Annotated in this window: 219 protein-coding genes, 3 pseudogenes, 1 riboswitch and 2 other annotated features (3 of these 225 cut by a window edge); of the genes and pseudogenes, 159 read left to right on the top strand and 63 right to left on the bottom strand. The window is 45.9% G+C overall.

The features are described from left to right. Positions 1 to 6, top strand: partial view of an energy-coupling factor ABC transporter substrate-binding protein gene (locus tag BR63_RS09040; RefSeq protein WP_034422185.1) — the end only. The gene continues 273 nt to the left of window position 1, outside the view; 6 of the gene's 279 nt are visible here — the last part of the coding sequence; the start codon falls outside the window, past its left edge; its stop codon occupies positions 4 to 6. Here the strand turns inward: BR63_RS09040 and BR63_RS09035 are convergent. The 3 genes in view from BR63_RS09035 to BR63_RS09025 are tightly spaced (at most 31 nt apart) and all read right to left on the bottom strand, a layout consistent with a single transcriptional unit that may run on beyond the window. Further along, positions 1 to 342, bottom strand: partial view of a DUF2023 family protein gene (locus tag BR63_RS09035; RefSeq protein WP_034422184.1) — the 5' portion only. Its footprint begins 9 nt before the window's first position; only the first 342 of its 351 coding nucleotides appear in the window; its start codon is at positions 340 to 342; the stop codon falls past the left edge of the window. The two genes, BR63_RS09040 and BR63_RS09035, sit on opposite strands and share 15 nt — an antisense overlap. A gap of 31 nt (positions 343 to 373) precedes the next feature. Continuing rightward, positions 374 to 997, bottom strand: a complete 624-nt coding sequence (locus BR63_RS09030; RefSeq protein ID WP_034422183.1) for an HD-GYP domain-containing protein — start codon at positions 995 to 997, stop codon at positions 374 to 376. Between the two features lie 2 nt (positions 998 to 999). Further along, positions 1,000 to 1,281 (bottom strand): DUF2325 domain-containing protein, encoded by a 282-nt coding sequence (locus BR63_RS09025; RefSeq protein WP_034422181.1) that lies wholly within the window; start codon positions 1,279 to 1,281, stop codon positions 1,000 to 1,002. A gap of 272 nt (positions 1,282 to 1,553) precedes the next feature. On the opposite strand from BR63_RS09025, the gene zupT reads away from it, so the two are divergent. Continuing rightward, the gene (zupT, locus tag BR63_RS09020) at positions 1,554 to 2,366 is read left to right on the top strand and encodes a zinc transporter ZupT (RefSeq protein WP_243270087.1); all 813 of its coding nucleotides are present in this window, start codon (positions 1,554 to 1,556) and stop codon (positions 2,364 to 2,366) included. Between the two features lie 72 nt (positions 2,367 to 2,438). Here zupT and BR63_RS09015 read toward each other — a convergent pair whose 3' ends face one another. Beyond that, positions 2,439 to 3,239: a murein hydrolase activator EnvC family protein gene (locus BR63_RS09015; protein ID WP_420825495.1), complete on the bottom strand. Its 801-nt coding sequence runs from the start codon at positions 3,237 to 3,239 to the stop codon at positions 2,439 to 2,441. Next, positions 3,214 to 3,582 carry a hypothetical protein gene (locus BR63_RS09010; RefSeq protein WP_051965722.1) on the bottom strand — a complete coding sequence of 123 codons (369 nt, stop codon included), beginning with the start codon at positions 3,580 to 3,582 and terminating at the stop codon, positions 3,214 to 3,216. The genes BR63_RS09015 and BR63_RS09010 overlap by 26 nt, the downstream gene beginning before the upstream one ends. A gap of 167 nt (positions 3,583 to 3,749) precedes the next feature. Here BR63_RS09010 and BR63_RS09005 point away from each other — a divergent pair, with 167 nt between their 5' ends. Then, complete coding sequence (locus BR63_RS09005) at positions 3,750 to 4,259, top strand: hypothetical protein (protein WP_034422178.1); 510 nt, start codon at positions 3,750 to 3,752, stop codon at positions 4,257 to 4,259. Continuing rightward, on the top strand, positions 4,181 to 4,492 hold the full coding sequence (locus BR63_RS09000; protein ID WP_081908142.1) for an Fpg/Nei family DNA glycosylase: 312 nt from the start codon (positions 4,181 to 4,183) through the stop codon (positions 4,490 to 4,492). Before BR63_RS09005 ends, BR63_RS09000 begins: the two co-directional genes overlap by 79 nt. Positions 4,493 to 4,701: 209 nt before the next feature. On the opposite strand, the gene BR63_RS08995 is transcribed toward BR63_RS09000, so the two are convergent. Further along, positions 4,702 to 4,914 carry an AAA family ATPase gene (locus BR63_RS08995; RefSeq protein ID WP_034422176.1) on the bottom strand — a complete coding sequence of 71 codons (213 nt, stop codon included), beginning with the start codon at positions 4,912 to 4,914 and terminating at the stop codon, positions 4,702 to 4,704. 352 nt (positions 4,915 to 5,266) lie between these two features. Between BR63_RS08995 and BR63_RS08990 the strand changes: the two genes are divergently transcribed. Continuing rightward, positions 5,267 to 6,187: a DMT family transporter gene (locus tag BR63_RS08990; protein ID WP_034422175.1), complete on the top strand. Its 921-nt coding sequence runs from the start codon at positions 5,267 to 5,269 to the stop codon at positions 6,185 to 6,187. Positions 6,188 to 6,257: 70 nt separating this feature from the next. On the opposite strand, the gene BR63_RS08985 is transcribed toward BR63_RS08990, so the two are convergent. Both BR63_RS08985 and BR63_RS08980 read right to left on the bottom strand, forming a co-directional pair. Next, entirely contained in the window at positions 6,258 to 7,484 is a 1,227-nt protein-coding gene (locus BR63_RS08985; protein WP_034422173.1) for a (Fe-S)-binding protein, read from the bottom strand. Then, positions 7,477 to 8,871: an FAD-binding oxidoreductase gene (locus tag BR63_RS08980; protein WP_034422172.1), complete on the bottom strand. Its 1,395-nt coding sequence runs from the start codon at positions 8,869 to 8,871 to the stop codon at positions 7,477 to 7,479. The genes BR63_RS08985 and BR63_RS08980 overlap by 8 nt, the downstream gene beginning before the upstream one ends. A 453-nt stretch (positions 8,872 to 9,324) precedes the next feature. Between BR63_RS08980 and BR63_RS08975 the strand changes: the two genes are divergently transcribed. Both BR63_RS08975 and BR63_RS08970 read left to right on the top strand, forming a co-directional pair. After that, the gene (locus BR63_RS08975) at positions 9,325 to 9,501 is read left to right on the top strand and encodes a hypothetical protein (RefSeq protein WP_153802076.1); all 177 of its coding nucleotides are present in this window, start codon (positions 9,325 to 9,327) and stop codon (positions 9,499 to 9,501) included. Positions 9,502 to 9,608: 107 nt separating this feature from the next. Continuing rightward, positions 9,609 to 10,811 (top strand): M20 metallopeptidase family protein, encoded by a 1,203-nt coding sequence (locus BR63_RS08970; protein ID WP_034422170.1) that lies wholly within the window; start codon positions 9,609 to 9,611, stop codon positions 10,809 to 10,811. On the opposite strand, the gene BR63_RS08965 is transcribed toward BR63_RS08970, so the two are convergent. The 3 genes from BR63_RS08965 to BR63_RS08955 all read right to left on the bottom strand — a co-directional run bounded on the left by BR63_RS08965 (position 10,797) and on the right by BR63_RS08955 (position 15,299). Further along, positions 10,797 to 12,764 carry a hypothetical protein gene (locus tag BR63_RS08965; RefSeq protein ID WP_161781877.1) on the bottom strand — a complete coding sequence of 656 codons (1,968 nt, stop codon included), beginning with the start codon at positions 12,762 to 12,764 and terminating at the stop codon, positions 10,797 to 10,799. The genes BR63_RS08970 and BR63_RS08965 overlap by 15 nt on opposite strands. Positions 12,765 to 12,930: 166 nt before the next feature. Further along, on the bottom strand, positions 12,931 to 13,680 hold the full coding sequence (locus tag BR63_RS08960; RefSeq protein WP_034422166.1) for an FCD domain-containing protein: 750 nt from the start codon (positions 13,678 to 13,680) through the stop codon (positions 12,931 to 12,933). 173 nt (positions 13,681 to 13,853) lie between these two features. Further along, the gene (locus tag BR63_RS08955; protein WP_034422163.1) at positions 13,854 to 15,299 is read right to left on the bottom strand and encodes a sodium:solute symporter family protein; all 1,446 of its coding nucleotides are present in this window, start codon (positions 15,297 to 15,299) and stop codon (positions 13,854 to 13,856) included. 315 nt (positions 15,300 to 15,614) lie between these two features. On the opposite strand from BR63_RS08955, the gene BR63_RS08950 reads away from it, so the two are divergent. From BR63_RS08950 to BR63_RS08770, 38 genes and pseudogenes are all read left to right on the top strand, one after another. Then, entirely contained in the window at positions 15,615 to 15,839 is a 225-nt protein-coding gene (locus tag BR63_RS08950; RefSeq protein WP_243270002.1) for a MerR family transcriptional regulator, read from the top strand. Then, a complete protein-coding gene (locus tag BR63_RS08945; protein ID WP_187142711.1) occupies positions 15,808 to 17,253 on the top strand; it encodes an IS200/IS605 family accessory protein TnpB-related protein in 1,446 nt (481 codons plus the stop codon). Before BR63_RS08950 ends, BR63_RS08945 begins: the two co-directional genes overlap by 32 nt. Positions 17,254 to 17,626: 373 nt before the next feature. After that, a complete protein-coding gene (locus BR63_RS08940) occupies positions 17,627 to 18,652 on the top strand; it encodes an aspartate-semialdehyde dehydrogenase (protein ID WP_034424234.1) in 1,026 nt (341 codons plus the stop codon). Between the two features lie 4 nt (positions 18,653 to 18,656). Further along, the gene (locus BR63_RS08935) at positions 18,657 to 19,820 is read left to right on the top strand and encodes an aspartate kinase (protein WP_051966057.1); all 1,164 of its coding nucleotides are present in this window, start codon (positions 18,657 to 18,659) and stop codon (positions 19,818 to 19,820) included. 492 nt (positions 19,821 to 20,312) lie between these two features. Next, positions 20,313 to 21,197, top strand: a complete 885-nt coding sequence (locus BR63_RS08930) for a DMT family transporter (protein ID WP_034424236.1) — start codon at positions 20,313 to 20,315, stop codon at positions 21,195 to 21,197. Positions 21,198 to 21,306: 109 nt separating this feature from the next. Continuing rightward, the gene (locus BR63_RS08925) at positions 21,307 to 21,957 is read left to right on the top strand and encodes a hypothetical protein (protein ID WP_034424238.1); all 651 of its coding nucleotides are present in this window, start codon (positions 21,307 to 21,309) and stop codon (positions 21,955 to 21,957) included. Beyond that, positions 21,951 to 22,244 (top strand): hypothetical protein, encoded by a 294-nt coding sequence (locus tag BR63_RS08920; protein WP_034424239.1) that lies wholly within the window; start codon positions 21,951 to 21,953, stop codon positions 22,242 to 22,244. The genes BR63_RS08925 and BR63_RS08920 overlap by 7 nt, the downstream gene beginning before the upstream one ends. A gap of 43 nt (positions 22,245 to 22,287) precedes the next feature. Next, positions 22,288 to 22,872 (top strand): annotated as a pseudogene (locus BR63_RS08915) (diaminopimelate dehydrogenase); the annotation flags it as partial. A 103-nt stretch (positions 22,873 to 22,975) separates the two neighbouring features. Further along, on the top strand, positions 22,976 to 24,136 hold the full coding sequence (locus BR63_RS08910) for an ABC transporter substrate-binding protein (protein WP_034424241.1): 1,161 nt from the start codon (positions 22,976 to 22,978) through the stop codon (positions 24,134 to 24,136). 68 nt (positions 24,137 to 24,204) lie between these two features. Beyond that, positions 24,205 to 25,077, top strand: coding sequence for a branched-chain amino acid ABC transporter permease (locus BR63_RS08905; RefSeq protein ID WP_034424273.1), 873 nt, complete (start codon positions 24,205 to 24,207; stop codon positions 25,075 to 25,077). Positions 25,078 to 25,090: 13 nt separating this feature from the next. Then, the gene (locus BR63_RS08900) at positions 25,091 to 25,969 is read left to right on the top strand and encodes a branched-chain amino acid ABC transporter permease (RefSeq protein WP_034424242.1); all 879 of its coding nucleotides are present in this window, start codon (positions 25,091 to 25,093) and stop codon (positions 25,967 to 25,969) included. Next, positions 25,969 to 26,745, top strand: coding sequence for an ABC transporter ATP-binding protein (locus BR63_RS08895; protein ID WP_034424245.1), 777 nt, complete (start codon positions 25,969 to 25,971; stop codon positions 26,743 to 26,745). The genes BR63_RS08900 and BR63_RS08895 overlap by 1 nt, the downstream gene beginning before the upstream one ends. Further along, positions 26,738 to 27,445, top strand: coding sequence for an ABC transporter ATP-binding protein (locus tag BR63_RS08890; RefSeq protein ID WP_034424246.1), 708 nt, complete (start codon positions 26,738 to 26,740; stop codon positions 27,443 to 27,445). Before BR63_RS08895 ends, BR63_RS08890 begins: the two co-directional genes overlap by 8 nt. A gap of 115 nt (positions 27,446 to 27,560) precedes the next feature. Next, a complete protein-coding gene (locus BR63_RS08885; protein WP_034424248.1) occupies positions 27,561 to 29,234 on the top strand; it encodes a LytS/YhcK type 5TM receptor domain-containing protein in 1,674 nt (557 codons plus the stop codon). A gap of 14 nt (positions 29,235 to 29,248) precedes the next feature. Then, positions 29,249 to 30,019, top strand: coding sequence for a LytR/AlgR family response regulator transcription factor (locus BR63_RS08880; RefSeq protein WP_034424250.1), 771 nt, complete (start codon positions 29,249 to 29,251; stop codon positions 30,017 to 30,019). 152 nt (positions 30,020 to 30,171) lie between these two features. Further along, the gene (locus BR63_RS08875) at positions 30,172 to 31,569 is read left to right on the top strand and encodes an SLC13 family permease (RefSeq protein ID WP_034424252.1); all 1,398 of its coding nucleotides are present in this window, start codon (positions 30,172 to 30,174) and stop codon (positions 31,567 to 31,569) included. Continuing rightward, entirely contained in the window at positions 31,570 to 32,703 is a 1,134-nt protein-coding gene (locus BR63_RS08870; RefSeq protein WP_034424254.1) for an FAD-binding oxidoreductase, read from the top strand. It abuts the gene before it with no gap. 2 nt (positions 32,704 to 32,705) lie between these two features. Continuing rightward, positions 32,706 to 34,022 (top strand): (Fe-S)-binding protein, encoded by a 1,317-nt coding sequence (locus BR63_RS08865; protein WP_051966061.1) that lies wholly within the window; start codon positions 32,706 to 32,708, stop codon positions 34,020 to 34,022. Continuing rightward, positions 34,000 to 35,379: an FAD-binding oxidoreductase gene (locus BR63_RS08860; protein WP_207724784.1), complete on the top strand. Its 1,380-nt coding sequence runs from the start codon at positions 34,000 to 34,002 to the stop codon at positions 35,377 to 35,379. Before BR63_RS08865 ends, BR63_RS08860 begins: the two co-directional genes overlap by 23 nt. 261 nt (positions 35,380 to 35,640) lie before the next feature. Continuing rightward, entirely contained in the window at positions 35,641 to 35,772 is a 132-nt protein-coding gene (locus BR63_RS19980; RefSeq protein WP_081908251.1) for an RNA polymerase sigma factor, read from the top strand. Continuing rightward, positions 35,765 to 40,837, top strand: a complete 5,073-nt coding sequence (locus tag BR63_RS08850; protein WP_051966063.1) for an Ig-like domain-containing alpha-2-macroglobulin family protein — start codon at positions 35,765 to 35,767, stop codon at positions 40,835 to 40,837. The genes BR63_RS19980 and BR63_RS08850 overlap by 8 nt, the downstream gene beginning before the upstream one ends. After that, positions 40,834 to 41,712: an AmmeMemoRadiSam system protein B gene (gene amrB / locus BR63_RS08845; protein ID WP_034424257.1), complete on the top strand. Its 879-nt coding sequence runs from the start codon at positions 40,834 to 40,836 to the stop codon at positions 41,710 to 41,712. The genes BR63_RS08850 and amrB overlap by 4 nt, the downstream gene beginning before the upstream one ends. Positions 41,713 to 42,049: 337 nt before the next feature. After that, positions 42,050 to 42,271 carry a diguanylate cyclase gene (locus BR63_RS19345; protein ID WP_243270086.1) on the top strand — a complete coding sequence of 74 codons (222 nt, stop codon included), beginning with the start codon at positions 42,050 to 42,052 and terminating at the stop codon, positions 42,269 to 42,271. Beyond that, the gene (locus BR63_RS08835) at positions 42,240 to 44,372 is read left to right on the top strand and encodes an HD domain-containing phosphohydrolase (RefSeq protein ID WP_187142863.1); all 2,133 of its coding nucleotides are present in this window, start codon (positions 42,240 to 42,242) and stop codon (positions 44,370 to 44,372) included. The genes BR63_RS19345 and BR63_RS08835 overlap by 32 nt, the downstream gene beginning before the upstream one ends. A 108-nt stretch (positions 44,373 to 44,480) precedes the next feature. Continuing rightward, a complete protein-coding gene (locus BR63_RS08830) occupies positions 44,481 to 44,849 on the top strand; it encodes a hypothetical protein (RefSeq protein WP_034424260.1) in 369 nt (122 codons plus the stop codon). Between the two features lie 3 nt (positions 44,850 to 44,852). After that, positions 44,853 to 46,256 (top strand): ATPase domain-containing protein, encoded by a 1,404-nt coding sequence (locus tag BR63_RS08825; RefSeq protein ID WP_034424261.1) that lies wholly within the window; start codon positions 44,853 to 44,855, stop codon positions 46,254 to 46,256. A gap of 11 nt (positions 46,257 to 46,267) precedes the next feature. Next, complete coding sequence (locus BR63_RS08820) at positions 46,268 to 47,347, top strand: PocR ligand-binding domain-containing protein (protein ID WP_243270085.1); 1,080 nt, start codon at positions 46,268 to 46,270, stop codon at positions 47,345 to 47,347. Beyond that, entirely contained in the window at positions 47,241 to 47,684 is a 444-nt protein-coding gene (locus BR63_RS19515) for a GGDEF domain-containing protein (protein WP_338056048.1), read from the top strand. Before BR63_RS08820 ends, BR63_RS19515 begins: the two co-directional genes overlap by 107 nt. A gap of 186 nt (positions 47,685 to 47,870) precedes the next feature. After that, entirely contained in the window at positions 47,871 to 48,629 is a 759-nt protein-coding gene (locus tag BR63_RS08815) for an STAS domain-containing protein (RefSeq protein ID WP_034424262.1), read from the top strand. After that, positions 48,619 to 48,981 carry an STAS domain-containing protein gene (locus BR63_RS08810; protein WP_034424263.1) on the top strand — a complete coding sequence of 121 codons (363 nt, stop codon included), beginning with the start codon at positions 48,619 to 48,621 and terminating at the stop codon, positions 48,979 to 48,981. The genes BR63_RS08815 and BR63_RS08810 overlap by 11 nt, the downstream gene beginning before the upstream one ends. Positions 48,982 to 48,998: 17 nt before the next feature. Then, complete coding sequence (locus BR63_RS08805; RefSeq protein ID WP_207724783.1) at positions 48,999 to 49,451, top strand: anti-sigma regulatory factor; 453 nt, start codon at positions 48,999 to 49,001, stop codon at positions 49,449 to 49,451. Further along, the gene (locus BR63_RS08800; protein WP_034424264.1) at positions 49,448 to 50,074 is read left to right on the top strand and encodes a SpoIIE family protein phosphatase; all 627 of its coding nucleotides are present in this window, start codon (positions 49,448 to 49,450) and stop codon (positions 50,072 to 50,074) included. The genes BR63_RS08805 and BR63_RS08800 overlap by 4 nt, the downstream gene beginning before the upstream one ends. Further along, positions 50,075 to 50,869 carry a GGDEF domain-containing protein gene (locus tag BR63_RS08795; protein WP_034424265.1) on the top strand — a complete coding sequence of 265 codons (795 nt, stop codon included), beginning with the start codon at positions 50,075 to 50,077 and terminating at the stop codon, positions 50,867 to 50,869. A gap of 6 nt (positions 50,870 to 50,875) precedes the next feature. Next, on the top strand, positions 50,876 to 52,138 hold the full coding sequence (locus tag BR63_RS08790) for a diguanylate cyclase (RefSeq protein WP_034424267.1): 1,263 nt from the start codon (positions 50,876 to 50,878) through the stop codon (positions 52,136 to 52,138). Between the two features lie 99 nt (positions 52,139 to 52,237). After that, a complete protein-coding gene (locus BR63_RS08785) occupies positions 52,238 to 53,497 on the top strand; it encodes an IS91 family transposase (protein ID WP_187142658.1) in 1,260 nt (419 codons plus the stop codon). Next, positions 53,445 to 53,699: a hypothetical protein gene (locus BR63_RS08780; protein WP_243269976.1), complete on the top strand. Its 255-nt coding sequence runs from the start codon at positions 53,445 to 53,447 to the stop codon at positions 53,697 to 53,699. Before BR63_RS08785 ends, BR63_RS08780 begins: the two co-directional genes overlap by 53 nt. Then, positions 53,689 to 54,207, top strand: a complete 519-nt coding sequence (locus BR63_RS08775; RefSeq protein ID WP_161781884.1) for an EAL domain-containing protein — start codon at positions 53,689 to 53,691, stop codon at positions 54,205 to 54,207. Before BR63_RS08780 ends, BR63_RS08775 begins: the two co-directional genes overlap by 11 nt. Positions 54,208 to 54,285: 78 nt before the next feature. Continuing rightward, the gene (locus tag BR63_RS08770; RefSeq protein WP_187142862.1) at positions 54,286 to 54,456 is read left to right on the top strand and encodes an ATPase domain-containing protein; all 171 of its coding nucleotides are present in this window, start codon (positions 54,286 to 54,288) and stop codon (positions 54,454 to 54,456) included. A gap of 311 nt (positions 54,457 to 54,767) precedes the next feature. Here BR63_RS08770 and adhE read toward each other — a convergent pair whose 3' ends face one another. From adhE to BR63_RS08745, 6 genes are all read right to left on the bottom strand, one after another. Then, positions 54,768 to 57,455 (bottom strand): bifunctional acetaldehyde-CoA/alcohol dehydrogenase, encoded by a 2,688-nt coding sequence (gene adhE / locus BR63_RS08765; RefSeq protein WP_081908164.1) that lies wholly within the window; start codon positions 57,453 to 57,455, stop codon positions 54,768 to 54,770. A gap of 183 nt (positions 57,456 to 57,638) precedes the next feature. Next, the gene (locus tag BR63_RS08760) at positions 57,639 to 57,782 is read right to left on the bottom strand and encodes a DUF3309 family protein (protein ID WP_153802087.1); all 144 of its coding nucleotides are present in this window, start codon (positions 57,780 to 57,782) and stop codon (positions 57,639 to 57,641) included. A gap of 121 nt (positions 57,783 to 57,903) precedes the next feature. Continuing rightward, complete coding sequence (locus BR63_RS19975; protein ID WP_420825504.1) at positions 57,904 to 58,101, bottom strand: CAP domain-containing protein; 198 nt, start codon at positions 58,099 to 58,101, stop codon at positions 57,904 to 57,906. A 140-nt stretch (positions 58,102 to 58,241) separates the two neighbouring features. Then, entirely contained in the window at positions 58,242 to 61,664 is a 3,423-nt protein-coding gene (locus BR63_RS08755; RefSeq protein WP_081908165.1) for a pyruvate carboxylase, read from the bottom strand. A gap of 157 nt (positions 61,665 to 61,821) precedes the next feature. Next, entirely contained in the window at positions 61,822 to 63,048 is a 1,227-nt protein-coding gene (locus BR63_RS08750) for an L-lactate MFS transporter (RefSeq protein ID WP_034422489.1), read from the bottom strand. A gap of 203 nt (positions 63,049 to 63,251) precedes the next feature. Beyond that, positions 63,252 to 63,614 carry a Na-translocating system protein MpsC family protein gene (locus BR63_RS08745; protein ID WP_034422491.1) on the bottom strand — a complete coding sequence of 121 codons (363 nt, stop codon included), beginning with the start codon at positions 63,612 to 63,614 and terminating at the stop codon, positions 63,252 to 63,254. Between the two features lie 416 nt (positions 63,615 to 64,030). Here BR63_RS08745 and BR63_RS08740 point away from each other — a divergent pair, with 416 nt between their 5' ends. The 4 genes and pseudogenes from BR63_RS08740 to purK all read left to right on the top strand — a co-directional run bounded on the left by BR63_RS08740 (position 64,031) and on the right by purK (position 66,551). After that, positions 64,031 to 64,225 carry a hypothetical protein gene (locus BR63_RS08740; RefSeq protein ID WP_034422493.1) on the top strand — a complete coding sequence of 65 codons (195 nt, stop codon included), beginning with the start codon at positions 64,031 to 64,033 and terminating at the stop codon, positions 64,223 to 64,225. Between the two features lie 75 nt (positions 64,226 to 64,300). Then, a pseudogene (locus tag BR63_RS19510) lies at positions 64,301 to 64,781 on the top strand (transposase); the annotation flags it as partial. A gap of 152 nt (positions 64,782 to 64,933) precedes the next feature. Further along, the gene (gene purE, locus BR63_RS08725; protein WP_034422494.1) at positions 64,934 to 65,419 is read left to right on the top strand and encodes a 5-(carboxyamino)imidazole ribonucleotide mutase; all 486 of its coding nucleotides are present in this window, start codon (positions 64,934 to 64,936) and stop codon (positions 65,417 to 65,419) included. A gap of 1 nt (position 65,420) precedes the next feature. After that, positions 65,421 to 66,551 (top strand): 5-(carboxyamino)imidazole ribonucleotide synthase, encoded by a 1,131-nt coding sequence (purK, locus tag BR63_RS08720; protein WP_034422496.1) that lies wholly within the window; start codon positions 65,421 to 65,423, stop codon positions 66,549 to 66,551. Positions 66,552 to 67,100: 549 nt separating this feature from the next. On the opposite strand, the gene groL is transcribed toward purK, so the two are convergent. The 5 genes from groL to dctP form a co-directional block, all read right to left on the bottom strand. Beyond that, positions 67,101 to 68,708 carry a chaperonin GroEL gene (groL, locus tag BR63_RS08715; protein WP_034422499.1) on the bottom strand — a complete coding sequence of 536 codons (1,608 nt, stop codon included), beginning with the start codon at positions 68,706 to 68,708 and terminating at the stop codon, positions 67,101 to 67,103. Positions 68,709 to 68,746: 38 nt separating this feature from the next. After that, positions 68,747 to 69,034: a co-chaperone GroES gene (locus BR63_RS08710; protein WP_034422501.1), complete on the bottom strand. Its 288-nt coding sequence runs from the start codon at positions 69,032 to 69,034 to the stop codon at positions 68,747 to 68,749. Positions 69,035 to 69,397: 363 nt separating this feature from the next. After that, on the bottom strand, positions 69,398 to 70,678 hold the full coding sequence (locus BR63_RS08705; RefSeq protein ID WP_034422502.1) for a TRAP transporter large permease: 1,281 nt from the start codon (positions 70,676 to 70,678) through the stop codon (positions 69,398 to 69,400). Continuing rightward, positions 70,672 to 71,163: a TRAP transporter small permease gene (locus BR63_RS08700; protein ID WP_051965765.1), complete on the bottom strand. Its 492-nt coding sequence runs from the start codon at positions 71,161 to 71,163 to the stop codon at positions 70,672 to 70,674. Before BR63_RS08700 ends, BR63_RS08705 begins: the two co-directional genes overlap by 7 nt. Positions 71,164 to 71,278: 115 nt before the next feature. After that, a complete protein-coding gene (gene dctP / locus BR63_RS08695) occupies positions 71,279 to 72,301 on the bottom strand; it encodes a TRAP transporter substrate-binding protein (RefSeq protein ID WP_034422504.1) in 1,023 nt (340 codons plus the stop codon). A gap of 328 nt (positions 72,302 to 72,629) precedes the next feature. Between dctP and BR63_RS08690 the strand changes: the two genes are divergently transcribed. The 10 genes and pseudogenes from BR63_RS08690 (at position 72,630) to BR63_RS08645 (ending at position 84,428) form a co-directional block, all read left to right on the top strand. Next, positions 72,630 to 73,490, top strand: a complete 861-nt coding sequence (locus tag BR63_RS08690) for a MurR/RpiR family transcriptional regulator (RefSeq protein WP_034422506.1) — start codon at positions 72,630 to 72,632, stop codon at positions 73,488 to 73,490. A gap of 10 nt (positions 73,491 to 73,500) precedes the next feature. Next, a complete protein-coding gene (locus tag BR63_RS08685; RefSeq protein ID WP_034422508.1) occupies positions 73,501 to 75,021 on the top strand; it encodes a gluconokinase in 1,521 nt (506 codons plus the stop codon). A gap of 22 nt (positions 75,022 to 75,043) precedes the next feature. After that, complete coding sequence (gene ilvD, locus BR63_RS08680; protein WP_034422509.1) at positions 75,044 to 76,687, top strand: dihydroxy-acid dehydratase; 1,644 nt, start codon at positions 75,044 to 75,046, stop codon at positions 76,685 to 76,687. Further along, a complete protein-coding gene (locus BR63_RS08675) occupies positions 76,684 to 77,637 on the top strand; it encodes a phosphoglycerate dehydrogenase (protein ID WP_034422511.1) in 954 nt (317 codons plus the stop codon). Before ilvD ends, BR63_RS08675 begins: the two co-directional genes overlap by 4 nt. A gap of 111 nt (positions 77,638 to 77,748) precedes the next feature. Beyond that, on the top strand, positions 77,749 to 78,519 hold the full coding sequence (locus BR63_RS08670; protein WP_034422513.1) for an SDR family NAD(P)-dependent oxidoreductase: 771 nt from the start codon (positions 77,749 to 77,751) through the stop codon (positions 78,517 to 78,519). Next, a pseudogene (locus BR63_RS08665) lies at positions 78,509 to 79,471 on the top strand (zinc-dependent alcohol dehydrogenase); the annotation flags it as partial. The gene BR63_RS08670 and the pseudogene BR63_RS08665, both read left to right, overlap by 11 nt. 133 nt (positions 79,472 to 79,604) lie before the next feature. Beyond that, on the top strand, positions 79,605 to 80,246 hold the full coding sequence (locus BR63_RS08660) for a bifunctional 2-keto-4-hydroxyglutarate aldolase/2-keto-3-deoxy-6-phosphogluconate aldolase (protein ID WP_034422515.1): 642 nt from the start codon (positions 79,605 to 79,607) through the stop codon (positions 80,244 to 80,246). 121 nt (positions 80,247 to 80,367) lie between these two features. Next, complete coding sequence (locus BR63_RS08655; RefSeq protein WP_034422517.1) at positions 80,368 to 82,197, top strand: phosphoenolpyruvate hydrolase family protein; 1,830 nt, start codon at positions 80,368 to 80,370, stop codon at positions 82,195 to 82,197. Between the two features lie 153 nt (positions 82,198 to 82,350). Next, positions 82,351 to 83,568 (top strand): Tm-1-like ATP-binding domain-containing protein, encoded by a 1,218-nt coding sequence (locus tag BR63_RS08650; protein WP_034422518.1) that lies wholly within the window; start codon positions 82,351 to 82,353, stop codon positions 83,566 to 83,568. A 32-nt stretch (positions 83,569 to 83,600) separates the two neighbouring features. Continuing rightward, a complete protein-coding gene (locus tag BR63_RS08645) occupies positions 83,601 to 84,428 on the top strand; it encodes a phosphoenolpyruvate hydrolase family protein (RefSeq protein WP_034422519.1) in 828 nt (275 codons plus the stop codon). 94 nt (positions 84,429 to 84,522) lie between these two features. On the opposite strand, the gene BR63_RS08640 is transcribed toward BR63_RS08645, so the two are convergent. After that, positions 84,523 to 85,152 (bottom strand): YkgJ family cysteine cluster protein, encoded by a 630-nt coding sequence (locus BR63_RS08640; RefSeq protein ID WP_051965769.1) that lies wholly within the window; start codon positions 85,150 to 85,152, stop codon positions 84,523 to 84,525. 265 nt (positions 85,153 to 85,417) lie between these two features. On the opposite strand from BR63_RS08640, the gene BR63_RS08635 reads away from it, so the two are divergent. The 3 genes from BR63_RS08635 (at position 85,418) to BR63_RS08625 (ending at position 89,040) form a co-directional block, all read left to right on the top strand. Then, positions 85,418 to 85,567 carry a hypothetical protein gene (locus BR63_RS08635; protein WP_153802088.1) on the top strand — a complete coding sequence of 50 codons (150 nt, stop codon included), beginning with the start codon at positions 85,418 to 85,420 and terminating at the stop codon, positions 85,565 to 85,567. Positions 85,568 to 85,732: 165 nt separating this feature from the next. Next, positions 85,733 to 86,752, top strand: coding sequence for a hypothetical protein (locus tag BR63_RS08630; protein ID WP_034422520.1), 1,020 nt, complete (start codon positions 85,733 to 85,735; stop codon positions 86,750 to 86,752). 490 nt (positions 86,753 to 87,242) lie between these two features. Beyond that, positions 87,243 to 87,466 (top strand) — a binding site (T-box leader). Between the two features lie 341 nt (positions 87,467 to 87,807). After that, positions 87,808 to 89,040: an aminotransferase-like domain-containing protein gene (locus tag BR63_RS08625; protein WP_051965771.1), complete on the top strand. Its 1,233-nt coding sequence runs from the start codon at positions 87,808 to 87,810 to the stop codon at positions 89,038 to 89,040. A 40-nt stretch (positions 89,041 to 89,080) separates the two neighbouring features. Here the strand turns inward: BR63_RS08625 and BR63_RS08620 are convergent, their stop codons facing one another. Together BR63_RS08620 and BR63_RS08615 are read right to left on the bottom strand one after the other, a co-directional pair. Continuing rightward, on the bottom strand, positions 89,081 to 89,470 hold the full coding sequence (locus tag BR63_RS08620; RefSeq protein WP_051965772.1) for a DUF4363 family protein: 390 nt from the start codon (positions 89,468 to 89,470) through the stop codon (positions 89,081 to 89,083). Then, the gene (locus tag BR63_RS08615) at positions 89,471 to 90,148 is read right to left on the bottom strand and encodes a DUF421 domain-containing protein (RefSeq protein WP_034422528.1); all 678 of its coding nucleotides are present in this window, start codon (positions 90,146 to 90,148) and stop codon (positions 89,471 to 89,473) included. It abuts the gene before it with no gap. Positions 90,149 to 90,571: 423 nt separating this feature from the next. Between BR63_RS08615 and BR63_RS08610 the strand changes: the two genes are divergently transcribed. Continuing rightward, positions 90,572 to 90,931 carry a GerW family sporulation protein gene (locus tag BR63_RS08610; protein ID WP_338056043.1) on the top strand — a complete coding sequence of 120 codons (360 nt, stop codon included), beginning with the start codon at positions 90,572 to 90,574 and terminating at the stop codon, positions 90,929 to 90,931. A gap of 241 nt (positions 90,932 to 91,172) precedes the next feature. On the opposite strand, the gene BR63_RS08605 is transcribed toward BR63_RS08610, so the two are convergent. Further along, the gene (locus BR63_RS08605) at positions 91,173 to 92,360 is read right to left on the bottom strand and encodes a class I SAM-dependent methyltransferase (protein ID WP_187142861.1); all 1,188 of its coding nucleotides are present in this window, start codon (positions 92,358 to 92,360) and stop codon (positions 91,173 to 91,175) included. A 331-nt stretch (positions 92,361 to 92,691) separates the two neighbouring features. Here BR63_RS08605 and BR63_RS08600 point away from each other — a divergent pair, with 331 nt between their 5' ends. From BR63_RS08600 to BR63_RS08550, 11 genes are all read left to right on the top strand, one after another. Continuing rightward, a complete protein-coding gene (locus BR63_RS08600; RefSeq protein ID WP_153802089.1) occupies positions 92,692 to 92,868 on the top strand; it encodes a hypothetical protein in 177 nt (58 codons plus the stop codon). A 3-nt stretch (positions 92,869 to 92,871) separates the two neighbouring features. Further along, complete coding sequence (locus tag BR63_RS08595; protein WP_034422539.1) at positions 92,872 to 93,585, top strand: type 1 glutamine amidotransferase; 714 nt, start codon at positions 92,872 to 92,874, stop codon at positions 93,583 to 93,585. 2 nt (positions 93,586 to 93,587) lie between these two features. Next, a complete protein-coding gene (locus BR63_RS08590) occupies positions 93,588 to 94,016 on the top strand; it encodes a pyrimidine dimer DNA glycosylase/endonuclease V (RefSeq protein ID WP_034422540.1) in 429 nt (142 codons plus the stop codon). Between the two features lie 16 nt (positions 94,017 to 94,032). Continuing rightward, positions 94,033 to 94,533 carry a YajQ family cyclic di-GMP-binding protein gene (locus tag BR63_RS08585; protein ID WP_034422542.1) on the top strand — a complete coding sequence of 167 codons (501 nt, stop codon included), beginning with the start codon at positions 94,033 to 94,035 and terminating at the stop codon, positions 94,531 to 94,533. A gap of 43 nt (positions 94,534 to 94,576) precedes the next feature. Beyond that, the gene (locus BR63_RS08580; protein ID WP_051965776.1) at positions 94,577 to 95,065 is read left to right on the top strand and encodes a divergent PAP2 family protein; all 489 of its coding nucleotides are present in this window, start codon (positions 94,577 to 94,579) and stop codon (positions 95,063 to 95,065) included. A 66-nt stretch (positions 95,066 to 95,131) separates the two neighbouring features. After that, positions 95,132 to 96,373 carry a pyridoxal phosphate-dependent aminotransferase gene (locus BR63_RS08575; protein WP_034422544.1) on the top strand — a complete coding sequence of 414 codons (1,242 nt, stop codon included), beginning with the start codon at positions 95,132 to 95,134 and terminating at the stop codon, positions 96,371 to 96,373. Positions 96,374 to 96,837: 464 nt separating this feature from the next. After that, entirely contained in the window at positions 96,838 to 97,443 is a 606-nt protein-coding gene (locus tag BR63_RS08570; RefSeq protein ID WP_034422545.1) for a TetR/AcrR family transcriptional regulator, read from the top strand. 73 nt (positions 97,444 to 97,516) lie between these two features. Next, a complete protein-coding gene (locus BR63_RS08565) occupies positions 97,517 to 98,530 on the top strand; it encodes an acyl-CoA dehydratase activase-related protein (protein ID WP_034422547.1) in 1,014 nt (337 codons plus the stop codon). After that, positions 98,502 to 99,596 carry a CoA protein activase gene (locus tag BR63_RS08560; RefSeq protein ID WP_034422548.1) on the top strand — a complete coding sequence of 365 codons (1,095 nt, stop codon included), beginning with the start codon at positions 98,502 to 98,504 and terminating at the stop codon, positions 99,594 to 99,596. The genes BR63_RS08565 and BR63_RS08560 overlap by 29 nt, the downstream gene beginning before the upstream one ends. Next, positions 99,593 to 100,558, top strand: coding sequence for an acyl-CoA dehydratase activase (locus BR63_RS08555; RefSeq protein ID WP_034422550.1), 966 nt, complete (start codon positions 99,593 to 99,595; stop codon positions 100,556 to 100,558). Before BR63_RS08560 ends, BR63_RS08555 begins: the two co-directional genes overlap by 4 nt. 219 nt (positions 100,559 to 100,777) lie before the next feature. Beyond that, a complete protein-coding gene (locus BR63_RS08550) occupies positions 100,778 to 101,905 on the top strand; it encodes a 2-hydroxyacyl-CoA dehydratase (protein ID WP_034422551.1) in 1,128 nt (375 codons plus the stop codon). A 214-nt stretch (positions 101,906 to 102,119) separates the two neighbouring features. Here the strand turns inward: BR63_RS08550 and BR63_RS08545 are convergent, their stop codons facing one another. The 3 genes from BR63_RS08545 to BR63_RS08535 form a co-directional block, all read right to left on the bottom strand. Continuing rightward, complete coding sequence (locus tag BR63_RS08545) at positions 102,120 to 102,800, bottom strand: SdpI family protein (RefSeq protein ID WP_051965778.1); 681 nt, start codon at positions 102,798 to 102,800, stop codon at positions 102,120 to 102,122. After that, positions 102,797 to 103,081, bottom strand: a complete 285-nt coding sequence (locus BR63_RS08540) for an autorepressor SdpR family transcription factor (RefSeq protein ID WP_034422553.1) — start codon at positions 103,079 to 103,081, stop codon at positions 102,797 to 102,799. Before BR63_RS08540 ends, BR63_RS08545 begins: the two co-directional genes overlap by 4 nt. Positions 103,082 to 103,326: 245 nt before the next feature. Beyond that, positions 103,327 to 103,695, bottom strand: a complete 369-nt coding sequence (locus tag BR63_RS08535) for a hypothetical protein (protein WP_051965780.1) — start codon at positions 103,693 to 103,695, stop codon at positions 103,327 to 103,329. Positions 103,696 to 103,769: 74 nt separating this feature from the next. Between BR63_RS08535 and BR63_RS08530 the strand changes: the two genes are divergently transcribed. Together BR63_RS08530 and BR63_RS08525 are read left to right on the top strand one after the other, a co-directional pair. Continuing rightward, positions 103,770 to 104,090: a hypothetical protein gene (locus BR63_RS08530; protein WP_034422555.1), complete on the top strand. Its 321-nt coding sequence runs from the start codon at positions 103,770 to 103,772 to the stop codon at positions 104,088 to 104,090. Between the two features lie 83 nt (positions 104,091 to 104,173). Next, entirely contained in the window at positions 104,174 to 105,856 is a 1,683-nt protein-coding gene (locus tag BR63_RS08525; RefSeq protein ID WP_207724782.1) for a nucleoside kinase, read from the top strand. Positions 105,857 to 105,907: 51 nt separating this feature from the next. On the opposite strand, the gene BR63_RS08520 is transcribed toward BR63_RS08525, so the two are convergent. From BR63_RS08520 to BR63_RS08500, 5 genes are all read right to left on the bottom strand, one after another. Next, positions 105,908 to 107,089 (bottom strand): MFS transporter, encoded by a 1,182-nt coding sequence (locus BR63_RS08520; protein WP_034422557.1) that lies wholly within the window; start codon positions 107,087 to 107,089, stop codon positions 105,908 to 105,910. Between the two features lie 171 nt (positions 107,090 to 107,260). Then, complete coding sequence (locus BR63_RS08515) at positions 107,261 to 108,877, bottom strand: carbon starvation CstA family protein (RefSeq protein WP_034422559.1); 1,617 nt, start codon at positions 108,875 to 108,877, stop codon at positions 107,261 to 107,263. A gap of 20 nt (positions 108,878 to 108,897) precedes the next feature. Continuing rightward, positions 108,898 to 109,419, bottom strand: a complete 522-nt coding sequence (locus BR63_RS08510; protein ID WP_034422560.1) for a DUF8052 family protein — start codon at positions 109,417 to 109,419, stop codon at positions 108,898 to 108,900. 136 nt (positions 109,420 to 109,555) lie between these two features. Continuing rightward, the gene (locus BR63_RS08505) at positions 109,556 to 110,305 is read right to left on the bottom strand and encodes a LytR/AlgR family response regulator transcription factor (protein WP_051965781.1); all 750 of its coding nucleotides are present in this window, start codon (positions 110,303 to 110,305) and stop codon (positions 109,556 to 109,558) included. Continuing rightward, on the bottom strand, positions 110,302 to 112,008 hold the full coding sequence (locus tag BR63_RS08500) for a sensor histidine kinase (RefSeq protein WP_034422565.1): 1,707 nt from the start codon (positions 112,006 to 112,008) through the stop codon (positions 110,302 to 110,304). Before BR63_RS08500 ends, BR63_RS08505 begins: the two co-directional genes overlap by 4 nt. Before the next feature lie 424 nt (positions 112,009 to 112,432). Between BR63_RS08500 and BR63_RS08495 the strand changes: the two genes are divergently transcribed. The 17 genes from BR63_RS08495 (at position 112,433) to BR63_RS08415 (ending at position 129,579) form a co-directional block, all read left to right on the top strand. Next, complete coding sequence (locus BR63_RS08495) at positions 112,433 to 112,975, top strand: helix-turn-helix domain-containing protein (protein ID WP_034422566.1); 543 nt, start codon at positions 112,433 to 112,435, stop codon at positions 112,973 to 112,975. Between the two features lie 74 nt (positions 112,976 to 113,049). Then, the gene (locus tag BR63_RS08490; protein ID WP_051965783.1) at positions 113,050 to 113,553 is read left to right on the top strand and encodes a TRAP transporter small permease; all 504 of its coding nucleotides are present in this window, start codon (positions 113,050 to 113,052) and stop codon (positions 113,551 to 113,553) included. 12 nt (positions 113,554 to 113,565) lie between these two features. Further along, positions 113,566 to 114,846 (top strand): TRAP transporter large permease, encoded by a 1,281-nt coding sequence (locus BR63_RS08485; protein ID WP_034422567.1) that lies wholly within the window; start codon positions 113,566 to 113,568, stop codon positions 114,844 to 114,846. Positions 114,847 to 114,891: 45 nt separating this feature from the next. Further along, the gene (locus tag BR63_RS08480) at positions 114,892 to 117,264 is read left to right on the top strand and encodes a glycyl radical protein (protein WP_034422568.1); all 2,373 of its coding nucleotides are present in this window, start codon (positions 114,892 to 114,894) and stop codon (positions 117,262 to 117,264) included. A gap of 20 nt (positions 117,265 to 117,284) precedes the next feature. Continuing rightward, a complete protein-coding gene (locus BR63_RS08475) occupies positions 117,285 to 118,199 on the top strand; it encodes a glycyl-radical enzyme activating protein (RefSeq protein WP_034422569.1) in 915 nt (304 codons plus the stop codon). 33 nt (positions 118,200 to 118,232) lie between these two features. Next, on the top strand, positions 118,233 to 119,192 hold the full coding sequence (locus BR63_RS08470) for a zinc-dependent alcohol dehydrogenase (RefSeq protein WP_034422571.1): 960 nt from the start codon (positions 118,233 to 118,235) through the stop codon (positions 119,190 to 119,192). A 44-nt stretch (positions 119,193 to 119,236) separates the two neighbouring features. Then, positions 119,237 to 120,325, top strand: coding sequence for a TRAP transporter substrate-binding protein (locus BR63_RS08465; protein WP_051965785.1), 1,089 nt, complete (start codon positions 119,237 to 119,239; stop codon positions 120,323 to 120,325). A 240-nt stretch (positions 120,326 to 120,565) separates the two neighbouring features. After that, on the top strand, positions 120,566 to 122,023 hold the full coding sequence (locus BR63_RS08460) for a transposase (protein WP_243269998.1): 1,458 nt from the start codon (positions 120,566 to 120,568) through the stop codon (positions 122,021 to 122,023). 105 nt (positions 122,024 to 122,128) lie between these two features. Further along, positions 122,129 to 122,407, top strand: coding sequence for a MoaD/ThiS family protein (locus BR63_RS08455; RefSeq protein ID WP_034422016.1), 279 nt, complete (start codon positions 122,129 to 122,131; stop codon positions 122,405 to 122,407). A 21-nt stretch (positions 122,408 to 122,428) separates the two neighbouring features. After that, positions 122,429 to 124,273, top strand: a complete 1,845-nt coding sequence (locus BR63_RS08450) for an aldehyde ferredoxin oxidoreductase family protein (protein WP_034422015.1) — start codon at positions 122,429 to 122,431, stop codon at positions 124,271 to 124,273. A 48-nt stretch (positions 124,274 to 124,321) separates the two neighbouring features. Continuing rightward, positions 124,322 to 125,224 carry an NAD(P)-dependent oxidoreductase gene (locus BR63_RS08445; RefSeq protein WP_034422013.1) on the top strand — a complete coding sequence of 301 codons (903 nt, stop codon included), beginning with the start codon at positions 124,322 to 124,324 and terminating at the stop codon, positions 125,222 to 125,224. Positions 125,225 to 125,252: 28 nt separating this feature from the next. Next, on the top strand, positions 125,253 to 125,705 hold the full coding sequence (locus tag BR63_RS08440) for a 4Fe-4S dicluster domain-containing protein (protein WP_051965689.1): 453 nt from the start codon (positions 125,253 to 125,255) through the stop codon (positions 125,703 to 125,705). A gap of 18 nt (positions 125,706 to 125,723) precedes the next feature. Beyond that, the gene (locus tag BR63_RS08435) at positions 125,724 to 127,583 is read left to right on the top strand and encodes an aldehyde ferredoxin oxidoreductase family protein (protein WP_034422011.1); all 1,860 of its coding nucleotides are present in this window, start codon (positions 125,724 to 125,726) and stop codon (positions 127,581 to 127,583) included. A 15-nt stretch (positions 127,584 to 127,598) separates the two neighbouring features. Next, positions 127,599 to 127,892, top strand: coding sequence for a MoaD/ThiS family protein (locus BR63_RS08430; RefSeq protein ID WP_034422010.1), 294 nt, complete (start codon positions 127,599 to 127,601; stop codon positions 127,890 to 127,892). Positions 127,893 to 127,977: 85 nt separating this feature from the next. Further along, entirely contained in the window at positions 127,978 to 128,706 is a 729-nt protein-coding gene (locus BR63_RS08425; RefSeq protein WP_034422009.1) for a DUF362 domain-containing protein, read from the top strand. 3 nt (positions 128,707 to 128,709) lie between these two features. Further along, a complete protein-coding gene (locus tag BR63_RS08420) occupies positions 128,710 to 129,351 on the top strand; it encodes a hypothetical protein (RefSeq protein ID WP_034422008.1) in 642 nt (213 codons plus the stop codon). Between the two features lie 39 nt (positions 129,352 to 129,390). Beyond that, on the top strand, positions 129,391 to 129,579 hold the full coding sequence (locus BR63_RS08415) for a 2-hydroxymuconate tautomerase (protein ID WP_034422007.1): 189 nt from the start codon (positions 129,391 to 129,393) through the stop codon (positions 129,577 to 129,579). A gap of 228 nt (positions 129,580 to 129,807) precedes the next feature. On the opposite strand, the gene BR63_RS08410 is transcribed toward BR63_RS08415, so the two are convergent. Continuing rightward, the gene (locus BR63_RS08410) at positions 129,808 to 130,653 is read right to left on the bottom strand and encodes a DegV family protein (RefSeq protein ID WP_034422006.1); all 846 of its coding nucleotides are present in this window, start codon (positions 130,651 to 130,653) and stop codon (positions 129,808 to 129,810) included. A 598-nt stretch (positions 130,654 to 131,251) separates the two neighbouring features. Here BR63_RS08410 and BR63_RS08405 point away from each other — a divergent pair. The 17 genes from BR63_RS08405 (at position 131,252) to BR63_RS08325 (ending at position 151,415) form a co-directional block, all read left to right on the top strand. Then, positions 131,252 to 132,181, top strand: coding sequence for an aspartate carbamoyltransferase catalytic subunit (locus BR63_RS08405; protein WP_034422005.1), 930 nt, complete (start codon positions 131,252 to 131,254; stop codon positions 132,179 to 132,181). A 1-nt stretch (position 132,182) separates the two neighbouring features. Next, a complete protein-coding gene (locus tag BR63_RS08400) occupies positions 132,183 to 133,478 on the top strand; it encodes a dihydroorotase (protein ID WP_034422004.1) in 1,296 nt (431 codons plus the stop codon). Continuing rightward, positions 133,479 to 134,579: a glutamine-hydrolyzing carbamoyl-phosphate synthase small subunit gene (gene carA / locus BR63_RS08395; protein WP_034422003.1), complete on the top strand. Its 1,101-nt coding sequence runs from the start codon at positions 133,479 to 133,481 to the stop codon at positions 134,577 to 134,579. Continuing rightward, positions 134,572 to 137,772 (top strand): carbamoyl-phosphate synthase large subunit, encoded by a 3,201-nt coding sequence (carB, locus tag BR63_RS08390; protein ID WP_034422002.1) that lies wholly within the window; start codon positions 134,572 to 134,574, stop codon positions 137,770 to 137,772. The genes carA and carB overlap by 8 nt, the downstream gene beginning before the upstream one ends. An 88-nt stretch (positions 137,773 to 137,860) precedes the next feature. Further along, the gene (gene pyrF, locus BR63_RS08385; RefSeq protein WP_034422001.1) at positions 137,861 to 138,577 is read left to right on the top strand and encodes an orotidine-5'-phosphate decarboxylase; all 717 of its coding nucleotides are present in this window, start codon (positions 137,861 to 137,863) and stop codon (positions 138,575 to 138,577) included. Positions 138,578 to 138,601: 24 nt separating this feature from the next. After that, positions 138,602 to 139,174 carry an orotate phosphoribosyltransferase gene (gene pyrE / locus BR63_RS08380; protein ID WP_034422000.1) on the top strand — a complete coding sequence of 191 codons (573 nt, stop codon included), beginning with the start codon at positions 138,602 to 138,604 and terminating at the stop codon, positions 139,172 to 139,174. Positions 139,175 to 139,276: 102 nt separating this feature from the next. Continuing rightward, the gene (locus tag BR63_RS08375) at positions 139,277 to 140,875 is read left to right on the top strand and encodes a PucR family transcriptional regulator (RefSeq protein ID WP_034421999.1); all 1,599 of its coding nucleotides are present in this window, start codon (positions 139,277 to 139,279) and stop codon (positions 140,873 to 140,875) included. Between the two features lie 125 nt (positions 140,876 to 141,000). Then, positions 141,001 to 142,299 carry a dihydroorotase gene (locus BR63_RS08370; RefSeq protein ID WP_034421997.1) on the top strand — a complete coding sequence of 433 codons (1,299 nt, stop codon included), beginning with the start codon at positions 141,001 to 141,003 and terminating at the stop codon, positions 142,297 to 142,299. Beyond that, positions 142,272 to 143,093: a dihydroorotate dehydrogenase electron transfer subunit gene (locus BR63_RS08365; protein ID WP_081908135.1), complete on the top strand. Its 822-nt coding sequence runs from the start codon at positions 142,272 to 142,274 to the stop codon at positions 143,091 to 143,093. The genes BR63_RS08370 and BR63_RS08365 overlap by 28 nt, the downstream gene beginning before the upstream one ends. Beyond that, on the top strand, positions 143,086 to 144,000 hold the full coding sequence (locus BR63_RS08360) for a dihydroorotate dehydrogenase (protein WP_034421993.1): 915 nt from the start codon (positions 143,086 to 143,088) through the stop codon (positions 143,998 to 144,000). Before BR63_RS08365 ends, BR63_RS08360 begins: the two co-directional genes overlap by 8 nt. Before the next feature lie 130 nt (positions 144,001 to 144,130). Continuing rightward, the gene (locus BR63_RS08355) at positions 144,131 to 145,180 is read left to right on the top strand and encodes a TRAP transporter substrate-binding protein (protein ID WP_034421992.1); all 1,050 of its coding nucleotides are present in this window, start codon (positions 144,131 to 144,133) and stop codon (positions 145,178 to 145,180) included. Between the two features lie 105 nt (positions 145,181 to 145,285). Next, positions 145,286 to 145,756: a TRAP transporter small permease gene (locus BR63_RS08350; protein WP_034421991.1), complete on the top strand. Its 471-nt coding sequence runs from the start codon at positions 145,286 to 145,288 to the stop codon at positions 145,754 to 145,756. Between the two features lie 36 nt (positions 145,757 to 145,792). Further along, entirely contained in the window at positions 145,793 to 147,067 is a 1,275-nt protein-coding gene (locus BR63_RS08345; RefSeq protein ID WP_034421990.1) for a TRAP transporter large permease, read from the top strand. A 238-nt stretch (positions 147,068 to 147,305) separates the two neighbouring features. Further along, complete coding sequence (locus tag BR63_RS08340) at positions 147,306 to 148,679, top strand: ATP-binding protein (protein WP_051965688.1); 1,374 nt, start codon at positions 147,306 to 147,308, stop codon at positions 148,677 to 148,679. A gap of 227 nt (positions 148,680 to 148,906) precedes the next feature. Next, on the top strand, positions 148,907 to 149,881 hold the full coding sequence (mnmL, locus tag BR63_RS08335) for a tRNA modification radical SAM protein MnmL/YtqA (protein ID WP_034421989.1): 975 nt from the start codon (positions 148,907 to 148,909) through the stop codon (positions 149,879 to 149,881). Positions 149,882 to 149,993: 112 nt separating this feature from the next. Continuing rightward, entirely contained in the window at positions 149,994 to 150,659 is a 666-nt protein-coding gene (locus BR63_RS08330) for a tetratricopeptide repeat protein (RefSeq protein ID WP_081908134.1), read from the top strand. Between the two features lie 168 nt (positions 150,660 to 150,827). Then, positions 150,828 to 151,415 carry a cob(I)yrinic acid a,c-diamide adenosyltransferase gene (locus tag BR63_RS08325; protein ID WP_034421986.1) on the top strand — a complete coding sequence of 196 codons (588 nt, stop codon included), beginning with the start codon at positions 150,828 to 150,830 and terminating at the stop codon, positions 151,413 to 151,415. Between the two features lie 370 nt (positions 151,416 to 151,785). Here BR63_RS08325 and BR63_RS08320 read toward each other — a convergent pair whose 3' ends face one another. The 8 genes from BR63_RS08320 to BR63_RS08290 all read right to left on the bottom strand — a co-directional run bounded on the left by BR63_RS08320 (position 151,786) and on the right by BR63_RS08290 (position 160,407). Next, positions 151,786 to 153,000 carry an iron-containing alcohol dehydrogenase gene (locus tag BR63_RS08320; protein ID WP_034422029.1) on the bottom strand — a complete coding sequence of 405 codons (1,215 nt, stop codon included), beginning with the start codon at positions 152,998 to 153,000 and terminating at the stop codon, positions 151,786 to 151,788. Between the two features lie 155 nt (positions 153,001 to 153,155). Beyond that, positions 153,156 to 153,329 (bottom strand): hypothetical protein, encoded by a 174-nt coding sequence (locus BR63_RS08315; protein WP_153802073.1) that lies wholly within the window; start codon positions 153,327 to 153,329, stop codon positions 153,156 to 153,158. A gap of 157 nt (positions 153,330 to 153,486) precedes the next feature. Further along, positions 153,487 to 155,430: a TRAP transporter permease gene (locus BR63_RS08310; protein WP_034421984.1), complete on the bottom strand. Its 1,944-nt coding sequence runs from the start codon at positions 155,428 to 155,430 to the stop codon at positions 153,487 to 153,489. Continuing rightward, a complete protein-coding gene (locus BR63_RS08305) occupies positions 155,409 to 155,867 on the bottom strand; it encodes a DUF1850 domain-containing protein (protein WP_161781874.1) in 459 nt (152 codons plus the stop codon). Before BR63_RS08305 ends, BR63_RS08310 begins: the two co-directional genes overlap by 22 nt. A gap of 116 nt (positions 155,868 to 155,983) precedes the next feature. After that, positions 155,984 to 156,934 (bottom strand): TAXI family TRAP transporter solute-binding subunit, encoded by a 951-nt coding sequence (locus BR63_RS08300; protein WP_034421981.1) that lies wholly within the window; start codon positions 156,932 to 156,934, stop codon positions 155,984 to 155,986. A 176-nt stretch (positions 156,935 to 157,110) separates the two neighbouring features. After that, complete coding sequence (locus BR63_RS08295) at positions 157,111 to 159,081, bottom strand: TRAP transporter permease (protein WP_051965692.1); 1,971 nt, start codon at positions 159,079 to 159,081, stop codon at positions 157,111 to 157,113. Positions 159,082 to 159,148: 67 nt separating this feature from the next. Further along, on the bottom strand, positions 159,149 to 159,274 hold the full coding sequence (locus BR63_RS19750) for a hypothetical protein (protein WP_276568966.1): 126 nt from the start codon (positions 159,272 to 159,274) through the stop codon (positions 159,149 to 159,151). A gap of 110 nt (positions 159,275 to 159,384) precedes the next feature. Continuing rightward, complete coding sequence (locus tag BR63_RS08290; protein ID WP_034421980.1) at positions 159,385 to 160,407, bottom strand: TAXI family TRAP transporter solute-binding subunit; 1,023 nt, start codon at positions 160,405 to 160,407, stop codon at positions 159,385 to 159,387. 210 nt (positions 160,408 to 160,617) lie between these two features. On the opposite strand from BR63_RS08290, the gene BR63_RS08285 reads away from it, so the two are divergent. The 4 genes from BR63_RS08285 to thiC all read left to right on the top strand — a co-directional run bounded on the left by BR63_RS08285 (position 160,618) and on the right by thiC (position 165,320). After that, on the top strand, positions 160,618 to 161,955 hold the full coding sequence (locus BR63_RS08285) for an aspartate aminotransferase family protein (protein WP_034421978.1): 1,338 nt from the start codon (positions 160,618 to 160,620) through the stop codon (positions 161,953 to 161,955). A gap of 26 nt (positions 161,956 to 161,981) precedes the next feature. Further along, positions 161,982 to 162,812 carry a beta-keto acid cleavage family enzyme gene (locus BR63_RS08280; RefSeq protein ID WP_034421976.1) on the top strand — a complete coding sequence of 277 codons (831 nt, stop codon included), beginning with the start codon at positions 161,982 to 161,984 and terminating at the stop codon, positions 162,810 to 162,812. A gap of 141 nt (positions 162,813 to 162,953) precedes the next feature. Continuing rightward, positions 162,954 to 163,066: riboswitch (TPP riboswitch) on the top strand. A gap of 90 nt (positions 163,067 to 163,156) precedes the next feature. After that, positions 163,157 to 163,969 carry a hydroxyethylthiazole kinase gene (gene thiM / locus BR63_RS08275; RefSeq protein ID WP_034421972.1) on the top strand — a complete coding sequence of 271 codons (813 nt, stop codon included), beginning with the start codon at positions 163,157 to 163,159 and terminating at the stop codon, positions 163,967 to 163,969. Between the two features lie 52 nt (positions 163,970 to 164,021). Next, positions 164,022 to 165,320: a phosphomethylpyrimidine synthase ThiC gene (gene thiC, locus BR63_RS08270; protein ID WP_034421971.1), complete on the top strand. Its 1,299-nt coding sequence runs from the start codon at positions 164,022 to 164,024 to the stop codon at positions 165,318 to 165,320. A gap of 52 nt (positions 165,321 to 165,372) precedes the next feature. Here the strand turns inward: thiC and BR63_RS08265 are convergent, their stop codons facing one another. Next, positions 165,373 to 166,218, bottom strand: a complete 846-nt coding sequence (locus BR63_RS08265; protein ID WP_034421969.1) for a MurR/RpiR family transcriptional regulator — start codon at positions 166,216 to 166,218, stop codon at positions 165,373 to 165,375. 168 nt (positions 166,219 to 166,386) lie between these two features. On the opposite strand from BR63_RS08265, the gene BR63_RS08260 reads away from it, so the two are divergent. Continuing rightward, on the top strand, positions 166,387 to 167,298 hold the full coding sequence (locus tag BR63_RS08260) for a DMT family transporter (RefSeq protein ID WP_034421967.1): 912 nt from the start codon (positions 166,387 to 166,389) through the stop codon (positions 167,296 to 167,298). Here the strand turns inward: BR63_RS08260 and BR63_RS08255 are convergent. From BR63_RS08255 to BR63_RS08240, 4 genes are all read right to left on the bottom strand, one after another. Further along, on the bottom strand, positions 167,295 to 167,978 hold the full coding sequence (locus BR63_RS08255) for a rhomboid family intramembrane serine protease (protein WP_034421965.1): 684 nt from the start codon (positions 167,976 to 167,978) through the stop codon (positions 167,295 to 167,297). The two genes, BR63_RS08260 and BR63_RS08255, sit on opposite strands and share 4 nt — an antisense overlap. A 111-nt stretch (positions 167,979 to 168,089) precedes the next feature. Then, positions 168,090 to 168,227: a hypothetical protein gene (locus BR63_RS08250; RefSeq protein ID WP_153802072.1), complete on the bottom strand. Its 138-nt coding sequence runs from the start codon at positions 168,225 to 168,227 to the stop codon at positions 168,090 to 168,092. 291 nt (positions 168,228 to 168,518) lie between these two features. Then, the gene (locus tag BR63_RS08245; RefSeq protein ID WP_034421964.1) at positions 168,519 to 168,830 is read right to left on the bottom strand and encodes a hypothetical protein; all 312 of its coding nucleotides are present in this window, start codon (positions 168,828 to 168,830) and stop codon (positions 168,519 to 168,521) included. Then, on the bottom strand, positions 168,817 to 170,022 hold the full coding sequence (locus BR63_RS08240; protein ID WP_338056041.1) for a DNA polymerase IV: 1,206 nt from the start codon (positions 170,020 to 170,022) through the stop codon (positions 168,817 to 168,819). The genes BR63_RS08245 and BR63_RS08240 overlap by 14 nt, the downstream gene beginning before the upstream one ends. 33 nt (positions 170,023 to 170,055) lie before the next feature. On the opposite strand from BR63_RS08240, the gene BR63_RS08235 reads away from it, so the two are divergent. The 5 genes from BR63_RS08235 to BR63_RS08215 all read left to right on the top strand — a co-directional run bounded on the left by BR63_RS08235 (position 170,056) and on the right by BR63_RS08215 (position 173,600). After that, the gene (locus BR63_RS08235; RefSeq protein WP_153802071.1) at positions 170,056 to 170,193 is read left to right on the top strand and encodes a hypothetical protein; all 138 of its coding nucleotides are present in this window, start codon (positions 170,056 to 170,058) and stop codon (positions 170,191 to 170,193) included. Positions 170,194 to 170,357: 164 nt separating this feature from the next. Then, complete coding sequence (locus tag BR63_RS08230; protein WP_034421963.1) at positions 170,358 to 171,053, top strand: response regulator transcription factor; 696 nt, start codon at positions 170,358 to 170,360, stop codon at positions 171,051 to 171,053. Between the two features lie 171 nt (positions 171,054 to 171,224). After that, entirely contained in the window at positions 171,225 to 172,064 is an 840-nt protein-coding gene (locus BR63_RS08225; RefSeq protein ID WP_034421961.1) for a transketolase, read from the top strand. Further along, entirely contained in the window at positions 172,061 to 172,999 is a 939-nt protein-coding gene (locus BR63_RS08220) for a transketolase family protein (protein ID WP_034421960.1), read from the top strand. The genes BR63_RS08225 and BR63_RS08220 overlap by 4 nt, the downstream gene beginning before the upstream one ends. Before the next feature lie 58 nt (positions 173,000 to 173,057). Beyond that, positions 173,058 to 173,600 (top strand): shikimate kinase, encoded by a 543-nt coding sequence (locus BR63_RS08215; RefSeq protein WP_034422021.1) that lies wholly within the window; start codon positions 173,058 to 173,060, stop codon positions 173,598 to 173,600. Positions 173,601 to 173,733: 133 nt separating this feature from the next. Here BR63_RS08215 and BR63_RS08210 read toward each other — a convergent pair whose 3' ends face one another. Further along, positions 173,734 to 173,955, bottom strand: coding sequence for a hypothetical protein (locus BR63_RS08210; RefSeq protein WP_153802070.1), 222 nt, complete (start codon positions 173,953 to 173,955; stop codon positions 173,734 to 173,736). Between the two features lie 113 nt (positions 173,956 to 174,068). Between BR63_RS08210 and BR63_RS08205 the strand changes: the two genes are divergently transcribed. From BR63_RS08205 to trpA (BR63_RS08095), 23 genes are all read left to right on the top strand, one after another. Continuing rightward, the gene (locus BR63_RS08205) at positions 174,069 to 174,530 is read left to right on the top strand and encodes a hypothetical protein (RefSeq protein WP_034421958.1); all 462 of its coding nucleotides are present in this window, start codon (positions 174,069 to 174,071) and stop codon (positions 174,528 to 174,530) included. Between the two features lie 43 nt (positions 174,531 to 174,573). Continuing rightward, complete coding sequence (darT, locus tag BR63_RS08200) at positions 174,574 to 175,203, top strand: type II toxin-antitoxin system toxin DNA ADP-ribosyl transferase DarT (protein WP_034421957.1); 630 nt, start codon at positions 174,574 to 174,576, stop codon at positions 175,201 to 175,203. Between the two features lie 14 nt (positions 175,204 to 175,217). Further along, positions 175,218 to 176,282 carry a type II toxin-antitoxin system antitoxin DNA ADP-ribosyl glycohydrolase DarG gene (darG, locus tag BR63_RS08195; RefSeq protein ID WP_081908131.1) on the top strand — a complete coding sequence of 355 codons (1,065 nt, stop codon included), beginning with the start codon at positions 175,218 to 175,220 and terminating at the stop codon, positions 176,280 to 176,282. Between the two features lie 398 nt (positions 176,283 to 176,680). After that, positions 176,681 to 176,937 (top strand) — a binding site (T-box leader). Positions 176,938 to 176,984: 47 nt separating this feature from the next. Beyond that, positions 176,985 to 178,481, top strand: a complete 1,497-nt coding sequence (trpE, locus tag BR63_RS08190; protein WP_034421953.1) for an anthranilate synthase component I — start codon at positions 176,985 to 176,987, stop codon at positions 178,479 to 178,481. Continuing rightward, the gene (locus tag BR63_RS08185) at positions 178,462 to 179,025 is read left to right on the top strand and encodes an anthranilate synthase component II (RefSeq protein WP_034421951.1); all 564 of its coding nucleotides are present in this window, start codon (positions 178,462 to 178,464) and stop codon (positions 179,023 to 179,025) included. Before trpE ends, BR63_RS08185 begins: the two co-directional genes overlap by 20 nt. A 42-nt stretch (positions 179,026 to 179,067) precedes the next feature. Then, the gene (gene aroF, locus BR63_RS08180; protein WP_081908130.1) at positions 179,068 to 179,925 is read left to right on the top strand and encodes a 3-deoxy-7-phosphoheptulonate synthase; all 858 of its coding nucleotides are present in this window, start codon (positions 179,068 to 179,070) and stop codon (positions 179,923 to 179,925) included. A 63-nt stretch (positions 179,926 to 179,988) separates the two neighbouring features. Next, positions 179,989 to 181,008: an anthranilate phosphoribosyltransferase gene (gene trpD, locus BR63_RS08175; RefSeq protein WP_034421949.1), complete on the top strand. Its 1,020-nt coding sequence runs from the start codon at positions 179,989 to 179,991 to the stop codon at positions 181,006 to 181,008. Positions 181,009 to 181,019: 11 nt separating this feature from the next. Then, positions 181,020 to 181,796, top strand: a complete 777-nt coding sequence (gene trpC, locus BR63_RS08170; protein WP_034421947.1) for an indole-3-glycerol phosphate synthase TrpC — start codon at positions 181,020 to 181,022, stop codon at positions 181,794 to 181,796. Next, positions 181,720 to 182,430 carry a phosphoribosylanthranilate isomerase gene (locus BR63_RS08165; protein ID WP_243270083.1) on the top strand — a complete coding sequence of 237 codons (711 nt, stop codon included), beginning with the start codon at positions 181,720 to 181,722 and terminating at the stop codon, positions 182,428 to 182,430. The genes trpC and BR63_RS08165 overlap by 77 nt, the downstream gene beginning before the upstream one ends. After that, the gene (trpB, locus tag BR63_RS08160; protein ID WP_034421944.1) at positions 182,427 to 183,614 is read left to right on the top strand and encodes a tryptophan synthase subunit beta; all 1,188 of its coding nucleotides are present in this window, start codon (positions 182,427 to 182,429) and stop codon (positions 183,612 to 183,614) included. Before BR63_RS08165 ends, trpB begins: the two co-directional genes overlap by 4 nt. Further along, positions 183,607 to 184,437, top strand: a complete 831-nt coding sequence (gene trpA, locus BR63_RS08155; protein WP_187142860.1) for a tryptophan synthase subunit alpha — start codon at positions 183,607 to 183,609, stop codon at positions 184,435 to 184,437. Before trpB ends, trpA (BR63_RS08155) begins: the two co-directional genes overlap by 8 nt. A 377-nt stretch (positions 184,438 to 184,814) precedes the next feature. Further along, positions 184,815 to 185,408 (top strand): glycerol-3-phosphate responsive antiterminator, encoded by a 594-nt coding sequence (locus BR63_RS08150; protein WP_207724780.1) that lies wholly within the window; start codon positions 184,815 to 184,817, stop codon positions 185,406 to 185,408. Beyond that, on the top strand, positions 185,401 to 186,093 hold the full coding sequence (locus BR63_RS08145) for an HAD family hydrolase (protein WP_051966265.1): 693 nt from the start codon (positions 185,401 to 185,403) through the stop codon (positions 186,091 to 186,093). The genes BR63_RS08150 and BR63_RS08145 overlap by 8 nt, the downstream gene beginning before the upstream one ends. Positions 186,094 to 186,144: 51 nt before the next feature. After that, entirely contained in the window at positions 186,145 to 187,212 is a 1,068-nt protein-coding gene (locus BR63_RS08140) for an ABC transporter ATP-binding protein (RefSeq protein ID WP_034425733.1), read from the top strand. Continuing rightward, the gene (locus tag BR63_RS08135) at positions 187,184 to 188,065 is read left to right on the top strand and encodes a carbohydrate ABC transporter permease (RefSeq protein ID WP_034425730.1); all 882 of its coding nucleotides are present in this window, start codon (positions 187,184 to 187,186) and stop codon (positions 188,063 to 188,065) included. The genes BR63_RS08140 and BR63_RS08135 overlap by 29 nt, the downstream gene beginning before the upstream one ends. A 73-nt stretch (positions 188,066 to 188,138) precedes the next feature. Next, complete coding sequence (locus tag BR63_RS08130; RefSeq protein WP_243270082.1) at positions 188,139 to 189,059, top strand: carbohydrate ABC transporter permease; 921 nt, start codon at positions 188,139 to 188,141, stop codon at positions 189,057 to 189,059. A 45-nt stretch (positions 189,060 to 189,104) separates the two neighbouring features. Then, on the top strand, positions 189,105 to 190,424 hold the full coding sequence (locus BR63_RS08125) for an ABC transporter substrate-binding protein (protein WP_034425727.1): 1,320 nt from the start codon (positions 189,105 to 189,107) through the stop codon (positions 190,422 to 190,424). A 24-nt stretch (positions 190,425 to 190,448) separates the two neighbouring features. After that, positions 190,449 to 191,177: a glycerophosphodiester phosphodiesterase gene (locus BR63_RS08120; RefSeq protein WP_034425725.1), complete on the top strand. Its 729-nt coding sequence runs from the start codon at positions 190,449 to 190,451 to the stop codon at positions 191,175 to 191,177. 128 nt (positions 191,178 to 191,305) lie between these two features. After that, positions 191,306 to 191,530, top strand: coding sequence for a hypothetical protein (locus BR63_RS08115; RefSeq protein ID WP_034425723.1), 225 nt, complete (start codon positions 191,306 to 191,308; stop codon positions 191,528 to 191,530). Positions 191,531 to 191,595: 65 nt separating this feature from the next. Next, positions 191,596 to 193,350 (top strand): NAD(P)H-dependent oxidoreductase, encoded by a 1,755-nt coding sequence (locus BR63_RS08110; RefSeq protein ID WP_051966264.1) that lies wholly within the window; start codon positions 191,596 to 191,598, stop codon positions 193,348 to 193,350. Between the two features lie 183 nt (positions 193,351 to 193,533). Further along, complete coding sequence (locus tag BR63_RS08105) at positions 193,534 to 194,349, top strand: hypothetical protein (RefSeq protein WP_034425720.1); 816 nt, start codon at positions 193,534 to 193,536, stop codon at positions 194,347 to 194,349. A 197-nt stretch (positions 194,350 to 194,546) separates the two neighbouring features. Further along, positions 194,547 to 194,819, top strand: coding sequence for a hypothetical protein (locus BR63_RS19340; RefSeq protein WP_207724779.1), 273 nt, complete (start codon positions 194,547 to 194,549; stop codon positions 194,817 to 194,819). An 8-nt stretch (positions 194,820 to 194,827) separates the two neighbouring features. Continuing rightward, a complete protein-coding gene (gene trpA / locus BR63_RS08095) occupies positions 194,828 to 195,283 on the top strand; it encodes a tryptophan synthase subunit alpha (protein WP_187142891.1) in 456 nt (151 codons plus the stop codon). A 54-nt stretch (positions 195,284 to 195,337) separates the two neighbouring features. Here trpA (BR63_RS08095) and BR63_RS08090 read toward each other — a convergent pair whose 3' ends face one another. From BR63_RS08090 to atoS, 5 genes are all read right to left on the bottom strand, one after another. Next, positions 195,338 to 195,994 carry a CoA transferase subunit B gene (locus BR63_RS08090; protein ID WP_034421942.1) on the bottom strand — a complete coding sequence of 219 codons (657 nt, stop codon included), beginning with the start codon at positions 195,992 to 195,994 and terminating at the stop codon, positions 195,338 to 195,340. Between the two features lie 15 nt (positions 195,995 to 196,009). Then, positions 196,010 to 196,657 (bottom strand): acetate CoA-transferase subunit alpha, encoded by a 648-nt coding sequence (atoD, locus tag BR63_RS08085; RefSeq protein ID WP_034421941.1) that lies wholly within the window; start codon positions 196,655 to 196,657, stop codon positions 196,010 to 196,012. Positions 196,658 to 196,723: 66 nt separating this feature from the next. Beyond that, positions 196,724 to 198,040 carry a short-chain fatty acid transporter gene (locus tag BR63_RS08080; protein WP_034421940.1) on the bottom strand — a complete coding sequence of 439 codons (1,317 nt, stop codon included), beginning with the start codon at positions 198,038 to 198,040 and terminating at the stop codon, positions 196,724 to 196,726. Positions 198,041 to 198,247: 207 nt separating this feature from the next. Further along, positions 198,248 to 199,630, bottom strand: coding sequence for a sigma-54-dependent transcriptional regulator (locus BR63_RS08075; protein ID WP_034421938.1), 1,383 nt, complete (start codon positions 199,628 to 199,630; stop codon positions 198,248 to 198,250). A 13-nt stretch (positions 199,631 to 199,643) separates the two neighbouring features. Next, positions 199,644 to 201,458, bottom strand: coding sequence for a two-component system sensor histidine kinase AtoS (atoS, locus tag BR63_RS08070; protein ID WP_034421936.1), 1,815 nt, complete (start codon positions 201,456 to 201,458; stop codon positions 199,644 to 199,646). Between the two features lie 227 nt (positions 201,459 to 201,685). Here atoS and BR63_RS08065 point away from each other — a divergent pair, with 227 nt between their 5' ends. From BR63_RS08065 to BR63_RS08010, 12 genes are all read left to right on the top strand, one after another. Beyond that, entirely contained in the window at positions 201,686 to 202,246 is a 561-nt protein-coding gene (locus BR63_RS08065; protein WP_034421934.1) for a hypothetical protein, read from the top strand. A gap of 99 nt (positions 202,247 to 202,345) precedes the next feature. Then, positions 202,346 to 203,038: a response regulator transcription factor gene (locus BR63_RS08060; RefSeq protein WP_034421933.1), complete on the top strand. Its 693-nt coding sequence runs from the start codon at positions 202,346 to 202,348 to the stop codon at positions 203,036 to 203,038. After that, complete coding sequence (locus BR63_RS08055; RefSeq protein WP_034421931.1) at positions 203,035 to 204,402, top strand: sensor histidine kinase; 1,368 nt, start codon at positions 203,035 to 203,037, stop codon at positions 204,400 to 204,402. Before BR63_RS08060 ends, BR63_RS08055 begins: the two co-directional genes overlap by 4 nt. A gap of 114 nt (positions 204,403 to 204,516) precedes the next feature. After that, positions 204,517 to 206,241, top strand: coding sequence for a sigma 54-interacting transcriptional regulator (locus tag BR63_RS08050; RefSeq protein WP_187142858.1), 1,725 nt, complete (start codon positions 204,517 to 204,519; stop codon positions 206,239 to 206,241). A gap of 545 nt (positions 206,242 to 206,786) precedes the next feature. Next, the gene (locus BR63_RS08045) at positions 206,787 to 207,926 is read left to right on the top strand and encodes an acyl-CoA dehydrogenase (protein WP_034426080.1); all 1,140 of its coding nucleotides are present in this window, start codon (positions 206,787 to 206,789) and stop codon (positions 207,924 to 207,926) included. Between the two features lie 13 nt (positions 207,927 to 207,939). Continuing rightward, positions 207,940 to 208,728 (top strand): electron transfer flavoprotein subunit beta/FixA family protein, encoded by a 789-nt coding sequence (locus BR63_RS08040; RefSeq protein WP_034426079.1) that lies wholly within the window; start codon positions 207,940 to 207,942, stop codon positions 208,726 to 208,728. A gap of 12 nt (positions 208,729 to 208,740) precedes the next feature. Further along, positions 208,741 to 209,964: an FAD-binding protein gene (locus BR63_RS08035; RefSeq protein ID WP_034426078.1), complete on the top strand. Its 1,224-nt coding sequence runs from the start codon at positions 208,741 to 208,743 to the stop codon at positions 209,962 to 209,964. Positions 209,965 to 210,352: 388 nt separating this feature from the next. Next, positions 210,353 to 213,871 carry a pyruvate:ferredoxin (flavodoxin) oxidoreductase gene (nifJ, locus tag BR63_RS08030; RefSeq protein WP_187142857.1) on the top strand — a complete coding sequence of 1,173 codons (3,519 nt, stop codon included), beginning with the start codon at positions 210,353 to 210,355 and terminating at the stop codon, positions 213,869 to 213,871. Between the two features lie 555 nt (positions 213,872 to 214,426). Beyond that, positions 214,427 to 215,848 carry a sigma-54 interaction domain-containing protein gene (locus BR63_RS08025; RefSeq protein WP_207724778.1) on the top strand — a complete coding sequence of 474 codons (1,422 nt, stop codon included), beginning with the start codon at positions 214,427 to 214,429 and terminating at the stop codon, positions 215,846 to 215,848. Positions 215,849 to 216,111: 263 nt separating this feature from the next. After that, complete coding sequence (locus BR63_RS08020) at positions 216,112 to 217,263, top strand: acyl-CoA dehydrogenase family protein (protein WP_034424822.1); 1,152 nt, start codon at positions 216,112 to 216,114, stop codon at positions 217,261 to 217,263. 16 nt (positions 217,264 to 217,279) lie between these two features. Continuing rightward, positions 217,280 to 218,116 carry an electron transfer flavoprotein subunit beta/FixA family protein gene (locus tag BR63_RS08015; RefSeq protein ID WP_051966141.1) on the top strand — a complete coding sequence of 279 codons (837 nt, stop codon included), beginning with the start codon at positions 217,280 to 217,282 and terminating at the stop codon, positions 218,114 to 218,116. Positions 218,117 to 218,118: 2 nt separating this feature from the next. After that, positions 218,119 to 219,144, top strand: coding sequence for an electron transfer flavoprotein subunit alpha/FixB family protein (locus tag BR63_RS08010; protein WP_034424825.1), 1,026 nt, complete (start codon positions 218,119 to 218,121; stop codon positions 219,142 to 219,144). Positions 219,145 to 219,212: 68 nt separating this feature from the next. Here the strand turns inward: BR63_RS08010 and BR63_RS08005 are convergent, their stop codons facing one another. The 3 genes from BR63_RS08005 to BR63_RS07995 form a co-directional block, all read right to left on the bottom strand. Continuing rightward, complete coding sequence (locus BR63_RS08005) at positions 219,213 to 219,923, bottom strand: FadR/GntR family transcriptional regulator (protein ID WP_034424828.1); 711 nt, start codon at positions 219,921 to 219,923, stop codon at positions 219,213 to 219,215. Positions 219,924 to 219,933: 10 nt separating this feature from the next. Next, complete coding sequence (locus tag BR63_RS08000) at positions 219,934 to 220,842, bottom strand: AlbA family DNA-binding domain-containing protein (protein WP_051966143.1); 909 nt, start codon at positions 220,840 to 220,842, stop codon at positions 219,934 to 219,936. An 81-nt stretch (positions 220,843 to 220,923) separates the two neighbouring features. Then, positions 220,924 to 221,574 (bottom strand): TVP38/TMEM64 family protein, encoded by a 651-nt coding sequence (locus tag BR63_RS07995; RefSeq protein WP_051966145.1) that lies wholly within the window; start codon positions 221,572 to 221,574, stop codon positions 220,924 to 220,926. A 226-nt stretch (positions 221,575 to 221,800) separates the two neighbouring features. On the opposite strand from BR63_RS07995, the gene BR63_RS07990 reads away from it, so the two are divergent. Beyond that, complete coding sequence (locus BR63_RS07990; RefSeq protein ID WP_034424829.1) at positions 221,801 to 222,559, top strand: fumarylacetoacetate hydrolase family protein; 759 nt, start codon at positions 221,801 to 221,803, stop codon at positions 222,557 to 222,559. Between the two features lie 23 nt (positions 222,560 to 222,582). On the opposite strand, the gene BR63_RS07985 is transcribed toward BR63_RS07990, so the two are convergent. The 3 genes from BR63_RS07985 to larAH6 are packed head-to-tail and all read right to left on the bottom strand — an operon-like array spanning position 222,583 to position 225,624. Then, positions 222,583 to 223,086: a 3-isopropylmalate dehydratase small subunit gene (locus tag BR63_RS07985; RefSeq protein WP_034424831.1), complete on the bottom strand. Its 504-nt coding sequence runs from the start codon at positions 223,084 to 223,086 to the stop codon at positions 222,583 to 222,585. A 1-nt stretch (position 223,087) separates the two neighbouring features. Next, positions 223,088 to 224,350: a 3-isopropylmalate dehydratase large subunit gene (locus tag BR63_RS07980; RefSeq protein WP_034424841.1), complete on the bottom strand. Its 1,263-nt coding sequence runs from the start codon at positions 224,348 to 224,350 to the stop codon at positions 223,088 to 223,090. 11 nt (positions 224,351 to 224,361) lie between these two features. Further along, complete coding sequence (larAH6, locus tag BR63_RS07975; protein WP_034424842.1) at positions 224,362 to 225,624, bottom strand: nickel-dependent malate racemase, LarAH6 family; 1,263 nt, start codon at positions 225,622 to 225,624, stop codon at positions 224,362 to 224,364. 99 nt (positions 225,625 to 225,723) lie between these two features. On the opposite strand from larAH6, the gene BR63_RS19505 reads away from it, so the two are divergent. After that, entirely contained in the window at positions 225,724 to 227,133 is a 1,410-nt protein-coding gene (locus BR63_RS19505; RefSeq protein WP_051966146.1) for a transposase, read from the top strand. A 146-nt stretch (positions 227,134 to 227,279) separates the two neighbouring features. On the opposite strand, the gene BR63_RS07965 is transcribed toward BR63_RS19505, so the two are convergent. Then, on the bottom strand, positions 227,280 to 227,633 hold the full coding sequence (locus BR63_RS07965) for a PrpR N-terminal domain-containing protein (protein ID WP_034424843.1): 354 nt from the start codon (positions 227,631 to 227,633) through the stop codon (positions 227,280 to 227,282). A gap of 384 nt (positions 227,634 to 228,017) precedes the next feature. Here BR63_RS07965 and BR63_RS07960 point away from each other — a divergent pair, with 384 nt between their 5' ends. Together BR63_RS07960 and BR63_RS07955 are read left to right on the top strand one after the other, a co-directional pair. Continuing rightward, positions 228,018 to 229,016, top strand: a complete 999-nt coding sequence (locus BR63_RS07960) for a hypothetical protein (protein ID WP_153802166.1) — start codon at positions 228,018 to 228,020, stop codon at positions 229,014 to 229,016. Between the two features lie 66 nt (positions 229,017 to 229,082). Next, positions 229,083 to 229,229 (top strand): hypothetical protein, encoded by a 147-nt coding sequence (locus BR63_RS07955; protein WP_153802167.1) that lies wholly within the window; start codon positions 229,083 to 229,085, stop codon positions 229,227 to 229,229. Positions 229,230 to 229,422: 193 nt separating this feature from the next. On the opposite strand, the gene BR63_RS07950 is transcribed toward BR63_RS07955, so the two are convergent. Both BR63_RS07950 and comA read right to left on the bottom strand, forming a co-directional pair. Continuing rightward, positions 229,423 to 230,184 carry a 2-phosphosulfolactate phosphatase gene (locus tag BR63_RS07950; RefSeq protein ID WP_051966150.1) on the bottom strand — a complete coding sequence of 254 codons (762 nt, stop codon included), beginning with the start codon at positions 230,182 to 230,184 and terminating at the stop codon, positions 229,423 to 229,425. 17 nt (positions 230,185 to 230,201) lie between these two features. Continuing rightward, positions 230,202 to 230,686, bottom strand: the 3' portion of a protein-coding gene (comA, locus tag BR63_RS07945) for a phosphosulfolactate synthase (RefSeq protein ID WP_051966152.1). Its footprint extends 331 nt past the window's final position; the window shows 485 of its 816 coding nt (coding positions 332-816); its start codon lies off the right edge, out of view — the gene reads right to left on this strand; the stop codon is at positions 230,202 to 230,204.

Raw genomic sequence — 230,686 nt, 5'->3', positions numbered from 1 at the left:
AAGTAATTTTTCGGCAAATGATTTTTCTTTGAGTTTTCTTTTCAGATATCTTTCACATTGTTTTATACAGTCATATCCCAGCATAATGCCTAAAATGTAGTCTTCTTCATCAGTATAGTCGTTTAAACCTTGTTTCTTGAAGGATTTAATTACATCTATGCATTTGGCCTCACCAAAAAATACATTGATATTTTTTTCCCCTACCGGATAAATAAGATAGGGGATTTTTTCTTTTTCTAAGCGGATAATTATTTTTTCCTTCATAGCTTTATGGGTGGTATGCAGGATCAGATTTCGTAAGCCCTTTTTAAATTCGTAAATATGATGGGCGAACACTTCCATAAAAGTTCTTTCCTTTCGTTTTTATGCTTTGTTAACTACGGGACATTGTGGAGTAATGGTCCTGCCATTCTGGCCACATTTTGTGAACGGCCTCTATTAAAAAAGGATCAAACTGTGTACCCTTATTAACCATTATTTCCTGACGGCATTCATCCCAGGATAAGGCTCTGCGATAAGGTCGCTCTGAAGTAATGGCATCAATGGAATCACAGATGGCTATTAATCTTGAACCTAAAGGTATCTCTTTACCTTTTTTTCCTAAAGGATAGCCCTTACCATCCCAGCGTTCATGGTGATGGAGAACTATAATAGCAATATCCCGTAACCTGCCCGACTTATTCAGGATTTCATAGCCAATTTCTGCATGGCGTTGGATATGTCTCCATTCTTTGGGGGTTAATCTTTCTTTTTTATTCAAGATATTATCGGGGATGCCGATTTTGCCGATATCATGAAGATGGGCAGCTATATGTACATCGTTGAGTGTTTTGCCTTTAAGGCCTATTTTTTGGGCTAAATCATAAGCCATGTCAGCCACTCTTGTAGAATGTCCTTTCGTATATGGGTCTTTAGCTTCCAGAGCTGCTACCAGGCATTCGATAATGTCGTGGAATATGTTTTCTTCTTCTTTTCTTGCTTTCATCAGTCTTAACATGGTCAGTCACATTCCCGAAACTTTCTTGCTTCAATGTCAGACCAGGAACGTCTGGCGTAAATAACCGTAGTGTTGGTTTGCCTGGCTCGCTTTTTTACTAACCGGGCTAAAGAATGATTAACGTGATCAGTAAGTACCAGTATAACGTCAAAATTGCCAGTAATATCTGATTTTAAATGACCTTTTTTACGGCCACAAAGATGTTGGATCCTCGTAAAACCTTTCTTTTGGAGATTATCATAAATATTACCGAGTCTGTCCCCGCCAATAACCAAAACACTCATTCTTATGCTCCTCCTTTATAATTATTTACTAAAAATGACAATAATTATCAATTGTTAAATTTAATAAGCTTAAATTCTAGTTAAAAATCTATTCCTGAATGAATTAAATGAGAAACATTATCAATTAGTTAAATTATATTTTGAGTATGCGGGGTTGTCAAGATTTCCTCTTTACCGTTGATAAGGCAATATTTTAAGTAAATTTGAAAAGGAGAAAGAAGGAGGATTGTCTAATAAATAGTCTAATGTAATTTTAAAAAGGAGATATGCGTGTGTACGATGACGCTGTGCTCTTAGCTTTCGGTCTTACTTTATTTGCCGGTTTATCCACGGGGATCGGAAGTTTAATAGCCTTGCTGGCTAAAAAAACCAACACTGCTTTTCTCTCGGTATCTCTGGGTTTTTCTGGCGGGGTTATGGTTTATATTTCCTTTGTCGAGATATTAACTAAATCCAGGGAAATCCTCACTGCTCAGCTAGGTATCAAGATGGGACCGTGGTGTGCAGTTTTGGCTTTTTTTGCAGGGATGTTATTAATAGCCATCATTGACAGCCTGGTGCCGGAATTTGAAAATCCCCATGAAATAAGGAAAGTGGAAGAAATAGAAAACAGGAAAAAGAAACCGGACAAAGAACGGCTGTTGCGGATGGGGCTTTTTTCTGCTTTAGCCATTGCTATTCACAATTTCCCTGAAGGGCTGGCCACTTTTACGGCTGCCTTAAATGATCCCACTTTAGGTATCGGTGTGGCTATTGCCGTGGCTATTCACAATATACCGGAAGGTGTAGCTGTTTCCATACCTGTTTATTACGCTACAGGCAGCAGAAAAAAAGCTTTTCTATATTCTTTTCTTTCCGGCCTATCAGAGCCACTGGGAGCTTTGCTCGGCATCATTGCTCTTAAATATGTCATGAGTGAGCTGATTTTTGGCTTATTGTTTGCGGCTGTGGCCGGTATTATGATTTTTATCTCTTTCGATGAGCTCTTGCCCGCTTCACGGGAATATGGTGGGCACCACCTTTCGCTTTACGGGCTGGTCGCCGGAATGGCTGTTATGGCTGTGAGTCTTTTGCTTTTTGCCTAATAATTAATAGAAAAAATTGATAAGGAATAGCAAAAAATGAGAATGCTCGGCATTCTCATTTTTTGCTATTCCTTATTTTAGATACGACATTGGATTCTGTGGTTCCCCGTTAAACCTTACTTCAAAATGCAGGTGGGGACCGGTGCTCCAGCCTGTACTTCCTACCCGGGCGATAGCTTGACCCTTTTTCACTTCTTCTCCCGGTTCCACTAAGGCGGCGGAGGTATGGGCATAGAGGGTGACGATATTGCCGCCGTGACTGATCATGACGACTCTGCCGTATCCTCCTCGCCAGCCTACATCAATAACCTTGCCGTTTTCGGCAGCTACGATGGTAGCACCGTGGGGGGCACCAATGTCAACCCCTGTGTGGAAACGGTTGGTTCTCAAGATAGGATGCCTGCGCCAGCCGAAAGGGGAGGTGATTCTACTATAATCGGGAGTAGGCCAGGCTAGCTTACCGCTTCCCAGATATTTTCCACTATTATTTCCCGCCAGGCGACGCAGTTCGGCCTCAATTTTCTTTGATTCGGCCTCCAGTTCGTCCAGAGCCTGTTCAATAGCGGCCTTGTCTGATTGAATGTCTTTCAGAATTTCTTTTTGACGGGAACTGGCGATTTCCAGTTTATGTTTTTTTTCATTCTGGTCTGCCTGCAGGTTAACCAGGGTTTCTTTTTTCACCAGAAATTGTTTTTGTTTGTCCTGGTAAAATGCAATTTCCTCTTTAACGCTATCGATAAGTTCCATATCCTTTTCCGCGATACGGCTTAATAAATCCCAGCGGGTCAAAAAATCCGTAATACTGGTAGAATTGAGCAAAACCTCCAGAACATGTACCTCGCTCTGTTCATAAAGAGCCCTTACACGCCTCAAGAATCTTTGTGTTTTTTTGAAGATTATTCTGGGATTTATTTAATTCACTCTCCAGGTATTTTAATTCTTTTTCCGTTTTCGACAGTTTGCTTTCCGTGGTGCGTAATTCTTTTTCCGTTGAGGAAAGTACATTGTTTATGTATTTAAGTTCCAGCAGGTTTTTGTGTTCTTCTTTTTTCTTTTGCTGGAGAAGTTCTTGTTGTTCCCTTATTTTTTGCTCAATCAGTTCCTGGCGTTTTTTTAAGTCCAGTTCTGCTGCTCCTGCCGTCACAAAAAGGCTTGTTCCTAAAAAGAAAGACAAAACCAAAGCTGTTCCTTTTAACAACCCCGTGTATTTTCTCATTATTGCTGCTCCTCTCTTTTATGCCACTTAAGTTTTTTCGACATAAACGAGGAGAATCCTGCCTAAAAACTCATTTTGTGTAATTGCAATATTTTACAGCAATACGTACTTTTCTCGGGGTTACGAATATAATTACACAAAGAATGAACAGATGGCAGGTGCTGAAAATGAACAATAAGGAATGGAAAAACCCCCGTAATCTAACGATAGGGGCACTTTTAGCGAGCGTAGCCGTAGGATTTCAGGCTTCACCCCTTTATCTCCCTTTTATTGGAATTTCTTTTAGTTCTTTGAGTACCCTGCCCATTGCTCTGGCAGGCTATATCCATGGAATCACGGGTTTTTTGGCTTACCTGGTGGCCGGGTTTATCATGCTTACCCTCAGTGTGCCCCAGGCCCTAATCTTTTTTCTTTCCTCGGGACTTCTGGGACTCTCCCTGGGGATCCTGATGAAACGCCAGGCACCTTTCCCGGCGGTGGTAGGGATTGCTGCCCTTTTGCTTTCCGTTGGGATGTTTATACTCGGTTTCCTCCTTGGTATACCTGTGTTACCCTGGCTCACAGGAGTGAAGAGGGCTTTGCTGATACCCGTCACCCTATGTTTAACCCTACTCTACAGCGCCATCTGGGCGCCGGTCTTGGCTGCTGTTATCGTAAGAGTAAAAACGTATCTTTAGGCTGCTTCAAATGGTTTCCCTGGAAGGGTGCACTCAAACCACTCCTCACTGATCAGGAGTTTATTGCAGGAATCGGTAATTGTTATTCCGACGAGATACTCTTTGCGGCAGGGATCAGGCCTGACCGAAAAGCTAATGAACTGGACCGGGAGGAAGTTTCCCGCCTGTATTCCGCTATTCCCGGGACTCTGGAGGAAACTATCCGAAACGGCGGTTATATGGATAAACCTTAATATGAAAAATGAAAGCGTGGTCTTGGGATGAACAAGACCACGCTTTCATTTTATAGCAATCAAGGGAGAAGCGACGTCTGGAAATTATCTTTTGAGATTCCTCCGGGCAGGCATGATTTTGACTATCCTTAGTTCTTCATTATAAATTTTTATCACATTGATACCTTCTTTTATCTAGGGAATTTGAAAGGATTTATAAAGGGATTTGATTACATAAGTGGGCACTTTCCGTTCCCTTTGGAGAGCAGGTAAGCGATAATCTTTTCGGCTAATGTAAAGACCAGTGTATCATGCTGCACAATGGCTTCATAGTTCCAGAGAAATTTGCGCAGGCTATCAGTGGAGACAATATATCCGGGAAGACGGGTACCTAAAGTTGATTTGCCGCTGCCGGGAATGCCGCACAAGATGTGTAACTTCACCGCTTATCACCTATTATATTGGGGACATTCCTCTCTTTTGAGAAATACCTATGCTTCAGCAGGTGTGTCCAATACCGATGGGGACATTCCTGTCCCCAGAGAAATACCTATGCTTCAGCAGGTGTGTCCAATACCGATGGGGACATTCCTGTCCCCAGAGAAATACCTATGCTTCAGCAGGTGTGTCCAATACCGATGGGGACATTCCTGTCCCCAGAGAAATACCTATGCTTCAGCAGGTGTGTCCCCTTTCCTTATATACCATTATCATGTGTTGTTTTAATAAGAATTAACAAGTATACGGAAATGTTTTATTATATCAGTATAAGCAATAGAAAAGGAGAAGGATGAAATGATTAAATCTCCACACTTGCTGCTGGTCCTGGCTACCCTTTTTTGGGGTGGCAACATTGCTTTAGGGAGAGCTGTTACCGGCAGTATACCGCCGCTGACCCTGTCATATCTGCGCTGGACGGAGGCTTTCCTCATTTTTTTACCCCTTGCTTGGCGTGAGCTAAAGGAACATAAAGATATCCTCCTCGCCAACTGGCCTGCTTTTGCCGCCCTGGGTTTAACAGGAATTTTAGGTTTTAATATGTGTGTATACCTTGCGGTTCAGTATACCACTGCTACCAATACCGCTCTGATTAATTCTTTTTCTCCGGTCACCGTTATCCTGTTTAGTTTTATTTTCCTCAAGGAAAGGATTACCTTAAGACAACTGGGAGGTATTATCTTTTCTTTTGCGGGTGTAGTTTTGATTATTGCCCGGGGGAAGTGGGAAAATCTTATAGGCTTAACCTTTAATAAAGGTGACCTCATCATGCTGGTTGCTGTACTGCTCTGGGCTGTCTATTCCATGGTATTAAAGTTAAAAGGAAGGCTGGCTCCGTCTAAAGCCGTTTTTGCCGCATCTATTTTGGGTGGACTTATTTTTACCACGCCTTTAATTATTTATGAAAACTATCAGGGCGGTATAGAGTGGATAAGAAATCTGGCGCCTTATCATTACCTGAGTCTCCTCTATTTCGGGATATTTCCCACTATAGTATCCTTTCTGTTCTTTAATAAAGCCATGTTGGAACTGGGTCCTAACCGGGCAAATATCTACCAGAACCTGGTCGTGGTTTTCGCTTCCCTGTTCGGTATTATATTTTTGCAGGAAAAACTTATTTATGCTCATCTCCTGGGCGGTGTTCTCATCATTACCGGGGTGTATTTAACTTCGCAGATGGGGAAAGCACAGGCAGATAAAATTACAGTGAAATACTAAAAGGGAATGGATGCTCCACCTTAGGCATCCATTCCCTTTTTATAACATTAATAGTTAAAGGTTTCATTTCTTATTTTTGCCCATAACTCATGGCTAACAGTTCCACCGGATGGAGTATTTCTACGGGCACATTAAACTTCCTGGCACCCAGGGCCAGCTGCATGCGGCAACTGGGACAGCCCACAGCCAAGGTATTGGCGCCTGTCTCCTTAGTCGTGGCCATTTTCCGTTCAAGGATTTTCATAGATACTTCCGGGTTTTTAATGTTGAAGGTGCCGGCGCCCCCGCAGCAGCGATTGGCATCAATCATTTCCCGGTATTCTACCCCCGGCAGGGATTTTAAGAGTAGACGGGGTTCTCTGGTAACTCCCATGGTCCGGTTAAGATGGCAGGAATCATGGTAGGTGACGGTCCTGTTAAGGACCAAGGAGCCAGGTTTGATTCCGGCATCGTTGACCAGGAATTCCGTGATATCCCGTACTTTGCCGGCGAATTCCTGGGCCTTGGACTGGTCTTGGTCTTTTAGCCAGTGAGGGTATTCCCTAAGGGCGCTGCCGCAGGAACCACAATCGGTAATGATGTCTTCCACCCCATGGGTAGAGAAGATATCCACGTTTTTTAACGCCAGTTCCCGGGCGGTATCCATGTCGCCGGAAGAATAATGGGGCAACCCGCAGCAGTATACCTTGGGAACAATGACCTCATAGCCGTGGGCTTCCAGCATCCGTACAGCCGTTAACCCGACCTGGGGAAAGACCAGATTGGTCATACAGCCCACAAAGTAGGCCACTTTTTTTCCGCTACCTGGTTTAGCTTTATACTGTTCCCAGAAAGTCTTAGACGGCAGGGGCGGGAGAATTTCTTCTTTTTCTTTGAGGGAGTGGGGCAAGAGCTTCGTTAAAGAGAGATTCCTGGCCAGACCAAGGGAGGCAAAAACAGTTTCCATGACAGCCGGATTCTTTAAGCCCCAGCGCAGGGCCAGGTAGTAAACCATGGGTAAGCCCTGGTCTTTTACGAACTGGGCCCGGGCTGCCGCTACTATTTTATCGGTGGGAATTTTATTGGGGCAGCTTTCCGCACAGGCCTGGCAGCCTAAGCAGAGGTCGATAAACTTCCTGAGGCGGGGGGTTAACTGGAGATTTCCTGTCAGCAGTTCACGGGTCATCCGGATTTTCCCCCGGGCTGCGGTGCCTTCATGCCTTTCTGCATGATAAACAGGGCAGAAACCCAGGCAGATGCCGCAGCGCAGGCAGCGTTCAGTTTCATCTTGGTATGGTTTAATGTACTCATCATTCATGGGCTTCACCTAAAAGGACGACTTTACCGGGATTTAAGATATTAAGGGGGTCAAAGGCTTTTTTTATGTTTCGCAGTACTTCCAGTCCCGTTTCCCCAAACTCCCAGGGAATATATTTTCTCTTGGCGATACCAATGCCGTGTTCGCCGCTTAAAGTACCGCCCAGTTTGAGGGCAAGGGCAAACATTTCGTCGACACATTTTTCTACTCGGGCTACTTCCTCGCTGTCCCGTTCATCAAAAAGAATGGATGGGTGGAGGTTGCCATCCCCAGTATGGCCCAGGATGGGTATCCGCAGGTTGTATTTTTTGCCCAGTGCTTTAAATTCCCGGACGGCGTTGACCAGCTCGCTGCGGGGAACGGTGGCATCCTCCGTAAAGATGGAACGGGTACTATGGGTGAGACAGCCGAAAGATGCTTTGCGACCGGCCCAGAGGGCTGCCGCTTCTTCAGGTGTCTGGGCAATCCTCACTTCCCTGGCCCCGAATTCTTTGCAGATTTCGGCTACCCGGACAATATCCTCATCAACCTCCCGGGTTTTACCATCGACTTCAATGAGGATACCTGCCTCAGCATCGGTGGGGAAGCCCACGTGCTTGGCTTTTTCGATCAAGGTCATATTGTCCTGGTCCATCAGTTCCAGGGTGGTAGGTACAATGCGTCTTTCAATAATGCCCGAAACAGCCGCTGCCCCTTCTTCCAGGGTGTTGAAAAGAGCCAGGGCGGTGCGCTTGGCCTGGGGCAACGGAATAAGACGGAGGATAATTTCTGTGATAATGCCCAGGGTACCTTCGGAACCCACGAAAAGACGGGTCAAATCGTAGCCGGAGACATTTTTGATGGTTTTGCCCCCTGTTCTGAGGACACGCCCGTCAGCCAGGACAAATTCCAATCCCAGGACATAATCTTTAGTAACACCGTATTTAAAACACTTTGGTCCACCGGCGTTGGTAGCGATATTACCACCAATGGTACACATGTTCATGCTTTGGGGGTCAGGGGGATAAAAGAGGCCCTGGGCTTCCACAGCCCTGTGCAGGTCAGCAGTAATCACGCCGGGTTGGACCACGGCGACTAAGTTCTTGGTATCAATCTCCAGGATCCTGTTCATCCTGCTCATATCTATGACGATAGATCCCTCGCTAGGTACGCTGCCTCCGGCGAGACTGGTACCTCCTCCCCGGGGGATGACGGGTGTTTGATATTTGGATGCGGCCTTTAAAATTGCCTGCACGTCTTCCCTATTTTCTGGAACAGCCACAGCCAGGGGTTGACAGATATAGGGGGAAGAATCATAAGAATAGCAGATCAGGTCTTCTTTTGCAGTGAGAACCTTGTGTTCCCCCAGCGTTGCTTTTAGTTCCCGGATAGCGTTAACAGAATCCATGAACAATACTCCTTCCGTACAACTACTGTTTTATATATTGTAAACGCCTGAAACTAATCTGGCAATGCAATAAAACGAAGATTTATGGGGGAGGAAGGCGGCTCAGCGTGTCATTGACCTGATTAACAATGTTAAACCCCCCCAATCTTGTTAAGTTGATGGATGTCTCAGTGGTGGAAAGAGATACGGTCACAGCTCCCTTGCGGTAATCAATACAACCTTAATTAGGACATAACACTAACAACTACCAACTAAAACAAGATCTGAACTTATCATCAAGTAGGACAAAATAGCGGGAGTCTTTGCCTTAGATACCAGATTACAAGCCCAGTTGATTTCTCTCCTGGAAAACAAGGAAGGACTCCCCGCCTACAAGGTGCGTGCCGAACTTCAGGATATCATGCACCAGGCTTCCCTTCCTACTGGAGACCAAGAACTGTTTATTAACGCCAAATGGTCCTGCGGGCTGCCCTCTTACGCCAGGAATGCCGCGGTCCCCATCTCTTCTTTGCCGACTACGAGGATAGCACGCCTATGGGCAGAAAAGACCCCGAATGGCAGAAGTATATCGTCGTTCGTAAAGGTAGCCAGGGAATGGAACTGGATGTGCAGGAGCCATATCATAGATAGGAACACAAAGAAAAACCTCTTTTTCGGCAGAGGTTTTTCTTTTTCTATATGGAATATTAAAATAGATAATATGTACTGTAAGACAACACCAAAGACGAGGGATGAAGATGAACAGACAAGAGAAAATCAGAGCTTGTGTTGCAGAGTATGAAAAACAGATAATTGCCTGGCGGAGGGACTTTCATCGGCACCCGGAGCCTTCCTTTTGTGAAGAACGGACGGCCAACCTGGTAGCACGTTCTTTGAAAGCTCTTGGCCTTGAGGTATACGAAGGAATAGGGAAGACAGGCGTTGCGGCAGTACTGGAGGGAGGCCTGCCCGGACCGATAGTGGCTTTACGAGCGGACATGGATGCCTTGAAACTTGCCGGAGAATCAGAAAGTGAATACGCCTCTACGGTACCTGGTGTGATGCATGCCTGTGGTCATGACGGGCATACGGCCATGCTCCTGGGTGCGGCCCATGTACTTACTAAATTGCGAGAAAAATTTCCCGGGAAAGTAAAGTTTATTTTCCAGCATGCCGAGGAGACGGCGCCTGGCGGGGCCTTGGCGTTTATGGAAGAGGGTTTTCTTGATGATGTGGATGCCATCTTCGGTCTCCATCTCCGGTCAACGCTGGAAGCGGGGAAGCTGGAGATTGTACTGGATAAACCCATTATGGCGGCGGCTGATAGATTCACGGTTCATCTTCAGGGAAAGGGGGGCCATGGCTCCCAGCCCCAGGAATGTATCGATCCTATCCTTGTTGCTTCCAATATAGTGATGAACTGCCAGAGTATCGTCAGCAGGAGCCTGGATCCCCTGGATGCGGGTGTTATTAGCTTTGGGATTATCCAATCTGGGAGCGCATTTAATGTGATTCCGGATAAAGCTTATCTGGAAGGAACAGTGCGAAGTTTTGTTCCGGAGGTAAGGCAGAAGATTAAGGAAGAGTTAAACAGGAAAGTAGCCGCAGCCTGCAGCATGTATGGTGCAGACTATCGTTTTAGCTATGAGGAAGGTTATCCACCGGTGAATAATCATGAGAAAGAGGGACAGCTAGTACTGGAAGTAGGCGAGAAAGTCTTGGGTCCCAGTAATGTAGGAATTGGACGTCCATGGTTGGCCGGGGAGGATTTCGCCTATTACCTGGAAAAGGTGCCTGGCGCCTTCTTTTTCCTGGGGGCCGGCAATGCAGCCAAAGGTATTATTTATCCCCATCACCATCCACGTTTTGATATAGATGAGGATGTTTTAAAACCAGGGACGGAACTCTTAGTTAATATTGCCTGGGAGTATAACGAGAAAGGAGTATTATTTCCCTTTTAACATATGCACAAACCTGACCAGATAACCTGTCTTACCCAGCCAGGCAAAGGCGATAATGATGAAGAAGGCCAGGACCATGTTGCCGTAGACGTGCCATACTACCCGGACAAATAAACTGCCGGGGGTCAAATTAAAGACTTCCTTTAAACTGGTAAGCCAGTTCTTGCCTTCTCCTATTTTGGCAAGTAACATGGCGAATTTTTTGGGGTCCTTGTGATTCAGGTATTTAAGACTTTCTACATAGTAACCTTTACCAAGCAAAAGGGCGTCTCCCAGTTCTTCTGCTTCCTTGGCGGGAAGGGTATGCCAGCCTGGTCCGTACCAGTACGACAGAAAGTAACGGTGTACAGCCAGTTTGGTCTGTTCAGGGGAAAAGGGAGCAGGGGTATACATCATAAAGAGGGAACCTTTGTAGTTGCGCGTAAGGTCATGGGGTTCTCCCAGGAAGATAAAATAGGGACTCCTGGCTTCAATTGGTACAAAGCCCGCCTCTTTAGCCATTTTCAAATAACTTTTAAACCATTTATAGACTTTATCCTGCTCTTCAGGGGTATAGTCACCCAGGACCAGCTTAGCACCATGCATGATGTAAGTTTCACTGGTAATATCACTATTTAAATAAAAGGCTTCTTTTTGACTGGTAGACTCTTTATTGCCTGAAGAATCTACGCCAATAAATTCGTAGGACAAACGCTGCAATGGACCGGGGGCGGGTAAAAAGGTGCTGATGTTGTGTTCATAGCGGAAGGGCTCCAGAGGCATCTCTTTTTCCTCCACTTTACCGTCTTCCCAGTGATACCGCAGTATAATTTTTTCTATATCTCCATCCTTGTCAGCAAAATTGCTTTTCACGAGTAACCCGCTGCGTCCTTCTTCCACAAAACTTGCTGTAGCAGGATTTTTTTCCGGCGGGGACAATTTTACTTTACCGGGAGGAAGCTGGGCAACCAACCAGTGCTGGAGGAAAGGATGAATTTGCAGTTCCCGTACTCCCTGGTAAATTTCAGTCAGTTTAGCGATGGATTTTCCGTGAGCTTTGGCCAGTGACCAGTAGACCCGGGCTGATTTAGCTTCATTATCATAAAGATATTCCCAGATTTTGTTGGCTTCCTCCCATTTGCCGGACCTTTCCAAGTAATAAGCCTGTCCAAGGGCTAAAAATTCCTTATCTTCCTTACTGGCTTTTTGCTTACACTGACCCAATAAGTTGGCGGCTTCCAGATAAGATTTATTTTCCAAAAGACTATTAAGTTCACGTTTTTGCTGGTCACTGAGCCTGGAAAGCCAGGTGTTTTTTTCGCCGACCACATCGGCTGTTAGGTGGACGTTAGTATCCGGGGTCTGGTCTACCCATTTCCAGACAAGGGAATCGCCAGTGATACTATAACTGCGGGGTGATATAGCTTTAATCTGGCCTGGATGTACTTCCCTAAAGTTGAGTGTTACCGATGTGGTTACCGGCTTATCCGTCCACTTCGTAGCGTTGCTAAAATCGTAGCCCGTCCAGGTATATTTTTGTTCAGAGAGAGTGTTCGCCACTTCATATTCTACATGGAGATCAAGGCTCTCCTCGGGGTTAAAGGTAAGATCCCAGGTGTACATGCCGTATTTCTTATCGTATTTAGTTTTTATATTGTTTTCCCCGGAAGAGATAACCAGTTTAGGCGTATTTTCCCCATCAATAACGATGTTTTTACCTGGCATACCCAGTGTTACTTTGATCTTTTTATTGGTAGGGTTGGTGAAACGGTATAACCCTTTAACCAGGGTAGTCTCTTCTTGCCAGTCCAGGGAAATTTCCTGTTCCTTAAGCTCAATTACGGTTTTCGTAAGGGGTTGAGGGCCGGTAGGTAAAGAATCCGGTTCCTGGGCGGCGAGTACCGGTTGGTTTCCTACTATAATAAGGAGACTAAACAAAAGCAATATTACGGCTATGGATTTATTATTCATCATGGGCCTCCTTAAGGATTGTACTGGTGAACCATACCTATTCTATTAAATTATTTTAATCGGGTAAACACCTAAATTTAATTAATTTCACTTTCATCGAGTATTTGTACTATATCCCTAATTCCGCCTGGTTAGACAGCGGTGAAAAGCGAAAAAAGAAGGGAAAAGGTTACGCCTCTTCCCTTCTTTTTTTGCGAAAGGTTACTTCCCAGTATTTTTTTACATCGGCCACCAGATTATCGATATGGGCCAGCATGGCCTCTTCGGCCTCATTCGGGTCACCGTTTTTAATGGCATTCAAAATACGGCGGTGAGATACCATATATTCGGCATGAATTTTCTCCCGTAATAACTCAAAGGCTCTGGACTGCTGGCCGAAAATAGCCAGGAGGGAGTACATGCTTTCCAGAATACTGTTCCTGGAGGCGCGGGCAATGGCTTTATGGAAGCTGATGTCATCTTCGGTGATCCACTGGTGTTCTTGATACTTGGCCTCTTGTCGCTGAAGGACCTCTTCCATGTGTTGAATATCTTGTTTTGAGGCATAGAGGGCGGCTTTCTTCGCTGTCTCTCGTTCTATGGCCCGGCGGGCTTCCAGTACAGTAAGAAAATCACCTAAGCATTGGGGATCAATGAATTGTGTTAGCTTGCTTTGCTGTAAGGCCATGTCCTTTAACTGTTTGCTTACCTGGATAGCGTGAAGTCCTTTTTCCGTAATGGTCCGGCCGCGGAATTTCTCTTTTTTCAGATAGCCTAAATTCTCCAGTTTGTTAAGGATGCGGCCAATGGTGGCGGAGCTGGTTTCTATGCCGTCGTCCGTAAACCGGTTTAAAATATTCCAGGACCCCATGGGCTCCTGAGCATCCTTAATCATTTTAAGGATCATAATTTCTTTTTCACCTAAGTCGGCGAAAGTCATCTTTACCTCCCGGGCAGTGAATCAAAAAAGCAAGCTACCATATGACTATTAAACTGAATGCCAATGAGGGGAAAGGAACCTTCCCCCTCAAAGAAACTATCATATTTTATCCTGGTTGAAAAGAGACAATTTTCTAAAACTGTTCTCGTCCCACCCGAGAGTACGCTGTTTAGCTATTTGCCGACACTGGCTGGTGTAGAGGTAGTAGTGTTCCGGGTTAGCATGGAAACAACGATGATAAGCGCACTTGATGCAGCAAGGGCAATTAGTACACGGTTGGGACCGAGAGCAGTAACTTGGCTGAGTACGGCGCCGGAGATGATACCAATTCTGGCACCCCACGGAGTAATCTTACTGTTTTTCTTGCCCATTTGATGGGGCTCGTTACGCTCTTTCCAGAGGAGCCCGATGATGATGAGGGGTACCAGGCCGGAGCCAGTCATGGCATAAGCCCTGGAGAAAAGGCTTATAATGGTGGCAGCCTTAATAGCCACGTAACAGGCAAAGGCACCTACAATGTAGGTCAGCCAGGTGGCCGCTTTTACCAGTTGCTTGTCGTTGAGGTCAGGACGGAAGGGTTTAATCAGGTCGTTGACAATGAGGACTACGGCGGAGTTCAGGCAGGAGTCGGCGGAGGACATCCCGGCAGCCAGGATAAGGGCAAATACCATAGCGGAGAGCCATACCGGCATGTAGTTATGCATGAACCAAGGCATGACATCGTCAGGCTTTAGGTCTTGCTTCATGGTGAGGACGACCATCCCGACCAGCACGGTAAATGTTACAAAGATAAGGGAGAGGGTACCGCTGGTGATGATACCCCGGCGCGCCGTCTTATAGTCCTTAGCGGCGAAGCAGCGCTGCCAGTAGATCTGGGCCGACATGACGCCGACGGTAGCGGTAACGAAATTGGTGACCATGGTCATGGTGTTAACGCCGCTGAAACTCCAGAGGTTGGCCTTGCCCATAGCGGCCAGCTTGCCGGACAGCTCGGCGAAGCTCCAGTTCACAGGGGCAAAAGCGGTGATGTAGAAAGTGACGCCGAAGACCAGCACCATGGCGCCTTGCAGCAGGTCGGTCCAGGCCACGGAGTAAATACCGCCCAGGGCAGTATAGACAATAAAGGCAGCGGAGAACATGATGATAATGAGGGTCGGATCTGCGCCGGTGATAACGTTAAAGATATTACCGAAGGCCTTGCCCTGCCCGCCGGTCCAGGCGATCATCACAGCTGTAGCCAGGAGAGCGGCCAGTGCCCGGGTCCACTTATCGCGGAAAAAGAGGTCGTCAGCCATTTCCGCCAGGGATATGTAAGTAAACCTTCCGGCAATTCCGGCAAAAATAATACCGAAGAGGATCTTGGAACCCTGCTCCCCCAGGACGAAGGAAAGCCAGGGAAGACCGGTGGTGTAACCTTTACCGGCGTGGCCGATAAAGTTACCCACACCCATAATCGTAGCAAAATCCGTAAAAAATACCAAGAAGAGCGGCAAGGTTCCGCCAGCGATGGCGTAGTTGGTGAAGGATGCGTTAGCATCGTCTTTAACTCTCCAGGAAATCCACAGGAAAATGCCACACATGATAATAGTAATGATCCATAAAATAGTACCCAGTGACATAATTAGCCCCCTTTCTTAGATAATAATATTTATATAATAATATTTATTGACTAATGCCTGGAAAGATGTATAATTCTATTTAATAATGTCTCTCCCTGGAAGATTAATATCCTTATTCGGAGGACGAAGGACCCGGGAGCTGCTTTACATAAGAAGCTGGCGGGTTTTATTTCAAACGCCAGTTGCTCACCTTGTGATGAGCAAAAAGGAGGTAAGTAACAGTTACAGATTAATTGAACAAAAGTAAATAAAAAACAATAATCCATTGACATCGAACAAGTGTTCTAATTAGAATAATGGCAAGGGGTGGTGTCAATGGAAAAGATGCTAACATCTCATCAGGCAGCAAAGCTACTAAACGTATGGCCTCACACGTTGCGCCGCCGGGAAAGAGAAGGGAAATTAAAACCATTGCGCACACCCGGCGGTCACAGGCGTTATAAAGAATCGCAGATAATGGCTTTGATTGGTGAAGAGATAACTGTCATTGAAAGCGAGGTGGCTGCCGGTGAAAACGACAGCGATGGGAGTAATCCTTGAACTCACCGAAACCCAGCAAGCCTACCTCGATAACCTCATGGCCCGTTACTGTGCAGCAGTCAGGTGGAGCTTTAAAAGATTACTGGAAGGCAAAGGAATCCAGGACATCCGCCAAGGCGTGCAAGTCAAGTATAACCTCAACTCCCGGCAGGCTAACGATGCGGTGTATGATGCCCAAAGCACCATCAAAAGCCAACATCAATTGGTAAAATTACACTACGCCAATACTCTGGCCAAAGTAGAATTTACCCAAAAGCGAATAGCCAAAGCCAAATCGTCCAGGAAAAAAGCCAACCTGCAAAAACGGCTGGCGAAAGAACAAAGAAAGCTGTCATACTGGCAAAAACATCTGGAAGCCAAGACCTTTCCGGCAGTTGTTTTCGGCGGCAAAAAACTGTTTCTGGAAAGATGTAAAGGCAATATCACCCGGAAAGAATGGCAGGAAGCAAGAAGCAACCGTTACCTGTCCCGGGGAGACAAGACCAAGGGCGGCAACTTGAACACTCGCTTATACGAAGTTGATGGTCAAATCTATCTTGATATAGCAGCGGAACAGGTGCAGACGGAGAAAACTGTCAGATATAACCGGATTACAGCGCCGGTCTACCTGGCCCATAAACCCTCAAAAAAGACGGGTAAAATTAACGGACGGAACTACCGGCAGATGGTAGTGGATTATCTAAAAACAGGCGCTGCCTATCAAATAGAAATAATCCGTAAGGACGGCAGGTACTATATTCATGTCACCATCGAAGAAGATATTCCGGTTCCCTATCATGCCCACAGTGTTGTTGGGGTAGATACCAACCCTGACGGCTTAGGGGTGGCTCTGACAGACTACCTGGGGCAGTACCGTGGCAGTCAGTGGTTAAGACAGGGAGAATGGACTTATGCCGGAAGCAACCGGAGGGATAACCTTATTGGAGAAACGGTAAAGAAAGTAGTGGCTCTGGCAAAGGAAACAGGCAGCGCCCTGGTGACAGAGGACTTAAAGCTTAAACACGACAAGTCCGTAACGGCCAAATTTAACCGTATGAGTCACGGTTTTGTCTGGTCAAAATTTTTGGCAGATGCAGAACGGAGGGCTTTGAGGGAAGGAGTGCCGGTGTTCAAAGTAAAACCGGCCTTTACCTCGGTAATAGGAATTCTGAAATACCAGCACCAGTACGGGTTATCAAACCACCAGGCAGCAGCCTTGGTGATAGCCCGGAGGGGTCTGGGTCATGTTTCAGAAAGAGTTCCCAAATTACTGGCAGACAGGTTTATCAAAGCAAAAGAAGGCTTTAGAAAGCTAAATAACTGGCAGCAGTGGTCTGCTGTCAAGAAAGCAATATTAAAACATCTAAAGAAGAAAGGGGTGAACAGCCTGGTTTCCTGGCATGTTCACCGGAAAGAACTGTTAGGTGTAGGGTAAAACCCTATTCTCATAAGTTTGCGTTATGGCAGCAGTACACGCTGTGAAAGGCTGCTGTCATAAGTTAACTACCGAGGCAAGGGTAACACCCTTTCTGGGCAGGACGGACCCGGCACTCAATGGAACAAGAGTATTCTTCGCAGAAGGGGATCTTAAAAGTCCCAACTGCTTTTAGAAATATGCTGATAAAATTGAGTACCGGGACGGCGGTGAACCGCAAGGCAAACCACCCGGAACATAAGCGAGAGCTTATGGCCTGGCAGTTGAATCCTGTGACACTGCCTCTCGTTAGTCGACGGAAGAGAAAACTAAATGAATCTGGATTATCCTGTATAAATCAGATATGTTTAGCTTTCAGAAACCAGGTTATAAGATGTATAAGTACAGAATTGGTGTGGTGGGTGCTATGGGCGCCGTGGGTACGGAGATGTTAGCTACTTTGGAAAAGTCAACGTTGCCCATTGCCGAAGTTATTCCCCTGGACGTCAAAGAAAATGAAGGTAAAACCGTGAGTTTCCGTGGTCAGCCCCTGAAAATCAAAACTGCTGAAAAAGGCGCTTTTAAAGGAATCGATATTGCCCTCTTTTCCGCTGGAGAAACAGCGAGTTTACACCTTTCGCCTATAGCCAGGGAAGAAGGGGCTGTAGTTATTGATAACAGTAATGCTTTCCGTATGGAGCCGTGGGTTCCCCTGGTGGTACCTGAAGTTAATCCTGAAGCTGCAAAAGCCCATAAAGGACTGATTGCCAACCCCAATTGTTCTACTATCCAAATGCTGGTAGCATTGAAACCTCTCCATGATAGATATAAAATTAAACGTATAGTAGTCGCCACTTATCAGGCTGTTTCCGGCACAGGCTTATTGGCTATTGAGGAATTAAACAAACAGGTAGAAGCATATATCTTAGGCAAAGAATTGCCGCGCAGTGTTTATCCTCATCAAATTGCCTTTAATGCCCTTCCTCATATTGATAGTTTCCTGGAGAACGGCTATACCAAAGAAGAAATGAAGATGTTTAATGAAACAAGAAAAATTCTTGATGATCCGGAAATCATGGTTTCTCCTACTGCTGTAAGGATACCGGTCTTCCGCTGCCATTCGGAAGCTATCAATATCGAAACGGAAAAACCCTTGCCAGAAATTGCAGAAATTGTGCAAATATTAGATAACGCACCTGGGGTAAAAGTAATTGATGATGTGCAAAACAGAGAGTATCCCATGCCTGTCTACTTAAAAGGTACTGATAAGGTATATGTAGGCCGTATCCGTAAAGACTTTACTGTACCCCATGGTCTCAACCTTTGGGTAGTTGCCGATAACCTGCGTAAAGGTGCCGCTTTAAATGCTGTGCAGATAGCAGAACTGTTAGTGGAGAAAAATTGGCTTAAGGGGGAGTAAATGAATGCCATTACTTGTACAAAAGTATGGTGGTACTTCGGTAAGCACGCCGGAAAGGCGGGAAATGGTATTGCAAAAAATAGTTGCTGCCAAAAACAGCGGCAATGATGTGGTGGTGATTGTCTCTGCCATGGGGAGACGGGGGGATCCCTATGCCACCGACACCTTCCTGGATATGTTAAAGGAAGTGGGACCTAATCCTGATCCCAAGAAAAAAGATCTCCTGGCCTCTTGCGGTGAGATTATTTCCGCATGTCTGGTGGCCCATGCTTTAGACCAAAAAGGTTATCCGGCAGAAGCCATGACTGGTTTTCAAGCGGGGATATATACAGATGGCAATTTCACAAATTCCGAGATTATCAATATTACACCTGACAGAATCTTTAAGGCCCTGAAAAACGGCAAAATTGCGGTAATAGCAGGTTTTCAGGGGTTCACTGAGGACTGGGAGATTACCACACTGGGCAGGGGAGGAAGCGATACCACAGCCATAGCTGTGGGTGGAGCCCTCAAGGCGGATTTGGTAGAAATTTATACCGATGTTCCCGGTGTGGCCCTTACAGATCCCCGCCTTGTGCCTGAAGCCCCCTTCATCAGAAGCATTGAATTTGAGCCTATGTATTTGTTAGCCCGGGCCGGGGCTAAAGTCATACATCCCCGCGCAGTCAAGACGGCTATCACCTATAATATGCCTTTTGCTGTCCGGTCTACTTTCAGTGATGACCCTGGCACTATTATCGGAAAAGTCGGGGAGAATTTTGGAGGTATATATGGCATAGCTTTGACCAAAGGAGTTCATATTGTTAAAATCCGTGACAATGAAATGACAGGTTTTTGGCAACGTTATGCCCTTGATGAACTGTTTTATGAGCTGGTGAATAGAGAAGGATGCTGCTTTGCTGTCCAGGGAGACGTTTCTTCCTTAATTACCCAGGGTTCACAACTTTCTGTTTCCTCTGAGTGTGACCTCATTACTTTGGTGTGGGATCAAAACTCTGGAATAAGTGCGGAAAAAATTAGTGCTATCCTATCGGGGGCAGGGTTTACCTGGGAAGGATTCTTCTCTTTGCCCTCTGGCGGGACATGGGCAGTGCCTGCGGCCCAAACCCAGAAAGCAGTACAGACTTTGTTCAGCGCTTTTAATAAAGGCGCTGCTCTGGCGGGATAACCCAAACATGATGCCAGTAGCCGACATGGGTATAAAGAGCGGAGGTAAGAAGACTGCCGGGGTCTGGCTATCTATGTAAAGGATTATACCTACAGTGTAACCGAGGCTACCATCACTTTTCCTTATGAATACTGGCACTGGCCTTTACCCGAAAAAGGGCAGGAAGTAACCCTGGTAGATGAAATGGGTGAGACGGTATGCCAGGGCAAAGTCCTGCGGGTGGTCGATCCCAAGCAGTATAACCACACACCCTTGGTGACAGCAATTTATCCGAAGGGGTTCTTTGAAAGAGTTAAATCCAAGAAACGTTTACCACGTTAGGAGATAGCCATTTATTAAAGTCAAAGCCGGTGGCATACCGCCATCGGCTATTTTAACGTCACAACCATTAAATTAGGTGACTTAGAGGGATGATCTGTTAAGACGATAGTGGTAAGATAATAACTGTGTCTATCCAATGATAAACTGGTGACAAGATTGGAGTAAAAGAGCATGAAGCATTCATTTGCAGGGGCCATTTATATCTGCGCGGCAGCTTTTCTCTGGAGTACCAGTGGGTTATTTATCAAAAAAGTGCCTGTTGATCCTCTTTTTATTACCGCTGCCAGGTCTGCAATTGCCGGTATGATTCTTTTGCCTTTCTTAAGAACACAAAAAATTGAATTTAGTAAACCTTTATTGGGTTATATCCTAGCTTTTGCCTGGATGGTCAGTTCTTTTGTAACGGCCAATAAGTTAACATCGGCGGCTAATGTCATTGCTTTGCAGTATACATCCCCCTTATATCTGTTCATTTATACTATTCTAACGGGAAAAGAAAAACTCGGGTGGCGTAATGCTGTTCCTATGCTTTTTATCGTTTTTGGTATAGGATTTTTTCTCATGGAACCCAATCAGGGCAGCAGTTCTCTTGGCAATTTGCTTGCTTTGAGCAGCGGGATAGCTATGGCGGCAGCTACTTTTTTTCTCCACCAGCTTAGGTTCTCATCGGGTATCATGGTAGTATCCTTAAGTAATCTTTCAACGGCATTACTGGCTCTCCCCTTTATTCCATCCTTAAAAGAGGGCTTAACCCTCCATTGGACGGGATGGTTATCTTTGCTATACCTGGGTGCTGTCCAGATTGGACTGGCTAATGTGCTGTTTACCAAGGGTCTCAAGTTTGTTTCTGCTTTAAATGCTTCTATCCTTTCTTTAACAGAGGCTGTCTATAATCCTCTTTGGGTTTTTTTATTCCTGGGAGAAAGACCCTCGATTTATGGTCTCATCGGCGGTATAGTTATTCTTGTGGCTGTGACAGTAAATCTTAAGCTGCGCAATGATGAGGAAAAGATGAAAGCAAAGGGTAAAATCGAAGAAGGTGGCACTGCTTTTTGACGCCAAAGGAAAACGCAAGTTTTCCTTTGGCGCTTTTTTTTTCTAAAGGTATTTTAAAATAAATGGCGAATATATCCATGTATATAATTCCCAGTATTGTGGAGGAACCATGTTTAGCAGCATGTACTTTAAGTACTGTCTTGATTTGATCGAAGACGGCATTATTGTTGTCGATAAGGATAAGACAATTCAGGTTTATAATAAAAGGGTCCGGGAGATTTTTGGCATTGATCCACACACTGGTGAGAGCCATCCTCCTGGTCGCATTGCCGACGGTGATATCGTCATTTTGGCAGACAATTGCCTGGGGGCCGATGATGGCGGGCTCGCGGCCCAGGATTTAAACATTATCGGTATACCTTCCCGTGCAGCCAATGCGGGGGATGCCATTGTTGCGGTAGGCAGGTATAATGCCCCCTATGAAACGCCTTATTATAAGGTGGTGGCCGGCAGTAACCTGAACACACCCTTAACGCTAAGCTGCTGTATCAATAAGGGAGACAATGTCCATGTATCCATCGAAAATTTTTTGAAGTTTATTACAATTCGTATAAATGATAAATCTTATGAGATGAGCTATCAGATCGCCATTGGGCATCTGGTTATTTTAGACGGCAAAACAGGTCAGCTTAAGTTTTATCAAACCCGTGGTTATACAGCCAGGGGAGAAGACGCGAGGCATATCTTAAAGGGGAAGGATTTTTTGGCCAAAGGCCCCAATAGCCCTATCCCCCCCTATTATTGGGGAAAACATTGCTAAGATTCACCCTGATAATCAGAGTACGTTATCTGGACCTGGTTTTAAGCGGCCGCTCTAAAGGAATTGAACGCAAGGAATACCCCATCAACGGCATTTGGGTTCGCTGTTCAGCATACCCTATTTATGACCAGGATAACCAGGTTGTGGGCGGCGCTCTTGTTTTCAGAGATATTAGTGAATTGAAACAGTTGGAAATGCAGGTGCAAAATAAGGGTTTTAAATATCCAGCCTTTGAAAAGATAATAGGCAGTTCGCCTGCGCTGATGGAAGCCATTAGACAGTTTTGATATTCACGGTCCTCACATTTGGGAATAAAAAAAACACTTAGATACCGTAGCGAAGAAACATGGTTCACGTGCTATTATCCCTGCCGGCTGGGATCCCGGCTCCGATTCAATGATCAGAGGGATAATGACACTCATGGTTCCCAGGGTCATCACTTATACCAACTTCGGACCCGGTATGAGCATGGGACATTCTGTGGTAGCGAAAGCGGTAGAAGGGGTGAAGGATGCCGTAAGCCTTACCATTCCCATGGGTACTGGTCTACACCGCAGGCTGGTTTATGTAAAACTTAAACCGGGAGCCGATTTCTCAAAGGTAGAAGCTGCGATTAAACAAGACAGCTACTTTAATAATAACGAAACCCACGTTTATGCCGTCAATGATTTAGAGCATGTTAAGGATATGGGACACGGTGTGCGCATAGAACATAAAGGTAAAGCAGGCATCACCCATAATCAATTGCTTAGATATGAACACCGGATCAATAACCCTGCCATTACCAGCCAGGTCATGGTTTCTGCGGCCCGGGCTGTAGTGAAACAAAAGCCGGGCTGTTATACCATGCTAGAGGTGCCCATTGTGGATTATTTAATTATGCCTTTAGAAGAGGTGGTTACCCATATGGTCTAATACCAAAGGCAGCCGAAACCAATCCCCGAAAGGAGGTTGTTTAAAGAAGTATAGCCTAAGCTAACACAACTGATCAATTAAAAAATTGAGGAGGTCGAGTGAGTTGAAGAAAAAACTATTGGTTCTTAGTCTAATTCTGATTTTTGCACTTGCTGTGGTAGGCTGTGGCCAGAAGGCCCCCCAAACCATTAAAATCGGCCATGCCGTGGCCTTAACGGGTGGTTCCTCCATGTGGGGGCAAGCGGAAAAGAACGCTCTGGACATGGAAATTGCTAAAATTAATGAAAAAGGCGGTGTCCTTGGCAAGAAGATTGAACTTGTTGCCTATGATACAAAAGCAGATCAGACTGAAGCGGTGAACGTGACCAAGCGTATGATTGGTGACAAAGTTGTAGCTATCATTGGACCTGGTCAGAGTGGTGTAGCTATCGCTATGACCTCTGTCACTGAACCTGCCGGTATACCGTTCCTGGCAACCACTGCTACTAACCCCAAAGTAACCGTAGATGAGAAATCAGGCAAAGTTAGAAAAACTGCTTTCAGAACCTGCTTTATCGACCCCTTCCAGGGTAAAGTAGCTGCCCAGTTTGCTCTGAAAGAACTTCAGGCTAAGAAAGCAGCTGTGCTCTTTGATATCGGTTCTGATTATTCTCAAGGTTTGAAACAGTTCTTTGTAGAGGCATTTAAAAAGGGCGGCGGAGAGATCGTCGCTGAAGAAGCTTTCCGTTCCGAGGAACTTGATTACAGAGCTATCTTAGGAAAAATTAAAGAAAAGCAGCCTGATGTACTTTTCATTCCTACCATGCAGAAAGAAGCGGCCATGGCTATGAAACAGGCTCGTGACTTAGGTATGACCGATGTTAAATTCTTAGGTGGCGACGGTTGGGCCAGTCCTGATCTTATCACTTTAGGAGGATCAGCTACGGAGGGTGCTTACTACGTTAACCTTGCCAGTCTGGAAGATCCGGGTATTCAGGAGTGGATTAAGGCCTATAAAGAAAAATACAAGATGGATCCTGTAATGCCTAATCCTGTTATGGCTGTTGACGGTCTCCTGGCAGTGGTGGAAGCCATTAAAAGGGCTAATAGCACCGAACCTGCCAAGATTATTGCCGAATTGGAAAAGATGAAGGACGTACCTGTACTGACCGGTAAATTAACCATTGATCCCAATACCCATAACCCCTTGAATAAGCCCGCAGTTATTGAAAAAATTAAAGATGGCAAGTTTGTCTTCCACGCCCGGTTTGTAACGACTGACTAATTTCTGTTAAAGGTGGTGGGTAGTTGGTTCTACTCACCACCTTTAATGCAAAAAATGAGGTGTGCAGCATGCTCTTACAAACTCTTGTCACAGGCCTGGCCATCGGTGGTATCTATGCCCTGATGGCAGTAGGATACTCCCTGGTTTTCAGTATTCTCAATTTTAGTAATTTTGCTTATGGTGCTATTATCATGCTGGGTTCTTATATCGGTTATTTCAGCCTGGTCAAGTTTGGGGTTCCTTTTCCGGTAGCCCTTGTTTTAACCATGGCCGGGGCAAGCCTTTTAAGTTTTTTTAATGAACGCATTGCCTACAGTTCCCTACGGAAAAGAAGGGCGCCTTCCCTGTATTTTATGATTAGTGCCATGGGTACCTCCATTTTCCTGGAAAACATGGTTTATGCCACCATCGGTTCCAGTTTTATGGCCTATCCGGAAATATTCAAACAGCAAAGCATAAGAATTCTGGGGTCCTCTATCGGTCTATTAGATCTTTTTGCCATTATCTTTTCCTTTGTTTCCATCTATGTTCTTCATTACTTTATTAACAATTCCCGGACAGGGATTGCCATACGGGCAGCTTCTTATGATTCCATGATTACCCAGATTAACGGAGTTAACTTAAGCCGGCTCATTGGCCTGGTTTTTGTACTGGCGGGAGCTCTGGCCGGTATTTCCGGAATTTTTTTAGGTATGAAATATATGGCCTATCCAACCATGGGGTGGATTACCAATAAGGCCTATATCGCTGCTGTTATCGGTGGTCTGGGCAGTTTGCCCGGAGCCGTTGTAGGCGGTATTATCCTGGGAATTTTGGAATCTTTGGTGTCCGTTTATATCGCTTCCACTTTTAGGGATGTTTTCAGTTTCTCCCTTTTAATCATTCTCCTTCTTTTCATGCCTGCCGGTCTTTTTGGCAAGTATTTGGAAGAGAAAGTCTAGGGGGTGGCAGGTTATGTGGTATTATGTACAAGGAGTCCTGGCTTTGGCCATGATCAATGTGATTTCCGTGGTAGGGCTTGCGGTTTTCACCGGTTTTACCGGCCTCTTTTCCCTGGGTCATGCGGCTTTTATCGCCATTGGGGCTTATACGGCAGCCATTAGCACCTATTTTTATGAAGTCAACTTTTATGTAGCCCTGCTTTTGGGCGGTTTAATGGCCGGACTGGTAAGTTTGATCATCGGATATCCTACCCTGAAGGCCAAATTGAGAAGTGACTATTTTGCCATTGCTACCTTAGGCTTTGGTGAAGCGGTGCGCGTTATCCTGGAAAACCTGGATATAACCCAGGGAGCCCGGGGTCTGCCGGGAATCAAAGTGTATTCTACTTTTCCTGTGGTCCTGATAGTAACCCTTATTGTCATCTATGTAGCCCGTAATTTTGTTTTCTCCAGGTATGGCAGGATGGCCATCGCTGTGCGGGAAGACTTTACGGCTGCAGAAATGATGGGGATAAACCTCTTTAAAGTGCGCCTCCGTTCCCTTTTCTTCAGTGCTGTCTGTGCCGGAGTGGGGGGTGGTCTCTTTGCTCACTACATTTCCTTTATCCAGCCTAGCATGTTCACAGGAGTACAGTCTACCATGCTCACTGCTGCCGTGGTAGCAGGAGGAATGGGCAGCATCACCGGGCCCATTGCCGCAGCCCTTATCTTTGCCGCTATACCCGAAGTCTTGCGGGTGGCCAACATGTGGCGCCTGGTGGCCTATGGCTTTATTCTGGTAGCCATCATGGTTTTACGGCCCCAGGGTATTTTCGGTTATAAAGAGCTAAGCTGGAAGACATTTTCGGGATTGGTGCGTAAAACATCAAGGGCCAAAGGAGGTGCGGCCTGATGACTGTTTTGGAAATCCGCAATCTAACTAAACGTTTTGGCGGTATTGTGGCCTGCAGCGACCTCTCCTTTCAGGTAGTCCAGGGAGAGATCATGGGGGTGATTGGACCCAACGGGGCAGGTAAAACCACGGTTTTCAACTTAATCACCGGGGTTTATGGGCCTACCAGCGGCCAGATTATTTTTCGGGGTCAAGAAATTGGTGGGAAAAGGCCCGACACCATTGTAGAGACGGGGATAGCCCGGACTTTCCAAAATATTCGTCTGTTTAAGAACCTTTCCGTGCTGGAAAACGTCATCATTGCTTTAGATCAAAAGCATGTGGAATATTCCTTACCCAGAGCATTGCTCAGGACCCCTGCTGTGTCCCGTTCTGAAGAGAAATTGCGCAAGCTGGCCCTGGATTATCTGGGGATCGTTGGCTTAGAGGACAAGGCTTATCAGCGGGCAGACAGCCTGCCCTATGGTTTGCAGCGCAAACTGGAGATTTCCCGGGCCCTGGCCCTGGAGCCGACCCTGCTTTTGCTTGATGAACCGGCAGCAGGCATGAATCCTGAAGAATCCCTGGAATTAGCAGGTTTGATCCGGGAGATTAAGAACCGGTTCAGCCTTACCATTCTCCTCATTGAACACCATATGGATGTGGTGATGGAACTGTGTAACCGTATTGTCGTCATGAATTTCGGTGAAAAACTGGCCGAAGGTACCCCAGAAGAGATCCAGGAAAATCCATTGGTGTTAAAAGCTTATTTGGGGGAGGGGTACAAGCGTGCTTAAAGTGGAAAACATCAATGTCTTCTATGACCAGATACATGCACTAAGGGATGTTTCTCTGCAGGTGGAGCCGGGTCAGATCGTTTCCATGGTCGGCGCCAACGGTGCGGGAAAGTCTACTTTAATGATGACCCTGGCCGGTGTTCTGAAAGCAAGAAGCGGTTCCATCTTTTACAATGGAAAGCCCTTGCCCACTGAGCCTCATCTTGTCCTGGCTGAGGGAATATGTCTGGTGCCGGAAAGAAGGCGGCTGTATGCCAATCTTACAGTAAAAGAAAATCTCCTCATGGGGGCCTACCTGCGTAAGGATAAAAAAGGGATTCAGGAGGATATGGAAAAAATGCTGGACCTCTTCCCCATCATGCGGCAGCGCATTAATCAATATGCGGGAACTCTCTCAGGAGGAGAACAGCAGATGGTGGCCATTGCCCGGGGGCTCATGTCCCGGCCCAAAATCCTTCTCTTAGACGAACCTTCCCTGGGGTTAGCGCCCCTCATTATCGAGCAGGTATTTAAGACGATTCTGGATGTAAAAGCCCAGGGTACTACCATCTTCCTGGCGGAACAGAACGCTTTTAAATCACTGGAAATCTCCGATTATGCCTATGTCCTGGAAACAGGCAGGGTAATACTTTCCGGTCCCGGAAAAGAACTCCTGGACAATCCCATGGTCCAGCAGGCTTATCTCGGCGTAAGACATTAATAAGAGGCCCTTTGCCACTAATGGCAGAGGGCTTTAAGATTTAGTTAAAGGAAAAACAGCCGTTCATCTCGAAAAGTAGTTAAATAATAGTGCAAGAGATTGAACAGGTGAACAGATGAAACTCCTTATAAACATAGTGCAAAACATGACTACTATTGCCTTACTTGCTTACATCCTGTGCAGGAATAACAGCTTTCGTAATGCCCTGGTTAATCAGGCCAGTAAAAAGGAGAAGCTGTTCTTAAGTGTGTTATTTGGTATGATTTCCGTTATCGGGAATTACCTGGGCATCCCCATTTTAGAAGGGGCCTTAGCTAACAGCAGAATAGTGGGGCCTGTGGTAGGCGGACTCCTGGCTGGGCCGGTAGTAGGGGTAACTGCCGGTCTAATTGGGGGTATCCACCGTGTGTTTTTAGGGGGCTTTACTGTTGGGGCTTCATTAATAGCCAATATTACAGCTGGTCTAATTGGAGGGTGGGTTTATAAACGTTATGGCCCGGCCAGGATAACACCCTTGATGGGATTTTTTACCGGACTGGCGGCTGAATTGGTCTTGAAAACCCTGGTGCTATTAATATCTAAACCCTTTGAAGCGGCTTTGGCCTTACAAAAGATTATTGGTTTGCCTACCATGCTCATTAATTCTTTGGCTGTGGCCCTTTTCGTCATCATTGTAAAGGACATGCATATGGTCTCGCAACTGGCGGGAGCAGCCTACGCAGAAAAGGCTTTGTGCATTGCCAGGGAAACCATGTCCATTTTGCGGAAGGGGTTGAACGAAAACTCGGCTCAACTTACAGTGGAAGTAATCCACCGGGTCACGAATGTAGCCGCAGTGGCCATTACCGATGATAGACAAGTACTGGCCTATGTAGGTGTAGGCAGTGATCACCACCTGGCAGGCGATCCGATTATGACTGCACTGACCAGGGGGGTATTCCAGGAGGAGAGCGTTTTAGTAGCCAACAGCAGGGAGGAACTGGGCTGTCCAGTGCCCGGTTGTCCCCTCGAATCCGGGGTGGAAGCTCCTTTAAAAAGCCACGGTAAAATCATTGGTTCAATTAAAATGTTTAAGGTGGGGGACCTGGTCCATTCCTCGGATGTTAAGCTCTGTGAAGGAATTGCGGAGCTTTTAAGCATGCAGATTGAAAATGCTAAAATAGATGAACAGATGAGACATTTAAAGCAAGTGGAATATGACATGCTGCGGGCGCAAATCAACCCCCATTTTCTTTTCAACACCCTGAGTATTATCAAATCCTTGTGCCGGAGTAATCCCGAACGGGCTCAGGACTTATTGGTGAGTCTGGCGAAATTTTTTCGCAGGACGTTCCAGCGCAAGGAACCGCTGGTTTCCCTTGCCGAAGAGTTGGAAGGATTGGAAGATTATCTGGCCATTGAAAAATCACGCTTTGGAAGTCGGTTAACAATATTTATGGAAATAGAGAGGGAATGTTACGAGGCGAAAATTCCCATTTTCACTTTGCAACCTATAGTGGAAAATGCCTTGCAGCATGGCCTCTTTCCGAAAAAAGGCAATGTGACTCTGACCCTGCAGGCCTTTATAAAGGACAATACTGTGATTATACGCGTTAAAGATGACGGTTTAGGAATAAGCGAAGAAGTGAAAGAGGCAATTGGGAATAACCAGGTGATTAGTTCCATGGGAATTGGTATTACGAATGTGAGGCAAAGATTGCATGCCCTTTTCGGGGTTGATTATAAGCTTAATATCAGCAGTGATTCCGGTGGAACTTGTGTAGAATTTATTCTTCCCTATCTTACCTGAGGAGGTGACCGGATGTGCCCTTAAGAATCCTCATAATTGATGATGAAGAGTATATTTGTGACGACCTCAATCACATTTTACAGAAATTCAAAGATGTACTGGTTATGGGACAGTATCACGATGGGGACAGCGGTTTGGAGGCTATCAAACTGTTTAAGCCGGATATTGTTTTCCTAGACATAAAAATGCCCGGCCTAAACGGTATAGAAATAGGGAGGCATATCCAGGGCAGTTGTTTTTATAAACCTTACATTATTTATGTTACAGCCTATGACCAGTTTGCCCTTGATGCCTTTAAAGTGGACGCCATTGATTACCTCCTGAAACCTTTAACACAGGAAGATATAGAAAAGGTATTGGAAAAGGCCAGAGTCTTTCATGCCTCCCGGGAGGCCCTGTGCCAGGTTCCCCAGAAAACTGCAGCGGCAAAACCTGTTTATCCTGGCCTATGTCGTATTTCTGGCCAACTGGAAGGCAAAACCCATCTCCTTGATCCAACAAGGATATTAATGGCTTATGCAAGAGACAGACAGGTTTTTATCTATGCCGACGGAAAGGAGTATCTAAGCAGCCAATCCCTACAAGAGTTGGAAAAAATTTTGGAGCACCAGATGTTTTTTCGCTGTCACAGGAATTACCTGGTAAACCTGCTAAGAATAAAAGAGGTTATCCCCTGGTTTAATGGCTCCTATTTACTGGTAATGGACGAGAAAAAATTTGAAATATCAGTCTCCAGGAAAAGGGTTAAGCTCCTTAAGCAGATTTTTAATTTACCTCAGGGCTAAAATCTAAAAATCAGTACACTTCGTTATCCCCTAATTACCACCGGTAGGGCAAATATGTTCCCTGGTGGCTATTTCATTTATTAGCGTTATTTATTTTAATTAAACTGAATTTAGAGAAAATACTATAAAAGTTTATAAGGGGATGGTAAATTATGGACAAAAAGAAAATCAGTCTGATTGCGGCTTTTCTGGCTCTTGCTCTCATTGTCTGGGTGATGCCAACAGTTCAGGGGCTGACTGTAGAGGGGAAAAGGGTCTTGGGCATCGCCGTCTTTGCCATTATTGTGTGGGCTACATCTGCTGTAAGTGATGCTTTAAGTGGATTTCTTATCGTTTTTTTCCTTGCCTTTTTTACCGGTAAGACGAGTGTCGCCTTTTCGGGATACAGTAACACTGCCCTGTGGCTATTAGTCGTAGGCTTTATCATGGCGGCTGGTATGGAAAAATGCGGTCTCTCCAGGCGAATCGCCCTGTATCTGATCAGCCTGGCCGGTGGTTCCGCCCGAAAAATCTACTGGGCGATCGGTTTAGTAATGGCTATTCTTACTTTTCTAGTGCCATCCATTACTGCCCGCACTTTACTCATGCTGCCTATTATCCTGGGAATTGGCGAAGCCTTTGGCGCCCGTCCTGGTAAAAGCCCAATTGTTAAAGCGCTGCTGTTTATTGTTGCTATTAGCGGAACCCTCATGAGTATCGGTGTCTTAACTGCCCATGCCGGTAACCCCATTACTGCAGGTCTCATCCAAACGGCCACCAAACAGACCGTTACCTGGTCTCAATGGCTGGTTGTTGGTGGACCTCCCGCCTTTATTTCTGGCTTCCTTTCAATTTTACTCCTGCAAATCCTCTGGCCCCCGGAAACATCTCTTTTGGGTGAGGGAGAAGCCTATGTCAAAAAGGAATTAGAGAAAATGGGCCAGTTTTCCAAAGTGGAAAGATATACCCTCGTAGTTTTTATTGTTACCTTAATCCTCTGGGCCACTGATACCTATCATAAAATAAACGCAACAGTGATAGGACTTGTCGCAGTTATCCTCTTGATCTGGCCTCAGTTTGGCGTTATGGATTGGAAAGAGGCATCGGGTAAAGTACCCTGGAACGTTTTCGTTCTATACGGCGCCGGCCTATCCATGGGAAGCGCTCTGGTGTCTTCCGGGGTTGCTAAATGGATAGCCGGTACAGCCCTCGCTCCTATTAGCCATCTGGCCATTACGACTCAATTAATAGTGTTAATCTGGTTTGCTACGGCTTTACAGGTGTTCTTTACAGGCGGAGGGCCCAAAACTACAGCTCTGACTCCCATTGTCCTGGCCCATGCAGTGACCATAGGAGCCGATCCCCTGGTCTTTGGTTTAATCATGGGAATGAACATGCAGCATCAATATCTGCTTCCGGTCAGTAACATGCCCAATGCCGTAATCATGGGAACGGGGCATCTGGAGATATCTGAAGTCATAAAGACCGGGGCCATTGCCAGCATTTTTGCCGCCGCTTTCTTCAGTCTCATGGTCTTTACTTACTGGCGCTGGATTGGAGTGATGTTCTAAATGGTATTCCTAAAAAACCAGGGGCCTTTGCCTAAAGGCCCCCTTTCTCCTTGCAACCGTGATGAAGTAGGCAAAATAATGAAATACGCCTGCCAACATGGTGTACACGTTTATACAAATGCAGCTCAACTTCCAGTGAAGACCGGTACTTCTCTCTGGTTACACTTGGAGAAGATGGACAAGATTATCGAGTTGGATTGCGCCAATCTGGTGGCTATCGTTGAACCGGGTGTTACCCTGGGGCAGTTGCGAAAAGCCCTCCAGGAGGAAAAGCTGTGTTTTCCCCCTGCCACCCCCGAGAAGGACGACTTCACGGTGGGAGAATTTTATGGCTGGGGAATGAGTAGTTTGAAGGGATTGCGTTATGGAGCAGCCAAGTATCATGTTTTGGGACTGGAAGTAGTCCTGGCCAATGGTGAGCTCCTGAAAACGGGGGGGAAAACAGTAAAAAACGTTACGGGGTATGATTTGACCAGGCTCTTCTTAAGCAGCAGGGAAACCTTAGGTGTCCCTGTATCATATATTCTTAAGTTGGCACCATTCCCCGAACAAAGGCAGTACCTTGTGCTCCGAGCAAAGGATGAGCCGGATCTCCTTAATTTGGTGCGGGCCATTTTGGGGAAAGGGGTTACCCCGGCCTGTTTAAGCTTTATAGACAAAAAAACCCTGAGGATTTCCAAAGTACAGGAGGATGAGGCCTGGCTGGGAATTCTTTGTGAGGGTTTTAATGAGGCTGTGCAGGAACAGGTTGCAGAAATTCTCGGAATGGCTGAAGAGGTGCAAGTGAGATGGGAGCAGGTTGAGGAGGAAAGATTTTTCCAACAATTAAGCATACCTGAAAAATCCGGTGCTCTCGCCCTTAAGGAGAGTTTCAAGTTACCCATGAGCAAATGGCCAGAACTTTATAGCTCCGGCTCCAGTCCCTTGCTGCCCGGGGTTTGGGGGCAGGTGGGCGAAGGCAAAGTTAATATCCTCCTTGAAGAAGGAGCCCAGTTAGATGGTTTCACGGAACTGCTGTATTTGTTGGGGGGAATTAGGAGTGAGCAAAGACCCTCGCCTCTCAGCAAAGGTCTCAAAAAAGCCCTTGATCCCCTGGGAATTCTCAATCCCTGGACGGAAGGAGAGGAGGTATGACCATGTCCCAGGGAACATGTGATCTGATGCAAAGGGAATTAGCCAAGTGTATTAAATGTGGAACTTGCCGCTCTGTTTGTCCGGTGTTTCAGGAAGTAGACAGCGAGGCCTTAGTAGCCCGGGGCAAGCTTCGTCTCGTAGAAGCTGTCCTGGAAGGAAAACTTGACTATACTCCTGGTTTTGCGGAACGGATGTCATTATGCCTGTTGTGTAAGGCCTGCGCTTCGGCATGTCCCTCTGGAGTAAAGGCGGATAAAGTATTTGTCAAAATGAGAGAAATGTTGGTTGAAAAACGGGGACTGCACGCAGTAAAAAGATTTGTCTTCACCTGGTTGAAATACCGTCGAATCTTTGATTGGTCTCTCCGTTTCGGCGCCGTCTTTCAAAACCTTTTTTTCAAAACCGCACAACAGGGAACGGGTAAAGAAGCCCGGATACCCATACCCGTAGCCGGTCTTAATAAACGTAGAATCATTCCTCCTTTGGCTGTTCGTCCTTTTCGGTCTCAAATGCCAGAGGTGATAAAAGTTCTGAAACCCCGGATGAAGGTAGCCTTTTTTACCGGGTGTATGATGAATTATATTTACCCTGATGCAGCGCATTCCCTGGTGAATGTTCTGCGGAAAAACGATATTGAGGTAGTTGTTCCCCAAGACCAGCAGTGCTGTGCCACGCCCATTTTCACTTCAGGGGATGAGCAAACGGCCCGGCAGCTTATCCAGCATAATATCAAAGTATTCAAGGGGTTATCCGTAGATGCTATCGTTACGGGATGCGCCTCCTGTGGACTGGCCTGGAAAAAGGAGTTTCCGGAAATTCTCAATACACGGGCGGCTATAAGGGAGGCCAGAGAACTCTCAGGCAAGACTTTTGATATATCGGAATTTCTCATTAAAAATGGCTATCGTCAGGATTTCAGGGAGGTGAACCTCCAAGTCACCTATCATGATCCCTGTCACTTAAAGCGTGGTCAGGATGTGTTTAAAGAACCGCGTGAATTAATTAAAGCTATTCCCGGTATCGTCTACAAAGAGATGGCGGGCGCAGACCAGTGTTGTGGTTCAGGAGGTTCCTTCAATCTGGCTTACTATGATATTTCCAGGGGAATAAATAACCGCAAGGTGGATAACATCGCAAAGAGCCAGGCCCAGGTTGTCCTGACCGGTTGTTCTGCCTGCAGAATGCACATTGCGGATGGCTTGGGCCGGCAGGGAAAGCCCATTCAAGTTTGGCATACTATACAGCTCCTGGATATGGCATATGGCGAGAAAGGGCTAGAGGATGAGAGGAGGGAAAATGATGGAGGAGATGATTATTGACAGATTGAGGGCTATAGTTGGCCCGTCAAACGTAACAACCGAGTACGAGGACCTACTTTGTTACGCCTATGATGCCACTTTCCGGGAAAGTCTCCCTGCTGTTGTCGTAAAGCCCAGGTCAACCGAAGAAATATCCCTAATTATGAGGCTGGCTAACGAGTATAAAATACCGGTAGTACCGCGAGGAGCAGGTACGGGACTTTCCGGGGGAAGCGTACCGCTTAAGGGAGGTATCTGTTTAGTACTTACCCGCTTGAACCGGATTCTCAGTATTGATAAAGAGAACAGGGTAGCTGTAGTAGAGCCGGGGGTTATTACAGATGATTTTCATGCGGTTACAGAACAAATGGGGCTTTTTTACCCTCCTGATCCCGCCAGTGGCAAAACTTCAACCATGGGGGGGAATATAGCGGAGTGCGCAGGTGGGGCCAGAGGAGTTAAATATGGTGTAACTAAAGACTATGTCCTGGGCTTAGAAGTTGTCCTGCCTCAGGGGGATGTCATAACTGTAGGAAATCCTATTGACGGCGAAACGGGAGATTATGATTATCCCCTGCTCTTTACAGGGTCCGAGGGGACCCTGGGGATCATCACAAAAATCATGGTCAGGTTGATACCACTTCCCCCTTATAAGGAAACGGTCCTGGCCATCTATGACCAACTGGAAGCAGCTGGTGAAACCGTCAGCACCATGATTAAACAGGGGGTTATCCCGACTACTTTGGAGATTGCCGACCATGCCACCATTAATGCGGTAGAAAACTACCTCGCCATTGGCTTGCCTACAGATGCCCAGGCCTTTCTCCTGATAGAGGTGGATGGGATAAAAGATGAGGTTGTCCGGCAAATCGCCATCGTTGAGGAGACTTGCCGGCGTTTTGGAGCCGTCAGTATAAAAGTTGCCAGGACGAAAGAAGAAATTGATAAACTATGGCTGGCCAGGCGTTCTATTTCCGGGGCCTGTGGGAAAATCAGCCCCACCAAAATATCGGAAGATGCCACTGTCCCCCGCAGTAAAATTCCGGAGATGATTAAAAAGGTTCGTGAAATTGCGGAAAAATACGGGATTAAAATGGTTATTTTTGGCCATGCCGGGGATGGCAATCTTCACCCCAATGTCCTGACGGATAAAAGGAACAAAGAGGAGATGGCCAGGGTGGAGGAAGCCGTGGCAGAACTTTTTCAGGCCACGGTAGAGATGGGTGGTACCTTGAGCGGAGAACATGGTATTGGCTACATGAAGGCGCCTTTTTTGAAATGGGAAACAGGCGAGACGGGTTACCAGGTGATGAAAGCAATTAAAAAGCAACTGGACCCCCACAATATTCTTAATCCTGGCAAAATGTTTACGGATTGATTGTACACTAGTTCCTGGAGCAAATAGGAGCCCAGCGCCGGTGGCCAATGTATAGTGATAGTTAAAGCTCTTGCCGTGATAAACGGTAGGAGTTTTTTTCTGGTTTATAGACAACTAATTCTGTGTTTTCAGGGTAGTTAAAAATAAGGAACTTTCTGAAGAAAAATGATATAGTTGTAATGGGACGAAAAGTATTATTTTTCCTTAGAAGGAAAACGTAACTTTTTAGCAATACCCGGTTACAACTAATGAACCGGTTCAGTGAGGAGGATATATGAAAACTATACATATGGCGAAATTTCCGAAATTATGGACAAGACCGAGGGTTCTGTCAAACAGTTGCTGCACCGCGGTTTGACAAGTTTGCGGGAGAGGATGATGAACAATGACTAAGGAACCTTTTAACCTTGATCAAGAATTAGATAAATTGGAAAGGGAATTTAAACCTCAGTTTAGTAAGATGGATGAGGTACCTTTAGACAGAGGGTTCGAAAGTAGATTGCGCCAAACCCTAGCCGATGCTGCCGAGAAAAAAGAAACGGCACAGCGGGAGAAAAAGACACCCTGGTGGAGCAACTGGTTAACGGGTAATTCCCCCGCATCGCGCAACGTGAAAGTGGTGGCTTCTTTTACCCTGGTGATTTTCATGTTTACCGGGCTCTTCCTGGGGCTTAATAAACTTGGCTTACTCTTGCATCCCCAGCCTGTCAATGCCGCGGAAATCACCCTGAAAGCCTTAAATCAAGATAGTATTGGGGTAGACCCAGGAACGGCCTTTGTTTTGTATAGCTCCCAACCCATGGAGGAAAAAGTGGTCAGAGAGACCCTAAAAATCACCCCCGCTTTTTCCTACAACCTGGAAAAAGGAGCAGGAGGGAAGGAGTACCGGATTATCCCCCAAGAGAAATTAGCCGCCAACACCATCTATAACTTTACTTTTGACCCCTCGGGCAAAGGGAGGAAAGATTTTACCTGGGCCTTCCAGACCAAGGGCAAATTCTCCGTCTTGCGTACCCTCCCCGGTAATAATTCTGTCAATGTTCCTGTAAACAGCGGGGTGGAGATTGTATTTTCCCATGAAAACTACAGTATGGACAAAATTAAAGACTATGTCTCCATCTCACCCCAGGTAGAAGGTCGTTTCGAGAAACACAAAAAAACCTTAGTCTTTGTGCCCAAAGAACTGAAACCCGGCCAGGTCTATAATGTGCAGGTCAAAAAGGGACTGCCTCTGGAGGGAAGCAGCGAAGTTTTGACAGAGGATTATGCCTTCAGCTTTGAAACAGTTCCTCCCGGCAATGAAAAAGAAACTTTTAATTTCGAAATAGATTTCAGGCCTGCAGAATTTGCCGCCAAAGAAGCCCCTGTTTTCCCTGTTTACTTTTACGGCCGCAAGGAATTTCCGCTTCTCTCTATTACGGTTTATCGCTATCCGGATTCTACAGCCTTTAAAAATGCCCTGGTAAAACTGGATGAAGTGCCCCAGTGGGCTTATTACTCCCGCCGCCAGTATAAAGAGGATTTGAGCAAACTCAGCAAGGTGGCGGAGTACCAGACGAATTTCCTGAGAGTTGACGATTATAACCACTATGCCGTCTTCCCCGAACCCCTTTCCCCAGGGTACTACGCCGCCGAGTTGAAGGCTGCCGGTACCACGAGACAGGTGTGGTTCCAGGTTACTGACCTGGCCACCTATTATGCCCTGGGACTGGACAATGCCATTTTCTGGGTAAATGACCTGGGAACGAAAAAGCCTGCAGAAACCGTTACCATAAATATAGACGGCCTCAATAATACCTTTAAGGGCGACGCAAAGGGTGTCTGCCTGGTAGATGCCCCTCTGATAAAGGATAAAACGGGTTATGCCCTGATTAAGAACAAGGATAAAGAAATTCTTGTTTCCCTGGAAACAGGGGGAATGGCATACTATCTCCGTGAAGGAAAGGAACGCCAGGATTACTGGAAATATCTCTATCTGGACCGGGAGTTATACCTGCCCGGTGATGTGGTCCATTTTTGGGGAGTTCTGGCCCCCAGAGCCAAAAATAGCCAGGAGCTGAAAGAGGTTGTTATTCAATTAAAAGGTTCGGACGGACCGCTTTACGGGGGAGCTGAGGATGCCCCCATTACAGAAAGGCGCATTGCTCTTACAGGGAATACCTTTACTGGCCAAATCCAGCTTCCTGTGTTGAAGCCCGGCTATTACTATATAAACATTAAAGCCGGGGAAACCGTGCTCCTCTCCAGGGGGTTTTCGGTGCAGACTTACCAGAAACCTGCTTATGAGATTACCGTTGATCCTGTGAAGAAGGCTATTTTTGCCGGAGAAAAGACGGAGTTTAAAGTCAAGGCTGCTTTCTTTGAAGGTACGCCTGTGCCTAACATGAGCTTGAATTACCATATCGATGGTTCCAACCAGAAGACAGTGACCACCGATGAAAAAGGGGAAGGAGTTATCCCCTATACTGCACCCCAGGGCCATGACCATTATTCTCTCTTTCATTTCAGTTACCTGGGTGTGCACAGTAACCTTCCGGAAGCGGGAGAGATCATGGCAACTTCGGGAGTCTATGTCTTCAAGAGTAAAGTCCATTTAAGCGGGGAGACCAAACGCCAGGGTGAAAGCTTTACGCTGAAAGCCAAACTCCGGGAAGTGGATTTAAGCGGCATCAATGACGGGGACTATCCCCGGGAAGAAACTTATTTGAAGGGGCCTGCAGCCAACACCCTGGTTAAAGGCAGCATTTACCAGGATGTCTGGCAAAAGGTAGAAGCCGGTGAACGCTACGACTTTATCAATAAGCGGGTGGAAAAGATTTACCATTACAACCATTCCGCCAAACACGTGGCCGATTTTAATATGGTGACCGATGCCAATGGGGAGGCCACTTATAGCGGTGCCAATCTAGACCCCAAATCTACTTACTTCATCGAGCTCTCTGCCGAGGATAAGGAAGGCCGGCAGATTAAGAACAGATATCCCCTCTACAGCAGCGAGGATATCAGCTACAACACCTACAGCTATTACCACCTGCAGAATGAAGAACAGGGCCGGGTAGGGTATACGGCCGGGGAAGAAGTAAGTCTCAAGTTTATGAATAACCAAAAGCAGCTTCCCTCACGGGAAAATGGTTTCTTGTATTTCCAGGCCCAGAACAAGATTGACCAGTATCAGGTCCTCAATAGCTCCCGCTATACTTTCACCTTCCAAAAGGAGCATGTTCCCAACGTTAATGTCTTTGCTGTCTACTTTGACGGCAATGGTTATCATACCACTTACCATTATCCAGTACCTTTTGCCCGGGATACAAAAATGCTGAAAGTCACTATAGAGACGGATAAAACAGCCTACCGTCCCCAGGACAAAGTGAAGCTCAAGGTAACGGTGAGGGACAGAGAAAATAAGCCTGTTCAGGCCAAAGTAAACCTCAATCTGGTGGATGAAGCCCTCTATAAATTGCAAAACGAGCATGTAAACTTCCTTGATAGTTTATACGGGGACTATATCATCCCCATGGTCAATATAAGGTATACCCATTATCATCCCGACCTCCACGGCGGTGCGGAACAGGGAGGCGAAGGTGATGCGGAACGCAAGGATTTCCGGGATACTGTTCTCTTTACGACCCTGGAAACGGATAAACAGGGAGTGGCCAGCACGGAGTTCCAGCTTCCCGATAATTTAACATCCTGGCGCATCACCTATCATGCCCTCACTGCTGGTTTAGAAGCAGCCAGCGGCACCGTCAAAATACCTGTGCGGCTGCCCTTCTTTGTAGCCCTGGTACTGAACGATACTTATCTCGCCGGTGACAGGCCGGTAGCGGTAGTCCGTTCTTTCGGCGAAATGCTGCCTCTCCAGTCGGCCCTGGTTTCCTATGAGTTGAAATTGCAGACTCCTGCCGGGGAGGAAATCACCCAAAAAGCAGAAGGGAAACCCTTCTCACCTGTCGACATGGTTTTACCCGAACTCAAAGAGGGAAAATATAAAATCACCATTAAAGGCAGTATTGGGGAATACCAGGATATTCTTACCAAGGAATTCGCCGTGGTCAGGTCATATTTAGAAAGAACGATTAGCCGGCATGACCTTTTGCACTCTGATCTCCAGTTGCAAGGGTCTTCTACAGAACCTACCACCCTGATCTTCAGTGACTATGAGAAAAGCCAGTATCTTACCGCCCTCTACAGTTTGAGCCGGGTTGACGGCAGCCGGGTGGAACAGCAGTTAACCAAACGGGGTGCCCAGAAGCTCTTAAGCCAGTATTTCCCGGAAAATAGTTTGCGGGAAGGCGGTAAAGACGATTCTCTTCTCCAGTACCAGAAGCCTGATGGTGGAATCAGTCTTCTTCCTTATGGGGAAAGTGAACCCTATCTCACTGCCCTGGTAGCAGCCTATGAGGCTGATCAATTTGATAAAACGTCCCTGGCCCGCTACCTGTACCGGATTCTCGAAGGCGATAAACAGAAGGAAGAGGATAAGAGCCTGGCCTTATGGGGTTTGGCTGCCCTGAAGGAGCCCGTACTCCTGGAGATCAATAAACAGCTCCATGAGAAAAACCTGGAGCCTGCCGTCAAAATACGGTTAGCCATGGCCTTGCTGGAATTAGGCAACGGTGCTTATGCCAAGGAAGTCTTCCAGGAACTCCTTACCAAGTACGGGGAAGACCTTGGTTCCACCATGAGAATTAAAGTGGGCCGGGACCAGGACGAGATCATCGAAGCTACGACACAGATGGCCCTCTTAGCCGCCAGTTTCGATAGACCTGAAAAACATAAGCTTTACCAGTACATCCTGGAGAACCCCGGCAAGGATGTGCTCAATACCCTGGAACAACTGCAGATAATGAAATACAACCTGCGCTATATGAACCCTAATCCCGTGAGCTTCACCTATGAGCTGCGCGGTGAGAAAGTAACCAAGACACTGAAGAACCAGGAGACTTATCTATTGCCCCTGCTGCCCGAAGACCTTAACGCCATCAAGTTCAGCAACATTGAGGGTAAGGTGGGCGTCATGTCCCTCTATACCAAACCTTACAGTGCTGAAGAGATAAAACCCCAGGAAGGGTTGGCCATTGCCCGGAGCTATACCGTGAATAAACGGGTCACCAATACGATGGGGCGCACCGACTTAGTACAGGTGGTGATTTCCTTTGAGATCGGCGACAAAGCTCCCGCAGGCAGCTATGAAATTGTGGATATCCTCCCGGCAGGCCTGCGTTATGTGGAACGTCCCTATGTCTATGGTGAAAAGTTCACCAACTACTGGTCCTATCCCACGGAGGTAAAAGGACAAAAGCTGACCTTCCATGTAGGTAAGGGGAGGGAAAAGATCGTCTACTATGCCCGGGTCATCTCGCCCGGTGAGTTTACCGCCCAGGCTCCTCTCCTGGCCCATGGGAAGAGTAATAAAATCAGCATACAAGGAAATGAGGGTAGAGTAATCATCAAATGAAAAGACCACTTATTATCCTCCTGATTATCCTCCTTCTCTTCGCGTTAAGTGGTTGCCAGAAAAATGATAAAATTGCCGGGAAGAGAGAGGAGGTTAGCCTCGCTCATCCCGGCAGCTTTGTCCCCCAAAAGGAATTGTACCGCTATGTTGGCAGGGAGAAAAAAGAGAATCCTGTCCAGGGTAAGGTGAAAGGGGGAATCGTCCCCCATCACCTGCTGGCAGGAGCCTTGATTGCCGATTTTATCAGTTTGCTGGCGGAACAAAAGCCGGAAGTTATCATCATTGTGGGGCCAAACCACAAGAACGCCGGCGCTAAAATCATCTCCGGCCTCTATAACTGGGAGACCAGCGAGGGCCTGGTGAAGACGGAAAGGAGCATTGTAAACCAGCTTCACCAGAAAGGACTGGTCGTCCTGGACGACAAAGTCCTCTCCCAGGAGCATTCTATAGGCACAATCCTACCTTTTATCAAGCACTACCTGCCGGAGACAAGAATCGTCCCCATTATTTTTCACCACGATGTTTCCTTAAAAGAAATCGACCCCCTTGTCCAGGAACTTGCGCCTCTTCTCAAAGAGAACGCAGTTATCCTGGGTTCCGTAGACTTCTCTCATTACCTGATGCGCCGGGAAGCGGAAGCCAAAGATGTGTTCACTTTAAAAGTAATGAAAGACTTTAACTACACCACCCTGTTCCATCTGGGCAATGACCACCTGGATTCCCCCCCTTCTTTGGCCCTGGTCTTTAGGTCCATGGAAAAAATGGGGCTAAAGTATTTTCGGGTCCTGGACAACACTAACTCGGGGGTAATCCTGCAGAACGATTTTATAGAAACGACGAGCTATTTTACGCTGGTCTTCGAAGAGGGAAAATAAAAAAGACAAAGATGAATATTAAGGGTTTTTTAGATAAAACTGGCGTCGGCATGCGAAAAGTGATTTCAGGAGGAAATTGCTAGGAAGATATCGAACTAAGGAGCGAGCTCTTTCATGGCCAAGAAGTTTGGCTAAAATTACTACATACCTGGTGATAAACTTCATGAATATATCTTCAATGAAAACGGCAGCAAAAACCTACGGATATATGTAAACTTCGCCGCGGTGGCCCTGGCCAATGCAACTTTTATCCGCCGCCTGGAAAGAGAAGCCGAAACTGACTTTTTGACCGGTTTCTTTAATAAGCGTGCCCTGCGGAATATACTGGTTACTGAACTTGAGAGGACATCAGGTACGGTATCCCTTTGTCTTTATTTTCGTGGACATAGATAACTTCAAGGCTTACAATGATATATATGGCCACATGGCCGGCGATGTGGTGCTGCAGAAGACGGCAGAGATAATAAAAAAGTTCATCAGGACTGTGGATAAATCAGCAAAACTTACATTTTTAGGAGGGCAGGCCGATGAAAAAGGAACTTTCGCACCTGGACTATAAGGAACTTTTGGAAGAAGCGGGATTGCAGCAGATACAGGAGCAAGTAAGTAAAGCCACGGGCCTTGCAGCTCTAGTTACAGACCCGAGCGGCAAGCCGATTACCAGGATAAGTAATCTTTGCCCTTTCTGTGCCATAATCAATAATACGGACCCGGGTCATGCGCGTTGCATTGCTTCCCGGATTGAAACGGCAAAGGCCGTTGCCAAATCCGGGCAACCCACGTTGCAGTTGTGCCATGCCGGTCTGGTACTTATTGCTCTCCCGATCAAAATAAAAAACGAGACTGTAGCCGTCGTGATAGGGGAGAACGTAAGCCTGGAACCGTTGCGTCTCGAGATTGTGCCGGAACTGGCAAGAGAATTGAGCCTTAATGGAAAGGAACTTATGGAAGCTGCCCGGAGGGTACCGGTATGGACGGAAGAGCGTCTCCGGGAGGCAGTCGAACCTTTTCATACCTTCACGGATACTCTTTCCCGGCTTTTGTATTCGAAGCAAGAGTTGCAGGAAAAGACTGAAAAGCTTGCGGCCTTGTTCGAGTTCAGCCAGGTTGTTTCATCAAGCCTTCGTATATCAGAAGTAGCCCAAAAGGCCCTGGAACTCGTCTTCGGGCTGACCGGTGCCACCAGCGGGTCGGTGGTCATGCTTGCCGGGGAAACCTCCGAATCGATTGAAGTTGCTGCTACTGCAGAATCGAGCAAAGAGTTCCGGGTGGTTCCCGAAAAAGAGGTCATTGAAGCGGTAACGCGCGAAGGAAGTGAGTTGCGATTTGACAGCCACCCGGAAGGCAACACAGTGGAGGAGAAGCGGCCAGCCCTTTCCATGCCCCTCAAGGTCGGGGATAAAATAACAGGGGTGTTGACACTGTCCGGCAAACCTGAGGGCGCAGAGTTCGGCGAAGACGAAGCTCGCTTTTTAAGCGTCCTTGGTACAAGCCTTGCCCTGGCCCTGGAGAACGCTCGTCTTTTCCAGGGTCTGGAGGAAAACGCGGCGATGCTCAAGCAACTTATTGAGGTGGGGCAATTGGTATCTTCCAGTTTAGAAGCGGACGTGCTCATGGGATATGCGCTGCAAAGCATGAAGGAAGTCCTGGGTGTGAAGTGGTGTGTGTTGAGGCTGCTTGACGAGGAGACGGGCGAACTGGTGCTGAAAGCGAGCCTGGGCATGGGCAAGGACTTGCAGGCAGAGGTTGAGCGAGTGCGAGCAGAAGGCACAATCTTGGGTGAGGTGCTGAAAACGGCGCAGCCGCAGTTCGTGGAAGATTTGGCAAAGTGCGCTCCCTCTTTGCGCCTGCCATATTACAGCAAAGAGATACGTTCGGTTGCCGTGGTCCCAGTACTGGCCAGGGGAAAGGTACTGGGTACACTGAAAGTATATTCGTCCTCCCCGCATCGTTGGAAGGAAGAAGAAGTCGGTTACCTGGCGACCATCGCAAGCCAGACCGGGCTGGCCCTGGAGAACGCCCGGCTTTACTCGTCGCTGCGGGATTATTATTTGAGTGCCGTGCAGGCGTTGGTGGCGGCATTGGAGGCCAAGGACGTTTACACGCGGGGTCATTCCGTGCGGGTGGCGAATTGGGCGCGGGCGTGTGCCCGCGTGCTGGGGCTTGGCGCCCAAGAAAAGGAACAAGTCTACCTGGCCGGGCTTTTACACGATTTGGGCAAGATTGGCGTGCGGGAAGACATTCTTCTCAAACCGGGACCTCTCACTGAGGAAGAAAGAAAGGAGATGCAGAGCCACCCTGTTGTGGGGTCCAGGATTTTGGAGCCCGCCAGATTTCCGGCGGCGGTCATTGCAGCCGTACGGCACCACCACGAGGACTATGGCGGCGGTGGTTATCCCGCCGGCCTGGCTGGGGAAGAGATTCCGCTGCTGGCGCGTATTATCCGCGTGGTCGATACTTACGATGCCATGACGTCCGCCAGGCCCTACCGGCAGCCGCTTACTCAACGGCAGGCGCAGGAGGAATTAAGGCGATGGGCGGGCCGGCAGTTTGACCCGCGTGTGGTGGAGGCTTTCCTTCGAATTCCGGAAGATGAAATGGAAGAAATTTCCGGGGGGGGGGGGGGGGGGGGGGGGGGGAAGGGGAGGTGGATACCCTAATGGAACTTTTTGTAGAAGTGCTCTCGCAGATAATCCGTCCCCGTGGAAATTTTCAAACAGCAAGGTATAACTAATTTGAATCTATGTTTTTATCTGAGGAGGATTGTTATGAGTGAATTCAAAAAGGAGCGGATCGAGCACTATGAAACTTTGCTGAGGGAGATATGGATTGCGTCGGCAAAGTACCTTGGAATGGTTTCTGTAAATCTTCTTATAGAAAGGGTTGTATGGGAAGTTTCGCTGGAGTATAAGGAAATAGAACTCCTGCAGTATGACCAGAACGGGATATCGTGCGCAAGGATAGCAGCCGGTTTAGAGGAAAACCCGGATCTGCCTGTCCAAGACATGTTCATGAAGTTTATCACCAGGTATGTAGCAATTTTGGCCAAACTTCTTGGCCATGAAAGAGCGGAAGAAATAAAAAACAAGCTGAAAGAAGAAGTTGCCGGTGTCTCTTTTTCTTGCAGGGAGGAATAATAGATGGATAAATTGATAACAGGCATCAAAAATTTTGACTATATTCTTGGTGGCGGCATACCTGTTTATTCATTAAACATTGTTTCCGGCGCTCCAGGCAGCGGAAAGACGATATTTGTTCAAAACATCATATTTAACAGCGCCAGGAACGGCCTCAAAAGTCTATATCTGACCACTATATCAGAATCACAGTTCAAGATGGTAAGGCATCTGCAAGGGTTTGAGTTTTTTTCAGATGATTTGCTGGGGGACAAGGTTATTTATGGTGATTTAGGACTTGTTCTGCGCAAACAGGGCACGGACAAGGCATTGGAATACCTGACTGAAATGATCAAAAAACATCTGCCGAACATAGTTGTCATTGATAGTTTCAAGGCCATAAGAGACCTCTTCCCGGACGAAAAAACGTTTAAGGCTTTTGTTTTTGACCTGGCTGCCGCTTTATCGATATGGGAAATCACCGTGTTTCTCGTGGGCGAGTACGAAGAACAGGAGCTGACGCTCTTAAGCGAGTTTGCCATAGCTGACGGGATTTTTCACCTTTACGGGCAGGAAGAAAAGCGTTTTCAAAAAAGGTTTATCCGTATTCGGAAAATGAGAGGGACCAGTTTTGAACAGGGGGAACATTTATTTCAAATTAGCCCAGTGGGAATAGAAGTGTACCCGAGGATGAGGCCGGAGGGTAAAGAACTCCAGTACGAGGTCAAGCAGGGGCGCAAGGGATTCGGGATCCCGGGTTTAGACGAAATGTTGTCTGACGGGTTATTAGAAGGGACTATTACACTCATCTCCGGTGGCACAGGTGCGGGCAAGACGATACTTGCCCTTAAGTTCCTTCTGGAAGGGGCTGAAAAAGGCGAAAAAGGAATATTCCTTTCATTTGAAGAGCCTGCGGCTCAACTTCTGAATACTGCCCGTCATCTGGGGTGGGAGATGGATAGACATCTGGCAGAGGGTCGACTCGATATCAAGTTTATTTCTCCCGTAGAACTGGATGTAGATAAACACGCTTTTGAGATACTGGACATGATCAGGGAAAAAAAGGTGGAGAGGTTTGTCATCGACAGCATCTCTTCTTTTGAAAACAGCGTTTCTGATCTACAAAAGTACAATGACTATCTCTGGGCGCTGGGACAGCAGCTCAGGAGACGGCAGATTAACACCATATTTACGGCGGTCAACGACGACCCCTTTTCACCCCTCATAGTATCCAAAACACAAATATCCTTAACAATCGATAATATAATCATACTGCGGTATGTAGAGGAAAATTCCCACATCAAAAAAGTCCTTGGAATCCTGAAAACCCGTGGAAGTGACCATGATAAGGCCTTGAGGGAATTTGAGATAACGCCAAACGGAATTAGTATTCTCGGTAAATTAGACAGAGCAGATATGTTAAAATGAGGTGCTCCTAGATGCCAACAAACCTTCTCCTCAATATATCGGTAAAATACTGGCAGGACTTTCAGGATACGCTGGCCAAGGTCATGGATACAAATATTTATATTTTTGATATAAATGGTGGCTCTTTTTCCCAATTTAGTCTGCCCGTTGAATTATGCCGGGAGGTAAATAAAGGGAGGGTGCTCCGCGACGAAAAGTGTATCAGTTTTTATAAGTCTGCCCTCGGTTCATTAGAAGATAAAGACATGCTTACCTGCCCTTACGGGATTAAACTTTGTGCGTACCGCCTGGGCTCCTACGCTCAAAAGATGGGGTTCCTTATTGTCACTCCTACCAGGCTTATAACCCAGGTGGGACGTGAGGAAGAAAATATCTTTGTTACGAAAGCACATAGCATTTACCAGACGATCAATGAGGTTCTTAAGGCTATCCTGGAAAAAAACCTGTTAGGATTACGGAGGCTTGAACTGAACAGCATCTATGAGATCAGCCGCCTGATGACCTCCATCGTCGAACTGGACAAGGTTCTGGACCTTATCACGAATTCGCTGATTATAATCTACAAGGTTGATTTATGCTTTGTAGGCCTTCGAGAAGGTGACAAAATCAGAATAGCGCAAGCCAAAGGTGAACACAGCCACTTATTGACCGGGACCGAATGGCCGTTGATCCAGCCGTTGATTGAGCAAGTTTTTTCAAAAGTTGAGCCCTTATCTCTGAGTCTTGAGGAGTTAAGGACTCTACCGGGTCTTACCGGTGTAGAGGTTACTCCTGGGACTGAAATTATTGTTTATCCCCTCTGGAGTGCTTTGGGTGCCGTCGGGTTGTTAGGTATAGTGGCCCCTGTTTCTCAGGATGACAACGGTAGCAAAAATCTGCAGATATATGCCAACTTCGCCGCAGTGGCCCTGGCCAATGCAACTTTTATCCGCCGACTGAAAAGAGAAGCCGAAACCGACTTTTTAACGGATTTCTTTAATAAGCGTGCCTTGCGGAACATGCTGTTTACCGAACTTGAGAGGACAAGGAGGTACGGTACCCCTTTATTCAGTTATTTTCCTGGACGTAGATTATTTCAAAGCTTACAATGATACCTATGGCCACGTGGCCGGCGATGTGGTGCTGCAGAAAACGGCAGAAATAATAAAAAACAGCATCAGGAGTGTGGATATTGCGGGCCGCTACGGAGGTGAGGAGTTTGTAATTATTCTTCCAGGGACGGAAAAGGAAGGTGCTGCAAAAGTGGCGAACAGAATACGGAAATCGATAGAGACTTACCCTTTCCCGTACCGCCAGGTTACCGCAAGCCTGGGGATAGCTTTAGCGAAAAACAACGATTCTGTTGATTCCTTGCTTGAAAGGGCAGATCAGGCTTTATATCAGGCGAAAAGACAAGGGAAAAACCGCTTCTACTTGGACCCATCGTAACAATATTCGCTTTAATTTGCTATGGGGAGATGCTTAATATACTTTTACCCTTCATGAGGAGTGTAGACAAATAGCTCTGTTGTTGTTAAATGTGTTATAATCCAGTTAGAAAAAAGATCTAAATAAAAGTCGGGTACGCCTTTTTCGTGTTCGTACTTTCGTTTGACAAGAAAGGAGTATGTTAAAGTGGATGAAAACCGGGTAGAAATGCTTGTTGAGGAGCTGGAGGCTGGTAGTAAGCACGAAGAGAAACTATGGCGCAAACTTTTGCCAGGAGTTGTTTCGGGTGCCACCGGAAATGATTTGCGTGAGATGATACGGGAACCCTTGTTTGGGTTGCTTCATGAACTAGGAGAAACGGCGCTGGGGGCAAAGCTGAAGCTTGTTATCGAGCGTACACCAACTTTTCCGACAGCCGAGCTTTTGCCGCTGATCCTAGAGCTTTGTGGTGAGCTGCGCCACGATAGCGAGCAGGCTGTTCGCGAGCTTGAGCGCATGCTTTCGGAGTTGGCAACGCCGATTGTCCGCATTTGGGCGGAGGTACTGCTGGTGCCGCTGATTGGCAGCCTGGATAGTGACCGGGCGCAGGGTATGGCAGAAAAGCTTTTGGAGCGCGTCAGTACCACGCGGGCCAAAGTGGTAGTTGTGGATGTCACCGGGGTCCCCACGATTGACACGGCAGCGGGTGGTTTTCTTATCGAAACGTTTAGCGCAGTGAAGCTACTGGGAGCGGAGGTTATCCTAACCGGCCTTAAGCCCGAAATCGCCCACACCTTGGTTAAGCTGGGGATCGATTTCCGCATGGTGGTGATAGCCCGTGACCTTGAAGATGCTCTGCGCCAGGCTATAGCCATGATCGAGGAAGATAGGAGCCGGCAGAGGAAAATCGTATGGACACGGGGCAGTAATTTCCCAGGTGAAGGTGGAGAACACGATGGCATTTAAAGAAAAGGTGGTCCCAACCATAAGGATTGGGGATTCTTTGTTGGTGCCCATACAGATAGACCTGGACGATAAGACTGTGGAGCAGTTGCAAGCACAGCTTTTGGAGGAAATTCGGGAACACCGGGTACGAGCGGTTATTCTGGACGTACGGATGGTAGAGGTAATCGACAGCTATATATCCTATACTCTTTCGGAGACTGCTGCCATGGCTCACCTGATGGGTTGCCGTACTGTGATCTGCGGTATTCAGCCTCCTGTGGCCCTAACCCTGGCACAAATGGGAATAGAACTGCAAGGTTTTTTGGTTGCCCGGGATCTCGAGCACGCTATGGGTCTGGTATATTCACCTTGAGAGAGGAGTAGGAGGTCTTGGACGGGAAACTAAGGGAGTTGCTGGATATTTCGGAAAACGACTTTGACGTGGTAGTGCGCATCACCCGGGAAGAAGATATTGCCATAGCCAGACAGATGGCCAAGCAACTTGCCCAAGAACTTGGTTTTTCTCTTGCTGATGTAACCAAAGTAGCTACTGCCGTTTCCGAACTTGCACGCAATATCTATCGCTATGCCCAAACTGGTAAAATAATGATCCGTAAACGGCTCGAGGAGAGCGGTGGGCCTGCCATACAAGTGGTGGCGGCTGATCGCGGTCCAGGCATCGATAACGTAGACAGGGTTCTGGCAAGAGGCTATACGACGCATGAGCGCAGTCTGGGCATAGGCTTGCCGGGAGTAAGGCGCCTTATGGATTTTTGTGAGATTGCCTCCAAAGTCGGCACGGGCACCGTGGTGAGGGTGGAAAAGAGGAGGCGCAAATTTTGAGATTACAAATTGAAAAACCGGAAGCTGACGAGCTGGCACGAGAAGGCTCCGGGTGGGAGGTATCGGCTTACTCGCGTCCCCATTGGCGGGAGAAAGTAAACGGTGACATTTGTTACACTAAAGAATTAGGTACACACGTACTTGTAGTTGTAGCAGATGTGCTGGGCCATGGGGAGGGAGCACACCGCGGGGCGGTGGTCCTGGCGCAGGCGATGCAACGGGCCACGGGTGTTCTAAAGCAGACATACTCCGTTCTGGAAGAAGCGGCTTCACAGACGCGGGGATGCGCTCTTTTCCTGGCCCTGCTTGACCGAAAAGCGATAGAATATATCTTGGTCGGGAACATCAGAGGGTGGGTGCTGACGCGAAAAGGTACGGAGGTTCTGGTGGGGCAGCCGGGCATTGTAGGCAAGAGAATGCTGAATCCTGCCATCCGCCGGCTGGAGCTGTCGGAGCCTGCCCTTCTTTTGGCCTGTACCGACGGGATCAAGCGTAGCTTTTCGCCCGTAGGTTTGCAATGGCTCTGGGAAGGGGCAGGGGAAGAAGCGGCATGCCGTGTGGTAGAGGGATATGGCATCGCTGAAGACGATGCCAGCGTGCTGGTAGGGAGGAGGTATGTCTAGTTGTCGGGGGATTTCTATTCAACTTACCGCAGTTATCTTGAACGTTATATGTACGAAGGGGCTACGGAGGGGGTGCTTCTGGAAGCATACCAGGATCTGCCGCGCTGCCTGGACGGGAGCGAGGTGCAGGCCGCCAGCATCTTGGACGTGCATACAAGGGCTCTGCGCGAAGTCATGGGGATTAAGCGGGACAGCGACAGTGTGCAGTGGATATACATAGCCCGTGCGACCGAGTTTTTGGCCCAGATCCTGATAGTTATTGATACGTTCCTCCTCCAGCTGAATGAAAGGATTGAGCGCGATCACCTTACCGGGCTTTATAACCGGCTAGCCCTTTATCGTTTGCTTCCCCAGATGATCGAAGAAGCTCAAGAGCAGGGCAAGCCGCTTGTTGTTGCCATGCTCGATTTGGATGATTTTAAGCGAATAAATGACCAGTTCGGCCACCAGGCCGGCGACGAAGCACTTCGTTTTGTAGCTGGTCTTATCAAAAGAATCTTGCGGAGTGATGACGTGGCCTTTCGCCTCGGCGGTGAAGAATTTGTAATTGTCCTTCCGGCGACAGATTTTGCCAAGGCCAGGATTCCCCTGGAACGAATTCTGTCCCAAATAGCAGCGGAAAAGATACTGCCGGGTGTGGAGGGTCTTACGGTAAGTATAGGAGTTGCCGGGTATGCCGGCCGTGGCTCTGTCGATCCCGACGAGCTAATCCGGCAAGCGGATGAAGCAATGTATCGAGCCAAAGAATTGGGCAAAAACAGAGTGGTCTTTGCCAAGGGCGATGATGGGGAGTGAGCGTGTGTGAGGTTTTCAAAGGGAATGCTGGAGCTTATTAAAGAACTAACATCCCAGGCTGGGCAATTGCCCTTGGATGATGTAGAGGTTACCGGAAGGGTGGCGCAAGCATACGCTGGCCGGCTGCGATCTTTGTTGGATCGGGTAGGGCAAGAGGCAAACGAGGCGGAACTGCGCGGAGCAGCGAGCGACTTATTGGCGTTGTTTGCTGGAAACCATAACAAGGAACTCTTGCGGCGGCGTATAGAATTCGGAAGAAAGCTGGGCGCTGCAGAAGTGTCGCTGGAGCAACTGGTAACAGCTTATGGGTTATTTTTCGGGCGTTGCTGCGACGAACTAGTCCCGGTTCTCCAATTCCTGGAGAGAGAAGTGCAAAGATTGAAGTACGGCGGGACATCGTTGCTTCTTGACCTCGGCCTGCTGCTCCTGGGATACGAGGGAGAAGTAGCCCGCCAGATGCGGATGCTTTCGGAAGTAGATGTTCTTACAGGCCTTTTGAGCCGCCGCAAGTTCGAAGAAGAGTTGCAGCAGGCACTCGAGTTTGCGCGGTGCACAAAACGAGAGTTTTCTTTATACTGGCTAGACATTGATAATTTTAAGCTGATTAACGACGTTTACGGTTATACCATAGGGGATATTGTACTTAAGGTTGTGGCTGACTTCCTGCAGGAGTCGTTCCCCGACACCTTTGCCATTGCACGCATAGGCAGTAACGAGTTTGGGGTTATGCAGATGGATACGGGTCCTGCTGAAGCCCTGGCAAAGGCGCAGGTGCTGTGCCAGGGCATTGCCGAGCTGAAAATTCGTCCTTTTGGGGAGGAGGGTATTTTCATTACAAGCAGCATTGGCGTGGCTTCGTACCCCCACCATGGGCAAGCGCAAGCTGACCTTATGTTAGCTGCCGAGGTTGCTCAGGTAACGGCCAAGAGGAAAGGGAGGAACCGGGCGCAGCTCATAGATGCGCTCGATGAGAGTACTAATCCTACTGTGGTTCACGAGAGAATTCTTCTCTTGCGAGAAGCTTTACGTTCGAAGGAGAACATCGTCCCCTTTTATCAGCCGATTGTAGATTTAGAGACTGGCAAGCCTTTAGGTTACGAAGTGCTTGCTCGCGTGAGGAAAGGGGAAAAGTTTCTTCCTGCCGGGCTTTTTGTAGAGGCGGCCGAGCAATCCGGCCTTATGAAGGATATTGGCAGTATAGTCATAGAGCAGGCCATGCGGGAAAAAAACAGCTCTTGGGCGAAGGACAAGATTTTCTTTAACGTATAGGAAAGTATAAAAATTTTTGTGGTTCTCAGCCCTTGCTAAGCAAGGGTTTTTTCATTTTTTAACGAAAGCAGGAAGTAGTTGTTAGAAAGGTGAGAACATATGGGCCAGGATAATATCTTAAGAGAGATATTTTTTGATGAGAACAAGCATTGGGAAAAGTTTGTTAATAAATACGAAGACAGAATACGTCCTGTTGTGATAAAGGAAATCAATAAATTTAATCGATGTGGACAAAAAGAAGCAGGATTTACTCTGTTCGCATGTCCGGTATGTGGAGAAATGAAAATAGTTCCTCACACGTGTAAGGGACGTTTTTGTACATCGTGCGCAACCGGATACACCCAAGAATGGAGTCGAGAAACCAGTAAAAGAATGTATCCGGTTCCTCATCGCCACATCATGTTTACAGTGGACGAACGTTTGTGGGAAATATTTACCCGTCATAGAGAACTCTTGAAAGATCTAATGGACCTGGCAGTAAAAATACTATTAGAATGGCTGAAGAAAAGAGGAAAAGTCAAATCCGGCGCCATGGTAGGAATACATACCTTTGGAGCAAGAATGAACTTCAATCCCCATGTACATATCCTAGTAACTGAAGGTGGTTTTGACGGAGCGGGGAAATGGGTTGTTAAAGACTTTATCCCATATGTAATGCTGAGGAAAAGGTGGCAGGCGGCAGTAATGGAGATGTTGAAGAAAAAACTGCCGGAACAAGAAGTTAAACGATATAAGAAGTTGTTTCAAAAGATATGGGATGATAACCCTGAAGGATTTGTAATCTATGGTCCGCCCAATAAAAAAGGACAAGGGTCAGTAGAAGCCCAAGTAGGATATATAGGGCGGTACATGAGAAGACCTGCCATGGCGTTAAGCAGAATTGTAGACTATGACGGGGAAAATGTAACCTTTAAATACTTTGATAAAACAGAGCAAAAAGAAAAACAAGAAACCATCACCGTAGAAGAATTCATATCACGGATAATAAGGCATATACCGGATGAGCAATTTAAAACAATCCGGTATTATGGAATTTACTCCAGAAGGAGTAAAAGATTGGCTGACAAATTAATGGAAGCATACCTGGGAAGGCAGAAAAGAAGGAAAAACGGCCAAAGAGGAAAGCAACGGATAGGCTGGAGAAATAAAATAGAAGAATTCACAGGAAAAGACCCGTTAGAATGTATGAGATGTAAAGAGATAATGGAATACAAGGGGAAAGTGTGTCTAAAATCAGGGATATTGAAAGTTGTTGATGCCGTAGATGACTTTGCTAAAAAAAGACTAAAGGAGTTGGCAGGAATAGATGAGCCCAGTAAGCAGAAAAAGAAAGAAACACGCAAAGAAAAAGCCGCCTAAAGTAGGCGGCAAGGCAACCATCAAATTTGTTTGTTTGCAGTGTAACATAGAAGAAGACATTCCGAAGGAAGTGGTGGATTACTGCGATATGATGGATGACGGAGATATTTCAGTTCCACCAAGGTTTAGTTGTGAGGTTTGTGGCGGTGAGATGCGCCCAAAAGAATACTTAGGTGTGCATGGTATTAAATATGAGTTATAGGAACCAAAGAGCGCGCGACCTTGGTCGCGCTTTTTTTATTAACTTCTCTATGCGCGAGTTGGAGAACAGAGAAACTCCACGGTTCATGGCTGACCTGTTCAACCGCTACGGCATCCGTCCGGAAGAAATTGTGGCCGAAATTACCGAGCGGGAAGCCGTGCTGGATATTAATGCTGTGCAGGCTTTCGCCAAGGAACTGACAGATCTTGGAGTGCGCCTGGCAGTCGACGACTTTGGAAGCGGTTTTTCCTCATTCATTTATCTTCGTTACTTTGACTGTTACTTTGCCAAGATTGAGGGCTCCCTGGTGCGTGAGATCACCAGGAGTGGACGCTCCAGGATGATTGTAGAAAACATGGCAAAACTTTTGCAGAAGCTTTCGATAGAGGTAGTGGCCGAGTTCGTAGAGAACCGTCAAACAGCTGAAATTTTGCGCCGCGCCGGCGTTCGATACGGGCAGGGTTATTATCTGGGCATGCCTGTACGGTGTCCTGGTAATGGGGATTAGCGTTAAAGATGACTGGGAAAATTCCATATCGGTGGACAGCAAGGCTAGCCAGTTTCTGGGTTGAGGAAACGGTAGACGGTGTCCTTGCCAGGACGTTTGGCTGAGTCCCTCTCCGGCGGTACAGTTAAGGGCAAGACAATATTTGCCCTTAAGTTTTTAGTGGAAGGGGATGAAAAAGGCGGAAAAGGAATATTCCTTTCTTTGATAGTTGAGGAAAAAGACGCCCTAAACGTTTTTAACCGGGCATAGGTGGACTATAAAAATTTGACAGTTGCTGCGAAAATGGTATCCGTTTTGTCAGCCGGATGGCCGTTGGTCCAGCCGTTGATTTAGCAGAAACAACGATTCTGTTGAATCTTTGTTTGAGAGCGGGTCAGGCTGAATTAGGAAAAAGAACCACCGTTTATATCAATGGTATCATGATAAAACCACTTGATAATAAATTTAAAACAGTTGGTCCCGCTGTCACAGTAAAGGTAAGGCCGGGCGACCTTGTTGTGTGCTGCATAAGTAAAAATAACGGAGTCAGTTCACTTAGTACTGGCTCCGTTATTTTTAAGTTAATGCACACGTTCTGTTAGTCTTTCGTTTGTCCTGTTTTCATCCCACCACGCCGGCTGTTCCTGTGTTACGAGGTAGCCTTCTTGCGGTGCCTTCTGGTACCTGGGACTAAGTGTGAAACCCCTGTATGCCTGGAGGTAAATCTCCTTCAGTTCCGCGATCAGGGGCATCCTGGGATTGGCTGTGGTTGCCTGGTCTTCAAAAGCCTTTTCCGAAAGCATATCCACCACCTGCAGAAAACGATCCTCCGGTATGCCCATTTCCCGTAATGACAATGGCATATCCAGTTTCCTGATCAGTTCAATAACGGCCCCGATGAGACTGTTGATACCTTCTTCCGTGGTCCTGGCCGGGAGGCCCAGGAACCTGGCAATCTCGGCATACTTCTCATGAGCAACATAGTGTTCATATTTGGGGAAGACATTGAACTTGGTAGGTTTGGAGGCATTATAGCGAATGACATGGGGTAAGAGGATGGCGTTAGCCCGGCCGTGTGGGATATGGAATTCACCACCCAATTTATGGGCTAAACTGTGGTTAATGCCCAAAAAAGCGTTGGTAAAGGCCATCCCGGCAATAGTCGAGGCATTATGCATTTTCTCACGGGCCAGCTTGTCAGATGCATCCCGGTAGGACCTGGGCAGGTACTGAAAAACCATTTGGATGGCTTTTTGCGCCAGGGCATCGGTATAATCAGAAGCCATCACCGATACATAAGCTTCCAGGGCATGAGTCAGCACGTCCAGGCCTGTGTCCGCGGTAACACCTGCTGGAACACTCTCCACGAAATCCGGATCAACAATGGCTACGTCGGGTGTCAGCTCATAGTCGGCTAACGGGTATTTGATATTTGTCTCCGGGTCTGTGATCACGGCAAAAGAAGTGACTTCAGAACCCGTGCCCGAAGTGGTAGGAATGGCCACCAGCTTGGCTTTTCTGCCCAGACGGGGGAATTTGGTGACCCGCTTGCGAATGTCCATGAATTTCAGGCGCAGTTCCTCGAATTTCGTTTCTGGGTATTCATAAAACAGCCACATGGCCTTGGCTGCATCGATTACTGAACCGCCCCCCAGGGCGATGATCACATCGGGCTGGAAGGCGTTGATGGCCTCAGCCCCTTCCATCACTACCTGTACAGTAGGGTCGGGCAGTACCTTGCTGAATATTTCCGAGTGGACATAGTTACGGCCTAACCTCTTTCTCAAGTGGTAGAGTACTTTGTCAACATAACCCAATTTGGTCATCATTTCATCGGTGACAATAAAAGCCTTGGAGATGTCAGGCATTTTGGAGAGGTACTGGACTGAACCCCGTTGAAAATAAATCTTCTCAGGAATTTTAAACCACTGCAAGTTGTATCTTCTTTTGAGCACCCGTTTTCTGTTGATTAAATTAACAGAAGTGACATTGGCGGTGGTACTGTTTCTGCCAAAGGAACCACACCCCAGGGTCAATGAGGGCATGTTGGTGTTGTAGACATCGCCAATAGCCCCATGGCTGGAGGGCTGGTTGATGATGAGCCTGCCGGTATTGACCTGCCGGGCAAATTCATTGATGACCCTCTCATCATGGGAATGAATGACCGCCGAGTGGCCCGAACCGCCGAAATTGACCATTTCCACAGACCGTTTTATTCCCTCGTCCGAGTTTTTGACCCGGTAACAGGCCAGAACGGGGCTCAATTTTTCCCGGGAGAGGGGATATTCAGAGCCCACCCCTTCCAGTTCAGCCACCAGGATTTTCGTATTCGCCGGAACCGTGAACCCGGCCTTCCGGGCAATTTCAGGAGCCGGTTGGCCCACAATTTCAGGATTCATGGCCGATTTTGTTACATCGATGACCAGGCTCTCCAGCCTTTGCTTTTCTGCGTCGTTGACAAAATAACACCCGTTCTCTTTCATATAGGATACAACCTGGTCATAAATCTCCTCATCAATGATCACTGCTTGCTCCGAGGCGCAGATAACGCCGTTGTCAAAAGTTTTGGAAAGGATCAAGTCGGTAACGGCTCTTTTGATGTCCGCCGTCTTTTCGATATAGCAAGGTACATTTCCCGGCCCTACGCCCAGGGCGGGCTTGCCCGCACTGTAGGCAGCCTTGACCATGGACGAACCTCCGGTAGCCAGTATCAGGGAGATGCCGTCATTCTTCATGAGAAGCTGGGTGGCTTCAATGGAGGGCTCTTCTACCCACTGGATGCAGTACTGCGGGGCCCCTGCCCGGATAGCCGCATCCCTCATAATCCGGGCCGCTTCGGCGCTGCAGTGCTGGGAGCGGGGATGAAAGGCAAAAATGATGGGGTTTCTCGTTTTTATCGAGATAATTGATTTGAAGAGGGTGGTGGAGGTAGGGTTGGTTACCGGGGTAATCCCAGCAATGACGCCTACCGGTTCGGCAATTTCGTAATAATCTTCTTCTTCATTTTCGTCGATAATGCCTACGGATTTCTGATATTTGATGCTGTGGTAGATATATTCCGTCGCAAAAAGGTTTTTGATGGTTTTGTCTTCATAAACACCCATTTGTGTTTCCTCGACAGCCAGTTTTGCCAGCCGCATGTGATTGGCCACACCAGCCAGGGTCATTTCTTTGACAATATGGTCCACCTGTTCCTGGTCCAGCTTAATCATTTCTTTGAGAGCATTTTTAGCTTGTTCCACAAGTTTTTCAATCATTTTTTCAGCCATAGCCCAGAATACCTCCGTATAAGTTTTTCATTTTAGTTTTCCTATCTGCACTCACTATTATGAACGGGAGGAGATATTTGGTGTGTTTTAACAATAACGCTAAAAGATTAACTCCCAAAGGAGCAAATTTGCTCCTTTGGGAGTTATGGCTTTAATGGAATTAACTAAACATCATAGAATGAATTAATAACCGAAACCGCCCCAGAAGGCCGGGAACAGTAAGAGAATGAGAATTACCAAGAATAATGTGGCGAAACCACGGCGTGGGCCATAACCATAACCATAGCCGTAACCATAGCCCGGATCAGGTTTTGCTACATCTACCATTCTAAATACCTCCTTTACAGATTAGAGTTTTGGAAGAGCGGAGCAGGTATGGTGATTATTTTAGTGAGAACAGTAGTTGGAAGATGTCCCCCTTACCTGATGTATATTATGAAAAATCCTGCTAAAAGGTGACAGGCTGTGTATTTAAATAAATGAATAAAGGGGTAAGTTCACTGAACGACCGGCCCCCAAAATGCCGGGTATACATTTTGCCGTAAGGGTAATTGTCTATAATACCTATGCCAACATGAGTATACTGGGGGTTCAGGATGTTCTTCCGGTGCCCTCCGCTTGCTAGAAACGTTGGGCCAAAGGGTATACCTGGTTACTAAATTTATCATTCCGACTGTCACCAAAGAGATTGTTATTGTGAAGCGGTTAGTACGAAAGGAAGGGGTAGCCAGTCTTATGCTTGTAAGCAAAGCAGACTGCTACCCCATTTTAAAAGCTCTTCACTAGCTACTTAATTTTCATGAGAAGTTCCCCGGCTTTGACGGCCTGACCTTGTTTCACCAGGATTTCTTCAACCATACCTTTTTTTCTGGCTACTATCTTTGTTTCCATTTTCATGGCCTCAATAATGATAAGGGCTTCATTCTCCTCAACTTTCTGGCCTTTCTCCACCAGAATTTTAAAGACAGTGCCGGGGATACTGGCTCCCACCTGTCCCGGATCGGCAGGATCAGCCAGTTTGATGGCTGTTGTTTTCTCCTGGGCACCTTTTTCCGGAATAGCCACTTCCCGGCGGACTCCGTTGAGTTCGAAGATCACATTACGCGTACCGTCCTCGTTTAATTCGCCCAGACCGATATATTTTATGAGCAGGGTTTTGCCGTCTTCAATGGCAAGTTCAGTGGTCTCGCCTGGATCAAGCCCCTGGAAAAAGACGTGGCTGTCCATCCTGCTCAGGTCACTGTATTCTTTCAAGTGTTTGAGATAATCTTCAAATACGCGGGGATAGAGACAGTAACTTAAAACATCGGTTCTTTCGGCATCCAAATCAAAATGGGTTTTGAGATGTTCTTCTATCTCTTTAAAGTTAACTGGTTCCAGGAGTTCTCCAGGACGGCAGTGAATGGGCGATTCTCCTTTAAGCACGACCTTTTGCAGTTCAGGAGGGAATCCTCCCATGGGCTGGCCCATATGTCCTTTGAAGTAGGAAACCACAGAATCGGGGAAGGTGAGATCCCGGCCCTTTTCGACAATATTATCCCTGGTCAGCTTATTCTGGACCATGAAAATGGCCAGATCACCAATTACTTTGGAAGAAGGGGTTACTTTGACAATATCACCCAATATCTCATTGGCTTCCCTGTATTTTTCTTTTACCTGATCGAAGAGGTGACCCAAGCCCAGGCTTTCTACCTGTGACTTGAGATTTGAATATTGTCCTCCCGGGATTTCATATTTGTAGATTTCGGTAATGGCTGATTTGAGTCCTGTTTCAAACTGGGCATAGTAAGACCTGACCTGCTGCCAGTAATCCGATAAGCGCTGCAGCTTGTCGGGGTCCAGGCCGGTATCCCTGGAGGTTTGGGCTAAGGCCGCTACCAGGGAATTTAAAGGGGGCTGACTGGTGAGGCCGGACATGGAGTTAAGGGCCGCATCCACAATGTCTACTCCCGACTCGGCAGCCATTAACAGGGTTGCTATCTGGTTACCGCTGGTATCGTGGGTATGAAGATGAATAGGCAGGGATATTTCTTCCTTCAAGGCTTTAATTAAGGCTTTAGCCGCATAGGGTTTTAAAAGTCCGGCCATATCTTTGATACCCAGGATATGCGCACCCGTTTTTTCTAACTCTTTGGCCAGTTTAAGATAGTACTGGAGGGAATACTTATCTCGTTTGGGGTCCATGATATCCCCTGTATAACAGATACAACCTTCCGCCACTTTGCCTGTTTTTAGTACTTCATCGATGGCTACTTCCATTCCCTTCAGCCAGTTGAGGGAGTCAAAAATACGGAAGATATCGATCCCTCTTTGGGCAGATTCCTGGATAAAGGCCCTGATCACATTATCGGGATAATTGGTGTAGCCAACAGCATTAGATCCCCTTAAAAGCATCTGGAAGGGGATATTGGGGATACGCTGGCGCAGTTCTTCCAGGCGGGTCCAGGGTGATTCATAAAGGAAACGATAGGAGACGTCGAAAGTAGCACCTCCCCACATTTCCAGGGAAAACAGATGGGGTAGAAAATGGGCTGTAGCCCGGGCAATTCTTACCATATCCTTGGTTCTAACCCGGGTGGCCAGCAAAGACTGATGGGCATCCCTGAAAGTGGTATCTGTCAACAGGAGTTTATCCTGGGCCAGGATCCATTTTTTGAAGGCTTCTGGTCCCTGCTGGTCCAGAAACTGTTTTAAACCCGCTGGGGGTGTCTCTGCAGGCAGTGAAGGTATTGGGGGTTTATCATATACAGGCTTGGGGGGGCGGGGCGTATTGACGATGATATTGCCCAGGTATTTTAATACTTTGGTTCCCCTGTCTTTGGGAGGTTCCAGCTCAAAAAGCTGAGGAGTTTCATCGATAAAACCAGTATGACAGTCTCCGGCCAGAAAAGTGGGATGATTTAAAACATTAGCCAAAAAAGGAATATTGGTTTTCACGCCCCTGATACGCAGCTCACCGATAGAGCGGAGAGCTTTTTTGACGGCACCGGTAAATTGTCTGTCCCAGGTTGTTATCTTGACCAGGAGGCTGTCATAATAAGGGGTGATGATGGCCCCTGTAAAGGCATTGCCTGCATCCAAACGAACACCGAAGCCGCCGCCGCTGCGATAAACTGTAATCTTACCGGTATCGGGAGCAAAATTGTTTCTGGGATCTTCCGTGGTTACCCTGCACTGGATGGAATAACCACGTACCTTGATATCATCCTGGTTCTTGATGCCTATGGCGGGGGAATCAAGGGGGTACCCCTGTGCAATCAGGAGTTGACTCTGGACCAGGTCGATGCCTGTTACCATTTCTGTTACCGTATGTTCTACCTGAATACGGGGGTTCATCTCAATAAAGTAATGGTTACCTCTGGCATCCACAAGGAATTCTATGGTTCCCGCATTTTCATATTGAATTTCGCGGGCAATCTTCAGAGCGTCCTCACAGATTTGCCTTCTCTTTTCCGGGCTTAAGGAGAAGGCCGGAGTAAATTCTATTAATTTTTGATGCCTTCTCTGGATGGAGCAGTCCCGCTCATAAAGGTGTACGATATTGCCGTATTTATCGCCTAAGATCTGCACTTCAATATGTTTGGGCTTTTCCAGGTACTTTTCTATAAAAATTGTGTCATTGCCAAAGGCTTTTTTGGCCTCGTTTCTGGCTAGTTCATACTCTGTTAAAAGATCCTCTTTTTTATAGACTACTCTCATTCCTCTGCCCCCGCCGCCGGCAGAAGCTTTGAGAATAACAGGAAAACCACATTGTGACGCAATAAACTCTGCCTCTTCCAGGGAACCTATGGGATGATTACTCCCGGGTATGGTGGGTACTCCAACTTTCTGGGCGATTATTTTGGAACTGATTTTGTCACCCATCTTCTCCAGGATATAAGGTGTTGGGCCAATAAAGGTAATGCCGGCTTCCTCACAGGCCCGTGCAAATTCCGCATTTTCCGAAAGAAAACCATAGCCCGGATGAATGGCATCTACGCCCTTTTTCAGTGCAAGATCGATAATTAAGCCAATATCCAGGTAAGCATCTAAGGGACCTTTTTGTTCCCCAATCAGATAAGACTCATCAGCTTTTGTCCGAAAAAGACTGTATTTATCTTCATTGGAATAGATGGCCAGGGTCCTGATGCCTAAGTCGGCACAAGCGCGGAAGACCCTGATGGCTATTTCTCCCCGGTTAGCCACCATAACTTTCTTAAATACCTTCAATTTCTTCTTCCTCCTGTGTAAGAAAATATGAGTAACTATTTTCAGTATTATAAAACATGATGAGGCAGTTTACTATATTTTTTGTTGATGTATACTTTACACAATTATGAACTTTTCGGTTACCAGTACCCTTAACAATATAATCCATTAATTAATCTTAGCTATTAGATTCTCTTAATAAAAATAGGGCAACAAACAATCCTGCTATCGCAAGAAAAAACATGGGGATAAATACATAAATATAACTTCCAAAGATATCACGAAATATTCCTGAAATTAGAACTCCGAGTATTGCCCCTACACCATAGGCAGTAAAAACAAAGCCATAATTCTTGCTATAGTATTTTAAGCCAAAAAATATTGCTGTAGCTGTAGGAGCTATAGCCAACCAACCACCAAGTGTCAACCATAGCAAGGCAAAGGAAAGAACATATAATAGCACTGTACCTTCCGTTGCCATTAACATTAAACCAGATGATAACATTATTACTATATATGATATTATAGAAGCTTTTAATGGATATAATTTATCTGTAAGCCAACCAAATAATGGCCTTCCAATTCCGTTAAAGATAGCAAACAAAGAAACCATTAATGCAGTCGTCTTGGAATCCAGCTTGATAACTTCTTCCCCAACAGGACTTGTTATTCCTATTGCCATAAGACCGGTCAACGTACCTATTGCATAACATATCCAGAGGCCATAAAATTTTGAAGTCTGTAGCATTTCTTTTGTATTAATGTCTAAAGACTTAGAATCATTTTTAATCGAACTTTCATTTTCCTCAACTACCTGTTCATTTGGAAACCTGAAAGGTAAAGCTAATATTGGAACAATTACTAAAAATGTCGTTCCCAGAATTTTGAAAGTCTGGAGGGGACCATAAAAATCTATAAGCCATTTAGCCAAAGGTGCAGTTACAAAAGGAGATAGCCCAAAACCTAATAAAGTTAAACCAACTGCTAATCCTTTTTTATCAGGAAACCATTTTGAAATTACTGCAATTGGAACTCCGTAAACTATTCCAACACCACCACCAGCAATTATCCCATATGTTATAGACAGCACATTAATATTCCAGGCATATCCCGATAAAATCCATCCAAGGCCAACAACTATACCGCCTATTATAATTGTTGTTTTAGGAGTATATTTGTCTATAAATCCTCCCGATATAAGCATTAAAATTGCATAGGATGCCAGAAACAACATATATGGTAACCCACTTTGAGTCGCGCCTATATTAAATAAATTTTCTAGAGGTTTCCTAAAAACACTCCATGAATATACTGTACCTAAACACATAAAGATGATTATCCCTAAAGGAATATATAGCCATCTGCCTTTTTCTGCCGCCATACCGAAAACTTTTATCTTTTTCATTTACTATCCCTCTAACAATTTTTTTTGTTTTCTCTATTTTCTCTTTTCACCAATCAAATAATTTTATCCAAGTAATATTCTGCCCCTTATCCCATCTATGGATTGTAATAAAACAAAAAACCAACATTTATCAGTCACTTACACTAATAAATGTTGGCTTACACTACGACTGGTATTTATAACCTTTCGTGCGGTCTTCCAACCTAATTTCTTAATTTCTCTTCTAGATCTTGGCTAACAGTTATTACAATTATTTTTTCACCGGTTTTCGTACTTACATCAGAATGTATACTTATTATGTCAATATCAATAATTTCTTTAATCAGTTTTGTAAAATATTCTTTTGCATTTTCGAATAACATGGTTCGGATCTTCTTTATTAATTCTACACCACTTTTATCTTCTGCTAATCTTTGCTCTGCCTGGCTAAGGAAGCCTTTTTGTCTTATAATAATCAAATCTTCAAAAATTCTCGTTCTTATCTGTTTAGGGCCTCTACCCATAAATTCTATTTCAAACTTAGTTACTATCTCACTAATCTTTGCTTCAATCTGCCCTTTCGTCATTTAAAACATCCTCAAATTATTTTTAAGTAAGAGTTATGTTTCATAAATATTAAGGAATAACATTGAAATGCTTTCGGCTAGTATAATTACCTTCCGTTTAGCCTTCCAATGTATAAAATATTCCAAAGTTATTTTGGCATACCTCGTCAAAAAAAGCAACCCTAAAATCTACCATCAAAAACTAAGATAATTTCAATTATGCAATTACAATTATGCAATTATGCGATACAATTGCGATATGGGGACGGTCCTCCTGTCGCATTTAGCTAACGTTTTTGAAGGAAAACCTCTAGTCGGTGTAGAAATGAAAAAAAGAGAGGTGTATATTTGTGAATGAAAACAAGTCTGGTGTAATTCTGTGGTACAAAAACAAGTCGGATTATTGTTTTAAGTTATATATATGAGGGGGAAATGATATGTTTAAAAACTATTGTTCTCTTTGCATAAGCGACAAAAGCCTGTGTGCATACTGTAAAATAATTTCAGGGCCACCCACCCACTTCAGAAAGAAGTGGAAAGAATCAGACATGACCTTAGAAAAATTAATCGAGATAAAGAAAAAGGGAGAAGAAAAGATAAAAATTAGAGGACAAGGGGTACGGTCGTGTTAGCGTCAACAATAATAAACGAGGGACTGTATCAAAAAAAAGAATAGGAGCACATTAGAAGAGAACGTCTAAGATTTTATCCAGTTGTGTGTAATCCACCAAATTTGTAACTCGTTAAAATATGTGTCTTACAAGGATCAGAAGCTGCTAATAGCCGATCTGAAGAACGCGTACCAGGCACTGACCCTGGAAGAAGCAGAATACAACTTTGAAGAGTTCAAAAAAAAAAATGGGGTAAAAAGTATCCTCTGGTAATTAGGGCCTGGGAACTCACTGGGATGAACTGACCACTTATTTCCGGTATCCGGTAGAAATCCGCCGAATCATTTATACAACAAACCTTATCGAGGGTTATAACCGGCAACTTAGAAAAGCAACCAAGACGAAAACGGCTTATCCGACCGATGATGCCTTAAGAAAAATTGTCAATCTGGCAACTATGGATATCAGTAAGAAGTGGACTATGCCAGTAAAAGACTGGAACACTGTTATGGCTCAGTTTATCCTGCAGTTTATCCTGTATTATGGTGACCGATTAACCGAAAAAATGGCTATTTGACTGAAAAATTGGGAATGCTAAGGCTATTATGGGGGCAAGAGGAAACAAAGCTGATGATTTGGAAGAGTATGTTCTGAGAGCAGCAAATTTAAGAAAATTCTTGGGATAATATCAGAATGGAGTTAAAGTTAAAAGATGAGGAGGTTAGAGAGATGCAACCACTTATTTCCGTTATTATGGGGAGCAAATCAGATTGGCCGATAATGAAGGAAGCATGTCTGATTTTGGAAGAATTAGCGATTCCCTACGAAAAAAAAATAGTATCCGCCCACCGTACTCCAGATTGGCTGTTTAGTTTTGCCGAAAGCGCCCCGAAGCGGGGAATCAAACTAATTATTGCCGGGGCTGGGGGAGCAGCTCATTTGCCTGGCATGGTTGCCGCCAAGACGATTCTGCCTGTTATCGGCGTGCCGATACCGACCACACATCTCCATGGCATGGATTCCCTGCTGTCTATTGTGCAAATGCCGGCCGGGGTACCGGTAGCCACCGTGGCTATCGGTGCCGCCGGGGCGAAAAACGCCGCCCTTTTAGCAGCGCAAATCATTGCTTTACATGATGAGGAGCTTGCCGGAAGGCTTGATGCCCGCCGGGACAAGGCGGCCCGACAGATCCTGGAAACTGAGGAGTGGTCTTGAGATGCTTATGAAGACGGTCCTGCCCGGGGCCACCATCGGTATCCTGGGAGGTGGCCAATTGGGCAGAATGCTGGCTTTCGAAGGCAAAAAGATGGGTTACGGTATTGTCTGTCTGGATCCCAACCCTGATTCTCCCTGCGGCCAGGTGGCTGATGACCAGATTGTGGCCCCTTTAGATGATCTGGCAGCGGCGGTCAGGCTGGCTGAGAGAGCGGATGTACTGGTATATGAATTTGAAAACATTGATGTCCGGGTGGTTGAAGAACTGGAGAAAAATTATTATCTCCCGCAGCAAAGCCGTATTTTGGCCATTACCCAAAACCGCATTGAAGAAAAGATGCAATTGCAAAAAGCAGGTTTTCCCGTTGCATCCTTCCGGATAGTCAAAAATCCGGCCGAACTGGAACAGGGGATAGCGGAACTGGGTTATCCCTGTTTGCTGAAATCTGCTCGGGGGGGATATGACGGTAAAGGGCAGTTGGCACTAGGTGGTCCCGAAAACTTAAAAATTGCCGTAGAAATGCTGCAGTCCGCCAACGGGGAATGGGTTTTGGAGAAAAAGATTGTCTTTACCCATGAGGTTTCCGTTATCGTGGCCAGAAAGGCAACCGGTGAAATGGCAGTCTATCCAGTGGCGGAAAATATCCACCGGGAAAATATACTTCATATGACTGTGGTGCCAGCCCGGGTGCCCCTTCAGGTGGAAATGGATGCTATCGCCTTGGTAAAGGAGATTGCTCAGAGTTTCCAGGTGGTAGGCCTGTTGGCGGTAGAGTTTTTCGTCACCCCCGAGGGTTTGCTGATTAATGAGCTGGCACCACGGCCTCATAATTCAGGACACTTCACTTGGGATGCCTGCTGGACATCCCAGTTTGAACAACTAATCCGGGCAGTCTGTGGTCTTCCTCTAGGGTCCACCCAATTATTGATTCCTGTGGTGATGGTGAATATATTGGGAACCAACCTGCCTCGGGTACTAAAAGAAGTCCCCAATTTTCCGGAAAATTGGAAAATACATTTATACGGGAAACGCGGCAACCTGGAGGCAAGGCGAAAAATGGGTCACCTGACCATTAAGACCGACCAACCGGACCAAGAAATTACCCGGATAAAAACAATCTTCCCGGAATGATTGTATATGTTTTTGAGAAAATGCGAAGAGAGTTAGGTAAAGTATGGGAAATATGTTAGAGCTGTAATGCCCTTGGGTACCCTGGAATGTGGAAATAGTTTTACTGGTGGATCAAAAGGGAAAACTGGAAATATACGGCAGATATGCTAGTTTTAATAATTAAGGGAGGCGACAGGTTGGAAGCGAAGGTGGACAACCTGTCAGCCTGCCCGGAAAAGGGATGAAAAAGGAAATACTTAAGTTTAACCATAAGCTGGACGTTGTAATAAGGCATACGGCAGGACTGACGGAGACGGTAAGTTACAGTGTCCGTCTCAGGGGTGCAAATAACATGGGAGGGGTGGACAAAAACACATACATAAAGGCAGGAGATTCAAACGACAGGTGGATAAAAGCGACTGCATCAAAGACTTTCAAGGCTGGCACAAAATACAATCAGACCCGTTCCCGTTAGTTCTGTTAAAGTGGGAGAGGATGGAAGGGTTGTGTTCAATTAGGTCTCTTGAAAAAACAGCAGGGACTTCTTTTTCAGAGGTCCCTGCTTGTTTTTTAGTAATCCATGGGGGGCATGGGAGGAGTGTTTTCTTTTTTGGGTATATCTGTAATTATCACATCAGTGGTTAAGAGCATGGCCGCGATGCTGGCTGCATTCTGCAGGGCGTTGCGTGTAACCTTGGTGGGGTCTACGATGCCCTTTTCCATAAGGTTGGTGAAGTCACCGGTGACAGCATCAAAACCTTGGCCCTGGGGTAAATCTTTGGCTTTTTCCACGATGACGGAGCCTTCCTGGCCGGCATTATAGGCAATTTGCCGCAGGGGTTCTTCCAAAGCCTTACGTACGATTTGTACGCCCAGCAATTCATCGCCTTGAGCCTCCACTTTATCCAGCACTCTGGCTGCCTGCAGGAGGGCGGCGCCGCCACCGGGGACGATACCTTCGGCTACAGCAGCCCGCGTGGAGTTTAAGGCATCCTCAATGCGCATTTTCTTTTCTTTGGCTTCAGTCTCTGTAGCGGCACCGATTTCCAGAACAGCCACGCCGCCGGAGAGTTTGGCCAGACGCTCTTCTAATTTTTCTCTGTCATATTCAGACTTGGTTTCTTCTTTCTCTGTCTTGATCTGGGCTATTCTGGCCTGGATGGCTTTGGGGTCGCCGGCACCGTCAACGATGGTGGTGTTCTCTTTTTCCACTCTTACTAAACGGGCCCGGCCCAGCATGGATAATTTAACGTTTTCCAGCTTGTAGCCCAGCTCTTCGGAGATGACCTGGCCTCCGGTTAAAATCGCGATATCGGAGAGCATGGCTTTACGCCTGTCACCAAAGCCGGGGGCTTTCACGGCTGCACACTTCAGGGTGCCGCGCAGTTTGTTGACCACTAAGGTGGCCAGGGCTTCACCTTCTACATCCTCGGCGATAATCAAGAGGGGTTTACCCTCCCTTATGACTTCCTCAAGCACAGGGAGCAGGTCCCTGATGGCGCTGATTTTCTTGTCACAAATAAGAATGTAAGGCTCTTCCAATACGGCTTCCATGCGTTCAGTATTGGTAACCATGTAGGGAGAGATATAGCCGCGGTCAAACTGCATACCTTCCACTACTTTTAAGTTGACACCCATGGTTTTGCCGTCTTCTACGGTAATAACACCTTCGCGTCCCACTTTTTCCATGGCATCGGCAATAATATTACCGATTTCCGGGTCGTTGGCGGAAATGGTGGCAACCTGGGAAATCTCGGCCCGGTTTTCAATGGGTTTACTAATTCTGTGGAGTTCTTCCACTACGGCATTTACTGCCTTTTCGATACCCTTCTTGAGAAAGATAGGGTTCGCTCCTGCAGCTATATTTTTAAGACCTTCTTTAATAATGGCTTGTGCCAAAACGGTAGCCGTTGTGGTACCGTCACCCGCGACATCATTGGTCTTGCTGGCTACTTCTTTCACCAGCTGGGCTCCCATATTCTCATATGGGTCTTCCAGTTCAATCTCTTTAGCAATGGTGACACCATCGTTGGTGATGGTGGGAGAACCAAATTTTTTGGCGAGAACTACATTGCGCCCTTTAGGACCCAGGGTAACTTTGACGGCATTAGCCAGAGTATCGACACCTTTCTCCAGGGATCTGCGGGCAGTTTCCGAGAAAACAAGGGCTTTAGCCATAGTATCATACCTCCTTCCGAAATTTATCTAAATGAGACTTATTCCAAGACGGCCAATACTTCGCTTTCTTTCATTATGTAAAGCTTTTTGCCGTCCAGTTTCACCTCTGTTCCGGCATAGGTGGAGAAAAGAACCCGGTCACCGGTTTTAATCTCTAAGGGAATACGCTGACCGTTATCTCCCATGGCTCCGGGACCAACAGCCAGTACTTTACCTTCCTGGGGCTTTTCCTTGGCTGTGTCGGGGATAATCACACCGCCGGGGCTTACCGTATTCTTTTCCACAGGTTCGACCAAAATTCTGTCTGCAAGGGGTTTAATGTTCATCGCATTCACCTCCTGTACGTATTGTTAGCACTCAATCAAAGCGAGTGCTAATTCCAATTTGAATTATAAAAAACTGGTTTTTTGTATTTCAAGAGAAAAAAACGGCGATTTTTTAGTATTAATCATGATTGGATAAAATTAGGCTAAAAAAAGACAGCAAATCTCACGCTCACATTTGCTATCACTAATTTTTGGGATGTTTTTTGGATATAGTTAACTGCTAAATGGACTATACTCACTAGCTAATGGATATTTGTCGATATATAGGAATGAAAAAAAGAACCCCGAAAGGGGTACGTAAATGGGAGGGTAAGTAATATGAATTTTAAAGTGTCTTATTCTAACTGAATGTTATTAGACAAATTACCGTCCCTGGAACCATTTGGGGATAAAAAGAATGGTTTCCGGGACATAGGTGATTAAAAACAAGACGGCGATAAGCACAACGACAAATGGCAATACCCGCCTGGAAAGCTGCATAATTGAGTGACCGCTTAACCCGCAGCCAACGTAAAGAACGGTTCCTACAGGGGGGGTAAGGAGACCTATACAGAGGTTAAAGACCATAACTACCCCGAAGTATAAAGGATCAATACCCAGGTTTTTAACAAGAGGTATAAGTATAGGGGCTAAAATAAGCATAGCAGGTGTTAAGTCTAATACAGCACCGACAAGTAAGAGGAAGATATTAATGATAAACATAACCACTAAGGGGTTGGTGGAAATGGACGTGATCACCTCTGCAATGGCTTGAGGTATCCTGCCGACGGTAATCATGAAGGCGGTTGAAGTAGCTGCTGATGCCACAAACATCACAACAGCAGAACTTATGGCTGCATCAAGTAGTATCTCTGGAAGTTTACTTAATTTTAATTCACGATAAATAAAAAAGGAGACAAAGAAAGCATACCATACCGCTACTACAGCGGCTTCAGTCGGCGTAAAAATTCCAAATACAATACCCCCCATAATAACCAAGGGAAGGATCAGGGCCCAAATGGCGTCAAGCATACTTTTCAAAAGTTGGATAAAGGGAACACGCTGTTTCACCGGGTAATCTTTTTTACGGGAATGAATATACCAGTAGATCATCAGGGCAAAACCCATGATAAGGCCTGGTACGATTCCGCCTAAGAAGAGGCCTACAATGGAAACTCCGCCGATAACACCGTACAGAATCATGGGCATACTTGGCGGGATAATGGGGCCGGTGCATCCTGCTGCACAGATCAGGGCTGCACTGCGGTCCGATTCGTATCCTTCTTTTTTCATGACAGGGTGGAGAATAGACCCAACTGCCGCAGTGTCGGCAACGGCAGTACCGGAGACGCCGGCAAAAATCATACAGGCTACTACAGTTACATAGCCCAAACCTCCGCGGACGTGGCCAATCAGGTCATTGGCAAACTTTACGATGCGGACAGAAATGCCGCCTTGATTCATGATTTCTCCTGCCAGCATAAAGAAGGGGATGGACATCAGGGTGTAGTTTTCCGCCCCGGCCATCATGTGCTGAACGACAATCTGGGTGTCAAAGTTGTTGTGGAAGAGCATGAGGGCAGCGGTACTGAGAATCAAGGCAAAGGCCACCGGTATGCCGAAGGCTAAGAAGCCAAATAACGATACTAGAAAAATAGTTAACATTGTGTTCCCCCCTCACCCTCGTTTTTTTCTTTCTGGAAAATCTCAACAGTATCCTTGATGAGGAGTAGGAGCATAAAAAAAGCAGAAAAAGGAACAACGGCGTTAACATATCCGTAAGGAATCTGGGTTGCCGGTGCGGGCCAGACCACAGTCTGAAAATAAAATTTAATACCCCCCTGTATGAGAATCAACAGGGCACCTGCCATCAGGATATTCCCTATAAATGCGGCCACCTTTTTTCCCAAGTTGGGCAGCAGGTTGATAACAATATCCAGGCCTAGATGACGGTGGCGCTTGAAAGCCAGGAGAGCTCCCAGGAAAACTACCCATGTAAACATAAAAAGAGATATTTCCTCGTTCCAGGGGAAGGCTTTGTCAAAGACATAACGGGCAACTACGTTGATGAAGACAATGATAGCCATGCAGGCTAAAAGAAAAGCAGTAAATAGTTCTAAAGCACGTTCAGCATAGAGTAAAATTTTCATTAATACACCTCCCGTTAAGCTGCTATGAATGGGCTCCGCAATAAGAAATAAAAAACAATATTAAGAGAGCCGGAAGAGCCGGCTCTCTTATTAAGTTTTATAGGCATAATTGTCTTTACTTGGTGTCCTTGATTCTTTGCACAATATCCTTGAATTCGGGATACTGCTTATACCATTTCTCATAAACGGGTTGAACGGCTTTTTCCCACTCGGGTCTATCAGTCAGTTCATCTATTTGGAGACCTTTTTCCTTTAATTTAGCCAAAGCCTCTGGGTCAAATTTCTTCATCAGATCAACTTCATATTTGGCATACTCTAAAGCCGCTTCTTTAAAGATTTTTTGTTGTTCAGGCGTGAGGGTCTGCCAGAACTTTTCGCTGATTATCATGATGTTGGGCCCCAGAATGTGATAGGAGAGGGTGATATATTTCTGCGCTTCATACCATCCGCTGGTGAGCACAGTAGGTGCAGGGTTTTCCTGGCCGTCAACAACCTTTTGCTGCAGGGCACTGAAGAGTTCGGTCATTGGCATAGAAACTGTGTTAAAGCCGAGGGCCTGCATGCCGTCAATAAAGATACTGTTGGTGGGAACTCTTAATTTAATGTCTTTTGTATCTTTCAACGACTTAATGGGGTGTTTGGAGTTAGAAATGGCACGGAGACCGTTTACGCTCCAGGCTAGAGGACGTGTCCCTTTTTCAATCATACCCTGGGTAATTTCTTCGCCAATAGGCCCGTTTAATACCTTCATAGCATGATCATAATCTCTGAAGAGGTACGGGAATTCAGGAATCTTTAATTTTGGAAGCATTTCCGCTTGTAGGAGGCCTGCTACAGCCATTTCAATGGTCCCCATGCTTACGCCGTTAATAAATTCTTTTTCGGAACCTAATTGATTGTTGTCGTAAATTTCAACTTTGAAAGCACCTTTTGTTTTTTCCTCAAGGTAGGGTTTAAATTTTTCTTTCAGAGCAATGTTCTGAGGATGGGTGGGCGGGAAATAGTTAGCAATTTTGACAACCCTAACTTCTGGTTTCTTCTCTTTATTGGCGTCTGGTGCAGGGGCCGGCTTACCACAACCTGCTAAACTAAACACAAAAGTAAGTACCAAAACGAGAGCAAGGATTCTTTTCCACATAATATTGACCTCCCCAAAATGATTTATAGGTGGTTGTTTAACTAACTAACCTTGTCAGTATCCCTCCTTTTTCACAATTTTTTTAAAAACTCTATGAATAAGATTTGACGTACTTTGCAAAATTCCTTCTCGATCAGTAAAAAAATTTCCTAATTTATTTATTGATGTCTGTGAAAATTTGCCCAATAGAATATGGAGATTCTTTATTAAATCAAGGGCGTGTTGTATAAACCGAAAAAAATATTTCCCTTTTTAGGAGGAGAAAAACGGACATGGTTGAATATTAGTACTATAATAAAAAGGAAAAAACATCAAAAGGGGGGATAGGATGAACTCTTTCATTAAGCCGTCCGGTATTCTGGTCCGTTTACGCAGTATTGTACCTAATTTAAAACCGGCAGAAAGCAAAGTTGCGAATTTTATATTGGAAAACCCGGAAGAGATTATGCATATGACCATTACAAACCTTTCCGAAAAGACGGAAACAGCACTTGCCACTATTGTTAGGTTATGTAAAAAAATCGGCTGTTCCGGCTTTCAGGAACTTAAAAATGCATTATATAACGACCTTGTAGACCCATTAAAAGGAATCCATGAAGAAATTGAACTAACTGACAATATTAGTACAATTACCCAGAAGGTATTTTACAGTGGAATCCAGACGCTAAGCGATACTTTAAGGATGATAGATATAGCTGAACTGGAAAAAGCCATAAGCATTATCGCCAATGCCAATAAGGTGGAGTTTTACGGTGTGGGGGCGTCTGGTTTTATTGCCCTGGATGCTCACCACAAAATGTTTAAAACGGGGATACCGTCTGCGGCTTATGCAGATCCTCATATGCAGATTATTTCTGCAGGATTTCTTACTGAGCATGATGTTGCGGTTGGTATTTCTCATTCAGGCAGTACCAAAGATACCATTCAATCACTCAAACATGCTAAGGCATCAGGGGCTAAGACCATTTGTATCACAAGCTATATGAGGGCCCCCATTACCAAAGTGTCTGATATCTCCCTCTATGTAGCGGCCAGGGAAACTACTTTCCGAAGTGAGGCCATGGCTGCTCGCATTGCCCAGCTTTGTGTCATTGATTTACTGATTGTTGGCGTTTCCTTTCTTCGGCAAAAAGAGAGTATTGCTGCTTTGGAAAAAGTGCGGCACAGTATAGCTTTAAAACGATACTAGGAGGTTAAGTATGCAAAAAAGAGCGGTGATTGGTGGGGATATAGGTACTGGAAGCTGTAAAGTTGTGGCTTTTGATTTTGAAGGAAATATTATTGGCAGTCGTACTATGGAATACCCCTTGATCCACCCTAGATGGGGTTGGGCGGAACAGGACCCCCGCCTGATTCTAAACACTTTCGTCCGCTGTCTTAAAGAATTATTAGGATCTCTAAAAGATGAGAACTGGGGGATTGAATTGATATCCCTAAGTTCTGTTTTTCACAGTGTCCTGGCTGTAGACCATCAGAATACACCATTAACCAATTGTTTACCCTGGGCTGACAGCCGTGCCCTGGCTGAAGTGGAATTCATTAAGGAGCAAAGACTTCCTCATTACTTTTATCAACGAACAGGCTGTCCTCCCCATCCCATGTATTTACCCGGTAAGCTTCTCTGGTGGAAAAAACAGATGCCAGATGTATTTGAGAAAGCTCATAAATTTATTTCCATAAAAGAATATATTCTGGCCGAGCTCACCGGAGAGTATCTTGTGGATTTTTCTGTCGCCTCCGGATCGGGACTGTTGAATCTTCATGAGTTGAAATGGGATAACGAAGTTCTGGAGCTGATAGGGATTAACACCGAGAAACTATCGACCCTCGTTTCAACCCAAACCGTACTTCCCCCCATCAGACCTGTCTGGGCCAGGGAAATGGGATTAGACCCGGGCACACCCTGGGTCATAGGGGGCGGTGACGGTACGTGCTCTAATCTTGGTTCGGGGGCTGTGGGCCAGGGCATTATGACGGCAATGGTAGGAACCAGCGGGGCAGTACGGGTAATGTCGCCGGAACCTAAAATAGACCCCCAAGGTCGGACCTGGTGCTATCAAATGACAGATAACATGTGGGTCTCCGGGGGAGCCATTAACAACGGTGGCATTGTCTACCGCTGGTACCGAGACAAAATCATGACGGATGATATGGAATTGGGAAGTACAGGGGATTATGAGGTGATGAACCGCTGGGCACAGGAAATACCCCCAGGTTCCGACGGGCTCCTCTGCTTACCCTTTTTAGCGGGGGAGAGAAGCCCCTACTGGAATGCCAATGCGCGGGGAGTGCTTTTTGGGCTGGGACTGGAGCACACCAAGAAACATGTGGCCAGGGCCATCATGGAGGGTGTGGTCTATCGCATGTACAGTGTGTATAAGGCTTTAGCAGAGCTCAACGGGAAACCTGTGGAGATACGGGCCTCCGGTGGTTTTGCCCGTTCTCCTTTATGGCTCAGCATATTGAGTGATGTCTTTGGCTGTGAGGTAAAAGTGCCTGATGGTGTGGAAGGTTCGGCCCTGGGGGCAGCTATTTTAGGGATGGCGGCCCTTAAGATCATCCCTTCCGTCAACGTAGCCGAAAAAATGGTAACCACCAGTTATCAGTGTACGCCGGATTGGGAAAACCACAGGCTATACCAGGAAATATACAAGGTCTATGAGAAGACATACTGGGGGTTACAGGAAAGTTTCGCCATGCTGGCTAAAATGAAAAGGTAAGAGATTAAGGAGTGTGATTGTAATGAGCCCGAATCGACTTCAGAGTTTTCCTTCCTACCAAAGGGCAATTTCCAAAGGACATCTTTGCTCAACGGGCATTAATATCACACAGCTGGACAGACCGATCATCGCCATTGCCAACTCTTGGAACGAGATTGTCCCGGGGCACGTACATTTGCGCCAGGTAGCGGAGCGGGTCAAGCAAGGCGTCCTGGCGGCTGGAGGTTTGCCGCTGGAATTTAACACCATTGCTATTTGTGATGGTATCACTCAGGGACATGGCGGCATGAGGTATCCTCTGCCGAGCCGGGAATTGATTGCCGATTCGGTAGAGGCCATGGTCAGTGGACATGGGATTTTCGACGGGATGATACTCATCGCTTCCTGCGACAAAATTGTCCCCGCCATGCTGATGGCGGCTGCGCGGATGAATATACCTTCCATAATTGTAACGGGGGGGCCTACTTTAAACTGTATCACCCCTAAAGAATCAAAAAAAGCAAGAAAGGACTTTTTAGCGGGTACAATCAGCGAGAAAGAACTGGTTGAAAAAACATTATCATATTACACGGGCCCCGGGATTTGCCCCTTTCTGGGTACAGCCAACACTATGTGTGTTGTGGCAGAAGCCATGGGAATGACTCTTCCTGATATGGCTCTTGCCCCGGCAAACTCAGCGCTCTCGTTAAATATTGCTGAAGCAAGCGGTCGGAGAATAGTAGAGCTTGTGAAAGAGGACCTAAAACCCAGGGATATCTTGACACGGGAGGCCTTTTTAAACGCCATCACAGTTGTCGCCGCTTTAGGAGGTTCACTGAACAGTGTCTTACATCTTCTGGCATTGGCACGGGAGGCCTCCATAGCCTTAGAGCTTAAAGATTTCGATGAGATCAGCAAAAAGACGCCCCTTCTCGCTGCAATAACCCCCAACAGCGACGAAAGAACGGTGAAAGACCTTTATTTAGCAGGAGGTGTCGGGGCTGTTATAAAAGAGCTTCTCCCCCTACTACAGGCAGACGTTATTACAGTTACAGGCAAATCACTCGCGGAGAATACCAAAAACAAAAGAGTACTCGACAGAAACGTAATACGTTCCCTCGACAACCCCCTGGAACCTGAGGGGGGGATTGTTGTACTGTATGGAACCTTGGCACCTGAGGGTGCTGTTGTAAAAGTATCTGCCATCGACCAACAGGAGCGGGTCTTCAAGGGTCCGGCGAGGGTTTTTGACTCGGAAGATGCCGCCATGGAAGCGGCATTTAAAGGAGATATCAAAGAAGGGGATGTTGTGGTGGTACGCTATGAGGGGCCTCAGGGGGGACCGGGGATGAGGGAATTGCACAGGCTTACAGAAATTGTCCACCAGGTACCTCATGTAGCCATTATTACCGACGGAAGGTATTCCGGAGCTTCCTCCGGCCTTTCCATTGGTTATGTTTCGCCGGAAGCGGAACTGGATGGCCCAATAGCATATGTACAGGACGGAGATTTAGTATATATTAATATACCGGAAAGAAGACTGGATATTTTAGTCGAAGGTGATTTAAAGAAAAGAGCTGTCCGAAAACCGGAAAAGGAAATTGATCAACGCAGTTTACTTTATTACTATGCCAAATCCGTAGGGTCTACGGTACAAGGTGCAGTCAGAGAGGAGATAAAAGAATGAAAGTACTGGTTACAGCCCTGTCCTTTGGAAAACACAGTGATGAACCCTTAAGGATACTGCAGGATGCCGGATTGGAAGTCCATAAGAATCCATTGGGCAGACCGATGACGGAAGAGGAACTTTGCCAATATATCCCCGACTATGATGGACTTTTGGTGGGAGTGGACCCCGTCACTACCAAAGTCCTGGAAAAAGGAAAAAAACTGAAGGTAGTGGCCAAGCACGGGGTAGGCGTGGATAATATACCCCTGGAAAGGGCCAGGGAATTGGGGATCAAAGTGACAAACTGTCCCGACTCCAACAGTGAAGCGGTAGCTGATTTGACTTTTGCCCTTATGCTCGCTGTGGCACGAAAAATACCACTGGCCGACAAATCTACAAAGGAAGGTCAGTGGCTGCGTCTCACAGGGCCTGAGCTGTACGGTAAGACCCTTGGTTTATTAGGCTTTGGTGCCATTGGCCGTAGAGTGGCTTTACGAGCTAAAGGTTTTTCTATGGAAGTTTTGGCATACGACAAATATCCCGATGAGAAATTTGCCAGGGAAAACGGTGTCATTCTGACAGGTCTTAGTGAAGCAATCGAAAAGGCCGACTTCCTTTCACTGCACTTACCATTAACACCTGAGACGCGGAACATAATTAATAAGACCACACTTGGAGAAATGAAACAGGGAGCCTTTCTTATTAATACAGCACGTGGGGAGCTCATAAATGAAGAAGACTTACTGCTTGCACTGGAAGAAGGGCGTTTAGCCGGGGCAGCCCTTGATGCTTTCAGCCCGGAACCCCCCGACAAGAACAATCCACTCCTCAAGCTTAATAACGTAGTCGTAAGTCCCCATATTGGCGCCTATTCATATGAAGCCAATAAACGTATGGGAATGGCTGCCGCCCAGAACCTGGTGGACGCTTTGCAGGGCAAGACGCCGCCTAACTGGGTAAACCAATAAACTGTTCTTTTCCGTAGTGATGCTGTGAAACTAAACTACCGGCTTGATGGGCCTGAACGAACAAGTGAGGATGAGAGATATGACCAAAATATAAGGTAAAGGAGTGTGTATATGGGGTTGGAGCTTTTTGATTTAGCTGGTAAAGTAGCGGTGTTTATAGGAGCCAACGGTGGTTTGGGGTCCGCAATGAGTCTAGGCCTGGCCGAAGCAGGAGCCGATGTGATACCCGTGAGCCGAAACGAGGAAAAAAATGAAGAACTGGTAAGAAAAATTGAGATGCTGGGCCGGCGGTCCATGCTGGTCTCTGTTGATGCCACACGCAGGGACCAGTTGGAAAAACTAAGAGAACAGGTTGTTGCTGAATTTGGCAGGGTAGATATCCTGGTAAACGCAGCGGGAACATTAGTAAAAAAACCATTCCTGGAAATTAGTGAAGATGAATGGGACCGTGTGATGGACGTGAATCTTAAGGCCATGTATTTAGCCTGTCAGGTGTTGGGACCGCTTATGGTTGAACAAAGGAGCGGTAAAATCATTAATATCTCTTCCATGGGGGCATTTTTAGGAATAACCCGTTCCAGTGCCTATTGTGCCACGAAAGGGGGAGTAAACCAGTTAACCAAAGTCCTGGCCAGTGAATGGGGACCCTATGGCGTTACTGTCAATGCTATTGCCCCCGGTTTCTTTGTAACCCCTCTGAACGAAAAGGTCTTAACGCAGCCGGAAGTGGAAGCTAAGCTTACCGGCGATACCCCGCTGAAGCGATATGGGAATCCCCGTGATTTGGTGGGCACAACTATTTTCCTTGCTTCGGCTGCTTCTGACTTTGTTACCGGTACAGTCATCCCTGTAGACGGGGGATACCTGGCCTATGCTTTTTAAGGAGGATAAAATGAAAGCTGTACGTTATTGGGGTAAAGAAGAGATACGTTATGAGGATATTGCTAAACCAATGATCTCAGAAGGACAGGCGTTAGTTCGGATCAGTTATGCCGGAATATGTGGGAGTGATATGTATATCTATTCCGGCACTCACCCCCGGGCAAAGGCCCCACTGGTCTTAGGTCATGAGTTTTCTGGCAGAATTGCTGAGCTTCCGGAAGATTACGATGGTGAATTTAAAATAGGAGACCTGGTTGCCGTCAATCCCTTGCTTACGTGTAACCGGTGTGTACCGTGTCTTACCGGCAACAGCCATGTCTGTAAATCCTTAGGCCTGTCAGGAATAGATGCTGATGGAGGGTTTGCAGAATTTGTGAGGGTAAATATATCACAATTAGTTAAGTTACCCTCCCAAATGTCAGATGATTTGGGTGCCCTGGTAGAACCCGTGGCTGTGGCGGTGCATGCCGTCAGGTCCTCTGACCTGCGCCTGGGGGATTCCGTCCTGGTGCTGGGGGGAGGTCCCATTGGCTTCTTGACTGCTTATGCGGCAAAAGCTAATGGCGCAGGACAGGTAATTGTTGTTGAACCCAATGAGTTTCGCCGTAGGATATCCGAAAGTGTGGGCTTTAAGGTATTAGCCAGTGCTGATGATAGAGCAATCAGGCAGATGACTAAGGGAGAAGGCGCGGATATTGTGTTTGAAGCGGTCGGTCTACCTATAACAATTGAGGAGGCCATCAAAAACTGCAGAATACAAGGGCAGGTAGTAGTAGTAGGTGTATTCAAACATCCAGCTTCTGTTGACTTGCAACGTGTGAATTTTGCGGAATTAAGAATTATTGGCACTCGAGTATATCGACAAACAGATTTCGTACATGCCGTAAACCTGATTGCCAAGTACCCGGAAATAGGAAAAGTGATTACCCATAAACTGCCTTTAGACCAGGCCCAGGAGGGAATTAACCTTATGAGGACAGGAGAGGCCAATCTAAAAGTGTTATTGAAGCCCTGATTTCCAGGGGCTTGTAAAGTAGGTTGAACCTTGAATATTCCATAGAAAAGATACGTTAGGAGGATTTCCTATGAAAAAACTTCAGTTATTAAGGAAAATAATCAATAGTGGAATTGTAGCCATCGTTAGAACGGAAACAACTGAAAAGGCTATTAAAACCGTAGAGGCTATTAAAGCTGGCGGGATTTCTGTCATAGAGGTTACAATGACCGTACCTAATGCAATAGATGCTATAAAAAATTTAGTCGATTATTGTGGTAAGGAGGACATTATTTTAGGAGTTGGGTCAGTACTAGACCCTGAAACCGCAAGAATAGCCATCCTGGCAGGAGCAGAATATGTGGTTACCCCTAATGTAAATACCGATGTTATTAAACTCTGTAACCGTTATCAAGTGCCTATAATGCCGGGTGCTATGACAATTAAAGAAATTATTGAGGCAATGGAGGCAGGAGCAGATATTGTTAAAGTATTCCCGGGAGAAATGCTAGGACCTGCATTTATTAAAGCGGTTAGAGGCCCCTTACCACAAGCACCTCTCATGCCAACAGGCGGAGTCTCCCTTGATAATATAAAAAACTGGTTTGATGCAGGAGCGGTAGCGGTAGGAATAGGTGGTTCCTTAACAGAGGGTGCCAAACAAGGCAATTATCAATTAGTAACTGATACTGCCCGAAGATTTGTAGAAAAAATTCAGCTCTTTAGAAGTTAAATTTGGGACGGTTCTTGACTGGAATAGGAATCAGTTAAGAACCGTCCCTGATTTATGAGAAGGAAAAAACATTTAAATACAGAACTTATGAAAAAAATAGTAAAGCTATGGTGGTCCGATAATGTTAACCTACCATAAAATTAAGGAAAATCTACGAGAGACCCTTCAGAAGAAAAAGAATATTGTGGGGGCTGCTGTGGGGTCAGGACTCTCGGCCCGTTTGGCTGTTTCCGGTGGCGCCGATCTACTGTTAGCGCTAAATTCGGGACGTTTTCGCAACGCAGGCAGGAGTTCTATGGCGGGCCTTATGCCTTTTAAGAACTGCAACCAGTGGGTCCTGGAATTTGGCAGCCAAGAAATCATTCCTGTGGTGCAAAATATCCCCATTATCTTTGGCGCCTGCGCCAGTGACCCGACCATTGACTGGGACTATTTTCTTGATCTTCTTCTGCAAAAAGGATTTCACGGCATTAACAATTTCCCCAGTGTCGGTCTTATTGACGGCGTTTTAAGGGAAGCCTTGGAAGAACAGGGCATGGGCTTTGCCAATGAGGTGGAATTAATATCCCGTGCTCATAGAAAGGGACTGTTTACTGTAGCCTTTGTCTTTGATCCCGAACAGGGGGAAGCCATGGCCCGGGTCGGGGCTGATGTTATTTGTGCCCATTTTGGTTTCACGGTGGGAGGCAGTTTAGGGGCCAAGAAGAGTGTGAGTATTGAAAATGCTGCTGCATTGGCCAACAATATTTTCTCCCGGGCAGCGGCCATACGAAAGGATTGTTTCTGGCTTGTCTATGGAGGGCCCGTGATCTATCCGGAGCAAGCGGACTATATTTTTAAGCACACCGGAGCTCAGGGTTATATTGGCGGTTCCAGTATTGAGAGGATTCCCGCCGAAGAGGGAATCAGGGAAATTACGGATCAATTTAAGAATATCGTCCGGCTACAGCAGGAGAATGTACGTCTCAAAGAAGAATTAGAACGCAAAATGGGTTTTGACGAAATCGTGGGTCAGAGCCGGGTTATGCAGGAATTATACAATATTGTCCGTAAAGTTGCGGATGAGAAGATAAACATACTGGTATATGGAGAAAGTGGCACCGGAAAAGAACTGGTTACAAGGGCTATTCATTACAACAGCAAAAGACGTGACGGACCCTTTATAAAAGTTAATTGTGCCGCTCTGCCCGAAAATTTACTGGAGAGTGAACTCTTTGGCCATGAAAAAGGGGCCTTTACGGGAGCTCTACAGCAGAGACTGGGCAGGTTTGAACTGGCCCACAAAGGTACTTTGTTTTTAGATGAAATAGGGGAAATGAGCCTCTTAACACAGGCTAAGCTTCTGAGAGTTATCCAACAGCAGGAATTCGAACGGGTAGGGGGCTCCAAAACCATTCGGGTAGATGCGAGAATAATCTGTGCCACCAACAAAGACCTGTGGCAAATGGTGAAGAAAGGAGAATTTCGCGAGGACCTGTATTACCGGCTCAACGTAGTCTCAATCTATACGCCTCCTTTAAGACAGCATAAAGAAGATATTCCCCTCCTTGTTAATCATTTTTTGGCCAAGACAAACGACAAATTTAACCGCCAGATTGCGCGAATCACCCCGGAGGCTTTGGAGTGTCTCCTCAACTATGAGTGGCCGGGGAACGTAAGGGAACTACAAAACGTCATAGAGAGGGCAGTAATTCTCTGTGAGGGTAAAATGATAACCCTGGCGGACCTGCCCCAGCACCTGAGGCAGCATACCGTAGAAGAGAAAAAGCTAAGGGAAAACGTTAGTCTTATACAATATGCCAGCACTATCTCGGCGGACATGGAGAAAAAGGCCATTCTAGAAGCCCTGGAGAAGTTTCACTGGCACAGGACGAATACAGCTAATTACCTGGGTATCAGCAGGCGGACCTTATTAAATAAGATAAACAAATATGGCCTGGGGCGGCATTAAATCACTGGGAAAAATCTTGCCCGGTGATTTACCTTTTTGGGAAAAGTAATTCCCAAAGAATACTGAAAAGTCGTGAAAGTTCATGGGCATGGTTCTTGCTATATAAAGGGGCAACAGGAAAACCTAAAAAAATAAATAAAGGAGGAAGGGGCCATGGAGGAAAGAGTGGTTGTGCTGGGAACGTTAGACACCAAGGGACAGGAATTCAAGTTCATCAAAGACGTTATCGAGTCGGCGGGAATAGGCACCTTAGTCATCGATGCGGGTGTAAAAGGAACTCCTTATTTCCAGCCTGATGTTACACGGGAGGAAGTGGCTCAGGCAGGAGGGTCCAGTTTAACTGAACTATTGGCCAAGGACGACCGGGGTGAAGCTGTTACCACTATGATGAAGGGCGCTACAGAAATTGTGAAAAAACTCTATGCTGAAGGAAAGGTGGCCGGGATTATTGGTATGGGGGGTACTGCCGGAACCACCATCGGTTCATCGGCGATGCGGGCCTTACCGGTGGGCGTGCCCAAAGTATTGGTTTCTACGGTAGCTTCCGGCGATACCCGTCCTTATGTGGGTGTCAAAGATATCACCATGATGTATTCCGTAGTGGATATCTCCGGTCTCAACAGCCTAGCCCGCAAAATCCTGGCCAATGCAGCCTTTGCTGTGGCCGGGATGGCCAAGGGCCGGGTGGAGGTACCGGAAGATGAAAAACCCTTGATTGGCGCTACCATGTTCGGTGTCACAACCCCCTGTGTGACTAAAGCCAGAGAATACCTGGAGGAAAAGGGTTATGAAGTTTTGGTTTTTCATGCTACCGGGACAGGGGGACAGGCCATGGAAAGCCTGGTTGAAGCGGGATTTATCAAAGGGGTTTTAGATATCACCACCACCGAATGGTGTGATGAGCTGGTAGGCGGTGTGTTAAGTGCGGGACCCCATCGCCTGGAGGCTGCCGGTAAGATGGGAATACCCCAGGTTGTTTCTACAGGGGCTTTGGATATGGTCAATTTTGGGCCCCTGGATACTGTCCCGGAGAAATTCAAAGGGAGAAATTTATATAAACACAATCCCACAGTGACCTTAATGAGGACTCTGCCGGAGGAGTGCAAACGGTTGGGAGAAATCATTGCCGAAAAATTAAATATGGCCCAGGGGCCTACCAAGGTGGTCCTTCCCCTCAAGGGGGTCTCTTTAATTGCTATAGAAGGTAAGCCTTTCTATGATCCTGATGCCGATAAAGCTTTGTTCGAGGCCATTAGAGTAAATCTTGATCCACGCATTGAACTAGTGGAGATGGATACGGACATTAACGATCCTGAATTTGCCCTCTACTTAGCCAGGTCCTTAGATGAGATGATGCAAGCTCAAAAATAAATCTATTGCTGCGAGAGGAGATTGCTATGAGAATGAGCAGAAAAGAGATATTAGCCAGGTTACGAGAGCAGGTTGCTCAGGGTAAGCCCCTGATAGGGGCAGGGGCAGGAACGGGTATTTCCGCTAAGAGTGCTGAAGCCGGCGGCGTCGACTTAATCATCGTTTACAACTCGGGCCGTTATAGAATGGCAGGCAGGGGTTCTCTGGCCGGTTTAATGCCCTATGGCGATGCCAATGCCATTGTTATGGAAATGGCCAGTGAAGTCTTACCCGTTGTGAAACATACCCCCGTACTGGCCGGGGTGTGCGGGACAGACCCCTTCAGGATTATGGATGTGTTTTTAAAGCAACTTAAAGATATGGGCTTTTCCGGGGTACAGAACTTCCCCACCGTAGGTTTGTGTGACGGTGTCTTCCGGCAGAACTTGGAAGAGACGGGAATGGGCTATGACCTGGAAGTGGAGATGATTAGAAGAGCCCATGAACTGGATTTATTAACCACCCCCTACGTCTTTAACATTGCAGAGGCGGAAAAAATGACGCAGGCGGGGGCAGATATACTCGTTGCCCATATGGGACTGACCACGAAAGGAACCATCGGGGCCAGGACGGCCTTAACTTTAGATGAATGTGTGGAGCGAATTCAGGCTATCCATGATGCGGCTGTGGCAATCAATCCCGGTATCATGGTGATCTGTCATGGCGGGCCTATTTCTGAACCGGAAGATGCGGCCTATGTCTTGGCAAAAACACAAGGTGTGGTAGGATTCTATGGGGCCTCCAGTATTGAAAGACTACCTACCGAAAAAGCTATAGCTGCACAGGTTAAAGAATTTAAGAATATTAAAACGAAGACCTGAAGTACTGGCGGGACTTTGGGCGGCTTAAGTGCGACACTGGGTGCGACACTGGGGACGGTTCTTAATTGTCGCAAGGGGTCATATGGGTGGTGTCTTACCGGAATAAGGTTGTATGTCGACTTATTAAAGTGAGGCGATACCCTACCACTTCCAAAGCTAAACGAAAAGCCTCATTGATGGGATACAGTGTTTGCCCGAAGAAAGGGTTAAGGAAGGAGACCCTTTCTGCAAAGTGTGAATTAATAGGGACTTTTAACCCTCCATCAATTAGACATTGAATTTTTGCTTCTAAATCAGGATTTAATTGTTTTACCTTTTTGCACAAAGCAACAACCGGTTTACCCTGTTTGTCCGTAACGGCCGAAAAGCCAAAGAGCCGGCAGAGGAGGGGACGCCAGGTGTACTTACTACAGCCACCCTCACTTTTTATGGAGGGATTAGGGATATATAAGACACAGGGATCTTCGGGCCGGGTTTCACTTAATTTTTGCAGCCAGTATTCTTCTTGACCGCTTTGCCAAATATGGATACTAAGGGGGAGCATTTCCAATACAGAAGCTTCAATATTATGGGCAGGAGTATGACAGCATTTTCTACAACCTTTAAGACAGTCAAGCTGTGTTTTTGCTTTAAAATTAGTAATCAGTGAATCAAGCTCGTTATAGGTAGTCAAAAGCTCTTGCAGACCTTGAAAGGATGAAAATAGTTTCTCAACTTCTCTCATCCCTGATTCCTCTCCTCAAGTAAATGTTGTAGTAATGTATTATACACTTTAGAGAGGGATTAAAAAATACCTTCATAATAATTTGAAGACTCTAAACGAATGGGGTGGGAAGGCGTATGGATAGGTTTATTATGACAATGAGACCAAGTTAGGGGATATAAAATTCAGCTAAGCACAGCGCGTAGGTTGTCACATCAAAAGATGCCACTTCATAGTATGTAGCAGGTAGGGCAACATCCTATGAATCTACGAGGAGGTATGATTAATGCCACAAGTTGAAAGTGGTTATCCTTATGGTTACAATGGTTTTTACAATTATTTTGGGCGTTCCGGCTTTGGAATTTTCTTCTTAGTTATCCTCATTCTCTTATTGTTCCCCGGTTTCTGGGGAGGATATGGATACTATAATCCTTAATAGGCCATTTTCCTAGTCTTATCTTAAAGCCCTTTACGAGGGGCTTTAAATTTTTGTGTTTTTAAATATGGCATAATGCAAAATATTTAAGTTGGATGTATAAATAGTCTACATTTACTCATAATATACTTGAAATCTACCAAATAAAGACAGGAGGTTACAAGTATGTTTCATCAAATTAACCAAGCGCAGCGGACTCTAAATTCAATTAGTCAGATGGTTTATCAAATGAGACAGTCGGAAGAAAATAATCGGCAGATCCTAAGTCAGTTGGAGCAAAAGGAGGCAAGAGCCGCCCAGCAGCTCCGGCAGGTCCAGCAAATGTGTGATGAATGCAACCGCTTACTGCAGAACGTTAGTGGTAATGTACAGCAAGGAGTCCAGACTCAATATCAAAGATACCAGCCCGGTTTCACCGGTGGCACAGGCTACAGCATGGGATTTGAAGCAGGAACTTCCTTTGCAGGCGGCAGGGACTTTGGACCTACCATGAATATGGCCCAAGGGACTCTGAGTACCGAATCTCCTCTAATCGACCGGACCACCATGGGAGCAGAAACTTACCAGAATTCTCTCCGTCAATTTGGCGGTACAAATCAAGCCGGTTTTGGCGGTATTTCCGGCGGTATGAATGTAGGGGGGGGACAGAATTTTGCAGGTACAACCCTCAGCACCCAGTCACCCTTAATTGATCCCACAACTTCCAATCCCAGTACTTATCAAAATACTGTACAACAGTTTTCCGGCCAGACTCAGGGGATTGTTGGAGGTTATGCCAGCACCCCTAACATAGGTTCTGCGCAGAATCTCGCTCAGGGGACATTAAGAACAGAATCTCCTTTAATTGACCCTGCTACTATGAATCTCAGTACTTATGAGAGTTCCCTCCGGCAGTTTGGCGGCGGAGCTGCAGGTGCTACCGGACAAACCTCCGGTTTTACCAGTGGGGCTATGAGTGGTACTATGGGTGCTACAATGGGCGGCACCATGGGTGGAACTACTACCGGTGGAATTAGCATGAGCACTCCCAGTCTTCCTACCAATGAAACCTTTGCCAGTGTTGCTACAATGGGTCCCGATACTTATCAGGCTTCTGCACAACGGCTAGGCGGCTCAGCCCCGGATTTAAGAAGCATCGGGCAACAAGCGGGAATCAGCGGTACCGCCCGTGGATATAACCAGTAAAGTTTAGCAAAACATCACCAATTAAGCCTTTGGCCTCTGAGCCAAGGGCTTAATTGTGTGCGACAGGCAGTTGCATCGGCCTGAAGAACTCGGGCAATCAGTGTATTAAGGATGGCGGATACGTTACCGTGGTAGAAATGAGCCGAGAAAGACTAAATGGAATAATGAGTTTTTCGCAAAGATAGGTCTAATTCAGCGTGGTGGTTTTATTACAGCAAACAGTTTGGATATACCATCGAGCAATACATTGAACGGTGGAAAACAAAGGCTGATAAGGCACAGAAACGGAAAGTGCAGACCAGTAAAGAAAAAGGCCAGGAGTATTATACTCCTGACCGGGTCCGTAAAATAAATTATGCTTGGCGCATTGCCATATAAACTTGATAAAAACTTCAAATTTCCCAAAAGAAATTCCCATAAAGAAATTCCCGTAAAGTATTGACAAAAATCCTTTTGTAGCATAAATTATTAATAACCATACATCTATATAACAGAAGCGAAGATGGGAAGAGTAATCATGCAGGTCTAGAAGAGAGCTGCCGGTTGGTGCAAGGCAGTTAGCCTCCATGGTGAAAGCCATCCCGGAGCTGCAGCCGAAAGGACTGCCGGAGGCTTCTCCGTTAACAAAGAAAGTGTCAGTCGACACTTACTGAGGTCTTAACCGTGAGGTTAAAACGAAACTGGGTGGTAACGCGAGTTGCTCTCGCCCCTGATAGGGGCGGGAGTTTTTTGTTTATCAAAACATTACAATTACACATTTCTAAAGTCGAAGAACAGGAAGAACTGGCTGGAGAATAGCAGAGAGGGAATGATTTTGGTGTGACATTCCTTATTTGAAAGCGGGGGCCGCCTGGGAGCTGCAGGGTGGAAGTCATTATACCCTGCCGGTTCTGGCCGTTATACCAGGAGTCTACAATGTAGACCTGAGATATTGCTTTACCTTAGTGCGAAGCAGTAAGCAGAGTGGTACCGCGGGAAAACTCGCCTCTGAGCAAAGAGGCGGGTTTTATTTTTTAGAACAAAGCTGATTAGATTAATAAAAGGAGTGGTTAATTATGTTTAAAATTCAGGGATTTTTCGCGGAGCGAGCCAAACATCACAACGCCTCTGATATCAAGGAAGCCTTCCACCTGGCGGAAAAGCCCAGTGTGATTTCTTTTGCCGGGGGGTTCCCCGGTCCCCATACTTTTCCCCGGGAAATAGTAAAGAAGCTTTTAGAAAAAGTAGTTAGCGAAAGAGGGGAAAGTTCTTTACAATATGCTCCTACGGAGGGAGTAAGCGAGTTGAGAAAACTCCTTGCCCGGGAAATGACGCGGGAAGGAGTGGCTGCAGATGCTTCTGATATCCTGATTACCAGTGGTTCCCAGCAAGGGTTGGATTTGTTATGTAAAGCCTTTATTGATCCTGGGGACGTAGTGCTCGTAGAGATACCCAGCTACATGGGCGCTCTGGGAGCTATGGATAATTATGAGGCGGATAAAGTCGGTATACCTTTAGACGGGGAAGGCATCTGTGTTGACCTGCTGGAAACAACGCTGCAAAGACTCCAGCGGGAAGGACGAAAACCCAAACTCCTTTATCTTGTTACTAATTTTTCTAATCCGGCGGGAGTGACCCTCTCCTGGGAGAGAAGGAAGAAAGTCATAGAGCTGGCCCAAAAATATGATTTTTTAATCCTGGAGGATAATCCCTACGGGGCTATTAACTTTTTGGAAAAAATCCCGCCTCATATTAAAACTCTGGACCAGGAAGGTCGGGTTATCTATTTGGGCTCCTTTTCCAAATCTTTTATGCCGGGAATTAAAATTGGCTGGTTATGTGCCCATAGTGCCATCATCGATAAATTAACCATGGTGAAACAGGGTACAGATTTGTGTACAAATTCCCTCGGACAGTATTTGGCCCTGTATTTTATGAAAGAAGGCTATTTACAGGAACATATCGGTTGTCTGACTGACATCTACCGGAAAAAGCGTGATACAATGCTTCAAGCCATGCACAGGTATTTCCCGGCAGAGGTTTCTTGGACAGAGCCTCGGGGTGGTTTCTTCACCTTTGTCACTTTACCGGCAGGTATAAACGCCAAAACCATGCTGACTAAGGCCATCCAATTTGATGTGGCCTATGTGCCGGGGAATTGCTTCTTTGTTAACGGCCAAGGGCACAATACTTTGCGCCTGGCTTACAGCCAGGTAGAGCTGGAGAAAATCGAAGAGGGAATACAACGCTTGGCCAGGGTTATCAGCGAAGAAATGAAAGGATTGCAAAAAGAATCCTTTTGTGCCTAGTAATATAAACCCCTCACCTTTATTTGGTGAGGGGTTGCTGTTAGAAAATGTTTTGCAGGTTAACTGCTTCTTTACTAGGGATATGTCTGATGTAGCGAATGAGAACGTTAAGTTCAGCCAGGGCTTCCGTTTTATCTTCGTTTTCTAAATAGCCCTTAAGCTTGGACATGCTTTCCTCAATCCGGTCCATCTCCTGGTGATGGATGATCATAGGCCAGTATTTGTTGATTTTATGCCAGTTTTTTTCGCTTTGTGCAAATGAGTCTTTAGCTTTTTCCCATTGTTCCTGTTTTACGGGGTTTATGATATCCTGAGCTAGATTAAGAAAACTGTTGGCGCTTTCTTCCAAAAAGAGATAGACACCCCAGCCGAAGGCTAAAAGGAAGACGAGCAGGCTAAAGAGGGCAATGGGTACGGCGTATTTTTTCATTTACAACCCTTCTTTCTTCTGCCAAAAAATTTTTTGTGTGTTATCAATGCTGGCATAGAGAATATGTTTAACGTTTTCAACTCCCTCATCCTTAAAGTACTGCCTCAGTTTATCTTCGGTGAATCCCGCAGTTCTTAAGTTATGATGAATAATGTCTCCATCAATAATCAGGGAGACAGGCAGACCGGGATCCGGGGCATTGATGCCCAGGTCGCTGGTAAGCACAGGACGGTGTTTACCCTTGGGAATAACGCTCATTTTACCATTGGTTTCTAAAATGGCGTAGTCCACTTCAGAAATGTTGGGGAAATTCTTAACCCGGAGTTCCTCTAAAAGGTCATTTATATTCATACGTAAACGCCTTAATTCATCCTCTACGATTCTACCCTTCTCAATGAGGATACTGGGTCTTCCGCACACAATGGCTCTGGCTTTTTCGCTCTTTAATGTCCAGTAGGATACAGTAACCTGGGCTAAGAGCAGGGTAAGGATGGGAATAATCCCGTTGATAAGTGGTATTTCTGTATCAGTGATAGGAATAGCTGCCATTTCCGAGATCATCAGAGCTACTACCAGTTCATAAGGTTGCAATTCGCCTATCTGGTGCTTACCCATAATACGCATGATAATAACTACCATGAAATAAAGAATAAGTGTGCGAAAAAAGGTGATTAACATAGGGCCTCCAGTAATCAATTTATGAATTGTTTTTTTATAGCTTGCACCAAATCCGCACCTGCCTATGCAGAAAAAAGGAGAAGGTATAATAGATAATGTTGGTATAGTGAAAAGATAAACTAAGAAAGACGCGAAATCTAAAAAAAAAAGAATACCGGTACCGGCAGCAGCCTTTCCTGGCTGGACTGGGAGCTTTTAAACAGGTGAATAGTCTTCTTTAAACAAATCTTACTGTTAAAATGATAGGTAGAATTGTCCCCCCTTGTCCTATCTGGTATACAGTAAAGTTTTTCTTTTCTCCGGAGAAGGCTCCTGTACGGAAATATCTGTGGGAAAAGAGGAAGTCAAGAAAAAGTCAAAAAAATGCAACCCACAGCCGATCTGTGGTGTATAGTATAGTGAACAAAAAGAGGAGGAATGAACATGAACGAAAACCTGAACACCCTTTTTGAACGCCTGGAAAAGTTTTTCCGCACAGAAACAGTAGTAGGTAATCCTATGAAGATCGGCGAGGTTACCTTAGTACCTATCATCGATATTGGTTTTGGTTTGGGTACAGGCGGTGGTTACGGCAAGGATGAAAAAAGTAGTGATGGTCAAGGGATGGGAGCCGGTGTAGGGGCCGAAATTACGCCCAACAGCATCCTTATTATCAAAGGCGAGGAAGTTTCCTTGCTTCCCTTGAAAAACAAAAGTTCCCTGGAAAAGATCATGGAGATGATTCCCGACATCGTCAGTAAAGTAAAGGGTGAAAAAGAAGAGAAAAACTCCTGCTGCGAGTGAGAGAAAAAGCATTTAACAATGCTTAACTAAGGAAGATGTTTTGATACTCATCGACGGAAAGTAACACATTAAGGAGTAATATGCTTTTCTGTTCGTAATAAGCGACGCCCCTCCCTGGATGGGAAGGGCGTTTTTTGTATGCTTAAGATAGTATAATCTTATATACATAAACCCAATAAGGTATTAAAAAATAGTCGGAAGTCGGAATTCGGAAAACGGGAGTCGAGGCCCGCAGCGGCTATTATACTACTTCCAGGATGAAACACTTCAAATAGTAGGACTCCGGATAACCCATGAGCATGGGGTGGTCTTTGGCCTGCCTGCGCAGTTCGATAATCCTTACCCTTCGTTTGGCGTCACGGGCGGCGTCAGCGATGGTTTCCAGATATAAGTCCTCTGACATGTAATAGGAACAGGAATTAGTGATGAGGATGCCGCCAGGGGGGAGGAGTTTCATGGCCCGTAAGTTTATCTCTTTGTAGCCGCGAATAGCGCCCTTAACGGCGGCTTTACTTTTCGTAAAGGCAGGAGGGTCCAGGATGACCACATCATATTTCTCTTTAGCCTCGGTCAGTGTACGCAGTTCGTCAAAGACATTGGCTTCCTTAAAGGTGATGTTGGTAAAATTGTTAAGAGCGGCATTCTTTTGGGCCATGGCAATGGCTTCCGGGGAAATATCAAGACCCTGGACCTCACGGGCCCCGTAGTAAGCGGCATGCAGGGCGAAGGAGCCGGTATGGCAGAAACAATCAAGCACCCGGGCATTTTGTACGTAGGGCTTGATAGCCCGGCGGTTTTCCTTCTGGTCCAGGAAGTATCCGGTTTTTTGTCCATTTTCAATGTCCACATAAACCTTGAGCCCGTTTTCCTCAATGGTAACCAGGGGTTGACACCGGCCAAAGAGGCAGCCTTTGTATTCTTCCAGCCCCTCAATGCTCCGTACCTGCTGGTCGTTACGGGCGTAAATTCCTACTGGTTTAATGAGGGAAGCCAGTTCATCCACAATAACATCCTGCCACTGGGCTATTCCTAAGGCCAGGGTTTGGAGTACTAAATGGTCGCCGAACTTGTCCACGATTAAGCCGGGCAGAAAGTCTGCCTCACCGAAAATAACCCGGCAGGCGTTAGGTTCAGGTGCTTGAAAAACTCGTTGGCGGAAAAACCAGGCTTTTCTGATTCGTTCCCTGATGGTTTTTTCCGTAATAGCCTCTTCTCTATCCTGAGTTAAGATGCGTACTGTCAGCATGGAACGGGGATTGATAAAGCCACGGCCCAGAAAACGCTGGCGGAAATCAAGGACATCAACGATTTCACCCCCGGTTACTTCCCCTTCAATTTTCGCTATCTCCGTCTTATAGACCCAGGGATGTCCCATTTCAATGCGTTTTTGACGACCTTCTATTACATGTACTACAGCCAAAGCTTCCATCTCCTTTATGTCTAGTCCCGGAAATAACCTTTCTCTGACCGGGATTCCTTATTCTTTAGTACTATCATAAAATAGTATAGACGAAATGGTCGGATTAAACCACATATCCTGAAAAATAACCTGCAGGATTAAAGATGATTTAACGAGAATAGCCTTATAAGGGAAAGTGTTTTACCAGACCTGAGGAAATTCTTTTCTGGGTATATTATTAACGAAGTAAATTCTAAGAAAAGAAGTTTTTGAATATTCCCTGCATAGATTTAGGATATAATCAAGACAGAAAAGGATAAACCCCATGAATTCATAAAATATACCATTTGTCGGGGGACTGGTGTCCCCGGAACAGGGTATCTTCCCCAGGTATGGGGGTGGAATCTATCGTGATTTTTCCCCTGTTTTGGTCGTTAACCGGGGCCTGGGTAACAGTATTATTACCCAGCGTCTTTTTAACCGGCCCGAAGTGGTACTGATTACGCTGCGGAAAGAGAAAACCGAGTTAGGAGGATAAAAGGTGAGAATTCATTATTTAGAGCATGTTCCTTTTGAGAAACTGGGGAACATAGAGAAGTGGGCGGGCCAAAAAAAATATTCCGTTACGAAAACTGCTTTGTATCTTGACGATGGACTCCCTCCTGTGGAGGCCTTTGATTGGCTAATCGTCATGGGAGGACCTATGAATATTTATGAGGAAGGGAAATATCCCTGGCTGGCGCGGGAAAAAAAGTTTATTGCTGAGGCCATAGCTGAAGGGAAAGTCGTCTTGGGAATTTGCCTGGGGGCCCAGCTTATTGCCGATGTACTGGGGAGCGGGGTTTATAAAAATGAGTTCAAGGAAATTGGCTGGTTTCCTATTCAGCTCACGGAGAAAGCAGGTTCAATCCCTCTCTTAAAGGGGTTGCCCCCGGTTTTTAAGGCTTTCCACTGGCACGGGGATACCTTTTCCCTGCCGGAAGGCTGTACAAATATAGCAGAGAGTGCCGGGTGTAAAAACCAGGGTTTTATCTATAAGGACAGGGTGATAGGGCTCCAGTTTCACCTGGAATCTACTCTCCAGGGAATACAAGATTTGATTGCTAACTGCGGTGAGGAACTAGTAGAGGGAAGGTTCATCCAACAAGCAGGGGAGATACTATCTCAAGTCCATTACCTGGACGAAATGGAAACCATCCTATACAGGTTACTGGATAATATCAATGAATCTTACCAAGAGAAACAGGGGAGATAACCATGCGTTTATGGTCCCTTCATCCCCGCTACTTGGACTGCAAAGGGCTTGTGGCCCTCTGGCGGGAGGCATTGCTGGTTCAAAAAGTGCTGGCGGGGGAAACCAGGGGTTATAAGCATCACCCCCAACTGGTAAGATTTAAGGAGCAGGAGGACATGCTGGCAGCCATCGGGTGGTATTTATTTCATGTCTGGGAAGAAGGAGAGGCACGGGGTTATCATTTTAACCGGGATAAGATACTGAAATCCGGAAAAAAAACCTTAATTCCGCTGAAACAGGGACAGCTGGAATTTGAAATCGCCCATCTCCGGGAAAAATTAATGATGAGAGACCTTGAAAAATATCACCAATTGGTCAATGTTTCGGAGATAGTGCCCCATCCTCTGTTCTATATAGTCCCCGGTGGAAAAGAAACCTGGGAAAAGATTTAATTTAGGAGGTTTATCAATGGCCAAAGAAAACAGTTTTGATATCGTCTCTGAAGTGGATTTGCAGGAAGTGGACAATGCGGTGAATCAGACCATAAAGGAAATCAGCCAGCGCTTTGATTTCAAAGGGAGCAAGGCAGACGTAGAGTTAAGTAAGGAAGATGAAATCAAGGTCGTCGCCGATGATGAATACAAATTGAAAAGTGTCATCGACATCCTGCAAAGTAAAATGGTAAGGCGGGGGGTATCCCTGAAATTCCTGGAATACGGCAAGATAGAGCCGGCCGCCGGAGGGACAGTTCGGCAAATTATTACCATTAAGAAAGGGATATCCAAAGAGAAGGGCAAAGAGATTGTCAATGTTATTAAAAACATGAAGCTGAAGGTGCAGGCCCAAATCCAGGAAGACCAGGTTCGGGTCTCCGGTAAAGAGCGGGATGACCTGCAAAAAGTGATCCAACACTTAAAACAGCAGGATTTTGGTATTGAACTGCAGTTTACCAACTACCGTACCTTTTAAATTATAAATTTTGTAGCGTTTTGCATCATGGAGCGTGATGCCAGTGTTAAACTATTACTATATGGAAATTGTAACAAATTATCCCCTCATGGCAGCAATTTCAGCGGTAATCATTGCCCAGGTCCTGAAACTCCCGGTCCAGTTGATTACCGATGGCAAAATGGAGATTAACCGGATATTTTCCACGGGAGGCATGCCCAGCAGTCACTCCGCCTTCGTTTCTGCCCTGACTACAGCTTTGGCCCTTACTTACGGCTTAGGGCATCCCATTTTTGCCTTGAGCCTGGTCTTTAGCCTCATTACCATGTATGATGCGGCTGGGATCCGGCGCCAGGCTGGTAAGCACGCCATGCTTTTGAATATTATTGTTCAGGAAATGGGTATTTTAATGCGTGGTTTGGCGGGACTTCTCCCAGGGTCTGCGGGAAAGAAGGAAAAGTTAAAAGAGATGTTGGGGCATGAGCCCACGGAAGTGCTGGGGGGAGCAGTCTTAGGCATTTTAATGGGTTTTTGGCTTTACCGGTATTTTTAGTGCTGGAAGGAAAAAAGTCTTTGTGTTAAAATGTTAAATATTAGAATTATAAGGAGGCAGGTTTGGATGTGTGCATTTTCCATGGCGGCTTCTCACGCCCGGGGCAAGGGAGAAGTAGATGCCGTTTTTAGTGTACTGAAGAAGGCTAATGATGCTGTTGCTCGTTTAGGAAAAGATAAGGTGGTCAATGCATCAATCGGGGCTATTTTTGATGACGAGGAAAAATTTGTCAGTCTTTCGGCAGTGAATGAGTATTACCGCGAAATGCCGGCGGAAGAGTTAATGAACTATGCAGCCATTGCCGGGCTGCCAGATTTTCTAGAGGCCGCTGTTGATTTCACCTTCCGTGGCTATAAGCCGGAAAATACATATATTAAAGCAGTGGCTACTCCTGGCGGTACCGGTGCGGTACGTCATGTTTTCTACAACTACGTGGAGGAAGGGCAGAAGGCTTTAATTCCTGACTGGTTCTGGGGTCCTTACCGTACCATTGCTGACGAGCACCTGCGCGGTGTAGATACCTACGCCATGTTTGATGAAAACTACGAATTTACGCTTAATTCCCTGAAGGAAAAGACCCAGGAGCTTCTTAAGGTTCAGGACAACCTGGTGATCGTTTTTAATACTCCAGCCCATAACCCCACAGGCTATACCATGAGTATGGGAGATTGGCAAGAGACTTTTTCTTTCCTCAAGAAGTGTGCGGAGGACAAGAGCAAGAAGATTGTCCTGCTTTTAGATATTGCTTACATTGACTATGCGGGTACGGTTGAAGAAACCAGGGGGTTCATGAAGTTATTTAGTACCTTGCCGGAGAATATTTTAGTAACGATTGCCTTTAGTATGTCTAAATCCTTCCTGATGTACGGTATGCGTTCCGGAGCCTTAATCGGTGTGAGCACCTCCCAGGATGTGGCCCAGGAATTCTTTGATATTAATGCTTACTCTAACCGGGGTGTCTGGTCCAACGGTACCAGAGGGGCACAAAAGTTATTGGCTGATGTGGCGAAAAACCCTGAACTCCAGGCCAAAATAGATGCGGAGAGGGAGCAATACACCAAGCTCATCAAGGATAGGGCCGCTATCTTCATGAAAGAAGCCAAGGAAGTAGGCTTAAAGACTCTTCCTTTCCGTGCAGGTTTCTTTATTACTGTACCAGCCAGTGACCCCAAAAAAGTAGCCGAAAAATTAGCCCAGGATAACATCTTTGTGGTTCCTTTGAAGAAGGGAGTACGTTTTGCCATCTGCTCCGTTCCCACCCACAAGATGTCGGGGCTGGCTGCAAAAACCAAGCAGGCTATGGAATAATACTAAGGAAAAAAGACGTCCCTAGGGGGCGTCTCTTTAATTGGGGACATTCCTGTCCCTTTTTCCGATTTCCGTTTTCCGACTTCCGAAGTTCGACAAAAATCACTAGTAACTGGTAACTAATAACTAGTAACTTTTCGGATAAGCAGGTGTGTCCCCTGACATTTATACTAGCAAATAAACAAAAAATTTTTTTGCGGGCTGGTTGTCTGCAGGAAGTTTTGCAAAGCCGTCGAATATCATCGAATAAATAATCAAGGTTAAAAAAGTTAGGATGCAATATTAAATTTTTGGTCTTGTTGTCATTCATATTGAAGAATATGGAATAGTATTATAGAATGTATTTGAAAATATTTACAACATCCTCCTCTCTTGCGAGGAGGGTTCTTATTTGTTGTTGTATTGACAACTTTGCGGAATTAGGTTAGTGTCCACTAACCTAATAATACAATGGGGGTAGTTTCATGCGTTTATCAAAAGAACAGCGGAAGGCTCAGATTCTTGATGTGGCTACCCGCATTTTTGTGGAAAAAGGGTATTATGATACAAAAACCAAGGATATCGCTCAAGCCTGTGGTGTTACGGAACCGGTGATTTATAAACATTTTACGGGCAAAGATGACCTCTTTTATCAGGTTCTAGAGCGAATAGCCGGCGCTACTTTGGAAGAGGTAAATTTTAATCCTGCTGAGGATACGGAACAGATCTTAATCTCTTTTGTCATGAACCGGGTTAAAATCCTGGAAGACAATTTTCCTTTGTTTAAAAAATTGTTAATAGTGGTCCTACGGGATGACGAATTCCGGCAATATTATTTTACCAAATTCATCCCCAAATTAGCCTATCCCGTCATTGGCTATCTGGATCAGTTGAAGGAACAAGGGGTTATCAAAAAGGACGTACCCTCTTCCGTGATTGCTCTGGCCCTGGCGGGGATATTTGTCCAGGTTTCCCTGGCCAAAGGTTTTGAAAAGGACCAATCTTTTTATGATTTTCCCACAAACGATCTAGTAACACAAATGCTCGATATCTATCTGCATGGTTTGTTAAAGGGGGAATCCGGGGGTTAACAAAGATGTAGTAGGATACTTTGCTATTTATCACTAGGCTTTTAGAAAAAGCGGCATCACAAGGGGGATGCAGATGGGTAAAAAAATCGGCTTTCCAAGAACACTGTTTTATTATTTATACTATCCTTTTTGGCATACTTTCTTTACTGAACTAGGTTATGAAATGGTTACTTCCCTTCCCACCAGCAAATTAAGCCTGGATCTGGGTGTACAGGAAGCAGTAAATGATGCCTGTCTCCCTATCAAACTTTACCATGGTCATGTAGCTGAATTGAAAGATAAAGTAGATATCCTTTTTTTACCCCGCATGGTTAGTGTACGCAAACTGGATAGTGAGACTTTCTGCCCTAAATTTTTAGGTTTACCTGATATGATCAGGAATTCTATAGATGGTTTGCCCCGTATCATTGATGAAAAAGTAGATTTAGCCAAAGGCTGGTTTCCCCTTTGGCAGCTGTGTCGTAAGATTGCGGCAGAGCTGGGGGTCCACGGCTGGCGTGTCTGGCAGGCATTCCAAAATGCCAATAAAGTGCAAAAATGTTTCGGGGAACTTTTATACCAGGGGGTTCCCGCTCATCATGCCGTGGAAGCAGCCATTAGGGGCAGTACCTATGAAGCCCCACCTGTTCCAGAACCTGATGTTAACCTGGCCATACTCGGGTACCCTTATCTTATTTATGACTCTTTTGTAAACGTGGGACTTTTTGAAAAACTGGGAGAGATGGGGATCAAAGCCTGGACCGTGGAAATGGTGCCCCCTGACCGTCTGGAAGAACAGGGTAAAAATCTCCCCAAAAATCTTTTCTGGAATTTCAGTAACAGGGCTGTCCGGGCCACTTACTACTATCTGAAAGAAAAAAAGGTCGATGGCATCATTCATGTTACGGCCTTTGGCTGTGGCCCCGATGCCATGGTTGACAAGTTGATGGAGTTAGAAGCCAAAAATCACGGGCGTGTTCCTTTCCTTACATTATCCCTGGATGAACATACCGGTGAGGCAGGAGTTTTAACGCGCATCGAAGCTTTTGTTGATATGCTCAGATTACGGAGGGGTCAGCATGAAGATATCATTTCCCATCATGGGTAATTCTTATGTAGCTTTTAAACAATTAATCGAGGATATTGGTCATGAGCCGGTGCTGGCTCCCATGCCCAGTTCTCGTACCATGACTTTAGGGACTATGTATTCTCCCGAGTTTGCCTGCATTCCTTTTAAAATTCTCATGGGTACATATCTGGAGGCTATTGAAAAAGGAGCTGAATTAATTATTACTTCGGGTGGTCACGGACCCTGCCGGGCAGGCTATTACGGTATACTCCACCAAAAAATAATCCGTGACCTGGGCTATTCTACCAAAATTATGGTTTTTGACTCCTTTACCCGGACCATGGGTGACTTTATCAGTAAAATTCACTGGTTACTGACAAAAGGTAAAACATCCTGGTGGCAGTTTTATAAGGCCTTTAAACTGGGCTGGGAGAAACTAGTTGCCCTTGATGAGATAGAGATTCTATCTCATCATGTGCGCCCTTTGGAAATCAATAAAGGTGAGACAACGAAGGTTTACCATCAATGTCTGGAAATTATGGACCAGGCCCGTACCAGGGAGAGAATACGGGAGGCGAAGGAAGCTTGTTTTCAACTTTTAAATAATATTCCTCAGGATAAGAGCAGAAGACCGTTAAAAATAGGCATAGTTGGGGAAATATATGTATTAATAGAGCCTTTTGCTAATTTGGACATCCAGGCGACCCTGGGTGAGATGGGCGTCTTTACGGAACGGGGAACACATCTCAGCAACTGGACCAAAGAAAATACCAAAATGACTCACCACGAAGAGGAAGTAATTAAAGCTGCCCGTCCATATCTCAGGCAGATGATTGGCGGCCACGGTATTAATTCCGTAGGTGAAACTGTGCTTTTTTCCCGCCGCGGTTTTGATGGTGTTATTCAGCTTGCTCCCTTCTCCTGTATCCCGGAAATTGTGGCCAAAGGTATTCTGCCTCAGGTAAGCCGTGATACAGGTATCCCCGTACTCACCGTTTTCCTGGATGAACAAACAGGCAAGGCTGGTTTGCAGACAAGGTTAGAGGCTTTTGTGGACCTGCTTAAGCAGCGTCAAGAAAAAAGATTGGGAGGAGCCGTATCGTGAAAGCATATCTTGGTGTGGATGTAGGATCTGTTAGTACCAACCTGGTAGTGATGGCGGAGAGCGGGGAGGTTATTGAAAGTTTATATATACGTACCAATGGACAGCCGGTGAAAGCTGTGCAGAACGGGCTTAGAATGCTGGGAGAAAAACTGGGCAAGGATGTTACCATTATGGGGGCGGGTGCTACGGGTAGTGCCAGGAATCTGACAGCTGTCCTGGTAGGTGCCGATGCTGTAAAAAATGAGATCACTGCCCATGCCGTGGCAGTTTCCAAAATGGTTCCCGGTGCTCAGACCATTATTGAGATCGGGGGTCAGGATTCTAAGATTATCATCATGCGTGACGGTGTAGTCACTGATTTTGCCATGAATACCGTTTGTGCCGCCGGGACAGGTTCTTTCCTGGACCAGCAGGCTTCACGCCTGAACATACCCATTGAGAAATTTGGGGAAATGGCTTTACAGGCCAAAACACCGGTAAGGATTGCCGGGCGGTGTGCTGTCTTTGCCGAGTCTGATATGATCCACAAGCAGCAGTTAGGTCACTCCCTGGAGGATATTATTGCCGGTTTGTGTGAAGCCCTGGTAAGAAACTACTTGAACAATGTGGGGAAAGGAAAAGAGATACTGGCACCTATCGTTTTCCAGGGCGGTGTAGCCGCCAACGTCGGTATTAAAGCTGCTTTTGAAAAACACCTGAAACAGGAACTGATCATTCCCAAGTACTTTAATGTTATGGGCGCTGTAGGTTGTGCCTATTTGGCCAAAGAAGCCACCCGTAATAAACCCACCAATTTTAAGGGCTGGGAGGCGGCTGACTACGCTTTTCGTCCCACCAGCTTTGAGTGCAAAGCCTGTCCCAACAACTGCGAGGTTATCCAGATCTTTGAGAATGAAAAGCTGGTGGCCCGCTGGGGTGATCGCTGCGGTAAGTGGTCCAATGTGAATGTGAAAGTAAGCTGAGTTAGTTGTTAGTTGTTAGTTGATAGTTGGTAGTTGTTAGTGACTGACGCTCCCCGTTTCCCGATACCCGAATTAGCAGTATATCTTTGGGTAGCGGACAGCGGGTGGCGGGAAGCGATTATATTTTATCGGATATCGGAAGTCGGAATACGGAAATCGTGGAATAAAAAAATGCTCCTTTTGGCAAAACTCTAAAGAGTAAGCTGAAAGGAGTTTTTTATGCTGCTTTCTTTTCCACACATGGGAAATTTAGCAAAAGGTATTGCCAAAATTTGCCAAAAGCTCCATATCCCTTATCTCATTCCTTCTCCACCGGGGCCCAAAGCGCTGGAGCTAGGACAGGCCTTAGCCCCTGAAGCCTCCTGCCTGCCCTTCTCCCTGGTCCTGGGTAATATGCGGGAAGCCCTGGAAATGGGGGCGGATACCCTCATTATGCTGGGAGGTTCAGGGCCCTGCCGCTTTGGTTATTTTATCTACCTGGCGGAAAAGATTCTGAAGAACGAAGGTTATGAATTTCAGCTCTTGCTTATTGATAAGGGAAAAACCTGGCGAAGTTTTTCTATCTTAAGAAAAGAGGCAGGAGTTACCTGGCCGGAATTCCTTAGAACTATTTATTTTGGCTGGGAGGCGGTGGTCTGTGAAGAAAGCCTGGCTCGCCTGGAACGGGAATACCTATCACGGGTTAAGAAGACACAAAACTTTCAGGTTTTTTTGTCCAGCTGCAGGCAAGAGCTGGATAGGGCGGAAACCCTTGAGGATCTTAAACAAATAAAAGATAAAGCCCTTAATTATATAGGGGATGCGGATTTTCATCCTCCGGAAGAGATTTTACGGGTGGGTTTGGTGGGAGACATTTATACCTTGCTGGAGCCTTATGCCAACCATTCCGTTGAGGAACTGATCCTGGCAAGAGGGGTTAGCATTGCTAAAGAAATGTCCCTCTCCAACTGGATACCTAATGCCCTTTTACCCTGGCGAAAGGGTCCTTATAAAAAGCGATTACTGGAATATGCAGCACCTTATTTGGCGGATTCCGTAGGGGGTTTTGGCCTGGAGTCGGTAGCTAATACCAGGAAGTTAGGGTTAGAGGCTGTAGATGGGATCATTCAGTTATTTCCCCTGGGCTGTATGCCGGAGATTGTGGCTAAGAGTGCCTTAAATAAGATTTGCCTGTGGGAAAATATCCCTGTCTTAAGCATTACCATGGACCAGCATGACAGTACCACCGGTTTTATCACAAGAGTGGAAGCTTTTTTGGAGGTTCTGCAAGCACAGAAAAAAGAAAGGCCGCTAGGCGGCCAGACTCTCGATATCCGACTTCCGATTATGAAGATATTTTTTCAGTAGACACACGTGAAGCTAGATTTTCCTGAAAAAAACACGTAGTATCAATAGTACATAAAGCCCTGCCGAGGCAGGGCTTTTAATTCTGTAAAGTATCACTCAATTATTCGGTAATTCGGCAGTCGGAAAGCGGACACACCACAGGCACAAGTCTCGCTACGTCGCTAACGCTCCTAGTCTCGCTATGTCGGAAATCGAAACGGCGCAGCCACATCTTTCATTGAATCTTACGGTATTCCAGGTAGGAGTATACCAGAGGGATCAATGCCATTAAAATAAAGGAAGCAAAAAGGGTGATACTGGCCCAGGCAGCGGAGATGAAACTGAGGACGACATCGATACTGCCTATGACCACCCAAAGAGGACCAGCGAAACGGTGGGTTTTACGCCAGACTTCTTCGTTGGCTAGAGTCCAGGGTGTTTTAAAACCGACAAAGTAGTTTTGCCGGACCTTACCCATGTAGTTACCCAGGATAACAAAGAGGAGAGATACTGAAACTTTAACCAGCAGGTCTACTTTTAGGGGAATACCTAAAGCTACGGCTATGGTTACCAGATATAAAAGGGTTATAAAGAGGACCAGGACCAGGCGGATAATCCTGTAGGTGCCGGAAAACTTGGCATAGTTCTGTTTACGGGGGTCGATACTGGGAAGAAGGAGTAGTAAGGCATAAATACCCAGGTTAAAAAGGGGAAATATCCATACCCAGAGGGATTTCACCGTCCAGCCGTCAATTTCTCCCCGGATATTCCAGTGAGTGGGTACTTTATCCGGTAATTCAGGATACATGTAAAGACCAAAAGCCAGAGAAAATAGGATTAGGGCCGGTATATACCATTCATTTTTTAAGATAGCAGTAAAGGAAATGCTGCTGTTTCTTTCATTAAAATTATTCATATTCGTTCCTCCTTCGAGCGGTCAGTTAAATTGAGAAACCAGCCAATTAGCTCGTCAAAAACACTGGTATTTAAGGAATAAATAATATTTTGCCCCTGGCGTGTATCTAACACCAGGTCAGCCTGTTTCAGTATACTGAGATGGTGGCTAATGCTGGGCTTAGAGATATTAAACTGCTCTGCGATCTCACCGGCGGTCATATCTTTTTCTCTCAGCATCTGCAGGATTTTTCGCCGGGTTGGATCGGAAAGGGCTTTGAAACTATCGTTTAGAGGGGACATACATACCATCACCTCACTAGCCTTATTTTAGATATTTAGATAACAGTCTAACTACCTTTAGTGTAGCCGAGTTATATTAGATAGTCAAGGTGAAATGGAATAAGAAAAATCTTCCCAGTAAGCCGTAATAAGGATAAAATAAAAAAAAAGACCATGGATGTTTTATCATTGTTACCGGTCATCAGGGAGATATTTGGGTAACCAAGGGAGCTTTGGGAGGCGCCCGGTTCACCGTAAGACTGCCGCTATAACCTGCGGTTAGGCGATAGGGGTTTTTCTTTTTCCGGTTCCATGGGGGAAGGCAAGGTTGCTGGTGGGCCGGCCAGGGGATGACGGGGAGCCAGGACGACAGTAATGCTGTTTAAAATAATCTCCGTATCACACACTGGCGGTGTTCCCTCAGTACAGTCGTGACGCAGCTCCGTACGGGGGATCACAACGGTCAGCTCAGTAGGGACGTCCAGGCTCGTCTCCCGGCTTACACATAAATGGAGGCCCCATAAATCCAGGTCCACTTGGTCCCGGGTAAAATTTTTAAAAGGAAAGAACCTGCGGATACGCGGGAATATTCTTTTGAGTTTGTTTTTTACCCCTTGCCTAAGTGTTTTGTTCATATTACTATACACCTCATCATAGTATATGAGAGGTAGTCCCTTACGGTGCATGGGGTAGGAAAGGAGAATTGTTTATGGCACAGCTCAGGGTAACGGAGAAAATATACGAAAAGACCAGATCTCCTCAGGAGATTAAGGAAGGGATTTTTATAGTTACCAAACAGGCTTTATCTTTTTTCCCACCTGTCGGGACAACGTTTAGCCTGGAAGTGGGTGAGAAGAAAGTGGAGACAAGTATCTATTCCCAGGATTGTACGTGTCGAGGGCCCCATAAGCCCCATTACCACTACTTTTTAGATATTGCTCAGATCAGGGAATTGCTTCCCGTGGACAGTAAAGCAATTCTTACGATCAGCAAAATCGCCGAGGGCGAGTATCATCTTTCTGTAGATTAGTTTTGTGGCAAATTGACAGTAATTTACAGGAGGTAAAAGATATAAAGATAGAATATAATGAAGGCAGAAAGGGGAGATAAACGTTGTTCAAAGAGCTGCAACAAAGTCAGGAGATTCCCATTCAAATAGGCAGTCACTCTCTTCATGTTGCTCCCGGTACCGTGTTACTGGACCTTGCCCCGCAGTATGGCTGTGGATTTGCCTCTCCCATTGTAGGCGCCAAGTATAATAACGAAGTTGTGGATTTGTACACGGAAATTAAAGAGCCGGGCACCATAGAGTATCTTGATCTTACCTCCGAGGATGGCATACGGATCTACAGGCAGAGCCTGGTGTTCCTTTTGGTAAAAGCTGCCTGGGAGCTATTTCCCAATAGAACCATATTAGTAGAGCATTCCCTGGGTAAGAGCTATTACTGTGAATTCAAAGGTTATAAAACCATATCACCCTTAGACATAATTGCCCTGGAGGCGAGAATGCGAGAAATTGTAGCTCAAGACCTGCCGGTTATACCTGAGATGATGCCGAAAGAAAAGGCTATACAAATTCTCTGCGCAAAGGGCCATGAAGAAAAGAGCGCCATTGTGGAGAATATGGACTGGAAACAAGTAAGAATTCTTACTTGCGGTAATTATGCCAGTTATTCTCACAGCGTACTGGCGCCTAGGACGGGAGGCTTAAATGTTTTCCAGCTTCAGCCTTATGCCCAAGGTTTTCTTTTAAGGTTTCCAGCCCCCCATAATCCCCGTGAAGTTGCCCCGATAACGGATCTACCCAAACTGGCTCAGGTGTTCCGGGAGTCAGAAGAATGGGCAGGTATCCTGGGAATTAATAATTTAGCCGGGCTTAACCGTCTTTTGGCTCAGAATCCCAATGAAGGGAATTGCTTAATTCATATTGCCGAGGCCCTCCATGAAAAAAAGATTGCAAGAATCGCTGATGAGATTTATGCCAACCGGGATAAACTCCGGGTCGTACTCATTGCCGGCCCGTCCTCTTCCGGCAAGACCACTTTTGCTCAGCGCTTATTAATTCAACTCCGGGTCCATGGTCTTCAACCGGTTTCCTTATCCCTGGATGACTATTTTGTGGATCGTGAGCATACACCCCGTGACGAAAACGGTGAATACGATTTCGAAGCCCTGGAAGCCTTGGATCTGGAGCTTTTTAACCAGCAGTTGCAGCAGCTCATCGCCGGACAGGAAGTGGAGATACCCACTTTCAACTTCCTTTTGGGCAAACGGGAATGGCGCGGTAAGAAACTGCAGGTTAAACCGGATCATCCCCTTATCATTGAAGGTATTCACGGCCTCAATGAGAAATTAACGGCCTCCATTAAGCGGGAGAATAAATACAAAATTTACATCAGTGCCCTTACCCAGATCAGTATTGACAACCACAACAGGATACCTACCACGGATACCAGGCTCATTCGCCGGATTGTGCGGGATAACCAGTTCCGTTCCCACGATGCCCTGGCCACCTTGAAACGCTGGCCTTCAGTGCGCCGCGGTGAAGAAAAAAACATCTTTCCTTATCAGGAGGAAGCTGACATGATGTTTAATTCCGCTTTGATTTACGAACTGGGTGTCTTTAAGAAATATGCCTATCCCCTTTTGGCTAAAGTTACCCGCGAGGAGAAGGAATATGCCGATGCCCAGCGCCTTCTCACCTTGTTAAAACACTTCCCGGAAATACCAGATCAGCATGTTCCCCTGAACTCTATCTTACGGGAGTTTATTGGGGGAAGTTCTTTCCATGAATAGAAAGGAGGCAGTTGATTCTGCCTCCTTTCGTATATGTTTAATGTTTTCTAATCAGCCTGTTGCTGCGGGTTTAGGCCAGAAAAAGAAGATGGCCAAACCGATGAGCGCTGTCACAGACGAAATCAGATACATATAAGAGTATCCCAGAGCGTTAGCAATCAGACCCAGGGAAAGGGAGCCTACACCTATACCCAGGTCAAAGGCGGACATCACTGTGCCATTGACCGCACCCCGGCGCTGGGGTTCAATTCCCTGGATGGCCAGGGCCAGGAGGGTAGGCTGGATGGAACCGAAGCCCAGGCCGTAAAGAATGCCGCTTATCAAGAAAAGAGGTAGGGCCGAGGCTTGGGACAAAAGGACAGTGGAAAAGAAGATGGATAGAAGACCAAAAAGAATAACGTGGTTAGGACCTTTACGGTCGTAATACTTACCGGCTACAGGACGGGTAACCATAAGAGATAGAGCATAAATAGTAAAGAAGGGACCGATATTGGCAATGCCCCGTTCTTCCGCATAAAGGGGCAAAAAAGTAACCACGCCGCCGTAGCTAAGGGTCATAAAAAGCATCACAAGGGATACTTTGAGAGCCCGTTTATCAAAGACGGACGGCTTGCCGCCCGGTGGACGACTGTCCAGTCCTTGATTTTTTCTGGTTTCCAGCTGGATAGCATAACCAGCCAGAAAGGCTCCGGCTGTCAGTATGAGAGAAAGTGTTGCGATAAAAGAGAAACCATAATTAGGGATGAGCGTCAAACCCAGGGCTGGGGCAATGGCCATGGCTAAGGTAGAAAAGAGGCCGTAATAGCCCATTCCTTCACCCCGGCGGGAGGGGGGAATAATATCGGCCACGATGGTGCCCGCCGCTGTAGAGGAGGTTGCCCAGCCTAGACCATGAACTAAACGTAAGGCAAGAAGTAAGAAGAGTGTGGGTACCCAGATATATCCTAATACGGCCAGGAAGAAAAGGGCCAACCCCCCCAGATAAATGCCCTTGCGTCCCCTGAGATCCAGTTCCCGACCGATGAAAGGACGGAAAGATACGGCAGCAATAGTAAAAATACCATTAATAAGACCAATCATTTTTTTATCTGCACCCAGGGTGGCAGCATATTTGGGTAGCGTGGGCATCAAAATCTGAAAACCGCAAAAGATAAGAAAAGTCGCCGCACAGATCAGGATAAAGTCCCTGGTCCATAGCTTTTGTTTCTTAGTCATGTCTGGTGGTTGGTTCATCTGCATACCTCCATATTATGCTGTACGAGACTGTTAAATTTGCATCTAATTACCATTATATTTATAATTTATATTATTTTACAAGGGAATTGCACAAAATTATTTTTATAATACAGAAAATGTAAAGTGGACAATAATTAAAGGCCCCAATAGGGGCCCTTAAATTAATTTTTATGCTTTGAGGTTGGGATCGCCGGTGTTTTTGTCTGCCAGGACCTTCCAGGCCTGAATGAGGAGGATTACGGCCAGGATAAAGAGGGCAATACCGAAACCAACCAGGATAAAATTGCTGGCTGCCATATTGGCTTTAACCAGGAAATACAGGGCTGTTAGTGTGACGGCAAACATGAAGGCTGTGGGAATAGTAAACATCTTGTTGTTCTTGCCAATTTTTTTCAGGTAAACAGCTACGGCGATAAGAGCCAGAGCAGCTAAGAGCTGGTTGGCGGAGCCGAAGAGAGGCCATACTTTCGCATAACCATTGAAGGCCAGGAAACCACCGGCTGCTACTGTGATAGTGGTAGAAACAAAGCGGTTGGTCAGGATGGAGTCTTGTTGACCGGCTTCAGAGAAGAATTCCTGGAAGATAAAGCGGCCCAGACGGGTAGCGGTATCCAGGCTGGTTAAAGCAAAGGCGGAAAGGGCCAGGGCAGCAAATTGTTTGCCCACTGCAAAATCCATACCGATTACTGTCAGGAAGGTACCAACCCCGTCGGAGAAAACGTTGATGGGACCCCCGGCTTTTAGAAGTTCAGCCAGTTTGGGACCGGCTACATAAGCTGCAGTAGTGAGGGCGATTAAGGCCAGAACACCCTCAATGAGCATGGAACCGTAACCAACAATCTTCGCGTCTTTCTCGTTATCCAACTGCTTAGAGGTTGTACCGGAACCAACGAGGGAGTGGAAACCGGAGATAGCACCGCAGGCTACAGTTACGAAAAGCATGGGGAAGAGATACTGCTTACTGACATAGAAACCGGTGAAGGGGGCTAACTGGATGGTGGGGTTCATGGCGAAGATACCGATAACAGCGCCGGCAATCATGGCGTAAAGCAGGTAGGAGTTCAGGTAGTCACGGGGCTGGAGCAGCATCCACACGGGCAGAACGGAAGCAGCAAAGATGTAGACAATTAACAGATAAATCCAGGCAGCTAAAGACATCTTTAAGGGGAATACTTGCCCCAGCCAGACACAGATTAAAAGGAGAGCAACCCCTGCTACAGTAGAAACAGAAAGGGGAGCATTTTTTCTATACACAACGAAACCGAAAATAACAGCCAGGACGATAAACAGTAAGGAAGAAGTACCTGCTGCAGGTACGCTGACGAAGGTGCTGGCAGTGATACTCAGGAAGGCTGCTACTACCAGAACAAGGGTTAACCAGGCGAAAACAGCAAAGAGTTTCTTGCCGGACTTACCAATATTTGCTTCGATGATTTCTCCAATGGATTTACCATCGTGGCGAATGGAGGCAAAAAGAGCACCAAAATCATGAACACCGCCTACGAAAATACTACCAACAATTATCCAGAGGGCTACAGGGATCCAGCCGAAAACACTGGCCAGAATAGGACCGGTAATGGGGCCGGCTCCGGCGATAGAAGCAAAGTGGTGGCCTAAAAGTACCGGAGCTTTGGCCGGGCAGTAGTCGATATCATCCCGCCGGGTATGGGCAGGGGTCTTCCGATTGGGGTCAATTCCCCATTGTTTGGCCAGCCAGGCACCATACATGGTATAGGCAATAAGAAAAATAACAATGCCGCCGAGGATTAACCAGATAGCACTCATGATGAGTTTCCTCCTTTAATTTAGTTCAGTTTTTTATCCATATCCCCCAACAGGCTTTCGTAGAATTTCCTCACCTCCCGTCCTGCTCTGTTACAGATTACCTGCCGGGAAGATAAATCCAGAACAATCAACCTCAGGTCACACCAGCCGTAGAGATAAAATTTGAAGACTTTGCTGTATGCAAATTTCTCCACCAAACTGCTCATTTCAGGTGAGACTTTTTCCCGGGTAATAAAAACCCCTGTGAGAAAAGTCTTCATATGGTTGGGATGAGGGTTAACCAGGTGTCCTATCCCCTCTTTTAAAGTGTTAATCATTTTCTCTAGGTCGGTTTTAGTCAGGGAGTCATAATATTTAACCAGGCAGTGTTCCTCGTGGTCCAAAGACCAGAGGTTAATCTTCTTGCTGGCAAAATATTTTTCATTACGCTGGTAAAAATGGGCATAAAGCTCCACGGGAAAGGGGACAAAGGAGGGTTTTTCCTTAATATCATAGAAACGAGAGTATTTCTTTTCCAGGTCTTGTCTCAATGTATTCGGCATTCTTACCCACCCTTTCTTTTACTACTTTTATAATATTATGAAATTTATACTGGATACACGGTTTTTGCATGAGAGGTAGAAAACGGCTACTGAGAGGTATTGTTGCGGTATAAAAAATAACCTGTCATCAGACAGGTTATAGGCCTAACCTTTGTTTCAAATCCCTGGCATAGTGGCGGCTTACTGGAATTTCAGAGGTTTGGCGGTCCTCCATGATTAGTTTGAAGCTCCCGTTAAACCAGGGAATTACCTCCTTAATATGACGAAGATTGACGATATAGGCACGGTGGACCCGTAAAAAATCTTTTTGGTCCAGTTTTTCACTAAGCTCCTGTAAAGTAAAGGAACTGGGAAGATAATCATCCTTTAGTTTAAGCAGGGTTTTCCTTTCCTCTGCCATGACATAAACGATGTCTTTACAGTTGATTACCATATACCTGCCGTTACCGACAGCACAGATTCTTTCCAGGGGAGACTCTAAAGGACACGAGGTTTCTTCAAGGGGAGCAGGTGTTCCTTGCACGGTCAGGTTACTGCGAATGCGGTCCAGGGTTTTAAAGATACGTATTTCGTCAAAAGGTTTTACTACGTAATCCAGGGCATTTAATTCATAGGCCTTGACGGCAAAGTCGTCATGGGCTGTGGCAAAGATAATGAGTATATTCTTGTCAATATGAGTAATTTTTTCTGCCAGGTCCATGCCATTGATGTCATAAAGCTGGATATCGAGAAATGCCACCTGGGGTTTTAAGCGGCTCAGGAGTTCCAGGGCTTCCCTGCCTGAGCCGGCTGTTCCGGCCACTTCAAAGTCCGGGTGCTGATTTATGATATAGGCAAGTTCTTTTTGGGAGGGAATCTCATCATCCACAACTAATACCTTAATCAACTGACCATTTGCCCTCCTTCCTTCCATTTTAGGGGAAGTTTCATATGGAAAACTGTGCCTTTACCGGGGGTGCTTTTTACAGAAAGGGTAGTTTCCGGTCCATACATGTTTTTCAAACGTTCATTCACATTAAGGAGGCCGATGCCGCCTTCTTTTTTATTACACCCTTTTAAGCAGGTGGCCAGCAATTCCACAGGCATCCCAATCCCATTATCTTCAATGGTGACATAGACATCATTGCCGTCGCTGCGGGCTTTAATGTAGACAGCCCCACCTTCGGGCTTGGGTAGAATACCGTGCTTTACGCAATTTTCTACCAGGGGCTGGAGGATTAAGGGGGGTAGCGGGTAGTTGAGGGTAGAGGCATCAATATCCTTAAAAACCTGGAGGCGTGGCCCGAAACGGGCCTGTTCAATGCTTAAGTAGGCATCGATTCTTTCAAGTTCTTCCGCCAGGGTAATGACCTTTTTATCCTTCAGTAATGATTTACGGAAAAAATCTCCCAGATGGCGCAAAAGGTTACGGGACATTTCCGGGTCGGAGCGGGAAAAGGAGATAATAGTGTTTAAGGCATTAAAAAGAAAATGAGGATTAATTTGGGCCTGTAAAGCCTGGAGTTCTGCTTCTTTTAATAGCTTACTCTGATTCTCCAGGGCGGCAATTTCCAATTGAGTAGAGAAAAGGTGGGCTAAACCTTTTGCAAACTCCAGGTCCAGGGGGGAAATGGCTTTTTCTTTATTATGATAAAGCTTGAGTGTACCGGTTATCTGGTCGCGGGAAAAGAGGGGGACAATGACTGCCGAATTTAGAGGGCAGGTGGGATAAGGGCAGCCGATTTCTTCCCTGCTTTCGGCAATTTTGCTGGCGCCATTGGCCAGAACCCAGCGGGTAGCCTCAGTCATGATAGGTTGACCGGGTAAATGGTGGTCAGTACCATCGCCTTCATGAGCCAGAATTGTTTTGGTATCCGTAAGGGCCACGGCGGCCACCGAGGTGTGCTGCTTTATCACTTTGGCTACGATACGGGCAGTTTCCAGGTTCAAACCGTTGCGCAGGTATTTTAGGGTATTATCGGCGATGGCCAAAGCCTTTTGGGCCTGGGTGGCACCGATACGTTCCTCTTCTTCCTGAGCATTTCTAATAATCATCATAAAAAGAGCGATACCGATGGAGTTCCAGATGATCATGGGCATACCAATAACCTGAACCAGTTCCCAGGCTGCGGTAAAGGGTTTCGCCACTAGAAGGATAATGATCATTTGCAGACTTTCTGCAACAACGCCGGTAAAAAGGCCTATCTCCCACCGGGCGCGTCTATCATTAAGCCGGTTCCTGATTAGACCGGCGATTAAGCCTTCTGTAAAAGTGGAAAGAGCACAGGCAAAGGCCGTAAACCCGCCTAAGGACCAGCGGTGTAGTCCGCTGATAAGACCGGCTCCCGCACCCATGGCGGGACCACCCAGAAGTCCTGCGACTACGGCTCCGATGACCCGGGAATTTGCCAGGGCTCCCTGGATTTCAATGGCCGAATAGGTGCCAAAAATAGCGATGGCACCAAAGATTATGGTTAAAAGTAAACGTTCTTTTAATGCGATGTTGTGGTGCAGGAGCCTTCTTAAGGGTTTAAAACGGGTGAGAAGAAAAGCGATGGTAATGATCAAGGCCATTCTTTCCGCCATTTGAAAGAATAAGGTATTCTCCATGCTTACACCACCATAAACCTTTTTTTCAATATTATCATTATTTTGTATAAATGAAAAGCTAGACAGTAGGCAGTTGCTATTAGTTGGTAGTAATGAATTTGGAAAAATAAGAACCGGTGATATTATAAGCATAACCTTGCGTAGTGGCAAGGTTATGCTTGTTTTTTAACGGGGAGAAGTAAGTGGCTAAACGAAATAGAGACATGATCAAAGAAAAGTATAAGAAGACTTAATAATAAAGATCAGCAAAACAAAAATTTATTTTAAAAAAATATCTAAACATTAGGAGGAATTTCGACATTAAGATCGAAATAATATATTGTATTTAGGTATACTAAAATATTATTAGTCATGCATTATATTTTACTTGTGCTAAAATTTAAAGATATCATTATTAGTCTTACTTTAACATTTGGAGGAGATCATGGTAGATATTGGGAAGAGAATCAAGCAATTACGAGAGGAACGAGGTCTAACATTAAAAAACATTGCAGATAATACTGGTCTATCAGTAGGTTTTTTAAGTCAGGTAGAAAGAAATATTACCGATCCTTCAATAGCTTCATTAAAAAAGATTGCTGAGGTATTAGGAATTAAACTGAAAGAGTTTTTTGAAAAAGTTCCCGAGAAAAAAGTTGTTGTAAGAAAAGACGAAAGAAATAAACTCCTTATCGGTAGTTCAAAAATTGTTTACGAACTTTTGGCACCCGCCATGAATCGGAAGATGGAACCTATCTTAAAGATGGTTGAACCTAATGCTTCATCCGGAGAAGTAGATGGTCATGAAGGAGAAGAGTTCGCAATTATTCTGCAAGGAGTTCTAGAAGTTTGCATTGGTAATGAGGTTTATGTGTTACAAGAAGGGGACAGTATTTACTTTGATGCTAACCAACCACATTTGTATAGAAACCCCGGTACCGAAAAGTGTATCTGTATATGGGTAGTTACTCCACCAACCTTTAGTTAAAGAAAAAAGATTAATATCAGGAGGTGATATTTACTTAATTTCGCTAAATAAGAATATTGTTAGGGGGAGGAAAAATGGACTTACGAAAAGGTTTAGTCGCCAAATTAGAAGAGAAAATAATAGGTATACTTATGGCGATAGCACTAGTTGTAGGATTTATGCAAGTCGCTGCTAGGTTCGTTTTTAAGTCATCGTTACCCTGGTCGGAAGAACTACTTCGTTTTGTGTTTGAGTGGGTTACATTTCTTGCCGCAAGTATAGCAGTAAGGGAAAAAGCTCATGTAAGCGTTTCGGTAGTAGTAGAAAAGTTACCAAAGCCTATTCGCCGTGGAGTTGGTGTTATGGGTATTTTATTAAGTATAGGGTTCTGTCTAGCCATAACATATTATGGATTACAACTGGTTAAAGTCCAATTTGAAACCAATCAGATTTCGACTGCCATGGAATTACCTATGTGGATTCCTTACCTAGGATTGGTGGTGGGAAGTTTAATGATGGCAATTCGTTTCATACAAAATCTTTTTAGTGTTATTATTCGAAATAGACAAAATTCCGCAATGGAGATAAAAAATTGTTAGGAGGTTCAATTCATGGGGATTCTTCTATTTTCTCTATTTGCGCTTTTTTTAATTGCAGATATCCCGATTGCCATCAGTATTGGCCTGTCATCGCTTTTAGCACTAGCTATTGCAACTAACGTCCCGTTGGCCGTCGTTGCTCAGAGAATGTATGCCGCTGTTGACTCTTTCCCGATGATGGCTATTCCATACTTCATTGTGGCAGGAGCATTGATGGAGCGTGGTGGGATTTCCCGTCGGTTAATAAACTTAGCAAGTTCATTGGTTGGTTCGCTGCCTGGCGGTTTAGGACAAGTCACAGTATTAACAAGTATGTTTTTCGCCGCGATATCAGGCTCAGGTCCTGCTACTACCGCAGCTATAGGAGGTATTATGATTCCTGCTATGGAGAGGAGCAATTACAACCGTAGTTTTGCAACTGCTCTGCAAGCGACGGCAGGAGCATTAGGACCACTTATTCCTCCTAGTATTTTATTTATCACTTTTGGTGTGGCTACAGGTGAATCAATTGGTGACCTATTTTTGTCAGGGGCCTTACCTGGTGTCTTAGTGGGTTTATCTTTAATGATAATGGTATATTTTATTTCCAAGAAAAACGGATATGTTGGGACTGGGAATAAAGCAAGTATAAAAGATGTATTAAACAATGCAAAACAAGCCTCATGGGCTCTAATGATGCCTGTTATTATACTGGGCGGGATCTACGGTGGAGTATTTACACCGACTGAAGCTGCGGTAGTATCAGCAATTTATGGACTAATTGTCGGTTTCTTTGTTTATCGCGAATTAAAATTGTCTGACTTACCTAAAATTTTTGTACAATCTGCGGTGACATCGGCCATGGTAATGTATGTAATAGCTACGGCATCAGCTTTTAGCTGGATTATGTCTAATGCTCAAATTCCAACACAAATAGCCAACTTTATAATTCAGCTGGCACCAAATAAGTATATATTACTATTATTTTTGAATATTTTGTTGCTAATTACCGGTTGTTTTATAGAATTAAACGCTGCTATAGTCATCCTTGCTCCCCTTATGATGCCCATAATGGTAAAGATGGGGGTAGATCCCATTCATTTTGGTGCTATTATGGTAACTAATCTTTGTCTAGGCCTTGTAACTCCGCCGCTAGGAGTCAATTTATATGTTGCTTCTGGCATTTCAAAGTTACGAATTGAGGAAGTTGCCAAATCCTTAATTCCGTTTTTAGCTGCTGCGATTGTTGCTTTAATGCTTATTACCTATATTCCGGAAATTTCTCTTTATTTACCGAAGGTTATGGGGAAATAATCAAAGGTAAAAAATGTGATTTTAATGTAAGGAGGATGATATTATATGGAACCTACCTTAAGAGTAAAAAGTTTGCGAAAAAGGTTGCGTTCCTTTCCTCAAGCTATTTGTGTAGAACGGGCTGTACTTATTACTGAAAGTTATCGCGAGACTGAGGGAGAGCCTATGGTAATACGCCGGGCCAAGGCCCTTAGTCGAATTCTGGAAAAAATGTCTATCTATATCGGGGACGGAGAACTAATCGTAGGCAATCAAGCAAGTGCACCTAATAAGGCCCCGGTTTTTCCTGAGACCGGTGCACGTTGGGTAGCGGAGCAATTGGACAGTTTTGCTACAAGAACAGTAAACAGGTTTTTAGTAACAGAGGAAGAAAAAAAGGTTCTACGAGATATATTAACTTATTGGAAAGAAAAAACTGTTTTGGAAGTTGCACCGAAGCTTCTTCCTGCTGAAACAAGGGAGATTTTCGAACTAACATATCCGGTTATTTCTCCTACGTTGTTTTTACGCAATTGTGTCGGTCATTTGGTTCCTAATTATGCAGCTATTTTGAAAAGAGGCTTTGGGGGTATTCGAACTGAGGTTCAAGAAAAGATGGAGTCATTAGATCCTTCGATGCCTGAAAATATCAGTAAATTGCAGTTTTATCGAGCAGTTCTGATTATATGTGATGCTGTATCACATTTTGCCCAACGTTATGCAGATTTAGCAGAACAGTTGGCGTCTACGGAGGATGATGAAAGCAGAAAGAAGGAGCTAAAGGATATTGCCGAAATATGCAGATGGGTGCCGGAAAACCCGGCCCGTACCTTCCGTGAGGCTTTACAGGCCTTTTGGTTCCTACAACTGATAATTCATATTGAGACAGACGGATTGGCCGAATCTCCAGGTCGCTTTGATCAGTATCTCTATCCCTATTTTTCAAAAGACTTAGCGGAAGGAAAGTTAACGCTAGAAGAAGCTCAAGAGTTACTAGACTGTGTATGGATCAAGATGAATGAGGTTATTAAACTCAGTGATATTCCGCCTGCCGCTAAATATTTTGGCGGAGTAACCATGTCCGAAAATCTCATTTTGGGTGGGATAAATGAAGATGGGGAAGATGTTACTAATGAACTTTCCTACCTGTGTCTTGAAGCAGACCGTCATATCATGTTGCCTCAACCTGCCCTCTCCATTAGACTCCACAGTGGAACACCTGAACGTTTTCTTCTAAAAGTAGTTGAATTGATTAAAACGGGTGGCGGTAAACCAGCTATTTTTAACGATGAAATAATTATTCCCTCTTTAATGAGTGATGGTATACCTTTAAAGGATGCTAGAAACTATGCGATTGTTGGTTGCGTGGAACCTACTCCGTCCGATAACACAAATGGTTGGACAAATGCTGCGATGTTTAATTTAGGTAAATGTCTCGAATTAGCTCTACATAATGGAGTTTGCCAGCTTAGTGGAAAGCGCATTGGGTTAGAAACAGGTGATGCAAAAACCTTTACAAGTTTTGATCAGGTGATGTCGGCGTTTAAAAAGCAGGTTTCTTATTTTATTAAACACATGGTTACGATGCTTAATACATGGGACAAAGTGCATGCGGAATTGATACCCACTCCCTTCGTTTCATCATTTATGGATGATTGTATTGCTAAAGGTCAGGATTTAGCCGAAGGTGGAGCCAGGTTTAATTTTACCGGACCTCAGGGTATTGGGCTGGCAGATGTGGCTGATTCACTGACTGCAATTAAAACACTCGTGTTTGAAAAGAAACTGTTATCAATGGATCAACTAATTGATGCCCTTAGTAATGATTTCGAGGGTCAGGAGGATGTGCGTTTATTATTGCGTAATAAAGCACCTAAATATGGTAATGCGGAAACTACACCAGACCTGCTGGCTCGGGAGGTAGGACTCTTTTATTGTCGGGAAGTAGCCCAGTATAATAATCCGCGCGGTGGTAAATATCGCCCCGGCCTTTATCCAGTAGCATCAAATGTGCCATTAGGTGGCGTTGTGGGGGCCCTTCCCAATGGCAGGAAGAAGGGTATTCCCTTAGCTGACGGGATTTCACCGGTACACGGTTGTGATGTTAAAGGACCAACTGCTGTTTTACGTTCTGTAAGTCGAGTGGAACATGCTGCCGCAACAAATGGAACATTATTAAACATAAAATTTCATCCTTCTGCTCTCAAGAGTGAAAACGACATGAAAAAACTAATTTCTCTATTGCGTAGTTTTTGTTCTTTAAAATTAATGCATATCCAGTTTAATGTTGTGTCGGCAGATACTCTCAGGATGGCGCAATTAGATCCTGAAAATAACCGCGATTTGATGGTGAGGGTGGCTGGCTATAGTGCTATGTTTGTAGATTTGGATAAGAAGCTGCAAGATGACATTATCGAAAGGACTGAGCACATGCTTTAACGAGGGGAGATTTATAACTAATGGATATAGAGAGAACAACCGGTCTCATTTTTAATATCCAAAGGTACTCTATCCATGATGGTCCAGGAATCCGTACATTAGTCTTTTTAAAAGGATGCCCTCTTAGGTGTGAATGGTGTGCGAACCCCGAGTCCCAGCTGGGTCACCCCGAAATTATAGTAGTCCCAAATAGATGTATCGGATGTGGCAAATGTATAGCTATTTGCCCGGAAAAAGCCATTACGAGTACGCCGATCGGTAATGTTATTAACCGTAGCAGATGTACAGTATGCGGTATTTGTGTGGAACATTGCTTTGCCGAAGCTCTGCAGATAATGGGGACAACAAAGACTGCATACGACGTGCTTCAAGATATTGAAGGAGATGACATTTTTTATCAGCATTCAGGCGGTGGTGTAACACTTTCCGGAGGAGAACCCTTTACACAAGCGAAATTTACCTTTTCTTTATTGAAACTTTGTAAGGAGAGGGGGTTAAATACAGCAGTAGAAACATCTGGGTTTACTTCTTATGAGATAATAGAGGCTTGTTTACCTTATACGGATTTGTTTTTATACGATATAAAGCATCTTGATTGTGATATTCATAAACAGCATACAGGAGTAGAAAATTCACTTATACTTGACAATGCCCGTCGTTTAGCTGCCAAAGGGGCTAATTTAACAGTGAGGCTCCCGGTTATCCCTGGTTTTAATGACAGTGAAGAAAACTTAGTAAACACTGTGGAATTTGTAAAAGAGATAGGTGTCACTGAAATGCACTTGCTTCCCTACCATAGATTTGGTGAGCAAAAGTACCGGCAACTAGGAAGGGAATATAAACTCACAGTAATGCCGCCGGAACAAGAGAGGATGGAGAGCATACTGAAAATGTTGGAGAAAAGGGGTGTTAACGTAAAGGTAGGTGGTAACTAGTAACAAGAACGATATTTGAGGGAGGACAGTGTTATGAAAACCAGAATGTTAAAAATCGAAGGACCTGGTAAACTTGCTTTAGTCGAGAAAGATTTAATTTTAGAGGATGACGAGGTTCTTGTTCGTACATTCCAGTCCTCAATCTGTGGTACAGATAAAATGTATTATCGTGGCGAAATGCCGCCAAATGAAAAATATCCCTTATTTATTGGTCATGAAGGGGGAGGGGTAGTCGAAGCAGTAGGATCTAAAGTACATGAATACCAGGTTGGGGATCTGGTGATGTCTTTTAGCCGTTCATGCACCTTTGCAGATTATTTCAAAACCAAACCCATTAATCTCCAGCCGGTGCCTGAAGGGTTGGATATGAGAATCGCTTCGCTGGGAGAACCCCTGGCCTGTGCTATGCATTCTGTTTTGGAATCTGGGGTGCAAATAGGAGATACGGTAGCTGTTATGGGAATGGGTTTTGCCGGGCAGATCATGTTACAAGGTGCACGGAGGAAGGGAGCTACTAAAGTAATTGCTATCGACATTTTGGATGGTAAGTTAAAACTTGCCGAAAAAATGGGGGCAGATGTTACCATTAATCCTTCAAAAGAAGATTTGTACCAGGCTATTATGGGATTAACCGATGGAAAAGGTGTTGATGTAGTCTTTGAGGCAGCTGGTACCCAGGAATCCCTCAACGCTTGCAGTACGATTCTTAAGCATAACGGTCATTTAGTTCTCTACAGTTGGATTACACAACCTGTAACCTTGAATTTGCATCGCTGGCACCAAAATAGTTTTAAAGTGATTACTACTACTTTGGTTCATCATACCAAGTACGAACGAATGGTCTGGACCGAAAAGGCTATGCGTCCGTTCCAGCAAGGACTTATTGATGTGGAACCTTTAATCAGTGCTGAATTTAAATTGTCTGATATAACGGAAGCTTTTGAAGAAGCTGTTAATAACGATGAAATTATTAAGATTATAATAAAACCCTAAACAATTATTTTGCTTAAATAATTACAAAGTATAGGGGGGTGAAAATGCTTCTAAAAAATAAGGAATCGCCAACGTTAATAAAAATTATTCAATGGGAGGCAATGGTAATGAAGGGAAAAAAAGGGTTAACATGGATGATGATCTTACTACTAAGCATTTCTCTTTTAATTGTTGGTTGTGGCGGTAATAAGCCGGCAGAAGCACCAAAGAACAATCAACAAGGTCCAATAGTTTTAAAACTAGGCCACGTTTTAAATGAAAGCAGTCCTTTCCATAAGGGGGCTGTAGAGTTTGCTAAAAAGGTTGAGACAAAGAGTAACGGAAAGCTAAAAATTGAAGTATATCCTAGTGCACAATTGGGTAACGATAGAACATTAGCTGAGGGGTTACAATTAGGTACTGTAGACATGTCTGTTAGCGGAACAGCTACGGTTACTGGGTTTGTACCCAGGCTTCAAGTGTTTGACCTGCCTTTTATATTTAGGGATGCAGAGCATGCTTATAAAGTTTTAGATGGGCCTATTGGTAGTGAGGTATTGAAAGATTTTGAAGCAAAAGGCATTGTTGGATTAGCCTTCTGGGAGAATGGATTTAGACATGTAACTAACTCGAAGAAAATAATTAAGAAACCCGAAGATGTTAAGGGTATGAAAATTCGTGTACAGGAAATTCCTCTGCACGTATCCTTCTGGAAACAGTTAGGTGCGGACCCGACTCCCATGGCTTGGACTGAGGTGTATACGGCCCTTCAACAGGGAACTGTTGATGGACAGGAGAATCCAGTGCAGACTATTTATACCCAAAAAATATATGAGGTTCAGAAATATATCTCTATGACAGGGCATGTTTATGCACCGGCAGTAATTATGATGAGTAAGAAAACTTATGATAAACTCCCTGCAGATCTACAGAAAATTGTAGTAGAAGCAGCACGCGAAACTGCCACCTATGAAAGGAATTATATCAAAGAATTGGAAGATAAGGCTATAAAGGAACTACCTGGATTAGGAATGCAAGTAGAAATGAATCCGGACAAGGAAGCATTTAAGGCCGCTGTACAGCCCGTATACAAGGAGTATGGGGAAAAGCTTAAAGTTACAGATTTGATTCAAAGGATTCTTGATACTAAATAATCGCCTATTATTGGCTTCACATAGGTTTTTCCTATGTGAAGCCATCTTTGTAAAATTTTTAAGTATTTTTTACAACAGGAGTTATGCAGTTGGTGGAAATAAATAGAAAATAATAACTCAAAAAATATTTTAAAAAAGATCCTAATTTTCGACAAAAAAGGTCTTGACTTTTTCGAAAAGCCCCCATAATCGCTTTGGATGGTATTTTTTACCATCACTCTAGCGATATGGGTGATGTTGATGAAGAAACTGTGTAAACCAACTTTCGAAAAAAAGGATCACGGTCAAGGTGCCGGAATCCCGGTACTCAAGACAATTTGGGATTTGTTTGACCTGTCTCTGCTGTTTTCCCAGTCCGGAATACGCAAACACTCCGGAATTCCAGCGTGGCTCCTGGCTTTTGCCTACATCTGCGGCCTTGCTAATCATTCAAGTTCTGCAAATCAAAATGCTAAGTTTTCAACGGAAGCTCCATTTTTACAACAACTGCTTTCCGGGCAAATCATCTCTCAAAGTGCCTTCAGCCGGTTTCTCTCCAAGCCCTTTCAGTGGCTCCGGTTCTCTTTGGGCAGATTTGCCAGGTTACAAGAAAACACGGATAGCAGGCTGACCGACGGCGATATCATTGCCTTAGACGATACTAAAATTGAGCATCCTCACGGTAAAAAAATCCCCTTTCTCTGTTGGCTCTTTGACAGTTCGGATAAGTGCCATGTATGGTGCATTAATCTTGTGTCGACCCTGGCTGTCTTAAAGAATGGGCTCGAATATCCTATGCTGTGGCGCTTCTGGGTTAAAAATGGCCAGGAGAATGAAAAACAAACCAAGCTTGATCTTGCTAAACAGATGCTCGCAGAGGTGCGTCAGTTGAACAAGGCCAGACTCTGGGTAGCCATGGATCGCTGGTTTTTGTGTAAAAAGTTCCTGAACTGGCTGATGGGTCAAAATTTTGACTGGGTTACCAAAGCCAAACGTAACACGGCGCTATTCAGGAAAATCTACGACCCGGTACTAGGAAAGGAACGCTACATTAAACTTAATCCGAAGCAACTGCTGCGAGAAGTTTATTCCCAGCTTCGGGTCCTTGGCAAAGAATCGGTTCTCAGTATTCCGGACATTTACATCAAAATGCCCTATGAGACCTTAACACGCAAGGGAAAACCCATTACTAGACAACGTTTTTTACCCATAGCTGCCATTGCAGCCACTTATGAGAAGCAGGCTGTCGAGGGCAGCATAGTTCTTCCGGAGGAAGAATGCCCGGCAACCTTCAAGGATGCGTATCTCCTGATAAGCAATCGCGTAGATACGCCGGAAGAAGCTGCAACTGCCTATGCTAAACGATGGAGAATAGAAGTTTTTTACCGCACCGCTAAACAGAATCTTGGTTTAACATCTTGCTATGCTCAGTCTGAAACAGCTCATTTCGCACATGTGGAGCTCTTGTTTACAGCGAAGACCCTTCTTTGTTATGCCTCTTGGGAGTGCAATAAAGAAGGCGCCGAACAAGCCCCCTCCCTCTGCGAAGTGATAAGGTACTTCTTCAACGCCGGTTGTCGGATCCGCTGTTGCGAGCAGTTGATCCAAGTCTATTTTGACACGGCAACCCAGCGTTTTTCAAGGCTTATTGATAAATTCTGGCCACATTCTTTGGAACTTAGGTTATGGAATTGGAAAAATTATCCTGAAACTGCATAACTACTGTTTACAAAAGGTAGAAGGAAATTATAATTTTAAATAGAATTAATTTAGTAATACTTAAACAAATTATAGTATAGATTAAAATAATGCCGGATAGGGGAGGTGAGGGAGGTCGAAGTTTTAATTGAGTTTTTTCCGCCTTACCGTGAAAGCTCTGGGCTTAATGTGAAAAGAGTAATGATAGATGGTAATGCAACAACGATCGAGGATTTACTTCAAGTATTATTGACTGATGTACAAAGTCTACATAAGCACATACTGCTACAGTATCCATGGCAGCAGCAAATATTAATAATCAAGAATAATAGTCCAGTGAAAGAGGGAGAAATAATTAAAGATAAAGATCATCTGTTTTTTCTCCCTCCTCTAATCGGTGGCTAATCTAAAAGAGGAGGTGAAGTAATGCTTTACGGGTATCAGGGAAAAATACTTTGGATTGACTTATCAGAGAAGACTGTTAACAAAGTGGATTTATCCGCCGACGATGCTTATAAATACATTGGAGGCAGCGGACTTGGGGCAAAAATATTGTTTAGTACAACTGGGGCGGAAACGGACCCATTGGGGCCTGAGAATACCCTTATTTTTATGACGGGACCTTTTACCGGAACAAGAGTGCCAACCGCAGGAAGACATGCGGTCGTTACCAAATCTCCTCTCACCGGTATTTGGGCTGAATCAGATATTGGTGGTACCTGGGGGACCGCTTTAAAAAAAGCAGGAATAGATGGTCTGGTTATTGTGGGAGCCTCAAATAATCCAGTATATCTATGGATTACAGATAGTACAGTGGAGTTTAGAAATGCAGAGCATATTTGGGGTAAGGATACTTATGAAATTGAAGACATTATAAGAAGTGAAACGAATCACAAGGCAGCAATTACATCTATAGGTCCTGCTGGTGAAAACTTGGTTAAGTTCGCTTCTATTATGAGTGACGGTAAGGACGGAAGGGCTGCCGGCAGGAGCGGTGTAGGTGCAGTAATGGGGGCTAAGAAACTAAAGGCGATTGCCGTATGTGGTAGCCAAAATACTTCAGTAGCCCGACCGGAAGAACTAAAAAAATCAATTACAAAGTTTCTGCCCACATTGGTGGCAAATACGAAAACTCGAAAGGAATTCGGAACTTCCGGTGCATTAATTAGCTCTGAGAAGCTCGGTGATTTACCCATTAAAAATTGGCGTGAAGGGTCTTGGGTAGAAGGGTCGGAAAGGATTTCCGGACAGCGCATGGCTGAAACTATTCTGACGGGACGTTTTTATTGTTCATCCTGCATGATTGGTTGCGGCAGGAAGGTGGAAATTAAAAATAGTGCCTATGGAAATGTTGATGGTGCGGGTCCGGAATATGAAACACTTGCTTTGCTAGGTGCTTTATGCTTAGTAGATGACTTAGAAGCTGTTGCTATGGCTAACGAATTATGTAACAGATATGGTATGGATACTATTTCTACAGGCGGAGTTATTGCTTTTGCTATGGAATGCTTTGAACATGGTCTCATTACAGAAGAAGATACTGGTGGGGTTAGTCTTCAATGGGGTGATGCAGGAGCAGTAATCGATATGATTCACCAAATCGGGCAGAGGAAGAAACTTGGTAAAATCCTGGCGGAAGGAGTTAAAAGGGCTGCCGCCCAAATAGGAGGAGTTGCCGAGGAATTTGCTTTACATGTGAAAGGTTTAGAACCTCCTGCCCATGACCCTCGTGCGTTTAACAGCTTAGCAGTAGCCTATGCTACATCTAATCGCGGAGCCTGTCATTTACAGGGTTTTACCCATCCCTACGAGATTGCAGCGACTATTCCTGAATTAAATTATTGCAAACCTTTCGACCGCTTTGCTGTAAGAGGAAAAGGAGAACTTACTGCTAACTTGCAGAACATTATGTCAATGTGTGATTCACTAAAAATATGTAAATTTGCTGTTGTTGGTGGTGTTACTTTGACCCATATGGTAGAGTGGCTTAACCTTATTACCGGGTGGGAAATGACTGTAGCAGATTTTCTATTAACTGGAGAAAGGCTGTTTAACTTAAAAAGATTGTATAACGTTAGATGTGGCATTACCAGAAAAGATGATACGCTTCCACCTCGCCTCTTATCTTTGAAGAGAGGTTCAGGGGGAGCGGCTGATAATTTACCTCCTTTGGGAGAGATGTTGTCTGAATATTATCTCTATCGCGGGTGGGATGAGTTGGGTAGGCCTACACAATCTAAATTGGAAGAATTAGATCTAGTCAATATTTAATTGCAATAAATTAGGATTCAAACGATATCTTTTGAGGAGAGTGAAATCGTGAAGATTGGCTTTATTGGCATTGGTACAATGGGTAAGCCAATGGCTACAAATTTAATTAAGGCCGGCTATCAGCTTATAGTTTATGATGTTAACTCTAAAGCAGTAGCTGAATTACAGGCCTTAGGAGCTAAAAGTGCAGTCAGTCCAATGGAAGTTGCACAAGACTCTGAGATAATTCTAACATCTTTACCAACCCCACAAATCGTGGAGCAAGTAGTACTAGGCCCAGAAGGTGTTCTGGCAGGAGCAAAAGCAGGTACAGTGCTTGTGGAAATGAGTACTGTTACGCCAGAGACCAGTCGAAAACTGGCTAAGGCCGCTGAAACGCAAGGTGTGCAGGTGTTGGATGCACCTGTGAGCGGCGGAGAGGCAGGCGCTAAGGCAGCCACCTTAACCATAATTGTCGGCGGAGAAAGGGAAGTGTTTGAAAAGTGCTTACCTATTTTGCAAGCGTTAGGTAAGAAAATTTACCACGTAGGTAAAGTGGGTGCTGGTCAAGCAGTAAAATTAATTAATCAATTATTATTTGGCATTAATGTGGCTGCGGTAGGTGAAGCCCTGGTACTGGGAACTAAGGCAGGGATTAATCCTGATACTATGTTCGAAATATTGAGTGAAAGTGCAGGCAATAGCTATGCCTTGCAAACCCGTTATCCCAATTTCATAGCAAAAGGTAACTTCAAACCAGGTTTTGCTATAGACTTAATTGCTAAAGACTTGGGATTAGTTATCAATATGGCCAAAGAAAACCAAATGGTTTTACCCTTAGGAGGTTTGGCCGAGCAGGCTTATCGGACGGCTCAGCTTCTTGGGTGTGGAGGAATGGATATTTCCGGCATAATCACCCTCCAGGAAAAATTAGCCGGCGTAGAAGTGCGGGCAACAGAAGACAAGAAATAAGAACGGCAATAAAACAGGGGGTTATGAGATGAAGAGAATAATTGTAGACGCAACCAAATGTGCAGGTTGCCGGGCATGTGAAGTCTTTTGCTCCGATTCCCATGAAAATGTGGTGAATCCGGGGTTATCAAGAATCACCATCATCAACCCGGGGACCCTGGAGGAAAAACCCATACCCGTAGTATGTCGGCAGTGTCAGGAACCGGCCTGTGGAGCAGCATGTCCTGCTGACGCCTTAAAGTATGACCCCGAAGCACAGATGGTAGTATTCATCAAAGAGAATTGCGTGGCCTGCGGCAACTGTGCCGATGCCTGCTCCTACGGAGCCATCACCCTGCATCCAGAGACAGGCATGCCCATCAAATGCAACCTCTGCGGTGGAGACCCTACCTGTGTCAAACACTGCACAGCCAAAGCACTGACCTATGAAGAAATACCGGACGAAGTCCTCATCAAGAAAAAACGTTTTTTACAGAAATAAATTGAGAGGTTGAGACATATGAGCAAGTATAGCGCGTATTGCGGTAAAATCCTCAGAGTGAATCTTACCACTGGGGCGATCACAGAAGAGAAGCTTAGCGATGAAGTCCTGAGAAAATACGTAGGCTGTAACGGGCTGGGAGCCTATTACCTTTACAAAGAGACAGAACAGGGCTATGACCCGCTCGGTGAAAAAAGCAAGCTCGTCTTCTTCACCGGTCCTTTGACCGGAACCATCTTCCCCTGCGCCCCGAAAATAGGTATCTTCGGCAAATCACCCCTAACCGGTGCCTTCATGGACAGTTATGCCGGCGGCCACTTTGGGGCAGAACTAAAATTTGCCGGTTATGACGGACTTATCATAGAAGGCAGCTCCTCCAAACCCGTCTATCTCTGGATCGATAACGGCAAAGCCGAACTGCGGGATGCCGCGCAACACTGGGGCAGAACCACCACCGACACCCGGGAAGCCATCAAAAAAGAGATCGGTGACGAACTCGTACGCATCGCCGTCATTGGACCCAGCGGCGAAAAGAAAGTCAACTACGCCTGCATCATGGTCGACGGAACACATGCCGCCGGCCGGGGCGGACTCGGTGCCGTCATGGGCGCCAAAAACCTTAAAGCCGTAGCCGTCAAGGGTACAGCTGCCTGTATAGATGTAGCTGACCAGGAAAAGACCCGTGCCCTCGTTGAAGATATCTATCAGCAAATCAGAACCGACAAAGCCTTGGGTGAAACCCTCTCCAAATATGGCACAACCCCGGCCACCCAGACCAACAATGCCACCGGTATCCTGGGCACCAGGAACTGGCAGAAAGAGACCTTTGAAGAAGCCGACTCCATATCCCACTTACAGATGGCCGAAAAGTTGTTCAAAAAGAACTTTAGTTGCTTCAACTGTCCGCTGCGTTGCGCCCACTACTGCGAAGTCAAAGGCGGCCAATACGACGGACTCAAAACCGTCAAACCCCAATACGAAACTGTCTACAGCTTCGGCTCGCTCTGTGGGATCGGAGATCTCGGCGTAGTAGCCAAAGCAAACCATATCTGTAACGAATACGGGATGGATACCATATCAGCCGGCGTATCTATCGCCTTCATCATGGAATGCTATGAAAAAGGGCTGATAAGCCAAGAGGAACTCGATGGCATCAAAGCCGAATTTGGCAATGCCGAAGCCATGATCACCCTCTTAGAAAAGACCGCTGTCCGAGAAGGCATCGGTGACTTTATCAGCCAGGGTACTCGCAAAATGAGCCAAAAGATCGGGCGGGGTTCCAACGCCTTTGCCATCAACATCAAAGGCCTGGAATTAGCCGGCCACAGCGCGAGAGGCTACAAAGGGATGTCCCTCGGCTACTCCGTCAGCCCCCGGGGTGGCAGTCACCAAGACATGAGACACCTTCCTGAAAGAGGCGGAGCCTTTGACCGCAAAACCGTCGAGGACAAAGAGAAGCTGGTCAAAGACGTCACTGCCACCACCGTAATCCGGGATACCTTCACCTACTGTGCCATGCTCGAAGGAAGTATCGGTCGGGTAGGCCTCACCGAAAAGCACCTAAACATCATCAACGCCGTCTGCGGCTTTGGTTTTGACCTGGCAGAACTGCAAGAGGTAGCTGATCGGATCTGGAACCTGGAAAGATGCTTCAACGTAAGAGAAGGCTTAAGCCGTAAAGACGACGTACTGCCCGAGCGTTTTATGACCGAGCCCATTCCCGAAGGACCTTCCCAAGGTATGTATACTCCCAGGGAAGAGCTGGACGGGATGCTGGATAAGTACTACGCACTGGTAGGCTGGGACCAAAACGGTATTCCCAAGAAAGAAACCGTGCAAGCCCTGGGTCTTGACGAGATTGTACAAAACCTCAAATAGGAAGTAGGGAGCTGCTTGCAAGAAAAAAATAAGAATGTCGATGTAAAGGTACGCTTTCTCGGTGGGTTGGAAGATGGGTTACCAATCAAAGACCATTCCATCACCGTTACCATCAAGGAACCACTTACGACCTATCATCTACTGGACACTCTGATTGAGGATTATCCACTGCTTCGTTCCCGACTAAAGAATCAAGGGGAATTAGCTCCGGATCTGATGATTGTGGTGAATGGCGTTGTGACCCGCGAAGACATTCCATTGCAGCAGGGCGATGAAGTACTTCTGATGTATATCGGCGTCGGGGGTTAACCTGAGAGGTTTCCCCCCTGGCCGAAACATTAAGAAAATTAGATATACTTCAAAAGTAAGAGACAGTAGACAAGGAGGATGAAACATGCTAGTTGATCATGAAAAATGCTCAGGATGTGGCATATGTGTGCCGTATTGTCCCGTACAGGCCATTAGCATACGCGATCGTAAAGCCTATATAGACCAGGAAGTCTGTCTTGAATGCGGTACCTGTGGACGCCAACGTATTGTTAAGTGTCCACGCCAGGCTCTTTATGAAAGTCCAGATGTTTTCAAACGCCCCAGATCAATTAGGAAGTATTTTAGCGATCCTATGGCCACCCACGTGGAGACAAAGGTACCAGGACGGGGTACAGAGGAAGTAAAGTCCAATGATGTAACCGGTCGAGTAAAGAGGGGCCAAGTAGGAATTGCTATTGAGGTGGGTCGGCCAAGTGTTGGTGCCAGCTATCGTGATGTTGAAAAAATCACTATGGCCCTTGCCAAACATCAGATAAGCTACGAAGAACTTAATCCCCTTACACACCTTATGGAGGATGTATCTAAGGGAACCTTTACGGAAGAAGCAAAACAAGCTCGAGTGGTTTCAGCTATCATTGAGTTTGTTGTTCCCGAGAGCCAGTTAGAAGAAATTTTGGTTACCCTCATGGATGTTGCTAAAAAAATTGATACCGTTTTTTCCTTAGACTTAATTGCGCGCTTCCCCGAAGACGGTAGTCTACCTACCTTCCCGCAGTTAGAGCGCTTGGGTATTCAGCCAAGGCCAAATAATAAAATCAATTTAGGCTTAGGACGACCTTTAAAGGAGGAATAGAAGATGACTCATTCTCTTCACCGGCGTGGCTGTGTGGAATCCTTAAAAAATGATTTCGTAATATTAGTGACACCTGCAGTGGGAATTAATCACCAGGATGCTGGTCCTAAACTGCGCAGAATTTTAGACATTATCACAGAAGTAGGTCCCATCAATCTCGGTTCTTATGAAACTGGAACCATTTATACAGGAGTAACGGTAGAAGAAATAAAAGCCAGTATGCCGGAAACACCAAGGGTACGTTGTGCTTTTTCAAGTAAAGAGAAGATATTAGAAGTTGTCAGACGTATTAAAGAAGAGGACTTTGGCCTTTCTGTAACAGTAAGTGGTTTAAATGAAGAAGTATTGGATATTGCAAAACAGTTAGGAATTAAACCTCACTCAATTAACTACTCCCTTGGCATTTTTGGGAGAACAGATTTGTTACCGGCAGAGGAAGTACTTGAGTTTGTTACAATGTGTGGTCATGGAATGATATCACAGCACTTGGTTGTTAAACTGATTGAAGATGTGCGGCGTGGGAAAAAGAGTATAAAAGAGGCAGCTATATTAATGGCTCAACCTTGTGTATGTGGGATTTTTAATACTGAACGAGCTGAAGAGTTATTAAAGAAATATGTACGTGCGGAAGATCATAGTGCTTAAGTCAGTCAGACAAAAATAGAATTAAGGAGGCAGGAATAGGTGCCTGTAATCCATGTTAATATGCTTAAAGGAAAAACCACAGAGCAAAAAAAAATTATGGTGGAATCTATAACGGAAGCTGTGGTAAAGGCTATCAATGTTGAACCAGAGAAAGTTACTATATTTATCAACGAATTTGAAAAAGAAGAAATTGGTAAGGGTGGCAGGTTGTATACTGAGATAAAATAGTAGGGGGACTGGTCGTTATATAAAAACGGCCAGTCTTTCATAACTTTATACAATACGCGGAAAGGATTTGCCTAATACTACCATTGAAATATTCGATCCTGAGATAATGGTTAGTATCTACAAAAAGTGAACGTACCTAAATAAGAGTGACACATAAAAAAAGAGCCAAAGGCTCTTTACCCATTTTTATAGCATTTTCGGATATAGGAAAGCGGCTATCGGATATCGTTAGTAAGTAAACCCTACTCCCAGCGTACCCGGTCCGGTATGGACACCGATAACGGGGCCTGTTTCTTTGAAGAGGGATATCTTGATGCCCACGGTTTCTTCCACCAGTTTCTTTAACTCCTTAGCAAGCTCTTCAGCGGCACCGTGGACTACGGCTACACCTTTGGGCTTATGGCCGGCCAGAGTTTTGACCATGTGTTCCACCATTTTCTGAATAGCTTGTTTCTGGTTTCTCACCCGGTCCAGGGGTACGTAGATGCCATTTTCCACCCGCACTACCGGCTTGATTTTTAAAAGAGAACCCAGGAGGGCAGAGACCCGTCCGATACGACCGCCTTTCTCCAGGTATTCAAGGGTATCCAGGGAGAAGAAAACTTCCGTTCGCTGGCGTACTTCTTCCAAACGACTCAGTATGTGGTCCAGAGAAAGGTTCTGTTTCACCATTTCTACGGCTTCCAGGACCTGGAGGCCGATGCCGGCACTGATGGATTTGGAGTCAAAAACAGAGATTCTTCCCTTAAGCATGCCCGCTGCCGTTTCCGCCACGGAGGCAGTACCGCTTAAACCGGAAGAGATATGTATGGAGAGTATTTCATAACCCTGCTGTAAGAGGGATTCGTAAACTTTAACAAAATCACCAACCGAAGGCATGGAAGTCTTGGGTAAGCTGTCTTTGGCCTTTTCCAGCATAGGGTAGAAATCCTTGGCGGCCAGATCTACGCCATCCTTATAGGTAGCCTCGCTAAAGTTGACATAGAGAGGTACCACATGAATATCATGCATCCTTACCAGTTCCTCAGGCAGGTCGGAGGTACTGTCAGTCACTATTTTAATTTTACTTGCCAAAGACTCCACAACCTTTCTTTCACTTAGCTCATAACACTTATTGGGGATATTCCTGTCTTTAAGAACTACCTAGACTTCAGCAGACGTGTCCAATGCCGATGGGGACATTCCTGTCTCAAGAAAGCAAACCCAAACTTTAGCAGGTGTGTCCCCTAACCTTATTATCCGCTTTTTACAGTTTATCGAAAAATTTTACTTTTAACAAGTGAATTCTTTTGTTTAGCGGAGTTATAGTCATTTAGCTTTAAAATACATCCATCAAAACCGATGACGGAAGTTGACATGCTCCGCAATAAATATTATACTTAGTCCAATAATGGTATATAAAACCGAGCCTTTAAACTGGTCCTGTGAGACCGGCAAGGCAGTTGGGATTAGGCTTTTATTCTATAATATCTTCGCTATCTAGCCTACTTACTAAGCTGCCTTAGTAAGTAGGCCTTTTTGATTACAAATTTATGAGGGATTCCCTTGAAATTAGTCCAGAGAGGCTAGTAAGGGTGTACGAGAGAGATTTGTGTACGTATCTACACCTCCTAGCCTGATGGCTAGGAGGTTTCTTAATTTCACAAACTATCTTTGAACGGAGGGAGTGTAAATGGGAATTAAAGCGAAGGATCTTATCACTATGGAACAATTAAGTGTGGAAGAGATCGAAAACATTCTCCAGACAGCCAGGGAGATGAAAAACGTCCTCAAACGTGACATTAAAAAAATACCCACACTCAGGGGGAAGGCGATCATCAATCTTTTTTACGAAGCCAGTACCCGGACCCGGACCTCTTTTGAGCTGGCCGGCAAGTACATGAGTGCAGATGTCATTAACATTAGTACCTCGACCAGCAGTGTGGTCAAGGGTGAGAGCCTGAAGGACACCGGGTTAACCCTGGAGATGATGGGGGCTGACATTGTGGTCATCCGGCACAGTATGTCCGGTGCCCCCCAGATGCTTGGCCAGTATCTGAGGGCTCGAGTAATCAATGCCGGGGACGGGTTCCATGAACATCCCACCCAGGCCCTTCTTGACATGATGACCATGAAAGAACATCTGGGCGAATTAAAAGGTTTAAAAGTAGCCATCATCGGCGATATCCTGCACAGCCGGGTAGCCCGGTCCAATATCCATGGGCTCACCAAAATGGGGGCCCAGGTCTGGTTATGCGGCCCGCCTACCCTGATTCCTCACGGATTAGAGAAGCTGGGGGTAAAGGTTACTTATGACATCAACGAGGCCTTACAGGATGCCCAGGTGGTCATGATGCTTAGAATCCAGCTGGAAAGGCAGAAGGCCGGGCTTTTTCCCACTTTACGGGAATACAGCCAGCTCTTTGGTTTAAACCGGGAGCGCCTGCAGCTGGCCGCTAAAGATTGCCTGGTCCTGCACCCGGGACCCATGAACCGGGGCATTGAAATTTCCGGTGAGGTGGCAGACGGTCTCCACTCGGTAATCAATGAACAGGTTACCCACGGGGTGGCTGTGCGGATGGCCCTCTTATACCTGATGTTGGGACAGAAGGAGGAGTGGTAAGATGAAATACATCTTGAAAGGCGGACTGGTCATAGATCCCAGGTCCGGTCTGGAAAAAATCCTGGATCTTTTGATAGAGAACGGCAGGATAGTTGAAATGTCTTCTGAGTTGCAGGAGAAAAATGTGGAAACCATAGATGTAACGGGAAAAATCGTGGCTCCCGGCTTTATTGACCTTCATGTACACCTGCGGGAACCCGGCGGGGAAGCCCATGAAACCATATTGACCGGCTGCCAGGCCGCTGTGGCCGGTGGTTTTACCACCATCACCGCCATGCCCAACACCAAACCCTGTGCCGATAATGAGGGTGTGGTTGAACTAATTAAAGCCAGGGCGGAAAAGGCAGGCCTCTCTAGAGTGCTGCCCCTGGGTACGGTGAGCAAAGGGCAGCAGGGCCAGGAAATTGCGGAAATCGGCAGCTTATACCGGGCCGGAGCCGTGGGTATTTCCGACGACGGCGAGCCTGTGACCAACAGTGAGGTGATGCGCCGGGCCTTGGAATACTGCAAACTCTTTGACATACCCGTTATTTCCCACAGCGAAGACCATTACCTTACAGCCGAGGGTTTAATGCATGAAGGTTACTGGTCCACGGTGCTTGGACTCAAGGGAATTCCCCCTCAAGCCGAAGAAATCATGGTGGCCCGGGATATTCTCCTGGCCGAGCTCACCGGTGGCCGGCTCCACCTGGCCCATCTCAGCACGGCGGGCAGCGTGGAACTCCTCAGGTTTGCCAAAGAGCGAGGAATCAAGGTTACGGCAGAGGTAACTCCTCACCATCTCTGCTTAACCGATGAAGAGGTGAAGACCTACAACACCAGTACTAAAGTAAGCCCGCCCCTGCGCAGTCCCGAGCACTTAACTGCTGTGCGCCAGGCCCTTAAGGAGGGGGTTATTGAATGTGTGGCCACGGACCACGCGCCCTGGGCCAGTGAAGATAAGGAACAGGAATTTGCCAAGGCACCTAACGGTATCTCGGGATTAGAAACAGCAGTGCCCATGTGCTGGGATGCCCTGGTGGTGTCAGGTTTGATGAAACCCCGGGAATTAATAGCCAGGTTTACCACGGGGCCGGCAAAAATCCTGAAATTAGACAGGGGGTATCTGGCACCCGGTGCTGTGGCAGATATTACGGTAATTGACCCCGACTTAAAGAAAAAAGTTGTGGCTAAAGATTTTTACTCCAAGGGCAAGAACAGCCCGGTAGACGGGAAAACTTACCAGGGCTGGCCTGTAATGACCATCGTGGATGGGAAGATTGTGATGGAGGACGGTAAAGTAAAGGAGGGCAGATAATTGAAAGCTTATCTATGTTTGGCAGACGGGAGAATCTTTGAAGGCAAGTCCATTGGCCTGGTAGGAGAAACTGCAGGTGAAGTGGTTTTCAATACCAGCATGACAGGTTACCAGGAAATCTTAACGGACCCTTCTTATGCAGGGCAGATTATTGTTTTAACCTACCCCCTTATCGGCAACTACGGGGTAAACCGGGAGGATGAAGAATCCCCCAGGTCCCAGGCCAGGGGTTTGGTGATCAAGGAATTATGCAACCAGCCCAGTAACTTTCGTTCCGAACAGAATCTCCACCGCTACCTGGTCTCCCAAAATATTGTGGGAATCAAAGATGTGGACACAAGGGCCCTGACCAAACACCTGAGACAGGCTGGAACCATGCTGGGCATTATCAGCACCGAGTCAACACCCGAAGAACTGGTGGAGAAGGCCAGGAGGCTGGAACCTGTCACAGGGCCTCATCTGGTAAAGGGTGTTACGACTAAAGAGAGTTATACCCTGCCTGGGGGAGAGTACCCAGTGGTTGTGGTGGACTACGGTGCTAAGGGCAATATTATAAAAGCTTTACAGCATTTGAACTGCCAGGTCACGGTAGTACCTGCCACGGTTACGGCAGAGGAAATCCTGGCCAGGAAACCCTGGGGTGTGGTTTTGTCTAACGGGCCCGGTGATCCCCAGGATGTAGATTATACCCTGCCCATGATCAGAGGAGTCCTGGATGCCGGAATACCGGTTATGGGTATCTGTCTGGGCCACCAGCTCCTGGGCCTGGCCCTGGGCGGCACCACATATAAATTAAAATTCGGCCACCGGGGCGGCAACCACCCGGTCAAAGACCTGATCACCAACCGGGTCCACATTACTTCTCAGAATCACGGGTATGCCCTGGCTAAGGAAAGCCTGGACGGTAAAGAAATAGAAATAACCCATATCAATCTCCATGACCAGACGGTGGAGGGTTTAAGACATAAAACGAAACCGGCCTTCTCCGTACAGTTTCACCCCGAGGCATGTCCTGGTCCCCAGGATACAGCAGAACTCTTTGGCCGTTTTCTGGAAATGGTGAAGGAATACGGGCGGGAAAGGAGTGTTAGTCATGCCTAAGGCAGCAGGATTGCAAAAAGTCCTGGTCATTGGTTCCGGTCCCATTGTCATCGGGCAGGCGGCAGAATTTGACTATGCCGGTACCCAGGCCTGCCGGGCCTTAAAAGAAGAAGGTATCGAGGTGGTTCTGGTCAATTCCAACCCGGCCACCATCATGACCGATGCCCATATGGCTTCCCGGGTCTACCTTGAACCCCTGACGGAAGATGTCCTGGAAGAGATTATTAAAAAAGAAAAACCCCAGGGTCTCCTGGCTACCCTGGGGGGGCAGGTGGGGTTAAACATGGCCTTAAAGCTTGCCAAGAAAGGGGTTCTGGAAAGGGAAGGCGTCAGGCTCCTGGGTACACCCTTAAGTGCCATTGAAAAGGCGGAAGACCGGGAAATGTTCAAAGCCACCATGGGTGAAATCCATGAACCTGTTCCTGAGAGCGCCATTGTGGGCAGTGTGGAAGAAGCCGTGATCTTCGCCGGGCAAATCGGCTATCCTGTCATCGTGCGGCCCGGATATACCCTGGGCGGCACCGGGGGCGGTGTGGCGGAAAATGAGGAACAGCTTACGGACATCGCCATGAAGGGCTTAAAATACAGTCTGAACCGCCAGTTGTTAATTGAACGGAGTGTGGCGGGCTGGAAGGAAATTGAGTTTGAAGTCATGCGGGATTCTCATGATAACTGTATTACCATATGTTCCATGGAAAACGTTGACCCTGTGGGTATTCATACAGGAGACAGTATTGTGGTAGCACCTACCCAGACCCTTTCTGACCGGGATTACCAGATGCTGAGGAGTGCAGCCTTAAAGATCATCAGAGCCCTGGGGATAGAGGGCGGCTGCAATATCCAGTACGCCCTGGACCCCCACAGCAGTAAATATTACGTGATTGAAGTCAATCCCCGGGTCAGCCGTTCCAGTGCTTTGGCTTCCAAAGCTACGGGATACCCCATCGCCAAAGTGGCGGCCAAGATTGCTCTGGGCTATACCCTGGATGAAATCGCCAACAGTGTTACAGGTAATACTTCAGCCTGTTTCGAACCGGCTCTGGATTATGTAGTCGTAAAAATACCCCGCTGGCCCTTTGATAAGTTTACTACAGCCAGGAGAACCCTGGGCTCCCAGATGAAAGCCACGGGTGAGGTCATGGCTCTGGGCAGGAATTTTGCTTCGGCCCTCTTAAAGGCCATCCGTTCCCTGGAGATGAACTTTGTAGGCCTCCTGGTACCCCAATTTCAGAAGTTTACCTGGAGAGAGCTCCAGGAAAAAATGCAACAGGCCGATGATGAACGGCTTTTTGTAGTGGCGGAGAGTTTACGGCGCGGCGTCTCCGTGGAACAACTTCACCATCTCACGGGGATAGATTTATTCTTCCTGGAAAACCTGGCCCATATCGTGGAGATTGAAATGACCCTGACCCAGAAGAAAGAGTGGAGCCGCGAGGACTGGCTTACTGCCAAAAAATACGGTTTTAGCGACTACCAGTTGGCCTATCTCCTGGGTAAAAGGGAAAAGGAAATTCGCCGGGAGAGGCTGGCCCTGGGCGTGAAAGCGGGTTTTCGCATGGTGGATACCTGTGCCGGTGAATTTGCTGCCACCACACCTTATTATTACTCCAGCTATGGCGAGGAAAATGAACTGGAACCCTCTGAAAAAAAGAAAGTGGTGGTCTTAGGTTCAGGACCTATCCGTATCGGACAGGGCATCGAGTTTGATTATTGTTCGGTCCATTCCTCCTGGGCCTTAAAAGAAAGGGACATTGAAGCCATTGTGATTAATAACAATCCGGAAACGGTCAGTACCGACCCCGATACTTCCGACCGTCTCTTCTTCGAACCCCTGACCCTGGAAAACGTTTTGAACGTCATCGAGGCGGAAGAACCAGCCGGTGTCATCGTCCAGTTCGGCGGGCAGACAGCCATCAACCTGGCCAAACCCCTGGCTCAGGCCGGAATCACCATCCTGGGCACCAGTGTGGAGGACATTGACCGTGCCGAGGACAGGGAGAAATTTGATGCCCTCCTGGAGGAGCTAGGCATCCCCCGGCCTCAGGGCAGCATGGCCCACAGCCAGCATGAAGCCAGGGCCATTGCCGCTAAGCTGGGTTTCCCGGTTCTGGTTCGCCCCTCTTATGTACTGGGAGGAAGGGCTATGGAGATAGTCCATACCGAAGAAGACCTCACTAATTACCTGGCCGAGGCCGTGCGCATCTCCCCGGAACATCCTGTCCTGGTAGACCGTTATCTGGTGGGAAAAGAAGTGGAAGTCGACGCTATCTGCGACGGGGAGAGGGTGCTCATACCCGGTATCATGGAGCATTTGGAAAGAGCCGGGGTCCATTCAGGAGACAGTATTGCCATTTACCCACCTCAAACTTTAAATGAGGATTTAAGACAAAGACTGGTCCAATATACGGAAAAGTTAGCATTAGGACTTAGGATAAAAGGCCTGGTCAACATCCAGTTTGTCATTCAGGGAGATGAGATTTATGTTCTGGAAGTGAATCCCCGGGCCAGCCGGACAGTGCCTTTCTTGAGTAAAGTCACAGGGATTCCCATGGTGAAGCTGGCTACCAGGATTATGCTGGGCGAGACCCTGGAGATCATGGGTTATGGTGGGGGATTATGGCCCGCGCCTGAACTGGTAGCTATTAAAATGCCCGTTTTCTCCTTTAACAAGCTTTCCGGTGTGGAAACATCCCTGGGACCGGAAATGAAATCTACCGGTGAAGTTATGGGACTGGCCGACGAATTCACTTTAGCCCTCACCAAGGCCTTCCTGGGGGCAGGCTATCAGATTCCTGAGGAAGGGGACATACTGGCTACTGTAGCTGATAAGGATAAGAGGGAAGCCTTGCCTGTCTTACGGGAGTTCAGCGAATTAGGCTTTACTATCTGGGCTACCGCAGGTACGGCCAAATTATTAAGAGAGCATAACATCCCGGTCCGTGAGGTGGCCAAGATTAACCAGGGCAAACCGGATGTAGTGGACTTAATCCGGGGAGGTAAGCTGGGCTTTGTGATTAACACTTTAACCAAAGGAAAAGAACCCCAGCGTGACGGTTTCCAGATTCGCCGGGCAGCCGTGGAGTTTAACATTCCCTGCCTTACTTCCCTGGACACTTGTACGGGACTTCTTAAAGTAATTAAGGAAAGAAAGGGACGGGGATTAGGGGTTAAAGCCCTGCAGGAGTATGTATAGACGGCTTCCCGCAACAGTTTTCAGAATGAAGTGTTAGTCAACAGCAATAATTACAGGTTTCATAGGGATAGCCTGAAAGGAGGAAAACATGAAGAATACTGATAAAAGGCTTATTGTGGCTCTGGATTTTCCCACATGGGGGGAAGCGGAAAAACTGGTAAATCAGGTACCGGAAGTTATGTTTTATAAGGTTGGCCTGGAACTATATTTGGCCAGCCGCGGTGAGGCTGTTGTTAAGCTGCGGGAGATGGGAAAAGAAGTTTTTTTAGATTTAAAATTTCATGATATACCCAATACTGTTGCCCAGGCTTCTCGCCAGGCAGTGGCTCAGGGAGCGACTATATTCGATGTGCATGCGGCGGGCGGTCGGGAAATGCTGAGTAAAGCCGCTCAGGCCGTACAGGAGCAGGCAGAATTTCTTCAGGTAAGGAAACCCCTGCTCCTGGCTATTACAGTTTTGACAAGCATGGATGAGGAAGATCTGAAGGATATTGGTTTGCCGGATTTACGCCGGACTGTAAGGGCTTGGGCCAAATTAGCCCAGGAATCAGGTCTGGACGGGGTAGTAGCGTCTCCCCAGGAGATTAGTCTCATCCGGGAAACCTGTGGCCCTGATTTTAAAATTCTTTGTCCAGGTGTGCGGCCTTCCTGGGCCGAGGCAGGGGATCAGAAGCGTATTCTTACCCCTCGTAAGGCCATTGAATTAGGTGCTGATTATATTGTAGTGGGGAGGCCCATTACCCAGGCCCAGGATCCACGGTTGGCAGCCCTTAGAATCATTGAGGAACTAAGCACTGTTTCCTAAACCATATAGAAAGGATGATAGGTTATGTTAGATTCCACCCAGGTATTAGAGATGCTCAAAAGTGTTGGTGCTTTTAAAGAAGGACATTTTAAGTTTAGCTCCGGTCTCCATGGTGATACTTATGTTCAGTGCGCTCTTTTACTTAAAGAACCAGATTTATCGGAAAAAGTATGCAGAGTTATCGCCGAACATTTTCGCAAAGATAAACCTGATATAGTTATCGGCCCTGCTTTGGGAGGGGTCATTGTTGCCTATGAGGTTGCCAGACATCTGGGAGTTCCCGGCATTTTTACCGAAAGGGAGAACGGTGTAACGACCTTAAGGAGAATGTTTACTATAGAACCTGGGCAAAGAGTTTTAGTTGTTGAGGATGTTATCACGACAGGAAAATCTTCCCAGGAAGTTATTGACCTGGTAGAAGGATTTGGCGCCCATGTCATAGGTGTGGGATCCATTGTGGACCGGAGTAATGGTTTGGCTAAAATTTCAGTTCCCTACTATTCCCTTTTGGAAATAAAAATGAATAACTATGATCCTGAGGAATGCCCTTTGTGCAAAAAAGGCTTACCTTTATATAAACCGGGAAGCAGGAAATAAGTGCGGTTTTTTTATAGAGTAAAAGGCCGAAGTAAAACACGATGGATTATTTAATGTCACGCAGTATGTTAAAATAATGACAACAGAGGAAGGGGGGAGAGCATGGGGATAACTGTAAAGGAGGCGCTGAAAATTGGCGGCTTGCGCACGGCCAAAGTTTTGGCAGGCCATGGGGGTATAGACAGGGAAATTAAATCTGTGACAGTTATGGAAGTACCTGATATTGTCCAATGGCTCAAGGGGAATGAATTAATCCTTACCAGTGGTTTTGCCGTTTCCAAAAATGAAGAAGATCGCATCCGGCTAATTCAAGATCTAGCCAAAAAAGGCATTGCCGGCCTGGTGGTCAAAGCAAAGCGTTTTCTCGATACTATCCCCCCGGAGATGTTGGAAACGGCCAATGAATATGCTTTACCCATCATTGAGATGGAACAACAGATTCCCTATCTTGAAGTTATTAACCCCATTATGACCGAAATTATCAACAGGGAGACTGCCCGGCTTTTACAGTTTGAAATGATTCACCGTAAACTTTCAGAAGTAATATTTTCCGGCGGCGGCCTGTATGAATCATTATATGTCCTGGCAGGAGTGTTTAATAATCCTGTAGCTGTTGTGGACAGGAAGTTAAAAGTACTTGGGGAGAGTCCTGAAAATTGGTTGAATTCGGCGCTGCTCAGGGACATTATTCAGAAAACGACAAATCCTTTAGAAATAGTAATTCCTCGAGAGGCTTTACCCTATTATGTTTTTCCCCTTATTCTCGAAGGTGTGGTAGAAGGATACCTTATTGTGGGGCAGGAAAACAATCCTATAGAACGTAATGCTTTGCTTTCTGTAGAAAGTTCTCTTCCCCTTTTAGCTGTTGATTTACTCCGGCGTAAAGCCGTTGACCAGGTAGAGAAAAGCTTTCGTAATGATTTTATTGAAGATTTGTTGTTAGGGCATATCAAAACAGAAAGTGTTGCCCAACGACGTGCCCATTTTTTGGGTTTACCGGAGAAAGGAAGTTTTTTGATTCTTGTTTTGCACTGTTCTCCTAAAATTGAGCCAAACCAGGCAGAAAATTTTCGTTACCGGTATTATGAAGAGTTGCAACTGAATTTGAAGCCGCTAGGTTATTCCGTAGTAGCCATGACAGACAGTAGAAACCTTGTGGTACTGCTTAATCTACCTCAGACAGAAAGCCAAAATGTGTTTAATCTCCTGCCTAAGTTTCATCAGGAGCTCAAGGTTAAATCCTCCTGCCCGTTGTCACTGGGTGTGGGAGATGTCTTCCATGCGCTTACCGATGCCCGTAAGAGTTTTTTGGAAGCTTCTGAAGCCCTGGAGTTTGGACGAAAAGTCTGGGGAGAGGGTTCTTGCACGTTATTCTCAGAGATAGGTGTCTATCGTCTCCTTTGTTCCTTTCCTTCTCATGAGGAATTAAAAAAATTCATCCCCAGGGGTCTTAATGATTTAGTGGATTACGATAGAGCACATAAAACGGATTTGGTAAAAACCCTGGAATGTTACTTGCGAAACGGAGGGAATGCCAAAAAGACGGCTTCTGAGCTTTTTATCCACTATAAGACATTGCAGTATCGTTTGGAGAGAATCAGTGAAATTGCCTGTACTGATTTGGAGGCAGGAGAACGCAGGCTTGATCTGCATTTAGGATTAAAAATACTGGATCTTTTAGCTAAACAGGGAAGCTGTTGATTGCTTCCTTTTTTTATTTAGCACTTTGGGATAAATAGAGACTTTAATTTTCCTCAAAATTTGCAAAGGGCTTTTAACCTTTACCGGCGAAATGAGCTGTAGATTGATATTGTACGGCATGGGGGATGATAACTACGAAGACATTGATTAAGGGTGGTCGTGTTCTGGATCCGGCCAGTGGTTTTGATAGGATTACCGATGTTTTAGTGATGGGAAAAACTGTTGTGGCTGTGGGCAATAATTTACCGGAAGGAGAAATAGTTGTTGACGCCAGGGGGAAAATAGTTGTACCCGGTTTGATCGACATTCATGTTCACCTGCGTGATCCCGGCTTGACCTACAAAGAGGACTTAATATCAGGCACTAGGGCTGCAGCCCATGGGGGATTTACAAGCATTGCCTGTATGCCCAATACCATTCCGGTCTTGGATACTTCCGAACAGGTTAGGAATCTGGTGAAAAGGGCCCGTCAGGAGGCCTTAGTGAACGTCTTTCCAGTGGCGGCTGTTACCCAGGGCTCCGAAGGCAGAATTCTTACTGATTTTCAGGCCTTAAGAGATGCTGGGGCGGTTGCTCTTTCCGATGACGGAAAAGTTATACAGAATTCGGAGCTGATGTATCGCGCCCTTTTAAAAGGGAAAGATCTGGGATTACCCATAAGTCAACATGCAGAGGACAGCTATCTTTCCGCCAACACTGTCGTCAATGAAGGGACAGTCTCAGCAAAGTTAGGCGTGAAGGGTGACCCAGCCATCTCGGAAGGTCTAATTGTAGGACGCGATATTGAATTGGCAGCTTGTACAGAAGGGCATGTTCACATCGGGCATATCAGTACAGCCAGGGCTGTGGCCATGGTACGGCAGGCCAAAGCTATGGGCATTCGTGTAACCGCGGAAGTAACGCCCCACCACCTGCTTTTAACGGAGGAAGATGTCCTAAAGATAGGGGTTAATGGCAAAATGAGGCCTCCCCTCAGAAAAAGGGAGGATGTGGAGGAATTAAGAAGAGCGCTGGCTGATGGTACGATTGATGTCATAGCTTCGGACCATGCACCCCATGCTTTGTCAGAAAAAGAAATTGACATTACTTATGCTGCCAATGGGATTGTGGGTTTGGAGACGGCAGTGGGGTTAATTTTAACGTTTTTGGTACATCCCGGGCTTTTAAAATTAGCAGATGCTATCGCCGCCTGGACCTATAAACCAGCACAAATTTTTAACCTTTATGGGAAAGGACGTATAAATGCCGGGTATGATGCGGACATTACCATTATTGATCTGCATAAAAAATGGAAAGTAGATGTGGATGAGTTCTACTCCAAAGGGAAAAATACCCCCTTTAACGGTTGGGAGCTGACAGGTAAGCCTGTACTGACCATGGTGGGTGGAAAAATAGTATGGTCAGAAGAGGGAGGGATTTGTTGATGGTTTATTCGCTTAAAACACGTATTTTAGAAAATAAAAAAATTTTGCCGGATTTTTATGAGATGGTCCTCTCTGCTCCCGCTATCGCAGCGGAGGCTGTCCCCGGACAGTTTCTTATGGTAAAAACGTCACCAACCTTGGTCCCCTTTTTACGGAGGCCCATCAGTTTAAGCAGGATCAATGCTGAGGAAGGAACTATTACTCTGGTCTATCAGGTGGTGGGCAGTGGCACTAAGCTTATGACCGTAATGACTCCCGGCAGCGAAATCGAAGTGGTAGGTCCTTTGGGCAAGGGGTTTACCTGGTCGGTGAAGGATAAAGTGGTGGCTATTGTAGGAGGCGGCTGCGGTATAGCTCCTCTGGTTGCCTTAACTGAGGAGTTGCTTAAAGCAGGGAAGGAAGTTTATGCCCTTCTAGGAGCTCAGAGCAGAGATAAATTACTAAGTGATAAGTATTTTATTGAATTGGGTGCCAAAGTCATGATTGCTACTGATGATGGATCCTTTGGGCGTAAAGGCTTTGTTACCCAGCTTTTAGAAGAAGTAATCAATACTACCAGATTGGATCAGGTCTATTGCTGTGGGCCCTTACCCATGACAAAAGCTGTAGTAAAGCTGACCAAGGAAGCGCTGGTCCCTTGTCAGGTTTCTTTGGAGGAGCGAATGGGCTGTGGTGTCGGGGCCTGTCTGGGCTGCGTTTGTAAAGTGAGAAGTGAAGAGGGTTCCCTTACATACAAAAAGGTCTGCCACGATGGTCCGGTATTTACCAGCAGTGAGGTGATTTTTGATGATTAATCTAGCAGTGGAAGTTGCTGGCATTAAAGTTAAGAATCCGGTGATGACGGCTTCGGGAACCTTTGGCTTTGGCCGGGAGTACAGCAAATTTTATAACCTGAGCCTTTTGGGGGCGATTATGGTTAAAGGCACAACGCTGGAACCGAGGCTGGGGAATCCACCTCCCCGTCTTGCGGAGACCCCTGCCGGCTTGTTGAACTGTATTGGTTTACAAAATCCCGGAGTCGATGCTGTGATTAAAGAAGAAATCCCCTGGCTCTCCCAGTATGATGTTCCCATTATTGTTAACATTTCCGGACATTCTTTGGAGGAATATGGAGAAATAGCCCTAAGGCTCGATGGGGTTGCTGGAGTGGCAGGACTGGAAATTAATATTTCTTGTCCCAACGTTAAACATGGTGGTCTGGCCTTCGGTACTGAACCCCAAATGGCGGCAGATGTCATCAGAACAGTCAAGGATAAAAGCAAGCTTCCCATTATTGCCAAACTTTCGCCAAATGTAACTGATATTACAGAAATCGCCAAAGCTGTTGAAGCTGCCGGTGCAGATGCAATCTCACTTATTAATACGCTCTTAGGTATGGCTATTGACATTAAGACAAGAAGACCGGTTTTGTCTAATATTGTCGGTGGCCTTTCCGGGCCGGCCGTAAAGCCCGTTGCCGTTAGAATGGTGTGGCAGGTAGCCAGAGCTGTAAAAATTCCCATCATCGGCATGGGAGGAATTGTAAGCGCCGAGGACGCTATCGAATTCCTCCTGGCGGGGGCCAGTGCCGTTGCCGTTGGTGCAGGAAATTTTTATGATCCCCTGGCTCCTCTGAAGGTGATTGAGGGTATCAAAGCATGGTTAGAGCAGGAGAAGATTGCAGACATTCGGGAATTGATAGGAGCAGTGAAAATTTGTTAAGCATACTTTTCAGGCGATGGGGCCTTTTAACGAAGAGGTTAGAAATATGGGTAAAGGGGTGAGAAACTTTTGCGGGAAAAATGATGGAAAATCAGAGTCTCATTAAAAGAGAAAAGGGAGGAGAAATAAGATGAAAAAACGTTTTTTAATTTTTTTAGGGATTATGTTATTGAGCATGAGTTTAGTTTTGACCGGATGTGGCGGGGCGAAAGACAGCGGAACCAAACCTGCTGACCAGAAACCTGCCGAAAAGTACATTATACGGTTGGGGCTCAACCAGCCTACCAGCAGCCCGGAGTACAAAGGACTGGAAATCTTTAAACAAAAGTTGGAGCAGGAATCAGGGGGCAGGCTTCAGGTCCAGTTATTTCCCTCTATGCAGCTCGGTTCCATGAGAGAACAGGCTGAAGCCGTACAAATCGGCTCTAATGAAATGACCTTACAGCCAGTTTCAGTAATGACACCCTTTACCCCCACTGTGCAAATAGTGGACTTACCTTGTCTCTTTCCCAGTGTGGACGTTTTTTTTAAAGTGATGGAAGACGGGGTTGGCAGCAAAATACTTGATACCATGAAAGAAAAGGGCTTGGTCGGTCTGGGGTTCTGGAACGGCGGTGCTAAACACTTTACTACGAAGAATAAAGAGATTCACAAGCCTGAAGATTTTAAAGGTGTAAAAATGCGGGTTATGCCTTCGCCGTTGTTAATTGCACAATATGAAGCCTGGGGAGCAAGCCCCATTCCTATAGAGTATGCCGAACTTTATAATGCTTTACAGCAAGGGGTTGTTGATGGCCAGGAAAATCCTGTACAAACCATTGCTTTGAATAAATTTTATGAAGTACAAAATACCATGATTTTAAGCGGTCATGGGTACATGACCTACATACTTGTAGCCAATAAGGCCTGGTTTGAAAAATTGCCTGCCGATTTACAGCAGTTAATCATTAAAGTCAATGCAGAAGCAAGTAAAGAAGGACGTAAACTGGTTGCTGACAGTGAAGCAAAATACTTGGAAGATATTAAAAAATCTGGAATCAAGATCTATGAATTAAAACCCGAAGAGAAAAAGCTTTTTGCTAAGGCAAGCCAGCCAGTTCACGAGAAATTTACCAAAACTGAGCTGGAGAAAGCTCTCTTGAAAGAAATTTATGAAAAGGTGGAAAAGTATTCTAAATAATTAATTACCTGTGCATAGCTTAGTTAGGATAACTGTCTTTAATTAAGCTATGCATAATTTTCATAACTGCTGTAAAACTTGTAAGGTTAGGAAAGGAATGACCGTATGGAGAAACGGAATTTTAGCTATTTTGACCAGTTGGAAGAATGGTTCTGTGGTTTAGCCTTATTCTCCACCACAATTATTCTTTTTATTAATGTGGTGCTGCGTTATGTTTTTCGCTCCAGTACTACCTGGGCCGAAGAGCTAATCCGTTACATCATGGTTTGGATTGCCTTTATCGGAGGCAGCATCTGTGTACGTAAAAATTTGCATGTAGCCATCGACTTCTTTCTTTATTTTATAGGTCCGAAAGGAAAAAGGATAATGGCTATACTCGTTAATCTGGTTTGTTTCGTCTTTTCTGCCATGATGGTGAGACTCGGCTGGCAACTGGTATCCTTTACCATGAGCAAAAACCAGGTTGCACCGGCTTTGGGTATCCCCATGTATTTACCTTACCTGGCTCTGCCTCTTGGTTTTATCCTCATGACCATCAGGTTTGGGCAAAACATTTATAAACAAGTAAGGTCTTAATGTACTTCCATTTGAACCGGGAAAGAAGGGATTAGTTTGACAATTGCGTTAATCATACTCCTGTTAATCTTTTTGGTTACGAGTGTCCCAATTTTTGTGGCCTTAACCTTTTCTACGCTTTTGGTTATGATGTTCTACACCAATATTCCTCCCCTGATGATGGTACAGCGTCTCTTTGGTGGAATTGACAAATTTGCCCTGATGTCTATGCCTTTTTTTATCCTGGCCGCCGATGTCATGGATGTGGGGGGGCTTTCCAAGCGGATTTTGCGCTGGGCCAGGGCCATCATAGGCAGTGTAACTGGAGGCTTAGGAATGGCCACTGAACTGGCCTGTATGTTCTTTGGCGCCCTTTCCGGGTCCAGTCCCGCCACCGTTATTGCCGTAGGTAAACTGATGTATCCCGAAATGATTAAACAAAAATACCCGCAAGGCTTTGCAGCCGGTCTTATCACCTCTTCCGGTTCAGTAGCCTTACTTATACCTCCCAGTATTACCATGATTATTTATGCCACAGTTACAGGAGTTTCGGTGGGTTCTCTTTTTATTGCCGGAATTGGAGCCGGAATAGTCTACGGGCTAATGAGTATGGCCTACATTTATTTCTATGCCCGCAGGCACCAGCTGCCCCGGGACCAATGGGCCGGGTTTGGTGAAATTTGGGCGGCCAGTAAGGAGGCAAGCTGGGCTCTTATGGTACCGGTGATTATTATGGGTGGTATTTACGGCGGAATTTTTACACCCACGGAAGCGGCCGGTTTTTCTGCTATCTATGCCATTTTTGTCAGTATCTTTGTTTACAGGGAGCTTGACTTACAAGGGTTTTTTAAAGTGTGTATAAAATCTGCTACCACAAGTGCCCAGGTTCTGGTGCTGGTGGCTGCTGCTCAGGCCTTCGGCTGGTTTTTAACCATTGCCCAGGTTCCTCAAATGATCATGACTAAGTTAATTACTTATGCCTCTTCCCCCATTATTTTGCTGATGATTATTAACATCGTTTTGCTGATTGCAGGTATGTTTGTGGAGGGAATAGCTTCAATTATTATTCTGACACCACTAATTTATCCCGTTGCTGTCCAGATGGGCATTGACCCTGTTCACCTGGGGATCGTGATTGTTACCAACCTTTGTATTGGTCAATTCACACCTCCCTTTGGTCTGAACCTCTTTGTAGCTACGGGGGTTACTGGTCTCCCCATGACGAAACTGATTCCAGGGGTTATGGCTTTTATAATTGTAAGTATTATTGCTCTTCTCATCATAACCTATATACCGGGCATCTCTTTATTCCTGCCAAAACTTGTGTACTAAAAGAGGCTGATTACTAAAACTCTTTTTATGAGTTCCATGCTTGGTGGATTGATAGCATTGGCTCCTGTACTGTTATGGAAAACTATGCATACGGTTTGGCTTGTAGACCCTGAGGTGGGTATTGCTATCGTGCAGGGTGTAGTTGGGTTATAGAAAAAGGGTAAGAGTTGTGTTATAATACAAATCAAATCCACAAAAACTGTTTGCAATAGATTTTGCTTAATAGTAGGGGGATATCATGAATAATTATCTCAAAGATGTACGCCAGTCAGCTTTTTCATTAGTTTATTATCGCAATATTCTACAAGATCGCTTGCTTGTTTTGTATCTGGATATTGTTTCTTTACTCCTGGAAAAAGAATTAACTGATCTTAAAAAAGAGGAGTTGCAGAATAAATATTACGAATTACTTTCAGCCCTTCTGGACAAGGGCGGGAAGATAGTTACTACCGGTCATGATTTGTGGCGGGATTACGTAGTCAACCTTATTCTCTACAGTGAAAATGCTTTTACTGAGAAGGCAGGAGCTGAATCCTATCAGCAGATGGCACCGGTTTTTCACCAATTGGTGCAGCATGACCTGCGCAGTTTACAGCAACTGGCATGCCTCGGCGGCAGGGAATTGCGGGAACTTGTTGGAGAGAAGTTAGGTAATGTTGCTAGAGAGATACTTTCCTGGGAAGGTATAAAGTATGGGGAGAAAAGTAATGCTGCTCCCACTCCCATAACCTCTTTATTGGAGGCCTTTCAGGCAAGTGCAGACTGGGGTATGCTGGCTCCCACCCTGGCTGAGTTTTATTACAACCATGGCGTGGGCCAGTTTGCCAAATATCATTTCTTCCGCTGGGTTGTGAATAATGGGACGGGCCGCCTGGAAGGTGTGGAAGAACCCGATAAAATTCGCCTGGAGCAGCTATATGAATACAGAAAGGAACAGGAAAAGGTGATACAAAACACTGAGTATTTCCTGGCCGGTTTTCCCGCCAACAATGTGCTTCTATACGGCGACCGGGGGACCGGTAAGTCCTCAACCGTAAAAGCATTAATTAACAAGTATGGTGTGAGAGGTTTACGCCTGGTAGAACTGCAAAAACAGGATATGAAATACTTTCCCGAGGTCTTGAAAATTTTACGGAAAAAACCCCAGCACTTTATCATCTTTATTGATGACCTTTCCTTTGAGGACAATGAGAATGAATACCGTGAACTAAAAGCCCTGCTGGAAGGCGGTGTGGAGGCTAAGCCGCAAAATGTGGTGATTTATGCCACTTCCAACCGCCGCCATCTGGTTAAAGAAAGGTTTAGCGACAAGGAGATTACCGGCTATGACGGGGATGAAGTCAGGCGCATGGATACTATTCAGGAAAAGCTGTCCCTGGCTGATCGTTTCGGTATAACCTTAACCTTTATCAGCCCTGACCAGAAACGGTATCTCAAGATTGTAGAGCACATGGTCAAAGAAAGAAAACTGGAAATCAGCGTGCAGGAACTGGAACGCCGGGCCCTGCAGTGGGAGATTAACGGCAACGGCCGCTCACCGCGCACGGCTAAACAGTTTGTGGATTTCTTGGAAGGCCAGTTGGGTCTCTTAAAGGGCGCGAATATTTCCTAAATAAGAGTGTCAAAAAGGGGGTGCCTATTGTGCGGCATTCCCTTTTACCATATATGATAGTACGCCAGAACTTTGGCAAATCCCTTTCCCGCTGGTTATTTCCGTAAAATAAAAATAAAGAATTGTCATTTAGTGTGCTATGAGGGAGAGATTTTGTCAAGTAACACTGGATAATGTAAAATAAGAATAGAGTATAACATTAATACATTAGGAACGGAGCTTTGAAAATGGCTGAGTCCCGAAATTTATACAGGAGTTATGCAGAACACTTGCAGGAGAAATATGGAGAGAAAATCTATAAACTGCCTGTGAATCTTCCCGGTACCTGTCCCAACCGTGATGGTACCGTAGGATACGGAGGGTGTATTTTCTGCGACGAAGCAGGCGCAGGCTTTGAATGCCTGCCTAATACTCTTTCTATTTCCAGGCAGATTGCACAAAATAAAGAGTTTTTCAAGAAACGTTTTAATGCCAAAAAGTTCATCGCTTATTTTCAGGCTTTTACTAATACCTATCTGGGATTGGAGGATTTTAAAGCCAATATGCTGACCGCCTCCCAGGAAGAGGACCTGGTGGGTATTTCTATCTCGACGCGCCCCGATTGCATTAACGAGGACTATTTGGCTGTTCTCAGTGATCTTCAGAAAGAAAGGCCCCTTGATATCAATATCGAACTGGGACTGCAGACAGTCAATTATCGTACCCTGAAAAAGATAAACCGGGGCCATACCCTGGCCGAATTTGTTGACGCCGTCTTAAGAATCAAAAAGTATGGTTTCCCTATCTGTGTACACTTAATCCTTAACCTCCCATGGGATGATGAGTTTGATGTCATTGAAAATGCCAAGCTGCTTTCAGCTTTAGAAATTGAGTATGTCAAGCTGCATTCTCTTTATATTGTCAAGGATACGGTCCTGGGCCGCATGTATGCGCAAGGGGAGTTTACAATCATCAGCCTGGAGGAATATGTAGAAAGGGTTATTCTATTTTTGGAATATCTTTCTCCCGAAATTGTTATCCAAAGGCTGGTGGGCAAAGGGCCCCAGGGTAATATGTACTTCTGCAACTGGGACACCAGCTGGTGGAAAATTAAAGCCTTGATTGAAGAGGAGATGCGGGAGATGGGTTCCTTTCAGGGAAAAAAATTTAATTATTTAAACGGCAGTGCCTTAAGAAATACAGTTTTGGCAAAGAGGATATAACAAAAAACCGGCGAATTTATCATATACATTAAACGACGGAAACTGATATATTAAGGAGGAATATAGTTTCCTGTTTGTAATAAGAAATAAGCTTCGGGAGAGAGGGGAGTTTATGATGGGAAGTTATCAGCCTTGGGATGATACTTGGCGCCAGCAGATTGTTTATATCACCATACCTTATCAGGTTGAGGCTCCTGTAGAGATGCCCTCCGATTTCTCCTGCCCCATGTTTTTGGGAGCCATCGCCCAGGGAGTTAAAGGGGAAATGTTTTGGCAGGCAGCAGCGGGAGCCATGGTTTATGTGATAGGGCACGAGCCGGGACATCCTCAGGTTTCTATGTATGTCCATTGGCTGAATTCATATAATCCGTCCTTAGCCAAGGAGTTGAATTACGACGGAGCCGGCCAGGCTTCTAAGGGTGAATTGGAGAATGCCATCTGGCTTTTACAGGCAGCAGTCCTGCTCCAGCCCGAAGAAGCGTCGGCCCATTATAACCTGGGGCTGGCTTTTTATGAACTGGGTTTGAAGCTGCGTAAGCAGGGGAAAATGACAGAAGGTGACGAATGCTTAAAAAGTGCCGGCCAATATTTAAAAAATACCCTGGAACTGGACCCTAATTATGGCCTGGCCTACTATAATCTGGGATTTGTGTATAAAAGCCTGGGATTAACGGGCGAGAGTGAAAAATATCTGCAAAAAGGGATTATACTAGGCCTGGAAAAATTACCACGTCAGGAAAATGATAAGTATCCGTCTTCGGGAAAAGCAGGAATATGAAAAGAAGAGAGGACGTAAAGCTATGCGCTGTATGTCCTTTTTATCTATATTAAACGAATATATCGTCTCAGATAAACCATAAAACTCCGAAAAAGTTTTCCGGAAAATGCGGTGAAACTGTGAGATTACGGTAAAATAAAATTAGATAGATTAAAAGGAGGGTTTTTTGTGGCGTTCAAAGGATATGTACAAGTCTATACAGGTGACGGCAAAGGGAAAACCACAGCGGCCATCGGCTTAACCATTCGTGCCCTGGGAGCGGGTAAAAAAGTTTTATTCCTGCAGTTTATGAAAGCGAAGGTTTACAGCGAGCATAAGATTTTACCGGGTATTTCTCCTAACCTGACCTTGGAAACCATGGGTAAACCCTTTTTTGTAGTAAAAGAAGGGAGTATGCCGGAAGAGGAACTGGCCAAGTGGCGTGATAAAGTTGTTATCTTTTCCCCGGGACAACCGCCCAGGGAGTATGTAGAACTGATGGAAAAAGGGATTAAGATGGCGAAGGAGGCCTTAACCAGCGGGGAATATCAACTGGTGGTCTTGGATGAGCTTAACGTGGCTTTACATTTTGGCCTGGTGACCTGGGAACAGGTGGAAGACTTAATTGACAGCAAGAGAGATGATGTGGAACTGGTGCTAACGGGGCGGGGGGCCACTCCAGAGCTAATTGAAAAGGCTGACCTGGTCACGGAAATGAAGGAAATTAAACATTACTATACAAAAGGTGTAGAGGCCAGGATGGGGATAGAAAATTAACAGGAAACATAAAAAGAGTATGCCATTAAAGCATACTCTTTTTAAATATATCGGAAAGTATAAGTTTTGGGAGCCGGGAAGTTCCCTTTTTGTGCGACAGGCAGTCGCACCAACTCTAGGCACAGTCTAGGGCACCTGCGTGCCTCAATAGACGCACTATTCCCCGACAAACAGGACAAGATTCTACTTCCGGGAAGTCGTTTGATTTACCTAGGTTTATATATTCATCGAGAAATAAGTTAAAGTCCCATATTAATACCAAAAAAATCACCCCGAAACGTTTTGCTAAAATATTAGCAAAATATTGGGGTGTGGAAAACATAGTTACGTCGTTTTATTTTAAAAAATTTCCTCTGGTTTTGGATTTAAGCTATTTGCTCATGGGATGGAGCGATTCTTCATATATCCGCCTTATTACCTCCTCGGTGGCCTTTACGGGTGAAAGTGAAAGCAGCAACCCCAGGGACGGGGTCGTCATGGCCAGTTCGACCAGCATCGGGATGTCCTTTTCGGTAAATCCGAAGTCCGCCAGCTTTTTGGTGCACCCCACGGTAAAGAGCCATTCTTCTACCTTCCTGGCCGCGTACTCTGCCTCGCCGGGCAGACCTTTCAGCTCAGGCACTATCGGGTTGTAAATATCGGCCAGCACTTCGGCTGCCACAGGGTAGATGGTCTTGATTATGGCAGGTAGCAGCGCGCCCAGTCCTAGGCCGTGAGGCAATTCCGGCTTTACGGCGCTTAAAGGATGCTCCAGAGCGTGGGTGAGGTGCAGGAGGCCGTTGTCGAAAGAGATACCGGCCAGGGCCGAAGCATACAGTAGATAGTAGCGGGCTATCAGGTTGTCGGGCTCATTTATTGCAACCGGCAGGTAGCGGGCGATGAGCCTTACCGTCTCTTTTGCGGTTAAAATGCTGTAAGGGGATGCGGCAAGGGTCGTTGAGGACTCGGTAATGTGGTTCAGGGCATCCACTGTGACGGCCACAGTCTGGATCCCATCCAGTTTTGTCATGAGCTCGGGGTCATCGATGGCGAAAAGGGGATAAATGCAGTCGTAAGCAATGGCGGGCTTGTAGTTCTTTTCTGGGATTGTGGCCACCGCGAACCTGTCGACCTCCGTGCCGGTGCCGTGGGTGAGGTTTATGGCTATGATGGGGACTGCCTTTTCAGGGATGAATTTCTGCTCGTAGAGGTCCCTTCCCGTTCTGTCTTTGTACTCTAATAGGATTGCCACTCCTTTGGCGGTATCTATTGGGCTCCCGCCACCTATGCCTATCACTGCCCGGGCACCCATTTGGCGGCCCATCGCCGCGGCTTCGTCGATCATGTCAACCGTGGGGTTAGGGCCAACCCTGTCATAAATTGCATACTCGAGACCTGCTTTTTCAAGGGCCGGTTTGACCACATCCCATGCACCGCTGGTCTTATACGAGTTTTTGCCGGTGATGAGAAATACCCTTGAGATACCCATACTCTTAAGCACATCTAGGATGTCACCGATTTTGTTTATGGCTCCTATTCCTAAATAGGTGGTATTCTTGCAGCGGAGTTCGAATACCTTGAACGGATTGATTTTAGCTTCCCACATGATCATCTTAACCTCCGGTTTGTGAAAATTGTAACATGTTACTTGCCCAGATGGTACCATACTTTCTTCGCCCTGTAAAGTAGAACTTTTGTTATTGTGATTATTCTATGATAATGCACTTGTGATTATTCTATGATAATGTCACTTGTATAAACTCACAGAGTAAAATGAAGACCGCTGACAAAGGTACTTTCCTCCGGCTCATGATGCCTGATGTGGGAAAAAGCTCTCTCAGGCTCGGGTTCGCTATGCAAGACAATGAGGGGACTCCCAGCCCCACCCGGGGTACACGCCCTCACCACATCGCCTTCGATCGCTCTCTTGAACAAAGGCTTTAAATCCCCTCCGGCAAATACCTTTGTCGTATACTTTGTTAACAATCTAAGACCTGGTTTTCACCAGGTCTTCACAGCTTATGCCTATCTCATTACCCGACAGAATTAACATAAGTCGGTAGTCGGACGTCGGTTATCGGATATCGTTAAGTTAAGCACGGGCTTTCTTTTGCGCCAATTCTTTTTTCTTCTGTATGAGATAGCCAATTACCAGGATTGCTGCACCTATAATGTCTGTATAGGTACCCGGCGTTACCAGCATGATCCCGCCAACAAAGAACGCAATGCGCTCAATAAATGATAGGTTGGTGAGTAAAAAACCGGCAACCCCCGCACTGACACCGATAATGCCGATGACGGAAGTAATGGTAATCTGGACCATTTCCCAGGCGTGTACATCAATCATCAGCAGGGCCGGGTTATAAACAAAGATATAGGGTACCAGGAAGGCTGCGATAGCCAGTTTGGAGGCGTTAAAGCCTGTTCTTAGCGGGTCGGCCTTGGCAATCCCCGCTCCGGCAAAGGCAGCCAGCGCTACCGGTGGCGTAACGTCGGCGATAATACCGAAATAGAAGGCAAACATGTGGGCCGCCAGGACAGGCACGCCGATGAGGACAAGGGCGGGAGCAGCTATGGTGGAAGTTATGACGTAGTTGGCTGTGGTGGGTACACCCATCCCCAGGATGATGGAGGTAATCATGGTAAAGAAGAGGGTGAGAAGTAATTGTCCTTGAGCCAGGTCCACCAGAGTAGTACCCAGTTTCAGACCCAGACCGGTCATGGTTACTACTCCAATGATGATACCGGCACAGGCAGTGGCGGCCAGGACTCCCAGCACACCCCTGGCTCCTTGCTCCAGGCCCTCAATTATATCCACTAGACCAATCCGGGTGTTCTTTTTAAGCATAGAGACACCGATTGATAACACGATGGCGTAAAGAGCCGCCTTCATAGGCGTAAACCCGGAAACCAGCAAGTAGATGATAGCCAATAGGGGAACGATCAAATGTCCTCTTTCCACCACCAGGCTTTTAAACTTGGGAAGCTCGTCACGGTTCAAGCCTCGCAGGCCCAAACGCCTGGCTTCCAGGTGAACGCCGGTCCAGACACCAAAATAATAAAGGAGGGCCGGGATAACGGCAGCGGCGATTATCGTAACATAGGGAGTTTGGGTAAACTCTGACATCAGGAAGGCAGCGGCCCCCATAATGGGGGGCATCAGCTGGCCACCGGTAGAGGCAGTTGCTTCTACGGCGCCGGCAAATTCCGGTTTGTACCCTAACTTTTTCATCATGGGGATGGTAAAACTGCCAGTTCCCACAACGTTAGCCACGGAGCTACCGGAAACAGTACCCATGAGTCCGCTGGAAAGTACGGCTACCTTTGCGGGACCGCCGGAAGCCCAACCGGCAATGGCATTGGCAATGTCGATAAAGAATTGTCCCATACCCGTCTTCTCCAGGTAGGCCCCAAATAAGATGAAAAGGAAGATAAAGGTAGAAGAGACACCGATGGGAATACCAAAGATGCCTTCAGTGGTATAGAAAAGATGCTGTACCAGTGTATCCAGGTCTGCTCCCCTGTGGGCCAGTTCCCCCGGGATATAAGGGCCCAGGAGCGCATAGGCAATGAAGAGGAGGGCAATGGTCACCATAGGCCACCCGACCACACGGCGGGCCGCTTCAATGACGAGTACCACTGCTAATAAACCTACCATAAAATCAAGGGTGGTTACTGTTCCTGCCCTGGACACCAGGTCCTGGTAAAACACGACGATATACATGGGCACTGCGGCCCCCAGCACGGAAAAAATCATATCCACCGGATGGACGCTATGCCGGGGCCAGCTTTTCTTGGCCGGATACAAAAGGAAAATCAGGCAGAAACCAAAGGCGATATGGACAGATCTCTGGATCATCGCATCTAAAACGCCAAACACTGCCGTATAAATTTGAAAAAGCGAAAAGGTTATGGCAATGGCGGATACGAGTTTTGCCCCGAAACCCGTCAATTTCCGGTAGTCAGATTCTTTATCATATTTTTTAAGAATTTCTTCGCTGTTGTCGACGCTTTCTAATTTGAGGTTGTCAGCCATTTTTTCGCCCCTTTATCTACGTAATTAATGTTTTTTAAGACCAATTTTTGCTTGGCCCTGATTTCCAGGAGACTTTCCGGTTTTGCAAAAGCCAGCAGGGGATATGTTGCATTATCTATTTGAATAGCGTGGTCAGGTATTGGCGAAACCCTGATAGGAATAGCTTGTAAGGTCCGGTCGAAGCGTAAAACAAATTGCCCGTTTTCGTTGGTAAAGACACCGCCTTCATCGGTAAAAGGCATACCTACTCCCAGGGAAGAGTAGCGTACTTCTTTTAAAATGAAGCGGTTATCCTTACTAATGATAAAAGTTTCATAGACAGGGGTTTTATGCACCGAGTGTGTGTAAATCAAGGTAAACTCTTTTCCGGGTACAGAAAGTTCCTTTTCTATTTTGTGTTCCACATCGCGAATCGTCAATACTGTATCTTTTTCCATCCCCCAAAGCATCAACAATACAGCCGGGATAAACGCTGCGAGAAAAATTTTTACCAGGTGTCTTTTCATAAAATCTGAGCATTGGATTGCTCCAATGCTCAGTTTCCCCCTTCAGACTATTTCTTTTGCTCGTTAAAGAACTTTTCTGCACCAGGATGGAGTTTAATCCCCATACCTTTTTTACCGGTTTCCGGTTTGATGAGAGCGCCTTTGGCATGGGCTGCTTTTAATCTTTCTTGATTTTCATACATAGTTTTAATGAGGCTGTATGCTGTTTTCTCATCCATTTTGGAACTTACAGCCAGCATAGCCATAACGGCGACGCCTTTCACTTCTGTGGTCTGGTCTTTATAAGTGTTGGCGGGGATAGTATCTTTGGCATAGAAAGGATATTTTTGGATGAGTTTATCGGCAGTAGCATCATCAACAGGGATTAAAACAATTTTATGCTGAGCGGCGATGTCGGAGATAGCGGCGGTGGGATAACCGGCGGTTACGAAGGCGGCGTCGATGTTACCGTCCTTCAGGTTGTTGGCTGCTTCACCGAAGGAGAGGTACTGCACAGTGATATCGTTATAAGTAATACCGGCGGCTTCAAGAATTTGACGGGCATTGGCTTCTGTACCGCTTCCGGCAGCGCCTACGGCGATTTTCTTACCTTTGAGATCAGCTAAAGTGTTAATCCCTTTGTCAGCCCTGGTTACGATTTGGATATTTTCGGGATACAGGGTAGCAAAACCTCTGATTTCTTCATACTTCTTGTCTTTAAAGGATTCTGTCCCGTTAGCGGCATAGTAAGCGATGTCGTTTTGTACAAAAATAACTTCTACTTTACCGTCTCTTAAGAGGTTAACGTTGGCTACAGAGGCACCGGTACTTTGCGCAGTAGCATTCATACCTTTAATATTTTTGTTCCAGATATCAGCCAAAGCTCCACCTAAGGGGAAATAAGTACCTGTGGTTCCACCGGTAGCGATGTTTACAAATTTTTTACTTTCACCGCAACCGGTTGCCAGTGCTGCAAACATGAAAACACATAAGACAAGAGCAACAACTTTTTTGTTCATCTTTTTACCCTCCCTAACTTTTTAGGGGTCAAACCCCGTTTACTATTATATAACACTATCCGGGCTAACTCAAGACAAGAGAGGGATAAGTTGCGAATATTTTGTATTTGTCATACAAAATACAATATACAAATAAATGAAATAAATTAAAAGGGAGCTCGAAGCTCCCTTTGTCACTAAGTATTTACGTATGGCCTTTTAGGAGAACGGCTGCGCAACTTTTGCAGGCCATAAATCACTACGATGATGACTAAACCGATAGTATCGGTAAAAGAGCCGGGGTCAATCAAGCAGACACCTGCCGGGAAGAGAAGGAGCCTTTCCCACCAGTAACAGCGGGTAACAAAGAAGCCGGTGGTGCTGGCCCCTATGCCAAACATACCGATGAGGGCTGTAATTAGTGCCTTGGTGATGGCTAAAGGTGTAACATTAACCAGGATTAAAACAGGGGAGAGGGCAAAGATATAAGGTACAAGGTAAGCAGCAAATCCCAGCTTAAAGGCCTCAAAACCGGTCCTAAAGGGGTCAGACCTGGCAATCCCCGAACCCGCGAAGGCTGCTAAGGCTACCGGGGGAGTGATATCGGCGACGATACCGAAATAGAAAACGAACAAATGGGCGGCCAAGGGATTGATGCCTACCTGTACCAAAGCGGGGGCAGAAACCGTCGCCTGGATAATATAGTTCGCAGTAGTAGGTACACCCATGCCCAGGATAAGAGAACCAATCATGGTATAAAGGAGGGTTAAATAAACGTTACCTCCGGCTAAACCCACAATGCCGCCGGCCATCTTCAATCCCAGTCCGGAAAGGGTAATGACGCCCACAATGATACCTGCTGTGGCGCATGCTGTCACTACAGGCAGGGCGGAGCGGGCCCCATCTTCCAATCCTTGGACTAAATCCTCAAGATTCAGCCGGGTTTCGGGGAGGATCATGGCTACGGCAATTATCATTAAGATGCCGATAAGGGCTGCCAGCATAGGAGTAAATCCTTTAACCAGCATGACGATAATGCCGAAAAGGGGCAGGGATAAAAACCATTTCGTCTTGAGCAGATGTTTCCAGTCAGGCAGTTGTTCTCTGGGAAGGCCCTTAAGCCCCGTTTTTTTAGCTTCCAAATGAACGGTGATAAAGATGCCTGTAAAGTACAGGAGAGCCGGTATAGCAGCGGCCAGGGCTATCTTATAATAGGGAATATTGAGAAACTCTGTCATCACAAAGGCTGCTGCACCCATGATTGGCGGCATCAACTGCCCGCCTGTGGAGGCGGCAGCTTCTACAGCTCCGGCAAATTCTGGGCGGTATCCGATACTTTTCATTAAAGGGATGGTCACGGATCCCGTACCCACCGTATTGGCTACGGAACTGCCGGAAATGGTGCCTTGCGTCGCGCTGGCCACTACCGCGGCTTTGGCAGGTCCCCCTGTAGCACTGCCGGTTAAACCTACGGCCACATTGGTCATCCAGTCACCGATACCCGTTTTCTTTAAAAATGCGGCAAAGAGCATAAAAAGAAAGATAAAAGTGGACGAAACATCTATGGGAATGCCCAGGATACCTTCAGTGCTCAGCCACTGAAAGGTAGCAATTCTTTTCACAGTAAAGCCCGGATGGGCTAAAAACCCGGAAAATTCTGGACCAAAATAAGCGTATAACAGGAAAACAACTCCCAAAGAAGTGATGACAGGGCCGGCAATTCTACGTGTAGCTTCGATGATCAGGAGAACTGCGATAACAGATATCCACATATCCATGTCATTAAAATTTCCTGCTCTGTTGATAAGGTCTTCATAAAAAATCACATGGTACAAGGATACTAAGGCAGAGAGTATAGCCAGTATGTAGTCATACCAGGGAATTTTTATACTTTTACTTTTGCGCATGGCTGGATACAAAAGAAAAATCAGGACCAGTGCGAAACCGACGTGAGGGGCTCTTTGCAGGGTGGAAGGGAAGATACCAAAAGCAGCCGTATATAATTGCCCCAGGGACCAAATTACACATATTATTGTGATGATACGGGCCCAGGGTCCTTGGAACTTACGAAAGGCAAATTCACGATCGTATTTAGCCATGATTTCTTCCGCCGTTCCTGCTTTTAAATTAATTCCTACATTTGTAACCTCATCTTTATTGCATTTCATTCTCATACCCCTTTCTTTATATAAAAGTGTTACAGGAAGCGGAGCATGTTTTAGCAGGAAAATATGTTTATAGAAAAGACCGGCCACCTGCACCAGGCAAGGCACCGGCCTCTTCGGCAAAGGAAAGGGGACACACCCGCTGAAGTATTAGCCGTTCTTTGGGGACGGGAATGTCCCCATCGGTAATGGACACACCTGCTTATCTGAGAAGTTACTAGTTATTAGTTGTTAGTTACTAGTGATTTGGGTCGGACTTCGGAAGTCGGAAAATGGACGGGAATGTCCCCAATTTAGGAGAATTATTTATTTCGGCATAATATTGTCAGGAATCTTAATCCCTTTTTCTTTATAGTACTTTACCGCACCGGGATGAAGAGGAGTAGTGATACCGTCCAAAGCTTTTTCCAGTTTAATGTACTTACCTGCAGCATGGGCGGCAGCAATTTCGGCACTTTGTTCATAGAAAACTTTAGTTAAATCATAGACCAGGTCTTCAGGCAGGTCTGCTTTACAGTATAAGGCCGCCTGCATGTTAATGGTGTAAGCATCTTTCTCATTACCGTAGGTACCGGCGGGAATCACATACTGGCTGAAGAAGGGGTATTTAGCTTTTAGCTTCTCAAACATGTCGCCTTTGATTTCAATAATCTTGATCTTGCGTACAGTCATAACGTCCTGGATAGCGGCTGCCGGTACACTCAGTACACCAAAGTTGGCATCAATATGGCCGTCTTTAAACTTACCTGCCGCATCACCAAAACCGGCGTATTCGGGTTTGAAATCTTCAAGTTTAAGTCCATATTCAGCAAAAATATCCTTGGAAATGACGGCTGTACCGCTGCCCGTAGGACCGATAGCCACTTTCTTTCCTTTTAAATCAGCAATGGATTCAATTTTACTATCTGCTGCGGCAATCCCTTGATATACTTCGGGATAAATAACACCGATAGTGCGGAAGTTCTTAATAGCTCCTGTATCCTTGAAGGCATCACCTTCACCTTTCCAGGCCTGGTCTGCGATGTTGTTCATGGCCATACCCAACTGGGCTTCACCTTTACCAATCCGTTTGAGGTTTTCTACCGAGGCGCCGGAAGGCTGGGAAGTAACCTGGACTTTACCGGCCAGATGCTTGTTCCAGGTATTGGCCATGGCTCCCCCTAAAGGATAGTAGGTACCCCCTGTGGAACCGGTAAGCAGGAACAATTGAGCTACCTTGGGTTTCTCTTCCTTCTGCGGCTGGCTTTTACTGCCGCCGCTGCAGCCGGTGAGGGCAATGCTTATAGCGAAGATAACCAGGACTAGCATTGCAATACTTTTCTTCCTCATTCTCTCTCCTCCTTTTAAAATCTTCTTTTGCATGTTATTATTCATTATAACCTATAATATGCAGGAAATCCACCTGTATACAGTATTTTCGCGCAATTTATGTTAGCAAGGATTTTATTACATAAAAAGTGTTTATAAAATAATGATGCAATTCCTGCATAATATATAGTATAATGAAGGAAAAAAATCATAAACAAAGGGGGAAGTAGTATGGATAATGTTTTTTACCGGAACTTGCGCAAAAGCTATCCGGAAGTTGACTACGGTAAAGGTATATATTTATATGATAAGGAGGGGAAAAAGTATATTGACGCCTGTTCAGGTTCAGCCGTGGCCAACCTGGGCCATGGACATCCCCGTGTAATAAAAGCCATGACAGAGCAGGCCGAAAAAGTAGCTTTTACCCATTTATCCAGATGGACCTCCGGTCCTGTCAAAGAACTGGCCGATCTTGTAGCTCACCTGGCTCCCGGTTCATTAAACAAGTTATATCTGGTCTCGGGTGGTTCTGAAGCCACCGAATCAGCCCTCAAAATGGCACGTCAGTACTATTTGGAACGGGACGGCAAGTCGTCTAAGTACCGCATCATTTCCCGCTGGCAGAGTTTTCATGGCAACACCATAGGCGCCCTTTCCATGACAGGCGATAAACGGCGCAAAAAATATTCGCCTTTACTTCTGAATTTTCCCCATGTGGCGCCGGCCTACTGTTATCGCTGCTCCTTTGATAAAGACCAAGAAACATGCAGTGTGGAATGTGCCCTGGATTTAGAGAGAGCAATAAAGCTGGAAGGGGCCGATACCATTGCCGCCTTTATAGCCGAGCCCGTTGTGGGTGCGGCCTGCGGGGCCCTGGTGCCTCATAAGGACTATTTTAAAATAATCCGGCAGATTTGCGATCATTACGATATCCTGTTCATTGCCGATGAAGTAATGACCGGTTTTGGCCGCACCGGTTCCATGTTCGCCATAGAGGAGTGGGGAGTGGTGCCTGATTTGATTTGTGTGGCCAAAGGCATGAGCGCCGGATATTCACCCCTGGGCGGTGTTATTGCTAAAGATGAGATTTACGAGGTTTTTAAAAACGGTTCGGGTTCCTTTGTCCACGGCCATACTTACGGCGGAAATCCCTTATCGGCTGCCGTAGCTGTGGCTGTAGTCAAGACCATCCTGGAAGATAATCTGGTAGAAAATTCCCGCAACGTGGGAGAGTATCTCTTAACACAACTACAGGAAAAATTACTGCCATTCTGGTATGTGGGTGATGTACGTGGTAAAGGCCTGATGCAAGGGGTAGAAATCGTTAAGAATAAAGATACTAAGGAACCTTTCCCTGCTTCCCTGAATATTGCTGAGAAACTTACCGTAACTTTGATGGATTTCGGCGTCATCGTATATCCCGGCAACGGTATGGCCGATGGAGAGAATGGCGACCAGTTCTTATTGGCACCTCCCCTGATTATGACCAGGGCGGAAGCCGATGAACTGGTGGAGCGGATGGAAGGGGGCTTCCGTGAGTTTGAAAAAAGGATCTCTCAGTATAAGTGAGGATTAGCACAGGAGGGAAGATGCAAATGGGAAACAAAGTAATTATAACGATAGCGCCAACAGGCAATGTGCCAACCAAAGAGATGAATCCCCATCTCCCCGTAACGCCCCAAGAAATTGCAGATCAAATATATGAATGCTGGAAAGAAGGAGCGTCAGTTGCCCATATTCATGCCAGGGACAAAGAAGGCAAACCAACCTCGGATGTGAATGTTTACAGGGAGATTTTAGAGCGTTTGGCGGAGAAAAAGGATTGTGACATTATTACACAGCTCTCTACAGGGGGCCGGGCAGGAAACTCTTACCTGGAAAGGGGACAAATGATTTGTCTTAAACCCGAGATGGCCAGTCTGGCTACAGGGTCATCCAATTTTCCGACCAAGGCAAATTTGAACGACCCTGAGACTATTGCTTATTTGGCGGGACAAATGCGAGCTTATGGTGTGAAACCTGAAATAGAAGTTTTTGACACAGCGATGCTGGCAAATGCCATGCAGCTTGTCAAACAGGGTGTCATCGACTGGCCCCTGCAAATTAACCTTGTTCTCGGTGTGCCTGGTTCCCAACCCGCTAGTTTCCAACAGCTTTTCTTTCTGTATCAGAATCTACCCCAAGGTGCTACGTGGACCGTATCTGCCATTGGGAAAGACCATGTGCCGTTATCGACCATGGCGCTGGCCTTAGGCGGCAATGTGCGCGTGGGCTTGGAAGATAACATTTATTACAGTAAAGGTGTTTTAGCTACCAATGTTAGTCTGGTGCGAAGAATTAAAAATATCGCTCTGGCTATGGGAAAAGAAATTGCCACACCAGAAGAGGCGCGGCAAATTTTAGGTTTAGAAATACTGCATAAGTAAAAGATTGGTTTGTCAAAACGGATCAGTTGATTACTGATTTACTGTGAAAAAAAGTCTTTTGCGTTTTGCGTCAATTTTTACTTGATTTTGTCTTTGAAATTGTATTACTATAAATCTAAAAAGAGTTATTACAATAAAATATTTAAACACTAGGGGAGCTGGATAAGGCCGGCTGAGATTAAGGACCGCTAAATTCTTTAACCCTTTTACCTGATCTGGATAATACCAGCGTAGGGAAGTGATGTCATACATATACAGATTTGTATATGGAATTACGGGCACAAATCCCCATCCTGGGATTTGTGCTTTTTATTTTTTAAATATTACCTGGAGGTGTATTTTATATGGAGTTTAAGAAAGCTTTTACCCAACTTTTGCATGAGGTAAGAGAACAAAAACCGCTGGTCCATCATATTACCAATTACGTTACTGTAAATGACTGTGCCAATGTTGTTTTGGCCCTGGGAGGTTCTCCCGTTATGGCTGATGATAAAAATGAAGTAGAAGAAATGGTGGCCATAGCTTCTGCTTTAGTGATTAATATCGGAACATTAAACAGTAGAACTATTGAATCCATGATCCTGGCAGGGAGACAGGCCAATAAGCTGGGGATCCCCGTCATTCTCGATCCCGTGGGGATAGGGGCTACACAATTGAGAACCAAAACTGCTCAAGAAATCATACAGGAAGTTAAAATATCCGTGCTCAGAGGGAATATGTCAGAAGTAAAAGTGCTCTCAGGTTTGGCCGCCAAAACAAGAGGGGTGGACTCCGGGGATGACCTCCAGGGAGGCAGGGAAATTGCCATTAATCTTGCCCAAAAATTAAACTGCACAGTAGCCGTCACGGGAGCAAAGGATATTATCTCCGATGGCATTAAAACAGCCTTTATCGAAAATGGACACCCCATGCTGGCGAAAGTCACGGGAACCGGCTGCATGGCTACATCTTTAGTGGGAACCTACTGTGGTGTTACCAAAGATTACTTTTTGGCCGCTGTGGCAGGAATCATGACAATGGGTCTGGCCGGGGAAAAAGCTTATCAAGCTCTGAGGGGTCAGGACGGTATTGGCACCTTTAAAGAGAAATTATTTGATTATATTTTTAATCTTTCTCCAGATGAGATGATGGAAGGGGCTAAATTAGATGTTCAATAAGAGCCCTTAGAAAGAGAGATTTAATTTAGGTAAAGGAAAGGTGTGGAAAAATATGACACAATTAGAAGCTGCCAAAAAAGGTATTGTGACAAAGGAAATGGAAGAGGCGGCCCAACTGGAAAAAATAACGCCGGAAGAATTACGGGAAAAAATAGCCTCAGGCGAAGCCGTTCTACCCTGTAATGTAAATCACAAAGGGATTCGCCCAATGGCTGTGGGTAAGGGCTTATCTACCAAAGTAAATGCCAATATCGGCACGTCTGATGCCTATCCAGAATTAGAAAAAGAGCTGGAAAAATTGAGTGTGGCCCTTAAGGCAGGTGCCCATTCTGTCATGGACTTAAGTACAGGGGGAGATATTAATCTCGTTCGCAAAAAAATTATTGAGGCCAGTCCTGTGATGGTAGGGACCGTTCCTCTCTATCAAGTCCTGGTAGACACCCAGAAAAAGGGTAAAGGTATGGTGGAAATGACGGCCGATGACATTTTTGCCGGCATCGAGAAGCACTGTGAGGATGGGGCTGATTTTATCACTGTTCACTGCGGCGTTACCTTGGAAGTTATCCAGGAACTAAAAGAAAAAGGTAGAGTTATGGATATCGTTTCCCGGGGCGGATCCTTTATCACAGCCTGGATGTTACATCACCAGAAACAAAATCCTTTGTTTGAGCAATTCGACCGTCTTTTGGACATTGCCAAAAAGTACGATGTAACCTTAAGTCTGGGTGATGGCTTAAGGCCAGGTTGTCTCGCCGATGCTACTGATTCCCCGCAAATTAAAGAATTAATTATTCTGGGTGGATTAGTAAAACGGGCCAGGGAAGCCGGGGTACAAGTCATGGTGGAAGGGCCTGGTCATGTTCCTTTAGATCAAATAGAAGCCAATATGAAGCTGGAAAAGACCTTGTGCCATAATGCGCCTTTTTATGTTTTAGGGCCATTAGTTACAGATGTGGCTCCGGGTTATGACCATATTACTTCCGCTATTGGTGGAGCCATAGCAGCTTCGGCAGGCGCCGATTTTCTATGTTATGTAACACCGGCGGAACATCTGGGACTGCCCACGGTGGAAGATGTGAAGGAGGGCGTCATCGCGGCCAGGATTGCGGCCCATGCTGCCGATCTTGTCAAGGGTATTAAAGGGGCCTGGGAGTGGGACTTAGAAATGGCTAAGGCCCGGAAAAAATTAGACTGGCAAAAACAGATCGAGTTGTCTATTGATCCTGAAAAAGCAGGAAAAATGCGCAAAGCTAAAAATGAAGACAGCCAGGAATGTTGTACCATGTGCGGAAAATTCTGTGCATATAAGTTGATTAGCGAATACCTGGGGACTACATTTACAGGCTGCTAAAAAATATAGCCCTCTGCCAGTTCCACAGATAATTTGGCAGGGGCTATATTTTTCATTCCGAGTAATAAGTTTTAAACCGGGCCCAGATATCTTCCAACTGGCTTAAGGCCTGGGTAGTTTTCTCCGATTCCGCTGTGCCCACGGCAATAATCAGGGCATTGATCAGGCTTAACGGTGCCACAAAGGAGTCGATAAAGGACCCCATATGGCTGTGGGCTACCAGGAGGCGTTTGCTGTACTGGGAAAGAGGAGAGGTCACGGAGTCGGTAATGGCCAGGGTGTGGGCACCTTTTTCCTGGGCATACTTGAGTCCTTCAATAGTTTGACGGCTGTACCTGGGAAAGGAAATACCGATGACCACGTCTTTTGGTCCTACAGCAAGCAATTCTTCAAAAAGAGTACCGGTCCCGGAGATTAGACGGGAGTTCTTTAAGAGGAGATGAAGATAAAAATGCAAGAATTGTCCCAGGGCGGTGGCGCTGCGCAGGCTAATGATATAGATATTGCGGGCCTGAATGATTTCCTGGACGGCGGAGCGGAAATCCTGGACATTCACGTCTGCCATGGTTTTTCTCAGGTTTTCCATATCTGTGTGAAAAACCCATTCCAGAACATTGCTATCTTCTTTGAGGGATAGCCGGTGTCTTTCCACTGTGGTAATTTTATTTTTGATCATATCCTGTAATGCTTTGTTAAGTTGGGGATAGCCGTCGTAGCCCAGCATAGTGGCAAAACGTATGACTGTTGATTCACTCATACCCAGGGTTTGTCCCAATTCCAGAGCCGTAAGGAAAGCTGCTTTATCATAGTGCTGTAAGATAAATTCTGCCAGTTTACGGTGGTTGGTGCTCATAGTGGGGAACTTTTCCTGGATACGTTTGCTCAAAGAAAGGTTCATAACTATCTCCTCGTATTGGTGCTATTGATTGCATTTAAATATTAGCATATTAACATGTTCTGGGCTAGGGGCCTATAAATTGAGAACTGTTATAAAGAAAAGTAGTAAAAAGATATCATATCCATTAAAATTAAAAGTAAGACTAAAAGCCTATTAAGAGGTGGACATATGCCTGCAGACAGGTTAGGGCTCATCGTTACTACAATCTCAGCAGCATCCTTTGGTGCTATGTCCATTTTTGCCAAATTTGCTTATGATGGAGGGGCTAATGTTCCCACCGTACTCTTCTTACGCTTCACATTAGCATTTCTCTTTTTTTGGGGCTACTTGTCCTTTATAAAAAGGGATTTAAAACCATATCCCTTTGTTGTTACGTCAAAACTTTTTTTGTTGGGCGCCCTAGGTTACGGCAGCATGTCGGCCTGTTTCTTTTTAGCTGTAAGCCGCATCCCGGCCTCACTGGCCGGGATGCTCCTCTACCTTTATCCTGCTTTGGTAACCATAACCACCATTGTTCTTAAGCAGGAAACCTATACAAGGCAAAAGGGCTTAGCTTTACTCATTACCTCTCTGGGACTGCTTTTAGTCCTGGGTACCTCTTTTGAGGGAATTGATTTTCTTGGTATCTTGTTTGGCATAGGCGCTGCCTGCACCTACACTGTCTATATTGTCACGGGTAGTAATGTACTGCGTGTATTGGAGCCCATTAAAGCTACGACCTATATCATTACGGGAGCAGCCAGTACATATATAATTTTTGGAGTAACAACGGGAAATTTGTCTTTTAACTTTACATCCCTGGCTTGGTTAACGATTGCTGGAATAGCGCTAATTTCTACCATAGTAGCGATTCTCTTTTTCTGGTTAGGTGTGCAACTCATAGGGGCGGCCAGGGCCAGCATCATCAGCACCATCGAACCGTTGGTTACGGTGGTTTTGGCCTGGCTCGCATTTGACGAAATGCTGTCACCGGTGCAACTGGTGGGAGGTGCTTTGATTATACTTGGGGTTTTTGTCTTGCAGTATCCGGGAAAAAATAGACAATTAGTCCAGTCTAAGGAAAACCCGATGGAAAATTAGGGGTAAATGTAAGGTCTTGGTTTTTTCCGTAAAATCAGCATGAGCAAAATACCTACGACGAAACCGCCGATGTGAGCCCAGTAGGCTACGGGATTTCCCATCATGCCTAAATTGGCGATGCCGTTCAACACCTGAATGACAAACCAGATGAAAAGGAAAATCACTGCCGGGATATCTTTAATGGTTATAAAGAAAAGAATGAAAATGAGAGAGGTTACCCTGGCCCGGGGGAAGGTAATAAAATAGGCGCCCAGTACTCCGGCAATGGCTCCGCTGGCCCCCACTAAAGGAATGGGTGAAGCGGGATTGGTTAAAATGTGGGCAATATTACCCCCAATACCAGATAAAAGATAAAAGATGAGAAAACGGAAACGTCCCAGTTTATCCTCGATATTATCGCCAAAGACCCAAAGATAAAGCATATTAAAGAGTACGTGAAACCAGCTGCCGTGCAAAAAAGTCGATGTAATCAGAGGGGGATAAAGAATACCTGTCCAGGATAACTCTTGCAACCGTTCCGTAAGGTGGGCCGGAATGAGGGCATAATTGACGATAATTGACTGGAGTTCAACGCGTGAACTGGTGGCCTGCACGAAATATATGTAGAGATTAATAACAATTAGGCAAATGGTGATGAGAGGGAAACTACGGGAACGGGTACTGTCTCGTAATGGTATCATAAGGCACCTCCCTTTAATATATCTTATTGTAACACTTTATTTGGCAAAGATATACGGATAGTGGAGAAGACATGGAAAAGAGCGGTTTAGCCAACCGCTCTTTTTATCTTGCTATTCCTTTGCTTTTGGCTCGGGGGAAGTGGGAACAGGTTTTGGTTTAATTGAATATATCCACTTCTCCCGCAGCGGTTCAGTAGTAACCTTTTCATAATCAATTACATTTTTACAGACCCAAATCCAGTTGTTCATTAAAATCCCTCCTTCATTATAACTACAACTGTTATTTATATTATATTGTCCACTACTATGATATGAGGGAAAGGACAAAAAGGGTATAAAATTATTGTTCTTGACTTAGACTTTCGGCTTCTTCCCGAAGTTCTCCAATAAACGTATATAAAGACTGGATGGCAGCATTGGCTTCGTGAATGGTTGCCAGAACAAGGCCGTTTTGTTGATAGACAGTAATTACGACTTGTATAGCATAATGAGAGTGTCGACTTACGTATCATTTTTAACAATATGCACAACACCGGTTAATTATGGTGTTGCGCATTTTTTGTCAAACCTACCACAACTTTGGGCATCAGGGTCATTAAATTTTAAGCAGTCTTCTAAACCTTCTAAACCAACCCGTTTAATGATTTCCATTATGGGAATAACGGAAGGAATTCTCTTTTCCAGATTTCCATAGGCCTTAATATTAACTACACAACCATATTTAGTTTCCGTTTTACCTTTTATTGCTACGAAAAACTTACAATCCCTACAGCGATGAATAGCCTTCTTTCTCATATCGGGCAGGTACATTCGGTGTTTTTCCCATAGGACATTTTTGTTATTTAATACCATGCAAGCTCGCCTCGTTTAGTGAAATACCTCTGAAAATAGCCTTTTCCCCAAACCGGTCACGGATTTCATCGCAAGCCATTACTAACTTTCTTTGGCGTTCTCTTTCTCCAAATAAATCGTATTGCTCATGCTCTTTCTTTATTAGGTTACTAATAGTAATACCAACTAACCTCACTGGCCGAGATTGGTTCCAGTGCTTTTCCAGGAGCGTACATGAGGTTTTATATATATCGTCAGGGAGGTCAGTGTATTCTTTCATGCTCATGGATCTTGTAAGAAAGTTAAGTTGCGTATCTCGTAAAGTTAAATGCACTGTACGACCGGCATACTCGCCCTGGCGGACGCGTCTAGCAACGATTTCACTGAGTTCCAGCATGATGATCTTAATATTTTGAAAGCCTCGCAGGTCCCGGGGGAGAGTTTTCTGGTGGCCAATACTTTTGGAAATGTCCAGTGAATTGGGAACTACCGGGCTATAGTCAATCCCGTTGGCGCAAAACCATAACATTTCACCGTTTTTGCCCCAGCGTTTTTTTAAAATGTCTACGGGAAAGTTGGCCAGGTCCCCAATGGTTTTGACGTTATAACTATAAAGGTGCTTTTCGTATCTGGAGCCAATACCAAATAATTCCCTGACGGGCATGGGCCAGAAAATTTCCTTAAAGCGATTTATGCTTTCAACCATGGTAAGACCATTGGGCTTTTGAAGGTCAGCTGCCATTTTTGCAATTAACTTATTAGGACCTATACCGATGCTGCATAATACTCCCACCTCTAAATTTATACGTTCTTTTATTTTTATTGCTATTTCTTTCGGTTGGCCAAAAAGATGCGTTACACCGGTAACATCGGCAAAAAACTCGTCTATACTAAAACATTCAATTAAATCGGTAAATTCACGAGCTATTTTTAAAATCCTGGTGGAAAAATCTATATAAAGAGGATAATTAGGTTTGAAAAAGTACCCGTTTGGACAAAGTCGCTTTGCTTCCCAAAGCGCCATACCGGTTTTAATACCCTTGGCTTTTGCAGGATAACTCGCGGCGAGTACAATTCCAGTCCTCTTTGCAGGGTCACCGGCTACTATAACTTCTTTATTTTTAAGTTCTGGATGGATGGCTTGATGACAACTAGCAAAGAAACTGTTCATATCACACAATAAAATTGATCGCTTCATAACATCACCAAACATACGTGGGGATTCCTCCTAAAGGTGTGTATCTCTATGATACAACCCAAACATACGTTCGTCAAATATTACTTAGATGGTAAATATGGAGTAGATTCCCATACCCTCTTGAGCCTGTCTTCCCTGCTTACGATTATGGCCGGGTATCCTTTGTTAAGGAAAGTACGAATATAAAATTACGGAATATCCGCTAGACAAAAAGGCCCGAGGCGAAGCCTCGGGTTTTCTTAGTTTTAGTTAAAGAGGAATTAACAAATCTTTTACCCAAAAAGAATTGTCTCTAAACATGAAGAAGATATAGTAGAAGCAATAAGTTGTTATGATAGGTGGTTGACGAGATGGCTAAAATACTGATCGTGGATGATGATGAGAATATACAAGAACTGCTAAAGTACAACCTGGAGAAGGAAGGCCATTATATAAGAATAGCCGGTGATGGACGACAAGCTCTGGAAATGGCAAGAGAATTTTACCCGGATCTTGTGCTTCTGGATATGATGCTGCCATACATGGACGGGCTGGAAGTATGTCGCCAAATGCAGGGTGATAAGGCTTTAAAAGATATACCTATTTTGATCCTGTCAGCCAAAGGGGAAGAACTGGATAAGGTCGTCGCTTTAGAACTGGGTGCAGAGGACTATCTTACCAAACCCTTCAGTCTCCGTGAGTTACAAGCCCGGATAAAGGTGCGTCTTCGCAACAAAAAAAACGAAGCTGTTGAAACTGAGCCTAAAGTCATTAAAGTAGGGGAATTAGAATTACGGGTAGGCGAATATGAAGTCTTAAAAAAAGGCCAACGTTTAGAACTATCCCCTAAAGAATTCGAGCTGTTACAAGTACTCATGTCTCATAAAGGAAAAGTCTTAAAAAGGGAATTCCTCCTCAAAGAAGTCTGGGGATATGATTTTTTGGACCAAACACGTACCGTAGATGTCCATGTGCGTTTTTTGCGCTGTAAGCTGGAAGATAATCCTGATGATCCTGTTTATATTGAAACAGTTCGGGGTGTTGGTTACCGTTTCCGGAGCTCCTAAAGATTCAATTTTGGAAAATGAGATAATCTTTAACCGTATGGCGGGTAAATACCTGTTATACGGTTTTTAATTACCAAAATAAGATTTGACTAATGCAGGTAAATTTTTGGCAGGAAAATAACGACAGGTGGGGAATATCAATAATAAGCTGGAGCGCAAAGGAGTGATTTTATGCAGAAGACGCTAAGTATAGAAGAGTTAAAAGACATTTGCAGGGATGTACGGGCCGATATTGTACGGATGACGGCCGAAGCGGGTTCCGGCCATCCGGGGGGCAGCCTTTCTTCCGTGGAGTTGCTTGTACCCCTCTATTTTAATGTCTTAAACCACAGGCCTTCCCAGCCGGACTGGCCGGAGAGGGATCGGTTCATTCTCTCTAAAGGACATGTAGGACCTGTGCTTTATTCGGTGATGGCCCGTACCGGTTATTTCCCTGTAGAGGAGCTCTTGACTTTTCGCAAAATGGGCAGCAGGCTGCAGGGACATCCCAGCATGAAAGCTTTGCCCGGATTGGAAAGTTCCAGTGGCTCCTTGGGGCAAGGTTTATCCATTGCCAACGGTTTGGCTCTGGCCGCCAGGCTGAATGGCCGATCTTTTCGGGTCTACTGCCTGATGGGTGACGGTGAACTCCAGGAGGGTCAGGTTTGGGAAGCAGCTATGACTGCTGCCCACTACAAGTTAGATAATGTTTGCGCCCTGGTTGATTACAATAACCTGCAGATTGACGGTAAAGTGGAAGATGTAAAAAATATAGCGCCTTTGAGCGCTAAATGGCAGAGTTTTAACTGGCATGTAATCGAAATAGACGGGCATGATTTAAGCCAGGTCCTGGAAGCCTATAGAGAAGCTAAAAGCCAAAAAGGCAAGCCTACGGTAATTATCGCTCATACTATTAAAGGAAAAGGTGTTTCCTTTATGGAAAATGCCGCCGAATGGCATGGCAAGGCACCAAACAAAGCAGAACTTGAGCGGGCTTTGCAAGATATTTATGGAGAGGAGGGGCCGAGATGAAAATGAAACCAACCCGGGACGGTTATGGTGAAGGCTTATTGGAGCTGGGCAGAACCAACCCCGATGTGGTCGTGTTAGATGCAGATTTGGCTAAATCTACACGCACGGAATGGTTTATGAAACAATATCCCGACAGATTTTTTGATATGGGAATCGCGGAACAGGATATGCTGGGAACAGCGGGCGGTTTAGCCCTGGGCGGCAAGATTCCTTTTGTGACCACCTATGGTGTTTTCGTGGCCGGCAGGGCCTGGGATCAAATCAGAACAACCGTAGCCTATGCGGGATTGAATGTAAAAATCGGCGGTGCCCACGGCGGTATTTCTGTGGGGCCTGATGGTGCTACTCACCAAGCTTTGGAGGAAATTGCCCTGATGAGGGTTCTTCCCGGAATGACTTTGATCATACCGGCCGATGCCGTAGAAGCCAAAAAGGCTACTATTGCTGCCGCAGGGATTAACGGCCCATGTTATTTGCGTTTTGCCCGGGAAGCAACCCCTGTTTTTACCAGAGAGGAAGATCCATTTGTTATCGGTAAGGCCAATACATTAAGAGAGGGCAGCGATGTCACCATCATTGCCTGTGGGCCTATTCTTTATGAGGCTTTGCTGGCCGGTGAGCGTTTGCAGGAAAAGGGAATAGAGGCCAGGGTCATTAACATGCATACGGTGAAGCCTTTGGATGAGGAAGCTATCCTTAAGGCTGCTTCCGAGACGGGGGCCATTGTCACCGCCGAGGAGCACCAGATCATAGGCGGGTTAGGCGGAGCCGTAGCTGAGGTTTTAGTTAAGCATAAGCCTGTGCCTGTGGAGATGGTGGGTATCAACGACACCTTCGGCGAGTCGGGTACCCCCGAGGAGCTGGCAGAGAAATACGGGCTGACGGCCAGGGATATAATGCAAGCGGCAGAAAGAGTACTTGGGAGAAAAAAATAAAGTGAAAAGGCCCATGCTTAATGTCCAGGAAATGAGGCAGTACGGAAAGGATGGTTCAATGAAAAACATAAGTTTATTAGGTTTTATGGGTACAGGCAAGACTACCATCGGGCTGGGGCTGGCTTGCGCCTTGGGTTGGGATTTTGTGGATACTGACAGCTTGATTGAGCAGAAGATGGGTATGAGCATTGCCAATATTTTTAAGGAGTTTGGTGAAAAACGTTTTCGTTTAGAAGAAAAAGAAGTGATAGCCGAAGCTGCCCGGAAAGTAAAGCAAGTAATTTCTACGGGCGGCGGTGTAGTCTTAGATAAAGAGAATATTGACTGTTTGCGAAAGAATTCTGTCTTAATATGCTTAGAAGCTTCTCCCGATGTGATTTACGAGCGGGTTGGCGGGGATAATTCCCGTCCCTTATTAAGAGGGCCCAATCCACTAGAACATATTAGAGACTTGTTAAAGGCGAGGGAGCCTTACTACCGCTGTGCCGACTTTTATGTAGATACCTCTAACATCAATATTCAGGAAGCTGTAGAGAAAATTTTAACGGAGTTGGGTAAATGGGGAATAAAGATAAACAGCAGTGAACCATACCACAAGTAACGGCGAAATTTTGAGCAAATTGAAGAAGAGGCCGCAGGGGACGCTATACAGCGTTTTTGGCCTGTGGCCTTTCTGTAGGTCGGGATTTGAGGAAAACTTGCGTTTAGAGCCTACTGCACGCTGTTTGGGTCTTTCAGATGGCAAGGGAGAACTTCCGCAGGGGGGCTTTCCTTGCATAACGAAAAGACCCTTCTTCATTTTCTGCAGAAGGGTCTAACTCAAAAAAATGTTTTTGTAAGCTTTCATCGAAGGTTAGTTCCACATTGTCAATCTTGTGTTCGGCGTTCACGGATATCCGTTTCACCACCAGATGCAAGAGGGTTTTGCGTTGCTCTGGAGGGGCGCTTCTCAGCACCTCATCGGAACCGTCCCATCACTGCCTTAGGTTTTTACAAAAATTTGGAGAAAACTATATGAATATGCACTATTGAATAATTTCAAGGGGAAACCTTTTATGGAGGTGCGAACATGCCAAATGAGGCTGACACCTGCAGAAGATACGTCCTGCCAAAGTTCTATGCGGCTGGTTGGACTGACGATCAAATCAGCGAACAGAAGACATTCACGGACGGGAAAATCGTTGTGGCTGGGAACAAGGCCACAAGACAAAAACCGAAACGGGCCGACTACATTCTAAACTATACGCGGGACCTCATGATTTCCGTGGTTGAGGCCAAGGCGACTTACAAAAGCGCGGGGGACGGGCTCCAGCAGGCCATGGACTATGCCCAAACCCTGGGGCTCAAGTTTGCCTACTCTACACGGCGGAAAAAGTACGCGAGATTTTCACTAAAACAAATAGTTTCATATATAGATAATCTTTGTGCAAAGATTAGTACGTTTATCAAAATTCAAAATAACACTAAAGTAGAGTTGGATTTATTACTTCCGTCTATTTTGGCTAGAGCATTTAACGGAGATTTGCTTTAGAGGGAGTACCAATATTATTGCCTTCTAAAAGGATGTGGCTTGCGTGGTTCCTGTTCCTACTAATATTTACCACATCACCCATATTGATAATCTGCCTTCGATTATTGAGAAAGGTGGCCTGTTTGCATGTTCAAATGAAGCAACAGACGGTCATTTTAATATTGCTCACCAAAGAATTCAGGATCGCCGTCACATTTTTCCTGTCCCTTTACCTCCTTATGGAACCGTTCATGACTATGTGCCATTTTATTTTGCACCCAGGTCACCAATGTTATATAGTATTTATAGAGGGAATGTAGATGGTTATCGTGGCGGTCAACGCCCGATTGTTTATTTGGTGTCTACCGTACAAAAGGTGGAGGAAGCGGGTTTGCCGTTTGTTTTCACTGATGGGCACGCAATTATGCACTTGTCAAATTACTACAATAATGTTTCTGAACTCTGCCAAATTGACTGGGAGGTTATGCAGGCCAGGTATTGGGCTGATACAGAAGACGATAATGACAGGCGCAGAAGAAGGCAGGCGGAATTTTTGGTATATCAGTTTTTCCCGTGGAGCTTGATTGGCGGGATTGCAGTGTATGACGGGAAAATTGCCGAGCAAGTAGGAAAAATGCTTCTAAATGGCGAAATGACTACTAAAATACGTGTAAATCGGGAATGGTATTATTGAGAGAAGGAGGTGGAATGGTGATCGAGTATAAAAGAGGCAACTTGCTTGAAGATGAAGCAGAGGCGCTAGTGAATACCGTCAATTGTGTTGGCGTAATGGGGAAAGGGATTGCGCTTCAGTTCAAGCAAGCGTTTCCCCAGAATTTTCTTGAATATCAGAAGGCATGCCGCAAGGAAGAAGTGCAGCCTGGCAAAATGCTTATACATGATACAGGAAATTTATTCAAACACAAATATATTATCAATTTTCCGACTAAGCGGCATTGGCGGGGGAAGGCTTTTTTGAAAGACATTGAACTGGGATTGCATGAACTGGTTAAAGAGGTCAAGCGGTTAGGAATTAGGTCTATTGCCATTCCCCCCTTAGGGTGCGGAAACGGCGGCCTGGATTGGGAAGTTGTGAAGCCAAAGATTGAAGCGGCTTTTGCTCAGTTGCCAGAGGTGTGTGTGCATTTGTATGTACCTGCTGGAAGTCCTGACAACGAAGCAATGAAGGTCAATACGAAACGGCCTAGGATGACTAGGGCGAGGGCTTTGTTCATCGCACTAATGGAAAAATATACAGTGCCTGGATACAGGCTCTCTTTGCTCGAAATTCAGAAACTTGCTTATTTTCTCCAAGCGGTTGGCGAACCATTGCGTTTGAATTTTGTCAAAGGGAAATATGGACCTTACGCGGAAAACCTAAATTTTGTCCTTCAGAATTTGGAAGGGCATTATATCCGTGGTTATGGGGATCGCAGTAGGAATGCTCAGATCAGGTTATTGCCTAAAGCCTATCAAGAGGCAGAAGAGTTTTTGCAGGCGGAGCCAGAAAGCAGAAAAAGGCTTGAGAATGTAGAAAAAATCATTTTTGGCTTTGAAACACCTTACGGTTTAGAATTGCTTTCTACCGTGCATTGGGTTGCAAACGAAAATCAGGGAAAATGCACCGATTTACAGACGATTTTTCTAAGTATTCAGGAGTGGAATGAACGAAAACGTGAATTATTCAAGTATGAGCATGTGCAAAAAGCCTGGGAACACCTCAAAAAGTTTGATGTGCTTTTTGATAGAAAGGCCGAAAACTGTGAACTCTAAAATGTCGTCTCAGAATGACGGGATGACATTTTTTTATCAAGGGGTCAAAAAATTTCGCCCTTTGACCTGTTACGGTGAAGGTAAATTTAAATAAAAAATTATACCTACTTGCAATTTTTCTCTTTACTATATTGCAAAAGGGAGGTATAATCTAAAACAACACATTATGTAAATTCTAAGAATATAGTATGATAAGTTAGTTAAATTAGTTGAGTTTTAGTTTAGTTGAGTTGAGCTGAAGTAAGCCGAGATGAGATGAGTTGAGTTTAGATTTAAGGGGTTTTGATGTACATTTACCATTTTTGTTATGATATTTTTACCCTTAAATACTCAATTGCGGAGCACATCCAGGGCGGTCAGCCTTGGATTTTGTTTTTTAGGTCCAATTTAAAATAAAGTGAAAGACTATGAAAGGGAAGAGTAAGTGAAGTAAAAGCCAGGTACAGAGAGCAAGGCCATGGCTGGAAGCCTTGCCCGAAGCTTTTCACTGAATGGGCCCTGGAGTTGCAGGCTGAAAATCTAGTAGGCTGGAACGGGAGCTCCCGTTATAGAGCAAAGCCTTCGGCACATGTCGGTGGCGGATGTAAAGAGAGACCGGGGATTTATCTTTTGGTCTAAGTTGGGTGGTACCGCGGGAAAAAGACTCGCCCCTTCGAGGGGTGGGTCTTTTTTTAGTCTATTATAAAGAGGGGAATGGTGGAAATGTATCCGTGCTGTGTAGAAGAATTTATCAAACTAGCTCAAAAAGGAAATATTGTTCCAGTTTATGAGGAATATTCGGCAGCCCTGGAGACACCCTTATCCGTCTTCATGAAAATGAGAAGAGGCCCTTATGGGTTTTTGCTGGAAAGTGTAGAGAGGGGGCAAAGCCTGGGACGCTACTCCTTCATAGGTTCGGAGCCTTACCTGCTTTTTAGCGCTAAGGATGGGAAAGTGACCATTCAGGAAAATGGGAGGATAATTGACTTTGCCTCTTCAGATCCTTTGCTGGAATTAGAAAAGATTTTTAAAAGGTATCACCACGTAAAAGTTCCGGGTCTTCCAGGTTTTACGGGAGGAGCGGTAGGATATTTGGGTTATGACATGGTTCGTTATTTTGAAAAGCTGCCTCCCAAAAAAGAAGAGGATACGGGTTTCCCGGACTGCATGTTTATGTTTACCGATACCTTGGTAATCTTCGATCATGTCCGGCAGACCATACAGGTTGTGGTAAACGTCAGGGTGACAGATAATCCGCATCATGATTATCGGGAAGCCGTAAGAAAAATTAAGTTTGTTAGCGCCAGGCTAAACGATCCCTTGCCTTTGTGTCAACTAAGTAACACGGCTAGACCTCAAAAAAATCTAAATTATAGTTATAATCTTACTTCAGAGCAATTCCAGGAGATGGTCAATGAGGCCAAAAGCTACATTAAGAAGGGAGATATTTTTCAGGTAGTTTTATCCCAGCGTATCAACATCCAACTGGAGACGGAGCCCCTGAAAATTTACCGGATGTTACGTTCCCTAAATCCTTCTCCCTACATGTTTTATTTACATCTGGACGATATTCGCTTTGTAGGTTCTTCACCGGAACTGCTGGTTAAGGTGGAAAAGGAAAAAGTTGAGGTTAGACCCATTGCCGGAACCCGGCCCCGGGGTAAAGATGAGTTTACTGAACACCAGTTGGAAAAAGAGTTGTTAGCCGATGAGAAAGAAAAAGCAGAACATCTCATGCTGGTAGACTTAGGGCGTAATGATTTGGGCAGGGTATCCAGGTATGGTTCTGTAAAAGTAGAAAATTTTATGGAAGTTGAAAAGTATTCCCATGTCATGCACCTGGTTTCCAGAGTAAAAGGGACGCTATTACCCGGTTGTAACTGCTTTGATGCTTTGAGGGCCTGTTTTCCCGCAGGTACAGTATCAGGAGCCCCTAAAATCCGGGCTATGGAGATTATTGACACACTGGAACCCACGCCCAGGGGACCCTATGCCGGGGCTGTAGGGTATATCAGTTATGGGGGAGATATGGATACATGTATCACCATTCGTACTCTCGTTGTAAAGCAGGACACAGGTTATATCCAGGCCGGAGCGGGGATTGTGGCCGATTCGGATCCCTTGAAAGAATACCAGGAAACCCAAAATAAAGCCAGGGCCCTTTTAAGGGCGGTGGAAATGGCAGAAAGGGGGGAAGCCTATGTTGCTGGTCATCGATAACTATGATTCTTTTACCTATAATTTAGTACAGTACCTGGGGATATTGGGGGCGGACAGCAAAGTGGTACGGAATGACCAGGCCAGTATTCAGGATATTATCACTTTTCAGCCGGAAAAAATCGTAATTTCTCCCGGACCTGGGACTCCTGATGATGCTGGAATCTGCAAGGAAGTGATTAAAAGATTTTCCGGAAAAATTCCTATCTTGGGGGTTTGTTTGGGACACCAGTGTATCGGTGAGGTCTTTGGTTTTCCCGTTGTACCGGCTCAGGAACTGGTTCATGGTAAGACTTCTCCCATCTATCACACGGGTAAGGGACTTTTTTCCGGTATTCCCCAGGGTATCCGGGTAACCCGTTATCATTCACTGGTACTGGAAAAGGACCATACTTCAAAGGATTTGCACATTATAGCCAGGACCGGGGATGGGACCATTATGGCGGTACAACATCAAAACCATCCCACTTTCGGAGTACAGTTTCATCCGGAATCCATTGCCACGGAGTATGGTCTTGATATATTAAAAAATTTCCTGGCTTTTTGAGAGGAAAGGTAGCGGAGATGAGCAGAGAGGAGAGAGGAAAATATGGGACTTTATAAGTTAGCCAGCAGGGAGTTTCAGGCGGAAGATACGGTTATCTGTATAGGAGATGTGACCATAGGCGGTCGGGAGTTACAGGTCATGGCCGGTCCTTGTGCCGTAGAAAGTCGGGAGCAGGCTTTGGAAATTGCCAAAATAGTTAAAAAAGGTGGGGCCCGTATTATGAGGGGAGGGGCTTATAAACCCCGCACATCACCCTACTCTTTCCAGGGTTTGGAGGAAAAGGGCTTAGAGTATTTGGCTGAAGCCGGCAGAGCTGCGGGTTTATTATTAGTTAGTGAAGTTATGGATACCAGAAGTGTAGATCTGATAGCAAATTATGTCGACATTTTACAAATAGGGGCCAGGAATATGCAAAACTTTGCTCTGCTGCGGGAAGTAGCGAAGAGTAATAAGCCTGTCCTTTTAAAACGGGGCCTGTCAGCAACGATTGAGGAATGGATTATGGCAGCTGAGTATATTTTAGCAGGTGGCAACAGTCAGGTAATCCTCTGTGAAAGAGGCATTAGAACTTTTGAAACCTTTACCCGCAATACCCTGGATTTATCTGCAGTACCTGTTATCAAACAACTGACTCATCTGCCCGTTATCGTGGACCCCAGTCATGGAACGGGAAGGTGGGAATTAGTTAATCCTATGGCTAAAGCCGCTATCGCAGCCGGTGCAGATGGACTGATCATTGAAGTACATCCCCAGCCCAGTGAGGCCTTGTCAGATGGGCCCCAGTCCCTTAAACCGGAAAGATATATGCAATTAATGAAAGAATTGGAACAAATTGCATTATGTGTGGGAAGAAATTTCAGGACATCTGGTGTCTTAAAGAAAACAGGCACAGAGGGATAAATAAGGGTGAAAAAATTTCCGGCCTGATGAGCTGAGTTTAGTAGAGATGAGAGGGGAGACAAAATGATCAAAGAGATTATCCACAAGGTCGTGATGGGGGAAAATTTGAGTTTTACCGAGGCCAGAGATGTGATGGAGCAGGTCATGGAAGGCAAGGCAACGCCGGCCCAGATCGGCAGTTTGCTTACAGCCTTGAGAATGAAAGGCGAAACCGTTGAGGAAATTGCCGGTTGTGCCGAAACTATGAGAACAAAAGCCTTACCCATAACCAGCAAGCACAGTACCTTAATTGATACCTGCGGCACAGGCGGGGATGGCAGCGGTACCTTCAATATTTCTACAACCGTGGCCTTTGTCGTAGCCGGTGCGGGCTTACCCGTAGCCAAACACGGTAATCGTTCCGTATCCAGCAAAAGCGGCAGTGCTGACCTCTTGGAAGCCCTGGGAGTAAAAATTGACCTTTCCCCCAGTGAAGTAGAAATTATCTTAAATGAGATCGGCATCGGCTTTTTATATGCGCCTGTTTTCCACCAGGCCATGAAGCACGCTATTGGTCCCAGGCGGGAAGTGGGTATCCGCAGTATCTTTAATATTTTGGGTCCCCTGACTAATCCGGCCCGGGCCAAAGTTCAGGTACTGGGGGTTTATGACCCTGACTTAACGGAGATTATGGCACAGGTGCTGGAACGTCTGGGAGTGGAAAGTGCCTATGTTGTTCATGGGGCCGGCGGTTTGGATGAAATCTCCACCCTGGGACCTACAAAGATAAGCTGCCTGCAGCAAGGTTCTATTAAAACTTTTACAATTTATCCCGAAGATTTTGGTTTGGCCAGGGTTACCCTGCAGGACCTCCAAGGGGGAGATGCTCACCATAATGCCCAAATCACCAGGAGTGTCCTGGCCGGGAAGAAAGGTCCCTACAGGGATATTGTCCTTTTGAATGCAGCTGCCGCCTTTGTAGCCGCTGGGATAGCTAAAGACTTGGCTTTTGGCGTCAAAATGGCTGGGAATAGTATTGACTCGGGCCAGGCCCTGGAAAAACTGGAGCAATTAATTGAGGCTACTAACGGGATAAAGCATTAGGGGGAGTATCAATGATCCTGGATATGATTATTACGCATAAAAAAAGTGAAGTAAGCGAAAAGAAAAAGCTGGTTCCCCTGGATGAATTAAAAAGACAGTTAGCCGTGTTACCCCATGGGAAAAAAAGCTTTCAGCAGGCTCTGGCCCAGGAGGGTGTGAGCCTTATTGCAGAAGTGAAAAAAGCTTCGCCTTCCAGGGGGGTGTTGCGGGAAGACTTTGATCCTGTGAAAATTGCTGCCTGTTATGAAGCAAATGGGGCGGCAGCCATCTCGGTGTTGACGGATGTGGGATTTTTCCAGGGGAGCCTGGACCATTTAAAGAAGATTAAGCAGTCAGTCCGGTTACCCGTTTTACGCAAGGATTTTATCATTGACCCTTATCAAATATATGAGACAAAAGCTTATGGCGCCGATGCCCTTTTATTAATTGCCGCAGTTTTACAAAAAGAAGAGTTAACTTCCTTTCTTAAGCTGGCTCGCGATTTGGAACTGGCTGCTCTGGTAGAAGTTCATTGCCCACAAGAATTAGAAAAGGCATTATGGGCCGGGGCGGAAATCATAGGCATTAACAACCGGGATTTAAAGACCTTTAAGACAGACTTACAGACTACCTTTGAACTGGCAGGATTAGTGCCTGACCGGTGTTTGCTGGTAAGTGAAAGCGGGATCTCGACGGTTCATGATCTAAAACGGCTGGCTGAAGCAGGTGTGGATGCTGTTCTGGTGGGAGAGGCCCTGGTTACCAGCTCTGATCTGGGCCTTAAAGTACGAGAACTGGCAGGCAGGTGAGCTTATGGTATGGATTAAGATCTGTGGGATTACAAACCTGGCTGATGCAGAGACGGCCACAGCCTTTGGGGCCAATGCTTTAGGGTTTGTCTTCGCACCCAGTAAAAGAAAGGTGGAGCCCGATACCGCCAGGCAAATCATCAAGGCTCTCCCGCCAGAGGTGGAGAAGATAGGTGTATTTGTTAATGAGGAAGTTGCTAGAGTAAAGGAAATTGCCAACTATTGCGGCCTGACGGGTTTACAGCTCCATGGTGAGGAGTCGCCGGACTACTGCAGCTATTTTCGAAATTATGACGTCATCAAGGCTTTTCGAGTCAGTAACTATATAGACTGGCAGAGTATTAAACCTTATGTAGTTAATCAATGTATCAACAAAATCCTGCTGGATACTTATGTTCCCCAGCAACTGGGTGGCACAGGGAAAACTTTTCCCTGGGAAATAGTTGGAGAGCAGGAATGGGAAGTACCGGTTATCATTGCAGGGGGGCTGAATGCCGGCAATGCAGCTCTGGCCGTCCGGCTGGGAAAACCCTTTGGTGTTGATGTGGCGAGCGGCGTGGAAAAGGAGCCTGGCAAAAAAGACCCGGTAAAACTAAAAGCTTTTATCGAAAAGGCAAGGGGGTTAGAAAAGTGAGAAAAAACAGCTATTTTGGGGAATTTGGCGGTCAATTTGTCCCGGAAACTTTAATGCCGGTCCTTCTGGAATTGGAAGCGGCCTATGAGCAGTATAAAGATGATTCTGACTTTAAAGAAGAGCTCCGGTATTATTTGACAACCTATGTGGGAAGGCCCACGCCTTTATACTTTGCCCGGGGATTGACCGAATACCTGGGCGGTGCCAAGATCTATCTGAAAAGGGAAGATTTAAACCACACGGGTGCCCACAAAATTAATAACAGCCTGGGACAAACCCTGCTGGCTAAGAAAATGGGGAAAAAGAAAATTATCGCGGAGACGGGAGCAGGGCAACACGGCGTGGCCACGGCCACGGCTGCTGCTCTCCTGGGTTGTGAATGTACGGTTTTCATGGGGGCAGAAGATGTTAAACGCCAGTCCTTAAATGTCTTCCGTATGAAATTACTGGGAACCCAGGTCATTGAAGTTACATCTGGCACACAAACCCTTAAAGACGCCACTAACGAGGCCTTGCGCCACTGGGTAGCCACGGTGAGAGACAGCCACTATGTTATTGGTTCTGTGGTTGGACCCCATCCATACCCCACCCTGGTCCGGGATTTCCAAAGTATCATCGGGGAGGAAACCAAACAGCAGATCTTAGAGAAAGAAGGCCGGCTGCCTGACTATTTGGTGGCCTGTGTGGGCGGGGGAAGTAATGCCATGGGCCTGTTTCATCCCTTTGTCCATGATCGTGAGATAAAAATGGTGGGTGTGGAAGCAGCCGGCTGTGGCGTAAATACCGGCCAGCATGCAGCCTCCTTAACCGCCGGGAGTAAAGGAGTTTTGCACGGGGCCTTAAGCTATATCCTCCAGGATAGCGACGGCCAGATAATACCTGCCCATTCCGTTTCCGCAGGTTTGGATTATCCTGGGGTGGGGCCTGAACACAGTTATTATAAAGACAGCGGCCGTGCCCAGTATGAGGCTATTACGGATGAGGAAGCCTTAGAGGCATTTCAGATGTTATCGCGCCTGGAAGGGATTATCCCTGCCCTGGAAAGTGCCCATGCTCTTGCTTATGTCAGGAAATTAGCTCCCACTTTGTCCCCTGAACAGGTAATTGTCGTGAATTTATCCGGGCGGGGCGATAAGGATGTAGAAACAGTCAGTAAATTGCTGGGAGGTAGAGCTCGTGAGTAGAATTGCCGAAACCTTTACTAATTTAAGGCTAAAGGGGCAGAAAGCCTTAATCCCTTATGTCAGCTGCGGTGACCCGAGTTTGGAGTTTACAGAACAATTAGTCTTAAAACTAGTAGAAGCCGGGGCTGACCTGGTGGAATTAGGGGTCCCCTATTCAGACCCGGTAGCAGACGGCCCCACCATTCAAAAAGCTTCCCAGCGGGCACTGGCAGGGGGCATCACATTAGAAAAAATATTCCAACTGGCAGCCCGTTTGCGGTCAAGGGTGGAAACACCCCTGATTTTAATGACTTATTACAATCCTATTTATCGTTTTGGCCTGGAAAAATATGTTTCCAGGGCTCAAGAAGCGGGCATAGATGGTCTCATTGTACCTGACCTTCCCCCGGAAGAAGCCAGGATTCTGAAGCAAATTACGGATCCGGCTGAAATAGACTTGATTTTTTTAGCAGCTCCTACCAGTACTGCCGAACGCATGGAAAAAATAGCGGCTCTGGCTCGCGGTTTTATTTATTGTGTTTCGGTGACGGGAGTAACAGGCAGCAGAGAAAATATTGCTTCAGGTTTAGAAGCTTTTTTGGCTCAAATACGCTCTCACACTGATCTGCCTCTGGCAGTGGGTTTTGGTATAAAAAGCCCCGAAACGGCAGGTAAGGCTGCCGCAATAGCCGATGGCGTGATTGTAGGCAGTTCCCTGATTGAACGGATTGAAGAAAATCTACCTCTGGTTAAGGATGAACCTGAGAGGGTAATTAATGAAGTTTGTGCTTATTTCGCAAGTCTAAAAAAAGCTATGGAAAATACTCATTTTGCCATGAACTAAATACTGTTATGAAAATATAATCGGCAGGGGTTAGATTTCCCTGCCAATTTTTTATTAAAACTCCATTGTCTGAACTGTGTCGGGAATTTTTCTTGATTTCTTCCTTGTTTAAAATTTGACTTTTGCGTCAATACCATTATGTAACGCTAGTGACTTAAAACCAACTGTAAACCGAATTTCTACATAAATTTAAAGATATTTTAATTATAGCTTTATAATTGTGTATTATGATTTAAGGCAAAAGTAGATATGTTGTGGGTGGAGTTAAGGAGAAACCTTAAACAAAGTTCCAGAAACGGAAAACGGGCAAGTTTTTGGGATTTAGTTAAGGTTTCTTTTTTATAGCTCAGAGTCTAGAACAAGGTGACATTGGGGAGATGATGTCCATCAACAAAGCACAATTTTATCAGAGACTGGCTAGCATCAAGAAAATTGCTGCCATTAAAGAACCCAAATACCTAGAAAAGGCTTTAGAAGCTGAGCTAAGTGCAGTCGTGCTTTCGATCGGTAACATTGCTGTGATTAAGCGTTATGTGGACCTCTTTAAACGGTCTAATTTCCCGGTATTCTTACACATTGAAAGAATTGGAGGGATCAGCCATGACAAAGATGGTGTTGATTTTATTGCCCATTATGTAAAACCTGTCGGTATCGTGAGTACCCGTAATAACTTAATTATCCAGGCTAAAAAACAAGGGTTGTTGACGATTCAACGTTTATTCCTGGTCGATAGTGATGCAGTCAAATCTGGACTTCAATCAATCCAAGAGACACAACCTGATGCAGTGGAATTTATGCCTGCTTTAGTTACGGATTATATTGCTGAATTCAGAAAAGAAATTGATCTTCCTATTATCGCCGGAGGGTTGATAAGGACAAAAGATCAGATGAGAGAAGCTATAAGACATGGGGCTACTGCTGTCTCAATGGGAAATTGCCAATTATGGAAGGAAGATTTGAATTATGAATAATACCCGTTGTCTTCTTTTTGATCTTGATGGAACTTTGCTAGACAGCCGAGAGCCTATTGTTGATGCCGTCTATGCTACCGTTCAAAAGTACCAGCCCGGCATGTTTGCGCGAGAGGATCTCTTGCGGCGCTTCGGTGAGTCCTTTGACGATTTTTTTCGGCGAATCTCACCAGAACTACCAAGTGGAGTTACACGAGAACAATTTTTTATTACGTATCTTGACTATATGAAGATTTATCATGGTGAAAAACTAAAACTCTTTCCGTTTGTGCGTGAAGGGCTTGAGGATTTGAAACTATTGGGATACCAGTTGGGAATTGTCACGAATAAACAGCGGGAACTTGTGCTTGAGGGTTTGCAGTCTGTCAATATTCTTAATCTTTTCGACACTGTTGTTACCCTTGATGACGTAACAATGGGAAAACCCTTCCCGGAACCCATTGTCAAAGCAATGGATTTTCTGGGAGTGAAGCCGGATGAAACCATTATGGTTGGGGACAGCAGGTATGACGTGCTGGCAGCACGTGCAGCCCGGGTAAAAAGTGTAATCCTGGAATGGTACGGACAGGAGAAATGGCAGGAGCCCCTTCCTGATTATCGTTTCCCTAATTTCCACAAGTTTTCTGAAAAAATCCTACATGTTAACAGAATCTGTGAGCTGAGAGCCAGGACTCGGCAAACATAAAAGTCATCCGAAGATTTAATTTCAAGAACGCAATTCATGGAGGTAACGGTGATGTCCAAAATACAATTCAAAGATGTTACGAAAATTTATGATAACAAAAAGACAGTTATTGAAAATCTTAACTTGGAGATAGAGGATGGTTCTTTCACTGTTCTGGTAGGACCTTCGGGTTGCGGAAAAACAACCGCTTTACGGATGGTGGCCGGTCTGGAAGAGGTAACTAAGGGAAATATTTTTATCGGGGATGAGGATGTTACGTTCAAAGAACCAGGCGACAGGGGTATTGCTATGGTGTTTCAAAACTATGCCATATATCCCCATATGACAGTCCGTGAAAATATCGAATTTGGATTAAAAAATGCCAAAGTTCCTAAAGAGGAGCGTCAGCAAATTGTAAAAGATGTGATTCAACTTGTAGGGCTTGATGGGTATGAGAGCGTTAAACCGTCTAAGTTGTCGGGAGGACAAAGGCAGCGTGTGGCTCTGGCACGGGCCATTTCTAAGAAACCCAGGGTATTTCTAATGGATGAACCTTTATCCAATCTGGATGCCAAATTGAGAAACCAGATGCGCACCGAGCTGATTCAACTGCATCACAAGTTAAAATCCACCTTTATTTATGTAACCCATGACCAGATAGAGGCCATGACCATGGGAGACAAAATTGTCATTATGAACGAAGGGAAAGTGTTGCAAGTCGGGTCTCCCAGGGAAATATATAGCAATCCCCAAAGTATTTTTGTTGCACAATTTATTGGTGATCCGGGGATGAATGTGATAAAGCTCAAAAGTGGGAATTATTTCGGATTCAGGCCTAGAAAGGTGGTTTTCCAAGCAACGAGTGAATTAGAAGGCATTGAGTTCAATGGAATGGTGCTGACCCGGGAAATTTTGGGCTCAGAGGTTTTGTACTGTATCGACACAACCTTAGGTAAAATCATGCTTAAAACCAATAATGAAACCTACCAGCCTGACGATACGGTCAAGCTCTATGTTGAGAAAACAAATTTATATTTCTTTGACCGGGAAGAAAACCGAATTTATAGCCAGAAAGAGATAGAGGGACTTTATCAAGAAGTGGTGATGCACAATGGCAATCTCCAGAACGAAAAAAATTGATACCGCTTATTTGTATGTACTTCCTGCTGTCATCGGATGCCTTGTATTCACGATCTATCCAGTTGTTTATGTTATGTACTTGAGTACGCTGTCCTGGGATTTGATTAGCCCGGATAAAACGTTTGTGGGGTTGGATAATTACAAACGATTACTCACCTCGCCGGAATTCCAGCAAGTTCTCATTAACAGTGCCACTTACATGTTAGTTATGGTGACGGTATCCATCAGCATTGCATTGGTTTTGGCTGTGTGGCTGAATAAGCGTACGAAACTTCATAACTTTGTGCAAACATCGATTTTTACTCCCCATATTATTTCTTTGGTTTCGGTCGCCATGCTGTGGATGTGGATTATGGACCCGGAATACGGACTTTTAAATTACATCTTGGGCTGGTTGGGGATACCCGGATTACAATGGATTGATAATCCTGATACCGCCTTGCTTTCTGTGATTATTGTCGGGATATGGAAAGTTATAGGTTACAATGTTTTGATTTTGATCGCTGGTTTGCAAAGCATTCCTTCCTATATTTATGAATCAGCGAAACTTGACAAAGCTAACAGGGTTACAACCTTTTTTAAGATAACCATTCCCCTTCTTTCGCCAACACTGTTTTTCTTGCTCATTGTAAACATTACATCGTCTTTTCAGGTTTTCGATTCAGTTAGGGTCATGACTCAGGGAGGACCGGTTAATTCTACCAATGTCCTTGTACACTGGATTTACCAGACGGGCTTTGAATTTTACCGTATCGGAGAAGCAGCAACCGGTTCCGTGCTCCTGTTCATCATTGTAGCGCTTGCCACCTTTGCCAACTTTAAGTTGCTGGCAAGTAAGATTCATTATCAATAAGCTTAGGTAGGGGGGTGAGAGCGGACAGGGAGCTTGCTACCTGGTATAAAAAACTATAAAGAGGAGTGAACACATGCGAGATATATCAACCCCTATGGAAAAGTCTTTTTCCCAAAGGATACCTCTGTCCAATGCTAATACTCTGGTGTCCCGAGCATTAGCCATATTAGCCAGGAAATTATCACTAGGCAAATTACTTGAAACTATTTTTTTGGTTGCTTTATCCTTAATCTTTATCTTCCCGTTTTTCTGGATGTTTACCACGTCTTTTAAGACACTGCCGGAAACCATGTTGTTTCCTCCAACGTTACTGCCTCAACAGTGGATGTCCCAAAACTATATGGAAGCATGGCGGTCAGGGCCTTTTCCAACTTATCTCTTTAACAGTATTTATATTGCCGTCGCAATTTTGATTTTGCAATTTGCAGTCATCATTCCGGCAGCCTATGCCTTTGCCAAGAAAAGCTTCAAAGGTTCCAAACTCCTATTCGGGATGATTTTGTTGGGATTGATGATTCCCACCCAGGTGACTTTTTTGCCGATCTACTTGCTGTTTAGTAAGGTGGGGTTGATTAATACTCCTGCGGCTCTGATTCTTCCGTTTGCTTCTTCTTCGTTCGGTATCTTTCTTTTGACACAGAATTTTAAGCAAATCCCCGATGAAATCATTGAAGCCGCAAAACTGGATAAAGCTTCAGAGTTTAAAATTATTTTCCGAATCATGCTGCCTATGGCAAAACCGGCCATTCTCACATTTGCGCTCTTTTCTTTCATCGCCCACTGGAATGATTACTTCTGGGTTTTGACCATGACAAATTCGGATGCGATCCGGACTCTGCCTGTGGGAATTGTCAATCTGAAAGATACGGAAAGCATTAAATCATGGCATGTTATTATGGCAGGAAATATGATCTTGGTAGCCCCGATCCTTTTTATCTACTCTCTAGCCAACAAGTATATAAAATCTGCCTTTACCTACAGCGGTATCAAATAGTCCTCCCTAATCAAGGAAATTATTGAACAGAAAGGAAGATAAACAATGAAATACTCTAAGAAAATCATTGCTGGAATTCTCTTGATGGTTATCGCCAGTACATTGTTATTAGCAGGTTGCGGTGCTGGAGCCTTAAATGTCAACAACTCTTCACAAAGTCAATCCTCAAATAACGGTCCTGTAACCATTGATTTCTGGTATGCCATCGGCGGACGTAACGGCGAGGGTGTTGAGAAGTTAGTTAAGGACTTTAATGCTTCTCATCCCAATATTGTCGTCAAAGCTACGCACCAGGGTGACTACTATGCAAATGCGACAAAACTGCAGGCAGCCCTCGTATCCGGGAATCAGCCCAATGTTGTGATGCTGGAAATTGCTCAGGTAGGACAATTTGGTTATTCTGGCGCCTTGGCTGACCTTGGTCAATACTTTTCCCAAGATGAGATAAGCAAGTTTCATGAAGGTCTACTGAAAAATTCTTATGTCAATAACAAGTTTGTAGCCGTGCCCTTTAATAGAAGTACACCGATTCTCTATGTTAATAAAACCATGCTGAAAAACGCCGGTTTAGATCCTGCCGGTCCTAAAAACTGGGATGAATTAAAGGAGTATGCCAGAAAATTAACGAACAAGGATCAAGGAGTCTATGGCTTTGAAACGCCGATTGATATTTGGTTCTATGAAGCCGGGGTATTCCAACAAGGTGGCAAGATTTTTTCGGATGATGAAAAACATGTAGCCTTTGATAGTGAAGCAGGTTATGGCATCGTAAGGCTATGGCAGGAAATGGTCAAGGAAGGAACCATGAAAGCCCCTCCGGGGCAGGACTATAATGCATGGGATGTTGCCACTAACGATTTTGTCAATCAGAAAGTGGCCATGATTCAGGTTTCTACAGCCAGCTTAGGCGGTTTAATCAAGTCTACCGAAGGGAAGTTCGAATTAGGTACCGCGTTCTTGCCGGCAGGGAAACAATTCGGTGTGCCTACAGGTGGGGCCAATCTGGCTGTATTGCAAAAGTCCTCTGAAGCTGAAAAGAAAGCTGCAGTAGAATTTATCAAATGGCTCACCAACAAAGAAAATGCGGCCTTTTTCAGCGAGTGGTCTGGTTATATGCCGGTTACCAAAGAAGCGGTTGAATCTGAAAAGATCAAGGCACTGTACGACAAATACCCTCAATACAAAACTGCTTTGGAACAGTTGCAATATGCTCAAGCTAGGCCGATGATTAAAGGCTACCGCGAAATGACGGTTAAAATTCAGGATGAACTGAAAAGGGCTATGCTTGATACTTCTATTACCCCTGAACAAGCGGTAAAGAATGCAGCCAAACAAGTACAGGATTTGCTAAATAAAAACAATTAAGGAGATAAAGGCGGGTAAATTCAGATGCAAAACTATGTGCTAGCACACCGTGGATGGTGTGGTGTTGCCCCGGAAAACACTATGGCTTCTTTCCGGATGGCGGTTAATGATCCTACTGTAGATGCTATCGAGTGTGATATCCAGTTGTCTAAAGATGGGGAAATTGTCGTAATTCACGACTTTACTATCGACAGAACGTCTAACAGTACAGGTTTAGTAAGAAACTACACGTATGAAGAACTATTGCAATTTGATTTTGGCGGCTGGTTTTCTGCAGAATTTAAGGACGAAAAGATCCCTTTGTTTAAAGACCTACTAGAGCTAGTTGATGGGGAAAAGCGCCTGGTGGTAGAAATTAAAACAACTGCCAATCTTTACCCAGAAATTGCCGATAAGTTATTAGAAGCGATTAAACATTATCCGAAAGACAGGATCATGATCGAATCATTTGACCATTCCTTGATGAAAAACATTAAGGAAAAGGATTCTGAACTTTGCACAGGGCTAATTTTCCACGATAACGTAACACTGTTGCTGGAGCAAATGAAGTACACTCGAAGTAATTTTGCGTCCATCTATTTTGGTAATATCACGCAACAATTGGTCGATGAATTAACGGCTCACAATATTGAGATTATTTTATGGACACTGAATCATGAGTGGCAGTATGACTATATCAAACAGTTTAAAGGAACATTCTATATTGCCTCTGATTATCCAGGGCTTGCCATAAAACACATGTCATCATTGTAATGGGAGCTTAGAGGGAAGTTGCTTACGGAGAAAAGTCACAGCTTGAGGTAGCTGTGGCTTTTCCTCGTGCCTCCTCTTTTGTTGTTATGACAAAAAGAAAAACCGCCCTAGGCGGTGGGAGATATGTCGTGCTAAAATGGAAGTATAAACCAGTAGATTCTAACGAAGTCCCTAGGGAGAGGTTTCTGAAGAGAAAAAGCAGGGGAGTTCTTGAGGCCTATCTCAACCAGTTGGGTGAGCAGGGCTGGGAATTTATCAATATTGACTTTACTGATGGAATAGGGATATCTTTCGTTGGAGTAGCAAAACGAGAAAGGAAGGATAAACAACAGGGGTCGAAGAAATTTTTATAGAATTAAGTGAATTAAATAAATGCTTTGCTTGTAGAACATAAATTTTGAACCAGGGAGGTAATAAAATGTATATCCTGGCCATAAACGGCAGCCCCCGAGGAAGGGATAGCAATACTGACAGGATGCTACAGCCTTTTTTAGCAGGTGCCCGGGATGCAGGAGCCACCACGGATGTCATATATGTGGTGGATTTGGACATCCGTGATTGCCAGGGCTGTTTTATGTGCTGGACAAAGACCCCGGGCCGCTGCATCTTACAGGATGACATGAAGGGAGTGCTGGAACAAATCAAAAAGGCCGATATTTTAGTGCTGGCTACTCCCCTATATCATTTTGGCATGACAGCCCGATTGAAGCGCCTGTTGGAGCGCACACTGCCCCTAGCTGACCCTCACATAATCAAGAAAGGCGACCATTTTTCCCATCCGGGACGGGAAGAACATAGGATGGATATGGTATTGATCGCCAACTGCGGTTTCCCGGACAGAGTCCATTTTAAAGCCCTGGAAGAGCACATGTGTCAGCTAACTAAGGATCGGCCGGGCAGCCTCTTGGCCAGCATCCTGTGTTCTGGCGGGGAAATGCTGCGGTTTGGCGGTGATGGTTTTAAGTGGTACTATGATGCACTGCGCAGGGCCGGGAGAGAGATAGTAGAAATGGGTCACTTATCTTCCGAGACTGAAAGTATTTTAGCAAAGGAATTGGTGCCCCTGGAATCATTCCTCAATATGGCCAATGCTTTCTGGGACAGCAAGATTACTCCGGAGGGGGTGGAGGGAAATAAATCCGATTTTACATCAGAAGAGCATTTTACTGGGGATTCCGGAAAGAATGAGGCTGGCGAAAAACGAATAGAACAAATTTCTAAGCCTAATATGCTTCCCCGCGACTGCCGAGAAGCCGTCATGGGTATGGTGATGGTCTTTAACCCCAGGGCCGCCGGAGATATGAAGGCTGTGCTGCAGATAAACCTCACCGGGGAAGGCGGTGGGGAATTTTATATGGTTATTCAAGAAGGCCGTTGTTCGGTCCATGAGGGAAAAGCGGAAAATGCCACAACGGTGATCACGTCGCCGGCGGATGTGTGGCTTAGCATAGCCCGGGGGAAACTGGACGGAGCCGGAGCCTTAATGCAGGGGCTTTATAAAGTGACAGGAGATTTTGGCATAATGCTTAAGATGAAGGATTTATTTTCAGGTACCGATTCCAAAGACGAAGCACCAGCATGCCCGGCGGGGCCGCTTCCCATACCGGGCATGATGTGGCTCACGGTAGCCTTCCTGCCATGGATTTTCAACTGGATCGCCACAGGTATGGAATTGAATCCTGCTGTAAAATGGGGTGTGCCTGCCCTTGGTTCATTGCTCATATGGGGCTACAGGAAATATTATAACAGCCCCACCTGGATGGATAGCATATCGGCCGTTTACTTCCTGGTTGCCGGCGTTTTTGCTCTAGCCGGTTACCCGCTGTCACCTGCAGCGGGAGATTTTAGCGGAAACCTGGTCCTGGGTGCCACATGGCTGGCCTCGTTGGCCAAAGAAGTACCACTTACCGCAGAATATTCCAGGTGGAACTATCCGGCCAGTCTCGCTGATAATCCCATGTTTTTGCGGACCAATGCCATCATCACAGCGGTATGGGGCGAGGCCTACCTCTTCATGGCTGTAATGGTATTGATGATGAATCTCATACCGGAATACAAAATTCTCTGGATGGTTTTGCGGTACCTACCTCTGCTCCTGGCCGGCGTATTCACCGCCTGGTTCCCCGACTGGTACCCGGCATATATCGCAGCTGGTGGGAACAAGCATAGATAAAAATCGTTGCATATTTCAGATTGGCTCCGATGTATTATGTGCAAGAAACCTGAAACAGCTTAAACTGGTCTCTCTTTAATTTGTTGCTACCCAGGCTGAATGTCGCTTGTGAGTCCGAGGGGGTTATGAGTATGTTTTGCGGAGTGCGCAAGACAATATGCTTGTAGATAGAGGGAGGAGAAAATGTTGGATACTAAACTAAAACCTGCTTATGTTCTGTCGATCTTTATCGCAGTCTTAACTTTGGTTGCATCCGCAGGTGGGCTTTTCATCGGCAATTTGTACCGGGACAACTCCACCTTTATTCTGATAGGATGGTATGGAAATGACTTGGTCACACTCTTTGTCGCTTTCCCGCTGTTGATTATAACGTTGATTATGTCGATACGCGGTTCGCAGCGAGCACAACTGGTCTGGCTAGGGATGCTAGATTACACGCTATACAATTACGCCTTTTACCTTTTCGGTGCTGCTTTAAACCTATTTTTCTTGATTTATGTTGCATTGTTCACGTTGTCGATTTTTGCACTTATCTTTGGACTGGCGAACATTGATGTCAACTCAATCAGCCAGAAATTCCAGGCGAGGACGCCTGTCAAATGGGTTAGTAGTTACATGATGTTATGGGCTATTTTACTAGGGATAGCGTGGATCGGTCAATGGCTAAATTTTGTTGTAACGGGACAGCTTCCGCAGAGTGGCTTAGATATGGATGGTTTCAAACTGGTGGCTACTCTGGATTTATCACTTGTAGTGTCGGGTCTTGTGTTGGGAGCGATCTGGTTGTGGAAGCGCCGCCCTTGGGGATATGTATTGGCAGTGATGTTCAATGTCAAGGGTTTTATTTATACACTGGTTTTAACTGCCGGTTCTTTATTGCAGGCTAATGCTGGTATTGAGGGAACCGCAGCACTGGTACCGTTATGGATTTTTCTTAGTATCGCCTGTCTAATTTCTTTCATGATTTTATTAAGGCATATGAAAAATCAGGCAACGTGATTTTACTCGTGTGGAGGGTAAGGGTTTCATCCTGGGATACGATATATTAATGTACTACAAGGGGATCCATAGGTACGAGCACAAAATAACGCATGTACGATAAAAGGACCGAGGCGTAGCCTCGGTTTTTCTCACTATTGTACCCAAAAAACTTTATGGTGGGCAGAAAGACTGAGAAAACAAGACTGAAACGAAGTATGAGTAAGATGCAGGTGACCTTACGAGAAATACGACGTTGGCAGGTTAAAGAGCTTAAAGAAAGTATTTCCGTTAACGCGTCCGAAACTTTCAACTTGAATACGGAAAGTAAAATCAAGAAATCCATGAAGATTCTAAAGAAAAGTTGGAAATATTCCTCTGCCAAAAACGGTACAGTCAAGAAAGTTCACTCACTCATTGACAAGGTTTATCATCCCACAAACCTAAAACTGGCCTGGGAAAGAGTGAAAGCAAACAAAGGTAAGAAGTAGATGGTCTCATTGTACCTGACCTTCCCCCGGAAGAAGCCAGGATTCTGAAGCAAATTACGGATCCGGCTGAAATAGACTTGATTTTTTTAGCAGCTCCTACCAGTACTGCCGAACGCATGGAAAAAATAGCGGCTCTGGCTCGCGGTTTTATTTATTGTGTTTCGGTGACGGGAGTAACAGGCAGCAGAGAAAATATTGCTTCAGGTTTAGAAGCTTTTTTGGCTCAAATACGCTCTCACACTGATCTGCCTCTGGCAGTGGGTTTTGGTATAAAAAGCCCCGAAACGGCAGGTAAGGCTGCCGCAATAGCCGATGGCGTGATTGTAGGCAGTTCCCTGATTGAACGGATTGAAGAAAATCTACCTCTGGTTAAGGATGAACCTGAGAGGGTAATTAATAAAGTTTGTGCTTATTTCGCAAGTCTAAAAAAAGCTGTGGAAAATACTCATTTTGCCATGAACTAAATACTGTTATGAAAATATAATCGGCAGGGGTTAGATTTCCCTGCCAATTTTTTATTAAAACTCCATTGTCTGAACTGTGTCGGGAATAATTAATGTAGCCTGGGTTTTGGCTTGAATTTCTTCCACAGTAACTCCAGGAGCCAATTCCCTGAGGACGATTCCTTCTTCGGTTACTTCCATTAAACCTAATTCTGTCACAATGTAATCTACCTCACCTCTGGCAGTGAGGGGCAAAGTACATTCTTTGAGGATTTTGGGGGCTCCTTCCTTCGTGGTATGTTCCATAGCAATAATGACTTTACGGGCACCGGCTACCAGGTCCATGGCACCGCCCATGCCGGGTACCATTTTACCGGGGATCATCCAGTTAGCCAGGTTTCCTTTTTCATCCACTTCCAGGGCCCCTAAGACAGTGGCAGCCAGATGGCCGCCGCGGATAATGGCGAAGGACATAGCGCTGTCAAAACAGGCTCCTCCTGGCACAATGGTTACGGGCTGACCTCCGGCGTTAACGACGTCTTTTTGTTCTTGACCTTCTGGGGGTGTAGGGCCAAGACCGATAAAGCCATTCTCCGAATGGAGAAAGATATTGACTCCTTCAGGTATATAATTGGCTACAGCCGTAGGCAGGCCAATACCTAAATTTACAACATCACCGACTTTGAAAAAACGGGCAATTCTTTTAGCAATTATTTCCCGCGGATTTGCCATTGTTCGATCACTCCTTTAACCCTTAATAACCATATCAACAAAGATGCCGGGAGTCATGATTTCGTCAGGATCCAGACTGCCAACATCCACAATTTCTTCCGCTTCCACGATGACCAGGTCGGCAGCCATAGCCATTAAGGGGTTAAAGTTGCGGGCGGACCGGTTATAGACCAGGTTGCCGTAAGTGTCGGCCTTGGCCGCTTTAATGAGGGCGATATCGGCACGAAGAGGTGTTTCTAAGAGATAGGTCTTACCGTTCACTGTTATTTTTTCTTTGCCCTTTTCCACAATGGTTCCGATGCCTGTGGGCGTAAGTATGCCGCCTAAACCAGCACCGGCAGAACGAATTCTTTCGGCCAGGGTGCCCTGGGGAACCAGGTCTACTTCCAGTTCTCCGGCGTTCATTTGCCTTCCCGTTTCAGGGTTCGTGCCGATGTGAGAAACAATAACTTTTTTGGCTTGTTTATTGACCACCAGCTTTCCAATACCTTTTCCGACAAAAGCTGTATCATTTGCAATCACAGTGAGGTTTTTCACATTAAGTTCGACAAGACCGTCTACTAGACTCTCCGGTGTCCCCGTACCCAGAAAGCCCCCGATCATAATGGTCTGGCCGTCGGCAAATTTCGCAATAGCCTCCTGTCTGGTGGTTAGTTTATTCATCTTAAAACACTTCCTTTGACAAGTTTCTGGTATTTAAGCCGTTTTTTTCATATTATACTAAAAATATTATACTAACAGCAATAATCCGAGAGCAATAACGAGACCGCTCCAGAGGAGTGTCATCACACAGTAACCCATGATGTCACGGATGCCCAAACCGGCAATACCCAGGAGAGGTAGAGCCCAGAAGGGTTGGATCATGTTGGTCCACTGGTCGCCGTAAGCAATGCTCATGGCTACCACAGTGGGATCAACGCCTATTTCTAAAGCCGCCGGGATATTGATGGGACCTTGAACTACCCACTGGCCGCCGCCGGAAGGAACGAAGAAGTTAATGACACCGCCGGCCAGGAACGTTAACAAGGGGAAGGTCTTTACGGTGGAAATGGAGATAAACCACTTGGCAATAATACCGGCTAAACCTGTCCCTACCATGATACCCTGGATACCGCCGTAGAGGGGGAACTGCAGGGCAATACCGCCGGCACCCTTTATGGCCTGGTTGACGGCCCGTACATAACTGATAGGTGTACCGTGGAGCAAAAGACCGACGAAGAGGAAGATCATAATTACAATATTCAGGTTCAGGTCAAAGCCTTTCGTGGCAAAATGGTTAAAGAGATAGATAAAGCCCATGAGGCATAAGATCCAGGTGACGATTTTGCTGTTCTCCAGTTTAGTTGCAGGTGTAGGATTAGCTTCCACGGTAGGAGCAGGCTCCTCGGCCAAGAGGGCGGGGTTGATCTCGATCACATCGTCTTTACTCTGGGCAATGAATTTAAAAAGAATAGGAACAGTAAAGATAATGGCAAAAGTTATAATCAGGTTGTAGGGGGCAAAAATCGTTTGGCTTACGGGAACAATGCCGATTTGCTTTTCTACCAGGTGGCCTTTGGTAGCCAAAGCCAAAGGGATAGAACCGGAAATGCCGCCATGCCAGATCACAAAACCCGAGTAGGCGGAAGCAACCAGCATGCCATAGTCGATGCCCCGGACATTCTTAGCAATTTCTCTGGCCAAGAGGGCACCAACGACCAGGCCAAAACCCCAGTTGAGGAAACTGGCGAGACCAGTGACAAAAGCTGCCAGCATAACACCCTGTACAGGGGTTTTCGCAGTGCCAGCTAATGATTTGAGGATACTGTGCACTGCGGGGCTGGCGGCCATGGCATGCCCGGTAACCAGGATCAAGGTCATCTGCATGGCAAAAGCCAGGATTCCCCATAACCCATCGCCCCAGGCTTTCAGAATTTCCATAGGACCTTTTCCGGTAAGTCCCAATGCCAAAACATAAGCAATGAAAGTAAGTAAGACGGCAAAAAGATAGGCATCAGGTAAATATTTCTGGGCAATGTTAACGAAAAATTTGGTAAGATTCTTCATGATGGCTCCTCCTTTTTTGAGTTTTTGCTTCCGAGATTACCCCGTCACCTCCTTCAGCCCTCGGACAAGCAGCAGACTCTTTAAAAGGTATTATTGCAAAAATCATGCCAATGATGTAACCGGCTGGAACCCAAGGAAAACAAGGAAACTACAGCATAGCAATAAAAAAGTGTGCATGGTTTTGCACACTGCGAGAAAAACTTTGCATTATTCTTCGCTTTGGAAACCGTATTCTACCAGTTTGTAATGGAGGGCTCGCCGGCTGATCCCCAGTTTCTCGGCAGCTTTGGAACGGTTTCCCCCTGTTTCTTGAAGGACTTTTTTAATAATCTGTTTCTCAATATCGGCCATGACATCTCTAAGAGGGCGTTCAGTGGGCGTAATAAAAAATTGAGCCTGGCTGTCTTTATATTTGTTGATGCTGCGCGGCAGGACCTGAGGGGTGATTTGGGGACCTGTGCTTAATATAACGGCCCTTTCTATAGTGTTTTCCAGTTCCCTGATATTCCCCGGCCAGTCGTAAGCCGTTAAAAGGGTGATGGTTTCCTGGCTCACTGTTAAAGGGGGGCGCTTTAGTTTTTGGCAAAAATGCCCGACGAAATAGTCCACAAGATGAGGCAGGTCTTCCTTGCGTTCCCGTAAGGGCGGAAGATAGATCGGAATAACGTTGAGGCGGTAAAAAAGGTCCTCCCTGAACTCTTTTTTCGACATGGCTTCTTCCAGGTTTTTATTGGTGGCGGCGATGAGCCGGGCGTCTGTTTTTAAGGTTTCCGTGCCACCCAGGCGTTCAAATTCCTTATATTGCAGGGCATGTAAAAGTTTTACCTGGATACTGGGGCTGATTTCACCAATTTCATCGAGAAAGAGGGTTCCACCCCGGGCCAGTTCAAATTTTCCCGGCTTCCGTGTGGTGGCACCGGTAAAGGCGCCTCTTTCATAGCCAAAAAGTTCACTCTCTACCAGGGTTTCGGGCAAGGCGCCGCAGTGGATCTTGATAAAGGGGCCCTGGGCCCTGGCACTGCGGGAATGAATGTAACGGGCCAACAGGTCTTTTCCTGTACCGCTTTCACCCCGCAAAAGGACCGTGGCATCGCTCTTACTCACAATGTCAGCCAGGTTTAGCACTTCCTGCATGGCTTTGCTTTTAAAGACTATGTTTTGCAGATTGTATTTATCGGCGAATTCCCGGCGCAGGGTTCGTAGCTCGGAACTCATACTGTACATTTCCAGGGCTTTTTTGATGACAACCTTAAGTTCTTCCAGGTTAAAAGGTTTTACAAGATAATCAAAGGCCCCCATTTTCATGGCCTGGACTGCTGTTTCAATGGTACCGTAAGCTGTTATCATGATAATCAGAACTTCCTGGTTTTCCTGGCGAATGATTTTAAAAGCCTCCAGGCCATCCATAACTGGCATACGGACATCTAGGAGAATCAGTTCCGGGGAATATTGACGAAAGCGGTTCACGGCCTCCTGTCCATTGCCGGCAAGGATTACGTTATAACCTTCTTTTAACAGGATGTTTTCCAGCAGGGACTGGACGCTGGGTTCATCGTCCGCAACTAAAATATTATAAGTGGTACTAGTCATGTTTCTTAACCTCCTATTTGACTGGTAAGTAAAGGGCAAAACAAGTGCCAGTGCCTAACTCGCTGGTAACTTCTATATACCCCTGGTGGACTTCCATGATTTTATCGGCCACAGCCAGGCCCAAACCCGTTCCTTTTTCTTTCGTGGTGTAAAAAGGGTCAAAAAGGCGGGGAATATTTTCCGGCGGGATGCCTGTGCCTGTATCGATAATTTCTATACAAATATGCTGGCTGGAGGAATCAAAACCGGTGCACAGGGTCAGGGTCCCCGTACTTTCTATGGCTTGAATGCCATTGAGAATGATATTGAGTAATACCTGTTTGATCTGGACAGGGTCAACTTTTACCAAAGGCAGGTTGGAGGCGAAAGCCGTATGAATAGTGACTTTTTTCCGTATCGCCAGGTTATTGATTAGAAGCAGTGTTTCTTGTATTATCTTATGAATATCCACCAGCGTAAACTGAGGAGGCAAGGGACGTGAAAAATAGAGAAGCTGGTCAATCAGGTGATTTAAGCGGTCTATTTCTTTGCTGATAATACGGGTAAATTCCTGGCGGGGATCGTCTTCGGGATAATCTACGGCCAAAAGCTGGAGATAACCGGTAATGGCGGTCAGGGGGTTGCGGACTTCATGGGCTACACCGGCTGCCAGTTCTCCGACGACGGCCAGGCGGTCAGCACGGCGTACTTGTTCTTCTAATTTTTTGGTATCGGTAAGATCACGCATGATGACCAAAATCCCCATCTGTTCATTCTTATTGTTTAGAAGGGGTGTCGTAGTGAAAAGGATAGGGACTTGTTGTTTATTTACGCTTATAGTCAATTCTTTGTTTTGATATAATTCACCCTCGAAGGATTGGTCGAGGATTTTCATTATCTCCGACCAGGGCTGAAATACGTGACGATAATGGTTATCTATGGCGTCTTTGGCAGGGATACCGGTAATCCGTTCACAGGGCAGGTTGTAAATGGTAATGTGGCCCTGCTCATTTAAGGTAAAGAGGCCGTTGGGTGTACTGGCTACGATGTTTTCTGTGTGATGCTTCATATTGGTCATGGCGTCAGCCATTTCATTGATAGCACCCGCTATTTCCCCCATTTCCCCCCGTAAGGGAGGAAGGCGATGGGACATATTTTTGTGAAGGATCTTAAGCCCGTTTTTGATGACTTCTACGTCCCGGGCGATATTCCCGGTCATAAAATAGGCCGTGATCAAGGCGCAGAATAACCCAATAATAATGGTATCGTAGACTTTACTCTCCATACCGGCGATTTGTCCTTCTATGTCCTCTAATAACTCATTGGCCCAGATATATCCGATAATTTTCCCGTTACGAATAATAGGAACCATGCAGTTCATAATAGGACCCCGCACCAGTTTCCCTAACTGGACCATTTCTTTTCCCGTAGCCATGACGGTATAGCCCTGGTGGCCGGGAAAGATAGACTGGCCCACGGTATAGCCAAACTCTGTACTGGGACCATAGGTTAGGATGGCGTCTAAATCTTTAGAATAATAACCAATACCCAATCCGGGGTGAGCGGCAGCCACCTGATCTGTATAAGACTGGAGGGCCTGGTTAAGGATATTTATTTTGGTGGCTCGATCAGCGGTAAGGGCCCCTTCTTTGGCCAGGATATCGTCATAGGTGCCTTCCAGATAAATATCCAGCAGGCGGGCATAACCGAAGAGTTTAGCTTGTTTTTCGTTGAGTAAAGCTGTTTTCGCTCTGTTCATCATAAAGTAGCCCGTAACGATGATAGGCACAGTTACGGTTAAGAGCAGGATGATAATCAGGCGAACCCGTAACGATGTTTTTCGATACATGGTAATATCACCTTCAGTAATTACTAAATTAATGAATTTTCGGAAATCGGGGGGCGAGGAAAATAAGGTGTGAACTAATTTGCACACTTAGTTATTCGGGAGTCCTCGGTAAATTCCTGCTTCCCAAGCAAATTTTAAAATCTTGACAATTTCTTAAGAAGTGGCAGAACCTTTCTTAATGAGTTAGGGGCTAAAATAAGAGTAAGAACAAAAGGAGGTGACCTAAAATGAGAAAATTTATTTACGGGGCTCTGGCTGTTTTGCTGGTACTTTTCCTCACGGTAACCTTTCTGCCCCCGATGAAAGCTAAAGCCGCAGATAATACCTGGTTTCCCGGCTGGCGTCAGAACACTGGTAATGGGTGGACTCCGGGTATGGGCCGCGGAGGTATGCAGGGAGGACCTGGTATGAGGGGCGCTGGTTTTATGCCAGGCCAGATTGCCGACATTTTAGGAATGGACTGGGCTACCTTAAGAACTAAACTGGCAGAAGGAAAATCCTATGGGGATATTGCCAAGGAAAAAGGTATGTCCGTGGAGGAAGTGAAAACTAAACTTCTGGCCAAACATCAAGAGTACTTAGATCAACTGGTTAAAGACAAGAGGATTACCAGTGAACAAGCCCAGGATATGCAAAAATTCATGTCTGAACGTGTACAGGTGATGTTAGAGAACAAATTTGTGCCGGGCCAAGGTTTTGGGGGCAGAAGAGGATTTGGTGGCTGCGGCGGCTGCTGGGGAGGATCCACTGGAACTGCTCCCCAGGGGTTTACGGGTGCAAGATTGTAAGCTAAAGTATAAATAGCAAGGTTCCCGCTTTGCGGGAACCTTCTTTGTACTACCAACTACCAACTATCAACTATCAACTGACTTTCCGGAGGTGGGAAAATGGAGTATCACGTACTGGTTGTTGATGATGAGCCTAAAATTCTTTCCATGATAGAAAATTTTCTCAAAAATGAGGGATTCACAGTGACTACAGCTCAGGAAGGTAATGAAGCCCTGCGCCTTTTCGGGCAGGCTCAGCCTCATGCTGTGATCCTTGATTTAATGCTTCCCGGTATGAATGGACTGGATGTCTGCAAGGAAATCAGGAAGAATTCTACAGTTCCCATTATCATGTTGACGGCCAAGACAGAAGAAATTGATAAACTCCTGGGTCTGGAACTGGGAGCTGATGACTATATAACCAAACCTTTTAGTCTCAAAGAATTATCGGCACGTTTAAGGGCGGTGCTGCGGCGTACCACGCAGTATAGCGAAAAACAAGAGGAACAGGTAATGATACGGGGGGATTTGCAGATAGACCCTGTGAAACGGGAAGTTAAGGTGAAGGGAGAACTAATTCCCCTTACGCCAACGGAATACAACATTTTATACATTTTGGCCAGGCACCCGGGGAGGCCCTACTCCCGGCTGCAGCTCTTAAATATGGCCCTGGACGAAAGCTACCTGGGTTATGAGAGAGTTATTGACACTCATGTGAGCAATTTACGTAAAAAGATTGAACCCAATCCTGCCGAACCTTACTATATCCAAACGGTATATGGTATTGGTTATAAGTTTGGTGAAAAGGTATGAGATGGTCCACACGGTTGATTCTCCTGGTAGTAGGTATGGTCCTTCTTACAGGGATAATAAGCGGAGGCCTGGCCCTTCATAATACTACCACCCAGTTTAACCGTTATGTGGGACAGGCACAGGAAGCCCAAGCCCTGCGCCTTGCTGAACAGTTAGGAGAATATTACGGGGAAAGCGGCAGTTTTCAGGGGGTGGAAATAATCCTGGGAATGCCCCGGGGAGGTATGGGCCGGGGTCCCATGATGCGGGGCATGGGAGGAGTATCTTTTTATCTTAGCGACACCGCCGGACGTGTCCTCTGGCACCCTCTTGCGCGGGAAATAGGGGAAAGGGTTTCCCTGGAAAATGAGAAAGTAAAATACCCCGTAAAAAGTAAGGGGGAGGCCATTGCTTATCTTTTGCCTCTGGATATTCAATTGTGGGGGAGCAGGAACCTGGAGAGTCAGTTTACCACTTCGGTACTTCGTTCTATTGTCTGGGGAACAGCCTTGTCTATCTTCATTGCGGTTCTTTTAGGGCTTGGTTTATCCAGGGCTCTCTTAGCACCGCTACAGAATTTGGTCAGGGCGGCCCGGGAATTTTCCCAGGGCAATCTCACCCATCGCCTGGAAGTTAAAGGGAATCCCGATTTTGGTGAGGTTTTTGCCGCCTTCAATAACATGGCGGAAAACCTGTCACGCCAGGAAAAACTGCGGCGGGAACTGGTAGCTGATGTGGCTCATGAGTTAAGAACCCCCCTGACCATTTTGAGTGGGCATTTAGAATCCATGCAGGAAGGTATTGAAGAGATTACACCGGAAAACATCACCTCTTTGCATGACGAGGTTTTACGCCTGCGTGGCCTGGTCGATGACTTGCAGCAGTTGAGTTTGGCAGAAGCAAAACAGCTGCCCCTTTCTAAACAGGAGGTAAATACGGTCAAATTCGCCCAGGAGACCCTCGCCCTGTTTGAGGCAGAGGCAAAGGAAAAAGATGTGGAGATGAGTTTACGGGCGGAAAATAACCTGCCTTTTGTTTACTTGGACAAAGGTAGAATACGGCAGGTACTCATCAATCTCCTCAGTAATGCCCTCCGTTATGTTCCGCGAGGCGGTAGGATTTTTGTGGATTTAAAAAGGGAAGAAAACCAGCTCTTGATCAAAGTCTCTGACAACGGCCCTGGCATTGAGTCTGAAGACCTCCCCTATATTTTTGATCGTTTCTACCGGGGAGACAAGTCCAGAAACCGCATGAGCGGGGGGACGGGGTTAGGACTGGCTATAGCCAAGGGATTTGTGGAAGCCCACGGTGGCACCATTGGTGTGGAAAGTCATGCAGGCAAAGGGACGGAATTTACCATCAGGTTACCCCTTACAACAGGATAGGTTTTTAAAATAATCCCATCAGGTTTTGGTGGGATTATTTATATTGAATCTGGGGTAAGCAAAAGTTAATATAGGATTAATAGGGATTCAATAAAACCTTAAAGGGGTATACACATGAACAATAAGGATATTTCCCGGAACTTTTTACGCGCCTTAAGTGATACCATTCCCCACGGCATCCTGGCAGTTAATAAGGATGGGAAGATCATTGTCCTGAATAAAGTCTTTTCAGAAATACTAAATCTTTGTGAAGAGGAGGTCCTGGGCAAGGATATTCAAGAAGTGGTGCCCAGGTGTCAAATTCGCACTGTTATGACTTCGGGGCAAGCCAGGACGAGGAATCTGTATAAGCTAAACGGCCGCATCTTTTTCGCCGATTATTTTCCTTTGAAAAACGGGGAGGAGATTATCGGAGGTGTGGCTGTTTTTGAGGATATAACAAAAGTCAAAAAAGTCGAGACTGAACTTCAGGAAGTTACGGCCTACAAAAAAATCCTGGAGGCCGTCTTGGAGAATGCTTACGAGGGTATCGTCATTGTGGACAGGGATGGGAAAATCATCATGTTCAACGGGGCTTACGCCGATTTTTTGGGGATTAAGCCGGAGGATGCTATTGGCCGTCATGTCACGGAGATTATAGAAAACACACGGATGCATGAGGTAATAAAAACAGGTATAGCTGAGATCGGGCAGTTGCAGCGTATTGGCAAGCATAATGCCGTAGTCCAGCGCCTCCCCATAAAAATTAACGACCAGGTGGTAGCGGGAGTTGGAAAAATATGGTTCAAAGATTTACGGGATATGGAAAATCTCTTTAAACATCTAAAATCTTTGCAGGATGAACTGGCATATTACAAAGAAGAGCTGCGACGGACCCAGGGCGGGCGTTATACCATAGAAAATATTGTAGGTAATAGTCCTCATATAAGAAAGCTAAAGGACCTTATCGCCCGCGCTGCCCGGTCTTCATCCACCGTACTTATCCTGGGAGAAAGCGGTACGGGAAAAGAATTAGTAGCCCATGCCATCCACAATCTCAGTAACCGCAGCCATCATCCCTTTGTACGCATCAATTGTGCCGCCATACCCGAAAACATCCTGGAGTCAGAGTTATTTGGCTATGCCGAAGGGGCTTTTACCGGTGCCCAGCGGGGTGGCAAAATAGGTAAATTCGAACTGGCCCACAGGGGGACTATTTTTCTCGATGAAATCGGGGATATGCCTTTTTCCATGCAGGCCAAGCTTTTGCGCTTTCTGCAGGAAAAAGAGCTGGAGCGCCTGGGCGAGAACAAAACCCGCCACATTGATGCCCGGGTCATTGCGGCTACCAATCAGGATTTACCCAAAAAAATAAAAAAAGGGGAGTTCCGCGAGGACTTATACTACCGTCTGCAGGTGATGACCCTGGAAGTTCCGCCTTTACGTGAGCGGAAGGAGGACATCCCCTTTCTTGTAAATTATTTTATTGAAAAATTCAACCGGGAATTTGGCCGGCTGATCCGGAAAGTTGACAGCAAAGTCATGGAGACTCTGCTGAGCTATGAATGGCCCGGTAACGTACGTCAAATGGAAAACGTCATTGAGAGAGCCTATAATTTAACGGAAGGTGATTGTATTACTTTAGAATCGTTGCCCTTATACCTGGCGGAAATGTCACCCAGGACTCCTATTAAGGAGGGGGTAAGCCTTTCTCTCCTGCAGGCCAAAGATGAATTAGAAAAAAACACCATTGAAACCATCCTGAAAGAGGTGCAGGGAAACCGCAGTAAAGCTGCCAAGCTTTTGGGCATAACCAGAGCCTCCTTGTACCAAAAACTTAAGAAGTATGGTCTGATGTAAAAGAATACAGCTGTCCTGTATATTTTTGTAACATGTCACAATTATTGACAGTATACACAGGACATTACCCGCTATTTGTTTTTCCTGTTTATGGTATTAAGGGAATGCCTTAGTACAGACAGGACAAGGAGGAGCGGGCTTTTTTGTATGTAATGACGGAGTCGGGAAAGGGATAGGGGAAAGCCGTTCTAATTGGCACGGTTCTTGCAATATAAAACTATCGAAGATATGTTAATTTTTTCACTTTGAAAGGAGAGATAACAATGCAATTTTTCCAATTTACCGAAGAACAGGAAATGCTAAAAAAAGCGGTGCGTGAGTAACTAACAAAAGGATTATACACCAGCCATTGGTATGGCTAAAACTACTATCCCGGGGATTTGCGAAAGATTTTGCCAGAGGGGTGTTAAATTCTTAAAAGCTTTCTTAAGAATAGCCCTCTCTATATAATTTTTTTATTAACTTTAGGGGGTGTTTTACCAAGAACGCACAAAGTTATTAAAACATTTTTTTAATTTTCAGAACAATTTAAAGGAGGTCATGAAATGGAATTCTCATTATCGCCGAAACACGAAATGTTGAGGACAATGTACCGTGAATTTTCTGAGAAAGAGCTGGTACCAATCGCCGCGCAAATTGATGAGACTATGGAATTTCCTTTTGAAACAGTGAAAAAAATGGCTGAACTTGGTTTTATGGGGATTCCCTATCCTAAGGAATATGGTGGGGCAGCAGCTGGTGACCTGGCGTATATCCTTGCCGTGGAGGAGATTTCTCGAGCCTGTGCATCACACGGGGTTACCCTTTCTGTACACATTTCTTTATGCTGCTGGCCCATTTATAAGTATGGCAATCAGGCGCAGAAAGAAAAATATTTGATTCCTCTGGCTTCGGGTAAAAAATTAGGAGCATTTGGTTTAACCGAGCCCAATGCTGGTACCGATGCTTCTGGCCTGCAGACCAGGGCGGTTTTTGACGGCGATGAGTATGTGCTTAACGGTTCAAAAATATTCATAACAAACGGTGGCATAGCTGATGTGTATGTTGTCCAGGCGGTAACCGACCCTGGCAAGGGCCTAAAAGGCATTAGTTCTTTCATCGTGGAAAAAGGAACTCCTGGCTTCACCTTCGGTAAGAAAGAAAATAAGATGGGTATTCGCGGTTCGGTACAAACTGAATTAATTTTCCAGGATTGCCGCATTCCCAAAGAAAATCTGTTAGGACAGGAAGGCGATGGTTTTAAAATTGCCATGACAACTTTAGACGGCGGACGCATAGGTATAGGGGCCCAGGCCCTGGGGATAGCCCAGGCTGCTTTGGAGGAAGCTGTCAAATATTCTAAAGAACGTATCCAGTTTAACAAACCCATTGCCAACAACCAGGCCATCCAATGGATGATTGCTGACATGGCAACGGAAATTGATGCAGCCCGTTTCCTGGTATACAGGGCTGCCTGGCTAAAAGAAAATAATAAACCTTACAGCAAGGAGGCCGCAATGGCAAAGCTGTTTGCTTCCGAAACAGCTATGAGAGCTAGTCACAAAGCCGTGCAAATCCACGGAGGCTACGGTTTCATAAAGGAATACAGGGTGGAACGCTTGATGCGTGATGCTAAAATAACCGAGATTTATGAGGGAACATCGGAAGTCCAGCGCATGGTTATCGCAGGCGCTACCTTGAAATAAGGGGGGAAGAGAAATGAAGATTATCGTCTGTCTCAAACAAGTACCCAACACCAATGAAGTTAAAATAGATCCCAAAACGGGAACTCTGATCCGGGAAGGTGTTCCCAGCATCATCAACCCTGACGACAAAAACGCTCTGGAAGAAGCCCTGAAACTAAAGGAGAAAATGGGCGGCACCGTTACTGTCATCTCCATGGGCCCACCCCAGGCCGATTTTGCTTTGCGGGAGGCCCTGGCCATGGGGGCCGATGAAGCCATTCTTCTATCCGACCGGGCCTTTGCCGGTGCGGACACCTGGGCTACTTCCCTCACCCTGGCTAAGGCCATCAAGAAAATAGGAGATTTTGATCTCATCTTCTGCGGGCGCCAGGCCATTGACGGGGACACCGCCCAGGTAGGTCCCGAGATAGCGGAACACCTGGACATTCCCCAGGTAACCTATGTGAGGAAGATCCTTTCTCTGGATGCCGGTAAAGTGGTTGTGGAGAGAGCCCTGGAGGATGGTTACGAGGTTATTGAGGCCAAACTGCCCGTTCTCCTGACTGCGGTAAAAGAACTGAACGTTCCCCGTTATCCTTCTGTAAGCGGCATCGTAGATGCCTTTAACATCAAGCAAGTCCAGGTCTGGGGAATAGACAGCCTGGGCATTGAACCGGAAAAAGTGGGGCTTAAAGGATCACCGACACAGGTGAAGAGGACCTTCAGCCCACCTCAGAAGGGGTCTGGCAAAATGCTTTCAGGCACAGTCAAGGAGGCAGTCCAAACCTTGGTCCAGGAATTACACGATAAGCATGTTTTATAAGGAGGCAAGCAGATGGCCATATTGGTTGATAAGGAAAAATGTATAGGTTGTGGAAACTGCGTCGATTCTTGTCCTTTTGGCGCCATTGAAATGGACGGAAACATGGCAAAAATGAACGACAAGTGCACCGAATGCGGGGCCTGTCTGGAATCCTGCCCCGTAGAAGCAATTTCTCGTTCAGAGAAGGTAAAAGATGAAAACTTCTCCCTAGAGGATTACAAAGGGGTGTGGGTCTTTGCTGAACAGCGCCAGGGCAGTATCATGAATATTGCCTTTGAACTTTTGGGTGAAGGCCGCAAACTGGCTGACACCCTGGGGGTGGAACTGGGCGCAGTCCTCATCGGAGACAAGGTAGAAGAAAAGGCCCAGGAACTCTTCGCTTACGGTGCAGATGTTGTCTATCTGATAGACCACCCTGAACTCAAAAACTATCGTACCGAGCCCTACTGCGGCGCCCTGGAAAAAGCAATCAATGCCTACAAGCCGGAGATTGTATTAATCGGGGCTACCAACATAGGCCGTGACCTGGGTCCCCGCATAGCCGGGAGAATTCATACCGGTCTCACTGCAGACTGCACCGAACTGGCAATCGACCCCGAACAGAGACTCCTCCTGCAGACCCGCCCCGCCTTTGGAGGCAACATCATGGCTACCATTCTCTGCCCCAACACCCGCCCCCAGATGGCCACCGTACGCCCCGGGGTAATGAAAAAAATGATACCCGACTACTGCCGGACCGGTAAAATCGTGGAAATAACATATGACGCCGCTGCAGTAAAAGTGCGGACGGCTGTTAGGGAAATTGTCCGGGAAACGAGCCGCATCGTTAACCTGGAAGAAGCACAGGTAATTGTTGCCGGTGGTCGCGGTGTAGGTGGACCTGAAGGCTTTAAGCTGCTGGAAGAAGTTGCAGCCAGTCTGGGTGGAGTTGTGGGCGCTTCCCGTGCCGCTGTTGATGCTGGCTGGATTCCCGCCAACCACCAAGTGGGGCAGACAGGCAAAACCGTTCATCCCAAGATTTATATTGCCTGCGGCATTTCCGGAGCTATTCAGCACGTGGCCGGAATGCAGCATTCGGACATCATCATTGCTATCAATAAAAATCCCAATGCGCCCATTTTCAAAGTGGCTGATTACGGTATTGTAGGCGATTTGTACCAGGTAGTGCCTTTACTCATTGAGGCCCTTAAAGAATCAGGGAACGGGTCGATGGATTTGACCTGCACCACTAAGTAAGATAATGAAAGGGACCTTACCGAGAAGTTGCCATTTTGTTGCCACCCATTCGGGTACCCCCAAGGCACGGAGATTACGTAGACGCGTTTTATACTTTTCCCACTGCTTCCATAGAGAGGATACATTAGGTGGAATGTATTCTTGGAAATACTAAAAGGTTTTCCGATATTGCGTCCGAAAATTTATATACCGCTTGGGAAAATGAAGCAATACGCAATGCTGTGAATCAATTTCTGAAGAGCTAGGTGCGGGAGATCTGCACACCTGGTTCTGTGAGGTTCTGGGCTGCGAATTGTGCAGTCCTTATACCCGGAAGGTGGAGTCTGATTGTTAGAAAGTTTATATATAATTGGTATTAAAAAATTTTATTAATAAGGAGCTAGATCTTATGGGTAAAAAGATGAAGACCATGGACGGTAATACCGCTGCGGCCTATGTGGCGTACGCTTTTACGGAAGTGGCGGCCATTTATCCCATCACACCTTCCTCTACCATGGCGGAAGTTGTGGATGAATGGAGCGCTCATGGTCAAAAGAACATCTTTGGCCAAACAGTGAGGGTAGCCGAAATGCAATCCGAAGCAGGAGCAGCCGGTGCGGTCCACGGTTCTTTATCTGCCGGTGCTCTTACTACGACTTTTACGGCCTCACAGGGGCTCTTGCTCATGATTCCCAATATGTACAAGATAGCGGGGGAACTTCTGCCCGGGGTTTTTCATGTAAGTGCCCGCGCCGTGGCCAGCCATGCTCTTTCTATCTTTGGCGACCATTCCGATGTGATGGCCTGCAGACAGACAGGCTTCGCCCTTTTGGCCTCCGGCAGTGTCCAGGAAGTAATGGACCTGGGGGGAATCGCCCATTTAACAGCCATCAAATCCCGGGTGCCTTTTCTCCATTTCTTTGACGGGTTTAGAACCTCCCATGAGATTCAAAAGATTGAAATCATTGACTACGAGGAGTTTGCCAAACTAGTTGACCATCAAGCCATTAAGGACTTCCGGGACAGGGCTTTGTCGCCGGAGCATCCCTATACGAAAGGTACGGCGCAGAACCCCGATATTTTCTTCCAGGCCCGTGAGGCCTCCAACCCCTATTACGAGGCTGTCCCTGACCTGGTAGAAGCCTATATGGCCGAAATCAGTAAACTTACCGGCCGGGAATACCATCCTTTTAATTACTACGGTGATCCCGAGGCTGAACATGTTATCGTAGCCATGGGTTCCGTTTGCGAAACCGTCGAGGAAACCGTTGACTACTTAAGGGCCAAAGGTGAAAAGGTCGGTGTCATTAAGGTACATCTTTACAGGCCGTTCACTGCCAGGTACTTCTTCAATGTCTTGCCCAAGACTGTGAAGAGAATCGCAGTTTTAGACAGGACCAAGGAGCCAGGCGCGCTGGGTGAACCTCTCTACCAGGATGTATGCACCCTGTTCTTTGGTAAAGAAAATGCACCTCTTATTGTGGGCGGCCGTTATGGCCTGGGTTCCAAAGATACCACACCAACCCAGATCAAAGCCGTTTTCGATAATCTTAAGGAGAATACCCCTAAGAACCGCTTTACCATTGGTATTGTGGATGATGTAACCTTCACCAGCCTTCCTTTGGGGAAGAAGATCAATACTGCCCCCGAGGGTACCAGCCGCTGCAAGTTCTGGGGCTTTGGTTCCGACGGAACAGTAGGGGCCAACAAGGATGCCATTAAAATTATCGGCGACAACACAGACCTCTATGCCCAGGCTTACTTCGCCTATGATTCCAAGAAATCCGGCGGGGTGACCATCTCTCACCTGCGGTTCGGTAAGAAACCCATCAAATCCACTTACCTCATTGATGAAGCGGACTTTATTGCCTGCCATAAACAGTCTTATGTAAACCAGTACCAGGTCCTGGAAGGCTTAAGAGAAGGCGGGACTTTCCTCCTGAACTGCAACTGGAAACCCGAAGAACTCTCGGAAAAGCTGCCGGCGGACATGAAAAAGTACCTGGCAGAAAATAAAATAAATTTCTATATCATCGATGCCGTGGATATCGCCGCTAAACTGGGCTTAGGCGGCAGGATTAACATGGTCATGCAGGCTGCCTTCTTTAAACTGGCCAATGTTATTCCCCTTGATGACGCCATTACATACCTGAAAGATGCCATTGAAAAAACCTACGGTAAAAAAGGCGATGCCATCGTGGAAATGAACCAGGCTGCCGTAGATAAGGCCCTGGAAGCCCTGGTTAAAGTGGATGTTCCCGCCAGTTGGGCTGAAGTCAGCCTGGAGGAGGCCGCTGCCACCAGGGATGTACCGGAATTTATTCAAAAAGTCGTGGAACCTATGAATGCCCAGCAGGGTGACAAGTTGCCCGTCAGTGCCTTTGTAGGACGGGAAGACGGTTCCTTCCCCCATGGCACTTCTGCTTACGAGAAACGCTGCATTGCCATCGAGGTGCCGGAATGGCAGACGGACAATTGCATCCAGTGCAACCAGTGCGCTTATGTCTGTCCCCACGCCGCCATCAGGCCTGTACTGCTGAATGAAGAGGAACAGGCCAAGGCACCCCAGGGCTTTGTTACTAAAAAAGCTGTCGGTAAGCAGCTGGAGGGGTTGGCCTATCGCATACAGGTCAGTCCTCTGGATTGTACCGGCTGTGGCAGCTGTGCCCAAACCTGCCCCGCGAAACAGAAGGCCCTGGTGATGAAGCCGGTGGCGGAAATGGTGGAAAAGGAAGCTGCCAACTGGGAATATGCTACTACCGTTGCCTGTAAGGAAGGACTCTGGAACCTCCACTCTGTTAAAGGCAGCCAGTTTGCCCAGCCACTCCTGGAGTTCTCCGGGGCCTGTGCCGGCTGTGGTGAAACACCTTATGCCAAACTGGTTACCCAGCTCTTTGGCGACAGAATGATTATTGCCAATGCTACAGGCTGCTCCTCGATTTGGGGAGCTTCCGCCCCCAGCACACCTTATTGTACCAATGCCAAAGGGCAGGGCCCGGCCTGGGCTAACTCCCTCTTTGAGGACAATGCCGAGTATGGCTATGGTATGGTCCTGGCTATTAAGCAGATTCGGGAAAAAATAACCGATCTCATGCAGGGGGCTTTAGAAAGGGATATCCCGGAAGAACTGAAAGAGGCCTTCAAACTCTGGTTGGCCGGTAAAGATGAGGGCAATGCTTCCAAGGAGGCTAAAGCCAAACTCCTGCCTTTACTGGAAAAGTATGCCAACCTCTCTGTGGTTCAAGAAATTGCCGAGAAGAAGGATTACCTGGTGAAGCCTTCCCACTGGGTCTTTGGCGGCGACGGCTGGGCTTACGATATTGGCTACGGCGGTCTGGATCATGTGCTGGCCTCCGGCGAAGATATCAATATCCTGGTCTTTGATACAGAGGTTTACTCCAATACGGGCGGCCAGTCCTCCAAGGCCACACCTGCAGCGGCGGTAGCCAAGTTTGCCGCTTCCGGCAAGAAGGTTAAGAAGAAAGACTTGGGCATGATTGCCGCCACTTATGGTTATGTTTACGTAGCCCAGGTGGCCATGGGCGCAGACCAGAATCAGCTGATAAAAGCCTTGACGGAAGCGGAAGCTTATAAAGGTCCATCTTTGATCATTGCCTATGCTCCCTGTATCAACCATGGTTTGAAGCTGGGCATGGGCTGCACCCAGCAGGAAGAAAAGCGGGCCGTGGAGGCCGGGTACTGGCACCTCTACCGCTATAATCCCGAACTCAAGAAGCAGGGCAAGAATCCTTTCGTGCTAGATTCCAAGGAACCCACGGCCTCTTTCCGGGAATTCTTAATGGGAGAAGTACGTTATTCCTCGCTTCTTAACACTTTCCCGGAAATTGCGGAAGCCCTCTTTGCCAAGGCGGAAGAGGATGCCAAAGAAAGATACGAGACTTATAAGCGTATGGCGCAAGGGTGCTAAACCATCCCCTAACATAAAGAAATAACTATAATCAAGAAAGCCACAAGTAAGTTCCGTGCTTACTGTGTCTTTTGCGACACTGGGGACGGTTCTCTCCTGTCGCAAATCTTTTCTATAAGTCCTGAATTTTCACACTCGTGCAGGGAAAATTAAATACTATCTACCTGGTTATGTTAGCTAGGCTAAGGAATATACCGGGATATAGCAAAAAAGTATTTAATAGCTCACGGACTTTCAATCGTAATAGCTAGGAAATAAACCTCAAACAGGGATAAAGGGGCTTTTGCTTCTTTTTGTTATGTATTATGCGACAACAAAAACTGTCCCCGTGTCGCACAAGTGATTTGTGGATGGAAGCCCACGGCGGCTCCATTAGTGTGGAGAGTGTGCTGGGGAAAGGGATAGAGTTTACCATTAGGTTACCCCTTACAACAGGATAGGTTTTTTAAATAATCCCATCAGGTTTTGGTGGGATTATTTATATTGAATCTGGAGTAGGCAATCTTTTTCGCCGATTATTTTCCTTTGAAAAACGGGGAGGAGATTATCGGAGGTGTGGCTGTTTTTGAGGATATAACAAAAGTCAAAAAAGTCGAGACTGAACTTCAGGAAGTTACGGCCTACAAAAAAATCCTGGAGGCCGTCTTGGAGAATGCTTACGAGGGTATCGTCATTGTGGACAGGGATGGGAAAATCATCATGTTCAACGGGGCTTACGCCGATTTTTTGGGGATTAAGCCGGAGGATGCTATTGGCCGTCATGTCACGGAGATTATAGAAAACACACGGATGCATGAGGTAATAAAAACAGGTATAGCTGAGATCGGGCAGTTGCAGCGTATTGGCAAGCATAATGCCGTAGTCCAGCGCCTCCCCATAAAAATTAACGACCAGGTGGTAGCGGGAGTTGGAAAAATATGGTTCAAAGATTTACGGGATATGGAAAATCTCTTTAAACATCTAAAATCTTTGCAGGATGAACTGGCATATTACAAAGAAGAGCTGCGACGGACCCAGGGCGGGCGTTATACCATAGAAAATATTGTAGGTAATAGTCCTCATATAAGAAAGCTAAAGGACCTTATCGCCCGCGCTGCCCGGTCTTCATCCACCGTACTTATCCTGGGAGAAAGCGGTACGGGAAAAGAATTAGTAGCCCATGCCATCCACAATCTCAGTAACCGCAGCCATCATCCCTTTGTACGCATCAATTGTGCCGCCATACCCGAAAACATCCTGGAGTCAGAGTTATTTGGCTATGCCGAAGGGGCTTTTACCGGTGCCCAGCGGGGTGGCAAAATAGGTAAATTCGAACTGGCCCACAGGGGGACTATTTTTCTCGATGAAATCGGGGATATGCCTTTTTCCATGCAGGCCAAGCTTTTGCGCTTTCTGCAGGAAAAAGAGCTGGAGCGCCTGGGCGAGAACAAAACCCGCCACATTGATGCCCGGGTCATTGCGGCTACCAATCAGGATTTACCCAAAAAAATAAAAAAAGGGGAGTTCCGCGAGGACTTATACTACCGTCTGCAGGTGATGACCCTGGAAGTTCCGCCTTTACGTGAGCGGAAGGAGGACATCCCCTTTCTTGTAAATTATTTTATTGAAAAATTCAACCGGGAATTTGGCCGGCTGATCCGGAAAGTTGACAGCAAAGTCATGGAGACTCTGCTGAGCTATGAATGGCCCGGTAACGTACGTCAAATGGAAAACGTCATTGAGAGAGCCTATAATTTAACGGAAGGTGATTGTATTACTTTAGAATCGTTGCCCTTATACCTGGCGGAAATGTCACCCAGGACTCCTATTAAGGAGGGGGTAAGCCTTTCTCTCCTGCAGGCCAAAGATGAATTAGAAAAAAACACCATTGAAACCATCCTGAAAGAGGTGCAGGGAAACCGCAGTAAAGCTGCCAAGCTTTTGGGCATAACCAGAGCCTCCTTGTACCAAAAACTTAAGAAGTATGGTCTGATGTAAAAGAATACAGCTGTCCTGTATATTTTTGTAACATGTCACAATTATTGACAGTATACACAGGACATTACCCGCTATTTGTTTTTCCTGTTTATGGTATTAAGGGAATGCCTTAGTACAGACAGGACAAGGAGGAGCGGGCTTTTTTGTATGTAATGACGGAGTCGGGAAAGGGATAGGGGAAAGCCGTTCTAATTGGCACGGTTCTTGCAATATAAAACTATCGAAGATATGTTAATTTTTTCACTTTGAAAGGAGAGATAACAATGCAATTTTTCCAATTTACCGAAGAACAGGAAATGCTAAAAAAAGCGGTGCGTGAGTTTGTGGAAGCAGAAATCGCACCCAAAGCGGCCGAGTGGGATGAAAAAGACTACTGTCCCGTGGAGCTCTTTCCCAAAATGGGAGAAATGGGCATTACCGGCATTTTCGTACCCGAACAGTACGGCGGAGCCGGCCTGGGCCATGTAGAACGGGCTATCTGCCTGGAAGAAATCTCCCGGCATTCCGCAGGTTTAGGCATAGCCCTCATGACCCACCAGCTTTGCGTGGCCGGTATACTTTACTATGGCACAGAAGAACAAAAACAAAAATACCTGCCCGAACTGGCAGCAGGTACCAAGATCGGCGGTCTCTCCGTCACTGAACCGGGCGGCGGCTCTGACTTCATGGGCCAGAAATCCACCGGAGAATTAAAAGACGGATACTGGGTCTTAAACGGCCGCAAGTGCTTTATTACCAACTCCCATGTGGCTGACATCGACATCTGGACCGTCATCACCGGTCAGGATGAAAAAGGCCGTCCTGTCATGACCGCCTTCATCATCGACCCTGATACACCCGGTCATACCCCTGGCCGTAAAGAACACAAACTGGGCTTGAGAGGCTCTGTCACCGGTGATGTCAACTGTGTAGAAGTCAAAGTGGCTCCTGAACAAATGCTGGGTAAAGAAGGAGCCGGAGCAAAAATTGCCATGACCACCATCCAGGAAGTGGGTCGTGCGGGCATGTCAGCCATCAACGTCGGTATCTTAAGGGGCTGTGTGGAAGAAGGCGTCAAATTTGCCAACGAGCGTATTGTTTACGGCAAGCCTATCGCCAAACTCCAGGCCATCCAGTTTGATATTGCCGAAACCAGGCTGGAGTACGAAGCCGCCAGGCTTCTCACCTACCGGGCTGCCGGTATGAAAGATGCCGGGATACCCTGTGCCACCGAATTCGCCATGGCCAAGCTCTATGCCACCGAAGCCGCCTGCCGGGCAGCCAAGAGAATTATGGACATGATGGGCGGCTACGGTATCGTCAACGAGTATCCCATAGGCCGGTTCCTGAGAGATGCCTTAGCTTCCATTGCCGCCGGCGGCACCTCCCATATCCAGAAACTCATCATTGCCGGCAGCACCTTAAGCGGCAAATAACACAGGGAGGTAGAACATGAGCTTTAACATCGCCGTCTGTATAAAACCCGTACCGGACCCCAGCCACTATGATAAAATCACCATCCATCCCGTAAACAAAACCATCACCCGGGAAGGCATCCCCACCATCATCAACCCTGTGGACAAAAACGCCATCGAGGCGGCCCTGCAGGTCAAAGAAAAATGGGGGGGCAAAGTCACCGTCATCACCATGGCTCCTCCCTCTGCCGAAGAAAACCTGCGGGAAGCCTTAGCCATGGGGGCTGACGAAGCAGTGCTCCTAACCGACCGGGCCTTTGCCGGAGCCGACACCTGGGCTACCTCCTACACCCTGGCCCAGGGCTTAAACAAAATCGGGCACTTCGACCTGATCTTCACCGGCACCGAAAGCGCCGACGGCGCCACCTCCCAGGTTCCCGCCCAGCTGGCCCAATGGCTTAAGATTGCCCACCTCTGGAATGTCCAGCAGTTTAAAATAACCAATAAAGAAGAACTCCAGGCCCAGATGAAAATCGAAAACGGCTACATCGAGTATGCCCTCAAACTCCCCGCTCTTTTAGCCGTATCCCGGGAGTGCAACAAACCCAGGTACACCACCATCATGGGCGTCATGAAAGCCAAAAAGAAACCCTTAATCACCTATACCGCCGATGATTTAGACCTGAACAAAGACTTTATCGGATTAAAAGGGTCACCTACCCAGCCCGGTGACATCTACACCCCCGAACTGGGGAGAAAAGGGCAGGAGCTTACAGGGGAAGTGGAAGAAATCGTAGCCCAGCTCATTCAGAAACTGCGGGCTGCAGGGTTAAACTTAGAATCCTGGAACGCCTGTGCCGTAGGGAGGGAGTAAACATGAACCTAAAAGACTACCAGGGAATTTGGGTCATTGCCGAACAAATGGCAGGTTGCCTTAACTCCGTAAGCTTCGAACTCTTAGGGAAAGCCCAGGAACTCAAAAAACAGCTCCAAACGCCCGAGCCCGTTACTGCCGTGTTAGTAGGTAAAGATGTGGAAGAGTTGGCTCCGGAACTGGGCGCTTATGGGGCCGAAGAAATCATCGTTGTTGATCACCCCGGGCTAGAACTCTACCAGAACCAAACCTATGCCGAGGTACTGGCAGACCTGATCAAAGAAAAGAAACCTTCCATCCTGCTCATGGGAGCAACCGGCATAGGCCAGGACCTGGCTCCCATCTTAGGAGTCAAAGTCAACACCGGTGTGGCTGCACATTGTGTAGATTTACGCATCAATCAAGACAACAACCTGGTGGCAGTAGTACCGGCCTTTGGCGGTAAAGTCTTAGGAGACATCCTCTGTCCCAAGCACCGTCCCCAGATGGCTACCTTAAAACCCGGTGTTTTGGGGAAGCCTGTCCGGAATAACCAGGCCCTTTACACCATCACCAAATATGACCCCGCGGAATCCTTGAAAAAAGATGCAGGCAGAGTCAAAGCTTTAGGCATCTATAGACAGGAAGTGAAGGGAGTGCCCCTGGAAGAGGCCGAAATCGTCGTGGCCGGAGGCTGGGGCATGGGTTCCAAAGAGAACTGGCAGCTTCTAGAAGAGCTGGCTTCCCTCCTGGGAGGAGCCGTAGGCTGTACCAGACCGCCGGTGGACGAGAAATGGGTAGAAGGGGAGCACCAGATGATCGGCACCAGCGGGAAGACTGTACGGCCCAAAGTGTACATCGGTGCGGCTATTTCCGGGGCCACCCATCATGTCTGCGGCATGAAAGATTCAGGCCTCATCATCAGCATCAATAAGGACCCCAAGGCGCCTATTTTTGAGGTATCGGATATCCGTATTGTAGGCGATGCGAAGACAATTCTTAGTAAGTTAATAGAAGAGATAAAGAAGATACGGGGGAATGTTAATTAGTTGAGGTGCCTGGCACCTCAACTAATTAACATTAATTTAACATAAAATGAGAGGAGCGAACGCTCCTCTTATTTGTCTTTGGCGTCTGTCACAATACGGAAGGAATTATGGAGGTGCTTTAGCATGGCGGCATGGGCTTCCTCCGGAACATTCCCTATGATGGCCTGGGCTATTGTCTTATGTTCCTCCAGGGAAACGGGTATTCTGCCGGGGCGGGCATAAGTATTTTTTACTGCTTCACTGAGCATTTCTACAATAATGGCCATGATGCGAATCAAGACTTCGTTACCGGCGGCTTGTGCTATCAGCATGTGAAACTCACGATCTTTTTCGGTGTAGATATCGGGGTCCAGCTTCTTTTTCATCTGGCGTTCCGTTTCTTTAATATTTTGTTCCAGAGCGTTGAGCATTTCTTCATCGGCTCTTTCCGCGGCCCACATACAGGCCTGGGGTTCGATGATGCTGCGGATTTCGTAAAGTTCAAAGGTCCGGCCATTGGTAAGCTGTAGCCCCAGCAGGTTCAGGGCAGTGGTTTCGAATTCATCACTGACGAATACGCCCTGGCCGTGGCGGATGGTAATCATCCGGTATGCAGCCAGGATTTTGTAGGCTTCCCTTATGGTGTTACGTGATACATTCAAAAGTTGAGCCATTTCCCTTTCGGGGGGAAGTTTTTCCCCAGGGTTTAATTTGTTTTCCAGGATTAAATTACGTATATAGTCCACTACCTGGCTTGTCACACTGCTGCTGGTTGTTTGGAAATCCCTGAAAAGGTCCACGGTACCACCCCTAATTCTCTGAATCCATGTTGAGCCGGTTCCTGATAATTACTTCAAAAGGAGTTCTCCCGTCCTGGGGACCGCTTTTATCTGTGTAGAGTGTCCAGTAGAGGAAAAGGTGCTGATTGTTTTTGGTGGCCTGTGCATCCAGGGATGGGAGAAATTTAGGGTCCAGGAAAGTACGAAATCCGGGGAAAATATACTGGTTGGGGTTAGACTGCTTAATAAATTCTCTATACCAGAGGCCGTCCAGTTGAATTTTTCGACCGCCTCTGAAATCACCGGGTCTGATGATTACTTCAGGGATGCAGAGACGAACGGCGAAATGCCGGACAAAGGTTTCTCCTATATTTCTAATGACAATTTGTAATTTATAGATGCCGTCTTTTTCCGCTTGTTTGGGGGTCGTAAAAATAGGAAAGAGCCGGGGTTTATCCAGGCGGTTCATTACGTCCCGGACCTCATAATCCTCCATAGGTTCCGACTTAAAGTTATGCCGTTTATAGTAACGGTTATTACCGGCCATATGAGCCGTTGTACTTTGCGGTATAACCACAACCAGGATGTATTTTTCGTTGGGAAGTTTGACGGGGTTAATGTATAAGCCTTCTATCCTGGGACTGATGCGGGAGACAATAATGTTCTCCAGCCATTCTTTGTTTATGGGGCCATTAGGGTCTAAGCCTTCTTCCAACTCCAGGCGGATAGTAGGACCTTCTTTTACTTCCTTGATACCATAAATGATGATGCCTCCAGCAGAGTTGGCGAAACTGGAGACATCCTTACTTATTTCATCCTTGGCTTCGGGAACCAAAGCCCCCAGGCTTTTGAATTCCAGGTTTTTATATTCCGTCGTGTTGCTGGAAACAATCTTTTCTATATCTTTATATGTCCAGGAACGGGCTCGGTCTATATACATGGGTATCCCCCTTATACTCTCTCTTATGAAAACTATCTTAATCATAAAAAGTATGCAATGAGAGGACAACTTGGAGAAAAATTAATATTTTTGGGAGATATACCTAAAGGCAATATAGACAAGGGCGGAAAGAAAGAGCAGGACAAGGAGACGCGGCCAGTAGGTTTGCCAGAGGAGAAGGTCATGACCCACAAAGGTTTCAAACACTAAGGAAGGGATTTTTCCTAAAGCCGTTGCGGCTACGAAGGTTGTCAAGGGTATCCTGGTCAGGGCCGCCAGTAAATTTACCAGCCCGGAAGGAATCAAAGGCAGCAGGCGGGCCACCATAACGGCTTTAAAACCATTAGCTGGGGTAAAGTTTTGCAAAAACCGGTAAGGTGTAGTTTGCTCTGCCAGTACATGCAGAGAGGAATCAACAAAATAACGGTAAAACAGGAAGGAGAGGACGGCGCCTGTAACCTCGCCCAGCCAGGAAACAACACCGCCCCAAAAGAGGCCAAAAACCAGGGCATTGGCGCCTGAAAGAAAGACGGAAGGAAGTAAGCCAGAGACACTGATAAGAACATTAAGACCTATGCTTATAAAAAAGGCCCACGACCGGTACTGCTGTAAAAAAGATACGAGCTGGGTAAGGTTAATATAACGAAGGGAAAAAAGCATGGACACGGAAAAGAAAACTACCAGCAATATTTTCAGTATAGCCTTAAGTTTCTCGTTTTGTATTGATGGCAAGGGATTGCTCCTTTCAGCAGTATCGTCAATGCAGCTGTTGATATTGGACGGTGTATAAACTTTTTCTAATTTCATAACTTAATTATACAATTTCATAATGCTCTATTCCATTTTAGAAAAACATAGTACAGAATTGCAACAAATAGTTAAGAAATCAATAGTCAAACGGTATGACAAGCTGGTAGAATATTCTTAAGACGTAATGGAAGGAGAGGACAGAAGACATATGAAGCTGGCACGTTTTCAGCATCAGGATACCATTTATTATGGACAAGTGGAAGGTTCTAAAGTTTTTGTTATTGAAGGCGATATTTTTGCTCAATATCAGGTTACAGCAAAAGCTTTTGAATTGAGTCAGGTAAAATTACTGGCTCCCGTAGACCCGGGAAAAATGGTTTGTGTGGGATTCAATTATTTATCCCATATTAGTGAAATGCGAAAGGATATGCCTATTCCCGAGGAACCGGTAACCTTTATGGTTTCTCCCACAGCAGTCATCGGACCTGAAGACGTAATCGAACTACCCTTTAGCGACCACGAGATTCATCATGAGGCAGAATTAACGGTAGTGATTGGTAAAGAGGCTAAGAAGATACTCCCGGAAAATGCTTATGATTATATTTTAGGATATACATGTGGCAACGATGTTTCCGACAGGACTCTGCAGAAAAAAGATGGCCAGTGGACCAGAGCCAAGTCTTTTCCCACCTTTAAACCATTAGGACCTTACATTGTTACTGGTTTGAATCCGGATAACCTACAGATTCAGGCGCGGGTCAATGGTGAGATGAAGCAAAATAGTAATACCCATCATTTAATTAAAAATGTCGCTTATTTAGTGAGTTTTGTTTCCCAGTACATGACGCTAAAGCCTGGAGATGTAATTCTTACAGGTACTCCTGAGGGGGTAGGTCCCATCAAACCTGGAGATGTTTGCGAAATCGAAATAGAAGGCATTGGTATATTAAGAAATCCCGTTCGCTAGAACGGGATTTCTTATGCCTTACCTTATTCCATCTGTGCGGTTATTTTGCGAAAGAGGGGTTTGATTCCGCCATGGGCGAGAATTTCCAGGGCATAATCGGAAAGTTTTTCGCCTGTAATTGTTTTACCCGTAGTCTTATTGATTACCAGGCCCTCGCCCAGATTTACTTCCAGAATATCTCCTTCATTTACCTCTTTGGTAATTCCCGGACATACCAAAACAGTAATTCCTAAATTAATGGCATTGCGATAAAAGATACGGGCAAAGGATTCGGCTACGACGGCTCCTACTCCGGCATGGAGTAAAGTTATAGCGGCATGCTCCCGGCTGGAACCGCAACCAAAATTACGACCTGCTACGATAATATCACCTGGGCTGAATCTTTGCACGAAGGTAGGGTCCGCACCTTCCATACAGTGGGAAGCGATTTCTTGGGGGTCTACCAGTTCCAGGTAGCGGCCGGGATAAATCTGGTCTGTATCGATGTTATGGCCAAAGACAAAGGCTTTTCCTGTAACGTTATGCATCTTATTCTACCCCCTTGTTTATAGTTCTTGGATCAACCAGGTGACCTGTAAGGGCAGCGGCAGCAGCGGTAGCAGGAGAAGCCAGGTAGACAGAAGCGCCTGTACTGCCCATCCGTCCGGGAAAGTTACGGTTAGAAGCGGTAACACAAACCTCACCGGAGGCCAGAACGCCTTCATGGGCACCTAAGCAAGGGCCGCAGCCGGGTGTAGAAAAAGTAGCCCCTGCTTTGATCAGGTCCTCCACATAACCCAGTTTGTTTGCTTCCAGGAAAACCTCATTGGAGGCGGGAATTACCACCAGCCTGGTATGGGGATGGATTTTTTTCCCCCTTAAAAGATCGGCTGCCGCTTTAATGTCCTCCACACGTCCCCCGGTGCAGGCTCCAATGAAGGCCTGGTCTACTTTCACGGAAGGGGCTTCTTCAATAGGGACAACATTGTCCACACTATGGGGTACGGCCACTTGAGGTGATAGTTGACTTATATCAAAGACATAACTTTCGGCATATTTAAAATCCGGATCGGTTTCTAAGATATCGAAAGGACGATTAGTTCTAGCTTTTACATACTCCAGGACCTGTTGATTTGGCACCATATATGCTGTTTTGGCACCCATTTCTACCGCCATGTTACAGATAACCATTCTTTCTGCAACACCAAGGTTTTCCACATAGCTGCCACAGAATTCAATGGCTTTGTAGACAGCAGCATCGGCGCCCAGTTTACCTAAAATATAGAGGATGACATCCTTGGCCATGACGCCCTCTGGCAATTGGCCGTTGATTTCAATCTTAATAATTTCCGGCACTCTGAACCAGAGTTCACCCGAAATCATAATGGTGGCCATATCGGTAGCTCCCACACCTGTGCCAAAAGCTCCGAAAGCCCCGTGGGTTGTGGTATGGGAATCGGTAGCCACCAGAATCATTCCAGGCCAGACTACGCCTGCTTCCGGCATGACCTGATGACAAACTCCCGTATTGATATCGAAATGATGGGTTAACCCCTGTTCCTGGACAAACTGGCGCATTTCTTTGTGAATCTGGGCTGATTTTATGGTAGGGGCCGGGGCATAGTGGTCAAAAACAAAACATAATTTGTCCTTATCCCAGACTTTCTTGCCGCCCATCTCATAAAAAGAATAGATGGTTTGCAGGTACAGGTCATTAACTTCGGCAAAGTCAACCTTGGCTTTGACAATTTCCCCAGTGGTTACTGTATCTTTTCCGGAAGCTCTGGCTAGGATTTTTTCTATGGCGTGCATTGTTTCTCCTCCTATTCTTCCACGAAGGGTAAGGTCGAGTTGGCATAGGGCATTACCAGGATTTTAGCTTCAGGTCCCATTTTTGCCAGAGCTTTCTCCAGAGCTTCTTCTACGGACTTTGCAGGTTCAAAGAAACACTTCCTGGTGATGTCATCGGGAATGTCAGAGATGAGATAGGCCTTCTTTTTCTGCAGGACCAGACAGATAACCACAGCCTTGTGGGCTCCCAGGACGAACTCTTCCTGAATCCAGTTAACGGGGTCATCAACAGAAGTGGCTCTAAACATCCAGTCTTCGAAGGTCTTTTCCCCCAGCATTTCACCGCATTTGGCAAAAAGTATGATGATACCGCCGTCTTTTACGGCATAACTGGCATTTTCAAAACCCTTTTGGGCCTGGTAGAGGTTGATGTCTTTGGGATGCCCGCCCGGGCAGCAGATGACGATGTCCGCCTTTTCCGGGATAGAACGTTTATACATCATATCGATATATTTGCAGCCTTCGCGGTGAGCCTTGACAGGATGACCTGCCACACATTTCACTATTTCTTTATTGGAGTTAAGAACGGGGTTCACAATAAACTTCACACCGGCAATTCTGCCGATTTCTTCAATATCTTCCCGCATGGGATTACCGTCGGCTTTGCCCGGCATGGTTCCGGGACGAATCATCATCACATGGTTAGCCTGGATTGTTTCTTTACTACAGACACCGGGCATCAAGGCTTTGTCTCCACCGCTGTAACCGGCCTTGTAGTGAAATTCCAGGTTAGCAGTACCGATAATCAGGTCAGTTTTGGCTACTGGCTCGAAAACCCAAATCGGTGTACCCCGGGAAGACTGGCCCAGATAGACACAGTTATTACGGTCATGGTCTATGCATTTTACCCGGCGATAGACTTCTTCCCCTATCAGCTTTTTCTTTTCTTCCTCAGTATGGGGCCGGTGATAGCCTAAACCGAACACAACAGTAATCTTGTCATCTGTCACCCCTGCGGTGTTGAGCTCTTCCAGGATAGGAGGAACTAACAGGTAGCTGGGGGATGGCCTGGTGATGTCACTGCAGAGAATAACCACATTTTCTTTACCTTTGGCCAGAACCGAAAGGGGTTCTGATTCTATGGGTTCACGTAAAGCACGCCTGACTTCTTCCATTTGATCAGGTACACCGGGCAGGTCTTCCGGGATAATAATATCCATAATATTTTTCGTGGGGACAGAGACTGTATGGTAATCATTCCCATATTTCAGCTTTATGTTAGTTACTTCAGACATGTTAACCCTCCTAAGACTAAATTTTCATTTTCCATATTAAAAAATATAACGGGTTATTTCATCAGATTAGGCAAGAACATTACTATTTGCGGAATATAAGTGATAAGCATCAAGTCGACAATTAAAATTAACATAAAGGGCCAAATTAACTTTGTGATACGTTCCAGGGAGACTCCTGAGACTGTTTGCGCTACAAACCTTGCCGAAAGAACCCTCTACTATTTCAGAGAAAGAGTCTGTCAGTACTGTCTGGAGAACCCCGGTAAGGACGATCTCTTATTCGGCCAGTTCATCAAACTGCTTCACAACTTTTCCGAAAAAACCGGAATAACGCTGGAGGAACAAAGGACAGACACTACACTTTTCATGAGCAACATCAAGAAGGCCGGGCGGATGTCGCTGGCTTATGACGTACTGGTCAAGGCCGTCAAAGCGATACCTAAAGAGAAGCGTACAGAAGCGCTTTCCAAAGCGCTGGAGCCCGACTTCAAAACCGATGTCCTCTATCGCACCAAAGCACAGGAAGGGGACAGCAGACTCACGCTGCTTTTAAACCTTTGTAAGGAAGCGCTTTCTATACTGGAAGTAGAGCCTGGAATGCAGGAGTCGGAAGAAGCGAGGATTCTCAAACGTTTTCTGGCCGAACAATCCACAACCGAAGCCGGAAGCGAAAAACTTATCCCTAAGCCCAAGAAGGAAATCCCCTCCGGCTCCCTCCAGTCAGCATATGATGAAGATGCCACCTATCGCCGGGAAGGGAATGTGAGCCAAAGCGGTTATGTGCTGGAAATATCCGAAACCTGTGACAAGCAAAACCCCTTTCAGCTCATCACCGATTACACCGTCGTCCCCAACAACACCAGCGAAGTAGAAATCCTGCAGGACCGTCTCAAGAAAATCCGTGAAAACACCGGCTGTACCGACATGTATGTGGATGGTGGCTTCCACTCTGAAGATGTCCATCAAACCGCAGCGGAAAACGGAATAAAAATTCACCTGACCAACATGAGCGGAACGGAACCTACAAAGAAAATTCCCGCAACCGAATTTGACATAGATGAAACTACAAATGTGATTAATAAATGCCCGGGAGGTCAGATTCCCACCCATGCCGGAGTGAGCGGTGGACAAACGGTAGCTCACTTTTCTCATGAAGCCTGTGCCAACTGTGAGTTTGGTGAACAATGCTACAGTAAAAAGCAAGCCAAGGACTGCGTCGTCCGCATCAGCCTCAAGGCAGTGAATACCGGCCGGGAACGCGAAAAAATGAAATCAAACAAAAAAGAGAATACCGGCAAGCGCGCAGGAATCGAAGGGAGCAATTCCGCGTTGAAGCGTGCGGGTCTGGACAAGCTTAATGTCCGTGGAAAAGCAAAAAGCACGGTAGTATGTGGATTGAAAGTAACTGTGCAAAACATCAAGCGGTTTATCAAATACTTGCAAGGCGGTTATAAACCAAAATATTCCAATGAACCGTCGAACGGGATACCTGTGCCCATTTTTAGCTGAAAGGAGTAAAAAGCCAAGGAAACAGGCATAGTCAAGGTGGTTTTTAAGTAAAATACAACGCATAAGCGTATATCACCCATCGAAATTTCCCTTAAATTGGTTGCAGTGTTAAGTTGTCAAGGTTTAATGAGGTGTTTTTTTGTGGTTTATGCAGTGAATTCAACATTGCCCAGATTTTCCACACCCCGGATAATATTATCGAAACCGATCACGGCCACATTTTTGCCGAATTTTTTTGCGCGATGCAGGGCATTTAACATATCGTAGGGCGAAACGGGGATTTCTACTACAGGCGCTGTTAGATTAGCTTTTTGGATGGCCAGCGCTGCTCCTCCTCTGGAAATGATGGCTTCAACACCCATTTGCTCAGCTTCCCGGGCTATTTTCACAGCCTGGTCTAATAAACCTAAACGTACTTCTACATCATGGGCGCCTGCCGTTACTTTTTCGGCCAGCGTAACCATTTCTTTGTAGGGAGCGAGAAGCAGAATAGGTTTCACAATAACACCTCTTTAATTTAATGACTTGGGGAAGGTTTTGTTATTCTAAAAAATCCCGTTCGTCAGAACGGGATTTGATTATATATGTATTTTCTATATATTTTACTATATTCAAAAAGGAAAATAAATATTTATTGATAATGGCCTTTTGCCGGTTAAGCTTTAACCCTCATAATCTTTAGTTCGTTTCATAGTTATAATACAAAGAGTGTAATTTTCCCATTCGCAAGAAAATTCTGGTGAAGTGGTGATGGTATGGTCAGATGGCTTGTATCATTATTAATCCTAGTTTTACTCATATCTGGAACCTGGTTTTGGTTTAGCTGGGAGCAGGGGGATTGGGCGATCACGTTAAACTCCTTGGAGTACCCGGGGAGTTTAGGGGTGGGCGGAAAAGAAGAGATCAATTTTTTCTTAAAAGAAGTCGAGAAATCCATACCGCAAAAAGAGCTTGCCCTCAAACCTTACCGCTACAAACTGACCTTGACTAAAAATAAGAAAATAAACAACTACTATCTGGATGACCCTTCCGCACTGTTTAGAGAAGAAACAGGAGAAGGGCTGACATCAACACCTGAATTACAGGAATACTTACATGCCAAAATTAAAGAACTCCATAAATCTACTCCTTTTGGAGCGCCTTTGGAATGGGATGAAGTAAAGGAAATTTTCCCCCGCTATACCCTTGCTGTTATTACCGATGTTGAAACGGACAAAAGTTTTCAAGGAGAACGGCGCGGGGGTACTTTTCATGCTGATGTCCAGCCCCTTACGGCCCGGGATACTCAAGTTTTAAAAGAAGTGTACAAGGGACGCTGGTCCTGGCAACGCCGGGCTGTGGTCGTAGAGATAGGGGGGCGTAAGATTGCAGCATCTATGAATGGTATGCCCCATGGCAGCGGTAAGATCCAGGGGAATGATTTCCGGGGGCACTTCTGTATTCATTTTTTACAAAGCCGTGTCCATAAAAGCGGGAAAGTGGATTTGGCTCATCAGATGATGGTCTGGAAAGCCGCCGGCAGGCCGGAGTACTTGTTTAATAAGGCCAGTCCCGAACAAATCATCAATCTTGTTTTGACGGCTCTGGATCAGGGGGATGAGAGACTTTTGGCCTTAGGATTGTTGTCGGCAAAAGGTAATGATATCAATTCCGCTTCCCGTAAACTTGTACAGGAGATTGCATCTATTGCCCTGGAAAAAATGGAACCCGTTGAAATTGGAGAAAATCCGGACTGTAAGGAATATAACGTTAAGGTAGAATTTTATTACCGTAATGAGCAGGCTAAAAGGGAAAAACAAGGACCCCTTAATGTTTTAACAGACCCTGCTACGGAGCGTCATTTCCTTGAGTTAGAAAGTTTGGTGGATCTTTTGGCAAAGTAAGCAGGACTTTAGATAAAGAAAAGCTAATATAAAAGTGAATGAGATATGCAGAGGGGGTTGTTTAGTATGGAGCAAATTATAAGCCTGCTAAAGAGCGAGATAGAGGTTCTTAAGTCCCATTTGGCAGAAGTCCATCCAGGCAGTAAGTGTTATAGTTTTCTGAATGAGCGGTGTGCAAACTTAGAAAAAATACTGGACTATTTAAAGAAATAAGAGCAGGAATTTAAATCCTGCTCTCAGACTGTCGACAAAGTATAATGTCGGCAGTCTTTTTATGTTCAAAAAGCCCACTTTTGGTTAGTTGCTAGCTGGGAGTTGGCAGTAATTTTTAATGTGAACCGTTAACAGTTAACCGTGAACTGTAAATATGATCCGGTAGGGAAATTTTTTTAAAACTGTTCACTGTTCAGGGTTTACGGTTTACGAATGTAGGTAAACTTAATACCGGACACTGGACTCCGGTCACTGAAATTATTCCTTCTCTGTAAATCGGCACAGCGGCCAACTTATTTCTTAAGCAGCAGTATTCAATGTCAGCCCAGCGTCCTTTGGCTTGCAGGACCTGACCGTTCCGGGATTTACTTAAATGAAAAGGCAGGTTTTCTGCATAGGCTTGGTAGAGGGCCAGTGCTCCCAAAGCAGCGTCGCTTAATTTAGGCGTAAGCCATTGACTTAGGAGCTTGATGAGATATCCTGCACAGCAGGTATCTTCCAAGGAATAAGTAGCTTTCGTACCGGCACAGGCCAAATATATGTCAAGATTCTGATCAAGTATTTTTCTTACCAAAGCTGAAGCGTTAAGGAAAGAGCCAATATAGATATCCTTTGCACCCGAGGAGTTACAAATGGCCTTTGTGCCATTGGTGGTACAAAGGATGATTTTTCGCCCGCTTACTAGATCCGGTATATATTCCAGCGGGGAATTACCCAGGTCAAAGCCCGTAATTTTATCACTGTTTTCTTCACCACCCAAAAGAGCTTCGGGATAAATGTTCTTTAAACGGTAGGCTTCCTCCACGGAAGATACAGGATAAACGGCGCCTGCTCCATGGGCCAGGGCTGTGGTGATTGTACTGGTAGCCCGGAAAATATCAAGAATGACTACCAGTTTGTTTTCTATGAGCTGGGTAGTAATAGACTGGGCTGTAAAACCGATATGGATTTCCACACGAAACCTCCTCCATACTATTTACCAACGATGGCTGCCTCCTGCTGGCGGAGAACAAGGCGTAAGGTGTCGCCGCGCAATCCGGTGCGAAGGGCTTCCAGGGACATCAATTCATTGGGCTGGATATTACCCAGGTTCACGTCTGAGCCAAAACGGGTTATCATCTCCACTTGTTGATTCTTCAGGGGTGCTTCCCAAATAATAGAGGTTAGGTCTCCTATGCCCATGATGAAATCTTCCAGTTTCTCTTCCAATATTTCACCATTCATATCATATATACCAATACCTTTTCCGCTTTCCCGGGCTTCCATGATGACTTTCCAGGCGCCTGCCGCAAGATCATGATCTGCTTGTTTGAGTAAATCACTAATGTCAGGATTTACCTTAGCATCCTTTTTGCCTAATTCTGTAAGTACCGTCAGTCCTTCACCGGCGGCTCGTTTTATACAGTACTGGCGTATTTTATGGTCAAGGGTAATGGTGCCGTCGGATATTTCTATGG

Origin of the sequence: Thermanaerosceptrum fracticalcis (assembly GCF_000746025.2) — a bacterium.
GTDB classification, from domain to species: Bacteria; Bacillota; Peptococcia; order DRI-13; family DRI-13; genus Thermanaerosceptrum; species Thermanaerosceptrum fracticalcis.
The sequence above is the reverse complement of the archived record's forward strand: the minus strand, read 5'-3'. Positions and strand labels throughout refer to the sequence as shown.

Bases quoted from the DNA above. Each gene is read 5' to 3' on its own strand.
- BR63_RS08165 (WP_243270083.1), top strand. From the start codon at position 181,720: ATGCTGTTCTGGTGGGAGAGGCCCTGGTTACCAGCTCTGATCTGGGCC.
- BR63_RS08365 (WP_081908135.1), top strand. From the start codon at position 142,272: ATGGTCAGAAGAGGGAGGGATTTGTTGATGGTTTATTCGCTTAAAACA.
- BR63_RS08010 (WP_034424825.1), top strand. From the start codon at position 218,119: ATGAACCTAAAAGACTACCAGGGAATTTGGGTCATTGCCGAACAAATG.
- thiC (WP_034421971.1), top strand. From the start codon at position 164,022: ATGACACAATTAGAAGCTGCCAAAAAAGGTATTGTGACAAAGGAAATG.
- BR63_RS08950 (WP_243270002.1), top strand. From the start codon at position 15,615: ATGGAAAAGATGCTAACATCTCATCAGGCAGCAAAGCTACTAAACGTA.
- BR63_RS08740 (WP_034422493.1), top strand. From the start codon at position 64,031: ATGTTTAAAAACTATTGTTCTCTTTGCATAAGCGACAAAAGCCTGTGT.
- aroF (WP_081908130.1), top strand. From the start codon at position 179,068: ATGGGACTTTATAAGTTAGCCAGCAGGGAGTTTCAGGCGGAAGATACG.
- BR63_RS08280 (WP_034421976.1), top strand. From the start codon at position 161,982: ATGGGAAACAAAGTAATTATAACGATAGCGCCAACAGGCAATGTGCCA.
- BR63_RS08810 (WP_034424263.1), top strand. From the start codon at position 48,619: ATGGCATTTAAAGAAAAGGTGGTCCCAACCATAAGGATTGGGGATTCT.
- BR63_RS08565 (WP_034422547.1), top strand. From the start codon at position 97,517: ATGGGTAAAAAAATCGGCTTTCCAAGAACACTGTTTTATTATTTATAC.
- BR63_RS08585 (WP_034422542.1), top strand. From the start codon at position 94,033: ATGGCCAAAGAAAACAGTTTTGATATCGTCTCTGAAGTGGATTTGCAG.
- BR63_RS08900 (WP_034424242.1), top strand. From the start codon at position 25,091: ATGTGGTATTATGTACAAGGAGTCCTGGCTTTGGCCATGATCAATGTG.
- BR63_RS08570 (WP_034422545.1), top strand. From the start codon at position 96,838: ATGCGTTTATCAAAAGAACAGCGGAAGGCTCAGATTCTTGATGTGGCT.
- BR63_RS09005 (WP_034422178.1), top strand. From the start codon at position 3,750: ATGAACAATAAGGAATGGAAAAACCCCCGTAATCTAACGATAGGGGCA.
- BR63_RS08035 (WP_034426078.1), top strand. From the start codon at position 208,741: ATGGCCATATTGGTTGATAAGGAAAAATGTATAGGTTGTGGAAACTGC.
- BR63_RS08440 (WP_051965689.1), top strand. From the start codon at position 125,253: ATGAAGAGAATAATTGTAGACGCAACCAAATGTGCAGGTTGCCGGGCA.
- BR63_RS08185 (WP_034421951.1), top strand. From the start codon at position 178,462: ATGTTGCTGGTCATCGATAACTATGATTCTTTTACCTATAATTTAGTA.
- BR63_RS08480 (WP_034422568.1), top strand. From the start codon at position 114,892: ATGGAACCTACCTTAAGAGTAAAAAGTTTGCGAAAAAGGTTGCGTTCC.
- BR63_RS08980 (WP_034422172.1), bottom strand. From the start codon at position 8,871: ATGGATTCTGTTAACGCTATCCGGGAACTAAAAGCAACGCTGGGGGAA.
- BR63_RS08925 (WP_034424238.1), top strand. From the start codon at position 21,307: ATGTTTAGCAGCATGTACTTTAAGTACTGTCTTGATTTGATCGAAGAC.
- BR63_RS08690 (WP_034422506.1), top strand. From the start codon at position 72,630: ATGAACTCTTTCATTAAGCCGTCCGGTATTCTGGTCCGTTTACGCAGT.
- BR63_RS08370 (WP_034421997.1), top strand. From the start codon at position 141,001: ATGATAACTACGAAGACATTGATTAAGGGTGGTCGTGTTCTGGATCCG.
- BR63_RS08955 (WP_034422163.1), bottom strand. From the start codon at position 15,299: ATGTCACTGGGTACTATTTTATGGATCATTACTATTATCATGTGTGGC.
- BR63_RS08220 (WP_034421960.1), top strand. From the start codon at position 172,061: ATGAAAATGAAACCAACCCGGGACGGTTATGGTGAAGGCTTATTGGAG.
- BR63_RS08875 (WP_034424252.1), top strand. From the start codon at position 30,172: ATGGACAAAAAGAAAATCAGTCTGATTGCGGCTTTTCTGGCTCTTGCT.
- pyrE (WP_034422000.1), top strand. From the start codon at position 138,602: ATGTTAGATTCCACCCAGGTATTAGAGATGCTCAAAAGTGTTGGTGCT.
- BR63_RS08150 (WP_207724780.1), top strand. From the start codon at position 184,815: ATGATGTCCATCAACAAAGCACAATTTTATCAGAGACTGGCTAGCATC.
- BR63_RS08400 (WP_034422004.1), top strand. From the start codon at position 132,183: ATGAAATACATCTTGAAAGGCGGACTGGTCATAGATCCCAGGTCCGGT.
- BR63_RS08130 (WP_243270082.1), top strand. From the start codon at position 188,139: ATGCGAGATATATCAACCCCTATGGAAAAGTCTTTTTCCCAAAGGATA.
- BR63_RS08785 (WP_187142658.1), top strand. From the start codon at position 52,238: ATGGGCCAGGATAATATCTTAAGAGAGATATTTTTTGATGAGAACAAG.
- BR63_RS07985 (WP_034424831.1), bottom strand. From the start codon at position 223,086: ATGCATAACGTTACAGGAAAAGCCTTTGTCTTTGGCCATAACATCGAT.
- atoS (WP_034421936.1), bottom strand. From the start codon at position 201,458: ATGTATCGAAAAACATCGTTACGGGTTCGCCTGATTATCATCCTGCTC.
- BR63_RS08935 (WP_051966057.1), top strand. From the start codon at position 18,657: ATGCCATTACTTGTACAAAAGTATGGTGGTACTTCGGTAAGCACGCCG.
- BR63_RS08255 (WP_034421965.1), bottom strand. From the start codon at position 167,978: ATGATACCATTACGAGACAGTACCCGTTCCCGTAGTTTCCCTCTCATC.
- BR63_RS08490 (WP_051965783.1), top strand. From the start codon at position 113,050: ATGGACTTACGAAAAGGTTTAGTCGCCAAATTAGAAGAGAAAATAATA.
- BR63_RS19340 (WP_207724779.1), top strand. From the start codon at position 194,547: ATGAGTAAGATGCAGGTGACCTTACGAGAAATACGACGTTGGCAGGTT.
- pyrF (WP_034422001.1), top strand. From the start codon at position 137,861: ATGAAGAATACTGATAAAAGGCTTATTGTGGCTCTGGATTTTCCCACA.
- BR63_RS08820 (WP_243270085.1), top strand. From the start codon at position 46,268: ATGCCAACAAACCTTCTCCTCAATATATCGGTAAAATACTGGCAGGAC.
- BR63_RS08825 (WP_034424261.1), top strand. From the start codon at position 44,853: ATGGATAAATTGATAACAGGCATCAAAAATTTTGACTATATTCTTGGT.
- BR63_RS08530 (WP_034422555.1), top strand. From the start codon at position 103,770: ATGGCACAGCTCAGGGTAACGGAGAAAATATACGAAAAGACCAGATCT.
- BR63_RS08060 (WP_034421933.1), top strand. From the start codon at position 202,346: ATGGAGTATCACGTACTGGTTGTTGATGATGAGCCTAAAATTCTTTCC.
- BR63_RS08090 (WP_034421942.1), bottom strand. From the start codon at position 195,994: ATGGCAAATCCGCGGGAAATAATTGCTAAAAGAATTGCCCGTTTTTTC.
- BR63_RS08020 (WP_034424822.1), top strand. From the start codon at position 216,112: ATGCAATTTTTCCAATTTACCGAAGAACAGGAAATGCTAAAAAAAGCG.
- BR63_RS07955 (WP_153802167.1), top strand. From the start codon at position 229,083: ATGGAGCAAATTATAAGCCTGCTAAAGAGCGAGATAGAGGTTCTTAAG.
- BR63_RS08940 (WP_034424234.1), top strand. From the start codon at position 17,627: ATGTATAAGTACAGAATTGGTGTGGTGGGTGCTATGGGCGCCGTGGGT.
- BR63_RS08290 (WP_034421980.1), bottom strand. From the start codon at position 160,407: ATGAGGAAGAAAAGTATTGCAATGCTAGTCCTGGTTATCTTCGCTATA.
- BR63_RS08930 (WP_034424236.1), top strand. From the start codon at position 20,313: ATGAAGCATTCATTTGCAGGGGCCATTTATATCTGCGCGGCAGCTTTT.
- BR63_RS08435 (WP_034422011.1), top strand. From the start codon at position 125,724: ATGAGCAAGTATAGCGCGTATTGCGGTAAAATCCTCAGAGTGAATCTT.
- BR63_RS08240 (WP_338056041.1), bottom strand. From the start codon at position 170,022: ATGTTTGGTGATGTTATGAAGCGATCAATTTTATTGTGTGATATGAAC.
- BR63_RS08055 (WP_034421931.1), top strand. From the start codon at position 203,035: ATGAGATGGTCCACACGGTTGATTCTCCTGGTAGTAGGTATGGTCCTT.
- BR63_RS08975 (WP_153802076.1), top strand. From the start codon at position 9,325: ATGGTCCTGCGGGCTGCCCTCTTACGCCAGGAATGCCGCGGTCCCCAT.
- BR63_RS08320 (WP_034422029.1), bottom strand. From the start codon at position 153,000: ATGTGGGAAGCTAAAATCAATCCGTTCAAGGTATTCGAACTCCGCTGC.
- BR63_RS08635 (WP_153802088.1), top strand. From the start codon at position 85,418: ATGCCACAAGTTGAAAGTGGTTATCCTTATGGTTACAATGGTTTTTAC.
- BR63_RS08215 (WP_034422021.1), top strand. From the start codon at position 173,058: ATGAAAAACATAAGTTTATTAGGTTTTATGGGTACAGGCAAGACTACC.
- trpE (WP_034421953.1), top strand. From the start codon at position 176,985: ATGTATCCGTGCTGTGTAGAAGAATTTATCAAACTAGCTCAAAAAGGA.
- thiM (WP_034421972.1), top strand. From the start codon at position 163,157: ATGGAGTTTAAGAAAGCTTTTACCCAACTTTTGCATGAGGTAAGAGAA.
- BR63_RS08425 (WP_034422009.1), top strand. From the start codon at position 127,978: ATGCTAGTTGATCATGAAAAATGCTCAGGATGTGGCATATGTGTGCCG.
- BR63_RS08485 (WP_034422567.1), top strand. From the start codon at position 113,566: ATGGGGATTCTTCTATTTTCTCTATTTGCGCTTTTTTTAATTGCAGAT.
- purK (WP_034422496.1), top strand. From the start codon at position 65,421: ATGCTTATGAAGACGGTCCTGCCCGGGGCCACCATCGGTATCCTGGGA.
- BR63_RS08830 (WP_034424260.1), top strand. From the start codon at position 44,481: ATGAGTGAATTCAAAAAGGAGCGGATCGAGCACTATGAAACTTTGCTG.
- BR63_RS08375 (WP_034421999.1), top strand. From the start codon at position 139,277: ATGGGGATAACTGTAAAGGAGGCGCTGAAAATTGGCGGCTTGCGCACG.
- dctP (WP_034422504.1), bottom strand. From the start codon at position 72,301: ATGTGGAAAAGAATCCTTGCTCTCGTTTTGGTACTTACTTTTGTGTTT.
- BR63_RS08510 (WP_034422560.1), bottom strand. From the start codon at position 109,419: ATGCCGAATACATTGAGACAAGACCTGGAAAAGAAATACTCTCGTTTC.
- BR63_RS07980 (WP_034424841.1), bottom strand. From the start codon at position 224,350: ATGCACGCCATAGAAAAAATCCTAGCCAGAGCTTCCGGAAAAGATACA.
- BR63_RS08685 (WP_034422508.1), top strand. From the start codon at position 73,501: ATGCAAAAAAGAGCGGTGATTGGTGGGGATATAGGTACTGGAAGCTGT.
- BR63_RS08545 (WP_051965778.1), bottom strand. From the start codon at position 102,800: ATGAATAATTTTAATGAAAGAAACAGCAGCATTTCCTTTACTGCTATC.
- BR63_RS08625 (WP_051965771.1), top strand. From the start codon at position 87,808: ATGTTTAAAATTCAGGGATTTTTCGCGGAGCGAGCCAAACATCACAAC.
- larAH6 (WP_034424842.1), bottom strand. From the start codon at position 225,624: ATGTCTGAAGTAACTAACATAAAGCTGAAATATGGGAATGATTACCAT.
- BR63_RS08650 (WP_034422518.1), top strand. From the start codon at position 82,351: ATGGAGGAAAGAGTGGTTGTGCTGGGAACGTTAGACACCAAGGGACAG.
- BR63_RS08260 (WP_034421967.1), top strand. From the start codon at position 166,387: ATGCCTGCAGACAGGTTAGGGCTCATCGTTACTACAATCTCAGCAGCA.
- BR63_RS08050 (WP_187142858.1), top strand. From the start codon at position 204,517: ATGAACAATAAGGATATTTCCCGGAACTTTTTACGCGCCTTAAGTGAT.
- BR63_RS08305 (WP_161781874.1), bottom strand. From the start codon at position 155,867: ATGGAAAAAGATACAGTATTGACGATTCGCGATGTGGAACACAAAATA.
- BR63_RS07990 (WP_034424829.1), top strand. From the start codon at position 221,801: ATGAAGCTGGCACGTTTTCAGCATCAGGATACCATTTATTATGGACAA.
- BR63_RS09010 (WP_051965722.1), bottom strand. From the start codon at position 3,582: ATGAGAAAATACACGGGGTTGTTAAAAGGAACAGCTTTGGTTTTGTCT.
- BR63_RS08905 (WP_034424273.1), top strand. From the start codon at position 24,205: ATGCTCTTACAAACTCTTGTCACAGGCCTGGCCATCGGTGGTATCTAT.
- BR63_RS08040 (WP_034426079.1), top strand. From the start codon at position 207,940: ATGAAGATTATCGTCTGTCTCAAACAAGTACCCAACACCAATGAAGTT.
- BR63_RS08965 (WP_161781877.1), bottom strand. From the start codon at position 12,764: ATGATGAATAATAAATCCATAGCCGTAATATTGCTTTTGTTTAGTCTC.
- BR63_RS08265 (WP_034421969.1), bottom strand. From the start codon at position 166,218: ATGAACCTTTCTTTGAGCAAACGTATCCAGGAAAAGTTCCCCACTATG.
- BR63_RS08465 (WP_051965785.1), top strand. From the start codon at position 119,237: ATGCTTCTAAAAAATAAGGAATCGCCAACGTTAATAAAAATTATTCAA.
- BR63_RS08575 (WP_034422544.1), top strand. From the start codon at position 95,132: ATGTGTGCATTTTCCATGGCGGCTTCTCACGCCCGGGGCAAGGGAGAA.
- purE (WP_034422494.1), top strand. From the start codon at position 64,934: ATGCAACCACTTATTTCCGTTATTATGGGGAGCAAATCAGATTGGCCG.
- BR63_RS08850 (WP_051966063.1), top strand. From the start codon at position 35,765: ATGACTAAGGAACCTTTTAACCTTGATCAAGAATTAGATAAATTGGAA.
- BR63_RS08645 (WP_034422519.1), top strand. From the start codon at position 83,601: ATGAGCAGAAAAGAGATATTAGCCAGGTTACGAGAGCAGGTTGCTCAG.
- BR63_RS08750 (WP_034422489.1), bottom strand. From the start codon at position 63,048: ATGAAAAAGATAAAAGTTTTCGGTATGGCGGCAGAAAAAGGCAGATGG.
- BR63_RS08895 (WP_034424245.1), top strand. From the start codon at position 25,969: ATGACTGTTTTGGAAATCCGCAATCTAACTAAACGTTTTGGCGGTATT.
- BR63_RS08120 (WP_034425725.1), top strand. From the start codon at position 190,449: ATGCAAAACTATGTGCTAGCACACCGTGGATGGTGTGGTGTTGCCCCG.
- BR63_RS08245 (WP_034421964.1), bottom strand. From the start codon at position 168,830: ATGGTATTAAATAACAAAAATGTCCTATGGGAAAAACACCGAATGTAC.
- trpC (WP_034421947.1), top strand. From the start codon at position 181,020: ATGATCCTGGATATGATTATTACGCATAAAAAAAGTGAAGTAAGCGAA.
- BR63_RS08225 (WP_034421961.1), top strand. From the start codon at position 171,225: ATGCAGAAGACGCTAAGTATAGAAGAGTTAAAAGACATTTGCAGGGAT.
- BR63_RS08145 (WP_051966265.1), top strand. From the start codon at position 185,401: ATGAATAATACCCGTTGTCTTCTTTTTGATCTTGATGGAACTTTGCTA.
- BR63_RS08300 (WP_034421981.1), bottom strand. From the start codon at position 156,934: ATGAACAAAAAAGTTGTTGCTCTTGTCTTATGTGTTTTCATGTTTGCA.
- BR63_RS08670 (WP_034422513.1), top strand. From the start codon at position 77,749: ATGGGGTTGGAGCTTTTTGATTTAGCTGGTAAAGTAGCGGTGTTTATA.
- BR63_RS08500 (WP_034422565.1), bottom strand. From the start codon at position 112,008: ATGGAGAATACCTTATTCTTTCAAATGGCGGAAAGAATGGCCTTGATC.
- BR63_RS08775 (WP_161781884.1), top strand. From the start codon at position 53,689: ATGAGTTATAGGAACCAAAGAGCGCGCGACCTTGGTCGCGCTTTTTTT.
- BR63_RS09000 (WP_081908142.1), top strand. From the start codon at position 4,181: ATGTTTAACCCTACTCTACAGCGCCATCTGGGCGCCGGTCTTGGCTGC.
- BR63_RS08990 (WP_034422175.1), top strand. From the start codon at position 5,267: ATGATTAAATCTCCACACTTGCTGCTGGTCCTGGCTACCCTTTTTTGG.
- BR63_RS08590 (WP_034422540.1), top strand. From the start codon at position 93,588: ATGCGTTTATGGTCCCTTCATCCCCGCTACTTGGACTGCAAAGGGCTT.
- BR63_RS08285 (WP_034421978.1), top strand. From the start codon at position 160,618: ATGGATAATGTTTTTTACCGGAACTTGCGCAAAAGCTATCCGGAAGTT.
- BR63_RS08460 (WP_243269998.1), top strand. From the start codon at position 120,566: ATGAAGAAACTGTGTAAACCAACTTTCGAAAAAAAGGATCACGGTCAA.
- BR63_RS08080 (WP_034421940.1), bottom strand. From the start codon at position 198,040: ATGAAGAATCTTACCAAATTTTTCGTTAACATTGCCCAGAAATATTTA.
- BR63_RS08235 (WP_153802071.1), top strand. From the start codon at position 170,056: ATGATACAACCCAAACATACGTTCGTCAAATATTACTTAGATGGTAAA.
- BR63_RS08885 (WP_034424248.1), top strand. From the start codon at position 27,561: ATGAAACTCCTTATAAACATAGTGCAAAACATGACTACTATTGCCTTA.
- BR63_RS08520 (WP_034422557.1), bottom strand. From the start codon at position 107,089: ATGAACCAACCACCAGACATGACTAAGAAACAAAAGCTATGGACCAGG.
- BR63_RS08745 (WP_034422491.1), bottom strand. From the start codon at position 63,614: ATGACGAAAGGGCAGATTGAAGCAAAGATTAGTGAGATAGTAACTAAG.
- BR63_RS08620 (WP_051965772.1), bottom strand. From the start codon at position 89,470: ATGAAAAAATACGCCGTACCCATTGCCCTCTTTAGCCTGCTCGTCTTC.
- BR63_RS08340 (WP_051965688.1), top strand. From the start codon at position 147,306: ATGAATAATTATCTCAAAGATGTACGCCAGTCAGCTTTTTCATTAGTT.
- ilvD (WP_034422509.1), top strand. From the start codon at position 75,044: ATGAGCCCGAATCGACTTCAGAGTTTTCCTTCCTACCAAAGGGCAATT.
- BR63_RS08110 (WP_051966264.1), top strand. From the start codon at position 191,596: ATGTATATCCTGGCCATAAACGGCAGCCCCCGAGGAAGGGATAGCAAT.
- BR63_RS08540 (WP_034422553.1), bottom strand. From the start codon at position 103,081: ATGTCCCCTCTAAACGATAGTTTCAAAGCCCTTTCCGATCCAACCCGG.
- BR63_RS08250 (WP_153802072.1), bottom strand. From the start codon at position 168,227: ATGAACAACTGGATTTGGGTCTGTAAAAATGTAATTGATTATGAAAAG.
- BR63_RS08700 (WP_051965765.1), bottom strand. From the start codon at position 71,163: ATGAAAATTTTACTCTATGCTGAACGTGCTTTAGAACTATTTACTGCT.
- BR63_RS08960 (WP_034422166.1), bottom strand. From the start codon at position 13,680: ATGACTTTCGCCGACTTAGGTGAAAAAGAAATTATGATCCTTAAAATG.
- BR63_RS08515 (WP_034422559.1), bottom strand. From the start codon at position 108,877: ATGAGTGCTATCTGGTTAATCCTCGGCGGCATTGTTATTTTTCTTATT.
- BR63_RS08000 (WP_051966143.1), bottom strand. From the start codon at position 220,842: ATGTATATAGACCGAGCCCGTTCCTGGACATATAAAGATATAGAAAAG.
- BR63_RS08870 (WP_034424254.1), top strand. From the start codon at position 31,570: ATGGTATTCCTAAAAAACCAGGGGCCTTTGCCTAAAGGCCCCCTTTCT.
- mnmL (WP_034421989.1), top strand. From the start codon at position 148,907: ATGGCTGAGTCCCGAAATTTATACAGGAGTTATGCAGAACACTTGCAG.
- trpD (WP_034421949.1), top strand. From the start codon at position 179,989: ATGATCAAAGAGATTATCCACAAGGTCGTGATGGGGGAAAATTTGAGT.
- BR63_RS08310 (WP_034421984.1), bottom strand. From the start codon at position 155,430: ATGGCTGACAACCTCAAATTAGAAAGCGTCGACAACAGCGAAGAAATT.
- BR63_RS08610 (WP_338056043.1), top strand. From the start codon at position 90,572: ATGAACGAAAACCTGAACACCCTTTTTGAACGCCTGGAAAAGTTTTTC.
- carB (WP_034422002.1), top strand. From the start codon at position 134,572: ATGCCTAAGGCAGCAGGATTGCAAAAAGTCCTGGTCATTGGTTCCGGT.
- BR63_RS08205 (WP_034421958.1), top strand. From the start codon at position 174,069: ATGCCAAATGAGGCTGACACCTGCAGAAGATACGTCCTGCCAAAGTTC.
- adhE (WP_081908164.1), bottom strand. From the start codon at position 57,455: ATGGCTGAAAAAATGATTGAAAAACTTGTGGAACAAGCTAAAAATGCT.
- BR63_RS08780 (WP_243269976.1), top strand. From the start codon at position 53,445: ATGAGCCCAGTAAGCAGAAAAAGAAAGAAACACGCAAAGAAAAAGCCG.
- BR63_RS08655 (WP_034422517.1), top strand. From the start codon at position 80,368: ATGTTAACCTACCATAAAATTAAGGAAAATCTACGAGAGACCCTTCAG.
- BR63_RS08475 (WP_034422569.1), top strand. From the start codon at position 117,285: ATGGATATAGAGAGAACAACCGGTCTCATTTTTAATATCCAAAGGTAC.
- BR63_RS08125 (WP_034425727.1), top strand. From the start codon at position 189,105: ATGAAATACTCTAAGAAAATCATTGCTGGAATTCTCTTGATGGTTATC.
- BR63_RS08140 (WP_034425733.1), top strand. From the start codon at position 186,145: ATGTCCAAAATACAATTCAAAGATGTTACGAAAATTTATGATAACAAA.
- BR63_RS08075 (WP_034421938.1), bottom strand. From the start codon at position 199,630: ATGACTAGTACCACTTATAATATTTTAGTTGCGGACGATGAACCCAGC.
- BR63_RS08710 (WP_034422501.1), bottom strand. From the start codon at position 69,034: ATGAACATTAAACCCCTTGCAGACAGAATTTTGGTCGAACCTGTGGAA.
- BR63_RS08065 (WP_034421934.1), top strand. From the start codon at position 201,686: ATGAGAAAATTTATTTACGGGGCTCTGGCTGTTTTGCTGGTACTTTTC.
- BR63_RS08550 (WP_034422551.1), top strand. From the start codon at position 100,778: ATGCTGCTTTCTTTTCCACACATGGGAAATTTAGCAAAAGGTATTGCC.
- BR63_RS08135 (WP_034425730.1), top strand. From the start codon at position 187,184: ATGGCAATCTCCAGAACGAAAAAAATTGATACCGCTTATTTGTATGTA.
- BR63_RS08230 (WP_034421963.1), top strand. From the start codon at position 170,358: ATGGCTAAAATACTGATCGTGGATGATGATGAGAATATACAAGAACTG.
- BR63_RS08615 (WP_034422528.1), bottom strand. From the start codon at position 90,148: ATGTTAATCACCTTTTTTCGCACACTTATTCTTTATTTCATGGTAGTT.
- BR63_RS08105 (WP_034425720.1), top strand. From the start codon at position 193,534: ATGTTGGATACTAAACTAAAACCTGCTTATGTTCTGTCGATCTTTATC.
- BR63_RS08535 (WP_051965780.1), bottom strand. From the start codon at position 103,695: ATGAACAAAACACTTAGGCAAGGGGTAAAAAACAAACTCAAAAGAATA.
- BR63_RS08350 (WP_034421991.1), top strand. From the start codon at position 145,286: ATGGAGAAACGGAATTTTAGCTATTTTGACCAGTTGGAAGAATGGTTC.
- BR63_RS08470 (WP_034422571.1), top strand. From the start codon at position 118,233: ATGAAAACCAGAATGTTAAAAATCGAAGGACCTGGTAAACTTGCTTTA.
- BR63_RS08970 (WP_034422170.1), top strand. From the start codon at position 9,609: ATGAACAGACAAGAGAAAATCAGAGCTTGTGTTGCAGAGTATGAAAAA.
- BR63_RS09025 (WP_034422181.1), bottom strand. From the start codon at position 1,281: ATGAGTGTTTTGGTTATTGGCGGGGACAGACTCGGTAATATTTATGAT.
- BR63_RS08705 (WP_034422502.1), bottom strand. From the start codon at position 70,678: ATGTTAACTATTTTTCTAGTATCGTTATTTGGCTTCTTAGCCTTCGGC.
- BR63_RS08295 (WP_051965692.1), bottom strand. From the start codon at position 159,081: ATGAAATGCAATAAAGATGAGGTTACAAATGTAGGAATTAATTTAAAA.
- BR63_RS08015 (WP_051966141.1), top strand. From the start codon at position 217,280: ATGAGCTTTAACATCGCCGTCTGTATAAAACCCGTACCGGACCCCAGC.
- BR63_RS08405 (WP_034422005.1), top strand. From the start codon at position 131,252: ATGGGAATTAAAGCGAAGGATCTTATCACTATGGAACAATTAAGTGTG.
- BR63_RS08985 (WP_034422173.1), bottom strand. From the start codon at position 7,484: ATGAATGATGAGTACATTAAACCATACCAAGATGAAACTGAACGCTGC.
- BR63_RS08760 (WP_153802087.1), bottom strand. From the start codon at position 57,782: ATGGTAGATGTAGCAAAACCTGATCCGGGCTATGGTTACGGCTATGGT.
- BR63_RS08330 (WP_081908134.1), top strand. From the start codon at position 149,994: ATGATGGGAAGTTATCAGCCTTGGGATGATACTTGGCGCCAGCAGATT.
- BR63_RS08605 (WP_187142861.1), bottom strand. From the start codon at position 92,360: ATGGAAGCTTTGGCTGTAGTACATGTAATAGAAGGTCGTCAAAAACGC.
- amrB (WP_034424257.1), top strand. From the start codon at position 40,834: ATGAAAAGACCACTTATTATCCTCCTGATTATCCTCCTTCTCTTCGCG.
- BR63_RS08860 (WP_207724784.1), top strand. From the start codon at position 34,000: ATGATGGAGGAGATGATTATTGACAGATTGAGGGCTATAGTTGGCCCG.
- BR63_RS08660 (WP_034422515.1), top strand. From the start codon at position 79,605: ATGAAAAAACTTCAGTTATTAAGGAAAATAATCAATAGTGGAATTGTA.
- atoD (WP_034421941.1), bottom strand. From the start codon at position 196,657: ATGAATAAACTAACCACCAGACAGGAGGCTATTGCGAAATTTGCCGAC.
- BR63_RS08360 (WP_034421993.1), top strand. From the start codon at position 143,086: ATGATTAATCTAGCAGTGGAAGTTGCTGGCATTAAAGTTAAGAATCCG.
- BR63_RS08835 (WP_187142863.1), top strand. From the start codon at position 42,240: ATGAAAAAGGAACTTTCGCACCTGGACTATAAGGAACTTTTGGAAGAA.
- BR63_RS08640 (WP_051965769.1), bottom strand. From the start codon at position 85,152: ATGAGAGAAGTTGAGAAACTATTTTCATCCTTTCAAGGTCTGCAAGAG.
- BR63_RS08495 (WP_034422566.1), top strand. From the start codon at position 112,433: ATGGTAGATATTGGGAAGAGAATCAAGCAATTACGAGAGGAACGAGGT.
- BR63_RS08675 (WP_034422511.1), top strand. From the start codon at position 76,684: ATGAAAGTACTGGTTACAGCCCTGTCCTTTGGAAAACACAGTGATGAA.
- nifJ (WP_187142857.1), top strand. From the start codon at position 210,353: ATGGGTAAAAAGATGAAGACCATGGACGGTAATACCGCTGCGGCCTAT.
- BR63_RS08450 (WP_034422015.1), top strand. From the start codon at position 122,429: ATGCTTTACGGGTATCAGGGAAAAATACTTTGGATTGACTTATCAGAG.
- BR63_RS08045 (WP_034426080.1), top strand. From the start codon at position 206,787: ATGGAATTCTCATTATCGCCGAAACACGAAATGTTGAGGACAATGTAC.
- BR63_RS08865 (WP_051966061.1), top strand. From the start codon at position 32,706: ATGTCCCAGGGAACATGTGATCTGATGCAAAGGGAATTAGCCAAGTGT.
- BR63_RS08560 (WP_034422548.1), top strand. From the start codon at position 98,502: ATGAAGATATCATTTCCCATCATGGGTAATTCTTATGTAGCTTTTAAA.
- BR63_RS08630 (WP_034422520.1), top strand. From the start codon at position 85,733: ATGTTTCATCAAATTAACCAAGCGCAGCGGACTCTAAATTCAATTAGT.
- BR63_RS08355 (WP_034421992.1), top strand. From the start codon at position 144,131: ATGAAAAAACGTTTTTTAATTTTTTTAGGGATTATGTTATTGAGCATG.
- BR63_RS09030 (WP_034422183.1), bottom strand. From the start codon at position 997: ATGTTAAGACTGATGAAAGCAAGAAAAGAAGAAGAAAACATATTCCAC.
- groL (WP_034422499.1), bottom strand. From the start codon at position 68,708: ATGGCTAAAGCCCTTGTTTTCTCGGAAACTGCCCGCAGATCCCTGGAG.
- darG (WP_081908131.1), top strand. From the start codon at position 175,218: ATGGTGATCGAGTATAAAAGAGGCAACTTGCTTGAAGATGAAGCAGAG.
- BR63_RS08420 (WP_034422008.1), top strand. From the start codon at position 128,710: ATGACTCATTCTCTTCACCGGCGTGGCTGTGTGGAATCCTTAAAAAAT.